Source organism: Patescibacteria group bacterium, assembly GCA_030583705.1.
In the GTDB taxonomy this organism is placed as follows: domain Bacteria; phylum Patescibacteriota; class Patescibacteriia; order Patescibacteriales; family Patescibacteriaceae; genus Patescibacterium.
Genome location: CP129471.1, coordinates 634,385 through 865,070 on the forward strand (window position 1 = coordinate 634,385; position 230,686 = coordinate 865,070).

Annotated in this window: 224 protein-coding genes, 18 tRNA genes, 2 other RNA genes and 1 pseudogene (1 of these 245 only partly in view); 77 read left to right on the forward strand and 168 right to left on the reverse strand. The window is 36.5% G+C overall.

Annotated elements, in window-relative coordinates:
* The 17 genes from QY321_03105 to QY321_03185 form a co-directional block, all read right to left on the reverse strand.
* Positions 1-160 carry the start of a nuclease-related domain-containing protein gene (locus QY321_03105; protein ID WKZ24580.1) on the reverse strand. The gene continues 590 nt to the left of window position 1, outside the view, so only the first 160 of its 750 coding nucleotides appear in the window; its start codon is at positions 158-160; its stop codon lies off the left edge, out of view.
* 15 nt (positions 161-175) lie between these two features.
* On the reverse strand, positions 176-871 hold the full coding sequence (locus QY321_03110; GenBank protein WKZ24581.1) for a winged helix-turn-helix domain-containing protein: 696 nt from the start codon (positions 869-871) through the stop codon (positions 176-178).
* A 15-nt stretch (positions 872-886) separates the two neighbouring features.
* Positions 887-3,178, reverse strand: coding sequence for a DEAD/DEAH box helicase family protein (locus QY321_03115; GenBank protein ID WKZ24582.1), 2,292 nt, complete (start codon positions 3,176-3,178; stop codon positions 887-889).
* 10 nt (positions 3,179-3,188) lie between these two features.
* Positions 3,189-4,337: a Fic family protein gene (locus tag QY321_03120; GenBank protein ID WKZ24583.1), complete on the reverse strand. Its 1,149-nt coding sequence runs from the start codon at positions 4,335-4,337 to the stop codon at positions 3,189-3,191.
* A gap of 77 nt (positions 4,338-4,414) precedes the next feature.
* Positions 4,415-5,551 carry a restriction endonuclease subunit S gene (locus QY321_03125; GenBank protein WKZ24584.1) on the reverse strand — a complete coding sequence of 379 codons (1,137 nt, stop codon included), beginning with the start codon at positions 5,549-5,551 and terminating at the stop codon, positions 4,415-4,417.
* Positions 5,517-6,062 (reverse strand): hypothetical protein, encoded by a 546-nt coding sequence (locus QY321_03130; GenBank protein ID WKZ24585.1) that lies wholly within the window; start codon positions 6,060-6,062, stop codon positions 5,517-5,519. The genes QY321_03125 and QY321_03130 overlap by 35 nt, the downstream gene beginning before the upstream one ends.
* Entirely contained in the window at positions 6,059-6,637 is a 579-nt protein-coding gene (locus QY321_03135) for a papain-like cysteine protease family protein (protein ID WKZ24586.1), read from the reverse strand. Before QY321_03135 ends, QY321_03130 begins: the two co-directional genes overlap by 4 nt.
* Positions 6,627-7,055, reverse strand: coding sequence for a hypothetical protein (locus QY321_03140; GenBank protein WKZ24587.1), 429 nt, complete (start codon positions 7,053-7,055; stop codon positions 6,627-6,629). The genes QY321_03135 and QY321_03140 overlap by 11 nt, the downstream gene beginning before the upstream one ends.
* 56 nt (positions 7,056-7,111) lie before the next feature.
* On the reverse strand, positions 7,112-8,848 hold the full coding sequence (locus QY321_03145) for an AAA family ATPase (GenBank protein WKZ24588.1): 1,737 nt from the start codon (positions 8,846-8,848) through the stop codon (positions 7,112-7,114).
* A 2-nt stretch (positions 8,849-8,850) separates the two neighbouring features.
* Positions 8,851-10,326, reverse strand: a complete 1,476-nt coding sequence (locus QY321_03150) for an N-6 DNA methylase (GenBank protein ID WKZ24589.1) — start codon at positions 10,324-10,326, stop codon at positions 8,851-8,853.
* Between the two features lie 29 nt (positions 10,327-10,355).
* Positions 10,356-10,426: transfer RNA gene (locus QY321_03155), tRNA-Pro, on the reverse strand.
* A 411-nt stretch (positions 10,427-10,837) separates the two neighbouring features.
* A complete protein-coding gene (locus QY321_03160) occupies positions 10,838-11,449 on the reverse strand; it encodes a nucleoside-diphosphate kinase (protein WKZ24590.1) in 612 nt (203 codons plus the stop codon).
* A 103-nt stretch (positions 11,450-11,552) separates the two neighbouring features.
* Complete coding sequence (locus QY321_03165) at positions 11,553-12,401, reverse strand: ComEC/Rec2 family competence protein (protein ID WKZ24591.1); 849 nt, start codon at positions 12,399-12,401, stop codon at positions 11,553-11,555.
* 58 nt (positions 12,402-12,459) lie between these two features.
* Positions 12,460-12,783 (reverse strand): thioredoxin, encoded by a 324-nt coding sequence (trxA, locus tag QY321_03170; GenBank protein ID WKZ24592.1) that lies wholly within the window; start codon positions 12,781-12,783, stop codon positions 12,460-12,462.
* 45 nt (positions 12,784-12,828) lie between these two features.
* On the reverse strand, positions 12,829-14,142 hold the full coding sequence (locus QY321_03175) for an excinuclease ABC subunit UvrC (protein WKZ24593.1): 1,314 nt from the start codon (positions 14,140-14,142) through the stop codon (positions 12,829-12,831).
* Between the two features lie 130 nt (positions 14,143-14,272).
* On the reverse strand, positions 14,273-14,764 hold the full coding sequence (locus tag QY321_03180; GenBank protein ID WKZ24594.1) for a hypothetical protein: 492 nt from the start codon (positions 14,762-14,764) through the stop codon (positions 14,273-14,275).
* A gap of 154 nt (positions 14,765-14,918) precedes the next feature.
* Complete coding sequence (locus tag QY321_03185; protein ID WKZ24595.1) at positions 14,919-15,239, reverse strand: hypothetical protein; 321 nt, start codon at positions 15,237-15,239, stop codon at positions 14,919-14,921.
* 336 nt (positions 15,240-15,575) lie between these two features.
* Between QY321_03185 and QY321_03190 the strand changes: the two genes are divergently transcribed.
* Positions 15,576-16,751, forward strand: a complete 1,176-nt coding sequence (locus tag QY321_03190) for a hypothetical protein (GenBank protein WKZ24596.1) — start codon at positions 15,576-15,578, stop codon at positions 16,749-16,751.
* Positions 16,752-16,848: 97 nt separating this feature from the next.
* Here the strand turns inward: QY321_03190 and QY321_03195 are convergent, their stop codons facing one another.
* From QY321_03195 to tyrS, 3 genes are all read right to left on the reverse strand, one after another.
* The gene (locus QY321_03195; protein ID WKZ24597.1) at positions 16,849-17,901 is read right to left on the reverse strand and encodes a Fic family protein; all 1,053 of its coding nucleotides are present in this window, start codon (positions 17,899-17,901) and stop codon (positions 16,849-16,851) included.
* A gap of 115 nt (positions 17,902-18,016) precedes the next feature.
* Positions 18,017-19,732: an arginine--tRNA ligase gene (argS, locus tag QY321_03200; protein WKZ24598.1), complete on the reverse strand. Its 1,716-nt coding sequence runs from the start codon at positions 19,730-19,732 to the stop codon at positions 18,017-18,019.
* A 75-nt stretch (positions 19,733-19,807) separates the two neighbouring features.
* Complete coding sequence (gene tyrS, locus QY321_03205) at positions 19,808-21,004, reverse strand: tyrosine--tRNA ligase (protein WKZ24599.1); 1,197 nt, start codon at positions 21,002-21,004, stop codon at positions 19,808-19,810.
* 416 nt (positions 21,005-21,420) lie between these two features.
* Here tyrS and QY321_03210 point away from each other — a divergent pair, with 416 nt between their 5' ends.
* Positions 21,421-23,970, forward strand: coding sequence for a ribonucleoside-diphosphate reductase subunit alpha (locus QY321_03210; GenBank protein WKZ24600.1), 2,550 nt, complete (start codon positions 21,421-21,423; stop codon positions 23,968-23,970).
* A gap of 58 nt (positions 23,971-24,028) precedes the next feature.
* Positions 24,029-25,027: a ribonucleotide-diphosphate reductase subunit beta gene (locus QY321_03215; GenBank protein ID WKZ24601.1), complete on the forward strand. Its 999-nt coding sequence runs from the start codon at positions 24,029-24,031 to the stop codon at positions 25,025-25,027.
* 72 nt (positions 25,028-25,099) lie between these two features.
* Here the strand turns inward: QY321_03215 and QY321_03220 are convergent, their stop codons facing one another.
* The 9 genes from QY321_03220 to QY321_03260 all read right to left on the reverse strand — a co-directional run bounded on the left by QY321_03220 (position 25,100) and on the right by QY321_03260 (position 35,135).
* Positions 25,100-25,300, reverse strand: a complete 201-nt coding sequence (locus QY321_03220; GenBank protein ID WKZ24602.1) for a hypothetical protein — start codon at positions 25,298-25,300, stop codon at positions 25,100-25,102.
* Between the two features lie 441 nt (positions 25,301-25,741).
* Positions 25,742-27,172, reverse strand: coding sequence for a ComEC/Rec2 family competence protein (locus tag QY321_03225; protein WKZ24603.1), 1,431 nt, complete (start codon positions 27,170-27,172; stop codon positions 25,742-25,744).
* 171 nt (positions 27,173-27,343) lie between these two features.
* Positions 27,344-28,456 (reverse strand): peptide chain release factor 2, encoded by a 1,113-nt coding sequence (prfB, locus tag QY321_03230; protein WKZ24604.1) that lies wholly within the window; start codon positions 28,454-28,456, stop codon positions 27,344-27,346.
* Position 28,457: 1 nt separating this feature from the next.
* Positions 28,458-29,708, reverse strand: coding sequence for a trypsin-like peptidase domain-containing protein (locus QY321_03235; GenBank protein ID WKZ24605.1), 1,251 nt, complete (start codon positions 29,706-29,708; stop codon positions 28,458-28,460).
* Between the two features lie 65 nt (positions 29,709-29,773).
* Entirely contained in the window at positions 29,774-30,781 is a 1,008-nt protein-coding gene (gene gap, locus QY321_03240; protein WKZ24606.1) for a type I glyceraldehyde-3-phosphate dehydrogenase, read from the reverse strand.
* Positions 30,782-30,946: 165 nt separating this feature from the next.
* Positions 30,947-31,507, reverse strand: coding sequence for a cytidylate kinase family protein (locus tag QY321_03245; protein WKZ24607.1), 561 nt, complete (start codon positions 31,505-31,507; stop codon positions 30,947-30,949).
* 60 nt (positions 31,508-31,567) lie between these two features.
* Positions 31,568-32,584, reverse strand: a complete 1,017-nt coding sequence (locus QY321_03250) for an RluA family pseudouridine synthase (GenBank protein ID WKZ24608.1) — start codon at positions 32,582-32,584, stop codon at positions 31,568-31,570.
* Positions 32,585-32,594: 10 nt separating this feature from the next.
* Positions 32,595-33,632 (reverse strand): glycosyltransferase, encoded by a 1,038-nt coding sequence (locus tag QY321_03255; GenBank protein ID WKZ24609.1) that lies wholly within the window; start codon positions 33,630-33,632, stop codon positions 32,595-32,597.
* 63 nt (positions 33,633-33,695) lie between these two features.
* Positions 33,696-35,135, reverse strand: coding sequence for a flippase (locus tag QY321_03260; protein ID WKZ24610.1), 1,440 nt, complete (start codon positions 35,133-35,135; stop codon positions 33,696-33,698).
* A 94-nt stretch (positions 35,136-35,229) separates the two neighbouring features.
* On the opposite strand from QY321_03260, the gene QY321_03265 reads away from it, so the two are divergent.
* From QY321_03265 to QY321_03275, 3 genes are all read left to right on the forward strand, one after another.
* Positions 35,230-35,628, forward strand: coding sequence for a hypothetical protein (locus tag QY321_03265; protein WKZ24611.1), 399 nt, complete (start codon positions 35,230-35,232; stop codon positions 35,626-35,628).
* Positions 35,629-35,730: 102 nt separating this feature from the next.
* Positions 35,731-36,663 (forward strand): hypothetical protein, encoded by a 933-nt coding sequence (locus QY321_03270; GenBank protein WKZ24612.1) that lies wholly within the window; start codon positions 35,731-35,733, stop codon positions 36,661-36,663.
* 14 nt (positions 36,664-36,677) lie between these two features.
* Positions 36,678-37,559 (forward strand): ROK family protein, encoded by an 882-nt coding sequence (locus QY321_03275; GenBank protein ID WKZ24613.1) that lies wholly within the window; start codon positions 36,678-36,680, stop codon positions 37,557-37,559.
* 91 nt (positions 37,560-37,650) lie between these two features.
* On the opposite strand, the gene QY321_03280 is transcribed toward QY321_03275, so the two are convergent.
* The 13 genes from QY321_03280 to QY321_03340 all read right to left on the reverse strand — a co-directional run bounded on the left by QY321_03280 (position 37,651) and on the right by QY321_03340 (position 48,840).
* Positions 37,651-38,460 (reverse strand): glycosyltransferase family 2 protein, encoded by an 810-nt coding sequence (locus QY321_03280; protein WKZ24614.1) that lies wholly within the window; start codon positions 38,458-38,460, stop codon positions 37,651-37,653.
* Positions 38,461-38,469: 9 nt separating this feature from the next.
* Positions 38,470-39,519: a glycosyltransferase family 2 protein gene (locus QY321_03285; GenBank protein WKZ24615.1), complete on the reverse strand. Its 1,050-nt coding sequence runs from the start codon at positions 39,517-39,519 to the stop codon at positions 38,470-38,472.
* Between the two features lie 71 nt (positions 39,520-39,590).
* Positions 39,591-40,451, reverse strand: coding sequence for a glycosyltransferase family 2 protein (locus QY321_03290; protein WKZ24616.1), 861 nt, complete (start codon positions 40,449-40,451; stop codon positions 39,591-39,593).
* A gap of 80 nt (positions 40,452-40,531) precedes the next feature.
* Positions 40,532-41,581 (reverse strand): glycosyltransferase family 2 protein, encoded by a 1,050-nt coding sequence (locus tag QY321_03295; protein ID WKZ24617.1) that lies wholly within the window; start codon positions 41,579-41,581, stop codon positions 40,532-40,534.
* A 4-nt stretch (positions 41,582-41,585) separates the two neighbouring features.
* On the reverse strand, positions 41,586-42,311 hold the full coding sequence (locus tag QY321_03300; protein ID WKZ24618.1) for a sugar phosphate nucleotidyltransferase: 726 nt from the start codon (positions 42,309-42,311) through the stop codon (positions 41,586-41,588).
* Positions 42,312-42,491: 180 nt separating this feature from the next.
* Positions 42,492-43,268: a nucleotidyl transferase AbiEii/AbiGii toxin family protein gene (locus tag QY321_03305; protein ID WKZ24619.1), complete on the reverse strand. Its 777-nt coding sequence runs from the start codon at positions 43,266-43,268 to the stop codon at positions 42,492-42,494.
* The gene (locus QY321_03310) at positions 43,252-43,770 is read right to left on the reverse strand and encodes a hypothetical protein (GenBank protein ID WKZ24620.1); all 519 of its coding nucleotides are present in this window, start codon (positions 43,768-43,770) and stop codon (positions 43,252-43,254) included. Before QY321_03310 ends, QY321_03305 begins: the two co-directional genes overlap by 17 nt.
* A gap of 95 nt (positions 43,771-43,865) precedes the next feature.
* Positions 43,866-44,735, reverse strand: a complete 870-nt coding sequence (locus tag QY321_03315; protein WKZ24621.1) for an NAD(P)-dependent oxidoreductase — start codon at positions 44,733-44,735, stop codon at positions 43,866-43,868.
* The gene (locus tag QY321_03320; protein ID WKZ24622.1) at positions 44,732-45,460 is read right to left on the reverse strand and encodes a hypothetical protein; all 729 of its coding nucleotides are present in this window, start codon (positions 45,458-45,460) and stop codon (positions 44,732-44,734) included. The genes QY321_03315 and QY321_03320 overlap by 4 nt, the downstream gene beginning before the upstream one ends.
* Positions 45,457-46,443, reverse strand: coding sequence for a dTDP-glucose 4,6-dehydratase (rfbB, locus tag QY321_03325; protein ID WKZ24623.1), 987 nt, complete (start codon positions 46,441-46,443; stop codon positions 45,457-45,459). Before rfbB ends, QY321_03320 begins: the two co-directional genes overlap by 4 nt.
* Before the next feature lie 4 nt (positions 46,444-46,447).
* A complete protein-coding gene (locus QY321_03330; protein WKZ24624.1) occupies positions 46,448-46,903 on the reverse strand; it encodes a dTDP-4-dehydrorhamnose 3,5-epimerase family protein in 456 nt (151 codons plus the stop codon).
* 69 nt (positions 46,904-46,972) lie between these two features.
* On the reverse strand, positions 46,973-47,164 hold the full coding sequence (locus tag QY321_03335; GenBank protein WKZ24625.1) for a hypothetical protein: 192 nt from the start codon (positions 47,162-47,164) through the stop codon (positions 46,973-46,975).
* 80 nt (positions 47,165-47,244) lie between these two features.
* Positions 47,245-48,840, reverse strand: coding sequence for a hypothetical protein (locus QY321_03340; protein WKZ24626.1), 1,596 nt, complete (start codon positions 48,838-48,840; stop codon positions 47,245-47,247).
* 161 nt (positions 48,841-49,001) lie between these two features.
* Between QY321_03340 and asnS the strand changes: the two genes are divergently transcribed.
* Together asnS and QY321_03350 are read left to right on the forward strand one after the other, a co-directional pair.
* On the forward strand, positions 49,002-50,303 hold the full coding sequence (asnS, locus tag QY321_03345) for an asparagine--tRNA ligase (GenBank protein WKZ24627.1): 1,302 nt from the start codon (positions 49,002-49,004) through the stop codon (positions 50,301-50,303).
* Between the two features lie 250 nt (positions 50,304-50,553).
* Positions 50,554-51,831 carry an ATP-binding protein gene (locus QY321_03350; GenBank protein ID WKZ24628.1) on the forward strand — a complete coding sequence of 426 codons (1,278 nt, stop codon included), beginning with the start codon at positions 50,554-50,556 and terminating at the stop codon, positions 51,829-51,831.
* 45 nt (positions 51,832-51,876) lie between these two features.
* On the opposite strand, the gene QY321_03355 is transcribed toward QY321_03350, so the two are convergent.
* Together QY321_03355 and QY321_03360 are read right to left on the reverse strand one after the other, a co-directional pair.
* Positions 51,877-54,621: a valine--tRNA ligase gene (locus QY321_03355; protein ID WKZ24629.1), complete on the reverse strand. Its 2,745-nt coding sequence runs from the start codon at positions 54,619-54,621 to the stop codon at positions 51,877-51,879.
* A gap of 244 nt (positions 54,622-54,865) precedes the next feature.
* The gene (locus QY321_03360; GenBank protein WKZ24630.1) at positions 54,866-56,056 is read right to left on the reverse strand and encodes an FISUMP domain-containing protein; all 1,191 of its coding nucleotides are present in this window, start codon (positions 56,054-56,056) and stop codon (positions 54,866-54,868) included.
* Positions 56,057-56,504: 448 nt separating this feature from the next.
* Here QY321_03360 and hisS point away from each other — a divergent pair, with 448 nt between their 5' ends.
* A complete protein-coding gene (hisS, locus tag QY321_03365) occupies positions 56,505-57,800 on the forward strand; it encodes a histidine--tRNA ligase (GenBank protein ID WKZ24631.1) in 1,296 nt (431 codons plus the stop codon).
* A 21-nt stretch (positions 57,801-57,821) separates the two neighbouring features.
* The gene (locus QY321_03370) at positions 57,822-58,724 is read left to right on the forward strand and encodes an EamA family transporter (GenBank protein ID WKZ24632.1); all 903 of its coding nucleotides are present in this window, start codon (positions 57,822-57,824) and stop codon (positions 58,722-58,724) included.
* An 11-nt stretch (positions 58,725-58,735) separates the two neighbouring features.
* On the opposite strand, the gene QY321_03375 is transcribed toward QY321_03370, so the two are convergent.
* The 6 genes from QY321_03375 to QY321_03400 form a co-directional block, all read right to left on the reverse strand.
* Positions 58,736-59,749 carry a hypothetical protein gene (locus QY321_03375; GenBank protein ID WKZ24633.1) on the reverse strand — a complete coding sequence of 338 codons (1,014 nt, stop codon included), beginning with the start codon at positions 59,747-59,749 and terminating at the stop codon, positions 58,736-58,738.
* Between the two features lie 4 nt (positions 59,750-59,753).
* Positions 59,754-60,020 carry a DUF167 domain-containing protein gene (locus tag QY321_03380; GenBank protein ID WKZ24634.1) on the reverse strand — a complete coding sequence of 89 codons (267 nt, stop codon included), beginning with the start codon at positions 60,018-60,020 and terminating at the stop codon, positions 59,754-59,756.
* Between the two features lie 63 nt (positions 60,021-60,083).
* Entirely contained in the window at positions 60,084-61,304 is a 1,221-nt protein-coding gene (locus tag QY321_03385; protein ID WKZ24635.1) for a phosphodiester glycosidase family protein, read from the reverse strand.
* Between the two features lie 57 nt (positions 61,305-61,361).
* Positions 61,362-61,432 (reverse strand) — tRNA-Pro (locus QY321_03390).
* A gap of 47 nt (positions 61,433-61,479) precedes the next feature.
* Positions 61,480-61,833 (reverse strand): phage holin family protein, encoded by a 354-nt coding sequence (locus QY321_03395; protein ID WKZ24636.1) that lies wholly within the window; start codon positions 61,831-61,833, stop codon positions 61,480-61,482.
* Positions 61,834-61,888: 55 nt separating this feature from the next.
* Positions 61,889-62,230: an MscL family protein gene (locus QY321_03400; protein WKZ24637.1), complete on the reverse strand. Its 342-nt coding sequence runs from the start codon at positions 62,228-62,230 to the stop codon at positions 61,889-61,891.
* Between the two features lie 118 nt (positions 62,231-62,348).
* On the opposite strand from QY321_03400, the gene QY321_03405 reads away from it, so the two are divergent.
* Complete coding sequence (locus QY321_03405; GenBank protein WKZ24638.1) at positions 62,349-62,882, forward strand: hypothetical protein; 534 nt, start codon at positions 62,349-62,351, stop codon at positions 62,880-62,882.
* An 82-nt stretch (positions 62,883-62,964) separates the two neighbouring features.
* On the opposite strand, the gene alr is transcribed toward QY321_03405, so the two are convergent.
* The 4 genes from alr to QY321_03425 all read right to left on the reverse strand — a co-directional run bounded on the left by alr (position 62,965) and on the right by QY321_03425 (position 65,613).
* Positions 62,965-64,110 (reverse strand): alanine racemase, encoded by a 1,146-nt coding sequence (gene alr, locus QY321_03410; GenBank protein WKZ24639.1) that lies wholly within the window; start codon positions 64,108-64,110, stop codon positions 62,965-62,967.
* A gap of 1 nt (position 64,111) precedes the next feature.
* Positions 64,112-64,732 carry a class I SAM-dependent methyltransferase gene (locus tag QY321_03415; protein WKZ24640.1) on the reverse strand — a complete coding sequence of 207 codons (621 nt, stop codon included), beginning with the start codon at positions 64,730-64,732 and terminating at the stop codon, positions 64,112-64,114.
* Between the two features lie 4 nt (positions 64,733-64,736).
* Complete coding sequence (locus QY321_03420) at positions 64,737-65,177, reverse strand: SRPBCC domain-containing protein (GenBank protein ID WKZ24641.1); 441 nt, start codon at positions 65,175-65,177, stop codon at positions 64,737-64,739.
* Between the two features lie 70 nt (positions 65,178-65,247).
* Entirely contained in the window at positions 65,248-65,613 is a 366-nt protein-coding gene (locus tag QY321_03425) for a winged helix-turn-helix domain-containing protein (GenBank protein ID WKZ24642.1), read from the reverse strand.
* 100 nt (positions 65,614-65,713) lie between these two features.
* On the opposite strand from QY321_03425, the gene QY321_03430 reads away from it, so the two are divergent.
* Positions 65,714-66,640 carry a hypothetical protein gene (locus QY321_03430; protein WKZ24643.1) on the forward strand — a complete coding sequence of 309 codons (927 nt, stop codon included), beginning with the start codon at positions 65,714-65,716 and terminating at the stop codon, positions 66,638-66,640.
* Positions 66,641-66,695: 55 nt separating this feature from the next.
* Here QY321_03430 and QY321_03435 read toward each other — a convergent pair whose 3' ends face one another.
* Entirely contained in the window at positions 66,696-67,037 is a 342-nt protein-coding gene (locus QY321_03435) for a hypothetical protein (GenBank protein WKZ24644.1), read from the reverse strand.
* Positions 67,024-67,809 carry a DUF4065 domain-containing protein gene (locus QY321_03440; protein ID WKZ24645.1) on the reverse strand — a complete coding sequence of 262 codons (786 nt, stop codon included), beginning with the start codon at positions 67,807-67,809 and terminating at the stop codon, positions 67,024-67,026. Before QY321_03440 ends, QY321_03435 begins: the two co-directional genes overlap by 14 nt.
* Before the next feature lie 407 nt (positions 67,810-68,216).
* Between QY321_03440 and QY321_03445 the strand changes: the two genes are divergently transcribed.
* Entirely contained in the window at positions 68,217-68,546 is a 330-nt protein-coding gene (locus QY321_03445; protein WKZ24646.1) for a hypothetical protein, read from the forward strand.
* Positions 68,527-69,417, forward strand: coding sequence for a hypothetical protein (locus QY321_03450; GenBank protein ID WKZ24647.1), 891 nt, complete (start codon positions 68,527-68,529; stop codon positions 69,415-69,417). The genes QY321_03445 and QY321_03450 overlap by 20 nt, the downstream gene beginning before the upstream one ends.
* Positions 69,418-69,510: 93 nt before the next feature.
* On the opposite strand, the gene QY321_03455 is transcribed toward QY321_03450, so the two are convergent.
* From QY321_03455 to QY321_03570, 24 genes are all read right to left on the reverse strand, one after another.
* Positions 69,511-70,209 carry a peptidylprolyl isomerase gene (locus QY321_03455; protein ID WKZ24648.1) on the reverse strand — a complete coding sequence of 233 codons (699 nt, stop codon included), beginning with the start codon at positions 70,207-70,209 and terminating at the stop codon, positions 69,511-69,513.
* Between the two features lie 56 nt (positions 70,210-70,265).
* Entirely contained in the window at positions 70,266-71,708 is a 1,443-nt protein-coding gene (locus tag QY321_03460; protein WKZ24649.1) for an HD domain-containing protein, read from the reverse strand.
* 4 nt (positions 71,709-71,712) lie between these two features.
* Positions 71,713-72,039, reverse strand: coding sequence for an MGMT family protein (locus QY321_03465; GenBank protein ID WKZ24650.1), 327 nt, complete (start codon positions 72,037-72,039; stop codon positions 71,713-71,715).
* A 101-nt stretch (positions 72,040-72,140) separates the two neighbouring features.
* Positions 72,141-72,353 (reverse strand): hypothetical protein, encoded by a 213-nt coding sequence (locus QY321_03470; protein ID WKZ24651.1) that lies wholly within the window; start codon positions 72,351-72,353, stop codon positions 72,141-72,143.
* A 267-nt stretch (positions 72,354-72,620) separates the two neighbouring features.
* Positions 72,621-73,124: a transcriptional regulator NrdR gene (gene nrdR / locus QY321_03475; GenBank protein WKZ24652.1), complete on the reverse strand. Its 504-nt coding sequence runs from the start codon at positions 73,122-73,124 to the stop codon at positions 72,621-72,623.
* Positions 73,125-73,292: 168 nt separating this feature from the next.
* Entirely contained in the window at positions 73,293-74,528 is a 1,236-nt protein-coding gene (locus QY321_03480; GenBank protein WKZ24653.1) for a replication-associated recombination protein A, read from the reverse strand.
* A 102-nt stretch (positions 74,529-74,630) separates the two neighbouring features.
* Entirely contained in the window at positions 74,631-75,809 is a 1,179-nt protein-coding gene (locus tag QY321_03485; protein WKZ24654.1) for a glycosyltransferase family 1 protein, read from the reverse strand.
* Positions 75,793-76,914: a glycosyltransferase gene (locus tag QY321_03490; protein ID WKZ24655.1), complete on the reverse strand. Its 1,122-nt coding sequence runs from the start codon at positions 76,912-76,914 to the stop codon at positions 75,793-75,795. Before QY321_03490 ends, QY321_03485 begins: the two co-directional genes overlap by 17 nt.
* A 9-nt stretch (positions 76,915-76,923) precedes the next feature.
* Positions 76,924-78,339 carry a sugar transferase gene (locus QY321_03495; protein WKZ24656.1) on the reverse strand — a complete coding sequence of 472 codons (1,416 nt, stop codon included), beginning with the start codon at positions 78,337-78,339 and terminating at the stop codon, positions 76,924-76,926.
* Between the two features lie 102 nt (positions 78,340-78,441).
* An RNA gene (gene rnpB, locus QY321_03500) (RNase P RNA component class A) lies at positions 78,442-78,824 on the reverse strand.
* A 244-nt stretch (positions 78,825-79,068) separates the two neighbouring features.
* Positions 79,069-80,130, reverse strand: coding sequence for a prepilin-type N-terminal cleavage/methylation domain-containing protein (locus QY321_03505; GenBank protein WKZ24657.1), 1,062 nt, complete (start codon positions 80,128-80,130; stop codon positions 79,069-79,071).
* A gap of 15 nt (positions 80,131-80,145) precedes the next feature.
* The gene (locus QY321_03510) at positions 80,146-81,252 is read right to left on the reverse strand and encodes a prepilin-type N-terminal cleavage/methylation domain-containing protein (protein ID WKZ24658.1); all 1,107 of its coding nucleotides are present in this window, start codon (positions 81,250-81,252) and stop codon (positions 80,146-80,148) included.
* Between the two features lie 132 nt (positions 81,253-81,384).
* On the reverse strand, positions 81,385-81,687 hold the full coding sequence (locus QY321_03515; protein ID WKZ24659.1) for an RNHCP domain-containing protein: 303 nt from the start codon (positions 81,685-81,687) through the stop codon (positions 81,385-81,387).
* A 32-nt stretch (positions 81,688-81,719) separates the two neighbouring features.
* Entirely contained in the window at positions 81,720-83,354 is a 1,635-nt protein-coding gene (gene murJ / locus QY321_03520; protein WKZ24660.1) for a murein biosynthesis integral membrane protein MurJ, read from the reverse strand.
* Between the two features lie 13 nt (positions 83,355-83,367).
* Complete coding sequence (locus QY321_03525; protein ID WKZ24661.1) at positions 83,368-84,882, reverse strand: hypothetical protein; 1,515 nt, start codon at positions 84,880-84,882, stop codon at positions 83,368-83,370.
* A gap of 15 nt (positions 84,883-84,897) precedes the next feature.
* Positions 84,898-86,079, reverse strand: a complete 1,182-nt coding sequence (gene pgk / locus QY321_03530) for a phosphoglycerate kinase (GenBank protein WKZ24662.1) — start codon at positions 86,077-86,079, stop codon at positions 84,898-84,900.
* A gap of 40 nt (positions 86,080-86,119) precedes the next feature.
* A complete protein-coding gene (locus QY321_03535) occupies positions 86,120-87,199 on the reverse strand; it encodes a S1C family serine protease (protein WKZ24663.1) in 1,080 nt (359 codons plus the stop codon).
* Between the two features lie 18 nt (positions 87,200-87,217).
* Entirely contained in the window at positions 87,218-87,949 is a 732-nt protein-coding gene (locus QY321_03540; GenBank protein ID WKZ24664.1) for a hypothetical protein, read from the reverse strand.
* Positions 87,950-88,009: 60 nt separating this feature from the next.
* Positions 88,010-90,226, reverse strand: coding sequence for a beta-propeller domain-containing protein (locus QY321_03545; GenBank protein ID WKZ24665.1), 2,217 nt, complete (start codon positions 90,224-90,226; stop codon positions 88,010-88,012).
* Between the two features lie 5 nt (positions 90,227-90,231).
* A complete protein-coding gene (locus tag QY321_03550; GenBank protein WKZ24666.1) occupies positions 90,232-90,558 on the reverse strand; it encodes a hypothetical protein in 327 nt (108 codons plus the stop codon).
* Between the two features lie 16 nt (positions 90,559-90,574).
* The gene (locus QY321_03555; GenBank protein ID WKZ24667.1) at positions 90,575-91,639 is read right to left on the reverse strand and encodes a PilT/PilU family type 4a pilus ATPase; all 1,065 of its coding nucleotides are present in this window, start codon (positions 91,637-91,639) and stop codon (positions 90,575-90,577) included.
* 142 nt (positions 91,640-91,781) lie between these two features.
* Positions 91,782-92,699 carry an FAD-dependent oxidoreductase gene (locus QY321_03560; GenBank protein ID WKZ24668.1) on the reverse strand — a complete coding sequence of 306 codons (918 nt, stop codon included), beginning with the start codon at positions 92,697-92,699 and terminating at the stop codon, positions 91,782-91,784.
* A gap of 32 nt (positions 92,700-92,731) precedes the next feature.
* Positions 92,732-93,334: an HD domain-containing protein gene (locus QY321_03565; protein ID WKZ24669.1), complete on the reverse strand. Its 603-nt coding sequence runs from the start codon at positions 93,332-93,334 to the stop codon at positions 92,732-92,734.
* Between the two features lie 5 nt (positions 93,335-93,339).
* Positions 93,340-93,411 (reverse strand) — tRNA-Glu (locus QY321_03570).
* A gap of 466 nt (positions 93,412-93,877) precedes the next feature.
* Between QY321_03570 and QY321_03575 the strand changes: the two genes are divergently transcribed.
* From QY321_03575 to topA, 6 genes are all read left to right on the forward strand, one after another.
* Complete coding sequence (locus tag QY321_03575) at positions 93,878-95,017, forward strand: hypothetical protein (protein ID WKZ24670.1); 1,140 nt, start codon at positions 93,878-93,880, stop codon at positions 95,015-95,017.
* A gap of 143 nt (positions 95,018-95,160) precedes the next feature.
* A tRNA-Val gene (locus QY321_03580) sits at positions 95,161-95,234 on the forward strand.
* 39 nt (positions 95,235-95,273) lie between these two features.
* Positions 95,274-95,804 carry a hypothetical protein gene (locus QY321_03585; GenBank protein WKZ24671.1) on the forward strand — a complete coding sequence of 177 codons (531 nt, stop codon included), beginning with the start codon at positions 95,274-95,276 and terminating at the stop codon, positions 95,802-95,804.
* 92 nt (positions 95,805-95,896) lie between these two features.
* Positions 95,897-95,970: transfer RNA gene (locus QY321_03590), tRNA-Ile, on the forward strand.
* 5 nt (positions 95,971-95,975) lie between these two features.
* Positions 95,976-96,896, forward strand: coding sequence for a DNA-processing protein DprA (gene dprA / locus QY321_03595; protein WKZ24672.1), 921 nt, complete (start codon positions 95,976-95,978; stop codon positions 96,894-96,896).
* Positions 96,897-97,018: 122 nt separating this feature from the next.
* Positions 97,019-99,247, forward strand: coding sequence for a type I DNA topoisomerase (topA, locus tag QY321_03600; protein WKZ24673.1), 2,229 nt, complete (start codon positions 97,019-97,021; stop codon positions 99,245-99,247).
* On the opposite strand, the gene QY321_03605 is transcribed toward topA, so the two are convergent.
* Positions 99,244-99,375, reverse strand: a complete 132-nt coding sequence (locus QY321_03605) for a hypothetical protein (GenBank protein WKZ24674.1) — start codon at positions 99,373-99,375, stop codon at positions 99,244-99,246. The two genes, topA and QY321_03605, sit on opposite strands and share 4 nt — an antisense overlap.
* Before the next feature lie 92 nt (positions 99,376-99,467).
* On the opposite strand from QY321_03605, the gene QY321_03610 reads away from it, so the two are divergent.
* The 5 genes from QY321_03610 to QY321_03630 all read left to right on the forward strand — a co-directional run bounded on the left by QY321_03610 (position 99,468) and on the right by QY321_03630 (position 105,618).
* On the forward strand, positions 99,468-100,532 hold the full coding sequence (locus QY321_03610; GenBank protein ID WKZ24675.1) for a DNA recombination protein RmuC: 1,065 nt from the start codon (positions 99,468-99,470) through the stop codon (positions 100,530-100,532).
* Positions 100,533-100,607: 75 nt separating this feature from the next.
* Positions 100,608-101,501 carry a hypothetical protein gene (locus QY321_03615; protein ID WKZ24676.1) on the forward strand — a complete coding sequence of 298 codons (894 nt, stop codon included), beginning with the start codon at positions 100,608-100,610 and terminating at the stop codon, positions 101,499-101,501.
* A complete protein-coding gene (locus QY321_03620) occupies positions 101,494-102,837 on the forward strand; it encodes an O-antigen ligase family protein (protein ID WKZ24677.1) in 1,344 nt (447 codons plus the stop codon). The genes QY321_03615 and QY321_03620 overlap by 8 nt, the downstream gene beginning before the upstream one ends.
* Positions 102,838-102,963: 126 nt before the next feature.
* On the forward strand, positions 102,964-104,331 hold the full coding sequence (locus tag QY321_03625) for a glycine--tRNA ligase (GenBank protein ID WKZ24678.1): 1,368 nt from the start codon (positions 102,964-102,966) through the stop codon (positions 104,329-104,331).
* A gap of 6 nt (positions 104,332-104,337) precedes the next feature.
* A complete protein-coding gene (locus tag QY321_03630; GenBank protein ID WKZ24679.1) occupies positions 104,338-105,618 on the forward strand; it encodes a pitrilysin family protein in 1,281 nt (426 codons plus the stop codon).
* A gap of 52 nt (positions 105,619-105,670) precedes the next feature.
* Here the strand turns inward: QY321_03630 and QY321_03635 are convergent, their stop codons facing one another.
* Positions 105,671-106,198, reverse strand: coding sequence for a hypothetical protein (locus tag QY321_03635; GenBank protein WKZ24680.1), 528 nt, complete (start codon positions 106,196-106,198; stop codon positions 105,671-105,673).
* 149 nt (positions 106,199-106,347) lie between these two features.
* Here QY321_03635 and QY321_03640 point away from each other — a divergent pair, with 149 nt between their 5' ends.
* Positions 106,348-106,557 carry a four helix bundle protein gene (locus tag QY321_03640; protein ID WKZ24681.1) on the forward strand — a complete coding sequence of 70 codons (210 nt, stop codon included), beginning with the start codon at positions 106,348-106,350 and terminating at the stop codon, positions 106,555-106,557.
* Positions 106,558-106,975: 418 nt separating this feature from the next.
* Here QY321_03640 and QY321_03645 read toward each other — a convergent pair whose 3' ends face one another.
* On the reverse strand, positions 106,976-107,722 hold the full coding sequence (locus QY321_03645; protein WKZ24682.1) for a hypothetical protein: 747 nt from the start codon (positions 107,720-107,722) through the stop codon (positions 106,976-106,978).
* Between the two features lie 186 nt (positions 107,723-107,908).
* On the opposite strand from QY321_03645, the gene QY321_03650 reads away from it, so the two are divergent.
* From QY321_03650 to murD, 14 genes are all read left to right on the forward strand, one after another.
* On the forward strand, positions 107,909-110,851 hold the full coding sequence (locus QY321_03650) for an ATP-dependent DNA helicase (GenBank protein WKZ24683.1): 2,943 nt from the start codon (positions 107,909-107,911) through the stop codon (positions 110,849-110,851).
* 63 nt (positions 110,852-110,914) lie between these two features.
* Positions 110,915-112,363 (forward strand): BspA family leucine-rich repeat surface protein, encoded by a 1,449-nt coding sequence (locus tag QY321_03655; protein WKZ24684.1) that lies wholly within the window; start codon positions 110,915-110,917, stop codon positions 112,361-112,363.
* Between the two features lie 131 nt (positions 112,364-112,494).
* On the forward strand, positions 112,495-112,887 hold the full coding sequence (locus QY321_03660; protein WKZ24685.1) for a hypothetical protein: 393 nt from the start codon (positions 112,495-112,497) through the stop codon (positions 112,885-112,887).
* Between the two features lie 60 nt (positions 112,888-112,947).
* Positions 112,948-113,334: a hypothetical protein gene (locus QY321_03665; GenBank protein ID WKZ24686.1), complete on the forward strand. Its 387-nt coding sequence runs from the start codon at positions 112,948-112,950 to the stop codon at positions 113,332-113,334.
* A 54-nt stretch (positions 113,335-113,388) separates the two neighbouring features.
* Complete coding sequence (locus QY321_03670; GenBank protein WKZ24687.1) at positions 113,389-113,694, forward strand: hypothetical protein; 306 nt, start codon at positions 113,389-113,391, stop codon at positions 113,692-113,694.
* Between the two features lie 96 nt (positions 113,695-113,790).
* Positions 113,791-115,077: a peptidoglycan DD-metalloendopeptidase family protein gene (locus QY321_03675; protein ID WKZ24688.1), complete on the forward strand. Its 1,287-nt coding sequence runs from the start codon at positions 113,791-113,793 to the stop codon at positions 115,075-115,077.
* A 57-nt stretch (positions 115,078-115,134) separates the two neighbouring features.
* On the forward strand, positions 115,135-115,383 hold the full coding sequence (locus QY321_03680) for a hypothetical protein (GenBank protein WKZ24689.1): 249 nt from the start codon (positions 115,135-115,137) through the stop codon (positions 115,381-115,383).
* Positions 115,384-115,387: 4 nt separating this feature from the next.
* Positions 115,388-115,460 (forward strand) — tRNA-Ala (locus tag QY321_03685).
* 3 nt (positions 115,461-115,463) lie between these two features.
* Entirely contained in the window at positions 115,464-116,240 is a 777-nt protein-coding gene (locus QY321_03690; protein WKZ24690.1) for an alpha/beta fold hydrolase, read from the forward strand.
* 168 nt (positions 116,241-116,408) lie between these two features.
* The gene (locus QY321_03695) at positions 116,409-117,020 is read left to right on the forward strand and encodes an NlpC/P60 family protein (GenBank protein ID WKZ24691.1); all 612 of its coding nucleotides are present in this window, start codon (positions 116,409-116,411) and stop codon (positions 117,018-117,020) included.
* Between the two features lie 230 nt (positions 117,021-117,250).
* Entirely contained in the window at positions 117,251-117,850 is a 600-nt protein-coding gene (locus tag QY321_03700; protein WKZ24692.1) for a hypothetical protein, read from the forward strand.
* 16 nt (positions 117,851-117,866) lie between these two features.
* A complete protein-coding gene (locus QY321_03705; protein WKZ24693.1) occupies positions 117,867-118,571 on the forward strand; it encodes a nucleotidyl transferase AbiEii/AbiGii toxin family protein in 705 nt (234 codons plus the stop codon).
* A 2-nt stretch (positions 118,572-118,573) separates the two neighbouring features.
* Positions 118,574-121,396, forward strand: a complete 2,823-nt coding sequence (gene polA / locus QY321_03710; GenBank protein WKZ24694.1) for a DNA polymerase I — start codon at positions 118,574-118,576, stop codon at positions 121,394-121,396.
* Between the two features lie 22 nt (positions 121,397-121,418).
* Complete coding sequence (gene murD / locus QY321_03715) at positions 121,419-122,747, forward strand: UDP-N-acetylmuramoyl-L-alanine--D-glutamate ligase (protein WKZ24695.1); 1,329 nt, start codon at positions 121,419-121,421, stop codon at positions 122,745-122,747.
* An 81-nt stretch (positions 122,748-122,828) separates the two neighbouring features.
* Here murD and QY321_03720 read toward each other — a convergent pair whose 3' ends face one another.
* The 16 genes from QY321_03720 to infB all read right to left on the reverse strand — a co-directional run bounded on the left by QY321_03720 (position 122,829) and on the right by infB (position 137,031).
* Positions 122,829-122,981 carry a lysine biosynthesis protein LysW gene (locus QY321_03720; protein ID WKZ24696.1) on the reverse strand — a complete coding sequence of 51 codons (153 nt, stop codon included), beginning with the start codon at positions 122,979-122,981 and terminating at the stop codon, positions 122,829-122,831.
* A gap of 234 nt (positions 122,982-123,215) precedes the next feature.
* Complete coding sequence (atpC, locus tag QY321_03725; GenBank protein ID WKZ24697.1) at positions 123,216-123,650, reverse strand: ATP synthase F1 subunit epsilon; 435 nt, start codon at positions 123,648-123,650, stop codon at positions 123,216-123,218.
* Between the two features lie 5 nt (positions 123,651-123,655).
* On the reverse strand, positions 123,656-125,029 hold the full coding sequence (gene atpD, locus QY321_03730) for a F0F1 ATP synthase subunit beta (GenBank protein WKZ24698.1): 1,374 nt from the start codon (positions 125,027-125,029) through the stop codon (positions 123,656-123,658).
* Between the two features lie 36 nt (positions 125,030-125,065).
* Positions 125,066-126,004 (reverse strand): ATP synthase F1 subunit gamma, encoded by a 939-nt coding sequence (gene atpG / locus QY321_03735; protein WKZ24699.1) that lies wholly within the window; start codon positions 126,002-126,004, stop codon positions 125,066-125,068.
* Between the two features lie 6 nt (positions 126,005-126,010).
* Entirely contained in the window at positions 126,011-127,537 is a 1,527-nt protein-coding gene (gene atpA, locus QY321_03740) for a F0F1 ATP synthase subunit alpha (protein WKZ24700.1), read from the reverse strand.
* A gap of 59 nt (positions 127,538-127,596) precedes the next feature.
* Complete coding sequence (locus QY321_03745; GenBank protein WKZ24701.1) at positions 127,597-128,022, reverse strand: F0F1 ATP synthase subunit delta; 426 nt, start codon at positions 128,020-128,022, stop codon at positions 127,597-127,599.
* Between the two features lies 1 nt (position 128,023).
* On the reverse strand, positions 128,024-128,518 hold the full coding sequence (gene atpF / locus QY321_03750; protein ID WKZ24702.1) for a F0F1 ATP synthase subunit B: 495 nt from the start codon (positions 128,516-128,518) through the stop codon (positions 128,024-128,026).
* A gap of 76 nt (positions 128,519-128,594) precedes the next feature.
* Positions 128,595-128,807, reverse strand: a complete 213-nt coding sequence (gene atpE / locus QY321_03755) for an ATP synthase F0 subunit C (GenBank protein WKZ24703.1) — start codon at positions 128,805-128,807, stop codon at positions 128,595-128,597.
* Positions 128,808-128,912: 105 nt separating this feature from the next.
* Entirely contained in the window at positions 128,913-129,743 is an 831-nt protein-coding gene (locus tag QY321_03760) for a FoF1 ATP synthase subunit a (GenBank protein WKZ24704.1), read from the reverse strand.
* A gap of 54 nt (positions 129,744-129,797) precedes the next feature.
* Positions 129,798-130,082 carry an AtpZ/AtpI family protein gene (locus QY321_03765; GenBank protein WKZ24705.1) on the reverse strand — a complete coding sequence of 95 codons (285 nt, stop codon included), beginning with the start codon at positions 130,080-130,082 and terminating at the stop codon, positions 129,798-129,800.
* A 297-nt stretch (positions 130,083-130,379) separates the two neighbouring features.
* A complete protein-coding gene (locus tag QY321_03770; protein ID WKZ24706.1) occupies positions 130,380-131,210 on the reverse strand; it encodes a TatD family hydrolase in 831 nt (276 codons plus the stop codon).
* A 33-nt stretch (positions 131,211-131,243) separates the two neighbouring features.
* Entirely contained in the window at positions 131,244-131,759 is a 516-nt protein-coding gene (locus tag QY321_03775; protein WKZ24707.1) for a CvpA family protein, read from the reverse strand.
* 113 nt (positions 131,760-131,872) lie between these two features.
* The gene (locus tag QY321_03780; protein WKZ24708.1) at positions 131,873-133,567 is read right to left on the reverse strand and encodes a hypothetical protein; all 1,695 of its coding nucleotides are present in this window, start codon (positions 133,565-133,567) and stop codon (positions 131,873-131,875) included.
* A gap of 46 nt (positions 133,568-133,613) precedes the next feature.
* The gene (locus QY321_03785; GenBank protein ID WKZ24709.1) at positions 133,614-134,603 is read right to left on the reverse strand and encodes a bifunctional oligoribonuclease/PAP phosphatase NrnA; all 990 of its coding nucleotides are present in this window, start codon (positions 134,601-134,603) and stop codon (positions 133,614-133,616) included.
* 19 nt (positions 134,604-134,622) lie between these two features.
* Complete coding sequence (locus QY321_03790) at positions 134,623-135,036, reverse strand: ribosome-binding factor A (GenBank protein WKZ24710.1); 414 nt, start codon at positions 135,034-135,036, stop codon at positions 134,623-134,625.
* 15 nt (positions 135,037-135,051) lie between these two features.
* Positions 135,052-137,031: a translation initiation factor IF-2 gene (gene infB / locus QY321_03795; GenBank protein ID WKZ24711.1), complete on the reverse strand. Its 1,980-nt coding sequence runs from the start codon at positions 137,029-137,031 to the stop codon at positions 135,052-135,054.
* Between the two features lie 352 nt (positions 137,032-137,383).
* Between infB and QY321_03800 the strand changes: the two genes are divergently transcribed.
* Entirely contained in the window at positions 137,384-138,586 is a 1,203-nt protein-coding gene (locus tag QY321_03800; GenBank protein WKZ24712.1) for a reverse transcriptase domain-containing protein, read from the forward strand.
* A gap of 90 nt (positions 138,587-138,676) precedes the next feature.
* On the opposite strand, the gene QY321_03805 is transcribed toward QY321_03800, so the two are convergent.
* Positions 138,677-139,006, reverse strand: a complete 330-nt coding sequence (locus QY321_03805) for a hypothetical protein (GenBank protein WKZ24713.1) — start codon at positions 139,004-139,006, stop codon at positions 138,677-138,679.
* A 255-nt stretch (positions 139,007-139,261) separates the two neighbouring features.
* On the opposite strand from QY321_03805, the gene QY321_03810 reads away from it, so the two are divergent.
* A complete protein-coding gene (locus QY321_03810) occupies positions 139,262-140,326 on the forward strand; it encodes a Fic family protein (GenBank protein WKZ24714.1) in 1,065 nt (354 codons plus the stop codon).
* Positions 140,327-140,363: 37 nt separating this feature from the next.
* On the opposite strand, the gene QY321_03815 is transcribed toward QY321_03810, so the two are convergent.
* The 8 genes from QY321_03815 to QY321_03850 form a co-directional block, all read right to left on the reverse strand.
* Positions 140,364-141,383 carry a prepilin-type N-terminal cleavage/methylation domain-containing protein gene (locus QY321_03815; GenBank protein WKZ24715.1) on the reverse strand — a complete coding sequence of 340 codons (1,020 nt, stop codon included), beginning with the start codon at positions 141,381-141,383 and terminating at the stop codon, positions 140,364-140,366.
* Positions 141,384-141,400: 17 nt separating this feature from the next.
* Complete coding sequence (locus tag QY321_03820; GenBank protein WKZ24716.1) at positions 141,401-141,973, reverse strand: PH domain-containing protein; 573 nt, start codon at positions 141,971-141,973, stop codon at positions 141,401-141,403.
* A gap of 3 nt (positions 141,974-141,976) precedes the next feature.
* Positions 141,977-142,240, reverse strand: coding sequence for a hypothetical protein (locus QY321_03825; protein WKZ24717.1), 264 nt, complete (start codon positions 142,238-142,240; stop codon positions 141,977-141,979).
* 121 nt (positions 142,241-142,361) lie between these two features.
* On the reverse strand, positions 142,362-143,522 hold the full coding sequence (locus tag QY321_03830) for an ATP-binding protein (GenBank protein WKZ24718.1): 1,161 nt from the start codon (positions 143,520-143,522) through the stop codon (positions 142,362-142,364).
* Positions 143,523-143,625: 103 nt separating this feature from the next.
* The gene (ruvB, locus tag QY321_03835; GenBank protein WKZ24719.1) at positions 143,626-144,630 is read right to left on the reverse strand and encodes a Holliday junction branch migration DNA helicase RuvB; all 1,005 of its coding nucleotides are present in this window, start codon (positions 144,628-144,630) and stop codon (positions 143,626-143,628) included.
* 16 nt (positions 144,631-144,646) lie between these two features.
* Positions 144,647-145,063: a hypothetical protein gene (locus QY321_03840; GenBank protein WKZ24720.1), complete on the reverse strand. Its 417-nt coding sequence runs from the start codon at positions 145,061-145,063 to the stop codon at positions 144,647-144,649.
* 106 nt (positions 145,064-145,169) lie between these two features.
* Complete coding sequence (locus QY321_03845) at positions 145,170-145,952, reverse strand: 3'-5' exonuclease (protein ID WKZ24721.1); 783 nt, start codon at positions 145,950-145,952, stop codon at positions 145,170-145,172.
* A 152-nt stretch (positions 145,953-146,104) separates the two neighbouring features.
* Positions 146,105-146,485 carry a hypothetical protein gene (locus QY321_03850; protein WKZ24722.1) on the reverse strand — a complete coding sequence of 127 codons (381 nt, stop codon included), beginning with the start codon at positions 146,483-146,485 and terminating at the stop codon, positions 146,105-146,107.
* Between the two features lie 371 nt (positions 146,486-146,856).
* Here QY321_03850 and rny point away from each other — a divergent pair, with 371 nt between their 5' ends.
* The 4 genes from rny (at position 146,857) to QY321_03870 (ending at position 152,607) form a co-directional block, all read left to right on the forward strand.
* On the forward strand, positions 146,857-148,371 hold the full coding sequence (rny, locus tag QY321_03855) for a ribonuclease Y (GenBank protein ID WKZ24723.1): 1,515 nt from the start codon (positions 146,857-146,859) through the stop codon (positions 148,369-148,371).
* Positions 148,372-148,519: 148 nt separating this feature from the next.
* On the forward strand, positions 148,520-150,478 hold the full coding sequence (locus QY321_03860; protein ID WKZ24724.1) for an ABC transporter substrate-binding protein: 1,959 nt from the start codon (positions 148,520-148,522) through the stop codon (positions 150,476-150,478).
* A 21-nt stretch (positions 150,479-150,499) separates the two neighbouring features.
* Positions 150,500-150,583: transfer RNA gene (locus QY321_03865), tRNA-Leu, on the forward strand.
* 131 nt (positions 150,584-150,714) lie between these two features.
* Positions 150,715-152,607 (forward strand): ribonuclease J, encoded by a 1,893-nt coding sequence (locus QY321_03870; protein ID WKZ24725.1) that lies wholly within the window; start codon positions 150,715-150,717, stop codon positions 152,605-152,607.
* Between the two features lie 109 nt (positions 152,608-152,716).
* Here QY321_03870 and QY321_03875 read toward each other — a convergent pair whose 3' ends face one another.
* The 8 genes from QY321_03875 to QY321_03910 form a co-directional block, all read right to left on the reverse strand.
* The gene (locus QY321_03875) at positions 152,717-153,703 is read right to left on the reverse strand and encodes a hypothetical protein (GenBank protein WKZ24726.1); all 987 of its coding nucleotides are present in this window, start codon (positions 153,701-153,703) and stop codon (positions 152,717-152,719) included.
* 121 nt (positions 153,704-153,824) lie between these two features.
* Positions 153,825-155,690: an ATP-dependent zinc metalloprotease FtsH gene (gene ftsH, locus QY321_03880; protein ID WKZ24727.1), complete on the reverse strand. Its 1,866-nt coding sequence runs from the start codon at positions 155,688-155,690 to the stop codon at positions 153,825-153,827.
* Between the two features lie 18 nt (positions 155,691-155,708).
* Entirely contained in the window at positions 155,709-155,921 is a 213-nt protein-coding gene (locus QY321_03885; GenBank protein WKZ24728.1) for a hypothetical protein, read from the reverse strand.
* Between the two features lie 146 nt (positions 155,922-156,067).
* Complete coding sequence (locus tag QY321_03890; protein WKZ24729.1) at positions 156,068-157,420, reverse strand: S1 RNA-binding domain-containing protein; 1,353 nt, start codon at positions 157,418-157,420, stop codon at positions 156,068-156,070.
* Between the two features lie 265 nt (positions 157,421-157,685).
* Positions 157,686-158,816 (reverse strand): hypothetical protein, encoded by a 1,131-nt coding sequence (locus tag QY321_03895; protein ID WKZ24730.1) that lies wholly within the window; start codon positions 158,814-158,816, stop codon positions 157,686-157,688.
* A 165-nt stretch (positions 158,817-158,981) separates the two neighbouring features.
* Positions 158,982-161,528 (reverse strand): DNA gyrase subunit A, encoded by a 2,547-nt coding sequence (gyrA, locus tag QY321_03900; GenBank protein WKZ24731.1) that lies wholly within the window; start codon positions 161,526-161,528, stop codon positions 158,982-158,984.
* A gap of 43 nt (positions 161,529-161,571) precedes the next feature.
* Positions 161,572-162,399, reverse strand: a complete 828-nt coding sequence (locus tag QY321_03905; protein ID WKZ24732.1) for a hypothetical protein — start codon at positions 162,397-162,399, stop codon at positions 161,572-161,574.
* A gap of 7 nt (positions 162,400-162,406) precedes the next feature.
* Positions 162,407-163,057 (reverse strand): MBL fold metallo-hydrolase, encoded by a 651-nt coding sequence (locus QY321_03910; protein WKZ24733.1) that lies wholly within the window; start codon positions 163,055-163,057, stop codon positions 162,407-162,409.
* Positions 163,058-163,294: 237 nt separating this feature from the next.
* Between QY321_03910 and QY321_03915 the strand changes: the two genes are divergently transcribed.
* The 5 genes from QY321_03915 to pth all read left to right on the forward strand — a co-directional run bounded on the left by QY321_03915 (position 163,295) and on the right by pth (position 168,751).
* Complete coding sequence (locus QY321_03915) at positions 163,295-164,779, forward strand: LCP family protein (GenBank protein WKZ24734.1); 1,485 nt, start codon at positions 163,295-163,297, stop codon at positions 164,777-164,779.
* A 49-nt stretch (positions 164,780-164,828) separates the two neighbouring features.
* Entirely contained in the window at positions 164,829-166,367 is a 1,539-nt protein-coding gene (der, locus tag QY321_03920) for a ribosome biogenesis GTPase Der (protein WKZ24735.1), read from the forward strand.
* An 80-nt stretch (positions 166,368-166,447) separates the two neighbouring features.
* A complete protein-coding gene (locus QY321_03925; protein ID WKZ24736.1) occupies positions 166,448-167,434 on the forward strand; it encodes a hemolysin family protein in 987 nt (328 codons plus the stop codon).
* A gap of 165 nt (positions 167,435-167,599) precedes the next feature.
* Positions 167,600-168,187 (forward strand): hypothetical protein, encoded by a 588-nt coding sequence (locus QY321_03930; protein ID WKZ24737.1) that lies wholly within the window; start codon positions 167,600-167,602, stop codon positions 168,185-168,187.
* Between the two features lie 15 nt (positions 168,188-168,202).
* The gene (pth, locus tag QY321_03935) at positions 168,203-168,751 is read left to right on the forward strand and encodes an aminoacyl-tRNA hydrolase (protein WKZ24738.1); all 549 of its coding nucleotides are present in this window, start codon (positions 168,203-168,205) and stop codon (positions 168,749-168,751) included.
* A gap of 98 nt (positions 168,752-168,849) precedes the next feature.
* On the opposite strand, the gene QY321_03940 is transcribed toward pth, so the two are convergent.
* The 5 genes and pseudogenes from QY321_03940 to rpsO all read right to left on the reverse strand — a co-directional run bounded on the left by QY321_03940 (position 168,850) and on the right by rpsO (position 173,854).
* Positions 168,850-169,215: a hypothetical protein gene (locus QY321_03940; protein ID WKZ24739.1), complete on the reverse strand. Its 366-nt coding sequence runs from the start codon at positions 169,213-169,215 to the stop codon at positions 168,850-168,852.
* A 299-nt stretch (positions 169,216-169,514) separates the two neighbouring features.
* Entirely contained in the window at positions 169,515-170,576 is a 1,062-nt protein-coding gene (locus tag QY321_03945; protein ID WKZ24740.1) for an AI-2E family transporter, read from the reverse strand.
* A 16-nt stretch (positions 170,577-170,592) separates the two neighbouring features.
* Entirely contained in the window at positions 170,593-172,821 is a 2,229-nt protein-coding gene (locus QY321_03950) for a polyribonucleotide nucleotidyltransferase (GenBank protein WKZ24741.1), read from the reverse strand.
* A gap of 125 nt (positions 172,822-172,946) precedes the next feature.
* Positions 172,947-173,447 (reverse strand): NYN domain-containing protein, encoded by a 501-nt coding sequence (locus tag QY321_03955; protein WKZ24742.1) that lies wholly within the window; start codon positions 173,445-173,447, stop codon positions 172,947-172,949.
* Positions 173,448-173,596: 149 nt separating this feature from the next.
* A pseudogene (gene rpsO / locus QY321_03960) lies at positions 173,597-173,854 on the reverse strand (30S ribosomal protein S15).
* Positions 173,855-174,036: 182 nt separating this feature from the next.
* Between rpsO and QY321_03965 the strand changes: the two are divergent.
* Positions 174,037-174,990: a tyrosine-type recombinase/integrase gene (locus QY321_03965; GenBank protein WKZ24743.1), complete on the forward strand. Its 954-nt coding sequence runs from the start codon at positions 174,037-174,039 to the stop codon at positions 174,988-174,990.
* Positions 174,991-174,992: 2 nt separating this feature from the next.
* Here QY321_03965 and QY321_03970 read toward each other — a convergent pair whose 3' ends face one another.
* Positions 174,993-176,081 carry an FISUMP domain-containing protein gene (locus QY321_03970; protein ID WKZ24744.1) on the reverse strand — a complete coding sequence of 363 codons (1,089 nt, stop codon included), beginning with the start codon at positions 176,079-176,081 and terminating at the stop codon, positions 174,993-174,995.
* A 125-nt stretch (positions 176,082-176,206) separates the two neighbouring features.
* Here QY321_03970 and QY321_03975 point away from each other — a divergent pair.
* The 3 genes from QY321_03975 to QY321_03985 all read left to right on the forward strand — a co-directional run bounded on the left by QY321_03975 (position 176,207) and on the right by QY321_03985 (position 176,718).
* Positions 176,207-176,278, forward strand: a tRNA-Arg gene (locus QY321_03975).
* Between the two features lie 33 nt (positions 176,279-176,311).
* Positions 176,312-176,385: transfer RNA gene (locus QY321_03980), tRNA-His, on the forward strand.
* 3 nt (positions 176,386-176,388) lie between these two features.
* Entirely contained in the window at positions 176,389-176,718 is a 330-nt protein-coding gene (locus tag QY321_03985) for an HIT domain-containing protein (protein WKZ24745.1), read from the forward strand.
* Between the two features lie 99 nt (positions 176,719-176,817).
* Here QY321_03985 and QY321_03990 read toward each other — a convergent pair whose 3' ends face one another.
* From QY321_03990 to QY321_04020, 7 genes are all read right to left on the reverse strand, one after another.
* A complete protein-coding gene (locus QY321_03990) occupies positions 176,818-178,014 on the reverse strand; it encodes a hypothetical protein (protein ID WKZ24746.1) in 1,197 nt (398 codons plus the stop codon).
* A gap of 6 nt (positions 178,015-178,020) precedes the next feature.
* Entirely contained in the window at positions 178,021-178,773 is a 753-nt protein-coding gene (locus QY321_03995) for a hypothetical protein (protein ID WKZ24747.1), read from the reverse strand.
* 360 nt (positions 178,774-179,133) lie between these two features.
* Positions 179,134-179,616 carry a hypothetical protein gene (locus QY321_04000; GenBank protein WKZ24748.1) on the reverse strand — a complete coding sequence of 161 codons (483 nt, stop codon included), beginning with the start codon at positions 179,614-179,616 and terminating at the stop codon, positions 179,134-179,136.
* Between the two features lie 390 nt (positions 179,617-180,006).
* Positions 180,007-181,107, reverse strand: a complete 1,101-nt coding sequence (locus QY321_04005) for an acyl-CoA desaturase (GenBank protein ID WKZ24749.1) — start codon at positions 181,105-181,107, stop codon at positions 180,007-180,009.
* A gap of 142 nt (positions 181,108-181,249) precedes the next feature.
* Complete coding sequence (locus tag QY321_04010) at positions 181,250-181,519, reverse strand: hypothetical protein (protein ID WKZ24750.1); 270 nt, start codon at positions 181,517-181,519, stop codon at positions 181,250-181,252.
* A 77-nt stretch (positions 181,520-181,596) separates the two neighbouring features.
* Positions 181,597-182,079, reverse strand: a complete 483-nt coding sequence (locus QY321_04015) for a hypothetical protein (protein WKZ24751.1) — start codon at positions 182,077-182,079, stop codon at positions 181,597-181,599.
* 23 nt (positions 182,080-182,102) lie between these two features.
* The gene (locus QY321_04020; protein WKZ24752.1) at positions 182,103-182,336 is read right to left on the reverse strand and encodes a hypothetical protein; all 234 of its coding nucleotides are present in this window, start codon (positions 182,334-182,336) and stop codon (positions 182,103-182,105) included.
* Positions 182,337-182,455: 119 nt separating this feature from the next.
* Between QY321_04020 and QY321_04025 the strand changes: the two genes are divergently transcribed.
* The 6 genes from QY321_04025 (at position 182,456) to QY321_04050 (ending at position 187,677) form a co-directional block, all read left to right on the forward strand.
* Positions 182,456-182,704 carry a hypothetical protein gene (locus QY321_04025; GenBank protein WKZ24753.1) on the forward strand — a complete coding sequence of 83 codons (249 nt, stop codon included), beginning with the start codon at positions 182,456-182,458 and terminating at the stop codon, positions 182,702-182,704.
* A 30-nt stretch (positions 182,705-182,734) separates the two neighbouring features.
* The gene (locus QY321_04030) at positions 182,735-183,424 is read left to right on the forward strand and encodes a hypothetical protein (GenBank protein ID WKZ24754.1); all 690 of its coding nucleotides are present in this window, start codon (positions 182,735-182,737) and stop codon (positions 183,422-183,424) included.
* Between the two features lie 148 nt (positions 183,425-183,572).
* The gene (locus tag QY321_04035) at positions 183,573-184,304 is read left to right on the forward strand and encodes a DNA alkylation repair protein (GenBank protein WKZ24755.1); all 732 of its coding nucleotides are present in this window, start codon (positions 183,573-183,575) and stop codon (positions 184,302-184,304) included.
* A gap of 9 nt (positions 184,305-184,313) precedes the next feature.
* Entirely contained in the window at positions 184,314-185,363 is a 1,050-nt protein-coding gene (gene pyk / locus QY321_04040; protein ID WKZ24756.1) for a pyruvate kinase, read from the forward strand.
* 4 nt (positions 185,364-185,367) lie between these two features.
* A complete protein-coding gene (locus QY321_04045) occupies positions 185,368-186,612 on the forward strand; it encodes a YibE/F family protein (GenBank protein ID WKZ24757.1) in 1,245 nt (414 codons plus the stop codon).
* 9 nt (positions 186,613-186,621) lie between these two features.
* Positions 186,622-187,677, forward strand: a complete 1,056-nt coding sequence (locus QY321_04050) for a glycosyltransferase family protein (protein WKZ24758.1) — start codon at positions 186,622-186,624, stop codon at positions 187,675-187,677.
* Positions 187,678-188,099: 422 nt separating this feature from the next.
* Here QY321_04050 and uvrA read toward each other — a convergent pair whose 3' ends face one another.
* Positions 188,100-190,913, reverse strand: coding sequence for an excinuclease ABC subunit UvrA (uvrA, locus tag QY321_04055; protein WKZ24759.1), 2,814 nt, complete (start codon positions 190,911-190,913; stop codon positions 188,100-188,102).
* A 313-nt stretch (positions 190,914-191,226) separates the two neighbouring features.
* On the opposite strand from uvrA, the gene QY321_04060 reads away from it, so the two are divergent.
* Together QY321_04060 and QY321_04065 are read left to right on the forward strand one after the other, a co-directional pair.
* Positions 191,227-192,435 carry an ATP-binding protein gene (locus tag QY321_04060; protein ID WKZ24760.1) on the forward strand — a complete coding sequence of 403 codons (1,209 nt, stop codon included), beginning with the start codon at positions 191,227-191,229 and terminating at the stop codon, positions 192,433-192,435.
* A gap of 11 nt (positions 192,436-192,446) precedes the next feature.
* The gene (locus QY321_04065; protein ID WKZ24761.1) at positions 192,447-192,983 is read left to right on the forward strand and encodes a hypothetical protein; all 537 of its coding nucleotides are present in this window, start codon (positions 192,447-192,449) and stop codon (positions 192,981-192,983) included.
* Positions 192,984-193,336: 353 nt separating this feature from the next.
* Here the strand turns inward: QY321_04065 and QY321_04070 are convergent, their stop codons facing one another.
* From QY321_04070 to QY321_04105, 8 genes are all read right to left on the reverse strand, one after another.
* Positions 193,337-194,488 carry a reverse transcriptase domain-containing protein gene (locus tag QY321_04070; GenBank protein ID WKZ24762.1) on the reverse strand — a complete coding sequence of 384 codons (1,152 nt, stop codon included), beginning with the start codon at positions 194,486-194,488 and terminating at the stop codon, positions 193,337-193,339.
* Entirely contained in the window at positions 194,485-194,787 is a 303-nt protein-coding gene (locus QY321_04075) for a hypothetical protein (GenBank protein ID WKZ24763.1), read from the reverse strand. The genes QY321_04070 and QY321_04075 overlap by 4 nt, the downstream gene beginning before the upstream one ends.
* A gap of 16 nt (positions 194,788-194,803) precedes the next feature.
* Positions 194,804-195,208: a four helix bundle protein gene (locus tag QY321_04080; GenBank protein ID WKZ24764.1), complete on the reverse strand. Its 405-nt coding sequence runs from the start codon at positions 195,206-195,208 to the stop codon at positions 194,804-194,806.
* A 60-nt stretch (positions 195,209-195,268) separates the two neighbouring features.
* A complete protein-coding gene (locus QY321_04085; GenBank protein WKZ24765.1) occupies positions 195,269-196,543 on the reverse strand; it encodes an FISUMP domain-containing protein in 1,275 nt (424 codons plus the stop codon).
* A 62-nt stretch (positions 196,544-196,605) separates the two neighbouring features.
* Complete coding sequence (locus QY321_04090) at positions 196,606-197,241, reverse strand: DUF805 domain-containing protein (protein WKZ24766.1); 636 nt, start codon at positions 197,239-197,241, stop codon at positions 196,606-196,608.
* A gap of 30 nt (positions 197,242-197,271) precedes the next feature.
* The gene (locus QY321_04095; GenBank protein ID WKZ24767.1) at positions 197,272-199,131 is read right to left on the reverse strand and encodes a VanW family protein; all 1,860 of its coding nucleotides are present in this window, start codon (positions 199,129-199,131) and stop codon (positions 197,272-197,274) included.
* An 11-nt stretch (positions 199,132-199,142) separates the two neighbouring features.
* Positions 199,143-199,343, reverse strand: coding sequence for a hypothetical protein (locus tag QY321_04100; protein WKZ24768.1), 201 nt, complete (start codon positions 199,341-199,343; stop codon positions 199,143-199,145).
* 56 nt (positions 199,344-199,399) lie between these two features.
* The gene (locus tag QY321_04105) at positions 199,400-199,849 is read right to left on the reverse strand and encodes an Hsp20/alpha crystallin family protein (GenBank protein ID WKZ24769.1); all 450 of its coding nucleotides are present in this window, start codon (positions 199,847-199,849) and stop codon (positions 199,400-199,402) included.
* Between the two features lie 127 nt (positions 199,850-199,976).
* On the opposite strand from QY321_04105, the gene QY321_04110 reads away from it, so the two are divergent.
* The 4 genes from QY321_04110 to QY321_04125 all read left to right on the forward strand — a co-directional run bounded on the left by QY321_04110 (position 199,977) and on the right by QY321_04125 (position 205,319).
* Complete coding sequence (locus tag QY321_04110) at positions 199,977-203,012, forward strand: GspE/PulE family protein (GenBank protein WKZ24770.1); 3,036 nt, start codon at positions 199,977-199,979, stop codon at positions 203,010-203,012.
* Between the two features lie 8 nt (positions 203,013-203,020).
* Positions 203,021-204,166, forward strand: a complete 1,146-nt coding sequence (locus QY321_04115) for an aromatic amino acid transport family protein (protein ID WKZ24771.1) — start codon at positions 203,021-203,023, stop codon at positions 204,164-204,166.
* A gap of 72 nt (positions 204,167-204,238) precedes the next feature.
* Positions 204,239-204,742: a YfcE family phosphodiesterase gene (locus QY321_04120; protein ID WKZ24772.1), complete on the forward strand. Its 504-nt coding sequence runs from the start codon at positions 204,239-204,241 to the stop codon at positions 204,740-204,742.
* A 10-nt stretch (positions 204,743-204,752) separates the two neighbouring features.
* A complete protein-coding gene (locus tag QY321_04125; GenBank protein WKZ24773.1) occupies positions 204,753-205,319 on the forward strand; it encodes a hypothetical protein in 567 nt (188 codons plus the stop codon).
* Positions 205,320-205,420: 101 nt separating this feature from the next.
* Here QY321_04125 and QY321_04130 read toward each other — a convergent pair whose 3' ends face one another.
* The 15 genes from QY321_04130 to nusA form a co-directional block, all read right to left on the reverse strand.
* On the reverse strand, positions 205,421-206,113 hold the full coding sequence (locus QY321_04130) for a hypothetical protein (protein WKZ24774.1): 693 nt from the start codon (positions 206,111-206,113) through the stop codon (positions 205,421-205,423).
* Between the two features lie 75 nt (positions 206,114-206,188).
* A tRNA-Met gene (locus QY321_04135) sits at positions 206,189-206,262 on the reverse strand.
* A 16-nt stretch (positions 206,263-206,278) separates the two neighbouring features.
* Positions 206,279-206,351: transfer RNA gene (locus tag QY321_04140), tRNA-Lys, on the reverse strand.
* Positions 206,352-206,397: 46 nt separating this feature from the next.
* A tRNA-Arg gene (locus QY321_04145) sits at positions 206,398-206,470 on the reverse strand.
* 10 nt (positions 206,471-206,480) lie between these two features.
* Entirely contained in the window at positions 206,481-206,756 is a 276-nt protein-coding gene (locus tag QY321_04150) for an HU family DNA-binding protein (protein ID WKZ24775.1), read from the reverse strand.
* A gap of 41 nt (positions 206,757-206,797) precedes the next feature.
* On the reverse strand, positions 206,798-207,019 hold the full coding sequence (gene secG / locus QY321_04155; GenBank protein WKZ24776.1) for a preprotein translocase subunit SecG: 222 nt from the start codon (positions 207,017-207,019) through the stop codon (positions 206,798-206,800).
* 5 nt (positions 207,020-207,024) lie between these two features.
* A complete protein-coding gene (gene rplT, locus QY321_04160; GenBank protein ID WKZ24777.1) occupies positions 207,025-207,378 on the reverse strand; it encodes a 50S ribosomal protein L20 in 354 nt (117 codons plus the stop codon).
* A 35-nt stretch (positions 207,379-207,413) separates the two neighbouring features.
* A complete protein-coding gene (gene rpmI, locus QY321_04165) occupies positions 207,414-207,611 on the reverse strand; it encodes a 50S ribosomal protein L35 (protein ID WKZ24778.1) in 198 nt (65 codons plus the stop codon).
* Between the two features lie 30 nt (positions 207,612-207,641).
* The gene (infC, locus tag QY321_04170) at positions 207,642-208,205 is read right to left on the reverse strand and encodes a translation initiation factor IF-3 (GenBank protein ID WKZ24779.1); all 564 of its coding nucleotides are present in this window, start codon (positions 208,203-208,205) and stop codon (positions 207,642-207,644) included.
* Between the two features lie 70 nt (positions 208,206-208,275).
* Positions 208,276-208,347, reverse strand: a tRNA-Gly gene (locus QY321_04175).
* Between the two features lie 11 nt (positions 208,348-208,358).
* Positions 208,359-208,444: transfer RNA gene (locus QY321_04180), tRNA-Leu, on the reverse strand.
* Between the two features lie 17 nt (positions 208,445-208,461).
* Positions 208,462-208,837, reverse strand: a transfer-messenger RNA (tmRNA) gene (ssrA, locus tag QY321_04185).
* Between the two features lie 55 nt (positions 208,838-208,892).
* Entirely contained in the window at positions 208,893-209,354 is a 462-nt protein-coding gene (smpB, locus tag QY321_04190; GenBank protein WKZ24780.1) for an SsrA-binding protein SmpB, read from the reverse strand.
* 4 nt (positions 209,355-209,358) lie between these two features.
* Entirely contained in the window at positions 209,359-210,639 is a 1,281-nt protein-coding gene (tig, locus tag QY321_04195) for a trigger factor (GenBank protein WKZ24781.1), read from the reverse strand.
* An 18-nt stretch (positions 210,640-210,657) separates the two neighbouring features.
* On the reverse strand, positions 210,658-212,157 hold the full coding sequence (gene nusA / locus QY321_04200) for a transcription termination factor NusA (GenBank protein WKZ24782.1): 1,500 nt from the start codon (positions 212,155-212,157) through the stop codon (positions 210,658-210,660).
* Positions 212,158-212,636: 479 nt separating this feature from the next.
* Here nusA and QY321_04205 point away from each other — a divergent pair, with 479 nt between their 5' ends.
* Positions 212,637-213,164: a hypothetical protein gene (locus QY321_04205; protein ID WKZ24783.1), complete on the forward strand. Its 528-nt coding sequence runs from the start codon at positions 212,637-212,639 to the stop codon at positions 213,162-213,164.
* Positions 213,165-213,210: 46 nt separating this feature from the next.
* Here QY321_04205 and QY321_04210 read toward each other — a convergent pair whose 3' ends face one another.
* From QY321_04210 to QY321_04235, 6 genes are all read right to left on the reverse strand, one after another.
* Positions 213,211-213,627 (reverse strand): pilin, encoded by a 417-nt coding sequence (locus tag QY321_04210; protein WKZ24784.1) that lies wholly within the window; start codon positions 213,625-213,627, stop codon positions 213,211-213,213.
* On the reverse strand, positions 213,624-214,034 hold the full coding sequence (locus QY321_04215; GenBank protein WKZ24785.1) for a hypothetical protein: 411 nt from the start codon (positions 214,032-214,034) through the stop codon (positions 213,624-213,626). Before QY321_04215 ends, QY321_04210 begins: the two co-directional genes overlap by 4 nt.
* Positions 214,035-214,046: 12 nt before the next feature.
* Complete coding sequence (locus tag QY321_04220) at positions 214,047-214,463, reverse strand: hypothetical protein (GenBank protein ID WKZ24786.1); 417 nt, start codon at positions 214,461-214,463, stop codon at positions 214,047-214,049.
* Positions 214,464-214,470: 7 nt separating this feature from the next.
* A complete protein-coding gene (locus tag QY321_04225) occupies positions 214,471-214,863 on the reverse strand; it encodes a hypothetical protein (GenBank protein ID WKZ24787.1) in 393 nt (130 codons plus the stop codon).
* A complete protein-coding gene (locus tag QY321_04230; protein ID WKZ24788.1) occupies positions 214,829-215,185 on the reverse strand; it encodes a hypothetical protein in 357 nt (118 codons plus the stop codon). The genes QY321_04225 and QY321_04230 overlap by 35 nt, the downstream gene beginning before the upstream one ends.
* Positions 215,186-215,262: 77 nt before the next feature.
* Positions 215,263-215,661, reverse strand: coding sequence for a pilin (locus QY321_04235; GenBank protein WKZ24789.1), 399 nt, complete (start codon positions 215,659-215,661; stop codon positions 215,263-215,265).
* A gap of 127 nt (positions 215,662-215,788) precedes the next feature.
* Here QY321_04235 and QY321_04240 point away from each other — a divergent pair, with 127 nt between their 5' ends.
* The 3 genes from QY321_04240 (at position 215,789) to QY321_04250 (ending at position 221,384) form a co-directional block, all read left to right on the forward strand.
* Entirely contained in the window at positions 215,789-217,399 is a 1,611-nt protein-coding gene (locus QY321_04240) for a hypothetical protein (GenBank protein WKZ24790.1), read from the forward strand.
* Positions 217,380-218,735 carry a hypothetical protein gene (locus tag QY321_04245; GenBank protein WKZ24791.1) on the forward strand — a complete coding sequence of 452 codons (1,356 nt, stop codon included), beginning with the start codon at positions 217,380-217,382 and terminating at the stop codon, positions 218,733-218,735. Before QY321_04240 ends, QY321_04245 begins: the two co-directional genes overlap by 20 nt.
* Positions 218,736-218,798: 63 nt before the next feature.
* A complete protein-coding gene (locus QY321_04250) occupies positions 218,799-221,384 on the forward strand; it encodes a PBP1A family penicillin-binding protein (GenBank protein WKZ24792.1) in 2,586 nt (861 codons plus the stop codon).
* Here the strand turns inward: QY321_04250 and dnaN are convergent, their stop codons facing one another.
* Positions 221,385-222,500: a DNA polymerase III subunit beta gene (gene dnaN, locus QY321_04255; GenBank protein WKZ24793.1), complete on the reverse strand. Its 1,116-nt coding sequence runs from the start codon at positions 222,498-222,500 to the stop codon at positions 221,385-221,387.
* A 232-nt stretch (positions 222,501-222,732) separates the two neighbouring features.
* A complete protein-coding gene (gene dnaA, locus QY321_04260; GenBank protein ID WKZ24794.1) occupies positions 222,733-224,079 on the reverse strand; it encodes a chromosomal replication initiator protein DnaA in 1,347 nt (448 codons plus the stop codon).
* A gap of 217 nt (positions 224,080-224,296) precedes the next feature.
* Here dnaA and rpmH point away from each other — a divergent pair, with 217 nt between their 5' ends.
* The 4 genes from rpmH to QY321_04280 are packed head-to-tail and all read left to right on the forward strand — an operon-like array spanning position 224,297 to position 225,851.
* Positions 224,297-224,434, forward strand: coding sequence for a 50S ribosomal protein L34 (gene rpmH, locus QY321_04265; GenBank protein ID WKZ24795.1), 138 nt, complete (start codon positions 224,297-224,299; stop codon positions 224,432-224,434).
* Positions 224,435-224,439: 5 nt separating this feature from the next.
* A complete protein-coding gene (gene rnpA / locus QY321_04270) occupies positions 224,440-224,778 on the forward strand; it encodes a ribonuclease P protein component (protein ID WKZ24796.1) in 339 nt (112 codons plus the stop codon).
* Between the two features lie 11 nt (positions 224,779-224,789).
* Complete coding sequence (gene yidD, locus QY321_04275) at positions 224,790-225,044, forward strand: membrane protein insertion efficiency factor YidD (GenBank protein WKZ24797.1); 255 nt, start codon at positions 224,790-224,792, stop codon at positions 225,042-225,044.
* Between the two features lie 42 nt (positions 225,045-225,086).
* Positions 225,087-225,851 carry a YidC/Oxa1 family membrane protein insertase gene (locus QY321_04280; GenBank protein WKZ24798.1) on the forward strand — a complete coding sequence of 255 codons (765 nt, stop codon included), beginning with the start codon at positions 225,087-225,089 and terminating at the stop codon, positions 225,849-225,851.
* A 729-nt stretch (positions 225,852-226,580) separates the two neighbouring features.
* On the opposite strand, the gene QY321_04285 is transcribed toward QY321_04280, so the two are convergent.
* The 7 genes from QY321_04285 to QY321_04315 form a co-directional block, all read right to left on the reverse strand.
* Positions 226,581-226,652: transfer RNA gene (locus QY321_04285), tRNA-Cys, on the reverse strand.
* A 148-nt stretch (positions 226,653-226,800) separates the two neighbouring features.
* Positions 226,801-227,469: a hypothetical protein gene (locus tag QY321_04290; GenBank protein WKZ24799.1), complete on the reverse strand. Its 669-nt coding sequence runs from the start codon at positions 227,467-227,469 to the stop codon at positions 226,801-226,803.
* Positions 227,470-227,900: 431 nt separating this feature from the next.
* Complete coding sequence (locus tag QY321_04295; protein WKZ24800.1) at positions 227,901-228,299, reverse strand: hypothetical protein; 399 nt, start codon at positions 228,297-228,299, stop codon at positions 227,901-227,903.
* Positions 228,300-228,318: 19 nt separating this feature from the next.
* Positions 228,319-228,870, reverse strand: a complete 552-nt coding sequence (locus QY321_04300) for a methyltransferase domain-containing protein (GenBank protein ID WKZ24801.1) — start codon at positions 228,868-228,870, stop codon at positions 228,319-228,321.
* A gap of 179 nt (positions 228,871-229,049) precedes the next feature.
* Positions 229,050-229,123, reverse strand: a tRNA-Val gene (locus tag QY321_04305).
* An 11-nt stretch (positions 229,124-229,134) separates the two neighbouring features.
* Positions 229,135-229,208: transfer RNA gene (locus tag QY321_04310), tRNA-Ala, on the reverse strand.
* An 81-nt stretch (positions 229,209-229,289) separates the two neighbouring features.
* Positions 229,290-229,364, reverse strand: a tRNA-Arg gene (locus QY321_04315).
* 121 nt (positions 229,365-229,485) lie between these two features.
* On the opposite strand from QY321_04315, the gene QY321_04320 reads away from it, so the two are divergent.
* Both QY321_04320 and QY321_04325 read left to right on the forward strand, forming a co-directional pair.
* Positions 229,486-229,896 carry a polymer-forming cytoskeletal protein gene (locus QY321_04320; GenBank protein WKZ24802.1) on the forward strand — a complete coding sequence of 137 codons (411 nt, stop codon included), beginning with the start codon at positions 229,486-229,488 and terminating at the stop codon, positions 229,894-229,896.
* Positions 229,889-230,635, forward strand: a complete 747-nt coding sequence (locus QY321_04325) for a diacylglycerol kinase family protein (GenBank protein WKZ24803.1) — start codon at positions 229,889-229,891, stop codon at positions 230,633-230,635. The genes QY321_04320 and QY321_04325 overlap by 8 nt, the downstream gene beginning before the upstream one ends.
* The last annotated feature ends 51 nt before the right edge of the window (positions 230,636-230,686 follow it).

Sequence of the window (230,686 nt, forward strand, 5' to 3'; positions counted from 1 at the left end):
ATCCAGTAAACGTACCAATTAAAGCAAGATTTTCAAAGATAACAGAAATTATAATATAACCTAATATGACTCCCGTCAAAACTGCTGTCACAGAAAGAAGGAGGTATGCAACAGTCCTAATAAGTAGATAATCACGTTGAGTGCCGTAGAGGTGAGGCATATTTTGAAATGAGGTTTACTTTTTCAAGTTTTGAGATTTCTTTAAATCCTGCCAGGAATACTGAGACACATTGCCTTTAACATCAACAGAAAATACATACAATAATAATTTTTTGGCGACTTGCCAAGGTAAGCGTCGTAAGGCAATTTTTGCACTGGTATCCGGCAAGCCAAGTCCGTAATAATATCTTGTGGTTTTACTTGTCTTCATTCTAGTAATAATCTGCCCTAAGGAATAGACAAAGGCTACCTCATCTACTTGGCTAATTTTCCCTTGTCCCTTAGCTTCAACAAAAAAATATCTTGAATACCGATGATGTTTGGCTTTAACATCCACACCTTTTTCATGTAGACCTCCAAATTGAAAATGCCCCCAACCGTTAGCTGATAACCATTTGATAATTGAATTCTTCACAAAGTCTTCACTCATTACCTTGTCTTTGTTGGCGGATATAAGACCAGCTTTTATGACCTTCTTTGGCTCTTTGAATTTTTTATTTAACGCAAATGTGGAGGGACCAACTTTAATAAAGCGGGATTTATCTCTATGAGTCTTGATGTCAACAAGTAAGATAGCGTTTAAAGTGGAAGCAGGAGTTTTACCAGTAGTAATAAAACCACGCGCCAAGGCCTGGCGAGCTATTTCCCGACTATGGAGCGGGATACCAGTTTCTTTTAAGATTTGATAGGCTAATGATTTAAGGGAGGGCATAGATTCTGAATACACTTATTTACTATATAAAAGTTTTTGGAATCCAAAGAAAACTGAACGAATATTATCAACATTTCCCAAAGATTGCTCAGCATTCGCAATCGCATGATATTTTAAATTTAATAAAACCGGTAATTTTTCTTCATCAAGTTCCTCAACGCCTTTCTCTTGATACTTCAATAAAATAAAAATCAAAAACTCTTTTTGTTTTTCATTTAAACCTTTAAGAATTCTATCTCGTGATTGTTTAACCCTTTCAGCTCTTGAAATAGGTTTAATGAAAAATGAAATGTACATCAAAACATCAAATAAATCACTTTGTTCCGCATCAATCATTTTTTGCAAGGTTTCCAATTCATCTTTACCAAAACCTCTTTCTGCGATTTCTTCCAAAAATACCTTACGGGTTGTCGGATCTGACCAAATTTTTCTAAGCTCCTCTTCGCTTTTGAAAAAATCCGGCATAGTACCAAACATAGTATCTATAAATTCTTGAATTGAAACGGGCCTGCCTTCCGCACTCCAAAATGACGTTGAAACCATATGCTGAATCTCAAGTTCTTTTCCATCACGAAGCTTAATTTTTAGTTTTCGCCTTGGCTCTTCGGGAGGCTCCAGTGGAACCGGAGCAACATCTATCTTCGGTTTCTTAGGAGATCCTGATTTTATATCTATTACTTCATCTATCGGATCACCATCCCACTCCGGATCAGAGAAATGTTTATAAGCATCCACAAAATCATAAACCGTAAAATATTCTTTACCATCAAAAAGCCTGGTTCCTCGACCAATAATCTGCTTAAACTCAATCATAGAGCTAACCGGTCTCATTAAAACAATGTTACGGATATTTCGCGCGTCCACGCCGGTAGATAGTTTTTGCGAAGTGGTCAAAATTGTGGGTATCATTTTTTCATTATCCTGAAATTCTCGTAAAAATTGTTCACCGCGAGCACCGTCGTTGGCCGTTACTCTTACGCAATAATTTGGATCATTGCTTTTTTTCATTTGATTTACCAAGTCACGAACAGCCAAAGCATGATCTTGCGTGGCACAAAAGATAATTGTTTTCTCATTTTGATTTATTTCATCCAAGATAACCCGCACTCTCTTAGCTTCACGTTCTTTGATAATAATAACCTTATTAAAATCCGACTCTTCATAAATTTTACCTTCCTCCACTTCACCCTCAATAATCTGGTCATCCGAAGTGTACACATAATCGTCCAAAGTAGTCTTAATTCGCTTAACTTTAAAAGGTGTTAAAAATCCATCATTCACACCTTCTTTGAGTGAATAAGTATAAACCGGCTCACCGAAATATCGGTAAGTGTCCACATTATCTCGTCTTTTTGGTGTGGCGGTAAGCCCCAATTGAACAGCTGGAGAAAAATAATCCAAAATACCTCGCCAGTTGCTTTCATCGTTGGCACCACCCCGATGACACTCGTCAATAATAATAAAATCAAAAAAGTCCGCCGGGTAATCACCAAAATAAGGTGTTCCGTCCGGACCACTCATAAAAGTCTGAAAGATTGTAAAATAAATACTCCCGCTCATTGGCACTCCACCACGCCTTCGAATATCCAAAGGATTGATTCTTACCAGCGCATCTTCTGAAAAAGCAGAAAAAGCATTAAACGCCTGATCGGCTAGGATATTTCTATCAGCTAAAAATAAAATTCTTGGACGACGTAAGCCATCTCGTTTTAAATTCCAGCGAGTTTCAAAAAGTTTCCAAGCGACTTGAAAGGCCACAGCCGTTTTACCCGTTCCGGTGGCCATCGTCAAGAGTATCCTTTCTTTTTCTTCAGCTACTGCCTTTAAAACATTATTGATGGCGATTTCTTGATAATACCGCTTACCATATTCACCTTCGTTCGGCACACTGGAAAATTTACTTTTCCATTCGTTCCAATCCGCAAAAGTTTTATTCCAGAGTTCATCAGGGGTTGGAAAGCTGGTAATCTCCCCTTCTTCGCCCGTTTTCATGGATATGGCGTAAATCTCTTTGCCATTAGTGGCGTAAGTATAGTCAATCTGAAGCTTCTCGGCATAAGCCTTGGCTTGTGCCACACCTTCAGCGGCGGCCAAAGTCTCGGCTTTGGCTTCTATTACACCAATCTTTTGATTTTTATATACCAAAATATAATCAGCAATCTCCGGTTTACTTCTTATTCCGCCTATTTGAATTTTGCCGTCAGTAATGCGAAATTCACGCAAGACCTTTGACCCATCCACTTCGCCCCAACCACTTGCCTTTAACTTTGGATCAATATATTCAGCTCTTGTTTCTGCTTCGTTCATAAATTTAATTCTAGTCTATGAAAATATCTATGTATTTCTTATAAACATAAGATTGGCCATATTTTTTATCTTTGTCTTTGGGAATAAGAATTCCCTTGTTTATAAACCGATCAATAACGGTTTGCGCTCCCGCCCGGGTAAAGCCAGTCCATTTTTGAATAATAACATTATTTATGATTGGTTGACCATATAACTTAGGCAGAACAGCCATCGCACTCTCCGAAGCTCTTTTGCCCAAAGTTTGGATTTTTCGCATATCTTCTTCACGCAAGGTTGTTATCTTACCTACAATATCAATAGCTTCATTGGCTATTTCAATTACACCATCCAAGAAAAACTCCACCCAGTCTGAAACCTCTGCTTCCTCACTTTGGTAAGAGGATAATTTTTCATAGTAAATCTTTTGATGCCTTTTAAAATAAGAGGATAAAAATAAAACCGGTTTTTCCAAAAATCCTTCTTTCCATAAATAGAAAGTGATCAACATTCTTCCTGTTCTTCCATTACCATCCAAAAATGGGTGGATAGTTTCAAATTGCGCATGAATAATACCCGCTTTTATTACAGTCGGGGTTGAATCTTCTTTATTAAAAAATAATTCAAGATCATTTAAGGCTCTCTGCATTTCGTTCACGGGTGGGGGAACAAAACGAGCGTTATCCGGCCTTGTGCCACCTATCCAATTTTGACTTTTCCGAAATTCTCCAGGATCAGAGAAATGAGTGGCCCGCGCTTTTTGCATTAACTTTCCATGAAGCTCTCGAACAAATCTTAAAGCCATTGGAAAATTATCCGTGGTAATTCTTTTTATTCCGTAGTTCAGAGCTTTTATGTAATGCAAAATATCATCAACATCTTCGGGTATATTTTCATTAACTTTTACTTCCGCTTCTATCGCATCAATCATCGTCGCTCCGGTTCCTTCAATTTGGCTGGAAGAAGTGGCGTCTTTTTTTAAATACATGAGCAGAAAAAAATCAGCATCAGGCAGGAGTTTTGTAATGCCGTCTAATTTACCCAAGAGACGCGTAGCTTCATTATTCTTTTTAAGAATTTTCGGATTAAAATCATAACCGTTCTTTGGCGGAAAGGGATTGGGAATAAAGGCCTTAAAACCTTCTTTTTGTTGGATATTTCTGCCTATTTCTACTTTTGGCATAACTTGTATCTATCTTATTTAGAATGTATACAAAGTATAGCAGTTTGTATCTTTTGAGTCAAGTAATATATACAAAACTATAATTCCCCTTTAAAAGCTTTCTTTAAAACCGACTTTTTCAATTCTTCAAGATCAGCTAGTTTCTGCTTATAAATCTCTTCCAGTTTCTTGGTTTCAGCAGAAAGTGCGTCAAATTTGGCGACGATTGATTTTTGTTGGGGAAGAGGTGGAATAAAAAAAATAAGATTTTCAATATCATTTTTATTAATAGACGAAAATACGGCACCAGTATTTCCTAAAATTTCTTTTTCTTTTGAGAGAATAGCATAAAAAATAAAATCCTTATCAACATTTTTCCTCGGTCTTATTATAGCTAAACCGCGTCCAATACAAATCTTTTGCGTAGCAAAGTTTATTGGGCCAACTGGTGCTCTAACTGACATTAAAATATCGTTTTTTAACGCTTCCTTTGTAGTTTTTGTTGTCCAAGTTGTTGGCTCCCCAATATATTTCTCTTTAAATTCTTTTTTTCCTTGATAGAAAGGAAGACCCTTCCCTAATTTGTTATAAAATCTTCCTTCTGGCGATTGTCCTGCTATGACCTCGCAAACATCACCCAATAATCCTTCCCTCCAATCTTTTCTTGGATTTACAAAAACACTTTGTAGATACGATTCAAAAAACTCTTTAGCATTTTGTAGATTTTTTTCCGCATTTTCTTTCGCCTTTGCTACATCCACAAAAATCTCATCCAAAATTTTAACAATGCGGTGTTGTTCGGGGAGGGGTGGGAGCGGGATTTGGATATTTCTAAGATTTGCTTGATTTAACTTCGGGACAGTAAGTCCTGTCGTATGTTTTGTTAAATCGGTCAAATAAAAATAAAAAATAATCCAATTATCTAAAATAATATTTCTATGCGGTCGTATAACGTGCGCGTGATTATTGACCCAATATTTTCCATCTGCAATAAACGCCGTACGTTCTCCTGATTCCCATTTTGCTCCATCTTCTCCAATTAAAACTAACTTTTCATCAAAAATATAATCTCCGACATAATCTAAAATACCAGTAGCTCCATAATACGGATATTCACCAGTCGCGCGGTTTCTCTTTGTGATTGGCTTTCGTTTATTATCTAAAATATCACAAACCTCGCCGAGTTTTTTTATTTGCCAGCTAGCTTTCATATTTCTCTCTTCTTGTTTCTCCATTAATTAGCTGCCTATCCCACTCAAGTATTTCACTTCCGTTTTCTTTTCTATACAATGATAAATTATACACTTCTGATATTTCAAGATAGGGATTATGTCCAACGATTACATATTGTGGATATTTTTTCCATTTATCTCTCAATTTTTGTGCTTCTATGCTTTCTAGCCCCTGCTGATCTATAACACTTCCTAATTTTCTATACAAATCAGATTGAAAATGCGTCAATAACGGAACTGATCCTCCAAACAACTCTCCTTCTCTTTTTCTTTCTAAATTATAATGGGAAAGAAATATTTTTTCAGAAAATGAGCACACTTCCATTTTATAAATATTTTTTGCTATTTCTATGATATCCTTAAATTTTTTCCTTACGCTTATCACATCTATAACCCTTCTCTTAATTCCCAATCTCTTTAATTGTTCGTCCTCATCTTCCGCATGGAATCCCCACTGTACCAACCACGCTACACTCATTTCTTCTAGTTTTTTTGTTTGGCAGTTAGCTTTCATAACTTTTTTATAATAACAAAAACACCGCCCGTAACGTTTTGTCCAGTTGGTTGCCAAAAATCAACAAACTTATCTAGACTCCATTTTTGATATTGTCCACCTAATTCCTTATGCGGATCATGAACATAAATTATCTTATTCTTTTTATCAACACCCACCACTAATCTAAAATGCCCTAGATCCTTATGCTCTTCATTTTTTGTAAACTGCTGACAAACGATGATAGGAATCTTTGATTTTTTAGTTAAAAATTGTAATAAATTAAAGCATTCATCAGGATTATTGTAATCTACCTTATTCCAAAAAGATAAAAATCCCCTCCTTAAAGAATCGGCAACTAATGCATCAGTTGTAATCCTAAAATTTCCAGTGCCATGGGGTTCTAATTGTTTGTATTTTTTATAAATTTCTTCTTGAGAAACATCATTCAATCCATAATATTTATAAACCATCTCTAAAACAGCAGCTCCGCAAGCATTTTCATTTATTTGATAAATAAAGGGTACTTTTAAATTTCGATTTTTAAATCGATCAAAAATATCACCAAGTTTTTTTGTTTGCCAATTAGCTTTCATAATTTATAATTTGATCTTCAAATATTTTAATCAACTTTAAAATTTCGTTTGCAGAAATTGCCGAATCTCCATATTGAAAAGACACATCACATTTATCATCTTGTTTTTTCAAAATATTATCTTCGTATTTCCAATTCCCTTGAAAGTTTCTGCCAAAATCAATAATAATATTACCATTATCAATTTCGCGATTTAAATATGGGTGCGCCCCAGCATCACGTAATTTTTTAATCACAGAATCATCAATAGATTGTGAGTTAAGAACATGATCTAAATGCCTTAATCGGATCATTAATTCTATAAATACTGACTGAATAAACGGATTATTCCCGCCATCAAATAAAACCCCCGTGTCGTACAATTCACGACATCTTCTAAGGTTTAGCTTTATAATAATTTTATCTTTTTTTAAATCCATATTCATTTTTTATTTATCAGTTAGTTTTTGTGCTATCTTTAATCATAACTCGATCATTATGAGGCAATGACACTTTTTACAAAATCAACTATTTTCTTATAGCCATCATTTTCTGTACACTTATTATTGTTTTCTTCCAAACTTACATAAAACTCAACATCGGCACATTCTCCTTTGATCAAGCCAATACTATTTTCAAGATCTGGATCAATTCTCAAACAATCCATGATTAGTCCGTCGGTTTTTAATTTTTCAATATTTTCGTTAAGAATTTTATGCGAAATCTTATGCGGATTTTTCCCCTTACACTCATCATTGTCGCCGTCATACATACACCAAACCTTAATGCCAAATTTATGGAGTAGATTTGCAAACTTATAAAAATGATATTTACCAACAGTATCTATAATGGTTATTTTTGCAGTTCCACTTTCATCATAAAATGCACCTTTGGGGTTATTGAAAAGAAATGAAAACATGGCTTTTTCCGTTGAGCCTTCAACTAAAATAACTTTTTGCGATAAAAAAGCATTTGCTCTTGTTGGATTAATCCATAGTAAATATCTAAGATGATCGGATTTTGCAATTTTCTCAGCTTCTTCTGCGACTTCCTGTTCTGTTAGTTTTGGATTTTTACACTCGTTTTTTGCCAAAGCCATTAAATTGCCATTGCTCGTACAAATATTGTCAATCTCTTGATCTGTTACTTGTGATATTTTTGAAATAATACCATCCATGTATACTCTTTTAATTTGGGAGTATTTTTCAACATGATTTAGGAAGTATGGGGAATGCGAAGTCAAAATGACTTGCGCGTCAGATGAATTAGCTATCTCTTCAAGTTTATTGCGAAAATATGTTTGATGATTTGGGTGTAAGAATAGTTCTGGCTCTTCAATTATATAGAAAGTGCAATCATTTTTTGCCGGCTTCTTCCCAGTTTTTGGCTCCTCCTTATTCAATTCAGCTAAATTCGCAATAAGGGAAAACATCATTGAGCGCTGGAATCCATCACCCTGCGAACCCAATGGCAATTTATCACTAATTCCCGCCACGCTTGTATGTGGCCTAAAACATGATTTTATAAGATCTTCGGCATCGGGCGGCACCAAATCAAAACCAATTTGTACATTGCCATAATCAAGCATTTTCTTTGAAATGTCTTCCTTTAGTTTTTGAATTGCACTATCTTCACCCTCACTAATAAAATTTGATAATGCGCTAATAGATTCTACAACTCGACCATAATGCTGATTTTTTTCGTCCTCCGCTTTTATTCGTGCGATGATATTTTTTGTTACTAATTGGTTCAATGACGAGTTTGCTGTAAATTTCAATTCTTCACTTAGCGGTCTGACCGATGGCATATAAATCACATCGCCGAAACTAGGTTTAGCCACTGTCTTCCAGCCAAGTAATTTTGTATCTTTTATGTCTTCATCTGCATTGCCGGTATAACCATAATACTCACACGCCAATGCTTTATCGCTAATTTTACTTCGCGATAAGACGGCGCGGACTTTAAATTTTCCCTCAACCAAATACTCGTCCGGATGAGTAAACTCTTCGTCTTTTTGTAATTCAAATTCAACCTCAATGTATGGATCATCGCTTATACTATTATTTACATCTTTAAGAGCAAGTTTTTCCTTGCCAAAAAACCAAAGTAAGGCAAATAAAACATTGCTTTTACCAGAGTTATTCTCACCAACAAAAACTGTATAATTTGCCATATCAATATAACTGTCGGTGTATGACTTTATGCCATGAATTTTTATCTGTGAAATCTTCATAATTACAAAAACTTCTTGATACTATCCAAAGTATTATTACCCTCCTCATCCAATCTCTTCATCTCCTCCAAAATCTCCTTCGGTTCTCTTAAAATTACCTCATCGTTTTTATTCGGATTCTTAACAGACAAATCAAAAGTATTTTGATCAATATCCTTTACGTCTATTGACCATGAATTTGCACTGTCTGCCTTGGTCCCTCCGGTTCCGCTCAAGGCTATTTTTTGTAATTTAACAAATTCCGCCAAGTCAGATTCATTTAACGGATTACCTTTGCCAAGATTACGATTTAGGTTAAGCTGATAAAACCAAACCTTTTTTGTTGGCGCTCCTTTTTCAAAAAATAAAACAACGGTTTTTACTCCTGCGCCTTGAAAAGCTCCTCCGGGCAGATCTAAAACCGTGTGCAGATTACAGTTTTCTAATAAAAGCTTACGAAGCGACACGCTGGCGTTGTCGGTGTTGGAAAGAAAGGTATTTTTAATAACAATACCGGCTTTTCCACCTGCTTTAAGAATTTTTATAAAATGCTGAAGAAACAGATTGTCAGATGAACTAGACTTGATTGGAAAATTCTGTTGAAGCTCTGTTCCTATTTTTGCCCCAAAAGGCGGATTGGCCAAAATAACATCATAACGATCTTTTTCCTGAATATCATTGATGTTTTCCGCTAATGTATTTGTGTGTTTAATGTTCGGTGCTTCAATGCCATGCAAAATCATATTCATGATACCGATGATATAAGCCAGGGATTTAATTTCTTTACCGTAAAAAGTTTTATTTTGTAAAATTGCCATCTGAGCGGAAGAGAGCTTGGATTGATTGGCGGTAAGGTATTTATAAGCTTCCACCAAAAATCCGGCACTTCCGCAAGCGCCGTCATAAATAGTATCACCGATTTTCGGATTCACAACTTTAACAATGGTTTCAATCAAGGGACGTGGTGTGTAATATTCTCCGCCATTTCGTCCGGCATTGCCCATGTTCTTGATCTTGGCTTCATAAAGATGAGAAAGCTCATGCTTTTCTTCATAAAGCCGAAAATGCATGTCATCCACCACATTCAAAATTTCCCGCAGTTTATAGCCACTGGAAATCTTATTTTTAAGTTCAGAAAAAATTTCACCGATCTTATATTCAATCGTATTCGGATCTTCTGCTCTAAATTTCTTAAGATAGGGAAAAAGCTTGTTATTTACAAAATCCTTTAGATCATCGCCATCCAACGCTTTACCATGATCCAATTTACCATCTCCATTTTTAGGACAAGCCCAAGTATTCCAGCGATATTCCGGGGATAAAATATATTCATAACTTTTACCGGATAAGCTAGCTGATGTTTTCTTATCTTCTTCCAGATCATCAAGATACTTCAAGAATAAAATCCACGAGGTCTGCTCCACATAATCTAATTCAGTTCCACAACCGGAATCCGTGTGCAGAATATTATCAATGTTTTTAAATGATTGTTCAAACATAATATTTCTATAATAAGGTATCTATCCTGTCGGGCTGCCCGGAATCGAACCGAGGCTACATGCACCCCATGCACGCGTACTACCACTATACTACAGCCCGTGGTAAAAGCAAATATTTCTCTTTCTTTTGTTCTTTTCCCACCCGGCACCACCAGAGCCCGAACTAAGCATTGGCGTTGTTCCAGTGGGGTTTTTAAACCGTTAAAACGATTAAAAGAATCTCCTATTCTTAAAACCAGACGTATCCGGTTTTAACTGTAATAAAAAATCCATTTACCCCCTAGCCTTCTCCGGATAACACCACGGTGTAATCCTTTAGAAGATGCCAATGTAAGAAAGTACCAAAACTTAGTGCGGGAATAATGAAGCCGGGTGGGAAAAGAACTGCCGCTTAATTGTATCACAAAAAAAGACTTTTTAAAAGAGTGAAAAAACTTAATTTATTACCTATTTTTCAAAAAATCACCCCCTAGCAAGGGGGTGATCTAAGTATTTTAACTATCTCTTTCCCCTATTCCTTTATCCCATCCAAGTTAACATCATAAAGGATCTCATCAGAGATAAGGCGATAGGAAAGAATCTCTTCTGGTTTAAACCACATAACCATTTCCTTTTCCGCTTCTTCGCTATTACCGGAAGCATGTAAAAGGTTTCTAATACTTCGGCTATCTGTATCGGCAGCCGCAAAAGAGTCTAAACTATAATCTCCACGAATAGTTCCGGGAGGAGCGGTTAGAGGCTCAGTAAAACCAGCCATCTTGCGAACCACTTCAATAGCATGCGAACCCTGCCAAATCATAGCCACTACTGGTCCCGCAGATAAATACTTGGCATTAGCCTTTAGAACTGCCATCCCGTTTTCTCGGTTAGTTTCATAAGGAGACTGTAAGCCCTTTTTCTCATAAGCAGCTCTAGCCTTAGCCCCAACGGCTTCCAACCACTCTTCTCCCCCGATATTGTAATAATGATCTTCAGCTTGCTGTTCAGTAGGAACAACCATCTTAAGTCCAATTAACTTAAGCCCAACTTTCTCAAAACGACCGACAATCTCGGCGATTAAAGACCTCTGCACTCCGTCCGGCTTAATAATCACCAGGGTGCGTTCTTCTTTTAAGTGTTTCATACAATAATTATTCTTAAATAATTTAATAAAGATATGCCCAGTATAGCATACTGGGTAAATTATTCAAGGTACCATGATAACTTCCTATAAAGGAAGTAAAAACTCACTCATAAATCAAAAAACCATCCGTCTTAAGTCTAATCGTGCCCAATTCATCCGTACGGCGATATGGGATGTTCATTCTTTCTAACCTACTAATCGTTAACGGAGATGGATGACCGTATGAGTTACCCATGCCCGAACTAATTAAAACCAAAGAAGGGTTAACCGCTGCGATAAAATCCTTACCTGAACTGGTGGCAGAACCATGGTGTCCGGCTTTTAAGATATCTGCTTTTAAATTACTCTTAGCCCCTAAAAGCTCTTGTTCAGCTTCATGTTCAGCATCACCGGTTAAAAGTAAACTTATCTCCTTGTAAACGGCTTTAGCTACTATGGAGCTGTTGTTAAGGTTAGAAATTCTTTCTCCCCAAAAACTTTCCAAAGGAAAAAGAAATTCTAAACTAAGATCTCCTATTTCTATAATCTCCGGACCCTCAAGGATTCTGGTTTGAATAGAGCGCTTAAGTAGTTCATTTAAAAAATGCGTATAAGTAGCCGAAGAATATTCCACCCCCGTCATTATTACTGCCCCAACCCTGTATCTTCTAATTACCTCATTAAGACCGGCTAAGTGATCTTCGTGTGGATGGGTTAAAATAATTAGATCTATTTGCCTTTCCCAAAAAGGCAACTCCTCACCCAATCTTCTAATTACGCTTTTACCCGCTCCACCGTCTATTAAAATATTTTGCCCACTAGGAGCTTCAAGTAATATGGCATCCCCTTGCCCAACATCCAGTATACTAATCTCCAACCAAGACTCTGGAGTTTGCTTATACCAAATTAAAAAAAAGACGACCGCTAAAGCGGCCGTCCCTAAAGATAAAGACAGTCCCCTCCTAATTATCATAAATTTATTTTAAGGATAAAGGAGGGAAGAACGAAGAACAAAAAGAAAAAGAAGAACTTTAAGAGACCTTAGCCAAAGCTTCGGTTAAAATTTCTTTGGACTGTACCCCGGTAAAGCGCTCTGCTGGCTCTCCATTACGGAAAATAATTAAAGTCGGAATACTCATAACCCCGTATTCTTGGGCAATCTGCATAGCTTGTTCAGTGTCTAGTTTACCAATCACAGCCTTTTCCTCAAGCTCTTCAGATAACTCGTCTATAATCGGGGCTTGCATTTGGCAAGGACCGCACCAACTGGCGTAAAAATCCACCAAAACAGGTTTTGTTTTGGAAGCTTCAATAACTTCATTATTAAAACCTTCTTGCGTAAAAACTTTGCTCATATATTTAAAATTAAGATTTAACGGTCATTTAAAGATAGCATATTATTACTTACCTGACAAGAAGCTTTTACTCCTTATCCGCCGATGATAACCAATGGCAAATCGGTGGGCTTCATCTCGTACCCGCTTAATTAGATGTAAGGCTGGCGAAGCTAAGGATAGTTCTAAAGGCTTACTTTGTCCCGGAAAATAAAGCTTATCCCGAGCTCCAGCACTTCGCAAACCTTCTCCCTTAACAATCCCGATTATCGGGATATTAAGCTTATGTTTTTTAAAAACCTTAAAAACCACATTAACCTGAGCCTTGCCACCATCTACTACTAATAAGTCCGGCAAAGGCCAATCGTGCTTAAGTCTTCTTTCTAGTATCTCACGGATCATCATAACATCCCCCTTGGCTCTGTCTTGGGAACTTAAGTTGTTTTTACTCTCACCCTCTTTATTAACATTCTCTTTAATCTTAAACTTACGATATTGTCCACTGTCCGCTTCCCCGTCCCGAAAAACTACCATGGAACCAACAGCTTCTCTTCCGAAAATATTAGAAATATCATAGCCTTCAATTCGATCAGGTACTGTGGGCAAGTTAAGAATCTTAGCCAATTCAACCGTGTCATTGGCGTATTTCTCCGCCAAACTTAAAACCTTAGTATGCTCAAGTACTTTTTCCATCTGGGATAAAAGATATTCCAAACGAGCAACTCCTTCTTCGTCTTGTTTTTTCTTTTTTTCTTTAAGTTCTTTTTGCCATTGTCTAACGACCTTGCCTTTATGACCTTCAAAAAACAGCATAAGGGGCTTAATAACCATGTTAAGATATTCTTGGCGACTAACCTTACCGACGCAAGGTCCTAGACAACGACTTATCTGGTAATAGAAGCAAGGTTTTTTCTGTAATCTCTTAGCCGAACAATATGGCCAGATCTTACGAAGAGCTTTAAGAGTTTCCTTAACCGCCCGGGAACTAACAAAAGGTCCGTAATAGATACCGGTTTGCCCAACGGTTCTAGTTAAAAAAACACCGGGGATTTCGTCTTCTAAAGATACATGAACATAATAAAAACGTTTATCGTCTCGCAAGTCTATGTTATAAAAAGGTTGGTGTTTTTTGATCAAATTAGCCTCTAAAAGCAAAGCTTCAATCTCACTCTCCGTTTCGGTCCATTCCACCCGACTGATTTCTTGTACCATCCTTTGTTTAGCCGGAGTATGGGCATTACCCTTTTGCCAGTATGAAAAAACCCGGCTACGCAAGTTAACCGCCTTCCCGATATAGATAATCTTGCCAGAAGAATTATAAAAACGATAGCAACCAGCAATAATGGGCAAATTAAGTTTTTTAACTTCAGCAAGGTTCATGGAGGGTAAATAATTTAAAAAATATCTAAAATTAACAAAATATCTTACTTATATATCATAACACAAGAAAAAAAAGAAGGATATGAAAAAGCCGACACTGTTGGTCGGCTTTGAAAACGCAATAAGAACTTTACCTATAAAGATTGTGATCAATGATATCGGAGAGGTTAGGCCTTACAGGATAGTTTCTTCTCCTTGTATCTTTATCCTCTTTCTCTTTATAAAGCTTATTATTCTCAAGAAGAGAATAAAGCTCCATAAGAATTTCAGCAAATCCGCCTTTAATTTCTTTTTGCTTGAGAATTTTTTTTCCATGATCTAGTGTTGCAGTGCCATCTTTAAGGAAATCAACAAGGACAACATATTTATCAAATCCCTTGTCGCCAATATTATCTTCGCCCTTCTTCGAGAAGTCCAAAGATCCGCACTCGATAGAGTCCTCAGAGCCTTCATAATCATTACAACATTTAACGCCTAGCTCTTTTAAGAACTTTGTTACTTCTTTCTGAGCTTCTGACATTTTCTTTTCATCTTTCAATTTAGAAAAGATCAGATATTGAAAGATAGCATTACCTATGTACCTAATTATGTCATAGGTATTTTTTGTTTCTTTAGTTTTCATCTTTAATTTTTAATGTTTTTTAAGAAAATTTTAAAAAATTATTAGACTAATAAACTTATCAACAAACCCTAAGATTTCATCCGATGAGCCGTAGTGCCCAAAATATTCAAGAGTCTGAACTGCCGTAAAGACACCACCACGAGCCATAGCAAGACTAGTTGAGGAAAGGATCCTGTTGTTTAAAAATCATCTCTGCTAGCCCATTCTTTCGGATAACAATGAAAATATCCACTCCCTCTGAACTATTTGGATCTTTTTCTTGTTTAAGGGAAAAATACCCTCCCAGCAAAACATCATTATCATTATCATCAAAAAAATGAAAAAATGAAATTTTCTGAGCATACTCAATAATCAACTCATTTAAACCCTTAGCTCTCGTAGGGTCTATGTCTTTATCTAGGTAATAGGCTTTAACAAAATGCCTAATTTCCACTAAAGCTTCTTTAGCTTTTTTAAAGTCCTCTAAAGTTTGCATTAAAAAATTCCTTATTTTATTTTTTGAAATTACCTAATCTCTAACATATAATATTAGAAAAGTCAAGGGTAAAAAAGTTGACTTCAAGAAAATACCCCTATAACAAGCAATAAATCATATATCTTGTTATTTATAGGTTAGTCTTGCCTAAAAAAGCATAATAAATTAAACTGTAAGGTATGAAACCAAGATTATCCAAACTTTGTTTTACTCCCATGGCCTTCTTTAGACAGGTGGGCTTATGGCGGGGTTAACTTCTAACTCCGACACTAAGCCCCTTGTGGGGCTTATTTTTTAAGTCTTAATACTATTAATTACCATAATAATTTAACCTTTATGAACTTATACGACGCACCTCACCTAAAGAGGAACTATTACAAAACCGACATGAGCGAACAAGAACGTCTCTTGGCTGAATTGGAACAAAAAACCGATCTAGACAGCGAACGACTAAAACGCTATATCGCCATACCTGATTTAAGTAAAAAAGAAGACAGTCCGGTAAAGATTATTACCGAAAGAGTTATTAATCTGCCAACCCTTAAGAATCTGGACATCATTGAAACCCCGGAAGTAATTACTCCTGAACTAGTCTTTGATCTTTTTAACTTCCCGAAAGACCACCCAGCTCGCAGTGCCAGCGATACCTACTTTTTAGACGAAAACCATGTCTTAAGATCGCATACCAGCTTAATGTGGAAATATTATTTTGATATCCCGGAAATCCCCAAGAAATTAGAAGAATTTGGTTCAGTTGGTGTTTTAAGCTACGGTAAATGCTACCGTAGAGATGAGATAGACTGGCAGCACTACAATATCCTTCACCAAATAGACGGTTTCTTTGTGGTTAAGAAAGAAATTAAAACTTTAGAACAAGCCGATCTTGAAGCTATCTTATTAGAAGTTGCCCGCTCTTTATATGGACAAGATGTAGTCTATAATTTCCTGGTGGATCATTTCCCTTATACCGACCCGAGCCTAGAAATGAATATCCAACTTAATGGCCAATGGGTGGAAATTTTAGGGGCCGGTATCGCTCATCCTAACGTAGTACGTAATTTAGGTCTTGACCCTGAAGTATATAATGCCTGGGCTTTTGGTTTTGGTTCGGATAGACTCGCGATGATTAAACTACAACTACCAGATATTCGGCTACTTTACTCTACCGACGAAAGAATAACCAAGCAACTTAAAGACCTAGATACTGTCTTTACACCGGTTAGTAAATATCCGCCGGTTATTAGGGACATTTCTTTTATAGTAGATAAATCTTTTGACTTAAACATTTATTACGAGCTAGTACGAGAAATCGCCGGTTCGGAATTTGTCGAAGAAGTAAAGCTTTTAGATACCTACGAAAACGAAGAAAAGTTCGGAGCAGATAAAACCAGCTATACTTTCCGTATTATGTACCGCCACCTGGATCGTACTCTAACCAACGAAGAAGTAGATACTAAGCATAAGAAACTAGAAGAAATTACCATTGAACGCTTTGGAGCTGAGGTAAGATAATATTCAACGATAGATTTAATAAAAAGCCTCTTATACCTTAAATGCGCCACCCGGGTGGCGCATTTAAGCTTAGTAAAAATAAAACCCAAAAACGTAGTTATAGTTTTTTGTAACGCACCGCTCTACCAAGACCAAGTCGTTCAATCTTCTTATAAGATAATAATTTAGTAAGTGCTTGATTAACTGTTGGACGAGCCACCTTGGTTTTTTGACTAATCTCTTGAGGTGTCGCTTCAGAGACAGCTTGCAGATATTGCCAAACAGAGAGCTGTTTAGGTGATAATAGTTTTTCAATATCCTGCTTATTAAGCACATCAATTGCCATCATTGACTGCTTAAGTAAAACTGTCAAGAAAAATTCCAACCATGGCGTGATATTTTCATTTTTAGTGTTAATGGTTTTTTGGCTTTGTCGCAGGGCCAAATAATAAGCGTCCTTATTATCTTCAATGATTTTTTCATGCGAAACATAGGGCATGTAAACATAACCCTCTTTTAACAAAAAGAAGTTAGTTAAAATCCTAGCTAATCGGCCATTACCGTCTTGAAAGGGATGGATGTTCAAGAACTCCACCAAAAAATTTCCTACTACTAAAAGATGATTATATTTTCTTATCCTTAATTGTCGCTCGGTCCATTCAATCAATTCTCCCATTTCTTTCGCTGTTAAATAGGGCGGGGTGGTTTTAAAGATAGTCCCCAAGATATTACCCTGACCATCTACCGCCTCAACTCTATTTTCATTTGTCTTATAATCACCCCTGTGCCAACGATCTTTTTCTGAAAATAACAAAAGCTCTTTATGTAAATGCTTAATGGTACTCTCGCTAAATCTTATTGAAGGCCAATTTTCAAATAATTTGGTCAACAATTCATAATAACCTCTCACCTCCTGTTTATCTCGAGCAGTGAATTTTTGCATAGCTAAACCACGGATAAACTTCTCAACATCCTCATCGGAAAGTTGAGAACCTTCTATTCGAGTAGAAGCTCCGGTAGAGGTGACCAAAACTGAACGCTTTAGTCGTCCCAAAAGCTGAGCGCTTAATGACACCCCTGAAGTCCATTGCCCCCTTAAAGCTTCAATTTGGCCGACTTTCTCCCAAATACTCTCTGGCAGAGATCTTAGTCTTTTATCAAAATTTCTCATATTATAATCTAATATAGTAACATATATTAGATTATATAAGATTATGGAAAAAGTCAAGTAAGCCGATTACTCACCCCTTATTTATAACAATTCCTAAAACAATTTATCTAAAACTCTACATCTCCTCCACTGTCTCAATGCCCAAAAGATCTAAGCCTTTTTGTATTACTAAGGCAATGGTTTTAGCTAGGGCTAGTCTAGCTACTATGGCTTCTTCGGAAACTTCATCATCATTAAGAATGGACACCGCGTGATAATAATCGTTAAAAAGTTGGGCTGTTTCATATAAATACTTAGCTATTTCCGAGGGCTCATAACGTTCCCCGGCTCTTTTAACTATTTCAGGATAAATAGCGGCTGCCAACATTAAAGACTTTTCTTTATCTTTAGTTAAAGACTCATAATCTGGCTTAAGGTCTTTTTTAAGTATAGTTTCTCCTTTTCGCCAAAGACTATTTATTCTAGCACAAGTATACTGCAAATAAGCGGCGGTAAAGCCATCAAAACGAAGAGACTTAGCAAGATCAAAAGTAATACCCTTTTCTCCCCCGACTTTAAGCATCTCAAACTTAAGAGCTCCGAAAACCAAAACACGCACCACTTCGTTTACTTTCTCTTCACTCCACTCTGGATGACGTTTACTTGTTTCTTTTTTAGCTTCCTCTGTTAAAAGTTTTTTTAAGTCTTCATAAGCGATAATATTACCGGAACGAGATGACATCATACCAGAAGGAAGTTTAACAAAATCATAGGGCAGATGTTTTAGTTCGGCTTTTAAACCATAAAGTTCAAGCACCTTAAAGAGCTGGAAAAAATACTGACTTTGTCTTATATCCACTATCCACAAAGAAGTATCCAGCTTATGCTTTTTAACTTTATGAATAGTTAAAGCTAAATCGGCTACCGGATAAAGCGCCGTACCATCCGACCGAAGCACTACCAAAACCCCTAATTTATAATCTTCAAGATCAGCAATTACCGCTCCCTGGCTTTTCTTTAATATTCCCTTGGTAAGCATTTCATCAACCAACTTAAACCCTTCTTGAACAAAATCACTTTCATAAAAGTTATCGGAAAAATCCAATTTAAAATCCTTAACCACCTCCTGCCATTGTTCCAAGCTCCATTGTCTAGTGGTTTGCCAAAGTTCATAAATCTCACCTTCTCGGCTTTCCAAAGACTTCATGACCTCTCCAACTTCTTGCTTATTTTTTTCCTTATCTCCTTCATCCATCGCCTTAACCGAAGCGGCATATAACTGTCCCAAAAACTCTCCTTTATGTCCATCTGGTACACTTGGTTTAGTTTTAAGATAATACCACAGGGTCTTAGCCACATGGATACCGAAATCGTTAATATACATAACTGGTAAAGAAACAAAACCATTAGCCTTAAGTAAACGATTAACCGCATCACCATAAGCGATATTCCTAATATGCCCGATATGAATCTCTTTATGGGTATTACCGTTAGCGTATTCTTGCATAACTCTTTGGTTATTACCCCAAGTTTGTTGCCCATAGCTCTCATACTTCTCTGTAATCTCTTTAATAACCTCGACGTTAAAATCGGGAGTTAAAATTAAATTAAGATAAGGCCCAGCCGCAGAAACTGACTCAACTTTTTTATGAGAAAAATCTTTAGCTAAAACATTAGCTAAAGCGGCTGGCGAAGTTTTTGCTTCTTTAGCCGCCTTAAAACAAGGCAAGCAAAGATCTCCCATGTTTTTATCCGGAGGTTGAATAAAATCATCGAAGCTAATAACTGCTTCTCCAATAAGCTTATTACAGACTTCTGCTAATTCTTTTTTTAGACTTTCAAGATAATACACAAAATTTTATATAATTATTATAAAGATAAGAAAAAACACTAAGACATCAAGACTTAAAATTTTTAATAAATTAACTTAAGCCTTTAAAAGACGGCGAAACTCTCTTTTGCCTTTTTGCAGAACAACCGGTAATTTTGGACAAAAATCACCATCGCTAACGCTTTGGCCATCCAATTTAACTCCGCCCTGCTCCAAAAGACGACGAGCTTCGCCTTTAGAAGAAGCTAATTTAGTCTCCAAAAGCATCTCTAAAAGATTACCTGATTTTACCTTTATTTCTTCCATTTCTTCTGGTATTTCCTTATTTTGGACGGTTTTAACAAAATATTGTTCCGCTGCCTCAGCTCGTTTTTTGCCATAATAAATCTCTGTTATTTCACGAGCCAGTTTCATCTTAAAATCGCGAGGGTTAAGACCGGTGGTTTTAAGGCGTTTTTGTATTTCTTTAACTTCTTCCCAGGGAAGTTTAGTACAAAGCTCAAAAGCCGAAGAAATAATATTATCCGGCCAAGACATAACTTGCCCATACATATTTTCCGGTGTTTCATTAAGATTAACAATATTACCCTCACTCTTGCCCATCTTCTTTCCTTCAGCATCGGTTAAAAGTTTATTCGCGATAACTATCTTCTCTTTACCTAATGAGGCTTTAAGAAAGTCTCTACCCATTAACATATTAAAGGTTTGATCATTACCACCAACCTCACCATCCACCCCAAGGGCTACGCTATCATAACCCTGGATTAGGGGGTAGAGAAACTCATGAAGATAAATCGGTTTTTCTTCTTTAAGTCTGGCTTGAAACATATCTCGGACAATCATCTGTTGTACGGTAGCACCAGCCGCCAAACGCATAAATTCTTCTAAAGACATTTTGTCATACCACTGACTGTTATAAACCAGACGAGCAGCGTTGGAGCCACTAAAAGACAACCAGGCCGAAGCTTGTTTTTTCCAAAGCTTAGCATTAGCTTTAACAATCTCTCTGTCCAGTTGCTTACGAACCGACTTCTTATCCGTTGGGTCACCGATCATACCGGTAAAATCGCCTACCAAGAAAATTATTTTATGACCCAATCTTTGTAGCTGTGCTAATTTAGCTAACTGGATAGCATTACCGATATGCAAAGACGGAGCGCTTGGGTCAAAACCAGCGTAAAAAGTCAGCTGCTTATCCGAAGATAAGATTTTAAGCAAAAAATCTTTATCCGGGTAAATTTTTTCCACGCCTCTTTCAAGCACTTCGGCGATTAAATTTTGATCAGGCTTCATAAATTATTATTTATCTTCTTAATTCTTATTAATTCTTAAATTCTTCTTAATCCTCTTTTTAATTCTCCTTAATTCTCATCTATACTCCTTATTTTTTACTATATATTCCTTGCTCTTCTTTTTAGTCAATTAAAAAGCTTAAATTATCTTAAAAACTGCATCTAACTTGGCTTTTTTAATCTCTAGTATTAAGGATTTTTGTCAAGAGAGGGACAAAGAGCCTTGTTTAACTATCTTCTTCATTATAACGAAGAAAAAACAAAAAGTCCATGGCTCTTACCCAGCGCCTTGCTGTGTATAAGTTGATTTTTTTTCTAAGTTAAGCGCTATTTTGGCTGCTTGTCTTGATACACTATATATAGTATACTGAGTAATGCTATAGCACAACATATAGTTTATTAATTAATACCATGCTTATGAATATCTCTACCACCAAACGCGATGGCAGCCGTGAGCCGTTTAACGCGGACCAGATCAATCGTTCAATCGCTCGCGCCTGCCATGGCCTTGAAGACCAGGTGTCTATGGTGACTCAAATCGCCACTGAGACCCATCTAACTCTTTATGACGGCATTACTACCGACGAACTGGATGAAGCTACCATTAATGCCACCCTGCAAAACGTCAAAGAAGATCCCGCCTATGATATTGTAGCTAAGCGTCTTTTACTTAAAACCGTTTATCGTCGTCTTTTTGGTGATTATGATAAAGAAGATGAAAATGCTGTTTTAAGTCTTCATAAGCAAAAATTTGCCGAACATATTAAACAAGGTGTAGAAAATGGCCTCTTGGATAAAAGAATGGCTGAGCTTTTTGATCTTAAAACTCTAGCTGAGTCTTTGGATACTAGTCGTGATGAATTATTTACCTTTGCTGGTCTTTCTGGCCTTCTAAACCGTTACGCTATTAGAGACAAACAACAAAAACCAGTGGAAACTCCCCAATACTTCTTTATGAGAGTAGCAATGGGTCTTGCTTATAACGAAAAGAACCCAACCGAATGGGCAATTAAATTCTATAACAAGATGTCTAACTTGGAGTACGTGGCCGGTGGTTCAACCAATATCGGTTCAGGAACTTCTCGTCCGGCTTTGTCTAATTGTTTTCTTTTGGAAATCCAAGATGACATTGATCATATCTCTAAATCAGTAGCCGACATTATGAAGATCTCCAAAGCTACTGGTGGTGTCGGAGCTTCTATTACTAAACTTAGAGCCAGTGGCTCTCCCCTGTCTTCCAATAATACCGCTTCTAGCGGGCCAACTCCTTTTGCTAAAATTATTGATACCGCCATTAGAGCTATCCAAAGAGGAGGTAAGAAAAAAGGTGCCCTGGCTTTTTATATGGAAAATTGGCACGTGGATTTCCCGGACTTCTTAATGTGGAAACATAACGCCGGTGACGATTATCTACGTATGCGCACCGCCAACACTGCGGTTTTCTTGAGCGATGAATTTATGCGCCGAGTAGAAACAGATGATCTTTGGTATATGTTTGATCCCAAAGAAACTCCGGATCTAAACGAATTATATGGACAAGCCTTTAGCGAGCGCTATAGTCATTATATTGAACAAGCTGAAGCTGGTAATTTACGAATCTTTAAGAAAGTACCGGCCCAGGAACAATATCGCCAAATTTTGGTTCTCTTACAAACCACTTCTCACCCCTGGTTAACCTGGAAAGACCCAATGAATCTTAGAGCTCTTAACAATAATACCGGCACCATCCACATGTCTAACCTTTGTACGGAAATTTGTTTGCCCCAGGATAGAGATAATATTGCGGTTTGTAATCTAGCCTCCCTTAACCTCTCCGCCCATATTAGACGTAAGGAAGTTAATTGGAAGAAATTGGAAGAATCCGTAAGGTTAGCTGTTAGACAATTAGATAACCTAATTGACATTAACGAACTACCTTTACCTGAAGCCATTAAGTCCGACAAAGAGAATCGTGCTATCGGACTAGGTGTTATGGGTTTTGCTGATACAGTGGAAAAAATGGGTTGGAGTTATGACTCACCCATGACTTATGATTTTGCCGACAAAATTTTTGAATTTATCAGCTACATGGCAATTGATGAAAGCGCTAATTTAGCCCAAGAACGCGGCTCTTACACTCACTTTGCCGGCTCGGGTTGGTCTAAGGGTATGGTACCTTTTGATACTCTTGAGATTTTAGAAAAAGACAGAGGCATAACTCTGGATATTCCCAAAGAGAGCTTAAATAAGGACCTGGACTGGGATATTTTAAGAGCTAAGGTTAAAAAAGGTATCCGTAACGCCACCTTAATGGCCGTAGCACCTAATGCCAATATCGGTCTTTTAGCCGGCACCACTCCCGGTATTGATCCCCGCTTTGCCCAAATTTTTTCTCGTAATAAAATCTCTGGTAAATATCTAGACATTAATACTAACCTGGTTGATGACCTTAAAAAGCTGGGAATTTGGGAACAAGTTAGAGAAGAAATTATTGAACTACAAGGTGATATCTCTGACATAGAACTTATCCCTGACGTTATTAAGGATATTTATAAGACCTCTTTTACTACCTCGCCCTATGCCTTTATGGAAGTAGCAGCCCGAGCCCAAAAATGGGTTGATCAGGCATTATCTCGTAATATGTATCTAGAAACCAGAGATATTAATGAAACCATGAATATTTACATGGCCGGTTGGAGAAAAGGTGTTAAAACCACTTATTACCTTCATATGAAGCCTCGCCATAGTGCAGAACAATCTACAATTAAAGTTAACAAGGGTCATAAATTAGGCAAAAAAGGCTTTGGTAACCTTAATCTTTCAGCCTCCGCTCAAGTGGCTCCCTTTGCCGCTAATGTCGGACAAAGCGAAGTTGTTGTTAACGAAACTGTTAAAGTAACGGTAGCTAGATCAACTGAAGTCGTAGAAGAAGTTAAAGCCTGCCCAATTGATCCCCAAGAGCGCTTACAATGCGACAGTTGCCAATAAGTAAAATGAGTTATTAAGCATTAGCTTATCTTAAATTTAATAATTATTAATTATCTTTATGTTACTTGGAAAACCATCCCCCGAAGATTATAATCTTCACCCCAGTCAATACCCTTGGGCTCGCGAACTCTATGAACAGGCTATTGCCAATACCTGGTATCCGCATGAAATAGCTCTTAAAGAAGATTTAGACGACTGGGCAAAAATGACCGAAGACGAGCGCCATGCCGTTAAATTCATTATGGCCTTCTTTAACCCGGCCGAATTAATCGTTAACCGTGTCCTAGCTTTAGGCGTCTACCCTTATATTAAAGCCCCCGAATGCCACCTTTATTTAGCTAAACAGATGTGGGAAGAAGCTAATCATTGTGTGGCTTTTGAATACGTCTTGGAAACCTTTCCTTTTGACAGAGAAAAGATTTATAACGTCCATATAGATACTCCGTCAATGTTTGCCAAAGAGTCTTTTGTTACCAAATACATGAAGCGCATGACGGAAACCAGTTATGATGTAGAGACAGTGGAAGGTAAAAAGGAGTTTATTAAAAACTTAGTAGCCACCAATATCGTCATGGAGGGTATCTGGTTCTACAGTGGCTTTATGGTCATGCTATCTTTTAGACAAAGAAACCAACTACGTAATTTTGGCTCCATGATTAACTGGGTGTTGCGAGATGAATCACTACACCTTAAATTCGGTATTAATTTGGTCTTAAATATTTTAGAAGAAAATGAAGATCTTTTAACCGAAGAATTTGCTAATGAGATAAGAAATATTGTCATAGAAGGTGTGGATCTTGAAACCGCCTATAATAAAGATCTCTTCCCGAGAGGTATCCTAGGACTTAACGCGGATTATGTTAACCAATACGTTCAATACGTAGCAGACAGAAGACTGGAAGAACTTGGTCTACCTAAGCACTATAATGTCTCTAATCCGGCTAAATGGATGACTACCGCCACTGACGTCTTTGAACTAGTTAACTTCTTTGAACAACAAAATACCAGCTATGAGGTAAATGCCAGAGCGGATGGCCTAGATAAACCAAAAACCTAAGGATTAAAAACTAGCTACTTAAATAACAAAAAACCCTCCACGTGGAAGGGTTTTTTGATTCCAAATTAAAAACTACTTGCGTCTTTTTTTAGCGGCAGTTTTTTTCTTGGCGGCCGGCTTGCGCTTGGCAACCTTCTTGGCAGCTTTTCTAACAACCTTTTTAGCGGCTGGCTTACGCTTAGCAGCTTTTCTAACAACCTTTTTAGCGGCCTTCTTTTTGGCAGCTGGTCTTCTTACTGCTTTTTTAGCAGTGGACTTTTTCTTAGTTGGCATAGTTTCACCTCCTTTCTTAGAAATGATCACGCAAGTAACCTTGCACTGATTTCATTTGCTAATTTAATTATATCACAAAAATGACAAGTCAACAATAAAATTGGCTGATAATAAAATAAAAGGCAAAGAAAATGTTTTGAAACTTTTATTTAAAAATATTAAAAGAATATTATTAATAAACAAGAAACATAAAAAAAGGAAAACAATATTTTTTTCTCTAAAAAAATAACTACCCTATTTTTTATTTAATATTAGCTAAAAATAGCTAAAATATTTTATTATTAAAAGGATTATCTAAACAAAAAAACTATCTTATTTTTATTCTAAAGAAAAATATTGGGAGAAAATTAATATCCTAAGTATATTTACCCGCTAAAATAAAAAGTTAAGAAAAGAGTAAAAGTTAAAAAGTAAAAAGTTATCAACAGCCTTGAGCGTAAATTATTTTGAAAAGATAAACCAGTCTGACTTAGATAAAACATCAGCTACTAATAAGACATACCTAGCTACAAGCCAAACAAAAGCAAAAATAATCTCCCCCAAAAAAGGCATAAACCTTATTAGTACTAAGGCGACTATGGTAGAAATCATTAAAAGAGGTACTACTGGCACAACCAATAAATTACTAATCGGAGCTATTAAAGAAACAGCTCCGAAATTATATAAAGAAATTGGTGCGGTAGAGAGCTGCGCCGCTAAGGTTAAAGACAACATCTTAATAAAATAAAAAAAACGTCCTGAAGATAAATATAATAAGAAACTTTCCAATTTTGGTCGTAAAATAACTATACCCAAAACAGCGGAAAAAGACAGCTGCCAGCCAATATCATCTCGCAATAATAAAGGATTAAAGACTAAAGTCAGAGCAGCCGCTATGGTTATTAGGCGCAATGACTTAATTTGCCGACCACCGGACATAGCAAATAAAAGTAAGGCACCGCCCAGACCTGCCCTTAAGGCCGAGGCTGGCACCCCAACCATTAAAACATAAACAACCAAGAAAATAATACTTAAAAAGGCTGCCGTATTTCTTGATAAACCAAAGGCTAAAAGTAAAAACAAACAAAAAGCAGATAAAAGACCAACATGAAAACCCGAAACTGCCACAATATGACTTAAGCCGGCACGGCGAAAATTTTCTTTAAGATCCTCTTCCATGGGATAACTTGCGCCAAATAATAAAGGCAAAACCAAAGAAGCTTCAGGTAAAGGTACTTGTCTTTCTACTAAAGAAAAAGAGTTCTCTTTAAGCGTAAAGATCTTATTGAGTAAAAAATTACCATTATCTGAGGATAAAAAAGTAATAGACGGCCTAAAACAAACGTTGTAAATACCTTGTTTTTTAAGATAACGATCGTAATTATTTTCACTAAAAGGTGCTTGTAGCTCACAAATAACAGATAAACTATCTCCATATCGGTAGATAGGGTAAGCTGGAGTAGTTAATAAAACTTTTCCGATAAAAACCAAGTCTTGCTCATCCATATAAGCCTTAACCGTTAGCCTTTGGCCATTAAGTCTTTGTTCAACTTTAATAACCAAGGCGTAAAAAGCCATTGTTTGTCCATTAAAGTGGCTAAGGTGATGAACCGGTGGAGGAGAGTTTCTTTCTTGGTAAAACCAAGCGCCCAAAGAAAATCCTAATAAAACTAATAAAACCATAATTAACAAAGGTGGAGCTTTAAAAGAATAAAAAATGAACAAAATTACTAAAAAAATAGCGGTAAAAATAAAGGCTAAGAAAGAAAAAAATAAGGTAATAAAAGAAAAACAAGCTATGCCAATAATAAAGCCGATAGCCAATAATAAAAGAGCTCTACCTTTCTTTATTGGAGTAAAAAAGGCTCTTGTCTGAGCTTTTAGATAATACATGGTTTTATAAAATAATAAATAAAAAACAGTAGATAAAAAGAATAAGCCAAAGTAAAATTATTAAATAAAAATAATGAGTAATAATAAATAAATAATTTTAAAATAAAAAACACCCCCTAGACCCAAGATAAGAGGGTGAGAGGGTGCTTAAATTTTAATTAAACTAAAAAATTAATTTTCAGCTTTTTTATGTCTAATATAAGCTTCAATAAAGCCTTCTAATTGTCCATCTAAAACCGCTTGAACATCGCTTGTTTCATAACCCGTGCGATGATCCTTAACTAATTGGTACGGTTGTAGAACATATGATCTTATCTGTTTACCCCAGGCAGCTTGTATATTGCCACCCTTTAAGGAAGCTGTTTCGTCCGCTCTTTTGTCACTTTGTAAGCGATGCAGTTTAGCCTTAAGAATTTTCATAGCCAACTCCCTGTTTTGGTGTTGTGATCTTTCGCTTTGGGCTGCCACTGTCAAGCCGTTTGGTAAATAAGTCAAACGTACCGCGCTAGATGTCTTATTAACACTCTGTCCTCCAGGGCCAGAAGATCTAAAGAAATCAACTTTAAGATCTTCGCTTTTTATGTCCAATGGTTCGTCATCCGGTAAATCAGGTAAAACCTCCACTAAGGCAAAAGAGGTGTGGCGCATACCTTCACCATCAAAAGGAGAAATACGTACCAAACGATGCACACCGGCTTCGCCTTTAAGGTAGCCATAAGCATAAAGTCCACTTACTTTAAAAGTAACGCTCTTTAAACCAGCTTCATTACCAAGTTGTCTGTCTGCTTCTTCAAGTAACCAATCGTGTTTTTCACAAAAACGAAAAAACATTCTTTCAAGTATAGCTGTCCAATCTTGAGCATCTACCCCGCCGGTACCGGCATGAATTGAAATAATGGCGTGGCCGGCGTCATAACGCCCAGCAAATAAAACAAAAAATTCAAGATCATTGAATTTTTTTAAAAGATCTTCATACTGTTTATGTAAATCATCACTTAAGGACTGACTTTTATTATTTGTTTGTTCTAAATTAGCCATCGCCGTTAACTCTTCCAATTGTCTCACTTCTTGTTGAAGATCATTCCACTTTTTTACTTCTTTTTCAAGTTCTTCCGCTTCACGGCTAACCGACACGGCCTTGGCTTGATCTTGCCAAAAATCAGGCGCACCACTTAGAACACGGAGCTCTCGCGCCTTAGCTTCTTTTCTGTCTATGGCCAAAAGCTTCTTAGTAGCAATAATTTTTTCTCTTAACTCTTCCAAATTATTAAGTAAATGTTCCATGTTACTGAGGCATCTCTTCCAAGGTAACCGTTAAATTAATAAGTCGTCCATCTCTTTCAATAGACATTTCCATCTTATCCCCCGGCTTAAAACGCCCGATTCTTTCGGCTAAAGGTTTTTCTTCAGACAATTCTTCATCATTAATGGAAATAATAATATCCCCAGCCTTTAAACCAGCTTTGGCAGCTGGCGAATCTGGTAAAACAGCTAACTCTCTTTCATTATTACCCCCAATAATTAAAGCGCCTGAGGTTCTTTCAATCCCCTGCATTTCTGCTAAAGCTTCATTAAGCATAGCGTAGCGAACCCCCAACCAAGGACGAATAATTCTACCATCAGTCTTAACACTTTCAATCGCTGTTTTAACTTGGTTAATGGGGATAGCAAAACCTATATTTTGTGCACCTTGGGCCACCGCTACGTTAATACCGATCACTAAGCCACTGGCGTTAAGTAAGGGTCCACCGGAATTACCGGGATTAATTGAAGCATCTGTTTGTATTAACCCGGAAAGACGTTCGCTTATATAACCTTTCCCCAGGGCGTTAATTGATCTCGCTAAACCGGAAATTACACCAGTGGAAACAGTGTTACGAAACTCTCCCAAGGCATTACCAATGGCAATCACTGTTTGCCCAACCTTTAATTCATCACTGTCTCCTAAAATTAAATGAGAAAAATCTTGACCCTCAACTTTTAAAACCGCCATATCATTAAAAGGGTCTCGGGCTAGGACTTGAGCCGGTAATCTTTCGCCGCTATTTAAAAGAACCGTATAATCCGCTGATTCATCATCAACAACGTGTCTGTTAGTAACGATCATACCGTCTGAGGAAACCAAGAAACCAGTACCTCCCCCAATCTCTCTTCTTTGTGTTTCGGGCTCATCTTGAGCTTGCTCATCAAAAAAACGTCCAAAAAGATCAGGACCTAAAAAGGAACGTAGATCATCTGGTATCATAGGCAAAGAACCACGGACTGGCAAATCTTTAGTTACAATAATACTTACTACAGCCGGTGAGGCTTGTTCAACTACCTCAACAATAGAAGATTCATTCTGATTATCATATAAACGTTGCTCAATCACTGTGGGTTCAGAAGTTTTTAGGGCTCTTTCTAATTTGTCCAAGAAAGGACGACTACGAGAAATTGACTCAGCTGCTAAAAAACCAGCTAAACCGCCAATTACCGCACTAACGACTATTGAAGCAACCAGGATCATGAAATAATATTTTTTGGTATTGTTATCCATATGAAATTAAAAAATTAAAAAACAAAAAATAATAAAAATAGTTGCCTAAATGCTAAATAATCTCTTTAATAAAGACCTTTTTTCTTAAGATAGAAACAAAGATCGGCTAAACGATTACTATAACCCCATTCGTTATCATACCAAGAAATAACTTTTAAAAGATTATCTCCCACTACAGCGGTTAAAGATAGGTCAACCACCGCACTTTCCGGTCGTCCGACAATATCTTGAGAAACAATCGGTTCATTGGTAACAGCTACTAAACCACGATAACGAGCTTGTTTTGCAGCTTGTCGTAAAATCTTATTAACTTGTTCAACCGTAACTTTCTTTTTCGTAACATAAACAACATCACATAAAGAACCAACCGGAGTAGGTACCCGCACAGCTAAACCATCAAAACGACCAACTAAAGAAGGAATGGTTTTAGTAACAGCTTTAGCTGCACCAGTGGAAGTCGGGATTATACTTAAAGCAGCCGCCCTGGCTCGTCGTAAGTCCTTATGGGGTCCGTCTACCAGGTTCTGATCAGCAGTATATGAATGAATAGTGGTCATAATAGCCTTCTCTAAACCAAAAGCTTGTCTTAAAATGTCGGTTACAGGACTTAAACAATTGGTGGTACAAGAAGCCATAGAAATAACTTTGTCATTTTTTTTAATCTTATCTTCATTAACACCTAAAACATAGGTCTTAATGGAATCGTCTTTACCTGGTGCAGAAATTATTACTTTCTTAGCTCCAGCTTTAATATGAAGTTCAGCTTGCGCTCTTTCGGTAAAACGCCCAGTTGATTCAATTACCGCATCAACCTTCATTTTCCCCCAAGGCAAAACTGATGGATCTTTTTCAGCTAAGACCGGATAGGTCTTTCCATTAATTACCAAACCACCGGTAGTGGACTTAACCGTCCCCGCATAAGTCCCATAACAACTATCATAGGAAAAAAGGTGGGCTAAAGTTTTGGTGTCGGTTAGGTCGTTGATGGCCACCACCTTAACACCAGGTTTATTTAACAAAGCTTTAAAAACCGCTCGGCCGATACGGCCAAAACCATTAATGGCAATATTCATATATATAACTTAAAAAAATAAAGTAAAAGAACCCAAGGTTCAAGATTATTACATTATAGCATAAAAAACAGAGTGTTCAAAATCTTAAGGTTTTCAAAGATAATTAAAACTCAAAAAACACAACAAATAATAAAGGTCTTAAATTTTGTTCCCATTTTGTATATTTTAATTATCCCTATTTTCCATCTCTTGCACTACCCTCTCCTTAACCGATCTAAAAGCTTCCTCTTTGTCTAAGATGCCTGTATCCAACACCCAATCATAGTTGGATAAATCATTAACCTCTATATTAAAATACTTCTTGTAACGCAAATCATCACTAGCTATACGACGTTTCAATGCCTTAATAACATCTTCTATGTTTTTAAAAGGAGCGGCTTCATTGCGATTCTTAACATCATTAAAAATTCTTTCAGCACCTATTGACATATCAGTAAACAAATATATTTTAAAAGAATGGGGAATAAAATACCAAGAAGTTCTACCGGTAATGATAAAATTATCTTCTTTGGTGCCCAGATCTTTTTGATAATTATCCACCTCTAAATCGGTGCTTGGATCACTCTCGCCCAGAGTGTTATATTCTTCAAGTGTCATACCCCGTTCACCAGCTAATCGCCTTCTAAGCATACCTATGTCATAATAGGGCCAGCCAAGCTCCTTAGCCAATCTTTCGGCTATACCTGACTTACCAGAACCTGGTGAACCACTAAAAGAAACTATCATAAGTAAATTTAAAAGTTAAGATTAAAGTTAAAGCTAAAAACAATCATAAACACTATTATCTTACTTTATAATCTTTAAAAATTCTGTCAACTCATTAGGAAGCTCAATGGAAAACTCAACCTTCTTACCGGCTAAATCTTCAAAAGAAAGCTTGGTAGCTACTAAAAATATTCTCTTAAGTCCGAATTTAAGATTCATCTTCTTATGCTTAACTTGTCCATAAATATTATCCCCGACTATCGGATGAGTATAAGCGGATAAATGAACCCTTATCTGATGAGTCCTGCCGGTAGCAATTGTAACTTCAAGTAAAGCGTAATTATAAAACTTCTTAATAACCTTAACTTTGGTGGTCGCCGTCCTTCCCGTTTGACTTAAAGGCTTAGCAGCCATTTTAGAGCCGTCTGATGATCTTTCAATTAAAAAGTTAACCTCAAACTCATCCGGTAAAGCCGCATCATAAACCAACGCCTGATAAATCTTCTTAACTTGTCTCTTCTTAAACTGCTCTTTAAGGTGATTGAAAAAATTATTATTTAAAGCAACCACTAAAAGACCTGAAGCGTCTTTATCTACTCGGTGAACTATCCCTGGTCTGTTTAAATCTTCCCCAACCGAAGAAACTTGCGGATATTTTTTTAAAAGCCAAGTAGTTAAAGAAGGAGCGGCAGAGCTTGGTGCCGGATGAGTTAAAAGACCAGCCGGCTTATTAACCACTAAATAATCTTTGGTCTTGGCGATAATTTCAATGTTAAAATCTTCAATTTCTTGTTCTCTTTTCTTTTCTTCCTCATCTTTTTCCTTCTTGCTTTTTTTACCTTTTTTACCCTTAATAGCAGTTAAATCGCTTAGAATATTCTTTCTAACAATCTCTAACCTATCTCCCTCTCTTAAAAGAGCATGGGGCTTAGCGTTTTGCTCATTTAACAAAACTGCTTTTTCAAGTACCAGTTGCCTGGCTAAAGATCTGGCAATAGTTAACTTATCTGCTAACCATTTATCCAAACGTTGTCCCCACCAATTTTCTTCTGGTAAGTAAATATTTTGGTCTGCCTTTTTTTTAATTTCTTTCTTCATAGTTTTAAAATTAATCGTTCGTTATAATTTCATAAAATCTTTGGGCTAAATTTTCTTCAGTTAAAGAAGCTACTCGCAGGCTGGCTTGTTTGGCTAAATCTTTTAGCAACTCTTCGTTTTGTTGAAGTTTAACAATAGCGTTAGCTACTGTTTCATTATCAAAAGAATCAATAAGTAAACCAGCTTCCCGCCCGATAATCTCATCAAGACCAAGATTTTTAGTAGCTATTACCGGCAGGGAATAAGACATGGCGGATAAAACATCGCTTAATTCATCAAGATTAAGTTCCCTTTGCGGAACCAAATAAAGATCCAAACTTTCAAACCAAGTTTGGGTTCGCCTATCTTCGCCAGTTAACCAAACATGCCCCTCTAAACCAAGTTTTCTCACCAACCATTGTACTTGTTTATGAGCCTCTCCTTCGCCAATAATCACCAACTCAACAATCGGACAAATAGAGACAGCAACCCCAATAGCTGAAATAAGTCGCTCATATTCTTCGGCTTTGGCTTGTTTTAAAACAGAACCAACTACAAAACGCCTTCTTTGCGGCTTAGCTAATTGACGATAAAGCCCTTCCTGATAAACCTCAGCTGGACGATGGGCTAAGGGTAACACAATCTTTTTACCTAAGTAAAGACCCTCGTCTACGGCCTTACCCCAAGACAAGACCAAAGCCAAACGAGAAAGTGGTTTTAACAAAAAACCCAAACTTCTTCTTTTGCTTGTTTCTTCAGTTTTTGGTGCCACTAACCAGATAACACGACAACCGCTTAAACGAGCCGGTAAGGTAATAATTAGCTTATCCACTAACCCACCGCAAACTATTGTTCTAACTCCCCTAATCCATCTTTTAAAAAGTAAGACAGGCCAAAATAACACAACCCAAAAAGGCCATAATAATAAAGCAGACCAAAGAGAGTTAAACAAAAAAGAAGAACCAACTTTAATTAAAAGACCTCTTTCTTTTAAAGATCTTAAAAGATCTTTAAAAAGAGTTAAAGAAGCGAGTGAGCCGGGATAAATAATTGTTTTCTTAAAAGACATATTAATTATATATTTTATATATTTTTTTAACTTAATTTCCGATTTTAAAGATTTAATCAAAGACTAAGGAGAAAATCTTTTGGTAAAAAAGTTAAGATCCTTAAACTTAAAACCACCAAGCCGATAAAGCAGTAAAAGATAAACAACCGCTCCGGAAAATATCGACAAAACCAAACTAAGAATAACGTTCTCTATTTGAGGTAAAATAATTATAAATAAACCCATAGCCAAAGAAGCTAAAAGAGCTTTAGCAAAGATTTTTCCATTAGGCTTAATATCTCCATAACGACGAATTAAGCGCCAAGCCAAAATAAGGATAATAACTTCACTCAATAAGGTAATCCAAGCAGCAGCTGTGTAAGAATAAGTTGGAATAAGGAGTAGATAAAGAGCTAGGGCAACAAAAGCCGTTAAGGCATAGGCTGGGATCATTGACTTTTGTCGATCAAAACTAATCATAGTATAACTAAACAGTGCACTAAAGAAAACTGCACCAGCCGCCGGCATTAAAACTTTTAAAATTGGTCCGGCAGCCACAAATTCATCTCCCGCCAAAAGCATCATAATCGGTCCAGCTAAAACAATACCTCCCACCACCATAGGTAGGGCAATAATTGCCGAAGCGTCAAAAGTTTTTTGCCAACCCCTTATGTAAGCCTGTTTATCCCCCGAAGCCCAACGAGCAGTTAAGATCGGCAAAACAGTCCCACCTAAAATAAAAGGTACTGTCACTAAAACATCAATCACCCGGTAAGCCGCACCATAAAGACCGACTTCATCTGGAGAACGAAACAAAGATAAAAGTAAAGTATCGGCTCGTAGGTAAATAAGATTAAGAGTAATGGTAATAATTAGAGGCCAAGATCTTTTAACAATATCTAACCAAATTTCTTTGTCATAGCGCCATTTAATTGAAGTATAAGAACGAGCAAAAAAATAATGAAAGATAAAAGAAAAAATGTTAGCCGCCGCCATGGCCCAAAGTACACCACTTAAACCCCAATCAAGATAGATAGCGCCGGCCGTAAAAGCTAAAAGAAGTAAACGACTACCAGTTTCCGCATAAGCGATACGATCAGTTTTTAAATCTCTTTGAAAAAGACTAACAAAGGGTTGGCAAAGTAATATAAAGAAAAAGGCTACTCCGGCAATTAAGACTCCCTCTTTAACAGCCTGATCATAAGGAAAAAACCAAACCAAAAGAGGTGCCAAACCAAGACAAACAGCCGCCGTAACTATCCTAAAAGTAAAAAGATTGCCCAAGAGCTTACTTCGGTCGGCACCCGGCTTGCTAATCATTTGCGAAGTCACCATAGTTAAGCCAAAGTCAGCCAAAATTGAAAAGAAGGTAACAAAAGTCAGGGCAGTGATAAATTGCCCAAAACCATAGCTACCAAGATATCTGGTTACCAAAGCAACAGCGGCCAAGGCCAACAAAGTGCTTAAAATCTTGCCAATAACCTGGATGGCGGTATTGGAAGCGACGCGAGCAGATAATTCCATAAGATAGACTTTTTAGCCTGAGTTTAGTATACTGAATATATTACCATACTGCTTAGATAAAGTAAAAAAGCAGTATAATCATTATAATAAACATATGTTAAATAAAATTATCTTTTCAGTGCTTGCTTTAATAATCGTTTTTAGCTTAAGCGCAATCTCAGTAGAAGCCCAAGGCGGCTTGCTTGATACAGTTGAAAGGGGAGGCTTAAGCGAAGTCGGACAATACGGCTATGAACAAACCGGGCCACCCACCAAAGGCTTAATGGAAATCGTCGCCGGACTTATTCGTATCTTTTTGGGCTTTTTAGGTATAATCTTTTTTATTCTCTTTGTCTGGGCCGGTTTTCAGTATATGACAGCAGCCGGCAACGAAGAAAAAATCAAAGATGCCAACGCTCGCATGCGCAACGCTATTATCGGCTTAGTTATTATTCTGTCTTCTTTTGCCATAGTAACTTTTGTAATAAGATCTTTGGCAAAAGCTTCAACTTAAATCGAAAATGATTTTCAAGATATGATAAAACCATCTTCCTTCGCCCGTGTTATTAGATACATTATTATCATCTTAGTCTGTTTTTCCTGGCTCTTTTTCCTAATGAGTTGGGGGCCGACTTATGAAAAAGATGAAATGGAATACGGAGTAACGTATTCAGCTAAACACAGCCGTAGCCTAGGTCTAGATTGGCAAGAAACCTACTTAGCTATTTTAGACGACTTGGGAGTTAAAAAAATGCGCTTACCGGTTTATTGGGACATAGTTCAACCAGAACCCGATCTTTTTGATTGGACGGAATTAGATTGGCTGATTGAGGAAGCAGAAAAAAGACAAGTTGAACTTATCTTAACTGTTGGACAAAGAGTTCCCCGTTGGCCGGAATGTCATCAACCGGGATGGTCAGAAGAATTATCCACCGAAGAAAGACAAGAAGCTCTTTTAGAATATATTGGAGCTACGGTTACTCGCTATAAACAAAGAACCTCTGTTGCTTATTGGCAAGTGGAAAATGAACCGTTTTTAAAATACTTCGGCGAATGTCCGCCTCTTGACCCAACCTTCTTAGATAAAGAAATAGCTTTTGTAAAATCTCTGGACACTAGACCAATTATTGTTACCGACTCAGGCGAACTTTCGCTTTGGTTTCAAGCCGCCAAAAGAGCGGATATTTTCGGTAGTACTCTTTACCTTACCACCTACTCAAGCGTTCTGGATCGTGCTATTCGTTACCCTATAGGACCGGTCTTCTTTAAAATAAAAAAGAATCTAGCTAACTTAATAGCTCATCCGCAAGACTGGATAATTATTGAACTACAGGGAGAGCCCTGGGGTAAAATCGCCTATCAAGAAATGACCCCCGAAGAAAGAGCCTATAGTATGAGTCCTGAGAAATTTGATGAAATAAACCACTTTATCAGCAAAACCGGTTTTCGTATTTTCTATTGGTGGGGTGTAGAATACTGGTACTGGGAAAAAGTTACTAACGATAATCCTATCTTTTGGGATAAAGCCAAAGCTCTATTTAAGTCTTAAATAAAACATTATATATGACTCGCGCTAAACGCTATCGTTTGGGATTAGACATTGGCGGCACTAAAATAGCCGGTGTGCTTTTACTTAATAATAAAGTAGTGGAAAATTCTGTTTTAGCCACCCCCAAAGACACGCTGGATCACTTCCTTATCATGAGCCAAGCGGTTTTGGAGCCCTTGCTTCATAAAGTTGAAAAAAACAAAGGAGAAATTATTGGATTAGGAATAGGGATACCGGGTGTTATAGACATACCTAAACAAAAAATAATCAATGTACCCAATGTACCAATCTTAAACAAACAGAAGCTAGGAGAACTGTTAAAAGAAAGATTAAACATGCCAAATCTGAATTGTCTAATGGATAATGATGTTAATTGTTTTATAAGAGCCGAAGCGGTTTTAGGTGCCGGCAGAAAATCAAATAACGTCTACGGTCTGACCATCGGTACAGGTATTGGTGGTGGTTGGTGGTATAACGGTGATGTCTATTACGGTGCCTATAACGCGGCTGGCGAACCAGGTCATATGGTGATTGATGCAGATAATGGCCTCACTCTCCAACAAGCTTATAATAAACTTACCCAAAACAACGCCGCTACTCTAGCCCAAGAAGCTTATCGCGGAGATCGTCTGGCAGAAAAAAGTTTTGAAGAATTCGGTAAATATCTTGGCACAGCCTTAAGTACGATTGTTAATATTATAGACCCGGAAATTATAATTATGGGCGGAGGAGTTATGTCCTCGGGTGATTTATTTCTAACAAGCGCCAAGGAAAGCTTGGCTAAATATACTTTTACCCCGCAAGCCAGAACAACCAAATTAGTTAAAGGTAAACTAGGCCCAATGGCCGGAGCTATTGGAGCAGCCCTTTTGCCTAAAGAAAAGTCTAAAGAGTAGCTAAATAATACTCAATAAAATCAATAGCATAAACCCGCCAGGCGCCTGGCGGGTTTATTGAAAAAGAAAATTAAAAAGGCTACAAAAAAATTTAAACCCTATTGGCTGGATTTTTTAATCCCCACTTTTTAAGATATTTTAACCAAGAAAGAATATGTTGCCTACCAGCCGAGTTAAAAGGAGAGGTATACCAAGGCTTGGCCGCACTTTGACGGTTATGATTATGGATAACTTTAGCTTGGGGACAATATACCACTTTCCAACCCTTTACCCAAAAACGTCGCGCAAGATCAGTATCCTCAAAATATAGAAAAAATCTTTCATCAAAACCGCCCACCTCTTCCCAGGCCTTGCGTCTTAAACAAAGACATGAACCTAATAACCAATCTACCTCCGTTACCGAATCTTTTTTAAAGTCACGAGTTAAAAAATTATCCAAAGCCTTTTTTCCAAAAGGTAATTTACCCAAAAAAGTCCGACGATAAAAAGGGGTTAAAAGATTATGCCAACGATAAGCAGAATCTTGCACACTCTGATCCGGATTGAATTGTTTAGGTCCAGCTAAACCTATTTCTTTGTCTTCTTCCATTAAACAATAAAGTTCGGTAAACATATCGGGAAAAGCCATGGTATCCGGATTCATGATAAAAAGATAATCCCCCGAAGCTCTCCTTAAACCAAGATTATTACCACCACCCATACCCAAGTTTTTTTCACTTTGGATAAAGATTGTTTTGGGATATTGCCAGGCGATAATTTCCCCTATGGTCTCGTCTGAATTGTTATCCACCACAATTACCTCTTTATGTAAATCGCCAAAATCAGCCTCTTCTATAGATTTAAGACAGTTAAGTGTTAATCCCTTACTCTTATAGTTAACAATAATAATTGATATATCCATAAAGCTAAATTACCACCTGATTAAAAATTTTACAAGTCGCCAATAAAGGGCAAAAAAAGGATTAATCATTCTCAGCTTCCAATCATCAATTTCTTGGTACCAAATATGTCCGCTGATCATTTTTATAATTTCTCTGTCTTTAACTAAGCGAGTTTTCTGTATGGCTCGTCTCGCTTTAATTAAATACCGCCAAGTTTTAGGGGAAAGAAAATAAGCCCAAACCCTTAATTTTTCTCTCCACCAGCCACTCTTAAGAGCAAAAAGACCTAATCCAAATTCCATTAAAACCAGGGCTGGTATAATTAAAACAATGGTTAGACAATGATAATTTTTAAAAATTGTAATTAAGCGATTGCGATCCATCCAATAATATTTTTTAACCGAACGAGCAAACTCATAATTATGAAAAACCAAGGCCCTAGGTTCAAGTCGGCAAGTCCAGCCTCTAAGCCATAAACGCCAACCCAAATCTTCGTCTTCATTATACATCCACATTTCTTCATCAAAAAGACCGACTTCTTTTAAAGCCTTGACCCTTAAAATAACCGCTGCCCCAGAAGGGTAAAAGATATCGCACACATCTTTAGGCAAGGTAGATAAAGGCTCTCTGTAACCTAGACAATAACCAAAACCAAGGAAATGGGATATGTTGCCAACACTGTTAAGAAGATGTCTATCCGGGTGAAGTAATAAGGCTGCCTGTATAGCACCAGCCTTAATATCAGAGTCCATAGCTTTAACCAAAGACTCCAAAGCCTTTGGTTCGATCTCGGTGTCCATATTAAAAAGTACGGCGTATTCATAATTTTTTTCAATTATTTCATGCAAGGCCGCATTATTACCACCGGCAAAACCGGCGTTATCATTAAGTCTTTTAATAATCGCCTCAGGTGCCTCTTGGCGCAAAAAAGCAAAACTTTCTTCACTTGTTTCGTTGTCTATTAGATAAAGATCAAAGTCAATAAAAGTCTGCGATCTTAAAGACGACAAACAAGCAGCCAAGTATTTTTTGGCATAATCTTTATAATTGGGACTAATAACTACCGCGACTTTTTTCATATAATATAATATCCTTTAAAATTATACCTTAAACTTATACAGTAAAGTCTTAATAACAAAATATAAATTAATTAAGCCTCTTTTTCTTCTTTACTCTCCCCACTCTTTAAAATTCTGGTTAACAATAGTCCGAAGAACCAAGCAAGCTTAAGTAACCAAACCCTCCAACCAGGCTGCCATTTTTTAAAATAAGTCAGCTGGCTATCTTTAAAATATTTCTGCGCCTTTAAACGTGGTAAACGGTTAAAACTTTGCCCGACATAATCAATGGCTTTAACGGATGAAGTATACCAAACTTGTCCGCCTCCCTCCTTAACTGTCCGACAGTAATCCACTTCCTCAAACCAAAGAAAATATCTTTCATCCAAAAGACCATACTTTTCCAAAGTTCTTTTAGGTAGTACAAAAAACGAACCGCGCAGAGAATCAACAACCCTGTCTTGATTATAATCAAAGCCAGCGCAAAGATAACGGTTAAGAACAGAGGGTACAAGATGCGGAATCTTTAAAATAATCATTAGTTGATCAAAAAAGGTCGGGAACCGTCTAACTTGTGATACAAGTTTATCCTCTTCATTAAGTAGTTTAACTCCAACCACGTCAGCTTGATCATTATTCTTTAGCCAATTCTTAAGATCAATAAGCGTCTCGGGGAAAACTTTCATATCTGGATTTAAAAGAATAATATTATCACCTTTAGCTATTTTAATCCCAATATTTGAAGCTTTGGCAAAACCCAAGTTTTCTTGGTTAGCTACTAGCTTAACTTCAGGCCAATCTCTTGCTAAAAAATCTTTAGTGCTATCAATTGAAGCATTATCCACTACGATTATTTCATAATCAAGCTCTCCTACACTTTCTTTTAAAGAAGCTAAATTAGCCGGTAACTGTACCCGACTGTTATAACTCACGATGACTATAGAAAAGTCCATATTATTTAATCGTAAAATAAGGTTTTAAAATCTAAGTACTTAAAGGCGAAAAATATTAATAAAAATTAAAAAACTAACAATTAATAGCGTTTTAAGTGTTTAGCGGTTTTTTTAATCGTCAAATAAGAGCTTAACAGATTTTGCTCAAAAAGCAAAACGGCAAAAAACCGTAAAGTGGCCTGCCAAATAATAAAAATCTTATTAAACCAAGACTGCCTACCCCAATATTTAATCCATAAAAAATGTTGGCCTAAAAAAGCTTGTCTACGAGCTTCGGGCGAACGTCCTAAACGATTAATAGCTCTTTTAAATAAAGAACCACCAGTAGAAGTGCGATCATGATAAACCACCGCCTCGCTTATTAATTTAGAGGAAAAACCAGCTAAATGAAGACGATAAACCAGGTCGCAATCTTCTTTATACATAAAAAAGTTTTCATCAAAAAATTGCAGTTCATTTACTTCTTTATTACTTTCTTCTTGTTTTTTTCCTTGACTTTCTTCTTGACTGTCTTCTTGATTATCTTTAATATTTTTATTAGCCTCTTCTACCAAAGAAGACAAACGAAAAAGCCCGGCCGCCCCGGAGGGACCAATAATTGAAGCTTGGTCATACTGTCCGTTATCTATTTCTGCTTGTCCAAGATCAATAAAACGCAAGCCTGGTTTTAAAACTAAACCGCAAGTGTCTAAAATTTCTGTTTTAAGTTTATTATGAAAATCCCAAACTTTTATTTTAGGAGAGACTGATGATAAAGATTCATCACTCTCTAAAGCCAAAACTAATTTTTCAAGCATGTCCGGTTCGCACAAAGTGTCCGGATTAATCATTAAAAAATATTTATCTCCTAAGCCAACAGCTTGATTAAGCATTATGTTATAGGCTTTCCCAAAACCCAAGTTATCCCCTCTTCTTATAATCTCTACCTGAGAATATTGAGATAATTGAGAGAATTGTTTTAGAATATGAATATTCTCATTATCTTCTTCTGGGGTGTTATCAAAAGCTACTAGACGAAAGTTCTTATAAGTTTGTGCTGCCAGGCTTTCCAAAAACGACGGCAAATAAGCCGCCGTTAAATTACCGTAAGTAATAAAACCGACACCCAAACGGGGTAGTTGTTCGGTCATAAAATTAAAATAATAACTTATCCTTTAATTTTGCTTTAGCTAGAATTTGTGCCTCCAAAAGACTATCAAAAGTACCAGCGTCCAACCATTCATTTTCTACGGTAGCTACTTCCAGCTCATTCTTATCTAAGTACCAATTATGTAGATCAACAATTTCTAATTCACCGCGAGGACTGGGCTTAACTCCTTTAGCCGCCTCAACAACTCGGTTATCATAAATATACAGCCCGGTAATACAAAGATTGCTTTTAGGCTTAGCGGGTTTTTCTTCAATAGATAAAGCTTTATTATTTTCGTCTATTTCCACTACCCCAAAACGTTCCGGATCATGTACTGGTTTGGCAAAAATCTTAGCGCCACTCTTAAAAGAAGAAATTTCTTCGGAAAAATCATCTACAAAGATATTATCTCCCAAAATCATAGTAACATCATCTTTTCCGATAAAGTGCTCGCCTAAGATAAAGGCGTCAGCCAGCCCCCTTGGTTCATCCTGTATTTCATATTGAAAATACGCCCCAAACTGTCTGCCGGAGCCTAGTAGATTAAGATAATCACCGGCCTCTGAAGGAGCTACAATAATTAAAATATCCTTAATACCGGCCTTAATTAACGTATTAAGCGGGTAATAAATCATTGGGCGGTTATAAACAGGCAAAAGACCCTTGCTGGTTACCAAAGTACATGGTCTTAGACGAGTGGCCTTACCGGCCGATAAAACTATACCTTTCATATAAATAATGTAAAAAAATATAATATATATAGTAGAATACTAAAATTACTATCTTAATATCCAGCTCTTTATATTATACAACAAATCTTTAAATAATGGAACAAAATAAACAATCCATAGCGTAAGACGATACTACCTTAATACCTTAAGTCTTTTTTGTCAATGTTTGTTTGGCAATGTTTATTTTGTCAATGTTTTGTATTTTTCCAATTTATGTTTTCCCTTTTTATGTTTTTCTTCTTCACCTCGCAACATCATAAGCACTTCTCTTTTTAAAACCTTTCTTATAATTTTAAATTTAGGCAAAGACAAAAGATAACTCAAATCCTCTGTGATAATTTTATCGGTTATCTTGTCTTTAATAAAAACATAGAGGTTAGCAAAAAAATCTTGCGCCTCAAAACCTGTTCGTTCTTTAATTACTTGAACGTTATAATCATAACCCTTTAAAAAGAAGTAGTGAATGTCATAGAGATCTCGACCGGCTAGTTTACCGGTCTTACGATAACGATCCATTAAAGCACAAAGCTTATGAGAAAACATAGTTTCCTTAGTTTGGCAAATTAAAATCTTATTAATTTCCATTAACCGCTGAGGCTCATATTGACTCTTTTGGTAGAGCGGGAAAGAGGCTTCAAGTTTTAAAGTATTACGACCGAAATTTTCATATTTTAAAAAATATTGCAGACCCCTACGACTCTGATCCTTAATGGACAAATCCAGGTTTTTAAATATTTTTTCCAATCTTTTTCTAGCTTGTTTAGCCTCAGTTAAAGAACCGGCGAAATCAAAATCCAAGTCAACCGAAAAACGATCTAACCAGCCAAGCATAGCGGCACAAGTACCACCTTTAAAATACATTTTTTGAGCAAGATAATCGTCCTCGGCCACCGCCTCCAAAAGTCGGTACATCCAAGCTTTATGAAGATTATCTTGAGAATTAAAAGTCTGCATCATAATATTTTTTTGAATTAAAATAATTCATATCTTGTTTAGCTCTTTCAACCGTGGCTGTCCTTACACCGTTTTTAATAATAATACCACTATCATCATAAAGCAGTTCATCTTTCATTTGACGAACACGGTAGGTTGTATTAAGAACAGAAAATCTTTTTGAGGAATTACTCACTAAAGTTACTTCAAAAGGACGTTGATTAATAATTCCCTCTTCAAAAAGTACTGTTTCACAAGACACATAACCGTAGGTTGATAAAGCCTTAAGGCCTAAAAGCCAAGGATGAAGATTTTGTGGTTTTTTAAGAGAATACAGTCCCTTAAAAATTCTATACAAAAAACCACGTTGAACATAACGAGCGACCATAATTCTTAAACTCTGTCTATCTGAGATATTCCAAATAGTGGATAAATCTTGCAAAGAAAAAACAACTTCACCAGTTTTAGCTAAATCTGACATTCTATCTCCAGCGGAAATCCTTGATTTTATTGGTCTTTTTATCATCTTGTTTAATTATAATATACTTATATGTATATTATAACAAAACTATAGAATAAGTCAAGCTAAGATAAATTTTCTGCAATAACTTTTAATATGGGTTATAAGGTTAAATATTCATCAAGAGCCTCCTGCCATGATCTAAGAGGTGGTCTTTTAGTGTTTAAAAGTATTGAAGAAGTCGGTCTTTTAGCCGGACGATCAAGTTCTTGGGGAGAGATAGGTTTTAGATCTACTTGGGCACCTATTTTTTCATAAAAATATTTTACTGCCTCATACCAAGTAACCGGACCAGTATTAATTAGATGATAGAAACCAACAGGTAAAGATTCTTCTAAGAGTTGTAAAGAAGCTTCGGCTAGATCGGGGGTATAGGTAAAACAACTTTTTTCTCCATCAACCACCCTAACCTCTTTTTCCAAAGCTTTATTTTTCATTATTTCAAAAAAACCGGGTTTAGCCGCCGGGCTATCTGCCTTGGGGCCAAAAAGTTTAGACGTTCTTATTATATAATAACTAAGTCCCATACCAGAAAGACGCACAAGTTCTTTTTCTCCCTCGACCTTGGTCATACCATAACGGTTAAGCGGTGAGGTTATTGAATTTTCATCATAACCCTCATTATTCTCTTTAGGTGAGCCGCCAAAAACGTAATCTGAAGAATAGGTAATTAAAGTAGCCGAATTAGCCAAAGCCATCTCCCCTAATTTCTTTACTGTTTCAACATTTAAAAGTTTGGCTTGTGAATAAGCTTCTTCTGAAACCTCACATTCATCCACTCGGTTATAAGCAACGGTGTTAATTATAACATCAGGCTTTAGTTTATTAATTTTTTTCTGTAATAAAATAAAGTCGGTAATATCCACCTCCGTACTATCCCAACCAATCATCTTTACTTCGGGTCTAGTAGACGCCAAAGACATCAAGGCTGAGCCAAGATTGCCGCGACTACCAAGGATCAGATACTTCATAAATCGTTTTCTTTAAGTAAAGATTCAAGATAAGTTCTTACTTCCAATATTTCATCTAAGTGATTAGCTAATTCAATAACCAAATATTTACCAAAAGCCACTGGTGGCAAATGCATTAAATAACGAAGTTGTTTAAGAGAAGATAAGTTTCGGTAGTTAGCCTGAGAGGACATTAAATCACTCCAAACTGAAGGCAGTACGGAAATATGGGTAGCTAAGACATCAAAATGATCTAAAACCGCAATGGTTTTTTCATGATTAGCGTGTCGCCTAATTCTTTCTTTTTCAAAAGCCGCCGCATCCAAAGCCACCCCAGGTACACCTAAAGATCGTAGATTATTTTCTACAAAACCGCTGTCTTGGCTCTTAATCATTGGTCCTTTAACACAAATTAAATGGACATAATGGGGCATGGTTGATAGAAAGCCAGAAAGATTAGCAAAAGAAGGACAGCTAAAAGACTCTGCCTTAAAACGAGTAGATAAATAATCAAGTTCCCACTCTTCAGTTCCCTTATCTATCTCTACATAAGGAATTCTTTGCAATTTAGTACCTTCAAGCTGACGATAAAGAGCTCTTCTCTCATCTGCTGGTAAATTATCTAAAATCAAGGCTAAACTAGTAACTTTAAATTCATCCAACTGTCCAACAAAAGAACGCCAATCGTTTTTCTCGGAAGCGATTAAGCCTGGTAGAATATCTATTACTGGTTTTTTGGTTTTCATATAGTAATTTCTTTACTAACAATCTTAAGCCACTGTTCATTCTCTTTATACCAGTCCACTGTTTCTTTAAGACCATTGGTAAAATCAATCTTTGGAGACCAATCTAGCTCGCGAGTGGCTTTGGTGTAATCAATAGCATAACGAAAGTCATGGCCCGCGCGATCTTTAACAAATTCAAGGGCTTCCTCAGTGCGACCAACTGCCTCGGCGATAGCTTTAGCTACCTCCAAATTACTAAATTGTCGTCCTCCACCCAAGCAATAAGTCTCACCAGCGCGACCCTTCATAATAATCGCCTCCAGTCCCTTAATATGATCATTAACATGAATCCAATCTCTTAAGTTCTCTCCATTGCCATAAACCGGTAAGCTTTGGTTAGACAAGGCTCTGGTAATTAGGCGAGGGATAAGTTTCTCAGGTAGTTGGTATGGTCCGTAGTTGTTGCCACAATTAGAAATAGTGGCAGATAAACCGTGGGTATGAATATAAGCACGAACTAAATGATCAGAGGCGGCCTTAGAGGCGCTATAAGAGCTACGAGGAGCATAAGGAGTCTCTTCATTAAAGGGTGGATCATCATAAGACAAGGCACCAAAAACTTCGTCAGTAGAAACATGATGAAAACGTATAGCTCTTGGCGAACGAACTGCCGCTTCAAGTAAGACACGTGTGCCTTCAACATTACTCATAATAAAAACCTGATCAGAATCAATAGAGCGATCTACATGAGATTCCGCAGCAAAATGAACAATCAAGTCAATGGCTTTTTCTTTAATAATTTTTTCCACCAAAGAACTATCGCAAATATCTCCTTGGCAAAAAAGATAATTAGGATTATTTTGGAAATCAGCCGTATTCTCCAAATGTCCGGCATAGGTTAGGGCATCAAGATTAACCAAAAAATCTTTTGGATAATTTTTAAGCCAATGTCTAATAAAGTTTGAGCCTATAAAACCGGCGCCGCCGGTTACTAAAATATTCATAAAACTAATCTATATGATAAGGCGAAGAAAGATTATCTTCCCAACGAATCTCATCAATTTCCTCAGCTTTAGCTGGACCTTTATATAATTTATCCGGTAAATTAATTGAGTAAGCAGGAATTTGGCTAACACATTTATAACCATGTACCACACCAGGGGGTACAATTACCATAGTCGGATTATCTTCCCCGACCGTTATCTTAATATATTCTCCTTTAGTCGGACTGTCTTCTCGACGATCCCATAAATGAAGATCAAAGCTACCCGGGCCAACAAAAACAAAACAATCGGACTGGTGAACATGTTCATGTGGGCCACGCACTACGCCCGGTAAAGTTAAACTCACATAGGACATAGCCGGCTTAAAATCAAACTCATCGTTCCTAAAAATCTCAATCAACCAACCTCTTTCATCAGTATAACGAGGTAAACTCTTTATTATCACTCCGGGCATTTCCATATAATTGAAATTACTTAAAAAACCAATAAAAACAAGAATAAAAAAAACTAATAAACTTTACTTAACAGCTTAATCAAGCTTCTTTATAGATAATATCATTATACCCCAAATAAGCCAAACAAGCAACCAATAATTAAGGTTAAGATAAGCAATGACCATACCGGGTTTAACCATCTCCATTAAAACGAACATTAAAAAACCCAAAGTTAAAAAATAGAAAACTTCTTTTAAGAAAAATTGTCCTTGATCTTTGATTTTCATAAAGTGAAAAATTAAAATACAAAATTAAAATATAAACTTAAAATACAAAATTAAAATACATCCCCACTTAATCTTTCCCCCTAATCTTTATTAGTCATCAAGCGCTGCCATAAAACTCGTAAACGATCGAAAATCGTACCACCCTCAAAGCTGACCGCTAAAGAATAAACCCTAAAATCTTCTTCCAAAGAATCCTCAGGCAAAGCCAACATTAAAGAATATTCGCCAAACCTTCCCCGTTCTGTTGGCAAAAAGAATTCTGTTTCTGAAACAAAGGTTGCTTCTTTGGTCGAATCAAATTCGTTGGTTAAATCAAGTGATGTGTCTTGTGGGTCTTTAAAAAAACTTTTTCTTGATTTATTCTTTTCCTTGGTTTTTGATTCATAATTCGCTAGTAAATAAGAAAAGTCAGAAGAGTTTTTAAACAAAGAAGGCGTAAAACGATAAGGCAAGGGATTAAATAAAGATTCTTCGGACCAAGCAAAAACTCCATCGCCGGTAATAATTAAATCATCTTTAGCTAAAGTTATAGGCCTAATTAAACGACTAAAGTCTTGGCTATGTACGGAAAATTGTTCAAAGGTACGCTCTAGGGGCAAAGAAAATTCTCCAAAAGATATATTTTGTCTGGAAGCTGCTTTAGCGGTTTGGGCGTTTAAGGTTTCACTGTCTGTGTAAAGGGTAAAATTATTTCTGTCTTCTCCGCTTAAAGATAAACGATTAAGAAAAGAAACTTTAACTTGTCTAGTACTAATCTTCTCGGTTACCGCTAAATCCGAAGCTCTAACCTCAAGACGATAAACTCCGGGAGTAAGGTCAGTGGCGGAAAAAGTCCCTAAACCTTGCTCAAGTGGCCACTCTTCTTCTTTAACCAAAGTACGATCAACAAATAAAAGAATTTTAAAAAAGCGCTTAGCTGAGTTTGAATTACTTTTATTATCCGCCTTATTCTCCATCTCATCTTTTAATTCATTTTCCATCTCATCTCTCCAGGAAAAATTAAAAGACAAAGGAGAACCATCCGAATAAGTTAAAAAAGAATAATCACCTCTTAAGCCCACTGACTGAGTTACTTCTTCATCAAGTAAAGAACTAGACTTAAATTCAGATTCGGATTCAGACAAAGAAAGCTCTGATAATGAGCTAAATGGTAAATCGTAATTATAAACCGCTGTTAGACTGCTGGGCAGTTCGGCCGCTAGAAATTCTTTTAAAGATGAAAATTTCTTTTCAGCCGAAGGTCTTTGCCAAAATAAAACTCCTTCATTATAAATAGTTGAGTCTTCATTTTTATCTTTATCTTGAATAAGTTCATCCAGAAGTTTTACGTATAAAGGTTTTTTTTCATAGTGCCAACCTTCAGCTCCGTGGCGAATGCCTATCTCAACCGCCTGGGCCGAAGCATTATGCTCTAAAGAAATCGTTATTTTTTGAAAATTACGAGGAGGAAATATTTCAAGATACAGAGGTTGTCCGATTAAAGAAAAACCTTTGTCTTCCATAGTAAATCTTTCAGCAGGTTTTGGTTTAGAGATAAAATAAGAAGGACTTTGCCAGTCTGTTTTATAAGTGATCTTACCAAAAGGCACAATAGCCAAATAAGAAAAAAGCAAAAACAAGGCCAGTAAAAGACCACCCCCTAATAAACGAACATTTTTTTGTTTAAAATATGACATATTTAACTTTGTATAACTTTATAATCATTATAACCCCACCAAGAGAATTTGTCAGGTAATTTAAAATTTTAGATTAAAAAGGTTGATTTTTCAAGCTTTAACTGCTATGATCAAAATATCTTAACATTAAATTACAGGTTAAAAAACCTGCAAGAATTCTTATGGAAAAAGACATCAAAAAAACTTATATTAAAGATCTGGCCTCTTTTTTGGGAGAAACCGTTAAAATTAACGGTTGGGTATACAACTTCCGCTCTTCCGGTAAAATCGCCTTTTGGCAAATCAGAGATGGTTCAGGCTTTTGCCAAGCTGTTTTAGTAGAAGATGAACTCTCTAAAGAACTTTGGACAAAGGCTGGACAAGTAACCCAGGAAACTTCGGTTTGTCTAACCGGTTTAGTAACCAAACACCCTAAAAAAGAAGAATACGAAATACAGATCTCTGACTTTGATTTTTATCAAATAGCCGAAGAATACCCGATCGCCAAAAAAGAACATGGTGTGGACTTTTTATTACAAAACCGTCATCTTTGGTTACGCTCCAATAAGCAATGGGCAATTATGCGTGTTCGCGACACCCTAATCCGGGCCACTTATGACTTTATGAAAGAACATAATGTTACAAAAATAGATTCACCGATTGTCACCGCTAACGCTGGAGAAAACACCACTGACCTTTTTAAAATACAATACTTTGAAGAAACCGCTTATCTTTCCCAAACCGGGCAACTTTATCTAGAAGCAGCCATAGCGGCTCATGGAAGAGTTTTTGATTTTGGTCCAACTTTTAGAGCAGAAAAATCTAAAACCAGAAGACACTTAACCGAATTTTGGATGATGGACGCTGAACTGGCTTTTATTGATTTAGAAGATAATTTAAACTTTCAAGAAGAGTTAATTAGATACATGGTTAAAAAAGTTTTGGAAGATAATGTAAAAGAACTTGAGATATTGGAAAGAGATACTACTGTCTTAAATAACATAGATAAGCCTTTTCATCGCTTAACCCACCAAGAAGCCGTTAAAAAATTACAAACTCTAGGCTCTGATATTAAAGACAGAGACGACCTGGGCGCTGATGATGAAACAAAACTAACCGAAAGCTATGATAACCCGATTTTTATCACTCACTATCCGGCTGAAGTTAAAGCTTTTTATATGAAGCGAGATGAACAAGATAACTCCAGGGTCTTGGGGGCGGATTTATTGGCTCCTGAAGGCTACGGGGAGATTATCGGGGGTTCACAACGTGAAGAAGATTACGAAACCCTAAAAAGACAACTTGAAGAATTTGGACTTAAGCCAGAAGACTATGAATGGTATTTGGAATTAAGAAAATACGGCTCAGTACCACACGGAGGTTTTGGTTTTGGACTTGAAAGAATTGTTGCTTGGGTCTGTGGCTTAGAACACATAAGAGAAGCTATTCCTTTCCCAAGAACCATTTACAGGATTAGGCCATAGAAGAATTAAAAAGATTACCTAGACATCTAAGTATAAAAAACTCATCTAACAACCAGGTACCCTACTTCCTAATTTAAAACCCATTTAAAATAAACCCGCCAACCGCCTGGCGGGTTTATAGTATTGATTTTATTGGTATATCTAACTAAATGATACCTTATAATAAGGCCTTGACTTATTTTATAAAATAATATAATATAAGTATACTATATCTAAAAACTATATTTAGATATAGTATATATATTTTAATATGTTAAAATCAATAGTATACAAACAAAAAGAAGATCGTGATCGCCTCTTGACTAAAAGCTATATAGAACGCCTTAAAGGAGAAAAAGCTGACCAATTAATTGCTTCTGACCTCATAAAGGTTATTCTTGGACCCAGGCGAGCTGGAAAGTCGGTTTTTGCTTTAAGGCTTTTAAAAGACAAAAAATTCGCTTATTTTAACTTTGATGATGAGGCTTTTGCGGGACAAGAAAGAATTGATCTTGATGAGCTTTTAACAGAGCTTAAGGTTGTCTATGGAGATACTAAATACTTACTCTTTGATGAAATACAAAATCTTGATAAATGGGAACTCTTTGTTAATCGTCTGCACCGCTTAGGTTATAATCTTGTAATTACTGGCTCAAACGCCCAACTGCTTTCCCAAGAACTAGCCACTCACCTAACTGGTAGGCATATACCGATAGAAATAATGCCTTTTTGTTTTAAAGAAATGCTAATTGCCAAAGAATATGATTACTCAACAGATAAACTTTTTATTCCCCAAGAAAAAGCCGACCTGTTAAAGCACTTAAACGACTTTTTAATAAACGGTGGCTATCCGGAAGTTATTACCAAAGAACTTGAACCTCGCGGTTATCTTGATGTATTGTTTGACGCGGTATTATTTAAAGATGTAGTAAAAAGACATAAAGTCCGTTTTTCTGAACAACTTAATAATCTTGGATCTTACCTAATGAATAATTTCGCAGGGCTTTATGACATGAGTAAATTAGCTGGATTTCTTGACTTTAAAAGTAAGATAACCTTAGATAATTATTTGGGTTATTTAAAAGAAGCTTATCTGATATTCTCTTTAGAAAACTACTCGGCTAAAGCCAGAGAAAGGATAAGAGCACCAAGAAAAATTTATGTAGTGGATAATGGCTTTATAACAGCCAAGGCCGTACAACATTCTCCCAATAACGGAAAGCTTCTGGAAAACCTGGTTTTTAATGAAATAGTAAAAAAAGGTAAACGTCCTAATCTTGATCTTTTTTATTATAAAACCAAGAATGGAAAAGAAGTGGACTTTTTACTTAAAGAAGGATATAAATTAAAACAATTAATACAAGTTACTTATGACACCTCCGCTAAAGAAACCGAGGAAAGAGAAATAAAAGCGCTAATTGAAGCAGGACAAGAGCTGGGAGTTAAGGACTTACTAGTTATAACCTATAACGAAAAACGTGAAGTTAAAAAACAAGGAAAAACCGTAGTTTTCTTACCATTTTGGGAGTGGGCTTATAAAACAACTTAAAAGAATAAAAATAAAATTAATTTAAATCAAAATATTTAAAGTTATTTAAAGACTCTCCATCTTCTCTTTTAATTTAATCAAAGCCTCTTGATTATCTTTAAGTTTAATTGTTTCCTCTTCAATAATCTTAGCTGGAGCCTTTTGTTTAAATTCTTCATTAGACAATCTTTGTGTTTGAGCTAAAATCAAACTCTCTAGTTTAGTTGTTTCTTTATCAAGTCTTTGCTTTTCGGCCTCCTTATCTACCGGTACATCAAGATAAATATCTACACCGCTAATCGTTGTGTATAAAGCCCTTTCTATGGCTGAGCCGCTTTCTTTAATAACCACTTCTTCAAGACCGGTTCTTAAAGCCACTATTAAATGACTGTTCTCTCTAAGCTCCTGGGCTCTTTTAGATGAATAAAGATAAGCTTTGATTTTTTGTCCGGGTGGTACCTTATGTTCGCTTCTTAAATTACGGATAGCTATAATAACCTCTTTAACCAAACCAATAGCTAACTCTGCTTGCTTATAGTCCTCTTCTTTTTTTACAACTACTGTCTTATTATTTATCATTTCCTCATTCATTATATTAGTTATCTCCTCTTCTTTAGGCCAAGAAGAGATCATAAGTAATTTTTTCTCCGAATTATCTTGCTGTAGATAATCCCACATAACTTCCGTAACAAAAGGCGTAAAAGGATGCCAAAGTCTTAAAAGAGTCGTAAAAACTTTTCGTAACTTAGTCGTTTTATCTGTAGCTGGTTCAAACTTAGCCATTTCAAGATACCAATCTGCCAAATCATCCATTGTAAAGCTCTTTAAAACTTCTCCGGCACCGGAAAAATCGTAACGCTCTATTCTTTGCCCCACTTCTTTAACGGTAGCTTTAAGCCTGGACTCTAACCAAAGATCGGCTGGACTGTTACGAGAACCGATGCTTTCTTTTTGATTATCTTTTTGATCATCTCCTTTGTCCCCAGCTTTATCTTCTTCTCTATCTCCATCTTCCTCCCTGGTTATAATATAACGACCAATATTCCAAAGCTTGTTAATAACATTTCTAAAACCAGCTATCTTTTCTTCACTTAAACGCGTATCCACACCAGGTGTGTTCCCGATTAAAAGAGATAACCTCACCGCGTCTGCTCCATATTGCTCACTAACCATCACTGGATCAATACCATTGCCTTTAGATTTACTCATCTTCTTCCCGTCTTTATCTAATATCATACCATGGAGATAAACGGTTTTAAAGGGTACTTCGTTTAAAGCAAACAAAGACATCATAATCATCCGAGAAACCCAAAGAGTTATTATCTCATAACCTGTCTCTAAAACATCGGTTGGATGAAATTTTAATAAATCGCCCGATTTCTTATTATTTTTATAATTATCCGGCCAACCTAGGGTGGAAAAGGTCCACATACCGGAAGAAAACCAAGTATCTAAAACATCGCTATCTCTAATCCAACCTTCTGTCTGGGGCTCTTCTAGTCCAACAAAAACTTCCCCGTCTTTATACCAAGCCGGTATAGTGTGCCCAAACCAAATTTGACGACTAATGCACCAATCGTTAAGATTTTCCATCCAATCGCAATATCTTTTATGAAAACGTTCTGGCACAAAAGAAATCTCTTGTTCTTTAGCTATGGCAAAAGCTTTTTGTTTAAGAGAAAGTCCGTTAAAACGTTCTAACGGCTTATCTACTCCAACAAACCATTGCTTGGAAGGCAGGGGCTCTATGGGGGTATCGCAACGATAACAAACAGAAAGATTATGAGATAAAGTTTCTTCTTGTGTTAAAAGATTATTTTGTCGCAAACTTTCTACTATTTTAGTCCTAGCTTCTTTAATAGATAGTCCTGAATAAGATCCGAGATTTGTTCCGATTAAACCTTGCTCATTAATAACTTTAATAATCGGTACATAGTGTTTTTCTGCCAAGCGCCAGTCAATCGCCGAATGGGCTGGGGTAACACCCAGAGCGCCGGTACCAAAAGCCATGTCTACCTCACGATCCGCAATGATCTTTATGGTTAAACTTTGTCCGCAAAATTCTCCCTTAAACTCTTGTCCGACATATTGACTATATCTCTCATCTTTAGGGTTAACCGCTACCGCTGTATCTCCTAACTTTGTCTCCGGACGAGTGGTGGAAATGGCGATCGGGAAATCTGGCCAATATTTAAAAGTGTATAGGGTTGTTTCTTCTTCACGATACTCAACTTCATCATCGGCTAAGGTGGAATGACAACGAGGACACCAGTTAACAATTCTCTCTCCACGATAAATAACCCCAGCCTGATACATGTCAACAAACATTTGCTTAACCGCCTTTTGTCTTTGTTCATCCAAAGTAAAAGCCAAACGAGACCAATCTAAAGAAGCACCCATGCGCCTGAACTGAGAAAGAATAGTCCCCTGGGTTTGCCCTAAGAACTCCCAAACTTTTTCCAAAAACTTTTCTCGACCTAAATCATGTCTAGTCTGTCCGGTGGAAGCGTGTAAATGTTTTTCCACTACTGCTTGAGTCGCAATGGCCGCATGGTCCGTACCAGGTAACCAAAGAGTCCGAAAGCCTTTCATTCTATGATAACGAATTAAAAGATCCTGGATAGCCAACATAGAAGCATGTCCAAGATGAAGTTTATCTGTTACATTAGGCGGAGGCAGGATAAGGGTATAGGTAGGAGCACTATCGGGCAAGGGTAAATTGTCTGGATTATAATAACCGGAATCCTCCCATTTTTTATTAATAACCTCCTCATGATCTTTTGCCTGATAAGCCTTGGGAATATCTTTCATAAAACAATTAAAATTAATCTTAAAACTAAACCTGTTTCTTAATTATTAGCAAAAATAAGGGTATTTTGCAAGCTAAGGCTTAAAGATTGTTGCCTGTCACCACAATACCTCTCTGCTGCCATCCTAACAGTTAAAAAGAAATGAAAATAAATATTCCCTACCTCGTAGGAAGAACTTTATAAGCTCTAATAAAAACACCTCAACTTATTGAGGTGTTTTGGTATTAAATACTAAAAAAATAAAATCAGTTCTTAAGACAGCGCACCCCATACCCGTGGGTCTGAGGAACATTATCGCGGTAAACCCTCGCCTCGTATGAACCCAAGCCACGTCTCCAAGCCGAACCCCCGGAAGGAGAAGATGACCACAGATTCGCGTACATGGAACGACTGCTGAACGACGAGCCATTCGTATCTCGAAGGCCGGCAGGAAGAGCAGAAAAACCAGAAGTGTCAGTACCAAAGTTGGCGTAGTAATCCCAACGAGGGTGATCACTTGTTGGTATGCCTGGGGGAGGACTTCCATTAACTGTACGCTCTGATTTAAGTCTTCTACCTTCGTCTGTGCCTCGCCAACTACTAGTATCAGCTTGTGCTTGACTCACACCAAGATACATTTCCATGATTTTAAATTCATCGTCTGTTGGGATGTGCCAACCTGTCGGGCAAATGCCTTGGACTCCCGGAGTGGTAGATCCATTCATAGCAGCTGCCCAGGTGTAGAGAGAACCGTCGGTAGCACAAATTACTTCACTATTGGAATAACATGATCTTCCTAAACCATTGTCTGAAACTGAAGCGGTGGGGCAAGGAGGGCTACCTCCACCATTAATACAAGTACCGTTTGGTCTAATCTTAGTGTTAAGATTCTCTTTCATCCAACATTGAGATCCAATTTGGACAGTGTTGTAAGCATTGCCATCCAGATCATTGATTATTGTTTGTCCACATTGAAACATGCCTGAAGGAGAGTATGTAACTGTGGTAGAAGTGGTAGCTGGGGAGTTGGGAGCTTGGGTACCAAGACAGGTTGATATAATATAACTTTGTCCTGAATTTACTTGGGTATAGGTATAGTCATTATCCGGACAACCCCCGTCTGTATGAGGAGTAGGGTTATTTGGTACTTTGCCCATATAAACTACTCCACCGGCTTCAAAGGTAGCTCCAGGGGAAAAGTTATCTGCTTCAGGGTATGAGTTATTATTAGCATAATATAGCTCTAGAGCATTAGCCATAGCTTTTAGATCATTTAATCTTTTAGCGTCTCTAGCACTAGTTCTAGAGTTACCTAGGGCTACTACTACTAAAGTAGATAATATACCTATGATGGCTATGACTACTAATAATTCTATTAGGGTGAAGGCTTTTGGTTTATTGGTGTAACCAATTAAGGCGTAAGATGTCTTATTTACTTTATTCTTTAGTAAAAACATAAGGAGATATAACCATAAACTTAATACTATTATAATAACATGAAAAAGGATGATTCGCCAATAGCTGCAAATTGACAAAATAGATAATGTTTAATAGGATATAAGAAATCAAAAAGGTTATAAAATGCGAAAAAAAATAAGACTAATTGTAATAATTGCGGCCTCAATCATTATAATAATAGGCTCATCTACAATATTACCACCTCCCCTAGCTGAGGAGCTTATAAGAACAATAACAGCCTTATCAATAATAACAGCTGTATTGATCTTTAGTTTAATACTAAATGGTGTAGGGTGCATTATAATAACTCTTCCTTATTGTCTATATGATAAAATACGATATAGATACAGAAAGAGCTAAAATTTAAATGAGGATATATTGTCCTCATTTTTTGCTATATATAAAGAAATTTGCTAATATAATAATATAACTGATTATAAAAAGATTATGATTAATCCAAGAAAACCAGCTGGCTTTCATGAATTTCTGCCCCCAGAGCAGTTGTCTTTTGATGCTATGGTGGCTGTTATTAAAGCCTCTTATGAAAGTCACGGTTATACCCCAATTGAAACTCCGGCCTTAGAGTTAGCCGAGGTTTTACACGCCAAAGAAGGTGGGGAAACCGCCAAACAGGGCTACCAGTTTACTAAAGGAGACACTAAGCTAGCTCTGCGTTTTGATCTAACCGTTCCCCTAGCTCGTTATGTAGCCGAACACTACCATGATCTGGCTTTACCTTTTAGAAGATACCAAATCCAAAATGTTTGGAGAGCAGAAAAACCTCAAGCCGGTCGTTACCGACAATTCTATCAGTGCGACATTGATATTATCGGGACAGATAGTGCTACCGCCGACGCAGATATTTTAATTACTATGAACGGAACCATGCAAGCTTTAGGTTTAGAAAAATCTTTAATTAGACTCAATAATCGTCTACTGATGTCTGGACTTATTATTGCCCTTAAAGCAGAAAAAAATAATACGGAAATTCTTAGACTCTTGGATAAAATGGATTCTCAAGGACCCGCTAAACTTAAAAAATCTTTAATAAATATTGGTCTTAATAAAAAACAAGCAGATACTTTAGTTAAGCTCGCCGGCTTAAAAGGTAGTATTGAACAAATTACTAAAGCTTTAAAATCCGAAGATCTTTATAATACAAATATAGACGAAGGACTTGGAAGACTTAGAAGAATTTGTGAACTACTTAAGGCTGCCGGTCTTTCTTCTAAAAATTACCAAATAGATTTAGGTATTGTCCGCGGTTTAGATTACTACACCGGCATGGTTTATGAAATAATTTTAACGGATAAAAAAGAGATAGGTTCGGTTGGTGGTGGAGGAAGATATGATAACTTAATAGGTTATTACAAAAAAGATAATGTTCCAGGTGTAGGTGGTTCCATTGGTTTATCCAGACTCTTTGCCGCCCTCTCCGAAGAAAGTAAAGACGGACAAGGGTGTCCGGCCGATGTTATGGTAACCGCTCTTTCTTCAGATCTTTTACCATATGCCTTTAAAGTAGCCGCCACCTTAAGAGTAACTGGTATTAACGTATTTATTTACCCCAAAGACGGCAAAATAGCTAAACAACTCTCTTACGCGGATAAACTAGGCATTCCCCTAGTAGCGGTCTGCGGAGAAGAGGAAGAGAAAAAAACCAAAGTAACGATTAAAAACTTAGAAACCGGAGAACAAGAAACTGTATCACTTAAACAAGCTGCTAAGTTTTGTAAGAGTTAAGTAATATAACTATTTAAATAAATGAATTGGTTTTTAATTGCTCTCATAGGACCCTTTCTTTGGTGCATAAGTAATTACATAGATAAATATCTTTTAAGTAGCTACTTTAATAAAGTAGGTATCGGAGCTTTGATTATTTTTTCCGCCTTGATAGGTTTAATAGTATCTCCTTTAATATTGTTATTTAAACCGGAGGTTCTTATTATCGGTGGAAATGAAATAATTTGGATGATAACGGCCGGCATTATCTTAATGCTGAGTTTCTTGCTTTATTTATATGCCCTTGATAAAGATGAAGCTTCCATTGTTGCGCCTCTTTTTCAAACCATCCCGATTTTTCTTTATATCCTGGGCTACATTTTTTTAAAAGAAACATTATCATCAATACAGCTATCAGGAGGATTTCTAATTATGATCGGAGGCATTGCTATCGCTTGGAACATTGAACTTCGTAAGCTTAAGGGTTATATATTTTTAATGATGATGGTAGCTTCTTTACTGCTGGCTGCCGAGGGGACCATCTTTAAAGTTATTGCCCTGGAAACTGATTTTTGGACAGTGGTTTTTTGGCAGTATATAGGAGCAACTCTATTTGGAGCCTTACTGCTCTTTATCCCGAATTACCGAAGACAATTTTTCTCTTTATGGAAAAAACATAAAGCCGCTCTACTAAGTATTAATTTTATCAATGAAGCCATAACCACCATCGGAATCCTAACCTTTCGTTTCGCTATGTTGCTGGCACCCTTGGCTTTAGTTCAAATGGTTAACGGGTTTCAGCCGCTTTTCTTATTAGTTATAGGTCTACTTCTAACAAAGTTCTGGCCTAAAATAACTAAAGAAAGAATAGATAAAAAACACCTTATTCATAAACTAACTGCTATTATAATAATGATTGCGGGATCTTTTATGATAAACTTCTAAGAAAGATGAACCTAATTTATTTTTTTAATGCAGTAATTAAACAAAGTACTAAAAATTTCTCTTAATTGTCCTCTCCTTTCCTGACTATCTTGATTAACATTTATATCAATCAGTAAAGCACCTATACATCTTTCGGCCATATTAAAGAAAAAAGCTTTTTTAAAATTACTATCTTGAGCTAGGGTCTTTATCTTAAGATAACCGTTAAACCATTCTTCAAGATGTTTAATCACCTCTTTAGATGATATATCAGGTGAAGACATACTCTGAAAGATCGCCCAAATATGAAAAGTCGTGTCATAGTATTTGGGACGATAAGACCAAAGAAGATTTGACATTAAAATATAATCACCGTTAGGTAAAACAAAAATATCGTCTTTGGTGAGGTGCCCATGCATAAAAGACATAGGCGCAAAAGAAGCCGCTTGTGCGGCTACGATTAAAAACTCTTCTGTTAAGCTAATTTCTTTATTAGTTAAAAATCCTCTACTCTCGGCAATAGATAACCAATGGGAGACCCTTCTGTTTATAAATACCAAAGTACTTGTTTCAGTATCAACAGGTGCCCAAAAAGCCCTATTAAGACAGCCCCTACTGTATTCCTCGTAGAAAGAACAAAAAGAAGCTATCTCATCCTCTTTAAGTGGCCAATTTTTGTAAATTTTTTCGCCTTCAATATATTCGCAAATCAAATAACCATAACCCGTATTTTCTTCCCATTTTTCTCCGGCATAAAAAGCTGGTAACCCAACAACTTGGCTTTGGTTTTGATTATTAAAAGCCTCTATAATATCCACTTCTTGAACTGAAAGTTTGAGAAATTGAATTTTTAAAACAGCTGGTTTTTTCTTCCACTTTCCTTTATAAATAACACTGCCTATTTTATCTTTATCATAAATCTGTCCACGAAAAATCTCCCTTTCAATAATAAAACCAGTTTTAATGGACAAGGCCTCGGTAATCTCTTTAACATACTCATCCGTTCGTGTATAAGAAAAGTACTGCTCAGTTATCTGATTAGACATATAATTATTTCTTAACCACCACCAACTTATCCTTGGAAAACTTACCCAAAGTAACGGTTATGTTGTTAGTGGAGACAGCAAATTCTTCAGCTAAGAAGTTAACCAAAGCTTCATTGGCTTTACCTTTTTCCGGAGCGACTTGCAAATCTATCTTAACCACTCCATCCGCCAAAACAGACTTGACTCTGGTTTGCTTAGCGCTTGCATGAACCTTAACAGCTATGGTTATCTCGCCTTTTGTCTCCAGGGCCTCTTTTAGATCTTCCAGCATAAATTATGGGTTATAAATATTAATTAATGGTTATTAATTTAATTATACTATTATACTACTATACTACTGAGCATGTTCACTAAAGACCAAGGCATTAGGGATAGCTCGTCCCGGACCCAGAAGATAACGATCATTGTACATTAGAGCGGTAGATCCTCCACCGTCCATATTAATGGCATATTCCATACCCAAGGCTTGGCTAACTTGTGCCACCTCAGGTACGGTGGAACGATGGGCTACGATTAGGTAAAGCTTGTTATTAGCATACCCAACAGCGTGCCTGGTTGATTTAACCGTTCTTTGCGACTCATTAACTTCCCAGTCTATTAAATAATTAAGACCATTCTCAATCATACGTGGCTTGTTACCAAAAGCCGCCTGCAAAGTAACTCCGTAATTAAGCTCAAAATCCGCTACTGACTTAAATTCCCTGCTGTCTTTAAAGTAATAGAAACGATTATTGGTATCAAAAGCCATGATTGGTCCGGTGGTCCAATATTTTAACTGATCTTCATTAATGAAAACCCTTTTTAAGGAATTATAAACCGGGAAAAAATAATAATTTCTTTTGGAGGCTGAAGTGTCAAAATAAGTGCCGTTCATGGCGGCAAAACCAAAGCCTTCTTCATAATAATGCGCCAAAGAACGAGCCGGACAACTAGACTGACAATTAGCCGCCGAAGCAGTTAAGGTATGAATTTTTAATTTTGGATTACTTAGATCAATAGTAATAACATCAGTTAAGAAAGAGCCGTAGGTTTCAGTCTGAACAGTTTTTCTTTCATAAGAATGATAAGGACTATTAACATTTGTACCGGCCCGTCTAACGGTAGATAAATCTCTAACCGTAATACCTAAACCAAGTTCTCTCATAATAGCAAAAGCGTCATGGGGACGACCAAGAAAATATTTACGCAAATTAACTGGATTAATATACCAAGCTTCACCGTTTTTCTCCACCTGCAGCACTATGCGTCCAGCTAAAGAACGAGCTAAATCAAGATCTTTTACTTCAGGATCATTAACTGAAGACAAACGGTTAAAGTTAGCTTCATTAATACCTAAGCCAAGCTCTCTCATAATAGCAAAAGCGTCATGGGGACGACCCAAGAAATAACGACGCTTTTCTGTTGGGTTAACATACCAAGCTTCACCGTTTTGTTCCACACTTAAAACAATTCGTCCAGCTAAACGATCTGTTATGGTCTGAGCCCCTGCTGGTCTAATAAAAATAAAAACAGCCGAGAAGATAAAGATTGATAATATATAAAATTTATAATTCATACAATTTTTATTTTAATACAATAATTGAAATTTTAGAATATCCCATGTCGTTTATTGTCGGGATGCCGAGAATTGAACTCGGTCTACACGCACCCGAAGCGTGCGTACTACCGGTATACTACATCCCGGCAAGGATTGTTTTAACAACCCTTAAACTAAGATTTTTATTTATCTCTTAGCTTTTTTCCTTGGCTCCCTTAAACAAGGTATTTAGAGCATAGCTGAAAACAGACAAAATAATACTAAACAAAACCGCAGTCCAAAAACCTTCAACCGTAAAACCTTGGACAACCGAAGAAACCAACATAATTAACAAGGCGTTGATAACAAAAGTAAAAAGACCCAGAGTTAAAATATTTATCGGCAAAGTTAAAAGTACCAAGATTGGACGCAAGACCGCGTTGACCAAGCCTAAGAATAGAGCCGCCCAAAGAGCCGCCCAAAGACCGCTAACGGTAACTGTCGGTAAAAAATAACCAATTAGCATAATACCAACCGTGGCAATTAGCCACTTAATAAGAATATTCATATTTTTAAATTAACTATTAATTAAAGATAAATAAAGATTAAACAAAACCTCTCCCCTATTTCTTGTTAAGCAGTTCGTCATTACGGATAATAAACTTAATGACAAAATATAAGAACACCATGACAATAATAAAGGTTAGGGCCGCACTAAGAATTATGCCGATATCAAAAACCGTACCGTTAATTGTATAACGAAGATCATCAAAAACATCTGGTAGGAAAAACTTAATAGCCGGTGTAAAAACACCCTTAACAAAGGAGTCCACTAAATCTTTGGAGGCTTGAGCTGTAATTACTCCAATAGCCAATCCTAAAACCGAATACTTTCTCATGAACTCAATCAAGCCCTGAGAAAAGCTTTTACCAGTTTTACTTATTTTCTTAACTTGTTCAAACATATAAACAGTTTACCATAAAATCAGAGAGAAAACAAGCAAAACAAACGCCTAACCCAGGTTGACAAAATAATTTCAAACTGCTTGAATTAAGATAACAAAAATCAAAAAGGAGAAAGAGGTGATACAAGCACAAAGCTCTATTTATCCACCGAATATAGGCGGAGAAGTACAAGAAGAAGTTTTTAAAAAAGGACTTCGAGACATTACTGTTTATGGTTACATTTATAACCATAAAGAAGATCAAGAATCCTTTTTTAGTTCTTTAGAAAATGGGCTAAGAGATCCACGCAATAAAGGAACTCTTAATTTTTATAACCAACGCGATAAAGAAATCATCTGGGAACATGCCCCAATGGATGGTTACCGAAATCCCTTTAAAGTGGAATTATCCACTGAAGAGGGGCAAAAAATTAGCTATCATATATATGGAAATCATAAGCTGATTGAACAGATCGAGTATGAGTTTAAATACATGTACTGCCCCGAAAGAAGATCATATGAAGCAATCAGGGTTTTTGGATGTCCTTTGTATATAGAAAAAAATGACGATAAATATTTTAAAATAAAAATCGTCATTACTGATTTATTTGTTTCTCCTATAACCTGTAAAAACAGTATTTTTTCAGATAAAAGGAGTGTTTTAATAGAGTAGAGAATTTAAATCAAAGCGGAATAGTTTAGTTCCGCTTTTTATTTTTAGCTCAATAAGAGAACCATCTTTTTATATAAACCCCCTAGACAACAACTCTTTTAATTAAAGGGTTAAGTCTGGTAACTATTTCGTAGTTAATTGTTTTGTTTAGATCGGCCAGATCCTGGGCTGAAATTGACAGACGACCACTTTTTCCTATTAAAACCACCTGATCTCCCACACTAACATTCTTTATTTTGGTAATATCAAAACAAATCATGGACATGGAAACCCGGCCAACGATCTTAGCCTCTTGTCCATTAATTAACACCCTCCCAACCGAAGATAATGCTCTTGGTAGACCATGCCAGTAACCAACTGGTAAAACCGCTATTTTAGAGCCTGGAGATAATTTTTCAGTTAAATCATAGCCAGTTCGTCCACCCTTGGGTAAATCTTTAATTTGTGCCACTACACTCTTCCATGATAAAACCGGTTTTAATTTTATCTTTTTAGACAAAGATTTTTGGGTTTCTTGAGACGGCCAAAGACCATATAAACCGATACCGACCCGGACCATATTAAAATGACTTTCCGGAAAAATCATAGTACCACCGGTGGCCGCAGCATGTTTAAGAGGTATATTAAAACCAGCTTCTTCAAAAAGCAAAATTACTTTCTTAAACTCTTTAATCTGTCTCTTGGTTTCTCTTAAACTAGACGGATCTTTAGCTGAAGAAAAGTGTGTATAAAGACCTTCAATAATAACCGGTAGATTATATTTTTTAAGATAAGTGATCAAAGCCGGAACTTCTTCAACTAAAAAACCTTGTCTATGCATACCAGTATCTATCTTAAGATGAATTCTTAACGGTCTAGCTAAACTCTTAAGAGATTTAATAGCTTTAAGCGCAGAAAAATCTGCAATGGTTATAGCTATTCGATTTTGGGCAGCTGAAGGAATTTTTTCAGGCAAGGTATACCCCAAAACCAAAATAGAAGACTTAAAACCAGCCTTCCTTAAACTCTCCGCCTCAATTGCCGAATCAACACCCAGCCAGTCTGCTCCCAACTTAACTACCAAATTGGCAAAGTCCAAAAGACCATGTCCATACGCATTAGACTTAACTACAGCCATTAACAAACAAGTCGGCTTAAGAAGACGCCTAAAAGAATTATAATTATTTTTTAGAGCTTGTCTGTCTATCTCAATCCAAGTCCTTAGACCCATAGCCTCTTTTGGTTTCATATTAAGTTTTTAGCTTTTTATTCTTTATAATTAAATAAAGCCATTTTTCATCCCTACCGCGTCGCATATCAATAATCTCAAACATAGAATTTTTAAAGATATCTTTTAGTAACTCTTCGTTGTAATAATAGAAGTATCTTGGATCATCCATTTTTTCCGTTGTTATTTCTTCACCTTCCCCAGCTTTAAGAGAAAGAGCCGCAAAACCCTGATCCTTTAAAATAACCGATATATTGTTAATCATTTTCTTAAAGACTTCTAAAGAAGCGTGCAATAAAACGCCATTAGCAAAGAAGCCATCAAAATTATTAATCCAGTCTTGTCTTGGCTCATCTCTAAAATCAAATTCAAAAGTCGAAAAACCTTCTTTGGATAATCTTTCGAGAGCCTGAGGAATTATATCGGTACAAACGACACTATAACCCTTTTTAACAAAATACCTAGCATCCCGACCTGAAGCCGAACCGATTTCCAAAATCTTAGACCCTAAGGTAAGTTGATTAAGAAAATTATCCATCCAAGCCTTGGGTTCTCCACCTGGCTCAGAAACTGTTTTTTGTAAATATTTATCAAAATTATTACGATAGGTTTCTATTGTTTGTTCATAATGATTATTTTCCATAAACCTATCCTTCAACAATCTCTTTAAGTTTTTCAAGGGCCTTTGGCCACATGTCTTCAAAACTGTCTTGGTATTCATTTGGTATGCCAATCATCTCAATTAATAATTCAGTTTCTCCATTATGATCTACGAAAGTATAGTTTTCAAAAATATTCTCTCCCAAAGTCCAAGGTTTTTTAAGACCATCGTTAATCTCTCCCAAGTGTTCAATTGAGACAAAATCATAGGGCCGGTTTTCAGCAATCCTAGAATACATACCACCCTCTTTCCCATCAGGTCCGGGAGCGAGAAACTCTATCTCACTACCTTGTTCCCAATTACCTTTAAAATAAGAGCCTAGTGAAAAAGCCTCTGTCCATGCCCGATAAGTCTCATCCGAGAGCATAACGTCCCAAACTTTTTGCTTAGGAGCTTTAATTACAATTTTATAGTTAAGAGTTATCATAATATTAAAATTAATTATTAAATTAGTTTATTCTTATAAATAAAATAAACACCTCAACCTATTGAGGTGTTTAATCAACACGACGATATTTAGATGAAACCCCAGTTGAACCTATCTGAGTAACCTTACCATCAGCTTCCAACTCATCCATATAACGAACAACAGTGGCTGAAGAAACTCCAAGGGCTTTACGAATATCAGAATTGGTTAATTCCGGACTAGTTTCAAGTAAAACTAGTATTTTAGACTTATTCTGCTCTTTAACTATAGACTGCTTCAAAAAAAAGGCGGGAGCATCTGGACTGGTTTTTCCTTTATCTACAGCCTTATCTGTATCTATGGTCTTATTCTCTGCCCCAGAAAAAGGCCGCCTAACAACTAAAAAGATAATTAACGCCAAAATGGCAATTATGAGTATGATAAGAAAATATGTCATAAAATAATATTATATAACTAGTATATCATAACTTGGAGATAGTGTGAAATACGTTGACTTAATTAGCGCAATATGATTATATTAGTAAAAAAATCAGCACATGAAAAATAGAAGAAAAAATACTACAATGCCTCGTTGTTATGATTTAACTTTTGAGGCAAACTCTCTTACTCTCTACCTTTCCTTGGAAAAATGGGTTATTGAACCATTAAAAGAGCTGCTCCTAGCGGAAACCAGGTTTAATGAATATTTTTTTAAAGAACATGGTGGAGACAAATCCATCTTCATGGATTTTGCAGTACCAAATAAATCATTTGGTTATAAAAATTCATTCATTTGGCATAAAGAAAATGAACATGAATTTATTTATAAACATCAAATACAACCAATGATAGTACAGGGCGATCAAACTTGTCCAAAATGCGAGGGTACAAAGATTGATAAAGATTCTCACTTTGCTTGTTATACTTGTAGAAAAACTGGTAAAGAATTCATTCACACAGACTACAATATAAATGACTTCATGTTGAGCCTTTATCCGGTGATAAATTCACTGAATAAAGCATTAATTCAAAGTTCTTGTGATAATGAGGGAGAGAAATATTGGAAACCGAAAACTAGAAGAAAGCAAAATATGGCTTTTGATTATACAGATTCTATCGGTATATGTAATTGTAGAATATATGCTTGGATCAGTAATAGTCTAAGAGATTTCACAAAAAAAATGACTGCCGAAGATGACCAAAAGGTTGTTAATGCCATGGGCAAGGTTGAAGGCTTTGTATATTTACGAGAAATCACACCTAGTTATGGATTTGAATTATTTAACTCTGAAGAACACTTAATGTTAAGAGTTCCCGGCAATGCCTGTAGCCTTTCGACAAGGAATCATGGAATAGCTTGGCTAGACTATAATATAGGCATAAATTTATATCCGCATAATATAGACACCAGGTTCCAACAACTCAGCTTCTTAGCTGGTCTGGCAAAAATAAACCATCTATATAAGGATAAGGTTAAAAAATAAGGTTAAAGATGAATAATAATGAAAGATCAGAAACCCGTTAAATCAAACGGGTTTTTTATTTTTCTTTATTTCTTAAATACTCTTTTATCCTCTCTTTATCCTCATTTTCTTTGTCCCCCTTAAAGTATAGTTCAATAAAATCAATACGTTGATCTTCTTCGAAATAGGCATAAATAACCCGCAAAGAGCTTTTGCGTAAGGCCCTACAAGCCAATCTGATTTTGATTATCCTGCACTCTTCATTCTCAGTAAGAAAGGCAGTATGTTTATCTGTTGGTATCGCACAAACACTAAGCGCCAATTGCAGGCGCTTAAAATCTTCCAAAAGTGTTTGATATTTTTTTCTTAGTTTCTTGAAATCATTTTGGAATTTAACTGTCTGATTAAAGCGGATCATCGTCATAACTTCTTACAGAATGTTTATGGTCACGATAAAATACCATTTCATACTCTAATTGATTACCGTTCTCTTTGGCCGCCTTCCATGGCATGTCCTCGTGAGAATAATCACTAATCTCATTGGCACTCATATGTGCCAAACGATTAAGCTCTTCATCAATATGCTCTAATTCTTGTGCCGACAAAACCGAAAGGTCCGCCTTACGACGAGGTAAATACTTCTTTTGTTCATAGGTAAAATATGAACTTTTAACTTTCTCTATCTCACCTTTTTTAATCATTCTCTCTGTTATAGCTTTAAACTCCAAGGGTGTCGGACCATAGGTATTACGGGTATAGGTAGCTCCCATAAGTTGTTCTTCATATTTTTCGTAGTAATCAAAGTCAATAAAATAAAGTAACTTATATAAAACAGTTTCACCAATATTCGCTCGCGCACCAACACGTTCTAGTATATAAAGTAATACTTCGGTAAATTTTTTAACATTTTTTTGTGGAACATCTATTCGTATATCCGGTTTTTTTAACCTCTCTTTATCTAATTCTTTTTCCAAATGTACCACCGGTTGTTTTGGAGCACATTGTTCCAAAAGATTTTGCAATGACATATCAAAAAGAGCCGCCAGCTTTTTTGCTTCGGAAATAGTCAGCTCTCGTTCCCCTCGTTCAATTTGCATATAAGTGGGACGAGACATACTAAGCACTGAGGCTAAATACTCCTGAGTCATATTCTGCTTAGTGCGTTGTTGTTGTATAAATTTTCCAAACATATTATATAGATATTTATATAGAAAATATAATATTAACCTCACTTAAGAGACATAATACTAAATTAATACCAATAACTTATGTTTTCATAATATATTATGTAAATTTATTTGTCAATAGCAATGTAAAGAAAACTATACATAAACCCTACTTGGGTTTAAAATGCATTAAATCAACTAATACTACTTTTACTTAGAAACAAAAACAATAAGCTATAATTCTTTTTAAAATAATCACCTCTCTTTGACTCCTTAGCCCTTATTTGCTATAATATTATATAAGATACCTTTAAGTAGAGAGCTTATTATATATACCTTTATAGATTCCTTTACTTTAAGAGATTTAAAACCTAAAAGATTTTCAATAACAAGGGTGGTCGACCCTGTTTCTAATTACTTAATCTTATTTTATGCAAATAAATTGGAGAATATGGGTGCCAGTTTTAATAGCACTTTTAATAATCGCTTCTTTTCTTATTGTTAAATATAGCCAAGAAGAAGAGATTGTTAGTGATCAGCGCCCAGCTTTTTTGGAAGAACCTTCTGATACAGCATATTCTTTTGAAGAAGATAATGTGCCTGTTTCCGGTGATGTTGATGATGCCACAGAGTCAATCCTTATTGAAGCCTCAGATGATGAGGTCTTCTTCTCTGAATCGTCATCAGATGCCGACTTAATCTTTAATGACAGTCAACTAATTAACGATATCAACCAATCATATGATGAAAATGATTTTTAATAACAAAACAATTAGCCGTTCGGTTTCGTTACTGATTGTTTTTTCTGTCCTTATCCCCTTCTCTTTATCGGCGCAAAGAAACAGTATTTCACCATCAACTGTTCAGGGCGTTAAGAATGTTGAAACATCAAGAACAACTCCCGTAAGAGCTAACGAAGCACGAGAAACAAGGCCATCCGAAACTGTGAGACAAGACAATGCCACTATCAATACACGTACCAATGCGCAATCTTTTTGCTCTACTTTGGAAGAAAGATTTTCTTCGTTTGAAAAGAGAGTATCAAATAATGAAGCAAGAGTAGCTAAAAAACATGAAGAAATAAACTCAAAGATTCAAACTCGCTTAGATGAGAGATTGTCCTTAGTTGCCCAAAAAAGAGATGAGCGTCAAGAACGAAGACAAGAACATTACATCGCTTTAATGAAAAGAGCCTCCACTGATCAACAAAAAGCAGCGGTCGCGGCTTTTAAAGCCTCAGTTGAAGAAGCTGTAATTACAAGACAGACAGCTCTTGATAAAGCGGTGGAAGTTTTTCATGCAGAAATTATTGCCGCTTCGCAAGCACGCCAAACTGCCATGGATTCAGCGATTAATGCTTTTAAAAGTGCTCAAGAAGCAGCCTTTTTAAAAGTTAAAAATAACTGTACGGATGAAGTAGATAGAGAGAGTTTAATGAGAGAGTTTAGAGAAGATATGAAAGTGGCTCGTGAAGAATTTATGAAAAGCCAAGAAGCCTTAAATACTAAACAAGAAGTATTAACACAAGCTCGTGAAAAAAGAAAGGAATCTGTTGACCGGGCTATTGAAAACTTCAAACAAGCCGTCCAAGAAGCTCGCGAAGAACTTAAACAAGCTCTTAATAATCAATAAACTATAAAGTTAGCTTTATTAGATTAAACTAAAAAAACAACACCCCTTCCTCTTTAAGAGGAGGGGGTGTTTTAAATAAGATCGTTTTATCTACTACTTTTTCTCCTTAAGCTCTACTCTCTCTATCTTAACACTTTGGACAGGATTATCTCTTTCATCTGTTGGCAAAGCCTCTATTTTATCCACTACTTCCATACCAGAGACTACTTCTCCAAAATTAGTATGCTTACCATCCAACCAAGGAGTTGACTCGGCAGTAACGATAAAGAACTGTGAACCATTGGTACTTGGTCCTGAATTAGCCATAGCCAAAGAACCTTTAACCAAAGGACGATTATTAATCTCATCAGCAAAACTATAGCCAGGGCCACCCATACCATGAGTAGCTCTATCCGCATTCTTAGAATTTGGATCTCCTCCTTGGATCATAAAATTTTTAATCACTCGGTGAAAAATAGTGTTGTCATAAAAACCGCCTTGCGCCAAAGTTAAAAAGTTCGCGGCTGTTACTGGATTTTCTTCATAAAACTCCACTTCAATTTCTCCGAGGTTGGTTACTATAACCACTCCACTATATTGTTCGGCCAAAGCCAAATTTATCTCATTGGGTACATTCATATTTTGTTGATTAATTTCATTAGTTTCTTCAACTAAAGACGGTAAAGCTTCCTGCGTACCGCTTTCGTTAAAAGAATAAGTTTTTTGTTTAGTGCCGCAACCGGCTAGTATAAAAACCGCTAGAACCAAGGTACTTGACAAAAGCCAAGCTTTTTTATTTTCTCTTATCTTCATATTTATATGGTTAAAAATTAATAATAATCTTTTATATTTTAAACAAACTTACAACTTTAGGCAACCCTATGCTCTTTTTTTATCTCCCGGTCTTCTTCTTCTCTTTTTTCTTCAATCACTTCCTTAGCTCTTTGTCGTAATTCCGCCAGATCATACTGATTAAGTTCAAGACAACGACGACTAAGATAATCTTCGGTATTTAACTCCGGATTTTCAATCACCTCAGCTAACAAAACATCTAAAATTGCTCCAATCTTTGGTCCTGGCTCGGTCTTTAATATTTCCATTACCCCTTCTCCATTAATTTTTAACATTTTAACTGAGGTGGGGTCATGCCTTACCTTATCCATCATATAACGCAAATGTCTGAGTTTGTAAGGCATGGCTTTTGGTACGCCAGAGCCAAGCCTATCTGCTACTCGCAGATCAATTAAATCGGAAAGATTTTCCTCCCCCACCTTACGAATTAAACGACGAACCGAGGCGGCTGTTACTTCTCCGACATTGTAATAAAACATATGGTGTCTAACCAGATTAACCACCCTTTCACTATCTTTCGTGGAAAAACGTAAACGTTTCATAATTTTAGCTACCATTTTTGCACCAACCATTTCATGATTATAAAAAGTGGCGGAATTATTAATTATCTTTTTAGTTCGTGGTTTGCCAATATCATGAAATAAGGCGGCTAGTCTAACTTGCCACTCTAAACTGGGGCAATATTTAAGAGCCGAAAGATTGTGATCAAAAACGTTTAGGCGATGATGATGATTTTGTGCCATACCCACACCTTCTTGCAGTTCTGGAATAATATATTGTAAAAGATTAAGCTCATAAAGCTTTCTAAGACCCTCGGCTGGTCGCTCGGAAGATAAAAGACCTATTAACTCATCGCGTACTCTTTCTTTGGCCACAAACTTAAGACTACCAGCCAACTTAATAATCCCTCGTTCGGTTTTGGGTTCAATAACAAAATCTGCCTGGCAAAAAAAACGCACTGCTCGCAGCATCCGTAAAGCATCTTCTTTAAAACGATCTTCAGGCTCTCCAATAGCCCGAATAATCTTTTTGGATAAATCTTTTTGTCCACCAAAAAGGTCAACCATCTCACCCTTTAAAGGTAGAGCTAGTGCGTTAATGGTGAAATCACGTCGGCTTAAATCAGCTTCCAATTTATCCTCAAACTTTATTTCATCCGGGCGACGATGATCCGAATAGCCTTGCTCGCTGCGGTAGGTGGTAACTTCCACTACATCATAGGCTTGTCCGTCTTCATTTCTAATAGGGACAAGAACAGTACCAAAACGGTTCTCATTTTTAGCTTCCGGTAAAATATCCAACATCTTCTCCGGACGAGCGTTAGTGGTAATATCCCAGTCTGAAGGATCAAGACCACGACAAAGATCTCTCACACAACCCCCAACCGCGTAAGCTTCAAAACCGGCTTGTTCAAGCCGGCTCATAATATCAACAACATAAGGAGGGATTTTTTCAACCATATAATTAACGATAAAGAAAATTCTTTAGGGGGATAATAAAACCCTTTTCTATTCTAACACCTTCTTTTTCTAAAAGCTTAACCTTACGACCGCTACCATCGGCAAAACCTCCCACTCGTCCATCCGAACAAACCACCCGATGACAAGGCACCTTAGGCCAATAAGGGTTCTTGTTAAGAGCATTACCCACCGCTCTGGCGGCTTTGGGTTTATTTAAGGCTTTAGCTAAAGAAGCATAAGTCATAACCCTCCCGCGAGGAATTTTAGTGGCCATCTTCCAGACAGCTAAAGTAAAGCTTGGAAAGATTTTTGGTAAAGAAGACTTGGGCATATAAAACAAACAATTCAAAACAAGAGTAAAAAATAATCTTTTAATAACCTATAACTTCCTTTAACTCCCTTAAGTTATAACTTACTTAGTTATAAAAGACCCTACAAAAAACCACCGTAAATGGCTCTAATTTGCTCAAAAAAAGAAGGCAGATAAAGCGCAGCAGCAATTAAAGGAATAAGAATAACCACTAGTTTTACTACCGCAAAAATCTTAGCCCATCTAATATAACGGCTAATTTTCTTAACAGTTTCATGGGTTTCCTCAAGGAGGATAGTATTTCTTTCCAAAAGATTCTTTAGTTCTTCGTCCATATAGGTTATTTTAAGATAAATTAAAGGGATAATTAAGACTAAGGGATATATTATAAGAGTACAACATCGCCCTAAAGGATGCAACCTTAGACAAGAGCCCCATGGGACACCATGGAAGGTAATATAAAAGCCGCCGGGGCTTTTACCAAAGCGGCTTCTACGTCAGCCTTTAAAGAACTATTTTATCTTTCGGCCGACAAGCAAGGGGTATATTTAGGAACTCATCGCTATTATCTTTCTTTTTTTGTTATTTACTACATTTTTCTTCTACTTTTCTTTTTTCTCTTTTTCTTTCTTCGCCTTACCGACAGCTTTAACTTTCTTAGCTATCAGCTTGTTAAGTTCCCGTTTAAAGCTCTGTACATCCTTAAAGGACTGGTAAACGGAAGCAAAACGAATGTAGGCCACCTGATCAATTTTCTTAAGTTGCTTCATAACAATCTGGCCCACTTGATCGGACAGGATTTCGTTTTTACGCAAAATCTGTAAATCCCGTTCAATCAGGTGTATCAGACGCTTAAATTTTTCTTCAACAATCGGTCGCTTCTCTAGGGCTCTTTTAATACCTTTAATAAGCTTTTCCCGGCTATAATTCTCTTTATGACCGTTACGTTTAACAATAGTTACATCCAAAATTTCCATTTCTTCATAAGTGGAAAAACGAAAACCGCATTTTAGGCACTCTCGTCGGCGACGAATGGATAAACCATCTGTTGCAGCTCGGGAATCAACCACTTTAGTGTCTTGAAAATAACAAACCGGACATTTCATAATACAAAAAACACCCCGGACGGGCCGTTAGGCTCGCTTAAGAGTGTTTTGGTTGTTGAATAAAATTTTAAACACGTATTTGGAAGACACAACATCTAGTGGTTGTTGATTACAGTTTAGCACAATGAAAAGTTTTGTCAAGAGAAAAAATATGAAGAAAGCCAGAAACTATCCCTCCTCTTTTTTAATATATTTTTTGCCCTTGCCTAGTTCTTTTGGCCAATAGGTTTGTTCTTCTTGGTAGTTATGATTCGGGCTGTATTTATAACCATCACCATAACCCAAGTCTTTCATTAAATCAGTTGAGGCGTTACGAAGATGGAGAGGTACCCCGTAATTAGAGGTGGCTTCAGCATCTTTAGCTGCGGCTTGGTAACCCATATAAAGAGCATTGGATTTTTTACAACGAGCCAAATAAACAACCAGTTGAGCTAAAATAACCGAACACTCCGGCATTCCAATAAAAGCACATCCCCGATAGGCGGCCACTGCTTGTTCAAGAGCGCGAGAATTAGCTAATCCCACATCTTCTGAAGCAAAACGTACTAAGCGCCTAGCTACATAAAGTGGATCTTCTCCGGCTTCAAGCATTCTAGCTAACCAATACAAAGCCGCGTTCTCGTCCGAGCCTCTAAGTGATTTATGCAGAGCCGAAATAGCGTTATAGTGTTCTTCTCCAGCCTTATTATAAAGTAGATGAGACTTCTGGGCAGCGGTCTTAATAATTTCTGTGGTTATCTTTTTATCTAAAAGAGCGGAAGCTTCCAAAATATTTAAGGCCGCCCGAGCATCGCCTTGACTTAAATTAATTAAAAGCTCCAAGGCTTCATCTTCCATTGAAACCTTATTTTCTCCCAAACCTCTTTCCTTGTCCGTAAGAGCTCTTTTAATGATCTCCCGCAAAGCCTCTTGGGACAGGGTCTTTAAAACAATCACCCGACAACGAGAGAGTAAAGCACTTCTTAACTCAAAACTTGGGTTCTCGGTAGTAGCCCCGATTAAAATAATGTCCCCACCTTCTAAATGTGGTAATAGGGCATCTTGTTGCGCCTTATTCCAACGATGAATTTCGTCAATAAAAAGAATTGTTCTTTGTTCCAATAACTTATTCTCTCTGGCTCTGCCCAATGCCCGACGTAGATCAGCTACTCCTTCTGTAACGGCCGAGAAACGAATAAAATCCGCCTTAATTTTAGAAGCTAAAAGCAAAGCTAGGGTAGTCTTCCCAGAACCCGGTGGACCCCAAAAGATAAGTGAAGGTAACTGTTCGGCCACTAAAGCCCGACGCAATAAAGAATTATCTTTAATTAACTCATCTTGTCCAAAAAAATCTTCAAACTCTACCGGACGCAGACGATCCGCTAAAGGGGCGTTATTATTTATCTTGTAATCTTTTTCGGACATATTATTATTTAATTAAACTTTATTTATATTTATTAATTCCTCTCTATTTTTTATCATAGCCTATTTATTGCATAAAATATTTATTGCATGAACTATTTATTATTATTTATTATCTTCAACCACTTCTTTAAAAATTTCCAGATAAGCTTCAGCGGTTTTTTGCCAAGTAAATAAAGCAGCCTGTTTAATTCCCTTTTGGGATAAATCGTTTTTAAGATCATCGTCAGTTAAGACCAAGCTAATTGCCTCAGCCAGCTCGGAAGAATTATCCGGATTAATAAGAATCGCGGCTTGTCCAAGAATCTCAGGCAAAGAAGAAACAGCCGAAGCTATGGTCGGCAAACCACAAGCCATAGCTTCAAGTGGTGGAAAGCCAAAGCCTTCATAAAAAGAAGGATAAACAAAAAGTTGAGCCGCGTTATAAAGTGCCGGTTTATCTGCTCGGTCAACATAATCTAAAAAAACAATGTCCTTATGATAAGGTGAAGCTTGAGCCGCCTTAATAATCGGTCGCCATTTCCAACCACGTCCACCAGCTAAAACCAGTTGTCCGTTAGAGAAAACTCCTCTCTTCTTTATCTGCTCAAAAGCCGCAATTAGACATAAAAGATTTTTTCTTGGCTCTAGGGTACCGAGGGATAAGATAAAGGGCGCTTTAAGCCCATAGCGCTCACGCACAGCTACAATTTTTTTATCTTCTTTGTCCATTGGATGATAAGTTTCATCCACCCCAGAATAAACAGTAACAACCTTTTCCGGAGGCAAACCGCAAAGTTCAAGTAAATCAAGCCTAGTCTGTTCAGAAACCGCCACCACTTTTTGACAAGACATTAAAATCTTCTTAACCCTTAAAAACTTATGCCAAAGATTTTTCTTAAAATTGAAAAATTCACTAAAACGCAGAAAGGAAACATCATGGACAGTTATAACCTTAGGTAAAGATTTTGAAGAAGCGGAAAAATTAAAGTGCGGTAAATATAGAAGATCAAAAGAAACAGGCGATTGTCTATCATAAAGCGGCAAGAGCTTATCCAAGAACGGACGATTAAAAACCCACCACAAACCGTTTAAAACCTTATTAGGCCAAGGCAGGCGAGTAATCTTAAGCGGCTGAGAAAAACTTGGTAAATGGTGAGATAGATCATGAAAAGAAGTATACAACCCCTGGTAATTATTTGCTTGGTCAAGTATCAATAAATGCCGAACCAACTGAAGGTTGAATTCGGCCACACCACTGTAATATTTATCCGTCAGAGGACGAAGATCAAGCAGAATATTCATTGTCTTGGCAAAATTTCGGATACTCTCTATCAATAACCTCTTTAATTTCTTTTTTAAATCTCTCGGCTGAGAATTTCTCAGCTTCTTGTCTAATAACTTGAGGATTAAAGACGAGAGTGTCAAATTTATCCAAAATACTGCCAAGTGCCTCCGGACTTTGTTCATCAAAAAAGAGACCACTTAGGTTCTCAGTAACTGTTTCAGTCGCCCCACCGCGACGATAGGCAATAACCGGCCGGCCACAAGCCATAGCTTCAACCACCGTAATACCAAAATCTTCTTCTTGTGGATTAATAAAAGCCAAACAGTTCTTATAAAGCTCGGCCTTGGTTGCCTCGTCCACTCTACCTAAAAATTCTATATTATCAGCTCCTTGGGCCAAAGCCTTAAGCCGTCCTTCATCAACACCGCTACCGAAAATCTTTAAACGCTTAGTTGAGCCTAAAAAGGCTTTAATAACAATATCCACTCTCTTATAAGGCGCCAGTCGTCCGCCAATTAAAAAATAATCTCCAGGCTTATCCGCCACCGAGAAACGTTCCAGCTCCACCGGCGGATAAATAACCTGACTCTTGCGCTTATAATACTTAGAGATTCTTTTTTGAACGGTTAGGGAGTTGGCCAAATAATAATCCACTCGCTCAGCGGCTTGCCTGTCCCAAAGACGAATATAGTTTAAGACCAAAGAAATGATTTTTTTAAAATATTTATTATACCTAAGTTCTTCAATATATTGATGACTGTAATCCCAAAGATACCTGGTTGGGGTATGACAATAGCAAAGATGGAAAGTTTTAGTACTGGTAATTACCCCTTTGGCAAAAGCACTAGCATCCGAGATAACCAAGTCGTATTTATTTAAATTAAAAAATTCTACCGCCATGGGCATAAAGGGCATGTACCACTGATAATGTTTAACTCCTCCAGGTAGACGTTGAATAACCGAGGTATGAATTTTCTTATCCTTATAATGCTTAGCTACATTATTTGGCTCATAAAGCAAAGTATATATAGAGGCCTCAGGAAACATCTCGCAAAGAACTTGTAAAACCTTTTCGGCGCCTCCGTCTTGGGCTAGATGATCATGAATCAAAGCAATTTTCATAAATTAAAATTATTCGGTCTGTCTCGGACGTATTACTGCCCAAGGTGTTTTTAACAAAATAAAGAGGTCAGAAAGAATAGACCAGTTTTCAATATAATAAACATCTAAACGAACTTCTTCCTCAAAAGACAAATCACTACGACCGGAAACTTGCGTTAAACCGGTAATACCAGGCTTAATGGTTAAAACTTTTTTATGTCTGCCTTCGTATTTAGCAACTTCTTCGGGTAAATGCGGACGTGGGCCAACCAAGCTCATTGAACCCACAAAGACCAAGAATAATTCTGGTAATTCATCCAAACTAAAACGACGAATAAAACGCCCGACTCTGGTTACCCTGGGGTCATCTTTAATTTTAACCATTGGTCCGTCTTTACGCAAGTTTCTATCAGCCAACTCAGTATAACGCAAACTATTGGTTTTAACCAACATGGAACGAAACTTAAGATAACGGAATTTCTTTTCTCCCTGTCCGACTCTATATAAAGGAGAACCATCATCCAACTCGGAAAAGAAGACCGGACCGCGTGAATCAAGCTTAATGGCTAAGGCGACCAGTAACATAATCGGAGAAACCAGAATAATTAAAAAGAAGGAACCAATAATATCCATTAAACGCTTAGCTACTCTACCCCAACCATCTAAAGGAGTTTTTTTAACCTCAACAATCGGGATACCTTCAAGTTCGTCTACTTGAATACGTAAAGACTTAGCCTCTAAAAGATCGGCAGCGTATTTAAAAACAATATGATGCTCATCAGCAAAGTCAAAAAGTCTCAACCAATCCGCTTTAGATAAATTGGGATCAGCCTGAATAACTTCATCCACTTCTTGAATCCTTAAAAATTCCTCGAAGTCGGTTGCTTCCTCACTACCAAAACAATCATAACGTTTAACTACCGTAAAGCCCAAATTCTTTTTAACAGAAAATTGTCTAACCAATCTGTCCGCTGTTTGACTATTCCCGATAATTACCACTCGGTAACGCCCGAATCCGTGGCTTCGCAAAAAACGACGAAGCCAAGTCATTAAAGCTCTACCTAAGCTAACATAAATAATAGCCAACAACCAACCGGCTAAAACGATAAAACGAGAAGAAAAAAGTTCACGGTTAAAGAAAATGAAAATAACCACCGCCACGAATCCCAAAGAACATCCGAGAACCACTTTACGAAATTCACTTTTAAGACTACCAATCTCACGAAGATTATAAAGTCCGGCAAAACTAAAAATCACCAACCAAGCCAAGGCGATGATTAAAACAATATGAAGATAATTAAAAAAAGCCAGATCAGCAATCACTGGACGAAGTTCGGTAGAAATGTCCGACAAACGAAGATAGTAGGCAGACAAACCGGCCGCCACTACCATTAAAAAATCAACCGGTAATAAAATAACAGATAATAATAAATCTTGTTTTTTCATAAACTTGTATTTATATCTTGTTTCTTATATCTCTTATCTTTAATCTATGTCTTAACATTAATCTCTATCTTAATCTTAATACTTTTACCTTATAAAGAAATAATCGCCGGGTAAGCGATAAGCCGGATTCTGTCCCACTGCTTTTTTGATTAAACAGCGAGGACGGCCATCTGTCTTGATCCGCAATTACTTACGGATTCCAGCGAGCTACGTTCCTCTTTTGAAATTTTCAAAAGGTTTGCTCTTGCTCCAGGCAGGGTTTACCACGTCATCCCGTCACCGGGAGACGAAGATCGTAGTCTTAACGACACCGATCAACTTTTCACCTTTCTCTTGAAAAAATTTTTCAAGATAGTATTGTCTCTGTGGCACTTTCCCTGGGATTACTCCCGGTGGGCGTTACCCACTGCCCTTTTTCCGGAGTCCGGACTTTCCTCTTAACCTGTTTTTATTAAATCAGGCCAAGCGACCGTCTGCTTACCAAGCGCTTATCTCATTACAAGGGTATAATATAGGATAGACAAAAATTAAGAAAAAGTCAATGAAAAAATTGGAAAAATAAACTGTAAAAATAGTGTTTTTAAGAAGAAAATAAAGAAGAATAAACAACAAAAAGGCTTAAAAAACAAAAGAAAATAACCCTATTTACCCTATTATTTAATTATATCATATATAATAGAAAAAGTCAAGGGGCAGTGTAGGAAGCTCTATGAAAAAGTTTTTTAAAACTTAATTCTTAATTTCATATATAGCCTCTATTTCTTCGGCAGATAAAACCCTATTATAAATACGTACATCATCAATTAAACCGTTCATCCTATAATGTATAGAGCCATCACTACCGATTCTTGGAGAACTTGGAAAAACCACAGCTCCGGCATTGGTTGTATTAGCTACACCATTTATATACCACTGAGATAAACTGTTTTCATAAACATAAGCTATGTGATGATATTGACCTCTAGGCATTAAACTATCGGAAAAATGACTACCAGCTCCAACTTGAGCCAACATTCTTCTTCCGCCACTCAGGCTATCAGAAACTGTATACAATAATCTCCCCGATGTAAAACTATTATAACCAGTTGCCCCTGTTAAACTATCTCCATCACCTCTAATCCAACCCATGATCGTGAAGCTTGTCATAGAACCTATATTGGGAAGCTGAACATAATCATCAAGGCCGTTAAAATATGCCGCATAAGTGCCCGCCTTTCCTTCTCCATATCTATTTACAGAAGTTCCGTTCCACGTACCATGATAACCATTACCACTGGAATCCAAGGCCACCTCCCCACTCCCTTCATTAAACTGCCACCAGCCACGCAAACCAAAATTACCTATTCCTCCCTGAGAAGTAGCGGTATTAATACCAGCTTTAACAGAACCAACATCTGAACCCAAGCAAAAGCCCATAGCGTATGATGTTCCACTTGCATTAACTGCATATGAATAATCACTATCTGGACAATCTCCATCCGTTCTTGGAGTTGGGTTATTAGGTACTTTACTTATATAGATTATATCATTGGCTTCTAAGGGTTGTCCCGGAGTAATAGATGCTGGATATTGATTATTATTAGCATAGTATAACTCCAAAGCATTAGCCATAGCCTTTAGATCATTCAGTCTTTTAGAATCTCTTGCTTTAGCTCGTGAATTACCAAGCGATACTATGACTAAAGTAGCTAATATGCCAATGATCGCAATTACAACAAGGAGTTCTATGAGGGTGAAGGCTTTTGCGCTCAGCTTCACCGATTTTTGGATGGTAAAATTTTTAAGTGTCATATTTTTCATATATATCTATAGTACAAAACGGTCTTTAGTGGCATTGTAATTTTGGAGAATTTCAGATGCGGTAAGTTCTCGATTGTATATTGAGGTTTGATAAATATTACCGTTAAGCGAACCTTGTGTTGCTGGGCGTCTTTTTCCCATCCAAGTTGTTTCATTTGAAATAGTTGTATCTGTTAAATTATTTCCTACAACAACATTATCTTTTAGTATTGAATTAATATATAATTTAACTCCGCTAGCATCTGAACTACCGTCATAACTAACGGACACAAATAAAAATTTATTAAGTTCAGATATATCAACATCACGTACGCCAATAAAATTAGTATTAACAGTATTTCTGAAAAAGAAGGTTAAATTACCGTTTGAAGAAATCGCAAACTGATACCCCCTGTATGAACCATTCTCATTATTTATAATCTGACTATTAGTAGATTTAACTAACACCCATGATGATAGTGTAAAAGCATCTGTTCTATCAAATTGAATTTGATTAGATAGGTTTATATAATCATTCACCCCGTCAAAGACAATACTACCTCCATTATCACTATTAAATATTGGTCCATCTATGAGGGTGCCGTGATTATTACTTCCACTCAAATCATACCAAGTATTACCAAAACCAGGATAAGAAGCTGGGTTAGAAGCATCTAAGTAAAGAACAAGACCATTAGTCGCACCGATAGACTGTAGTCCTGAATTATTAGTAACACTTACTCCTCCTGCTATTAAGTTGCCTTGACTAGATCCTATGCAACTGATAACTGAATAGCTTTGAGGTGAATTGGAAAGATATCTATATTCTTCATCTGGACAATTACCGTCTGTGTAAGGAGTTGGGTTATTAGGTACTTTACTCATGTAGACTATTCCACCTGCTTCTAGAGGTTGTCCTGGAGTAATAGATGCTGGGTATTGATTATTATTAGCATAATATAGCTCCAGGGCATTAGCCATAGCTTTTAAATCATTTAATCTTTTAGCGTCTCTAGCGCTAGATCTTGAATTACCTAGAGCTACTATAACTAAAGTGGATAATACGCCTATGATAGCTATGACTACTAGGAGTTCTATTAGAGTAAAAGCTTTTTTATTTTGACGATATATCATAGGGTTATTGAAGATAACAGTATTGTTTTCATTATAACACAGTTTTTTTGATTATTATGCTTATAGCTTAATATTATGAGCTAATATAATATAAGGCTTAAATTAAGCCTTATAAAATATAAAAAATAATCTTTAACCAATGAAGCTTCCTAACTCTAAAAGCTTAGAAAGATTATCTTCTTTAGCTCTTTTATTCTTTCTCTTAAAACCACATTGTACACAACGATAAACAATAATCCAGTCTTCTCCCTTGTTCTCCAAAAAAATCGGCTCCATTAAACCTTGGCAAATCTCTTGCCTGTCTCCGGGATTAATATCAACATGCTTACTCCATAAGCAGTGTGGACAATGGTTAGTATAACCATTACCCTTAACAAAAGCTTGGCAATGCTCACAAGTAAAGTCTTCAATCTTTCTTTGGAATTTTTTTAACATGAGTTTATACCTTCCAAGCTAAACTTAATTTTTTAAATGCCCCTGGCCTCTCCCTGACCATCCGCCGGTGTCCGTGGTTTCTTGCCGGACAAAAGACGACGCTTAACCGCGCTCCAAAGCTCCGAAGCTTCTTCAACATGTAAAAGAGAACAAACCCCTAAATAAACAACTAAGCCGAAAATTCCGGCCGCCCCACCCTGTAACAAAACTCCCCAAAAACGAGTCATGTCAGCGATCGGCCAAACCAAAAGCTTCATGGCTTGAATAGCTACCGCGGCAAACAAAGCAGCCACTGAATATTTTAAAATTGCCATAATAATGTTTTTTTCATCCAAGCCTCCCAAATTATGCCTTAAGAAAATAAAGAGTAATAAGAATTGCACTATGGCACTTAAAGAGAAAGCCAAAGCTAAGCCGGCTACACCTAAAGACGGCGCCAACCACCAGGCTAAAAAGATATTAAGCAGTACCGAAAAAAGAGCGGTATAAAAAGGAGTCTTGGCGTCCTGTCTGGCATAGAAGGCTCTTACCACTAAAGGCAAAGCCGCTTGAGCAAAAAGCGAGATTGAGAAAAAGGCCAGAGTATCAATAGTTAAGATAGTAGCTTGCCAATCAAACTCACCAGAACCTAAAATTAAACGAACCAACTGGGCCCTTAAACTCAACATAATAACTGTTACCGGAATAATGAAAAACATTATCTGCCTAAGGGTTTTGGCAAAATAATAAATAAAACGACTTGTCCCAACAGTGGAAGATAAAGCCGGGAAAGCGGCGATCGCAAAAGAGATACCAAATATTCCCACCGGAAAAGATTGTAAATTATTAGCCAAGTTAAAAACAGATAAAGAGCCTGACACCATAGTGGAAGCAATGGCTGTAATAACAATTAAATTAATTTGTGAAACCGCCAAGGCCATAACTCGCGGTGTCATTAAAGCAAAAACCGAACGCATGGTCTTATCTTTAAAATCTATAATCGCCCGATAAGCAAAGCCCAAACGATAGAAAGTTGGGAGCTGAACTAAAACATGAGCTGCTGAACCAATGGCCACTCCCCAAGCTAAACCGCTAATACCATATTGTGGAACCAAATAAAGCGCTCCGAAGATAATACCGAAATTATAAAAAATAGGAGAAAGAGAATAAGCAAAAAACCGACGATAAGATTGTAAAACACTACCCACAATACTGGAAAGACCCAATAAGAAAGGCGAGATAAACATAATCCTGGTTAAGGAAGTTACTGTGTCAGCCGCTTCTCCGGTAAAACCCGGAGCCACTAACTTGGTAATCCAAGGAGCCAACCAAACACCGATAACGCAAATAAATAAAAGCGCTACCGACATGGTATTTAAAATATTGTTAGATAAACGCCAAGCTTCTTTGTCTTGCTTATGAGCCAATAATTTGGAAAAAACCGGAATAAAACCGGCAGACAAAGCGCCTAAAACTAAAATATTAAAAATAAGGTCAGGTAAACGAAAAGCTGCATAGTAAATATCCAGTGTCTCTCCCGCACCAAAAGAGCCGGCTAAAATTCTGTCCCTAACCACTCCTAAAACTCTACTCACTACTGATAAAGAAGCAATCACCACCGCCGCACCGGCTACGGTTTCCGCGGCGCCGAATAAATTGGCTAATCTTTTTTTTACAAAACCTATCATAATTTTAAAAACTTTAAATAAAACTTTTACCGTTCATACTAGATGGCACAGGCAAGCGCAACATACTTAAAATCGTCGGGGCAATATCTATTAAGGTACCAGTCGGTTGCAAAATACTCAAATCCCCTCCCAAAGGTTCTGGTAAAGACAGCTGCCTACCTTCAAATTCTTCGGCAATAATCAAAAAAGGCACTGGATTAACCGTATGAGCCGATCTACCGCCGGTTAAATCAACGGTCCGTTCGGCTATACCGTGACTGGAAGTAATTAAAGCAGCTCCACCAGCATCTAAAAGATGGCGAATAATCTTCTTTAAAGCTTCATCAACCGCCAAAATCTCTGTCTTGGTTTTTTCAATATCTCCGCTATGGGCCGCTCGGTCTACCGAAGAAAAAGCTATAGCCATAAAATCATAGGCTCCGATATCTATAGCCTCAACTGCCGCCTTAGCTATTTTATCTGGATCACTCATAAAATTTTCTTGGTCTAAAGGTAAAAGTAAACTCTCAAGACCGCTTATAAAATCTGTTCTCCCATCATCAAAAAACTCGGTAACCACCGAATAACTCTCGCTATCACCCAACCTAATCTGTTTTAAACCAGCCTCAGCCAAGACAGTGCCGAGACAAGCTCTAGTTTCTTCACTAATTTCAGTTACTATAGAACGGTTCTTATCAGTACCTCTTAAATAAAAAATATTATTTTCTCCGTGTTCCTTTTCCATTAAAAGTCCCAAATTTCTTTGTGAAAAACCTTTATGATTTAAAAAAACCACCGTCTCATCTTGTTTAATCAAGGAATTTTCATCAGATAACAAAACGGTTGGTGGAAACTCTTCATCAAAAATTTGTTGGCTATAATTTTTAGTCAAAGCTTCTTCGGCTGAAGGATAAAAACTACCTTCGCCCGAACTTAGTAAACGCCAAGCCTTGGCAACTCTCTCCTTATTCCCTAACTGATCAAGCGCATAAAGACGACCGCATAAAGTAGCTAATTTAATCCGTGAATCTTTATTAAGATAAGTCTCTAACTGCGCCACCGCTTCCTTACCAGCCGTCGTCGGAGCATCTCTTCCATCCAAAATACCATGAATTAAAATTTCAACATCATTAGGTATTAAAGCAATAAAACTTTTAAGATGCTCTAAAGAAGACTCAGCCTCAGAGGTGGACAAAAGACTAATCAGGTGTAAACGTTTTTTGGAAGAAGCCGAAGAAATAATCTTGGATAATACTTTATTTTTATTATTTTTCTTTAAAACATTAGTGGCTGCATTAAAGGTTGAATCATCAATAGCTCCCCTACCTATTAATCTACACCCTCGACGAGTGGAACCAGTATCACCCTTGGATAAACCAATAGAAAGACCGGACGCCTCAATCACAGTCGCCGGAAATTTACCAATTAATTCATTAAAGTAAGCAGGTGTAGCTTCAGTAATAGCGTTACCGCTGCCGGCCGGAGCTACGCCCCACCCCTCTATAATAATTAACGCCAAAGGCTTTGGTCTTTTGGATAATAAACTCATAAATAACAGCCTAACTTAAATTGTTAAACGTTTCAAGCCCGGCATTTTAACACCAGCAATATAAGACACGGAAGCACCACCACCAGTAGAAAGCCAAGAAACCTTACTAACCGCCGCCAAACGTCTGGCGGCCGCCACAGTTTCGCCCCCGCCAATACAGGTAAAACAACCTTTAGCCGAAGCTTCAACCATGGCTCGGGCAATAACCCTGCTACCCTCTTGTCCGTATTTTTTTTCAAAAATACCCACAGGACCATTCCAAAAAACCGTAGAGGCGTTAGCAATAATTTTACGATAATTCTCAGCTGTTTTAGGACCTATATCAACAATAACATCATGCTTGTTTAAGAAACCAACTTTTTTAATTGATTTAACTTTGCCAGATAAAACAGTTAGATCAACCGGCAAAGAAAGTACTTTGTCATAAACCTCGGTCTGGCGCAAAGTAACACTGTGATCATACAAAGATCCCCCTATCTCATAACCCTTAAAATAAATTTCAGTATTAGCTATGCCTCCACCGATCAGAAGTTTTTCAGCTTTGGGAGCTAAAGATTTAATTAAAGGTAATTTAGTGCTTATCTTGGCTCCACCCAAAACAACCACCAAGGGTTTTTTAGGACTAATAACATTATTTAGATTTAAACACTCTTCCAAAAGCCTAGGCCCGGGATAAACAGGTAAATAATCTGCTATAGCCTCAACCGAAGCATGCGCTCGGTGTGAAACGGCAAAAGCATCATTAATATAAACTTCCCCTAAGCGCGCTAAGCGGGCTGCTAGCTTGGAATCATTTTCAGTTTCTCCGGCTAGCAACCTAACATTGGGCATAACCATTATTTCTCCAACCTGAAGATCTTTAGCTTGTCTAAGTAAATCGCTAAAATTACCCTCAGCCGAAAAAATCTTTCCTCCCATTTTTTGTTTAAGCCAACGAGCTAAAGGAGCGGTAGAATATTTAACCGAAGAGAGAGGAGTATTTTTAGGCGGTTGTCCCAGGTGGGTAATAACCACCAAAGGTGAAGATTTTCTTAAAAGACGAAGTGTGGGTAAGGCGATACGCAGCTTAAAATCATCAAGTACCTGTCCACCAGCTACTGGTACATTAAGGTCAAGGCGCAAAACTAAACGACTACCAGCAAAAAGGGATAATCTTTGCTCAAAGGGCTGGCTGGAAAATTTTTTTGTCTTTTTCATGAAAATTTTTAGAAAATGAATAAATAATTATTTTTGGTACCTACAAATCAGCCGCTACCGGTAATTTTTCCAAAACAATCTCCGTAGTTAAATTACTCTCACCCCTTTTAAAAGAAACATTAACTTTGTCTCCAGGAAAATATTCTTGAATCAAAGAAGAAAAATTAACAAAGGGTGTTAAGTTTACTCCATCAAAAACGGTAATAACATCACCAGCTCGTAAACCTGCTTTAGCAGCTGGACTATTTGGTAAAACAGCTGGTAAATCATTAGCGGTATTAGCTGTTAATAAGATTCCGGTCGGTGCTCCAGAAATAGTCGCTAAGCCTGGCTCAAGATAATTAAAGCCTAAAAAAACTCTGTTAATTTCTCCTTTGATTATAAGCTGATCAGCCGCCAAGCGAACGGAGTCAATAGCTAAACTTTTTCCGTCTTTTAAAAGACCCATAACTCTACCTTGGCTATCAAAAATAAAAGCGTCAGTTAAAGTAAGCCCATTAATTAAAAGAGGGCGCTCCGGCGAGTCACTGGAGCGAACAAAAGATAAGGCGCGAGACAACCTAGCAACTTCAGCCTCACCATGCCAACGCAAAGCAATAACTGTCTGTCCTGGAATCAGGTCTCGGCTAGAAACAAAATCACGTACCGGCATATTACGAGCTTCTTTTAGTTTTAAAAAGGTTAACCCACTAATAGCGTCAGCTACTACCTTATCTATTTCATAAACTGTTTTATCCGAAGTTGCCACCCGATAAGAAGAAAAATTTACGGGTATAGATAAATCGGTAGCCAACCAACCATCGCCTGTAATAATCAAACCCTGACCAACAGCTCGTTCGGGTAAATAAATCTCATCAGTTGCCGGTGCACTAAAAATACCCGACAAAGCTGTCTCAGCCGAGATAATGGCCTGACCAACCTGAACATCTTCTTCAATGACGCTCTTTTTTGATGACCTAATAACCAAATCGGAATTAAGCGAGCCGTTAACCGGTGCACCGTAATAATAAGTGTCTAAAGCGTACATAAAAAGCCAGTTACCTAAAATGCCCCCAACAAAGCTGGCAATAATGATTAGGCAAGTTAATAAGATTAAAGGCGTCTTTTCAGAAATTTTCATATCTTTAAAGTTAAATAATTAAAACCATCTGGCCGTTATAAAAACCGCCAACCAACCGGCAGCTACCACTGCCAAGGCTAAACGATATTTGGCTGGACGTAAAGATTCGGCAATTTTTTCGGACAGAATAAATAAAAACAGATAATAAACCGAGGCAGTTAAAAAACCTTGGGCATGAAAATCCAACGGCAAGAAAAGAGCAGCTATAAAAATTTGTAAAACAGTTAACCAAACAACCAAACCAACTCGCCAGGCTTTAGCGGATGGTATCTTCCCAACCCAACTCCATTGATAAAGCAAAAGAAGAGAATAAAGAGCCATTAAGGCTAAAAGATTTAGGAAAGAAAAATTTAAAAATACACTTAAACCGAAAAGAGCCGAAGAACCAAAATAAAGAGCCAAAACACTTAAAGAAAGAGATAATCTCTCCAAGCTAAAAGGTGGGTAAGAAGATGGCCTAACCGCATAAAGCATGAAGTAGTACCAATAAAAAATCTGAGCTACAAAACCAAGTAAACCAACAATGATTAAAAGGATCGTTTCAGAAATCATCATGCCATAACCAACAGTACCAAGAAACAAAAGTAAAGGCATAATAACAAAGTTCCACCAACCTGTTCGTCCATCATTTAAACGCCAAGCAGCCATTAAGTAAAAAATCGTAATACCTATAATAAAAGTTAAAAGACGTTCAGGAACAAAATAGCAAGCCACCAAAGAAGAGGCGGTAAAGATAAGAACGGCTGGCATAAAGAGTCTTTGGAGTACCATATTTGTTAGGTGGAATTAAAATTATAATCAGAACTAAAACTAAAAATCAATAGGGAACGATCTAGGTAAAGGTTTATCCCAAAGATTATTTTGCTCAAAAGGTAACTCAATAACCGAAGATAAAGATAAGTCAAGCAAATTAACCGATCTTAAGAAAGAAGCGGATAAAGAATAAGCATAATTTCCAATATACAACGCTCGTCTGGCAGTGTCGTCTTGAAAATTATTTTCTTCAAAACGCGAAGACAAAAGATTATGTTCTATCCTGCCCCTTTCTCTTAAACCGCTTTCACTTATCTCATAAACTATTATACCTTGGAAAATTTGTTCATAACTGCCGCCTTCATTGGTTAAAGAAACTGGCAAGAATAACAAATCTCTTTCAGCTGATAAAAGAAAAGCTTTATGATCGTAAATAACCGGAGATTCACTACCCGGTCCTCCCAGGACCATATTAAAGACTTCTTGCGGACTGCTCATATCGGCAATATTAAACAAAGAAAGTTTAAGCCCTTTAACCACTGGATTGTTTCCTTCTCCAACTTCCACCTCTCGCCCCACCCCTATTAAAATATTTTCTTTATAGGGATGAAGGTAACTGGAAAAACCAGGAATTTTTAACTCACCGGTTACTTTGGGATTATAAGGATCGGACAAATCAAGCACAAATAAAGGATCTATTTGTTCAAAAGTTACCACATAACCTTTTTCTCCCATAAAACGTACGGAATAAATTTGCTCACCCGGAGCTAAATTTTCCACCAAACCAACTGTTACTAAATCCTCATTCATAATATATACCTGGTTAGAGGAAAGATTGGTAACCGAATCTGGAGGTTCAGAAGAAACAACTGTATCAAAACCAAAACCACCCAAGCCAGAGCTAAAAGGATGTTCAGGCGAAAGAGTGGTAGCTAAACGTAAAAAACTGGCAAACTCATCAACCGAAAATTGATTCAAAAGCCGCCCTGGTACAAAACCTGAAGCAGTGTATGAAAGTTCATCACCGTTAATTTCTATTTTATGAACAGAAGTTTTTTCACTAATAATACCCTCTTGGTCTTTCTTGTTTTTAAAATAATTTTCCGCTAAAGATCTTAATTCAATCTGTTTATCCGTAGACTGAAGCCTGAAATACTTATCTATTACTTCACCTATCTTATAACTCTTTTCCTGATCTGATAAAACAACTTGTTCAACCTCTTCAATAGCCAAAATAGCTGTTTGCTCTTTTTCTCCAAGAAGATCAAACAAAGCTTCCTTGAGCCAGAAACCGCGTAATGAGTAATAATCAAAATACTCGGTATTAGTTAAATAAAGAGCTTTCTCGGAAACATAAGTCACATGACCGGAAGGCATAAAGTAAACTTGGGAATTAAATGGAGTGGATAAATTATCAAGGTTAAGAACAGAAACAGTGGTGGCTTCATAGCCAGACGAAGAGGGCAAGTAATAAACACCGGGAAAAAGATAATCTTCGGTTGTTTGGTTAGAGGAAATAATTTCTCCGTCTCTTTTAATGGCCGGCAAAACTTTTTCTTCACTTGGGTAAAATCCGTAAGATACGGTTATGAAATAAAGATGGTTATCAATCAAGCGCGAAGAAAAATAGTTGCCTTCAAAATCAAAACGTTTTTCTAAAGAAGGTGCTTGACGATCAGCTATTGAATAAACTTCCACAAAAGCTTGCCCAAACCAAGGCATAATCATTCTATCCGAAAAAACGTTAGATTGATCATAAGCCGAGCCGTAAACTACTAACTTATCATTATGGATATATATTTCAGTAGGAGAATCTTTAAGGTCAGTTTGTGAAACCATGGTAGCCGGCAAATCTTCTTTTTCAGCTGAAACTATAACCAAAGAACGGCCTGTTACCAAATAAAGATAATCCCCATCAGTTTTAACAATATCCGCCTCATCTACACCCTTAACTTGTACATTGGTTGTTGAATAAGATTGGTCTAATGAAGAAGCGAAGTTTTCCGCCGAACCCAAACCTTCTGGTATGGCTCTAGCTGATGAACCTATAGTTGGTACCATACCGTCTTCCTTTAAACCCACCTGAGAGGAGATGGTGTTAATAATTTCCTGGGCATCAGCCAAACGTCTAAGTTCACCTGTTGGAGTAAAAGTATTATTAGGAGAAGAGGGCCAAATATCATCTACTCCTTGTTTGTAAAAAACTGTCAGCCAAACCGAGGCCAAAACCACTAAGATAAGAACGGATAAAACCGCTATAATGTTTTTATTCATATTTTTTAATTAATAAAAGCTTCGCCGGTAATAGGCAACCAATCTTGATTATCTTCATCAAAACGCCAAGCTTCCAGCGAATAACTGAAGTCGTCTTGACTATATACTTTTTCAATCTTTACATCAGAACCTATACGGTTGGAATATTTTGTCTTGGTTTCCAATAGAATCGGACGAGCTATAAACTCCAGCATCACTTTACCGGCCGGAGAAATAAAAACTACGGTTTCAACCGTAGAGCCGCTCTCGGGATCACGAGAGTTTTCTTCTGAAAGAATTTCAAAATTATCTTTAATTTGTCCTAAGACATTTTGCCAACGATCCGGAGTCATATAATATCTTTAATAATTAAAAATAAGCGGCCTTGGTATCAGTATCTCTTTTGCGACTTTCACCAACCGCTTCGTCAATAATTCCTTCACTTACCAACCTCTCTATTGATTTATTCATTGAAACCATACCTTCCTTGGCGTTAGTCTGAATAACCGACATAATTTGGCTAACCTGATTACGCCTAATTAAATTGGACACCGCTTGGTTATTAATTAAAATCTCATGGGCAGCTACCAAGCCACCACGCTTACGAGGCAAAAGCTGTTGGGCGATAATAGCTCGCAAAGAAGAAGCTAACTGATTAAGCACTTGTTGGTGCTGATAAGGAGGAAAAGAGTCAACAATTCTAAAAATAGTGTCTGCGGCAGTAACCGTATGCAAGGTAGAGAAAACCAAGTGACCGGTTTCGGCAGCCGTTAGAGCCGCTTCTATGGTTTCAGGATCACGCATTTCTCCTACCATAATAATATTGGGATCTTGTCTAAGAGAGTACTTTAGAGCAGCAGCAAAACTATGAGTATCCGCTCCTAGCTCACGTTGTTCAATAATAGAGCGGTCGTTTTCAAAAATATATTCAATTGGGTCCTCAATGGTAATAATATGAGAGTCTCTTTCTTTATTAATAACATTAATCATGGCTGCTAAAGTTGTTGACTTTCCAGAACCAGATGGACCGGTAACCAAAATCAAACCATCTCGCATTTTGGTTAAATCATACATAACATCCGCAAAACCGAGCTGTCCGGGATTAGGAGAAAGCGAGGAAATCATACGAGCGGATACTCCAATTAAACTTCGCTGAAAATGTAAGTTAATACGAAAACGTTTCCCGAAAAATTCATAAGAAAAATCAAACTCTTTACTTTGAATAAAACTACTCCAAAGATCAGGAACAATTAATTGACTCACTTCTTTCATTAAAAAATCATTCTCAAGTAAACCAAACTCACTGAGTTTTTCCAAATGCCCATTAACTCTAATAGCCGCATAAGCCCCAGCCACCAAATGTAAATCTGAGGCCTGACGGTCTATGGCGATCTTAAAATAATCTCTTAACATCATACCTTTATAATATATCATAAATAAAAAAATTTGTCAGTTCCCTAGAGAAACTAACAAATTTAATCTAAAGCAAGTGATAAAAACAAAAAATCTCAAAGATTTAACGATTTAACCCGTACTAAATAAGGCTAACCCCACTTAATACTAACCCATGATTAAACTAACCCACACTTAGATTCTTATAAATAGTATCAGCAGCAATTGCTCCCTCGGAACAAGCCGTAACGATTTGGTGAAAGTCATTAGAATAATCAGTAGAATCACCGGCTGCGTAAACTCCGACTAAATTAGTGGACATATCTGGCTTAACTTTAATATAACCCAAGTCATTAACTTCTCCACCCATAGATTTAAAAAGTTCGGTTTGTGGCATCAGCCCGATTTCCACAAACATACCATCCACAGCTAATTCATCCGATTCTTTATATGGGTTATCAAGTTTAAGGGCAGTTAAGCGGTCTTGCCCTAAAAGATCAATAACGTTGGTGCTATAAAGCATTGTTACATTAGCTTTTTTAATAAGCTCGTCACGCCACAAAGGCTCACCCTTAAGTTCTGGACCCCGACAAATAACATAAACAGACGAAGCTACATCAGATAAGTACATAGCCGCCGAGATTACCGAATTACCTCCTCCAACCATCGCTACTATTTTATCTTTAAAAAAGGGTCCATCGCAAGTAGCACAATAGGCTACACCTTTACCAAGTAATTCTTCTTCGCGAGCTAAGCCTAATTTTCTGTGTTTGGTTCCCACGGTAAATAAAACAGTTTTAGAGGTAATGGTTTTACCACTCCTTAAAACTACGGAAAAACCGCCATCAGTCTTTTCAACCGTGTTAACTAAGTCTAGAAGAACCTCTCCACCAGAAGCAACAACATGATCGGACATTTTTTTAGTTAATTCAAAACCGGAAATACCTGGTTCACCAGGCCAGTTATAAATCTTATGGGCTTCAGTGGTTAATCCACCAATTAAATCACCAACCACAACGCTCTTAAGCTGATAACGAGAGGCGTAAATACCGGCCGTTAAACCAGCCGCTCCAGCTCCAATAATAATTAAATCGTAATCCATATGATAATAATGTTTATTTAATAAATATTTAACTACTCTTTCCAATCTCCTTTAGTAAAACGGTTAACACCTTTAATGTGCCAATCTGCGGGGGAAGACTCTACTATCTTATCCCAAAACTTTTTCGCACAATCCGTATAAAGATGATTTTCTCTAACCGCTCTTCGGCTTTCCTCCATTCCTTCAACCAAGGCTGGGTTGGCTCGCATAGCTGTTTCTTTAAGTTCAAGTTCAACGTCCAAGGTATCTGCATCTTTAACAATCTTAGCTTCAAGACTTTCCCTTTTTTCATAATCAGCAAAAAGTTCAAGTAGCTCGCCTTCAAGCAAAAGATCTTTGGCCATATCAGAAAAAGCTTTTTCTTCATCTCTTTTAACATAAAGACGAGAAACATAATGAGTGTCCCCAGTACGGGTTTCCGCAATGTCATGCATTAAAGATAACTTTAAAACTTTTTCAAGATTAACCTCCAAGCCCTCTTCTTCCTTAACGGTTTTAGATAATAACAAAGCGATCCAGGCCACCCTAAAACTATGCTCGGCTACGTTAGCCATCTCAGGAATCATAAACTGGCGCCAAGTACGATCAACAAAACGCAAAGTGCCAAGTTCAAAGAGAAAATTTATTTCTTTCATAAATGTAGTCCCTAGGGGAATCGAACCCCTGTTGCCAGGATGAAAACCTGGTGTCCTAACCACTAGACGAAGGGACCAAAAAGGCGCTCCTTAGCACCATTAATTACTTTTGTAAGTATAAAAAGGTTATTAAGATATGTCAAGAGACTATGGTAATGTGTACACACATATTGAACTTTCTACTATGTAAAACATGTAAATACATACTAGAAGATAATCATAAATAGATTATAGCCATAAAAACCATAAAACAAAAAATAAATCTATTATCTATAATGTATCCCTGCCAAAAACTTAATAAGACACAAAAGAACAAAAAATACTACTACTTCCCTTGACAGTACCCCTAATTTAACTTAAATTATAATATCGTGCCTCTTTAAAAGATTTAATGAGATTAATAGTTTTAATTAACTTTATCGTACCCATCCTTTAACTCTAATTATACTTTTAAACTTTTTAAATTAATAATATAAAAATTTCTTAAAATTCTTCTGAGGAAAAAGAAACGGTCGCTTTGGCGGCTTTTCTTTAATAAGGCGTATGCTCAGTCTTGAACAACAAATTTTTGAACAAATCAACAAAGCCAACCGCATTCTTGTCACCTTCAACCGTGGCTGGAGAGGTGATGCCGTGGCCTCGGCTCTGGCTCTTAAGCTTTGGCTTGAACAACTTGATAAACAAGTTGAGATTGTAGCCGAAAAAAAACCAGATAGTTCTATCTATAGTTTCCTACCGGGCTTTGCTCTAATTAAAAACTCTTTAGATAACCTGAGAAGATTTATTATTTCTTTGGACATTAGTCAAACAGCGGTAGAGCAAATTGAATATCATGTTGAAAATAATCATCTTGATTTTCTTATCTCTCCCAAAAATGGTTTTTTTACCCATGAAGATATTTCTTCACGAGCCGGTGGCTTTCGCTATGACCTAATCATTACCCTAAGCGCCCCAGACCTTGAGTCTTTGGGTTCAATCTATGATAGTGATACAGAATTCTTTTTTGAAGTCCCAATTATTAACATAGATCATCAGGCGGCTAACGATAACTTCGGACAAATTAATCTGGTTAATGTTAAAGCCGTCTCTTCTTCAGAAATACTTTACGGACTGTTTAAGCAACACAAGACAACAGTCTTTAACGATGACCTAGCCACCTGCCTTTTAGCCGGTCTAATTTCGGAAACCAGAAGTTTTAAAACCGCCAATGTTACACCACAGGCTATGCAAACAGCCGCTGAGTTAGTTGGACATGAAGCTAGAAGAGAAGAGATTATCAACGCCCTGTATCGTTCACGCAGAATGCATGTACTTAAACTTTGGGGAAGGGTTTTATCTAAACTGGAAGGCTCTAAAGATCATCGCCTGGTTTGGTCAAGTGTTAAAGCCGAAGACTTCTTAGAAACCCAAACAGATCCCAAGCACCTAACTGATGTTATAGACGAACTAATCGTCAGTATGCCGCAGACTCAACTAATCTGTCTTTGCTATGAACACCCGGCTGGTACAACCAGAGCTCTGGTCCATGCGGTTAAAAACTTGGATGTTTTAGACTTAGTTAAACCCTATCCATCTGAAGGCACCAAACAAAACGCTCTAGTCTTTTTCTCTGGCCCACTTAAGCAAGCCAAAGAAGACCTAATAAAACTACTTGAAGAAAAACTGAATAAAATAAACCTTTAATCATTTAATTATTAAAGGTGATCCATATAATAAAGAAAATAAAATAAGGAACAAAAAACCTTGAAATAAAGTTAGCAATATGCTAACATCAAGACAGTTTAAAATGATTAAAAATAACTAAATAAAAATACTCAAACAAATAAGACCGCTTAGCTCAGTTGGTTAGAGCGCCACGTTGACATCGTGGAGGTCAGTGGTTCGAGTCCACTAGTGGTCACCGTGATAATTAAAAATATAACAAGACAAAAAATAGCTTATGAATTTTATTAAAAAACATATCAAAATAATAATAATTGTACTATTAATAATGGTATCAATTATTTTGTTTTTAAAAATAAAAAATTTAGAGCATCAAATACTTAACATAAAAGCCATACCAAGTGTTGAGCTAGTAAATTATCTATCTATAGGAGATAATGATATTATCTCGGGTAGCGTTGTTGGCTTTGTTAAATTTAACAACACGAATGATCAGCCAATAAATTTGCAACAATATATAAAGATAACAGCATTAGATGAATTTGACTCAAATGGAAATCAGATATTTCTATATCAAGATATCATAAAAATGGACGTTCTTGCTCCTCGTTACCTTGAACCAATTTATTTAAAAACTGTAGACAAAGGGAGCAATAGAATAACAATGAGTGATGACGCTGGTAATTTATTTTTTATAAATAAGTATAATCGTGAGGTTGGAATGTTTGATGCGACATCTGATAATACTATATTAATAACGGATAATTCTGATTTTCGTAGATTTATTTTTAATTTTTATAGTAATTAATATATTCTCGAAAAATATAATTTTAAAATAAAATTTATGTCATAAAAAAATCAAAATTTAAATTTTACTTAAATTAGTTCCAAAAAACTTTTGCGCCTGTAGCTCAGTTGGTTAGAGCACCGAGCTTATACCTCGGCGGTCCTTGGTTCGAGTCCAAGCAGGCGTACTTTAATGATCAACAGTCTTTTAATGGAGGAAAAAGATTACCTGATCGCCCTCTCACAAAGCAATTTGTTCGGACCGCTTACTCTGCTTCGTCTACGGTCTTTTTTTGGTAGCTTCAAAAGAGTTTGGCAAGCACCTTTGGGCCAGTTATCACGATCGCCTTGTTTTAAACTTAATCTTAACCTTAAAGAAGAAAAGCTTTTAAAGTTTCAAGCTTTCAGGCAAACAAATAGTCCGGAAAAAATAATCCAAAGGCTTAATTATTTAAAAATTAAAACCGTTTGTCTTGAAGAAGAAACTTACCCCTATCTTCTTAAACAAACTTATGACACTCCTCCCCTACTATATTATAAGGGAAGGCTTGATATATTTAAAAAACCCTGTCTAGCCATTGTGGGCTCAAGAAAAACAGATAAATATTCTGAAGAAGCAGCTAAAGAATTAACCCGCGAAGCCGTTAAGCTTGGCTTTACCATCATTAGCGGACTAGCTCGTGGCATTGATTCTGTCGCTCATTTAGCTTGTTTAAATAATCAAGGCTTAACTGTCGCTGTTATGGCTACCGGAGCCGAGAAAATCTACCCACCAGAAAATTGGCTTTTAGCCCAAAGAATTATTGAACAAGGTTGTCTAATCTCTGAGTTTCCTCCCGAAGTTAATACTAAGGCTAATCATTTCCCTCGCCGTAACAGACTAATCGCTGGCCTGTCTTTAGGGGTATTGGTTATTGGTGCTCCAATAAAGTCTGGCGCTCTAATTACCGCCGAACAAGCTCTTAGAGAAAATCGCGAAATAATGACCATACCAGGCCCTATCTTTAATCCTTTACATGAGGGAAGTAATAATCTTTTAAAACTAGGAGCCATACCGATTTGCTCTTACTTAGATCTAGGCGAAGCTTTACAAAACTTGACAGTTACCCAATAATAAGTAGACTAAAAATTAAAGAGAGTCCAAGTACTTATATCAATAAATAATCTGAGTTATTTTGAGATAACCCTATAATAGAAACTTAAGGATAAATTTTTAATTAATAAATAAACAATCTCATGAAACTTGTTATCGTTGAATCTCCCACCAAGGCCAAAACCATTACCAAATTTCTAAGCAAAGGGTTTACGGTTGAATCTTCTTTTGGTCATATCCGCGATCTGCCAAAATCGGAGATAGGCGTGGACACAGAAAAAGGCTTTGCTCCTCGCTATGTTGTTCCCACCAAAGCCAGAAAAACCGTTACCAAGCTTAAAAAGTTAGCCGATAAAGCGGAGCAGATAATTCTAGCTTCCGACGAAGACCGCGAAGGAGAGGCTATTGCTTGGCACCTAGCGGAAGCCCTTAAGTTACCCGAAGAAAAAATTTCTCGTATTGTTTTCCACGAAATAACTAAAGAAGCTATTGAAGAAGCTTTGGCTGGTCCAAGAAGTCTGGACGTTAATTTAGTAGATGCCCAACAGGCCAGAAGAATTTTGGACAGATTAGTTGGTTATGAGCTATCTCCTTTTTTATGGAAAAAGGTCGCCCGCGGTCTTTCCGCTGGTAGGGTACAATCTGTAGCGGTGCGTTTAATTGTAGAAAGAGAAAAAGAAATCAGAGCCTTTAAGACCGATGAGTACTGGACTATCTCAGCTGAGCTAACAACTTCTGGAAAAGAAATCTTTAAAGCCGAGCTTTTTTCTTTAGATAAAAAAACTTTGGATAAGTTTGCGATCAAAAACGAAGAAGAAGCTTTAAAGTTGGTTAAAGAGCTAGAAAAAGAAGATTACCAGGTAAGTTCAGTAGAAAAAAAACGCGGACAAAAAAATCCCCCCTCGCCTTTCACTACCTCAAGTCTTCAACAAACCGCCAATCGTTTCTTGGGTTTTTCCGCCAAGCAAACCATGATGATCGCTCAACAGCTTTATGAGGGTCTTGAACTTGGCAGCGAAGGCAGTGTCGGTTTAATTACTTATATGAGAACCGATTCTCTTCATCTATCTGAAAAATTCTTAAACGAAGCTAAGGATTATTTGCAAAAAACCTTAGGAGATAAATATCTGTCTGCTAGTCCAAGACGCTTTAAAACCAAAGCCAAAGGAGCCCAAGAAGCCCACGAAGCCGTTAGACCAACCGAGGCCGGACGTTCACCGGATGAAATAAAAGAATTCTTAAATCCGAACCAACTTAAACTCTATCGTTTAATCTGGCAAAGAGCGGTGGCTAGCCAAATGGCACCGGCTGAACTGGATCAGGTAACGATTGAAGTTAAAGCCGGACGTGGTGACTTTAGAGCTAACGGACAAACCATCGCCTTCCCGGGCTACTTAGCTATTTACCCGGAAAAAAGTAAAGAGCTTTTATTACCAACAGTTAAAGAAAACGAGAAGCTTAGCCTTAATGCTCTTTTACCAGAACAACATTTCACCAAACCTCCAGCCCGCTACAGCGACGCTACTTTGGTTAAGGAATTAGAAAAGAACGGTATTGGACGACCTTCCACTTACGCTCCAACTATTGCTACTATTGAAGCTAGAAACTACGTCGAACGAGACGATCAAAAAAGACTTAAACCCACCGCCATTGCCGAAGTAGTTAATGACGTCTTAACAGCCCACTTCCCAAATATTGTAGATCTGCAGTTTACGGCTAATCTGGAAAACGATTTTGATGAAATCGCCGCGGGGAAAATAGGTTGGCAAGGTGTCTTGGAAAGATTCTACGGACCTTTTCATGAAAACCTGCAAAATAAATATGAAGAAGTTAAAAAAGATGAGATTATGCCAGAACAACCTACCGAAGAGATCTGTGAAAAATGCGGTAGCCAGATGATAATTAAAACCGGACGATATGGACCCTTCCTGGCTTGCGGCAACTTTCCGGAATGTAAGAATATTAAAAGCCTGGATAAAGACAAGCCAGAAGAAGATGAAAAGATTAAAGCTTTAAAAGAAAAACACCAAGAAGATAAATGCGAAAAATGCGGAGAAGCGATGGTAGTTAAAACCGGACGCTTTGGACCGTTTTTAGGCTGCAGCAATTATCCTAAATGCAAAAATATTAAAAACCTGGAAACTGAAGAAGGTCCAAAGGTTGTCTGCCCAATTTGTAAAGAAGGACAAATTGTTACCAAACGTAGTCGTCGCGGGATCTTCTACGCCTGTAACCGCTATCCGGATTGTAAAACTGCCTATAATAATAAACCAACCGGTGAAAATTGCCCTGAGTGCGGAGATCTTTTATTAGATAACCCAAAAGGTATTAAGTGCGGTAGTAAGAGCTGCTCTTATATTAAAGAAGCTTAACGAACAAATAAAGAGAAAAAATAGCGAGCAGATTCAGACCAAATAAGCCAAGCTGTAATAAAACCCAATAAAAAGGCTATTAATTGCCAAGCTAAGGCTGGACTAAACTTCCAAGAAAAAAAAGACATAAAAATTAAAAAGCAATAATGGTATTATAGCGGCTCTTGTAGTATAATCATTATATAATAAATATAACTTAACTATAGCAAGATAAAACTTTATGTCAATTTCACCCCTCATTATATTTTTTCTTATTCTCGGCTTTTTGGTTATTGTGGCCCTACTGGTTTTTTTAGTCATTAATCTAAGAAAACCAAGAAACCAAGGAGAAATGTCTGCCATGATGGAAAGACTGGCCTCTTTAAATGACCACAATAAAGAAATGCGCCAGCTTTTAGACCAAAAACTTTCCGAAACCCATTTAGCTCATCATAGACAGTTTAGCGAAACCGTTAAGATTGTCGGGCAAGTTACAGAAAAGCTCACTCAACTAGACGAAACTAATAAGCAAGTTATTAATTTTTCCAGCCAGTTACAGAGCCTCCAAGATATCTTAAAAAACCCTAAACAACGAGGTGTGCTTGGAGAATATTATTTGGAAACTCTTTTAAAAAACGTTATGCCTCCCGGTAGCTACCAGATGCAATATTCTTTTTCCGATGGCACCATAGTGGACGCTGCGGTTTTTGTTAAAGAAAAGATTATTCCAATTGATTCAAAATTCTCTTTGGAAAACTATAACCGCCTGGCTGAATCCCCTCCTGGAGGAGAAAGAGATAGGTTGGAAAAAGTTTTTCTTAATGATCTCAAATCAAGAATCATAGAAACCAGTAAATATATTCAACCGCAAAATAAAACCACAGACTTTGCCTTTATGTTTATTCCCCATGAAGCTATCTATTATGATCTTTTAATTAACAAGATTGGTGGCAAAGGTGAAGAAAACGACAACCTAATCCAAAGAGCGGCTGGTACTTATAAGGTAATCATTGTTTCTCCTACGTCCTTCTTGGCTTATCTACAAACCGTCCTACAGGGTCTACGAGCTCTACAAATTGAAGAAAGTGCGCTGGCTATTCGCGGCAACGTGGAAAAACTCCATAAACATATTTTAGTTTATGAAGATTATCTCCAAAAAATGGGTAATAGCCTAAATACTACAGTTAACCACTACAATAATGCTTACAAAGAATTTAAAAAAGTAGACAAAGACGTAGTTAAAATTACTGAACAAGAATCTACGGTAGAGCCGTTGATTGTAGATAAAGCTAATTTGGAAGAATAACCAAAACTTAAAAAAATAACCAAAAGGTAAATATTTTAAAACAATATTGAAGAGACCTAAGACATAATAAAAAATATGGACAATCTTAATTCTCATATCCTAAAGACCCTGGCCCTCTTTGATATTTTCAGTCGGCCTTTAACGGATTTTGAAATTTGGCAATATTTGACAGTACCAGCCTCTTATTCTGAAGTAAGGAGAGTTTTAGAAAACAATGAAGTTAACTTTAATCTAGAAAATCAATATGGCTTTTTTTATTTACCAAATCGTTCAGACATTATTGAAACCAGAAGACAAAGATACTCAGAGACAGATAAAAAGCTTAAAATCGCCCAAAGAAGGTTGCTCTTAATCAGCTGGCTACCGTGGATAAAGCTAATTTGTTTGGCCAATAACATTGGTTCACGAAATATCCGTCGTGAAGGGGATCTGGATCTTTTTATTATCACCTCTGCTAACCGAATTTGGTTAACAAAATTATTAACTACCACAATTTTAGCTTTAAGTGGTCTTAGGCCTACTGAAAAAAGATTTCAAAACAAGCTTTGCCTGAGCTTTTTAGTGGATGAAACAAAACTTAATTTAGAATCAATACTTTTAAGCGATGATCCTTATGTACCTTGTTGGCTGGCCGGTCTTATGCCCCTACGAGGAGACTGGAACGTCTATCTTAAACTAATGGATAATAATCCATGGCTAAAAGAATCTTTACCTAACCTGGTTTACCCTGAAGCTGCCTCCAAATACTTTATCCAATCAAGGATAAGAAAATCACCAAAAAACTCTTTTAACTTCTTAGAAGTTTTAGCCAAAAAGTTTCATAAAAAAATTATGTCAAAAAAAATTCTTAGTCAAGCCGGCCAAGGTTCTTCGGTAATTATTGAAGATCATATTATAAAACTCCATACCGAAGATCGTCGAGAAAAATTTAGAGAAGCTCTAAAAGAAAGACTCCAAAAATATGCTTAATAAAATATTTAATTGGCTAGTCCTTGGTATACTTGTTTTATTGCCTTGGCAAACCAGGTTAATTATCGCTCCAGCCGAAATTAACGGCGCTTTTTGGGAGTACGGCACCATCAGCTTATGGCTAATTGATCTTTTAATTCTAGCGGCTTTATTTTTCTGGTCAATTAAGCAAAAAATTAATTTTACCTCTCTTCTTAAAAAACCCTCCAACCTTAAGGTACTACTCCTCGGGCTAATTATTATCTTGATTATCTCAGTTAGCCAAGCCCTAATGCCGCTACCGGCTTTATTAAAAGCCGTTAATATTATATTAGCCATAGTTGCCGGTTATCTTATAACCCAGACCACCCTGTCTTATAAAACACTTTTAAAAACCTTTTTAATAAGCGCTTCTTTATGTGGTCTTTTGGGTATTGGGCAATTTATCAGTCAAGAAGCTCCAGCTAACACCTGGCTTGGTCTTGGAGGACATGATCCAAAAGAACCGGGAGTTTCGGTAGTAGAAGCAACAGCCTCGGATGGCGTTAACGAAAGATGGCTCCGCGCCTATGGTAGTCTTGATCATCCCAATGTCTTAGGAGGCTTAATGGCCATAGCCTTTCTCTTCTCGGTTTGGTTACTTTATAACAGACAAGAACGAGAAGAAAAAGAAATTAAGATAAACAAAAGCCTGCAAGAAATAATACCTGTTTTGTCTTTGGTAATTTCTTTAGCGGCCTTGCTTTTATCTTTTTCCAGGGCCGCTTGGCTGGCCGCTCTCTTAGGTTTTATTTGGTTAAGTATTAGACAAATTATTAAAAAGAAAAATTTGTCCGAGATGATAATTGTGATGGTTATCGCTATCTTTATCTTTGGCCTAATCTTTAGCCAGTACTCGCATCTTTTTACCGCTAGAATAGAACATAATTCCAGACTAGAGATTAAATCAAGCGAAGAAAGAATTACCGGCTTTTCAGATAGTGTAGAAGTTATGGCCAAATATTACTTAACCGGTACCGGCCCCAATAGTTACACCAAGGCCTTAGCCTCTTCTGATGGCGCAAAACAACCAGCTTGGTTTTATCAACCGGTTCACTCTGTACCCCTACTCTTAATATCTGAATTTGGAGTTTTTAGTTTTGTTTGGCTTTTAACTTGTCTTTTTTATCTAACCATAGTCTTTCTTAAAAAGAATAAGTCAAATAAAGGTTTAAGTATTTCCCTTCTCATCTTAATTATTATAATTTCCCTACTTGATCATTGGCCATACAGTCTGCATTTTGGACCAATCTTTTTGGCAACTACTTTCGCCTTAATTATAAAAATAAGTAAAGAAAGACTAAAAGAAAAACCTTAATTTAAAAGCAATAATTTAACCTTAAACTCTTTTTAAAAAGTTAAAGAGTTTTAAAAAACCATTTGACAGATCATTCTTAATACCTCATAATCTAAATATTATACAAGAAAAAATAATCCAAACACTATGCAAGAAAAACCAGAAAACTTAATGGAAAAAATTATCTCCTTATGCAAAAGGCGCGGTTTTATTTTCCCTGGCTCGGAAATCTATGGTGGTCTGGCTAATAGCTGGGATTATGGTCCATATGGAGTTGAATTAAAAAACAATATTAAAAAACTTTGGTGGAAAACCTTTGTGACAGATAAAGACGATATGACGGGCCTAGACAGTGCTCTTTTAATGAACACCAAAGTTTGGGAAGCTAGTGGTCATTTAAGTCATTTTACCGATCCCTTGGTGGAAGACGTTAAAACTCATGAAAGATTTAGATTGGATCACTTTCTGGAATACAACGGAGTTAACATTCAAGGCCTTGATCAGGCAGCCATGATTGATAAGCTTAAAGAACTCGGATTAAAAAGCCCTAAAGGTAATGACCTAAGTGAGCCAAAACAATTTAACATGATGCTTAAAACCCATTTGGGACCAATAGAGGAAACCGGCAGCTTGGTTTATTTTCGTCCGGAAACAGCCCAGGGTATTTTTGTTAATTTTAAAAACATCACTGACACCATGCGTCTTAAACCACCTTTTGGGGTGGGGCAAATCGGCAAAGCTTTTCGTAACGAAATAACTCCTGGTAACTTTATCTTCCGAACTAGAGAATTTGAACAAATGGAGATTGAATACTTTATCCCAAAACCAACTAACGACCAAGCCTGGCAAGAAGTTTTTGAAGACTGGAGAGAAGCGATAAAAAAATGGATTATAAGCTTGGGTGTTGATTATGAAAAGTCAATTAAGGAAAACGAAATCTCGGAAAATGAGAGAGCACATTATTCCAAAAAGACCATTGACTTTGAATACCACTATCCTTTTGGCACCAAAGAGCTTTATGGGCTCGCCTATCGCGGAGATTATGATTTAAGTAACCATAAAATAAGTTATACGAACGAAAAAGGAGAAACTTATGTACCGCATGTTATTGAACCATCTATGGGTGTAGACCGTACGGTACTGGCTGTTTTACTCTCCGCCTACCAAGAAGAAAAAGTTAAAGAAGATACTAGAAAAGTACTTAAACTACCCATCTCTTTAGCCCCGGTTAAAGTGGCCATCTTCCCCCTTTTAAGAAATAAGCCGGAGTTAGTTAAAAAGGCCAAAGAAGTCTATGACATGATCAGAAAAGACTACCCTGCTGAATTTGATGACAACGGTAACGTCGGTAAACGCTACCGAAGACAAGACGAAATTGGTACACCATATTGCATAACCATAGATTTTGACACTTTAGAAAATGATGAAGTAACAATAAGGGATAGGGATACAATGGAACAAGCTAAAGTTAAGATTCAAGAATTACCTGATTTTCTAAAAAATAAACTTTCATAAAACAATATGTACAAAATCCAAAAACTTTCTAATGGTTTAAATCTTTTAACCGCACCCCAAAAAGGTGCTAAGACTACTGCCGTTTTAGTAATGGTCGCTACCGGTTCAAAATATGAAGATCGCCGTACCAGTGGTCTATCTCACTTTCTTGAACACATGTTCTTTAAAGGAACAACTAAAAGACCGGACACCTTAACTATTTCCACTGCCCTAGACAGAGTAGGCGGAGAATATAATGCCTTTACTTCTAAAGAATATACCGGGTACTGGGTTAAAACTGCCGGCAAGTCCGCCGAACTAGCCTTGGATGTTATCGCCGACATGCTCTTAAACTCCAAGTTTGAGGAAGAAGAAATAGCCAGAGAAAAAGGGGTTATCATTGAAGAAGTTAATATGTATCTAGATAACCCAATTATGAGAGTTGGAGAAGTTTTTGAAGAATGTCTATATGGAGATACCCCTGCCGGTTGGGACACTATTGGGACAAAAGAAACAATTAACGCTTTTAAGAGAAAAGATTTTATAAAATACTACCAAAGTCAATACAAAACCGGTAATTCTTTTGTTTGTCTAGCTGGCTATATACCACCCAAAGTAAAAAGCTTAGTGGAAAAACATTTTAATAAATATCCCAAGGGTCGCGCTCTACCTAAACAAGAAGTTAAAGAAAAACAAAACCAAGCACAAGTAAAATTGGAATATAAAAAAACAGATCAAGCACACTTAGTGCTAGGTGTACGCACTCCCGCCTATGGTAATCCAGATTACGCAGCTCTTAAAATGATCTCTTTAGCCTTGGGGGGCTCTATGAGTTCAAGGCTGTTTTTAAACTTAAGAGAAAGAAACGGACTTTGTTATTATGTCCGCTCGGGCTATGAAGCCTACACAGATACCGGCTACCTAGCCACCCAAGCAGGAGTACCGGTGGATAAGATTAAAAAAGCTATAGCGATTATTGTGGAAGAATATAAGAAAATGGCGAAAGAAAAAATATCCGATCAAGAACTTAAAAAGATTAAACAGTTTGTCTCCAACAAGACTCTTTTAAAACTTGAAGGAGCGGATCAGGTAGCCGGTTGGTATGGACAACAACTAGTTATGCTTAGCCAACAAAAAGGCAAAAAACTTAAGCCAACTACCCCGTCAGAACACCTGAAAAAAATGAAAGCCGTTACCCCAGAAGACATCCAAAGAGTAGCCAAGAAAATCTTCACTACAAAGAACCTCAACCTGGCCATTATCGGACCATATAAGAAAACAGAGGAATTTAGAAAGTTATTGAAATAATAGGAATGAAAATAAAAAAAGAGAGCTTCCATTTGGTCGTTCTCTTTTTTGTTTAGATTAAAGGTATGCCAAATGGTAATTGCCATTTAGAAATACCTGTTCTCAAAACTTTAATTTTTACCGCCTTTTTATCTAAAGAAAAAGCAAAAAATTTCATTTCTTTAGGGCCCTGGAGAATAGCTACTGGACCATTAAGGATAAGAGAGCAATACATCTTTTTATTATCATACTCTCTTATAAAACCAACTTGGTATTCTTGACTAAGATCTTCGGGGCATAAAATAGAACAAGTTTGCCATCCAAAGTTAGTTTGCCAAAAGTTACCCCAAAAAGTATCTCTAGGCCTGGCTTTTAAATCTCCCGGCGCCTCAACTTTCATCATCATCTGTTGATCATTAATGAAAGGATCTTTAATCCAGGTCCACCAATGAGACCTCTTTAAAGAAAAAGGTTCCCATAATAGTTTTACGAGCAACCAAAGTGGCCAGTAATATAAAGAAGGTAAGGGTCTTACTCTCCAAAGCATCCAAGACTCCAAAAATATTTTAAAGAAAAGATTGGTGATATTGAAATTTTTCAATTTTACTCTCTTTTTGAATTTTTTAAAACTTTTTATTGAATCAATTTAATTTAAAGTACATTATCTAATTATATCACACACAATGAAATAAGTCAATAGGTGAGGATTTTGAGCATATAATACGAGCTGAAAAGTTACTATTGGAAAATATGGAATTATTACTGGAAGCTTCTTTTGCCAATAAATCAGAAAAGTTAAAGCCTCTCCTCGGCGCTCGGATTAAAATTGAAGCTTTTAAGCGTTTTGTTAGACTCATGAAAGAAACGAACATTATTCAAGAAAAACATTACCTGCGCCTTACAAAATCAACCGAGGAAATATCAAAAATGACGAACGGTTGGATTAAATATCTCTCCTAAAGATGAACGCTCTCTGAGTTAGAGAGCGTTCATGAAACTACCTCACGGCAACGCAAGTTGTCGTTGGCATTGTCAGGATTGTACCAATTGACGTTGAACTTGTCGTCGTTCCAGTTGGCGTTCAGCACGTTGCCGTCAGAATTACGGGAACCGCCTATAAGAGTCTTTCCCCATCCTCAACACCTGCCTCACTCGCAAGCGAGGCATGAGTTATCCGAATCATTCGGCAGTCATACAAAGTACCGCTTGAAACAACAAACGGACCTTCTTTAGGAAAAGACACGTAGTTTCTTATAAAGGCAAACCGCTACCCGGAATCGGACCGGTTTATTAGCCATTTTTAATATAACAAAAATATACAAAAAATAAAAGAACGTTTTTGCTAAAGCAAAAACGTTCAAGATAAAAAGGTACAAGTCTAAAGTGTAACTACCTCACGGCAACGCAAGCTGCCGTCGGCATCGTCAGGATGGCACCAAACGACGCGGAACTCGTCGTCGCGCCAGTGGGCGATCAGCACGAAGCCGCCAGAATCACGGGAGCCGGAACACAGGGTGATATTCTCGATATCCAAGTGCTTCCCCGTTTCTTTAAAGTAACCCAACTCCAAAATCATTCTTTCGAGTAGGGTAATCCCTTTAATACCCTTAGCTTTCAGATCATTAGCTGACATATTCTTAAATTTCTCATCTGCCTCCACTGTGTCTCTTACCCATATAGCGTAAGTCTGATCCGAGGTGCGATCATTTTGAGTTACAGATTCATCAAGGTCATCAGTATATTTCCAACATGGAAAATTACTTTGACAAACCTTAAAAACCTGGTTGAGGGTTAACCCTTCAGCAATAACTACAAGCCGGGTAAAATCAGCTTTTTTTTCGGGAATAGCAATCTTGGATATATCAACCTCTTTACCAAAAAATTCTCGGTAGAAATCCTGCCATTTAAGAAGCTGTTGATCATATAAGGAACCTTTGACATACTTATCCCAAACCAATCTCATATCTTTGAGTAAATTATTTTTCTCTCCGATCACTGACTGAGCATCTGAATGACTTAAAAAATTCGGGATGACATCCAGCATAGTTTTTTGGATATCTTTTAGTTGCGCTATACTGGCGCCAACTACTAGTTTTGGGACTGTTCCATGTGTTTTCTTTTTCATGGACTATTCTCCTTATTTTTAAAGAATTTACCTGAATAAGATTGTCCTTTTTCAGGATGCAAGAATACCTCGCATTATCTAATTATATCACACCAAACGAAATAAGTCAATAGGTGTTAGGGGTTATTAGCTAATATTAGCCAATACCTTGTTTTATCTTTTGCTCTGTGATATGATTTAGGAGTTATGAAAAAGCTTGATATACTCTCCTCTCTTAATGATTCGCAAAAAAAAGCCGTTACTCACCAAGACGGCCCTTTGCTTATTGTAGCCGGCGCCGGTACTGGTAAAACCACGGTTTTAATTAACCGCCTAGCTTGGCTGATCCTTGAAAAAGGCGTTGATCCTGAAGAGATTCTTTTAACCACCTTTACAGAAAAAGGTGCCAATGAACTTGAAGAAAGGGCAGATAAACTTTTACCCTATGGTTATGTTAATCTTTGGATCAATACCTTCCACGGTCTATGTGAAAGAATTTTACGAGACCACGCTTTAGATATAGGTTTATCTCCAAGCTTTACTCTTTTAAACCAAACCGAACAATGGATTTTTATAAGAAAACACATTACCGAACTAGGTCTTAATTATTACAAACCAATCGGTGACCCGACAAAATTTATTCATGAAATAATCTCCCACTTCTCTCGTCTTAAGGACGAAAATATTGCCTCGTCTAAATATTTGGAATACGCACAAAACCTTAAAGACGGGAAAGAAAGTCTCTTGAGTAGTAAAGATAAAGATAAAAAAAATAATGATGAAGAAGATAACCAAGCAGCCGAAGCCATGGAGCTTTCCCGAATTTATGAGTTAGCTGAGGCTTATCATTCATATAATCATTTAATGATTCAAGAAAACTTTTTAGATTTCGGGGATCTTATTGTTAAAACCATTGAACTTCTAAAAACCAGACCAAACATCTTAAAAAAATATCTTTCACGCTTTCGCTATATCATGGTAGATGAGTTTCAAGACACCAATAGTGCGCAGTATGAGCTTATTAAACTCTTATCTGCTCCGAATAATAATTTAGTAGCAGTCGGAGATGATGACCAAAGTATCTATCGTTTCCGTGGTGCCGCCCTATCTAATATCATGCAATTTAAAGATGACTTTCCTAAAGCCAAACAAGTTGTTTTAACAGATAACTACCGCTCCGGACAAACTGTCCTTGATCATGCCTACCAACTAATCACCAACAACAACCCGGATCGCTTGGAAGTAAAACTTAAACTTAACAAAAAACTAAAAAGCCAAACAGACTTTTCCGGTGAAGCCATTTATCTGGACTTTAATACCGAATACCAAGAATGCTTGGGAGTAGCCGAAAGAATTAAACTCTTAAAAGAAAGTGGCTTAGCTTCAAGCTGGGCACAAATCGCTGTTTTGGTTAGAGCTAATGACACGGCCGATAAATTTGTTAAAGAATTGTCTCGACAAAATATCCCCAACCACTTTGTTTCTCTAAAGGGCCTTTATTACAAACCGATTATTCTAAACGCTTTAGCCTATTTTAAACTCTTAGATCATTATCATGAACCAGCCGCTCTTTACCGCGTTCTGCGTATGCCCGCCTTTAGACTTAACCATGACGACCTCTTACTCCTTAACCTTTGGGCCAGAAAGAACGTTTTATCTCTCTTTGAAACCCTTAAACAAGCGGAAGCTGTACCTAAATTAAGTAAAGAAGCAGTTAAAAAGATTAATCATCTTCTGTCTTTAATTACTAGGCATACGGCCTTGGTTAATGATAAAAAAACCTCACGGGTCTTTTTGGCAGTGGTCCATGATTGTTTAATTCCCTACCTAGATCAAGATCTTGATCATCTATCTTTTTCCTATCTTAACCAGTTTTATCATAAGATTAAAAAATTTGAAGAAGCAGACGAAGCTGGCACCCTAAAAGACTTTTTGGCTTTAATTAATCTGGAGATGGAAGCCGGCGAAACCGGTGGACTACGCTTTAATTTTGATGATGCTGATACGGTTAAAGTTATGACTGTTCACGCCGCTAAGGGCTTGGAATTTGAACATGTCTTTATCGTTAACGCCGTTAATAAGCGCTTTCCCACCATTAACCGTTCGGATAAATTACCAATACCAGATGCTTTAGGTGTTAGTGCTGAACAAAATGTCCAAACTCATATTGCCGAAGAAAGACGTCTTTTCTACGTTGCCATGACCAGATCTAAAAAAGGTCTTTACGTAACCGGTGCTAAAGACTATGGTGGGGTACAAAAGAAAAAACCTTCAGCCTTTGTAGAAGAAGCCAAATTATCTACCTTGTCCGCTACTGGTGAAGAAGAAGACGAGCTTAGCCGCGATCTTAAAACTCTTAATAATCCGGAAGAAAAAACTAGCCTACCGTTACCCGTTAGCTACTCTTTTTCACAACTTGAGCTTTTTGAAAAATGCCCTTGGCAGTATAAGCTGATTTATCTTTTAAAACTACCTCAAGAAGAAAATCATTATTTTGTTTTCGGTAGAGTAATCCATTCTGTCTTAAAACAATTCTTTTTGCCTTTAACCGAAATTAACTCACAACAAAAAAATCTCTTTGGCCAAGCAGAAAAATCTTCAATTGATTTATCTTTAAAAAAACTCTTAGCTCTTTATGAACAGTACTGGATTAATAACGGCTACGAGGATAGACAACAAGCCGAGGATTATAAAGAAGCTGGACTAAAAATGCTTAAACAAATGCACGAAGAGATGGCGGAAGAAAAACCGGTTTGGTTGGAAAAGAAATTTAATCTGCCGCTTGGTAAATACAAATTAACCGGTGTTATTGACCGTGTAGATAAACTACCAGACGGCACTTATGAAATTATTGATTACAAAACAGGAAAAGCACCGGCTAAACTCACGCCGCAAAATAAAAAACAGCTTATTCTTTATCAGGCAGCCCTTGAAGAAATCTTTAAAATGAAAGTTAGCAAACTAACCTTCTACTATCTTAAAGACAATGAAAAAAAATCTTTTACCGCCAAAGGCGAAGAAATTATTACTCTAAAAGAACGTCTACTTGAATTAATAGAAGAAATTCAAACCTTTGACTTTACCGCCAGACCAGAAATCATGTGTAAAAACTGCCCCTATAAGAGCCTGTGTGAATTTATTAGGATATAAGTTATTGTTTTAAGTTTAATTAAATGGTATTATACATAATATACAATAAACTTAAATTTAATCATGTTATATAAGAAACTAAAGGCTTTTACTCTCATAGAGCTCTTGGTGGTAATAGCTATAATAGGTATACTCTCAACCTTGGTTATTATATCTTTAGGTGATTCAAGGGCTAGTGCCAGAGACGCTAAAAGACTTAATGATCTAAAAGCCATGGCTAATGCTCTGGAGCTGTATTATGCAGATAATAACTCTTACCCTGAAGCAGATAACTTTTCTCCTGGACAGGCTTTGGAAGCTGGTGGAGTAGTCTACATGAGCAAAGTACCCAATAACCCTACTCCAAGAACGGATGGTGATTGCCAGGATAATGAGTATATATACGAATCAAACACTACGACATATACCATATATGCTTGTATTGGAAGTGATGCTGGATTTTTGTTGGCCGGAAATATCGTAGCTACTCCAGCGGGTATAACCTCTCCCAATGAGTTTATTATCCTGGTTAAAACAGACAATGCCGGAACTTCCACCAGTACTCAATTCACAATTCCAACGACTGGAGCCGGTTATAATTACAATGTAGATTGGGGTGACGGTAATGCTTCCACCGGTTTAACAGGTGATTATACTCATACCTATGCTTCAGCCGGAACTTATAAAATAAAAATCAGTGGAAACTTCCCGAGAATATATTTTAATAATGGCGGAGATAGATTAAAACTTCTAGAAGTGCAAAATTGGGGCAATATAGCGTGGACATCTATGCAATCAGCTTTTCATGGTGCAGCTAATATGGACATTACCGCTACCGACATACCTGATCTTTCTAATGTTACAAACATGGAGCAAATGATTAGGGGTTGTAATTCTTTAGTCGGAAACAGCTCTTTTTCTAGATGGGATACTTCTAATATAACCAATATGGGCTTTAATTGGTATACGCCTTTATTTAATCAAGACATTGGAGACTGGGATGTAAGTAATGTTACCAACATGCAAGAATCTTTTCGTTTTGCCACCGCCTTTAATCAGGATATAGGTAATTGGAATGTTAGCAAGGTTTCAGCTTTTTCTAACTTTATGGCCGGTAAAACAGCGGCTAATTATTCAGCCGAACATCTTGACTCTATTTACAACGGCTGGATTAGAAATCCTCTTATAACTGGTAGGTCAATTCAATTTGGCACTATAAAATACACAGCTGCCGGAGCGGAGGGTCGAGCATTATTAACTCGCGCTAACGCCACGGTCAATGTTTCTAACGTCGCTAATAACGGTAGTGGTTTAATTAGAGTAACCACATCCACTAGTCACGGCTTAACGACTAATAATAAAATATTTAATGCAAATATCGGAGGCACCACCGAAGCTAATGGGCTCTGGGTAGTGACCGTAATTAACGCCACTACTATAGATCTTCAAGGTAGTACGTTTACTAATTCATATACCTCGGGTGGAACAGTTAGGACGGGTTATGGATGGACAGTTCAGGATGGAGGAATATAATAAAAGAAAAACAACCTTTATTGAAAAAATATCATCTTCTGTGCTATAATAAAGGTAGGTAAAGGCACCTTCTAAAAAGCTTTACCAGTTAAAATAAAAAGTAATAAGTTACTCTAATATCGTTAAAAATTATGACTCTGCGCGGCTACCTTATTATCATGATCACCGCCACCGTAATGTTGTGGACCGGTTTTCTTCTGTTAATTATGAACATTAACCCGCAAGAAGCTGGGATGGCGGAGCTCGTTATTTTTTATGCGGTTTTGATTTTTGCCTTAACCGGTACTGGTTCAATTATCGGATTTCTGGTCAGATTCCTGGCTTTAAAAAGACGATTGGCCGGTTACGCAGTAGTAGTAGCTTTTAGACAAGCCTTTTTAACGGCTGTTCTACTTGGTGCCATTTTGTTCCTTTTTTCACAAAAACTTTTTAGTTTGTTTAACATTGGTCTGTTAATCGTCTGTTTAACGGCTTTAGAATTCTTTTTACTAAGTTATCATAACGAAAAAAAAGTTGAAAACTAAAAGAAAAAATTCTGATCAACTAAAAATTTTAATTATTAATAAAATCATTAATTTAAACTTATGTCTTTCTTACAAAAAATCCTTAAAGTCTTTAAGAGTAAATCATCAACCAATTTTCCCGGAGTGGTAGTGGGACAGATTAAGAATATTGATACCCACCCTAATGCAGATAAACTCAGAGTGGTTAAAGTTGACGCTGGTAAAGAAATAACAGTGGTTTGCGGAGCCAATAACATTTGTGTTGGACAATTAGTGCCAACTGCTATGATCGGAGCGGCTTTGCCCGGAGGAATTGTTATCCAACAAGCTAATATCCGCGGTGTTGATTCCGAGGGCATGCTTTGTAGTGCCACCGAATTATGTGTCGGCGAAGATGATACCGGCATTTTAATACTTGAGCAAGGAGAAATCGGAGAACCGATAGACGCTTATATTTTAAGGCAATAGAGAAGAAAAATAAAACTAAACTTAAATTTAAAATTAAATAAATAATTCAAACATATGTTTTTTATCAATACCAGTCAGGACATTTTTTACTTAGTGCTATCTTTTTGTATATTATGGTTTACCATCTTCTTACTCTGGATGATGTATTACGCCATTGCCGCCATTAAACAAACTTACCAAATAGTTAACGGCTTTAAACAACGCTTGGAGACTTTGGATGAATTAATTAGACTAATGAAAGAAAAAATTACTGGAGCTTCTTCTTATATTACGGTTATCGCTTCTGGTGTTGGAAAACTGATCGGTATTTTATCTGGTATAAAAGAAACAAGCAAAAAAAAGACTGATAAAAAAAGCTAAAAATAGCATTGACACCGATAGTTCTTTTCGGTATGATGGAAGCTTAATATTAACCCAAAAACTATAGCTACGCCAATTAAAAAAGCAGTTGTCGCCTTGACCCTGTTTTTGCTAAAAATCGTTATTTACGCCAAAAAGCTCTTAACCGCTTTTTTTGTTAAGCTTATTTATCGCCCTCTGGTTTGGCTTTTTAATAAGCTGCTTATTTTGGTAGTAGTGCCTGTTTATCGGTTATACGGGCTAATTGTTCGTACAGCCGGTGGTCCAGTTAAAACCAATAAACGTAGAGCTGAAAAAATGATCGGCAAGTGGTTATTACACGGCCTGATCATTGTTTTAACCTTTACGGTATTAATCCATAATTTTACCAATAAAGCTTCAGCAATTTCTTCGGATGAACTGGTTGGTAGAACTGTTTTATCTAGACTAGTGGTGGATACTTTAGGAGAAATGGAAGAGATAATTGAAGAAAAACAGAACTTTGAAAGATTAGTTTATGATTATGAAAAAGACGAACCAACCGGTCTTGAGTCTCCTGTTTCCATTTATACTAAAGAGCTGCCTCAAGATGAGGAAGAAGAACCATCCTCTTCAATTCCCACAGATAGAACGGAACCGATTAAATACACCGTACAAAGCGGAGATACAATTTCAGTTATCGCGCAACGTTTCGGTATTAGCGTGGCCACTATTTTGTGGGAAAACAATCTAACAGCCACCAGCATAATTCGCCCTGGTACTGAACTAACAATTCTGCCAATGACTGGTGTTTCTCATGAAGTAGCCAGAGGACAAACCCTGGGACAAATCGCCCAACTATACAGTGTCTCAGAAAACGATATTATTGAAGGCAATTCTTTAGCCGATGCCAACCAACTAAGAATTGGTGCTAAGTTAATGATCCCTGGCGGTAGTAAAAGAGTTGAAACACCGGTTCGTAGTGTAGCCGCACGACCGGCTACTGGTGCAGCTGCAACTATTAGAAGTTTAGTAAACGCACCGGCACCAGTTGTTCCCGCTGGAGATAAAATGGTCTGGCCGACCGTGGGTGCAAGAATTACCCAATATTACTCTTGGGCGCATGGTGGTATTGATATAGCCAACCGAACTGGTACTCCGATTTACGCGGCTGAAGCTGGAACTGTGGAAACCATAGGTTACAACCGTGGTGGTTATGGTAACCAAATATTGCTTAACCATGGAGGAGGCACCAAAACCCGCTACGCTCACCTTTCCACCTTTGGGGTAAGTACAGGCGAAAGAGTAGCTAAGGGGCAATATATCGGCGCTATGGGCTCTACCGGACGCTCTACCGGGCCACACCTTCACTTTGAGGTTATCATTAACGGCCAACGTTATAACCCCTTGAATTATATTCGTTAATACGCTATATTGTTAGAGAAGTTTTAAGGCTAAAATTTAAGGCTAAAAAATAAAGCTATGAGTATACTTATCGGGCTTATCATGATTGTTATAGGCAGTCTGATAGTAATAAAGTCAGAAGCGATCCTTAACACTTTTGGTAGGATGGAGTTTTTTGAAGATAAACTAGGTACTTCCGGAGGATCAAGACTGGGTTATAAGTTAATAGGTATTATTATAACTTTTTTAGGAATCTTAACCTTAACCGGCTTAATCCAGGGTTTTATAATGTTTATCCTTAGTCCGATCTTAAGATACAATCAATAATCAAGGGCCAGTAGCTCATCTGGTAGAGCACCTGCTTTGCAAGCAGGGGGTGGCAGGTTCGAGTCCTGTCTGGTCCACTAATGAAAAAACTTTTTATAAAAAATCGTCACCAAAAAGATATCTGTGTATTAGTGGGAGAAAAAAGCTCAGCCAAAGGTCTGGCTTTTGTTATGCACGGTCTGGGAGGTTTTAAAGAGCAAGACCACATAAGAACTCTCGCAGAAGCACTTTTGGAAAAAGGTTATACAGTAGTTAGTTTTGACACTACTAACTCCATTGGGGAAAGCAGTGGAAGATACGAAGAGGCTACTGTTACCAATTATTATGAAGATCTTGAAGATGTTGTTGCTTGGTCTAAAAATCAAGCCTGGTACCAAGAACCATTTATTATGGCGGGCCAAAGCTTGGGTGGTATTTGTATTTGTCTTTATGCAGAAAAATATCCGCAAAAGGTTCTAGCCCTCGCTCCAATTTCTACTGTTACTTCTGGTAAATTAAGTCTGGAAGCCCATCAAAAATATAAAAATGAACAACTCATTAATTGGCAGAAAACCGGTTGGCTGGAAACTAAAAGTGAATCAAGACCAGGTCTAATAAAAAGACTACCTTGGTCTCATATGATAGACAGATTAAAATATGATTTAACACCTGAGGCTTTAAAACTAACCATGCCCAAACTATTAATTGTGGGAGAGCATGATACTTCTACTCCCCCTGAACATGTTAAACAATTTTTTGATATCCTACCGGAGCCTAAAGAGTACCACGTTATTAAAGATGCCCCTCATACTTTCAGAAAAAAAGAACATTTGGATCAGATTAAAAAAATAATCTTAGATTGGTTAAATAAAATATAGAAACCTTATGCTACATAACCGTAATACAAAAACCTGGTCAGGATTTACTCTAAATATTAACTTCTTCCACTAGGAGGTAGAGGTAATTATTTAATTTATTAAACTTTAAAACCCTACTTCTTAAGTGGGTTTTTTGTTTGTTCTTTATAAAAATAAAAAGGAGAAAAAATGAAGTACAGAGCGGTTAATAATCGTTGCGCGGTAATTATTGATCATCTTAAGCTGCCAATTGATAGAGAAATGGCTTTGTCCATACTTAAAAACAAAGGGTTTGTCTTAATTGAAGTGGATATTATCGAACTGGCTCGTCAATGTATCGATAGATCTAAATATCAAAGAGGAGCAAGGCTTTGTGAAGCTCCAAATATTGTGGATTGTTCTAGTTTTATCAAATGGCTTTACAGTCAAATAGGTATTTGGCTACCAAGGCGATCCATACAGCAAAAAGAATTGGGGGAAGAAATTAGCCTTAAAGATTTAATAGCCGGAGATGTTATTTTTACATCCGGTTATATTAATTACTATCAAGACAATCCTAAAAAAGGCATAGGTCATGTCGGCATAGCCACAGGTAATAACACCGTAATTCACGCAGCTAATAAAAGAGTTGGAATTACTGAGGTTTCTGTAAGTGAATTTATTAACAAAAACAAATTCCGTGGGATAAAACGTTATATACCCAAAGACTCACAAATAACGATTTTAAAAACTCCTCCCGACAGAGAAATTGAAACGTCCGATGACATAAGATGGGTTATTTTGCAAACCCTTAATAAATAAATTATAATAAGCTATAAATAATAAGCCTCATCAATTAATGAGGCTTTAATTTTTTTAGAACATGCCTTGTGCACACTATGGAACAATTCTAAGGGTTCTAAACTAGACATTCCTATGGTATAATGGGAATATGAAGCTGAAGAAGGACTTGCTATTATTTCTATAATAGTATATAATTTAAACTAAAGGTACCCATATTTGGGTACCAATATAGCACAAATCAGCAATTTATGGAAAAAGACTACCTTCTAGACATAATGAGATCCAAAAAAACAGTCTTTACTTTTAAAGACCTTGTCTTACTTTGGAGAGAATCTGATGTAAATTTCGTAAAAAAGAAAATTCACCGCTATATTAAGGCGGGGAAAATGAATTCTATTCGCCGAGGCATTTACTCTAAAGACAAAGATTACGATAGATATGAATTGGCCACAAAAATATATACTCCATCGTATGTTAGCTTTGAGACAACTTTAGGAGCAGCTGGAGTTACGTTTCAATTCTACGGTCAAATTTTTGTAGCTTCTTACACCACAAAAGAAATTGAGTGTGATGGACAGAAATATTCATACAAAAAAATCAAAGATACTATTCTAACTAATCATATCGGTATAGAATCCAGAGAGAACTATAGTATCGCCTCACCCGAGCGCGCCTTTTTAGATGTTATCTATCTCAATAAAAACTATTATTTTGATAATCTCTCAGCTTTGGATTGGGAAAAAATATATGAGATTCTACCTATTTATGGAGGGAACAAACGAATGGCAAAAATGGTAAAAATGTATCACGAAGCCTTTAAAAAAGATTTTAAACTAACAAACGAGTAAGTAAAACAATAATCATATGGCTCTTGACGCTACAAAACATAAAACTATTATGGTAAAAATCCTCAAGGATATTTACACTGATCCAACAATCAGTGCTAGTTTAGGATTTAAAGGCGGAACGGCCGCTACATTGTTCTACGATCTTGATCGCTTCTCTGTTGATTTGGATTTTGATTTACTGGATACAAAAAAAGAAGAGTACGTATTTAAACGTGTTAAAAAGATTATAGAAAATTACGGTAAAATAAAAGAGGCTGAGAAGAAAAGGTTTAATTTTCTTTACATTCTTGCCTATGATAATAAAAATATTAACGCTCAAAATATTAAGGTGGAAATTAATCGTCGTAAATTTGGATCCAACTATTCAATAAAGTCATATCTAGGTATTTCTATGCAAGTAATGGTAAAAGAAGATATGGCGGCCCACAAATTATGTGCCATGTATGAGCGAATCGGTAAGACAAACCGTGATATTTTTGATGTTCAATTTTTTCTTTCTCACGATTGGCCAGTCAATAAAAAGATTATTGAGGATCGCATGGGGATTACTTATGTGGAGTTTTTAAAAAAATGTATTAAGGTAATGGATAAATTTGATGACAGCAATATTCTCTCTGGTATGGGTGAATTACTCACCGAGAAACAAAAGTTATGGGCAAAAGCAAAACTTAAATCAGAAACATTATTTTTACTTAGACTCGCTTTAGAAAAAGAAAAATAAATATGTCCCCTTCCAAAAAACTCCCCAAACTTCTAGTTCTAGACGGTAATGCCTTAATCCATAGGAGTTTTCACGCCTTGCCAGAAACTATGAAAACCAGCCGTGGAGAAACGGTTAATGCCCTCTATGGCTTTACAGCCTTTCTTTTACGCGCCTTAAAGGAATTTAAGCCCCAGATGGTAGTTTTGGCTTTAGATCATAAGGGTAAGCATTTCCGACATGAAGCATATAAAGAATACAAAGCTACTAGAAAAGCCGCACCAGACAGTCTATATGAACAAATTCCTAAAGCCAAAGAAGTGGGCGAAGCTCTGGGTATACCGGTTTTCCAGATACCTGGTTGTGAGGCCGATGACGTTATCGGTACGATAGTTACAAAAATGGGGGCCACAACAGAAAATATTATCGTGACCGGTGACATGGATACTTTGCAGTTAGTAAATGATACCACCAAAATTTATACTATGAGTCGTGGCTTAAACGAAAGCCTAATTTATGACAAAGCACAAATTATGGAACGCTACGGCCTAACCCCTGAGCAGATTATTGATTACAAAGCTCTACGTGGCGACCCTAGCGACAATATTCCCGGCGTGCGAGGTATTGGAGAAAAAACCGCCATTGAATTACTTAAAGAATTTAAGACTTTGGATAACCTTTATAAAAAACTACCAAAAAATCAAACTATCAAACCCCGTCTTAAAGAACTTTTACTTGGAGAAGAAAAAGAAGCCAGGCTTAGTAGGGAGCTAGCGACTATTAGACGAGATATAGAACTAGAATTTAAACAAAGCGATCTTTTATTTGGAGACTTTAATCGTCAAGCGGCCGTTAAACTGTTTGAGCATTTTGAATTCCGCTCTCTCTTACCCAGGCTACTTGACCTAGTCGGCAAAAAAGAAGATAAAGAAACGCGCATAGCAGATAAATTCAGTCGTAATGAGGAAAAGTTTTCTTACCAAGTAATCACTGAAGAAAAAGATTTTAAAATATTTTTAAAAAAACTATCTTCAATTAAACGCCTAGCCTTTGACACGGAAACCAGCGGCTTTGATTGCTTTACCTCAGATCTTTTGGGTATAAGCTTTTCTTTTAAAGCCGGTGAAGCTTACTTTCTTTCCCTTCGCCAACCCTCTTTCAATAAGAACAAAAAAAGCCGCCAAATTAATCTTTTTTCAGCTAAAGAAGAAAGCAATGGAAATGACTCAGTAACTCACCCTTGGCTTAAAAAACTCAAACCGATTTTAGAGGATGAAAAAATTAAGAAAGTGGCCCATAACGGCAAATTTGACCTTAAAATTCTTAAACAATTCGGTATTGAGGTAGCCGGTTTTGATTTTGATACCATGTTGGCCGCCTATCTTTTAAATCCTGGTGATCGCCAATACAGTCTGGACGCCTTGGCCGTCCGACGCTTTGGTTTGGAAAAGATAAGCTCACAAGACCTGTTAGGGCAAGGTAAAAACAAGCTAGAATTTAGCGAAATCCCCATAGATAAACTAGGCAACTATGCCTGTGAAGACGCTGATGTTACCTGGCGGCTTTATGAGGTTTTAAAAAAAGAGCTTGATCAAAAAACCGAATTAAAAAAAGTTTTTGTTGAAATGGAAATGCCTTTAATAGACTGTCTAATGGAAATGGAAACTAACGGTCTCGCCCTAGATAAAGAATTTTTAGCCAAACTTAAAAAAGTCGTAGAGCAAGACATTAAAAAACTTGAGAAAAAAATTTGGCAACTAGCTGGCCGAGAATTTAATATTGCCTCACCCAAACAGATGAAGGAAATTCTATTTGACGAATTAAAAATTTCTTCAGCCGGCTTAGGTAAAACTAAAACCGGTATTTCCACCGGTGCGGAAGAGCTTCTTAAACTTAAAGGCCAACATCCCATTATTGAACCGATTCTTGCCTACCGTGAACTCACCAAGCTAGAATCCACTTATATCTCCACTTTGCCGCTCTTGCTTAATCCAGTAACCAATCGTCTACATACCAGTTTTAATCAAACCATTGCCGCTACCGGCAGACTTTCTTCCACTGAACCAAACCTCCAAAATATTCCCATCCGTACCGAACTGGGACGCCGTATTCGCCGCGCCTTTATACCAACAACCGGCAAAAAACTATTGTGTCTGGATTACTCACAAATGGAACTCCGCCTGGCCGCCCATTTGTCCGAAGACAAGGGACTAATTAAAGCCTTTAGGGAAAAACAAGACATTCACACTGCTACGGCCGCCACTATTAATCATGTGGAAATTAATCAAGTAACCCCAGAGATGCGCAGACAAGCCAAAGCCATAAACTTCGGTATTCTGTATGGACAAGGTCCGCATGGTCTAGCTCAAACCGCCGACATCCCCTACCAAGAAGCTCGCCAATTTATTGAAGAATATTTTGCCGCCTATAGTGGCATAAAAAAATACATAGATAAAACCATCGCCGAGGCGGTAGAAACAGGCTCTGTTAAAACAATTTTCGGGCGACAAAGACAATTAGAAAATATTACGGCCAGTAACGCTATGATTCGTAAAGCTGCTGAAAGAATGGCTATTAATACCCCGATTCAAGGCTCAGCCGCGGATATTATTAAACTGGCCATGATTAAAATACATAAAATGATCCAAGAAAAATGGCCCAATGATCTTAAAATGCTCCTACAAGTACATGACGAATTAATCTTTGAGGCAAAGCTGGAAGTTATCACTAAAGTAGCGCCAGAGATAAAAAAAATAATGGAGAATGTCATTAAATTATCCGTACCGATTGTAGTTGAAGCTAAGATCGGAGATAACTGGGAAGAGCTTGAAGAGTTTAAAATATAAAAAGTTAAAACTATTACTAAATATGAAAAAAGTTGATCTAAAAACCATGGAAAAAGAAATTGCCTGTCTGGGGCTTGGCTCTGAGATGGAAGCTATGCTGGGGTATTGGCACAAAAATAACTTTAAACCAAAAATCATTGTCTTTGATTTTTTATCATATAAACAACTCTTGAAAAAATACCCGACTATAAAAGAATGGGATAATGTAAGCTGGACCTCTACTAAGCCTAATTTTACCAACCTTCAAAAATACGAAACAATTATTCGCTCACCAGGAGTATTTCTATCCCCTGAACTAAGAAAAAAACTGGCTAAGAAAAATCTTAAAATTATCTCTCCAATGCAACTCTTTCTTGAAGCTTGTCCTAGTAAAAAGATAATCGGCATAACCGGTACTAAAGGTAAAGGCACTACCGCTAGTCTACTTTATGAAATTATTAAAAAAAGCGGAAAAAAAGCTTGGTTAGGAGGTAATATCGGAGTAGCGCCCTTTACTTTTTTAGAAAAAATAAAAGAACAAGATTACATAATATTAGAACTTTCAAGTTTTCAGTTAGAAGATATGACAACTAGTCCAGCAATAGCCGTTATGACTAATTTTTACCCCGAACATCTATCCCCAGCTGATCCCAATAATCCCAACTACCATGTTTCGTTAAAAGACTATTGGCAAGCCAAGGCTAAACTGTGGCAAAACCAAAATAAAAATGACATCTTAATCGCTAATGTAAAAATTAAAGAAAAAATTATAAAAACCAAACCAAAGGGACAGGTTTTTTATACAAACAAAGGCAAGCTAGTTAACCAACTACCAGGAGAACATAATAAAGAAAATATCGCCCTGGCCGAAGAAGTGGCTAAAAGACTTAAAATTAAAAAAGAAACTTACACTAAAGCAATTAAAAACTTTAAAGGACTTGAACACCGTCTGGAATACATAGGTAAAAAATATGACGCTCTTTGGTATAACGATAGTTTTGCGACTACTCCAGAATCAGCCATAACCGCTCTTAAGTCATTTAAACAATCAGTAATTCTTTTAGCCGGTGGTGCAGATAAAGGATCGGATTTTTCCCAAATGGCTAAAGAAATTAAGAAAAGAAAAGTTAAACAAGTTATACTTTTCCAAGGCAAAGGCTCAGATAAAATCCTTAAAGAACTTAAAAAAGTTAAATATCCAAAAGAAAAAATAACTGTAGTTAAAAGCATGCAAGAGGCGGGAAGAACAGTTAAAAAAATAGTGTCTAAAGAAAATATAATATTACTCTCCCCTGGCTGTGCCAGTTTCGGAGTTTTTAAAAATTACAAAGAAAGAGGAGAAAAATTTAAGCAACTCCTTAAAAAACAATAAATGCGCCAAGTGGTTGACGCATTTATTTTAGCTGATGATAAAACCAACCTAAAGGAAGTAGATTGATAAAAATCCTTAAAACTATTCTTCTTCAACTGCCTCAAGACATAAAGGAGACAAAGATGCCACCTCCAAGTCTTTCCCACAGTTTGAACAAGTAAGCAAATCTTGTTCATAAACTTCGTCATCCAAGATAACGTCGCTATGACACAAGGGGCAAGATCCTATGATCATAAAAAATAAATAATTAAGTTGCTTTTATTATAACATATTCTTAAAAACAAAAAAACCGCCAAAATTACTTATAATATAAGTGTTTTTTGATGGTTTACTCAGTATGCACTAATTTTCTTATAAAATAACTGTCCCCAATTTTTTGGTTTTATCACCAAATTACCTGAGAGGCCTTTAGCAAATAGGGATTATTTTTATTGAGACCCTTGGCGCCAAAATCATGGTCACTTAAACCTATTTCGGCAAATTACGCCAACGTTTTAAACTTCTTTCTCTAGCCAAAGCTTTTTCCAACTTAGCACTTAAAGCTGCGAAGTCTACATCATCACCTTGGCGAATTCTTTCTTTAAGTTTCTCTGCTTCACTCTTGGCCTGTGCGATCAATTCTTCATCCAACTCATCTGCTCTTTCGGCAGTATCCGCTAAAATCACCACCTTACCCAAAACCACTTCAACTAAACCACCAGACACAGACATAATCTCAATATCTCCATTCTCGGTTTCAGCTTCAACCACCCCAGGTGCCAAAATAGAAACCAAGGGAATATGGTGGGGTAAAATAGTAATCTCACCGCTAACCGTCGGGACGGTTACCCGACTAACGCGGCTTTTTAAAACCACTCTTTCGGGAGAAACTATTTCAAAAGTGAAAAAATCTTTATCTGACATATTATTTAAGCCACTTCTTCAATGGTGCCTTTCATATAAAACTCATCTTCGCTCTTACTGTCATATTTACCTTCAAGAATTTCTTTAAAGCCTTTAATAGTATCACTTAAAGATACATATTTACCACTACGTCCGGTAAAGGTCTCAGCCACAAAGAAAGGTTGGGACAAAAATCTTTGGATCTTACGAGCGCGACTAACGGTAATCTTATCCTCAGCTGACAATTCTTCCATACCAAGAATAGCGATAATGTCTTGAAGGTCCTTATAACGCTGCAAAATCTTTTGTACCCCACGAGCTGTTTCATAATGCTCTTGTCCAACAACATCCGGAGATAAAATAGTAGAAGAAGAGTCTAGTGGGTCAACCGCGGGATATATACCCAACTCGGATAATCCTCTGGACAAAACTACGGTAGAGTCAAGATGTCCGAAGGTAGTAGCCGGTGCGGGATCGGTTACGTCATCAGCCGGAACATAAACGGCTTGAATGGAAGTAATGGAACCTTTATTAGTGGAAGTAATACGTTCTTGTAATTGTCCCATTTCAGTCGCCAACGTCGGCTGATAACCCACGGCTGAAGGCAATCTTCCAAGCAAAGCCGAAACTTCAGCACCGGCCTGAGTGAAACGGAAAATGTTGTCTATAAAGAATAAAACATCTTGACCTTGTTCATCTCTAAAGTACTCGGCCATACAAAGTCCAGTTAAAGCCACGCGAGCACGAGCTCCAGGTGGTTCATTCATCTGTCCAAAAACCATGGCCAGCTTGTCTATAACCTTAGCTTCTTTCATTTCATGATAAAGATCATTACCTTCACGAGTACGCTCTCCTACACCGGCAAACACTGAAACTCCACCATGAGCCTTAGCAATGTTATTGATCAACTCCTGGATAATTACCGTCTTACCAACACCAGCTCCACCAAATAAACCAACCTTACCACCCTTAAGAATAGGACAGATTAGGTCAATAACTTTAATGCCGGTTTCTAGAATCTCAGTCTTAATAGATTGTTCAGTAAATTCCGGGGCACTGCGGTGAATAGGATAAGTATGCTTAGCTTCAACTTTAGCTCCACCGTCTATAGTTTCTCCTAAAACATCAAAAATACGGCCCAACGTCTCTTGTCCAACTGGTACGGTAATGGGAGCTCCGCTATCTGTAACAATATCTCCGCGCTTTAAACCGTCGGTGGTGCTCATAGCCACTGTTCGTACCATATTACCACCCAAGTGTTGTGCAACTTCCAAAGTTAAAGAAGTTTGCCCGTTAGTTACGGTTAAGGCGTTATTAATATCCGGTAAATGTCCTGGGAAATGAACATCCGCCACCACTCCGATAATTTGCTTAATCTCACCCTGGTTATTTTTTAACATATTGATAGTTTTAAAATATAAAAGACAATTATTAAATTATTCAAGCGCCGCCACCCCGGCCGTAATTTCGGCAATCTCACCGGTAATGGAAGCTTGCCTGGCTTTGTTGTAGAACAAAGTCAATTCTCCAACCAAATCACCGGCCGCTTTAGTGGCCTGATGCATAGCGGACATACGAGCACTATGCTCCGAAGCGCTTGACTCAAGCATGGCTTGCAAAAGTTGGACTTCCACCAAACGAGGTGCCACGGTTTTTAACACTTCATGAGCCGAAGGCTCAAAAGTGTATTCATAAGACAAACCTTGTCCAGACAAATGTTTTTTCTCCTTAGACTCAAGCATCTCAGGAGTTAAACCAACTTTATCATCGCGGTCAAAAAGACCAAAAGCCCCATCAGTCGGACGAGTTTCAATCGGCAAAAGTTGCCTAATCCTCGGAGACTGTTTAACAGCGTTGATAAAATCAGTATAAGCTACTAGAACTTGATCATATTTCTTTTCAATAAAACCGTCCATAATAAACTTAGCCAAAGCGGTTACTGAAGAAGAATCAATTAAAGCTTCTTCTTTAGGAAAACGAGCAGATACCTCAAACTCGGAAGCTAGAACTTCTCCCTTACGCCCAACTAAGACCAAATCTGTTTTTGAATCATCTTGGCGAGCTGCTTGTTTTACTTCAGTTAATAAAGCAGAATTAAAACCACCACACAAACCGCGATTGGAAGTAATAACCACAATAGCCTGACGCTTCATCTCCTTGGGTTTTTCCAAAAGAGGATGAACACCTTGTCCATTTTTGGTTTCAGCTACGTGCAAAAGCGTTTCCCAACTTAAGTTGGCATAAGTTCTGGTAGCCAAAGCCGCTTCCACTGCTTTACGCATCTTGGCAGCCGCCACCATCTCCATCGCCCTGGTAATCTTTTTAGTACTGGCAACAGATTTTATTCTTCTTTGGATGTCTTTGGTTTTGGCCATATAAAATTAAACAATAAGGTAATCCACCGTAGTTTTATAATCAAGCACTGCTTGCTTTAAAGCTTCAACTGTTTCATCACTTAAAACTCCAGATTTTTCAATTTCAGCTAATAACTCACCATGAGACAAATTAAGGTAATGTCTTAAACCGTGTTCAAACTCTACAATTTTTTCCACTGGTACATTATCCAATTCTCCGGCAGTAGCGGCCCAGAAAATAACCGTCTGTTCAGCTACCGGCACCGGTGAATATTGAGGTTGTTTGAAGACTTCAAAAAGTCTCTTACCTCTCTCTAGTTTTCGTCTTGTTTCATCATCCAAATCTGAACCAAACTGGGAAAAGGCGGCTAACTCACGATACTGAGCCGCTTCTAAACGAAGTTGTCCGGCTACTTTTTTCATAGCCTTAATTTGGGCGGCTGAACCGACACGGGAAACAGATAAACCGGCGTTAATGGCTGGGCGAATACCTTGGTAGAATAGATCCGGCTCAAGATAAATCTGTCCATCGGTAATGGAAATGACGTTAGTTGGAATATAGGCGCTACTGTCTCCGGCTTGGGTTTCAATAATCGGCAAAGCGGTAATGGAGCCACCACCGTGTTCGCGATTAAGCTTACAAGCTCTTTCTAAAAGACGAGAGTGAAGATAGAAAACATCACCAGGATAAGCTTCACGTCCAGGAGGACGACGCAAAAGCAAGGCGATTTCTCGGTAAGCAACCGCGTGCTTAGATAAATCATCATAAACGATCAGGCTGTCTTTGCCTTGGTCTAAAAAGTATTCAGCCATAGCGCAACCGGCATAAGGAGCGATATACAAAAGAGGAGAAGGATCAGAAGCTCCGGCTAAAACTATAGTGGTGTATTCCATGGCTCCGGCTTCTTCTAATTTAGATAAAATACTAGCTACCTTAGATTCTTTTTGTCCAATGGCTACATAAATACAATTAATATTCTTACCTTTTTGGTTAATAATAGCATCAATGGCAATGGCAGTTTTTCCTACCTGACGATCTCCAATAATAAGCTCACGTTGTCCCCGTCCAATCGGTACCATAGCGTCAATGGATTTAATACCAGTTTGCAGAGGTTCATTAACAGATTGTCTGGTAATAACCCCAGGGGCTATTTTTTCCACCGGATAGTGCGCAGAGGCCGCTACCGCACCTTTTCCGTCCAAAGCCTCACCCAAAGGGTTAACTACTCTACCAACCACTCCCTCTCCCACTGGTACTTCAAGAATACGGCCCATAGGCTTAACTTCATCACCCTCCTTAACAAAACGACTATCGCCTAAAATAATAGCTCCAACTTCGTCTTCGCCCAAGTTAAGCGCTACGGCAGTAACCGAACCGTTTGAAGTTTTAATTTCAAGCATTTCCGACATTCTGGCTTCACTTAAGCCGGTAATGGCGGCAATACCATCGCCCAGACGAATAACTCGTCCAACCGAACTGCGAGTAGCTCCTTCCTCAAAAGAAGCAATACGCTCTTTAATCTGCTCTACTAAAAAATCTTTGGTTTGTGACATACAATTGATAATAATGATCTTAATGATTTAAAATTATTTTTATTTTAAATTAATTTAATTTAAACTTTTAATTCTCTTTCTACCGGAGCCAAGATAGCCTTCTTTAAGCTTAACAGCTTATGGCGTAAATCAGCCTCAATTACCTTATCCTCATATCTGATAATTACGCCTCCTAAAAGCTCTGGCTCTAAAACTTGCTCCCAAACAACTTCTTTAACTTTGGTTTGTTTTAAAACCGTTTCGGTAATAATCTTCATAGCTTCACTATCCATCTTATAGGCAGAAGATAACTTGGCTCTACATAAACCAGCCGCCAAATCGTTTTGTTTTTGCACTTCATTCATAATCGCCTCCAACCTCTTATAATCTCCCGATTTCTTTATCAGCCTAAGCCAACCGTCTATAATGGACGGGAAATCTTTATTTGGTCTTTCGGCCAAAATTTCTCGTAAGGCTTTAGCGTAAACGGAAGAAGGATAAGACATATTAGAGGTTCTTTAAAGACTTTTCAATAATTTTTTTATCTTTTTCTTTATCCATTTTTTCAGCCAAAATCTTGGGCCAACTTAAAGCAATCATCTCGGCCACTTCTTTTTTAATCTCTTCAAGAATTTCAGCTTTTTCAGTTTGCATTCTGGCTTTTTCTCGGTTAATTAAAACTCCGATCTCTTCTTTGGCCTTAGCTATTAATTCATCCTTTTTCAGATCGGCTTTATGTTGAGCTTGTTCTAAAATAGCCGCTGCTTCAGCTTTGGTGGATTGCAATAAAACAGTTTGTTCTTCTTTCGTTTTGGTTAAACGTTCTTCAATTTCTTGTGCTGACTTTAAACTATGTTCAATTTTAGCCGAACGATCGCCCATTACCTTAAACAAAGGCTTAAAAACAAAGAAATAAAGAATAAGAAAAACAATAGCAAAGTTAACCGCCTGAGCGATCAACAACTTAATATCTAGATAAAAATTGGAAATCAAAGAATCCATAAAAGGGAAATTTAATAATCTTTTAACGTCTGCCCCATCTAATCTAGAACGGAGCAGGTGGTCAAAAGACCATTACCTAGTTAATACCAAAGGCAATAACTAAGGCGTAAATGGCGATAGCTTCAGCAAAAGCACAAGCTAAAAGCATCGGCACCAAGATCTTACCGGCTGCTTCCGGATTACGACCAATGGCTTCCATAGCTTTAGCACCGATGTAACCGATACCCAAAGCCGGAGCAATTGAGCCCAAACCAATAGCCAAAGCCTTGGCAAGCATAACATTTTCCATATTTTTGTCTTTTATTAATTAATAACTGATCTTTATCCTAAAAACTCAAATAACCGGGTTTTAAGGGCAAAGATTAGGCATTAAACCATCTTAATATTTTAAAAACTAATGCTCCTCCGCTGAGGTACTAATGGAAACATATATCAAAACCAATATAGCAAAGATCAGCGCTTGAATCAAGCCGACGATTATTTCCAAGAATATAAAAGGGATAGGTACAACAAAAGCAAAGATAGCGGCCATGGAAGCTAAAAGCACTTCACCGGCAAAAACATTGCCGAATAAACGAAAAGACAAAGAGGCAACCTTGGCAGCTTCTCCGATAATCTCCACTAACCCCACAAAGGCTTTAATCGGATTAACCAAAATAATGGTTGGCTCTTTAAGGATTTTTTTAGGAATCTCCAAAAAGGCCTTGATGTTAATAAACTTATTAAGATAACTCCAAGCCCCGACAGCAGCTACTCCGAAAATATGGCTGGCTACTACTCCAATGGAAGCTAGGGCTAAAGTGGTATTTAAATCAGCAGTACCACCTCGCAACCAAGGAATAAAGTGCGGATAACCGTCTTGAATAACAATATGACCAAAAGATCCCATGCCTGGTATTAAACCCATCCAGTTGTTGATCAGAATAAGGAAAAAGAAACTTAAGGCAAAAGGAGCAAACTTTAAAGTTTTTTGCCTAGAGCCGGTAATTAAATCAAAAATCTCAAAGAACTTTTCAAAAAGCATTTCAAAAACATTTTGTAACTTACCTGGCACGGTTTTAATTTTTGAACGAAGAGACAATGCGACCAAAATGATAACCAACAAAGCCAAAGCAGAAGTAAACAAAGAATTGGTTACAGGAAAATCACCGATATTAAAAATCGGTTCAGCATAGAGCATATGCTCATGTTTCATTTCTTGGCTTGAATCAGCGGAAGCGGCCATCTTGTTAGAATAACTAAGTTAATTAAAAATTAAGTCAACTGTTATAATTGTATTTTATTTTTCTTTATGATCTGAGTCTTTTACTGAACTATCTTTATTTTTACTTGAAACATCAAAAATCGCAAACTCACGTTTAGCTTGGACAGCCAGCCCGATCATGGAGATGACAAAAGCTAGGCCAGTAACAATTAAAAACCAGCGCGGAGAAGAAGCATATCGGTTATCTAGCCAACGACCTAGAAAAACTCCGGCTAAAAGCGGCAGAAAAACCCAACCAGATAAACGGCTGAAGATACGTAAGGCTTCTTGCCATAAAGAATTATCCTGAGAAGAGCTCATAGCGAAAAAAATAAAAACAAGGAAATGATCCTTGGGAAAGAAAGTCCTCTTGGGCTTCCCTGATTAATTTTACTTGATTTACGGTAAAAGTCAATGATTTTACTGTGTATAAAGAGATAATATGAAAAAAAGAGAAAAAGTAGGGAAAGAAACAAAGAAAGAGATAAATAAAAAAACTTCTTCTATTGACAAATTATATTATGTGTGATATAATTAAAGGTTATCTATGTTATCTATTTCTAATTATAATACGAATTTAAACTGTTTCCATTTCGAGAAATAGTTGTTAAAAACCCCCTACACCCCAAACAATCTCCTAGCATTCTCTGTGGTGGCTTGGGCTATACTCTCTTCGGAGACTCCCCTTATTTGGGCCATTCTCTCAGCTACTCTCTTAACCAATACAGGCTCATTGCGTTTACCCCTATGAGGTTCAGGAGTCATATAAGGCGCATCTGTTTCAATCATCATCTTATCCAAGGGTACTTTACGAATCAAATCATCCCAGCGTTGGCTAAAAGTAATCAGTCCAGTAAAGGAGATTATTAAACCAGCATTAAAGTAATTCCAGGCGGTATTCTCGTCAGCAGAAAAACAATGCACCACACCCCAAGGCTTGTCTTTGGGTAATCTTTCTCTAAAATCCGCCCTGAACTTTTCTATTATTTTCCAAAGATCATCATGTGCTTGGCGACAATGGATAATTACCGGGAGATTATAGTTCAAAGCCAACTCCAGTTGTTGTCTAAAAACTTTTTGTTGTAATTCTTTTCTTTGTTCAATATTATCCTCATCCCCATGCCAAGCATAATCCAAGCCAATCTCCCCAATAGCCACCGTCTTGGGCATATCGGCCAGTACTTGATACATGTCCAGACTAAAAACTTCCGCCGGTATGGTTTCTCCATCTTCTCCTTGAAACGAAAAAAGCGAAGTCGGGTGTAAACCCACAGCAGCGTAAACACCAGACTCAAAACGATTAGCTAATTCCAAAGCTTTCTTAGAGCTTTTATAATCCAACCCAATAATATTCATCCAAGTAGCTTCGGCTAAGGCTCGGCGAATTACTTCATCCGCATCATTGGAAAAAGCTTTAGAATTTAGGTGACAATGAGTATCAAAAAACATGAGAGTATAATTTCTAAATGATAAAAACGTTAATTAAATAAAACCTTTAACTTTCTTAAATAATTCAGGCAACATGGGAGCAATAATCTTAGAAAAGCCCACCAAAAAACCAACAATCGCCGAGGTCTCTATCCATTGCCCGAAAGCAGTATTCTCCGGCACATACCTCCCAATAACAAACAAAATTAAACCGCAAACAATAGCGCCCTCTAAGAAGCCAAAAGCCGCTCCTAAAAGACGATTAAAACTCTTAAGAAAAGGCAAGACCGCAGCCACATTAAAAGCTCCTTCAATAATGGCAAAGATCCAGCCCACTAACATGCTGGCCAGTGTAAAGCAAAGGATAAAGCTCAGGATCTTGCCAATGTGTTCCTGCCAAATCCACCATTGAGAAAACCAACTAAAAACTGTTAGATAATAATTGGCAGCCAACCAAGCACCGGCAATAATACCCAAAAGAGCGCCTACCGCTCTAATTAATCCTACGGAAAAACCGTAAAAGATAAAGCCAGCTAAAATAATAATTAAAACAACGTCCAAAATAGGCATATATTTAGATGTTTAAATTAAAAATAAATAAAATAATAAATAAAATGAATAAATGACTTAATGAATAACCAACCGATTAAATTAAAAACATCATTGCTTTAAAAACCAAAAAATTATAATTCATCCTTGCGTTCTCTAACGTATTTGGTCCACTGTTCAGCTACTTCAATTAGAATCTTTAATGGTGCTTCAATGATAAAGTCAAGGATAAAGGCAAAAACGTTTAAGCGAGCAAATTTACCGGATAACCATTTACCGGTCGCTACCACTGGTACCGAGAAAAAGTCCACCAAAAACCGAATAAAGTTTTCTTTGGGCGGAACAACAATCCACTCTTTAGCTGTGCGACGAATACGAATGATAAAGAAGCTTACAAAAGCCAAAAAGAAAACAAAGATTATAATACTTACCCAACTAAATTGGATGGAGTCAAGAATCCAGATTACTCCACCAAAGGTAATAAAAAAGGTTACGGTATAAATTAAACCAAAGATCACATTAATTACCGGATGACGTCCGACCGGCTTACGCAAAGTAATGGGCTCTTGTTTACGCTTTTTCATAAAAACAATTTCTTCTATACCAGCTAAAATTCTATCGGTATTTTCCTTGCCAGGTAATCTGGTTATGGCAATAGCAAAGAAAAGCAAGGCGGCCGGAAAAGCGATATTAATAAGCAAAGATAAAGCATTGGTGTGTTGTCCGAAAAACTCGGTTGCCGGTACTTCTAAAAGAACCACAAAGACCGATTTAGTTAATAAAATATAAATAATACTCCGCACAGCCGCTCGCCAAAGCTTACGCTTAGCTTGAGTATACCTTTTATTACAAGCCTTACGAACCAAATGAGCAAAAGAAGCGGGATCAGCCGCTAAAGCATCATAGACCGCGACCGGATCTTCTCTAGCCACGTCTTCCAAAATACGAAAATAAACAGTGTAAGAAGAAACAACTCGTTTTAATTGCGCAGATAAAGGATGCTCCAGCTGATCATCAACGGCCTTTTTCATAGTCGCTAAATTTTTGGCGATTTTTTTTAACTCTGTCGGCGAAGGTTCATCCCATTCTTCGTTAAAATAACGCATCAAAACCAAAGATAACATATCTTCGTCCAAACGACCAAAAACTCTGCTAATAGCCAGATAAAGTTGAATCGGTAAGTCTCTTTCATAAGGCAAGCTAACAGGTAGCTCAACTCTTTTTTCCAATAACTTAAACATAACGGTGGTAACGGTTTTAACCACCTGATCAGGCTCAACTTTTTCCTCTATCTCAGAAGCAGCTAGACCCAAAAGCCAGTTAGTTAAATCAGAACGACTATCTAGAGTATTATACGAATTCTTAGCGGAAAAGAAATTAAAGCGTCCTGTTGAATCAGACAAAAAAATCTTTTTTAAAGCTACATATTTTTGGATCAAAATAGAAACTTCCTCAGTCATGGTTTCTGGTAAAGTATTGTTTGGCAGATAACCGGCCCGAATAAGTTCTGTTAAAAGATGTTCAGCAATTAGTTTAGTGTCATTGGGCTTAACTAACCGCAAACTACCCTCAATAACCAATTGTCTTTTTAAGATACGAAAGATCGCATCTTTGCGTAAAAGATGTTCTTCGGTGTAATGAACGGCGTTACGAATTTTTTCATAATAAAAAGAGATCTTAGAGATCATATCCGAAACTTGTATTTTCGGTATATTTTCATTAGTCTCTTCTCTAGGATTTTTAGCCAAATATAAAGCCCTGAACAATTTTTTTGCTCCAGGGGTAATTTCGGAAACCGCCGATTTTTGTTGCGTTGAATGAAGGGGCATATAACTTTTAACTTACCTAATTACCTTAACTTTACCCTTAATACGGTTATTTTTCAAGTGTCCAGCCTTTTGGAGTAAGTTTAAGTCTTCCAGCTATACTAAAGCCCGAAGCTTTGGTATGACCGCCGCCGCCAAAGAGCTTAGCTAAAGCCGAGACATCAACATCGTCTCTGGTGGTACGTAAACTACCCCGGACGAAACCATCTTCTTCGTGTAAGACCAAAACAGCGGCAAACTCAGGAGAAGAAGTAATAAAACCAGCCAAACCTGAAATAGCTTCATGATCAGCACCCGTCTCTTTCATGTCTTCTTCGGTAATTACCGTAAAAGCCAGATTATAAAGAGGGTTAACACTTAGACGAGCTAAAGCCAGGCCCCAAAGACGCAAATCCGGTAAAGATTTAGTGCGCCAAGTATTGTCCATAATTTTAAAAACATTGGCACCCCGTGAAAGCATCTGGGAAGCAGCGAACATGGTTTGTCGGCTGGTAGCCGGATAAATAAAACCACCGGTATCAGTAACCAGACCAGTTAAAAGACAACGAGCTAAGGGAGGGGAAGGAACATAGCCGGCAGCTTTAATTATCTGCTCAAGAATTTCAGTGGTGGAAGCAGCCAGGGGATCACGTAGGACAAAATCACTTAAACCCTCCTCAGAAGTATGATGATCTATTTCCATAAAAAACTGTCCGTCCAAACGCGCGTTTATCTCCTCTAATAAATTTGTTCTTTTAACACTACCACAATCCAAACTAACAATTAGATCATAATTAGCGAGTTTTAATAGACTTTTATCCGTAATAATTTCGGAAAAATAAGGCAAGAAAGAAAAGTGATCTGGTAGGGGTCCAGCACAATAGGCGGTATATTTAATGCCCTTATCTTTTAATAAACCAATAGTAAAACATAAAGAACCCAAAGCATCACCATCCGGATTAAGGTGAGTAACCAATAAGACATTTTTAGCCTTAAGAAGAAGTTCAAAGGCTCGTTGATATAAAAAAAGATCAAGCTTAATATCTTGCGAATTATTCATTAGAGTTATTGACTTATTATTAATCATCCGTCTTTTTAGTCTCTTGGTTTTCTATGCCTCCCAACTCGCTATTTTCCGTACTTCCCTTCTTTTTATCTTGTTCACTTTCTTCAACCTCTTTAAAAACTTTATCAAGCTCAGAAGCGCGACTAGCGGTGGAATCAATTAGCCAGTTAATTTTAGGTAAGCGCTTAAAAACTAAACGACGACGCAGGCTTTCGGAAAGTTGTCCGGTTTTTTGTCTTAGTTCGGTTAAAACCGTACCATTGTATTTTTCCGGTAAAACAGAAACTCTAACATTAGCCCAACGCAAATCCGGCGTACAAACAACGCTAATAACCGTTACTAAAGCTTTAGGGAAAATCGCCTGTCGAGCTAGAGCTAAAGAAAGCTCCCGCTGCATGGCGGAATTTACTTGATCAAGACGAGACATGAAATTAAAAATAAATTATTGTACCTTTCTGGTAATCTTTTTTTCTTCGTAATAAACCAGAATATCATCCACTTCTACCGGAACCTTACCTTCATAAAGCACACCACATTCGCTACCGGCTTCCACCTGATCCACGTCTATTTTACCACTTTGCAAAGTCGGAGCCTGACCTTGGCCGATCATTTCCTTATTACGCATAAGTTCAACAAAAGCACCTGGTTTTAAAAGGCCGTCCAAAACCTTACCCCCGATAATCTGTTTACCAGACTCTGTCCTGAAAATTTGCAGTACCTTAAGTCTACCTAAATCAATACGTTCTACTTCTGGCTTAACCAATTCTTGAATCTCTTTTTTAACATCACTAATTAAGTCGTAAATTATTTTATAAAGTTTAACCGCCACTTGCTTGTCTCTAGCTAGAATTTCAGCCTTAGGAGAAAGCTTGACGTTAAAACCGATCACTCGGCAACTACCAGCCTCAGCTCTTTCAATATCTCCTTCGGCAATATTACCAAGTCCTTTACTAACAATCTTTAAACGAACTCCTTGGCTGTCTATCTTAGATAAGGAGTTTTCAATAGCTTCACCAGAACCCAAAGTGTCACTCTTAATTATAAAATTAATGGCTTCACCGGTTTCTTCTTTTTCTTCTTCATTACCGGTATTAACCGCCGCAACGGTCTTTTCCAACTTGTATTGCTTAAGCCCTTTTTGTCCGACACCTACTTCCAAGATGTCTCCCACTGAAGGTACCATTTTAAGGCCGATTAGTTTAGCCGGAGAACCAGGTAAAGCTTTATCTATCATGGCTCCGGTGTGATCTTTTAAGGCTCTTACTTTACCGGCAGCAAAACCGTTAAAAATAATACTATCCCCTACGGACAGGGTGCCGTTTTGTACCAGTACGGTAGCGGTTGGACCTTCGCTTTTGTCCAAACGAGATTCAATAACAGTACCCAAAGCTGAAACTTTGGGATTGGCTTTAAGGGTTTCCGCTTGCACTTCAGCTACTAAAAGAATCATATCTAAAAGATCGTTAACTCCCTCACCGTTTAAAGCAGACAAAGGCACACAAACTATTTTACCACCCCAGTCTTCGGGAATGATATTTAATTTAGAAGACAATTCTTGTTTGGTTTTATCTAAATTAGCTTCGCTTTTATCTATTTTGTTAATAGCTACTAAAAAGGGAAGTTTAGCGGCTTCAATAATACGATAAGCTTCAACGGTTTGCGGTTTAACTCCATCATCGGCGGCTACCACTAAAACGGCAATGTCCGCCACTTTGGCTCCACGGTTACGCATGGCTGTAAAAGCCTCGTGTCCGGGAGTGTCAATAAAAGTAATGGGCTGATCTTTATGAATAATTTGGTAGGCACCAATGTGTTGGGTAATACCACCGGCTTCGGAAGCTGTAACATTACTATGACGAATGGTGTCCAATAATTTGGTTTTTCCGTGATCAACATGACCCATGATAACTATCACTGGTGCACGAGAAACAACATCCAGATTTTCGCCTTCTCCAACTAAGCTGGCTTTAATTTTTTCCTGGGCAGATTCATTAAGATCTTGTCCAATAGCTTCTTCTTCACCCAAAGCCTCAACTTCCACACCCAGATCCGCACCAATAACCGAAGCGGTGTCAAAATCTATCTTTTCGTTTAAAGAAGCAAAGATGTTATTTTTCATTAGCTCGGCCAAAATCTTGTTAATTGGTAATTTAACCAAAGCAGCAAAATCTTTAACCGTAATAAAGGGCGGTACAGTGATACTAGTAACTTCGGGTGGAGCAGTTAACTTAACTTTTTCTTCTGGCGCACGACGACTGGCTAAACGCCTAGATAAAACACTCCAACTCCTGATTATTTTATTAGCAGTATGGTTATCTATCTTAATGGCTTTTTGCCCAATATCAAAACCAAGCTTCGGTAAGTTATCCCGAAGCTCTTGGGGAGGGATCTTTAAAATACGCGCTAACTCTGATATATTCATGAAAGAAATTAAAATATTACTTAAGATTATTTAATATTACAACAATTTTTTGGAAAAGTCAATGATTGACTTACCAATCAACCTAATATATTATAATTAGATAGGTCGGGATATCAAAGCCTCAGGTATATCTTAAGTGATACACCGAGTAGGTTAGCTTAAATAGCAAATAAGTATAATTCGGGCGGTTAGCATCTAGCCGCTTCATAAAAGATGAGTTTTTGTCCGTCTTGAAGACCAAAAGAACAAGACTTAAAGACAAAGACTGAATAAATCGAAATAATAAAGCTCAACCTTGGAGCCGCCGTTGACGGCTCCTCCCGATTCTTTCTTTAAAAATCAAACCTTAAAAATGGAAAAAATTAATGTTCCGTACAGTGGATTCAAATTACTCATGGATCTTACGGAATATAAAGATCCATTTGAGTTAAGGGAAATAATTTCCGAGGCAGAATCAAGTTACACAATCGCCTCAATAAAAAAAAGATCTGGGGGAATAAGAAAATTATCAATCCCATCAGATGATTTAAAAGAATTCCAAGGAAGATTCTTAAGAATGTTCTTAAGAAGAATTGAAAAAAGAGGACTGTTGGATGAAGATTTAACCGCCGGTAAAAGCAAGGGGCCAATAGTAAATGCTCATATACATAATTTTTTATACATGGGCAATGTAATTAAGATTGACCTTAAAGATGCCTATACTTCGGTCAAAGACTCGGTAATAATAGATGCCCTAAGAAGCATCTTGGTAAACGAGGTAAATGAATGTCGAGAACTAGCGAAAAAAAGAGCTGAGAAAAGAATTTCATTCAAAAACTATCCAAGACCCCCTATACTCTCCAATAGAAAGGTGCCGTGGTTTAGATGGCTTATCAGACAAGAAGGTAAAGAGTATTTGATCAATACATATATAGAAGACTTCTTATCCGAGTTAAAACCTCTAATTACCAACGAGGGTTGTTTACCACAAGGTCCACCCACTTCTCCTTTTTTAATGGCTCTGGTACTTACCCATCTTAATGTTATCAATGACATAAAAAGATTCCTTTCTGAGAATACAAAAGGCAAATGCCTTGTAACAATATATGCTGATGACATTGTTATATCATCAAGTAGCGACCAACGAGACAAGATAAATGAGATAATAGAAATTATTGAGTCAAACGGAATCCTAAAAGTTAATAAGGAAAAAACAAGGGTATACTCCAAAAAAAGAGGGGGTGCCCTAATAACTGGTTTAAGAGTCAGTGAACAAAATGTCTCCGGAGAAAAGCTTTCTTCTTTGATTAACACTATGAAGAAAAAATCTGTCAGGAAAAAAGCTAGACAAAATCTTGAGCAAAATAAATCTTTTAAAGTTAGTTCAGTTGGCTTTCCCAAAAAAATCATAAAAAAAGTCAGAGGAATAATCAACAGGGCAATTTATGATAAAACTCTTACCAACACAGCAAAAGGCTATATCAGTTTAGCCCGAGGAGTTTATAAAAATCAGACTATGCCCAACCAACTGAAAAAAGTCATTTCAAAATTTGAAAACAATAAAGCCACCTCTTAATAACCAAATAAGGAGGTGGCTATTTTTATAACAAAATAAAAAAGAGTTACCCGAGAGCAACTCTTTATAATCAATGCTATTGTTGAATTATCATTCATCGTAAAAACAACTTAACGCTTCGTTATGTTTTTTGTATTCTGCCGGATTTGAAGCTATCCAAAGATCTTTTACTATTTTAATCCTTTTATCTAATTTTTCTAAGATAATCCACTTAATTAAAAGCCCCAATACAGCTATTGTGAAACTTATAGATGTAATTTGAAAAAACAATTGTGAATCTTGCATACTAGAGCTGGGTAAAAAAAATGAAATAAGGCAAATAGTAAAGGCTACCCATGAAACAATGGTAAATGGTAAAGTCTTTCTAAAATAATCTTGCCTAATAGTTTCAATCCACCAAAGATACTCTGTAGTTTTCATTCTTAGTTTCCTTTTTAAGTTTTATACAAAAATTTGTTTAAAGAACAATACTTTATATTCTTGCATAATTTGTAAGTATTGTCAAGGACAAAAATGTTATCTGCTCTTTTTCTTATAACTAATCATCTTTATATTAATATTACAAAAAATGATCAATAATTAGGAATAGGCCAAAAGACAACTTAACTGGAGCAACACTTGCATTTAATCATATAATCACATATAATCACATATATAACCTATATTAGTAAATTTATGAAAAACATTACTCAAAAGTTTGATCTCAGGATCAAGAACCCCGAGCCACACATCGTTACTCTCTTGGCAGAGATCGATGGTATTAGAGGTGAGTTTAAGTCAGGTTTGCGAATGACTCCGCAAGCCATTACTAGTTTAAAGCGCTCGGTGATTATTACTTCTGCCGGTTCGTCCACTCGTATAGAGGGTGCAAAACTAACGGATAAACAGGTTGAGAAAGTCATGCAGGGACTTTCAGTCTCAAAATTTTCCGATCGTGATTCACAAGAGGTTCAGGGCTATCTTGAAGTACTTCAAAATGTGTTCGACAGCTTTCAGACCTTGCCACTTCGGGAAAGTATGATCACCTCACTTCATAATCAGCTTCTTAAATACTCCCGCAAAGACGACACACATCGTGGCGGTTACAAAAAGAAAGAGAACACTGTTGGTGTACTTGGGCCTGATGGTCAAGTCACCAAGATAATTTTCGAGACCACCCCCGCCTTTCTTACTGGAAAAGAAATGGGGGAGCTTATTGATTGGACAACGGATGCTTTTGAGAAGAACCGTTTCCATCCTTTGCTTCTTATCGCAAATTTTATAATTGAGTTTCTAAAAATCCACCCCTTTGAAGACGGCAATGGGCGTCTTTCACGTGTACTTACAAATCTTTTACTACTCCAATCCGGCTATCAGTTTGTGCAATATGTCTCGCACGAACAAATTATAGAACGTCGCAAAGATGAATACTATTTGGCACTTCGCAAATCTCAAGAAACATTTAAGACCAAACACGATACCATCGTGCCATGGCTTAATTTCTTTTTGTCAGTCGTAAAAGAGCAAGCAACAAAGACTCTCTCATATCTACAAGACGAGAAAGTCGAAGATACTCTATCTCCCAAGCAATACCAGGTCTGGAAATATCTCTCCAGTGTAGGTGAGGCCGCTCCAGGTGAGATTGCAAAAACTACCGGGATCATAACTGTTACGGTCAGTCAAGCACTAGAAAGATTAATCGAGCTTAGACTAATTAAACGGATCGGACGTGGTCGTGGAACACGGTATGTGAAATTATAATACTCCCACAAAAACAAAAATAAGAATTTATCCTAAATTATTGAGCTGCTTCATAGATTGCTCTAATCTCAATCTCAGATAAAATACTGTCATAAATCTGAATATCATCTATCCTACCCTGAAACATTCTTTGTGTTCCATCAACCGTACCTATGTAAGCTGGAACATAACCTCCGCTGTAGGTTGAAGCTATACCATCAAATCTAATAGTTCCATTTAAATAAATTTTCATTTCTTTGGTAATTAGATGAGAAGTAATTGCAATATGTTGCCATTGATTAGCAAAAACTGTTGATGGTCCGGTAGATAAATAAGAAGCTCCAGTATGAAAGAAAAATGCCCCACTTTGAACTGCCGGATACCTAAAAGTGTTAGAAGGATTATATTGCCCACCCACAATATTTCTTAAAGAAGCTACATCTGTCGGGTAAATCCAGGCAGTTAAGGTTACCTCAGTTAGGGTGGGAGCTTGAGCTCCTCCGTGTAAATAATCGTTAGTACCATTAAAAGAAGCTGCGTAATTACCCACCTTGCCCTGACCATACCTTGGGCCTGAGCCGTACCATAATTTAGTATTACCTCCCACTGTACCAAGGCTTGTTATGCTAGCTGTTTGTTCCTCAAAATTAAACCAATGAATGGGCTTAAAGTTTCCTCTAGCAGACTGAAGATATGGTCCGTCTTGACTAAGATAAGTAAATAAAGCATATTCTCCTCCCCCAGAAGCATAACCATATTCCTCGGAATAACCACTACCACCAGACCAAGCTGTTGATGGAACACTGGAAAGATAAATATTGTCATTACTGTCTATAAGGGGTTCTCCTACTGTTAAAGATGAAGGGTATTCATTATTGTTAGCATAATAAAGCTCAAGAGAAGTAGACAAAGAACGAAGATTAGCAAGCCTTTTACTATCCTCGGCTTTAAAGCGACTGCCAGAAAGAGAGATTATAGCTAAGGTAGCTATAATACCAATAATGGCAATAGTTACCAATAACTCTATTAAAGTAAATCCCGCCCGAACTTGGCGAGACTTGGAATTAAGTAAAAACATAATTAAAGCTAATATTCTTAAACCGTTTCACTACTAGTAACCGGACCTGTTTGTTGTCCGCTCTTCTTTGCGGCTTCATGTGCTAACTTAATAATTAAATCTCTTATATGATCAGGATGAGGAACTTGTTCAAAATAAAGCTTGTTCATTTGTCCAGCAGACTGGACTGTAACATCACCGTAACGGAACATGGTTTCCATTATACCATGTGTGTCGGTTGAGACATCTTGTACTCTGGATAAATACTGTTCAGAAACCGTTCTGGAAAAAAAACCGTTTTGTTTAACATCAATTATTCTCTGATCAGTGATAAACCAAACATCAAGAATATAGTCTATAATCATAAAGAATAAAAAGAGCCAGATAAAAAGCAGATAAGCGCTAATGGCCAAAAGGATAGCTGGCCAAAGCCAAACATGGTTCATAATGCTCGGAAAAAGATTAATCATCATGTAAACTAAAACCGCCGGTAAAGCTACCAGTATAAAAAACAAACCAACCTTCTTTAAGGCAATAATAGGGTCCCGATGAACAATCATCTTAACCTCCTCTTCGGGTAAAACATGGGCTATACGATAAAGTTTTAACATAAACTAGAAATTTGAAAAATCAGGAGGAGCGGTGTCTATAAAACCACCAAAAGGTGAGACTATCATGCCCCAATCTACATTCATAAGATAAACAAATGTCAGGTTAAAGATAATACCAGCACCAATTAAATAAATAGTTACCAAAATAGTCCCTGAACCAACACGTCCATACCTCATTAAATGATAAAACCCGATCAGGCTAGCAATAGCCCAAATCAGGACAAAAAAGAGATAAACAAATAATAAATAAGATAGAGAGAAAGTCATGTCTTTATTATAATATATGAGGGTTTTTTAGGCAATAAGTGTTTAGATTATAAAATTATGAACCATTATTCTTGTAAAGAATAGCTTACAGTAGTAATGAACGGAAAGGGTCTTTTTACTATTAGGAACCTTCTTGTTTATACGGCCGAATAAGCTCATCAATAACTGTATGTTTGGAAATAATAGCCAAACTTGATTCCGGATAATTTTTACGCCAGGCTTGAGGGATACTCGCTTTGGCTCTGTCCCATTTGCACTCAAAAAGCTTATATTCCTCACCAGCTCTATACTCTTCAACATAATCAATTTCCTGACCACTCTTGGTTCTCCAAAAATAATTCTTATAAGAAATATCGCTATACATTTTTTCTTTCATTTTTTCAGCAATAAAAAAGTTTTCTAATAACACACCACTATCGTTTCGTAATTCGAACGGATTATAATTATCAATTAGAGTATTTCGTATACCAACATCATAAAAATATATTTTTTTAAGCTTAGTAACCTCACTGTATTTATTAGTGGCAAGTGGCGAAAGTGTAAAGATGATAAAGGCCTGTTCAAGTAGGCGAATATAAGATTCTATTGTTACACTACTTACTGAGAGTTCTTTAGCAAGCTTAAAATATGAAACTTCATTACCTATTTGCAAAGCAAGTAAGCGAAGTAGCTTTGACAGCAGTTCTGGTTTACGTACTCCCTGGTAGCTCAATAAATCACGATACAGATAATCACTGGCGATTTCAGAAATAATTGCACGTGCCCGCTTAGGTTGTGCAACAAGTTCAGGGTAACTTCCATATATCAATCGTTCAGTTAACCGATCACGTAACTCGTGTAGAGAAAAAGTGTTAGCTAGTTCTTTGATTGAAAGTGGAAAAAGATAATATTTTATGTTTCGTCCAGTTAAGGGTTCATTAATCGTATTAGCTAACTCAAAGGAGCTTGAACCAGTGGCAATAATTTGAATATCCGGATAATTATCAGCTAGAATTTTTAAGGTTAAGCCGATATTTTCCACTCTCTGTGCTTCATCCAAAATAAATAGATTTCCCTCACCAAGATACTGACGCAAGGCCTCGGCTGACTTTGGAGCTAAGCTCTGCGCAACCGCTGGATTATCGCACGACAAATAAACCCCGTTATGTTTTTTAAGGATTTCCCTGCATAACGTAGTTTTTCCCACTTGTCTGGGGCCATAGATAATAATAACCTTGCCAAAAAAGAGGTTTTTTAATATTGGTTCTAGATTTTTTCGTTGAAAAATAAGGGTATTATGCATAAATTTAAGTTTTTTAATTATACTATAAATTATAGTATCATTTTTTTAATTATAATGCAAATACTGAGAAAATATCAACTAATTTAATCATTTATATCTAGAATTAATTATCGTCCTCCTTTTCCTTAAAATGTTCATAGGCTCTGGGGGTTACTTGTCTGCCTCTCGGGGTTCTTTCCAGAAAACCTAGACGGATAAGGTATGGTTCATATACTTCTTCAATGGTGGCTATATCTTCCCCAATAGCTGCGGCAATCGTGGAAAGTCCCACCGGTCCACCTGAGAAATTATCCATAATGGTTTTAAGTATTTTTCTATCTAACTTATCCAACCCAACTTCATCAACCTCTAAAAGTGCCATAGCTTCTTCAGATAGACTCTCGGTAATCTTCCCCTCACCCTTAACCTCACAATAATCCCTAACTCTTCTTAAAAGACGATTAGCAATTCTCGGGGTACGCCTTGAACGATTAGCCAACAATTTCCCGGACTGATTCTCCAGTCCCACACCTAAAATTCTGGCGCTCCTTTCCAGTATTTTTTCCAAATCTTCAACTTCATAAAAATCCAGATGATAAGTCATACCAAAACGATCTCGCAAGGGTGAGGATAAAAGACTGGCCTTGGTAGTTGCCCCGATAATCGTAAAACGAGGTAGATCAAGTCTAAGCATCTTAGCTGAAGGACCTTTACCGATTACAATATCTAAGGCATAATCTTCCATCGCCGGATAAAGCACTTCTTCAATTAATCTCGGTAAGCGATGTATCTCATCAATAAAAAGAATATCTCCTGGCTGGAGGTTGGTTAAAATGGCAGCTAAATCTCCAGCTTTTTCCAAAGCCGGTCCTGAAGTAACTCTAATTTGCGCACCTAACTCTTTAGCTACAATATGAGCCAAAGTTGTCTTACCCAAACCGGGAGGACCATATAAAAGAACATGATCTATGGGCTCACCCCGAGCCTTAGCTGCTTTAATTAAAATTTCCAAATTAGCTTTAACTCTTTCTTGTCCAACATAATCTTCCAAACTACGCGGACGCAAACCCACCTCAGCCGAGGCTTCGTCGTTCTCTGTCGTTAAACGAGGGTCAATGGGTTTAGACATAGGAAATACTTAAAGATTAATAAAAGATAAGGTAAAGGAGAAGAATGGCGGAATAGCCGAATAACAAAAACCATTTATTAGACCAACCGATACCGGAAAAATGAAATTTAGATAAAGGCCAAATGATCGGGGTAGGAAAAGCTTTGCCGGAATGAGTAAAGATATCTATTAAAATATGCAATCCCCAACCGCACCAAGCTAAAGCTAACCAATCTAAAGAAAAAAGTTTAAATAAGATAAAGATAACCAACCAAACTAATAGGCTATGCGAAATATTATACAGCTTAAAAACAAAGGGCGGGAAAATGGATTGTGGAGGTTTTTTAAAAAATAAAATCTTATGTAAAAAAGCACTATTAAACATGCCACCAAAACTAACCAAATCCGGCAAGATGCCGAATAAAATTGTAACTGTTCTTTGGGTAGTTGGCATATCTTTAAAAACCAAATTGGTTAAAAGAATATGAGAAATCATGTCCATAAAGAAAATTTGAGATAAATATTTAACTTACAACAATCTTAGAATCTAAAATCAAAGACTATTGCTTAGTCGGGGTTTTGCCTCGCAGAGCATCTTTAACAAGGTCTTTTACTTCATCGGAAAAATCGGCGTTAAGAATCCATTGCAGGAAACCGGGTTCAGTTTGGGCTACCGCTGCCAGGCTCTGATTCTTAAACTTGGAAAAACCAAAATAAAGGACACCGTCTTTCCAATAGAACTTACCTTCAACATCAGCACGGTCTTCGCACATTTCTTCATGCGCCCGTCTAACCTCTTCCCAACCGTATTTTGCCAATTGGGCGATAATCACTTCATCCGTAGCTTTAACATCCACTAAGGCGTCATGGGCTCCCACTAACTCTTTACCACAATAAAGACGATAGGCAGTGGTTAGGTTACGAGGCTCCATGTAATGATAAATAACTTTTCCATCTATAATCCTCTCCGGACTATAACTAAAGGCCAAACCAGAGCGCATAAATTCTCTTTTTAAAAGAGGTAGATCAAAACCCACTACATTAAATCCTCCGTAATAAGAATCTTTAAAAAGATCAAAGATCTCTTGAGCCTGTTCTTTAAAAAGCGGTTGATCTAATAAATCTTGGTTAACATAGCCATGGGTCTTGGAAGCTTCGGGAGAAATCGGGTAATCTGGATTAAAAAGACGCATTTCACTAATCGCCTCACCCTGTCCCGGGCGATGCAGAACATAAGCCAATTGAATAATCCGATCATCATTAACCGACAAACCAGTAGTTTCAAGGTCAAAAACGATTAAGGGCTTATCTAAACCCAAATGATCCGCCTGATTAAGTTTCATAACTTATAATATAAATATAAAAACGATAAACCCTCCTATATCTTAATATCAGTATATCTTAAGATAAGGAAAATTGCTAATTTATAAAAAACAGCCTCATAGTGTTAAATGAAGCCGTAAATTTTATTAAGTTTTAACAACTAATCCTAAAATTAAGATGATAACCAAACAATAACGAATATAATTATTGCTAATAAACAAAAAGCTAAAAATCCTATAAAAATCATCAGTAATAATCTCTTGAAGCTTATCTCGCGGGTAAAGTCATTAGAATAACTTTTTAATTTACGATATTTTTTTACTGGTATAAGTCCTAATCTACCTGGAGCGGTGTTTGGAATAACAATTAATATAATAGTAATTATATACAAAAGAATAAACAAAACTGGGCTAAAAATCTTATCATACCACATGAGCTCACCCTCTGAGTCTTTAAGAATATTTTTCTCAACATACTCCTGGTACTCTTTATTTTTCTGAGCTTCTCTCTCAAACCAATCCATCTTCTTGGGAGATTTTTGTATATCGTCCATAGATATAATTAATTAATAGCAGAAAACTAACCTGACAAATTACTAATGACTTTCTTTAATAATTCCATTGTATCATATTTTTTATCACAAAGGAATTCATATTCTTAGCAATAAAATATAATATAAAACCCCAAAAAACCATCCCCTTGCCAAGCCTTAAAAGACATGATAGCATAGGATTATCACCTTATTAATAACTGTTTCCTTTTGTTGCGGTGATCTGTTTATACCTCAGTTATGCTTTGTTTAAACCTTTTTATTACTAAATCTCTTCATCTCCCTTTAAAATCAGAGGGGATTTTGACGTTTTCCTCGGTTAAAAAACATCTTTAATTTGGTATACGATCAGCGCGGCCAAGGAGTTTATCCTTATGCCATATCTTATCTACGGCGGCATAGCTTTGCTATCTTTGGCTTTGGGCTACTGGCTACGTAAACAACGTGCCCTGTCTGAAACCAATAGTGCGGAATTACGCGCCGAAAAAATTATTACCGAAGCTAAAAGTAAAGAAAAACAAATTATCCTGGAGACCCAGGATAAAGCTTTAACGATCATTGAACAAGCTAAAATGGAGGCGGCTAATCGTCATAAAGAAGTAACCGAAATACAAGCTAGATTAGAACAAAGAGAAAACACTTTCTCCCAAAAACTACTTGAACTCCAAGACAAACAACAAGCTCTTTATGATAAGATCGCCAAAATAGAAGAGACCAAAGAAAAGATTAAAAAGATCCAAGAAGAACAAACCGCGGCTTTAGAAAAAATAGCCGGCATGAGTAAAGAAGAAGCCCAAGAGACTTTGTTGAAAAAAGTTGAAAACGTTAGCAAGGAAGCTTTGGAATCTCGCTTAAAGAAAATGGACCAAGAAACCAGCGAAGCGATTGATGAAAAAACTCGCGAAATGGTCTCAGCCTCCATGCAAAGACTATCCTCTAACTTTATCACCGAACTTACCACCACTACCGTTGACCTACCCAGTGATGACATGAAAGGCAGAATTATCGGGAAAGAAGGTAGGAATATTAAATCAATAGAACAATTAACCGGCGTGGAAATTATTGTAGACGATACACCTAACGCCATTACCATCTCCGGTTTTTCAGCCATTAGACGACATATTGCCAAAAAAGCTTTAGAATATTTAATTAAAGACGGACGTATTCACCCTGGAAAAATTGAAGACGCGGTAGAGCAGGCTAAAAAAGAATTAGCACTGGATATTAAAAAAGCCGGTGAAGAAGCTTTATATGAACTGGGTATTACCGGCTTTGATCCTAAACTGGTACAGATTATCGGGCGACTTAAATACCGTACTAGCTACGGACAAAACGCCCTAAAGCACGCAGTGGAAGTTGCTCACTTAAGCGGCCTCTTAGCCGAAAGCCTGGGCGCTGATACAAGCATAGCTAAAAAAGGCGGACTATTACATGACATCGGTAAAGCCATAGATCATGAAGTAAAAGGTTCTCATCCGGAAATCGGTGGGCAAATTGCCCGTAAATTCGGCTTAAGCCAAGAAATTATTAACCCAATTGAAAAACACCATGATGATAGACCAGAAGATCTAATCACTGTTATTGTTAAAGTAGCAGACGCCATTTCATCTTCCAGACCAGGCGCCAGACACGACAGCTTTGAACAATATGTCCAAAGACTAGAAGAACTCGAAAAAATTACCCAATCATTTGTTGGAGTAGAAAAGGTCTACGCTATTCAAGCCGGTAGGGAAATCCGAGTATTTGTTAAACCTGAAGAGGTTAGCGATATGACTGCCAGAGAACTAGCTAGAGATATTGCCAAGAAAATTGAACAAGAAATGACTTATCCGGGAGAAATTAAGGTAAATCTTCTAAGAGAAACCAGAGTTATTGAATATGCTCGTTAATTAAACAGTAAATAAGCCAAGGAATGTTATCTATGAATCATAAAATCTTAATAAATAAATATGGCTATAAAAAGGCTAAAGTAAGCCATTATATTAATGCCTCTTTACAGACAAAAAAATCTGTGCTATAATTAAACAATAGCTCAATATGCACCTCTTCTCTTTTTTTAGACGAAACAAGGCCAAGGAAAATATTAATAATCTTGATCAACAGCTGGTTTTCCATTTGTCCAAGTCAAGAATCCCAAGCCTCAAACAACTAAAATATCTTAGAACTTACTTAAGCTCAAAAGAAAAATTGTTGCTTAATTTTTGTCTTGTCTTAGTTTTAGTAAGCTTAGGTTATCTGGGAATTAAAACCTACCTTAATGCCACCGAACTGACTCCAAAAAACGGCGGTAGATATACCGAGGGTATTGTTGGTAATCCACAATACATTAATCCCCTATATAGCTTGCTTAACCCAACCGACGCCGACCTGGAAAGACTGATGTTCTCTCGTTTATTTACCACTAACGAAAACGGAGCTACCATACCTGAATTAGCCTCTTCTTTGGAGGTTTCCGAAGATGAGAAAACTTATACCATTACCTTAAAAAATGCTCTGTGGCACACCGGCGACGCCTTAACAGCTGATGACGTTGTCTTTACTTTTGAAAGAATACAAGACCCAAGCTACCATTCTCCACTACGTAATCGTTTTGCCGGAGTAAGTATTGAAAAGCTTGAAGATAATAAAGTTGCCTTTACTCTAAGAGAGCCCTTTGGAAGATTCCCGTCTCTACTTAATTTCGGTATTATGCCGAAAATAATCTGGGAAAGCACTAATCCGGAAACAGTTACTTTAGCGGAATACAATATAAAACCTATCGGCTCAGGACCATATCGTTTTAAAGTCTTAACTAAAACAAAGTCAGGTACCATCCGTTCTTACACTTTGGAAAGAAACCCGGACTATTATGAACAATCTCCTTATATTGATGAAATAGTCTTTAAGTTTTTCCCAAGCGGACAAGAAATGGTGGCAGCCCTAAATAACGGACAAATAAACGGAGTAGCTTCTTTACCACCAGAATTAAGAAATTCCTTAATTGCTCCCAATACCCTAACAACCCAAACAATTGCTCTACCAGAGTTAACAGGAGTTTTCTTTAATACTAAATCAGCCGCTCCTTCGGGACAATCTTTAGTTAGAAGAGCCTTGAGAATGGCGATTCCAAGAGAAACTATTCTTAATAACCTAAGCGATGAAACATATGGTTTAACCGCTACTGGACCCCTACCTCCCTATTATCCCGGAGCTCGTTTTGACTCAGGAGAAGATAGACAAAGAGCAGAAGAAATTCTAAAAGAAGACGGCTGGATAGCGGTTGAAATAAAAGGAGAGGGTAATGAGCAAGAAGGAACAGAAGGAGAAGAAGAACAAACTGAAGAAACTTCTTCACCAACCACCGATGAACAATCTGAAGGAGAAGGAGAAGGAGAAGTTGAAAACGAAACTGAAGGAGAAGAAAATAACTCTTCTGATTCTTCTACACAAACCCCCCAAACAATACCTGAAAAAGACAGATTGGGCGAAGGACGATGGCTAGTTAAGGGAGATAAGGCTTTAATTGTTAGGCTAGTAGCTCCAGAAAACCTTGAAAAGGCCGCTGAAGAAGTGGCGATGGCTTGGGAGTCGCTAGGAATAAAGACCGAAATAACCCTAAGATCTGAAGAGGTAATTAAAGAAACTATTATCCCCAACAGGCAGTTTGATGCTCTGTTAATTACCCAAAGCTTGCCCGGTGGAGATATTTATCCCCTCTGGCATTCAGCCGCCGCTGTACAGTTAACTGGTTTAAGTAATGAAACTATTGATACTCTTTTAGAAGAGGCTCGCTTAACCGGACATATTGAAGCTATGGCAGAAAGATACGGCAAGCTCCAAGATATCTTTGAGGAAGAAGCTCCCCTTATTCCCCTATACTGGCAAGCCCATGGTTATCTTCAACCCAAGAAACTTAAAGGTTTTAACCGAAACTTTATGCTGGGTAGAGCAGATAGATTTAATCAAATAACAAATTGGCATCTTAACCAAAAAAGAATTAGAAGCTTAGCAGATTAAAATTACTTTAAAAAAACAATAGCCGAAGTGGCGGAATTGGTAGACGCGCAGCGTTCAGGTCGCTGTAAAGGCAACTTTGTGAGGGTTCGAGTCCCTCCTTCGGCACAGAAAATATTTTAATTGTTTGCGTGACAGACAACTTTTAAAAATTCTTCTGAGAAATTTATTTCTCATATATTTAATTAATTTATTAATCCCTCTGATCGTGTTTATTTAATGCGAAGAGATTTTTAAGTATGATAACAAAATACAAAAACCAGGATCAAAAAAGATCCTCAAGTCGGCTTAGAACAAGCCAAGACGTTTCATCTTCTAAAAAGAACGAAACAAATCCTCGGACAAATGTCCGAAAAACACAGGGCGGTTCTTTACCTAAACCTGTTCTTAAAAGAAGAAGTGGTGGTAATACCGCTCCAAAAATTAACATTGTTCCCGGACAAAAAGTTTCAACAGTTGGCAAACTGCGGATAATCCCAGTGGGCGGCTGTGAAGAAGTCGGAAGGAACATGACAATCTTTGAGTATGAAAACGATATTGTAATCGTGGACATGGGACTGCAATTTCCCGAAGAAGATATGATGGGTATTGACTACATCATTCCCAACATTGAATACCTTAAAGGCAAAGAAAGAAATATCCGAGGAGTTATTTTCTCCCACGGACACCTTGATCACATAGGTGCTGCTCCAATTCTCTTAGAAAGATTGGGCAACCCCCCGATTATTGGCAGACCAATGACCATTGCCATGGTTAAACATAGAGTAGAAGACTATAAGCCAAACTCCTCTAAAAATCTTAAGGTTAGTATGATTAAAAACCTTAGCGATAAAATGAACTTAGGAGTTTTTAAGGCCAGCTACTACCAAGTAGAACACTCTATCATGGATGCGGTTGGTATTATTTTATCTACACCTTGTGGTACGGTTATTCATCCAGGCGACTGGACTATGGAAAGAGATAAAAAAACTAATGAGCCGATGATTGATTACACTCACCTAGCCCAACTACCTCGTCCAACTATCCTGATGCTTGAAAGCTTGGCGGTAGTTAGTACTAAACCAAGCCCCACAGCTGAAGACCTTAAAATTAACCTAGAAAAAATTATTGCACCCTCTCCTGGTAGAATAATTATCGGAACCTTTTCTTCCCAGGTGGAAAGAGTGGGCTGGATTATTGAAATAGCCGAGAGAACTGGTAAGAAGGTAGCTCTGGACGGCTATAGCATGAAAACCAACGTGGAGATAGCCAGAGAATTGGGTTATATTAAAGCCAAAAAAGAAACCTTCATTAAAATTGATCAGATAGGTCAATATCCGGATAATAAGATAGTAATCATTTGTACTGGCGCACAGGGTGAAGAAAACGCTGTTTTATCCAGAGTTATAGACGGTAGCCACCGCTCCCTGAAAATTCAAAGGAATGATACCATAGTTTTATCTTCTTCTATTATCCCAGGTAATGAAAGAACTATCCAAAGACTAATAGATAACCTCTATCGCCAATGCGATAACGTCATCCACGGCAACCTAATGGATATTCATATATCAGGACACGGCACCAGAGACGATCTGGCTTTTATGCTTAAAGCCATTAAGCCAGATTACTTTATCCCTGTGTATGGTAACTACTTCATGCTTAAAGAAGCGGAAAAACTAGCTAAAGGCATAGGTTTTAGTCCGCAAAGAATAATTGTACCAGATAACGGTATGGTAATTGAATTCAATAAACAAGGAAATGTGCCAACTAAAGAAAAAATACCAGCTAACTACGTCTTTGTAGACGGGATGGGCGTAGCTGACTCAAGCCATAATATAGTTTTACGAGATCGTAAGATGATGTCCGAAGACGGTATGATTGTCTTAATAACAACCATAGATTCAAAAACCGGCGAACTCTTAAGTAGCCCGGATATAATCTCCAGAGGTTTTGTTCATATGAAAGAAAGTAGAGAACTAATCCAAGAAACCAGAAATAGAATAAGAGCCATAATTAAAAAGAGACCAACCCCTCAACCAGGTATGACCGAAGACGATTATCTTAAAAGCCGCCTAAGAACGGAAATAGGGCAATTCCTTTTCCAGCAAACCAAGAGAAGGCCCCTCCTTATGCCGGTAGTTATTAGGGTTTAGTAAAGATAAAAGATAAAAAAGAGCTAAAGAATAAACCAAAAAATAACTATAGTGGATAACTAAAAAACACGCATAATAGCGTGTTTTTTATTTATAGTATTTTAACAAACTAACCAAGAGTTCTTTCAAGCTTTGAGACAACCTTACTGGTGTTAATATTGTTAAATAAATTAACCCAGGCGTTTGTTTGAATAACCGTTAGAACAGCTCCTCCGATAATAATTAACGCCAGTAGGGCAATAGCTCCCAAAAAGGCAACAATGTAAAAGAATAATAGTGACTTAACAACTACGGCGATTAAGGCTAAAGCTACAAAAGGAATTGCCAAAGAAACTACTAATAACAAAATAATTAAAGTACCAATTATGCTTATAGCAAAAAGAATAAAGGCCATTTCTAAACTAATAAGCCAATTAGCAACAAAAAGTTTAAGGCCAGCTCTAATGGATTCCATTAAAGATTTCTTCTTTAATACCAAATAAGCCATAGCATATTTAACTGTTAAAGCGGCGCAAAGGGATAGGCCGATCATGAAGATAAATAATACCCAATAGGCGAAACTAACCCAAATTCCTTCATTCCAAATTAATAGCGGTAAAACGGCAATCACCGTAAAGATGTAAATTACCGCATAAGATAATAGATAAAGCCCCAAAGCTGGCCAAAAGTATTTTATACCCTCCCTGAAACCCAAAGACATATCATGTTTTCTCTCAGAAGAATTCAATTTATGACCACTAGCAATAGCTCTATCTGAATTATTAATCAAAGCAACTTGTGAAACAGTGGAAAGCCAAATTAAGGCACAAGAAAAAGCTAACACAAAAAGAGTTAACGCCAAAAGACCAAAGAAATCTCCAGGATTGGTTACCATTAAATCATTAAATCCTCTAAAAAGACTACCATCAAAAAGTCCAGTGGACGACCACTTTTGCCAATCGTTTAATATTCCTTGATCACGATTAAGGAATCTAGAAAAAAATTGAAACTCAAAATTACTAGACAATAAAGTTGCGAACAAACCAAAGAACCAAAGGTACTTGTGGTTCCAGGCTACAATAAAGGCCTGTTTAATAATTGTTCTATAAAGAGTCATATGACAAGCATGTTATAATTTAATAATCTTATTATAGCATAAAAAACCAAAAGCCGGCAAGATAAGGCCGACTTTTGATTTTATTATCTATAATTATGGCTCTTTTTATCCTATTATCATCTTATTCTTCACTGTCCCCATCCTTATCTTTCGCCTTTTCTTCAGTCTTTCTATCATTCATTAAAGCTAAGAATTCTTCTTGTTCAATAGTCTCTTTTTCTAGTAATTTATCAGTAATTTTCTGTAAATCATCCCTGTATTTAATAATAATCTCCTCAGCTTTTTTCATACCCATATCAATAAAGCCGGATATTTCCTTATCAATCTCCTCAGCAGTCTTTTCGCTATAATCTCTAGCCTCGTAATCACTCTTGCCAAGATAACCAGCTTCTTCTTTATCGCCAAAAGTTCTTGGGCCAAGGTTTTCCGACATACCATAATCGGTAATCAAACGACGAGCCAAAACCGTAGCGCGACGTAAGTCGGAGGTGGCACCGGTAGTTACTTCTCCATAAACATTTTTTTCAGCCATATAGCCTCCTAATAAAACAGCGATCTCTTCAATAAAGTCTGATTTGGTATGCAAATGCTTATCTTCACTCGGTAACTTTAAGGTATAACCCCCTGCTCGGCCACGAGCGATAATAGAAACTTTATGAACATCATCTGCTCTTGGTGATTTATGAGCTACTAAAGCATGGCCAGCTTCATGATAGGCGGTTATTTCTTTCTCTTTAGGAGAAAGAATACGAGATCTTCTTTCTGGACCAAGCATAACTTTTTCAATGGAATCAAAAAGATCTTCCATTAAAATAACTTTTCTACCCCTTCTAGCCGCCAACAAAGCCGCTTCATTTAAAGCATTCGCTAAATCAGCACCGCTAAAACCAGGAGTTCTTTCGGCTATTTTTCTTAGAGCAACTTCTTTATCCAAAGGTTTTTGCCTGGAGTGAATTTTTAAAATAGCTTCTCTGTCATTAATATCCGGCTCATCCAAAACCACTTGTCGATCAAAACGCCCAGGACGAAGTAAGGCCGCATCTAAAACATCAGGGCGATTGGTAGCTGCCATAACAATTACTCCGGCGTTAACTTCAAAACCATCCATCTCAACCAATATCTGGTTAAGTGTCTGTTCTCTTTCATCATGAGAACCTCCAACACCTGTACCTCTTTTACGACCAACAGCGTCAATTTCATCAATAAAAATTATACAAGGAGCACTGCGCTTGGCTTTACGAAAAAGATCTCTTACCCTTGAGGCTCCTACCCCAACAAACATTTCTACAAATTCCGAACCAGAAATACTAAAAAATGGGACATTAGCTTCACCGGCTACCGCTCTAGCTAACAACGTCTTCCCCGTACCAGGACTACCAAGCAGCAAAACACCACGAGGTATTTTAGCTCCTAGTTCGGTAAATTTATTGGGGTACTTAAGAAAATCAACCACTTCACCTAATTCTTCCTTAGCTTCTCTAACTCCGGCTACATCATTAAAGGTTATTTTATCTTTCGGGGACTGTAAATTAACTTCTCTGGCTTGAGATTGCCCAAACATCATGGCCTTGCTATTGGAACCTTGGACAGAACGATACATTAAGAAAAGGAAAAGTCCCAACAAAAGAACCGGAAAAAGAAAAGGCAAAAGAGTGCCCAACCAAACAGATGCTCCAGTTGGAGCCTCTACGGTAATAGACAAAGAGCTCATTTCTTCAGCAGTTACTCCATAGTTAGCCAAAAGTTCGGTTAAAGCTTGTCCAGTTTCCTTAAGAGCGGTTTGTTCTTGTCCGTCTCTAAGCTTAATAAAAAGCTCATCAGCGCGTACCTCTACTGATTCAACCTTATCTTCTTTAATATTTGAAACCAAAGAAGCCAGATCTGTTTTATCCGGCTCTTGGCGATTGTTTCCTATTAAAGAGAATAAAACTCCCAAAAAGATAAAACAAAAAACAATCAGTAAGAAATTCTTTAAAAAAAGCTTCATAAATTAATAACCACTCAATTACTCAATCATCTTACGAATGGAATGAATCTTATAAGCAACGTAAAAAAGACTGTAGGCGATAAGAAGAATTATCAAGCCTATTAAGAGTCTAACTAAAAAAGTGTCCCAAACTACCACTACGGCCATAATCAACAAGAATAAGCCGTTAGCGATAAAGATCCACATAAGATCCGTTAAACGCTGCTTAATAAGCGTAATGATGTTTTGCATATGATTAAAATTAAAGTGAATAAAATTCTCTTTAATTATACCAAAAAAGCTTTAAAAGTTCAAATGAGTTGCTAGGGTTATTCTATATCAACTTAGCTAACTTAACATCAATAATTTAATCGCCACCAATAAATAATACAAACTTATTATGAATTAGTATCGTCCGAATTGCCTTCTTCGTCTACTTCATCTTCCCTAACCACTTCATCCTTATCCTTATCTTCCGGAGTTTCTTCTTTTTCCTTATCCTTTTTTTCTTCTGATTCACCTTTTACGTCCTCTTCTTTACCTTTCTTGTCCTTCTTGTCTTCTTTATCTTCTCCATCTTTTGTATTTTCTTCTACCTCATCTTCTGTTGTATCTTCTTTGTCTTTATTCTTTTCATTTTTTGGTTTACGTGAACGAGCTTTACCTGGTACAGCCAAACCTAAACGATGTTCTTTAGAATCAAGTGAAATAACTTCAAAAGTTGCAGTTTCCCCAGCCTTAAAAGCATCTTCTATTTTTTTACCAGCCGTTAAACCAAGTTGACTAATATGAGCCAAACCATGAATGTCTTGATCAAGTTCAATAAACAAACCAAAAGGATTTACCTTAAGGATCTTTCCTTCAACATTTTTACCAACAGCATATTTTTCCTCAACGTTTTTCCAAGGGTCATCTAAGAGATTCTTAACGGAAAGAAAAATCTTTGCTCCTTCAATACCGATAATCTGGGCTTTAACATTATCTCCGACTTTATAAAGATCAGACGGATCTTCAATACGTTGCCAAGCTAACTGACTAATATGAATTAAACCTTCAAGGTTACCTCCAAAGTTAACAAAGACACCAAAACCGGTAACGGCAATAACCGAACCTTCCACTGAGTCGCCAACTGCATATTGGGAAATAACATCTTTTTGTTTTTCCTGCCAAGCATCCTTTTCACTAACCACTAGTTTTTCTTCCTTGCGATCCAAAGCAATAATTCTAACTTCAGCTTCCGTTCCAACTAGAGATTTCAGTTTTTCAAAAATTTTGGTTTTATCTCCACCTGAAACACGAGGGTAGTTTTCCGGAGAGAGCTGAGAAACAGGCAAGAAGGCTTGAATTTGTGCATAGCTTACCATTAAGCCACCGCGATTAGCCGCGTTAATTTTAACACTAATCGGTTGTTTCTTTTCATAAGCCTCGGTTAAACTCTGCCAAGCTTTTTCTTGTCCAGCAAAACGGAAAGATAATTCAAGTTCACCGTTTTCATTTTCAGGTTCAATAACCGTTGCTTCAATTTCTTCACCAGGCTTAAGACCAGCAAACTCACTAGCCTCAAAATAAAGTTCACGTCCACGTACTACACCGGTTAAAAAACCGCCGATATCAATTTTAACTTCCGCCTTAGAGGCAGACAGAATCTTGCCCTTAACGGTATCTCCGACCTGGGGAATGGTTATTTTACCCTCACGTTCTTTAAGTAAGGCAGCAAAATCTTGGCCAGCACTTTTTGTTTGATTACTCATAAAATAAAAAAAGAGTTTCTTAACCTCTGCTCCAATAAGAGCTTGGGTCTTTCGGCCACCCGGACGATATACGTCTTTCTCCCGAAAGGTTATTAAAGGTGGTATTCAATTTATTACCTATTATTTATAGCATAGAGGAAAAGAAAAAGCAAGGGTTAATTAAAAGCCTCTTTTTCAATAAAACCTCCCTTAATAGGGAGGTTTTATTGATATTTTGTTCAAAGATTTAATCTTTTTGCTTAACTTTTCATCCTTACTTTTAATCTTACATAGGTACTCCACAAGCAGCTGAGTTAGCGTTACTGGCGGCTGTACCTTCACCAAAACCAGGAGAAGGTGTACCAGCAGGCATAGCTTCGGAACACTCTGAAGGTTGATTATTAAAAGCGGCACAAATGGTAGCCATTAAGCTTTGGCTGTCTCTACCAGTGTTAACTTCTTTACCATTAATAACCAAAGTTGGTGAACCCTGGACTCCGTATTTTTTATTATCCGCATCATGAATAGAAAAAGGAGGGAACTGTCCGTTATAGGTAGTGCGGTCATTATAATTAGCAGTTAACTTGTAGTCTGAATCAGCTTTAGAAACACAAGAAGAAATTTTGCCTTCATCTAAACCAGCTTGTGTACCACAAGCAGCTGAATCACCAGCTTTAACAAAACAATTAAGATAGCCAACTAACTTTTCTGGTTGTTCTTTATCAATACAGTATTGGCGAGCTTGTTCATCGATTTCAATCTTGTCATGCATGGCATAGTTAACAAATTTAGGTTGGAAGTCCATCTTATCACCCAAAGCGGCGACTACTGGTAAAATACCTTTTTGCATTTGTAGACCAAATGGACAATGACTCATAACAAACAACTCAACTACTGGTTTCTCTGATTTAGGCAAATCGGCAGGAATAACTGGAGCTGAAGCAGTTGAGGGGGCGCCGTCCACTCCTTGAGAAGCCAAGGAAACCGAAGTATCCATACCTTGAGGGAAGAACATCTTACCATCCTTTGACATAAAAGATTCAATGGAATCTCCCTCCAACATAACGGTTAACTTATAAAGAGTCTTATTATAATCCGTTACCTCAGAAACAGTAGCGGTAGAGCCAGAAACAAGCTCTGAATTAATATATTTTTCAGCTAAGGTCTTAGCTTCTTCAGGTGAAAGCTTTTTAGCACTGCTAAAATTTCCATCGCCAAAGTTAGCTACCGCCACAATAACCAAAACCACCGCAATGGCGATAACGGCTATTAAAGTGTTAGAATTTTGCGACTTGGTCGCTGGGCTACCATGGCTGCCTTGATGGGCATGTCCCTCATGAGAAGGCTTATGTTCATGATGGGCATGTCCCTCATGAGAAGGCTTATGTTCACCATGGTGTTGGTGATTATTTTCCATATATTTATGTATGTTATTAAAAAGCCCTAAAAGCTTATTTAAAAATAATTAATAAAATTATAAAATTATTGGTTAAATAACCAATGGTTATTATAGTTATTACAGTATACCTTAAGTAAGCCAAGGGGTCAAATAAAAAGCTTAATCTGAGATTAACCTAATTAATTAAACCCAGGTAACACAGGCTACCGAGTCTCCTTCTTCCTTAAAGCGCATTAAGCGTACCCCTTGGGTATCCCGACCAGATTCGCTAACCGTCTTAAATGGCAAACGAATAACCTGTCCTTTAGTAGAGATAATGATCAGATCCTTATTGCTCATAGCCTCAATATTAACAACATAAGCGTTAGTTAAAGTACCAGTTTTCGTGGTTACTTTAGCGGTCTTAATACCACTGCCGCCTCTAGATTGAACCTTATAAAGAGCTAAAGGCGTACGTTTACCATAGCCACCAGCCATAACGGAGAGGATTTGCATATCTTTGGATTTTTTCTGCTCCTCGGCAATAATACCCATACCAATAACACTGTCGTCTTTTTTAAGGCGAAGCCCGATAACTCCGGCCGCACTGCGACCCATTGGTCTAACATCGCTTTCTTTAAAGCGAATAGCTTGTCCGGCGGAAGTGATTAACTGTATTTCATCTTTACCGGAAGTTGGTTTAGCCCAGATTAACTCATCATCATCTCTAATAGTTAAAGCAATTAAGCCAGAACGACGAACTTTACCAAATTCGCTTAATTCTACTTTCTTAACCACGCCCTTTTTAGTGGCAAAGAATAAGAATTTGCTTTTATTCATTTTATCCAAAGGCAAAACCGAAGTTACTTTTTCACCGGGTGAAAGCTGCAGGAAGTTAACAATTGCTTGTCCTTTAGCTGTTCTTTGGGCCGAAGGGATTTCATAAGCTTTAAGTTGGAAAACTCGTCCGCGAGTGGTAAAGAAAAGTAAATCATCATGAGTTAGGGTGGTAAGCATAAATTCCACCATGTCTTCTTCTTTAGTAGTTAAGCCTATAACTCCCTTCCCGCCCCTGGCCTGAGTTTTAAACATGGAAGGAGCTAGACGTTTAATATAGCCATCTCTGGTCATAACCACTACCACCTCTTCGTTGGGTACAAAATCTTCCACATTAAACTCTCCAACCGGATGATCAACCAACCTTGTTCTTCTTTCATCACCGTATTCTTCTCGCAATAAATTCATATCTTCCCTAATAATTTGTAAAATCTTTTTGCGAGAACCCAAAATACCTTCCAACTCTTTAATTAAAGCTTTTTTGTCTTTAAGTTCGTTTTCAATTAGCAAGCGTTCAAGGTTAGCTAAAGATCCAAGTTTCATTTCCACAATAGCCAAAGCTTGCTTATCCGATAATTTAAATTTCTTAACCAAATTAATTTTAGCTTCATCTCGATTACGGGAAGCTTTAATTAACTTAATTACTTGATCAATATGCAAAAGAGCTATCATTAAACCATCCAAAATATGAGCTCTGTCTTTGGCTTTTTCCAAATCAAATTCCGTTCTTCTTCTAATAACGACCTCGCGATGCTTAATATATTCTTCTAAAACAGATTTAAGATTTAAAACACGAGGTTGGATACCATTAATTAGAGCTAATAAGTTAAGGTGAAAAGTTTCTTGTAGCTGCGTCATCTTATAAAGACTATTTAAAATCTTTTTTGGAAAAGCATCTTTTTTAAGTTCAATTACCACCCGAACACCGGCTTTATCTGATTCATCGCGCAAATCTCTAATACCTTCAAGTTTTTTCTCTCGTACCAAATCGGCGATTTTTTCTACCAAGTTAGCTTTGTTAACCTGAAAAGGAATCTCACTGATTATTATATTATAAGTATCCTGTTTAGCTTCAACAATCTCGGCTACTCCACGTGTAACAATACCGCCTTTACCGGTGGTATAAGCTTTAATAATAGCTTCGCGATCATAAATAATACCACCGGTCGGGAAATCCGGACCCTTAACATGCTCCATTAAATCTTCAACAGTAGCTTCGGGTTTTTCAATTAAGTGTTCAATGGCATTAATCAATTCATTAAGATTATGAGGAGGAATATTAGTTGCCATACCGACGGCAATACCCATGCTACCGTTTAGAAGAAGGTTGGGGAGTCTGGCTGGCAAAACAGTGGGTTCTCTATATGAGCCATCATAGTTGGCCACAAAGTCCACAGTTTTTCTATCTATATCAGATAAAAGTTCTTCAGAAATACGTGCCAATTTAGCTTCGGTATAACGCATGGCCGCCGCGTTATCTCCGTCCATTGAACCAAAGTTACCTTGTCCACGAACCAAAGGGTAGCGCATGGAAAAATCCTGAGCCATACGAACCATAGCATCATAAACCGCCGAATCGCCGTGCGGATGATACTTAGCCAAAACTTCTCCGACCACTGCAGCGGATTTTCTAAACTTAGCACTGGAGCGTAAACCCAACTGCCACATGGCGTATAAAATACGACGATGAACCGGTTTAAGTCCATCTCTAACATCAGGTAAAGCGCGGGCAACTATAACACTCATGGCATAGTCCAAATAAGAACGCTTCATTTCCTCCACAATCGGTTGGGGTTCAATATGTCCACGATTATTGTTTGAATCTACCGTATCATTATTATCCGGCGGCACAAGTCCTTGTTCGGCAGAGGTTTTTTTATCGTCCATTTTGGATGATTTTTTTTCTTTAGGCATAAACTGTTTAATTTTAATTACTAATGAATAGAATACCTGTTAATTAATTATTCGGCAAGGTACCCGGTATATTCTTTGGCTCTTCATTTGTCTGTTGTTCATTTAATTCCCCTTCACTCAACTGTTCCTCACTCTGACCTTTATTTTCTGCTTTTTCAGTATTTTCAGTATTAAAACCATTATTATCATCCGAAAGATTTTCTTCAAGGTTGGCTTTTAATTTTTCCAAGGCCCTGGCTTCAGCCTCAGCGGCTGTTTCTTGTTCAACCGCTTGATCAAGGTTTTGCGTCATAGCTCCAAAATCCTGTATATCCATTTTTATTTCACCCATTGCCTTGCTAAACTCTTCTCTTAAACTACCAATGTCCGATGAAGCTTCATTATCTGAATTGGATAAAAGCTTCATATCTGAACTAATTAAAGAACGTAGACTAACAATCCAAGCAAAAAAGATCAAGAGCATTAAAGAACTAACACCAATCCATATAATCAAATTTTTATTATTTTTTATCTCATTTTTACGCCTAAGAGGGCCAGAAGCTGGACGATGGGCTTCATAGCCATGTAAAACCGAATGACTTGAGGTTGTTTTTTTAGGCTCAACCTCCAAAACAAGATCAGGGAAATTTTTAACGAAATCACGATGTCCACTCGCAGTAGTTGTAGCAGCTTTAACCTCTATCGGTACAACAAAATCAAGATGGTTGTTTTTTCCGGAAATTACTGTTTTGGATTTTTTAGCAGTCCCAACCCTACCAGTTCGCTTAGCAGTTTTTTTAACAGCCGGCTTCTTTGTTTTAGCTTTGACCCCAGCCCTAGCTTTAGACTTGGACTTAACTTCTTCTTTTTTGTTTTCAGAACTTTTTACCATAAAAGTTTTAATTAAGTACTACTAAATCCATACCATCTTGCGGTAAATCTTTTCTAACAATTTTTAATTTTTCTTCATAACGAGGTTTAACAGCAATAGCTTTTAAGAAATTATCCAAGGGATCCAAATTTTTAGATAATTTTAAACCGCTTACATGATAATGCATGGGAATAACTAATCTTGGTTCAATTTGGTTAATTACCTTAACGGCGGTTTGGGCATTAATGGTATAAACTCCGCCTACGGGAATAATTAAAATATCAGTACCTTCAAGTTTTTCAAGTTGTGAATTATCTAACTCACAACCCAAATCTCCCAGGTGGGTAATGGAAATTCCCTCAAGCTCTATTCTATACATAACATTTTTACCACGCTCCGCTCCTTCCGAAGAATCGTGATAAGAGCTAACTCCTTCAATAAAGACACCCTTAACCTCATACTCTCCCGGACCACTAATAACAAAAGGATTACCAATAACAGCCGCCACATTATTATGATCATCGTGATCATGACTAATAGTAACTATATCTGCTTCAAGCTTAGGTAACTTTAAACCAACCTTCTCAGGCTTAAAAGGATCGGTAACTACCGTTACAATATCATTTTCATGTTTAGCTTGGAGTTTAAAACAGGAGTGATTGATTTTTACAATTTGCATAAAATAAGGTTTAAAAACGGCCCTTAAATGGCGCCGCAGCATACTTTAAATATACTGCATTTAAGAAGAAGAGTCAATCTAAAAAACAAGAGAAAAAACAACTTAATAAAAAACTTTTCGGTTTTTACTAATTTGACAAAAAATCAATTTTTATCCTATCCTTGATATTTGCCAAAAAGGCTTAAACAGTATAAAGTATAAAAGTATCTTAAATATATTAAAGAATAAAAAACCCCTATGGATCATAACCACAATTTGCTTAATAATATTGAAAAACCCCAACAACGTCGTAAGAAGTCTATTTTTAAAAGAATTAGAAAAATATTCGTAAGTTTTTTAATTCTTTTAGTTGTTCTTTATGCCTTTTTCTACTTTAAACAACTCTTCTTTGGTAGTAATGAAGAAGGTGGTACCTCTTGGATCGATCGTATTCCCCTTATCGGGCAAGTTAAACATTTAGCAGAGAGCTCAGACAGACCCCTAAAAGGCGAAGAAAGAGACAGAATCAATATTCTTCTTTTAGGTATTGGCGGCGCCCAACATGACGGAGGTCTTTTAACGGATACTATTATGGTAGCCAGCTTAAAACCATCCACCAACCAAGTTTCCATGCTTTCTATCCCCAGAGATCTGGTAGTCCGTGTTGAAGGTTCTTCCGATTACCGTAAGATAAACAGTGTTCATTCTTTAGCTGAACAAAGAGATAAGGGCAGTGGAGGCTTAGCTGTTAGTCAAACTGTTAGCCGCCTACTTGATGAACCAATTGATTACTATGTTAGAATAGATTTCGATGGCTTTGAGAAAATTATAGACCAAATTGGAGGTGTTAGTGTTTATGTGGAAAATACACTAGATGACTATAGTTACCCAATCAGAGGACGCGAAGATAATCCGGATTATTACAGTCGTTTTGAACATTTGCATATACCCCAAGGCTGGCAAGAAATGGACGGTAGTCTAGCTCTTAAATACGCCCGTTCCAGACACGGTCTGCGCGGTGAAGGCTCGGATTTTGCCAGAGCCAGAAGACAACAAAATATCATGGTAGCTGCTAAAGAAAAGATCTTTTCAGCTGAGACTCTTTTAAATCCCAAACAAATAACCGCCTTGGTTGGCCATGTTGAAAATCATCTATCCACTAACCTTAAACTTTGGGAAATGACCAAGCTTTGGAATATTAGCAAAAAGATAGATAGAGAAAATATTACCCAAAAAGTTTTAGATAACAGCCGAGCCGGATTATTGGAAGACGCCAGAGGCCTTAATGGTGCCTATATCCTCACTCCCCGCTCCGGAGACTATTCGGAAATACAATATCTTTTTAAAAATATCTTTGGAGAAACAAGTATAGGGGCCAATATATCTATGCCTAAGGATAAGATAAAATTAACTATCTTTAATGGTACTTGGGTTAATGGTTTGGGTAGCCGGACCGCTCTTGATCTTGAACAAAAAAACAGCCCAATCACGGTAGTAGAGGTTGGTAACTCTAGTCGTAAGAATTTTGAACGTTCTGTTATTTATGATCTAACCTATGGAGCTAAAAGAGAACATCTTGAATACCTTAAAGAAAAAACCGGTGCTAATATAGCACCAACTCTACCAGAATGGCTTAAAAACGATTTAGCCGATTCCGGCTCACCGGCCAACCAGCCGGACTTTATCCTGATTCTAGGTACCGATGCAGATAAAACCGGTTCTGGAACGGACAATAGAAATTAAAAATAAACAGTCTTTTAATTTTTATTTTCCTTTATTTTGAAAAAATTATATGAAAAAATACAAAGAAGGCGATCTGCCTCTGGTTGTTATCTTCGGACGAACTAATGTTGGCAAGTCTACTCTTTTTAATACTTTGGCAGAAAAAAAACAGGCCCTTATTTCAGATATCCCAGGCACCACTAGAGACAGTAATCTAGCCATAGGTGAATGGCGAGGACGAAAATTTGAACTGGTGGACACCGGTGGTTTTATGAACTTTGATTACTTAAGTAAAAAAAAGATTCAAGCAGAAACTATTGATGAAATGGTCCAAAAACAAGCCGGAGACTATATTCGTCGCGCTGATGTTATCTTGTTTGTAGTAGACAGTAAAGACGGTCTTTTACCGCAAGACAAAATTATGGCACAAATCCTTAAAAGGATAACCTCACAAAGAAAAAGTGTCACTATGTTAATAGCTAACAAAGCGGACAGTCAAAAACAAAGGTTAGCGATTGGGGATTTCTTCTCTTTGGGCTTTAAAGAGGTCTACCCAGTTTCAGCCGCCACAGGTGCAGGTACTGGAGATATGTTAGATGAAATCTTAAAACACTTTAAGGAGGAAATAAAAGAAAATGACGAAGAAGAGGAAGAAGATTACGAAGAAGAGAAGGAGGAGGAACAGGATGATGATAATTATGATAATAAGGAAGAGGGTGAAGAAAATGAAAAAGACAAGAAGGATAATGATAACAAAAAAGGAAGCTCTAAAAAGAAAAAAGATAAAGACGAAGAAGAGATTATTAGAATTTGTCTTTTGGGTAAGCCCAATGTTGGGAAATCCAGTCTTTTAAACGCCATGGTGGGATACGAAAGAGTTTTGGTTAGCGCTATTCCTCATACCACCAGGGAACCGCAATCAACAATCTTTGAATATAACGGGCAAATTATTGAATGTGTAGACACTGCCGGTATTAGTAGACACGGACATAAACAAAATAATCTAGAGAAGTTCAGTATGGCTAAAAGCTTGGCTTCTCTTAAAAAAGCCAATTTAGCTCTTTTAATACTGGATATTAATGAACCAATCACCAAACAAGATGCTAGACTAACTGAAGAAATAATCAGTAAACAAAAGGGTTTAATTATTGTTGCTAATAAATGGGACACTGTTGAAGAAAGAGAGACCAAAAAATATATTGCCCATATTCATCGAGAACTACCCTTTGCAACTTACGCACCTATCCAATTTGTTTCCGCCAAAAATAGATCTAAAATAGATCATCTTTTTGACCTCATAACCGAAGTATATAAAGCTCGCCATACCCAATTAAGCGCTTCTCAACTGGAGTGGTTAATGAAGACCGCTGTTAAGAAACATCGCCCTACCAAAGGACATGGTACCAAATACCCCCGCCTTTATGAGTTCTCCCAAAGCGGTGTTAATCCCCCCACCTTTGTGGTAAGGATCGGAGCTAGAGAAAGTTTGGCAGATACCTACCTGCGCTTTTTGGAAAACCAACTTCGTGCCAATTTCGGTTTTGCCGGCACCCCGATTTCCATTTGGGTTAAAAAAGGCAGAGATGTGCATGGAGCACATGATAGTTAATAAAGCTTTATCTACTAAACACCTCAACTACTTGAGGTGTTTAAAAAACTAAATAATATTATAATGATATAAAAATTAATATGGAAATACTGCTTATAATAATTCTTCTTGCTCTTTCTGGTCTTTTTTCTGGACTTACTTTAGGATTAATGAAACTAGACACCTTTGAGCTTAAAAGAAAGATGAAACTGGGAGACAAAGAAGCTAAAGCTGTTTATGCTATTCGCCGACACGGCAACGAACTTTTAACAGCTTTACTTTTAGGTAATGTAGCAGTTAACTCCTTTCTGGCTATTTTTCTGGGTAGCCTTACTTCCGGACTTTTAGCTACCATTACAGCCACTGCCTTAATCTTTTTATTCGGGGAAATTATTCCCCAAGCTGTTATCGCCAGATACGCCCTGGCTTTTGGAGCTAAGACCGTACCGTTGGTAAAGTTTCTTTTATTAATCTTTAAACCAATATCTAAACCAATCGGCTGGAGCTTGGATAAAGTTCTAGGTGAAGAACTACAAACCATTTACAGCAAAGAAGAATTATTAAAAATAGTAGCTGAGCACGAAGACTCAAGTACCTCAGCAATAGATAGAGATGAAGAGAAGATCGTTCATGGAGCTCTATCTTTTTCAGATAAAACAGCCGGCGATATTATGACGCCTCGCACTGTGGTTTTTATGCTTGAGGAAAGTACTAAGATTGATAAATCAACTATTGAGACAATTAAGGATCATAACTTTTCCCGTATTCCGATTTTTAAAGAAACTCAAGATAAAATTATTGGCATTTTGTATATTAAAGATCTTTTGGGAGTAAGAAGTGGTAAAATAAAAAAATATACCAAATTAGACTATTTAAAGATCAATGAAAAGACTAAATTAGATAAACTGAAAAATCGTATGATAAAAGCCAGGCAACACATGGCCATTGTTTTGGATGAGTTTAAAGGCTTTGCCGGCGTAGTAACTCTGGAAGATATCCTAGAAGAAGTAATTGGTTCAGAGATACTTGATGAAAGCGATGAGCATGCAGACTTAAGAGAAGTAGCTAAAAAAATTATTGAGGAGTAGGTCTAATAACACAATTTAATAACATAAAAAAGCTTTTTAAAATTAAAATAAGACAAATAAATAGCTAAAAAAAGATTATCCATAAAAATACACAAAGAAGATGAGTACTGTTTTTACTTTACTTTTTTTAAAAAATAACCGTATAATAACCATATAAACAACTATATGAACTCACGAGAAACTCCTGCTACAATCTTTGAAGAAGAAGTGCCTAAATCATTTCTGGCTAGTCTAACCGAGAAAACCGAGGTTAAACATGAGTTACCCCGTCTTTTACGAGTTATTGAACTACCAGATCAAGATTCAACTGAATACCACAGACTTGAAGAAAAGATCCTATTAAAACAAATAGCTCCTTTTTTTATGGATGAACCAAAGAATAAGGAAAAAAAGAACGAAAACAATGAAAATCGTTATCATGACTATTTTAAAATGATCAGCCAAAAATTAAAGGAATTTCCAGATCAAGAAGAAGCTCAATTAAATCTCTCGGCAGAAATTCTTAACCTAATGAAAGCCTATGAAGAAGCATTGAATCAAGAAGATGATTCAAAAAATTTTGGACCCAATAATCTTTTTAAAGCAGATTCTTATGAAGAAAATCCGGAAAACGTTTTAAGGGCTAAAATGTGCGCCCATATCTTAACTAAGATAATTAAACAAGCCGAAGCAGAACAAGGAGAAAATAAGCCCTATGAAAAGATCCTTTTTAAAGAAATAGGCAGAGTAACTTTAAGAAAGATTGAAAATTAAATTATAAATATTATAATGAACCTAATCATCGGCCTCGGCAACCCCGGGCAAAAATATGAAAAAACCAGGCACAATATCGGCTTTATGGCGCTTGATAGAATAGCGTTGGAAAATAGTCTGGAATGGGAAAAAGATAACAAGCTCAAAGCACAAATCGCTATGGGAGAGGGTTATCTTTTGGTTAAACCCCTAACCTTTATGAATAATTCAGGAGAAACAGCTAGGGCTTTAGTAAAAAAGTATAACCTCATACCCCGTAACTGGCTTGGACTAAAAAAAGATTTTAACCTAGAAGATAATCTAATTGTTATTCATGACGAGTTGGATCTACCTCTTGGTAAAATAAAAACCTCAAGTAACAGCTCCAGTGCTGGTCATCGCGGGGTACAATCAATCATTGATCATCTTAAAACCAAAAAATTTAAAAGAATAAGAATAGGTATATCCTCAGAGCAAAGAGCACTTGTGCCAACCGATAAATTCGTCTTACAAAGATTTACCCCAGAAGAAGAACAAGCCATAAAGACCCTACTTGATCCCCTAATTGATACAATAAAGTCTTAGTTATTAAAGATTACTACTAACTCAAAACATAACATCTCTTTATTTAGAATTAAAATAAAAAAACGCAACCTAGGCTGCGTTTAAAATTTTTACTAAAATTACAAAAGTGAAACAAATTTCAAGAAGAAAAATCTCCTGATACGAACCTTACAAAGCTTCTTCCTTGCATTTAAAATATTATGAACATGATTATTCAAGTTAATGCATGGATAAAAAATCTTTATTGACTTGATATGATCAAGATCTATTCTTTTATGAAATATTTCATCACCGACCTTAATGGTCAGAGAAAAATATCTTACAAGAATAAATCCCGGAGAAGCTAAGACGTATTGGTTTTGAAAATCATTTGGGAGTTCATTGAAGACAAAAAAAATATCTTCACGTTTAAACTCAATAACTTCTCCAATTTTTTCTTCTTTTGTAGCTAAACAATCAAAAAAATCTTTAAATCTTTTAAGCATTTTTTCTCCTTTTTGTTTGATTTTAAACTATCACAAAACAAATATTTTGTCAAGTTAGCTCTTGACGCAACTTTTAAATCACCTATAATTAAAATATCGGTTGTCTATTATATTCTTTTTGCTAACCCCCCCACCCTGCCTTCGGGCACAGTGGGGGTTTTATTTTAAAATTCCTAAAAACATAAAGACATCCGCTAATAAGCGGATGTCTTTATGTTTTATAATATATTATATAATCCCACTCTTCTTCTAAATAATCTAGCCCTAACCTTTTTAGAACTTATACAAACAACCTACTCTTAGTCCTCCATGGCGGACATGCTTAAAGCGTGTTTTTTATTAAATATGTCTTCTAAAATAACCGTACCGGCAGTAGCGGCCGGAATGGCTAAAAGAGCCCCTAAGATTCCCCCAATGGAGAAACCTATCATAATTACCACTATACTGGCTATTGGGTTAAGACCAACCGCTTTTTGCATAATTTTAGGCACCAAAAACGCGTTTTCTACCTGTTGAATAATAAGGTAAACAATTATTACCCCCAAAGCCAAAGCAGGAGATTGAGTAAGGGCGATTAAAACCGCTGGTACTGCCCCGATCACTGGTCCAAGATAAGGGATAAGTTCGGTTAGTCCAGCGATCAAAGCTAAAATGAAAGCATATTTAACCCCTAAAATAGATAAGCTTATATAAGTTAAAAGAAAAATAGCAAAACATAAGACTAATTGTCCTCTAAACCAAAGTCCCATTTTATGTTGCATTCTTCTTAGAACATCCATGGCATAGGTTTGGTGCTTAGCTGGTGTTAGTGACCAAATTAATTTCTTAATGGAGTTTTGTTCCACCATCATATAAAAAGTGATCACTATTATAATAAAGAAAGAAAGTACTCCTCCGAAAAAACCAAAGATTGAAGACAAAATATTTTCTCCAGCCGGTAGGTTAGTAAAAATAGAGCTAATACCTTCAGCCACATTATTAAACCAAATATGGCTATCCGAAAATTCTTTTAAGCTTTCCGCATAACCACTTATTGTCTCCAAATAAACAGGAAAGTCAGTAGCCAATTGAGTAGACTGTTCAATAACTGGCGGAATAGAGAGCCAAAGAAAACCTGAAACCAAACTTAAACCAACAATATAAATTATTACAACCGATAAAACTCTAGGAATACCCTTATCCGTAATCCAATCCACCCAAGGATTCATGGCACTGGCTAAAATAATTGAAACAAACAAGAGAGCTAAAATATCCTTAATTAGAAAGACAATATAAGCTAAAGCTACAACCCCGATAATCCGCAAAAGACTACCGGTAGTAATGGTAATACGAGTAGCTGCCGGTCTTTGTTCGTTTTTCATAAAAGTTTTTTAACAATTAGAATCTCGGTCGGCGCGGTCCATTACGGTGCGATGGCCGAGAAGAGTTTCTATCAAAAGACTCATTACCTTCTTGTTTACCCTTTTCTTCTGTCCAAAGAGAATTATTTTCTTCAAGTCCTTTCATGGTTAAATTAACCCTACCTTGTTCATCTATTTCTTTAATTTTAACAGTAACAGCGTCTCCGAGTTCAAGAAAATCCGATGGTCTTGAAACTCTATAAGGTGCCATTTCAGAAACATGCACCATGCCGTCTCTACCCGGTAAAACCTCTACAAAAGCTCCAAAGTCAAGCATTCTCACTACCTTACCGGTAAAGACTTCTCCAACGCTAAGATCGCGAACAATATTATTGATCCAATCAAGAGCTTTTTTCACTCCCTCTGAATCAGTACCACAAACCATCACTAAACCAGAATCTTCTATATCAATAGAAACACCGCAAACATCAATAATTTCATTAATCACCTTACCACCAGAACCAATAACCTCTCTGATCTTATCCGGATGAATTTGCATACTAACAATTCTCGGAGCGTATTTAGAAAGTTCCGCGCGAGGTTTATCAATAGCCGCGTTCATTACTTCAAGAATCTTTAGTCTGGCCTCACGACCTTGGATTAAAGTTTTTTTAACAATCTCCATATCCAAACCAATCGTCTTAGTATCCAACTGAATAGCGGTTATACCATCTTGAGTACCTGTAATCTTAAAATCCATACCTCCCTGTCCATCCTCAAGATCTTGGAGGTCAGTTAAAACTTCCCAACGACTCATGTCTGGTACTGAAGCCAAGCCCATAGCAATACCGGCTACCGCCTTTTTAAGAGGCACACCGGCATCAAAAAGCGCTAAACTGGAAGCACAAGCCGAAGCCATAGAAGAAGAACCGTTAGAAGATAAAGTTTCACTTACTACACGAATAGTGTAAGGAAATTCTTCTTTACTGGGCAACAAAGGCACTACGGCTTTTTCCGCTAAAGCGCCATGACCAACTTCTCGGCGACCAGGACCACGATTGGGTCTGGCTTCGCCAACCGAGAAAGATGCAAAATTGTAATGATGAATATATCTTTTTTTACTTTGCCCCTCAAGGCCCTCCAAAGACTGCTCATCACCGGGTGCACCCAAAGTAACAATTGACATAACCTGGGTTTCTCCGCGAGAAAAAAGGGCTGCTCCATGATTACGTGGTAACATGTCTACATCAGCTTCCAGCGCTCTTATTTCATTAAGTGAACGACCATCCACTCGTTGTTGACGATCTAAAATACCTCTAGTTACTGCTTCTTCAACCGAAGGCTCAACCAAACTCTTAACTGCCGCGCTAATTAAAAGAGTTTCAAAACCTTTACCTAAAAGATATTCAGATAACCCTTCTTTAATGGCAAAAACAGCAGCTTTTCTTTCGCCCTTAGTGTAATAGATTTTATCAAACAAAAGACGATCTACATTATCCTTTAACCAATTTTGGGCTTCAGCAAAAACTGTTTCTTTAGCTTCATCTAATTTAGCTTTTTCCTCCTTCTCATCTTTTTTAATACCAAGTTCACTGCACATTTTATTAATCAAATCAATTACCGGCGACATTTCTTTTTGTCCGGCAGCAATAGCCTCAAACATATCATCTTCGGAAATCTCTTGGCCTTCGGCTTCAATCATTAAAACTCTATCCGTCGTACCGGAAACTATTAAATCAAAATCGCTTTCCAGTCTTTCCTTATAAGTTGGGTTAAAGACAAATTCTTGGTTAACTCTACCAACCCTAACTCCGCCAATTGGTCCCTGCCAATCTACACCAGATAAAGCCAAGGCAGCCGAAGCACCCACTAGAGAAATAACATCATAATCATTTTCCTGGTCAACAGATAAAACCGTAATTACCAACTGAACGTCTCTTCTGGAATTTTGGTTAAATAAAGGACGAACCGAACGGTCTATCATGCGTCCGCTTAAAACCGCTTCATCAGTCGGGCGACCTTCTCGTTTAATCCAACGAGAACCCTTAATAAAGCCGGCGGCGTAAAATCTTTCTTCAAGATCCACCATTAAAGGAAAGTAATCAATACCATCCCTAACTTCCTTACCCTTAACTACGGTAGCTAAAATTACGGTGTCCCCGTATTGGACGGTAACAGCCGCGTCAGCCTGTTGGGCTAAGCGCCCGGTCTTAAAAGTCAGCGTCCGGCCTAGCCATTCGCCGCTAAAAACTTTTTCTTTGGACATATATTTTTTTATCTGTCCGACAAACTGCAGAACTATGGCAAAACCACAGTGCTATATGTTTGACGAACAGATCTTAATTAATAATTAAATTTAAATTTATTAAAATTTATTTTTTAAACAAAGCCTTATCTGCCGATCAGAAACTTTCTACTATCACTGAGATTAATAAAATCATCCGCTTCTTCAATTAATCGGCTGGAGGTGGTTTGTCTAAAGGCAGCTACTTCCACTAAACAACCAGTGGTGTTTTGGAGATAAGAAACCAAAGGTAAATAATCTCCATCGCCGGTTACCAAAACAATCACATCAAGTTTTTGTCCGAGCTTAACGGCGTCCACTGTAATACCGACATCCCAATCGCCTTTTTTAGCACCACCGTGAAAAACCTGTAAATCTTTAATTACCACCTCAAAACCGAGTTGGCTTAAAGCTTCAAAAAAATTATTCTCTTCTTCATTTTCCGCCCTAATCACATAAGCCGTAGCCCTAATAAGTTTACGACCAGCTACTACCTCTTTGAGTATTTCTTTAAAATTAACTCTACGCTTATATAAATTCTTAGCTGAGTGGTACATATTGGAAACATCCACTAAAACTCCCACTCTCTGATCTTTGTGTTTTATCATATTGTTATCATAAGAACGGGCCAAGGCCCGTTCTCAGGTTAAGCTTCTTTATTATTTTCCTCTTCAATAACTTCTTCAGGATTTTCACCCATTATCTCTTCTTCAATTCTCCTTCTTTCTTCTTCATCAGCAATCATTTTTTTGGCAATACGCAATTTAAGTTTCTTAGCCAAATCCATGAAAGCTTCAGCATTCTCTCTTTGTAAATATTTAAGTAAACGCCTTCTTTCTCCGACTTTACGTAAAAGACCACGTCGAGAAGAATAATCATGCTTGTGCATTTTTAAATGCTCGGTCAGCTGAGTAATCTCCTCGGACAAAATGGCGATTTGTACCTGAGGAGAACCGGTATCGGTTTCATGGGTCTTAAAACGGTTAATTAACCGCTGTTTGGTTTTTTTATCCAACATATGTTTCCTCACCTGCTTCCGAGAAAAGTCTTAACTAAGGGCTTTTCCAAGAAACGGTGCTAAATTAATATAATAAAATAAATAAATAATATTTAAGGATTAAGGCCTTAAAAGGCTAATCCTCTTTCCATTTTACCACACATTGAAAAAAAAATCAATACGTCGTATAATTGAAACATATGAAGAAAAAAAATGACCAACTTAATGACCTTAAACGCCATATTAACCGTTTTTTGGAATATTTGGAGGTGGATAGGGGGCTATCTGACTCAACGGTTAAAAACTACGGATTTTTTCTTAATCGTTTTGCCGATTTTGCCATCCAACAAGGGGTTAATCAACCATCAAAGATAAGTAGACAACTTGTTCATCGTTTTCGTCTTTATCTTAACCGCTTAACTGGCAAAAGCGAAGAGACCATAAAAAAGAATACTCAAAACTATCACCTAATAAGCCTAAGAGGTTTTTTAAAATATCTGGTGAAATTTGATATACCTTCTTTGGAGCCGGAAAAAATAGAGCTAGCTAAACAAAGTCCCAGACAAGTGGATTTTTTAGAGGGAGCTGATCTTGAACGTCTTTTAGAAGTGCCCATGCAACATGGAGACCAAAAAGCTTTACCTGCTTTAAGAGACAAAGCTCTTTTGGAAACATTATTCTCTACTGGTTTACGTGTTTCTGAGTTAACAAAACTAAAAATTGAAAATATAAACCTCAGTAAGGCGGAATTTACAGTTAGAGGTAAGGGTGGCAAGGTAAGGCTGGTCTTTTTATCCGAGAGAGCCAGAGATTATTTAAAAATTTATTTAAACCAAAGACAAGACACCAACCCTTATATTTTTATCGGTCTCGGAAGAGCGGGACAAAGCGAAGATAAACCGATCACTCCCCGTTCGGTAGAAAGAATTGTTAGTCATTATGCCAGGTTAGCCGGAATAATGAAAAAGGTTACTCCTCATACCTTAAGACACAGCTACGCCACTGATCTTTTAATTAACGGAGCGGATATAAGGAGCGTACAGGCGATGTTGGGTCATTCTTCAATTACCACCACCCAGGTCTACACTCATATTACTGATAAACAACTAAGAGAAATTTACAAAAGCTTCCATGATAAAAAGAGGAATGACTGATCTTACAACTTCACACACCTAACCGAATAAGCTCTGTTTTCTTTTTGTTCAGGAAATCTGGCAATTCCTTCAGTGGCAAGATCAATTTGTCTGGTCCAAGCCATTGAGGCACCGTATGAGGTGGAAGACCAAAAAGAAGTTAACTGATTAAGTTCTAAAAACTGTAGGGATGATTTATTGTAAAAACCAGTGAAAGAGGCATTAAAAGGAAAACCTCCACCCACCTTTAAAAGTTCAGCTTCATTGGTTCCGAGTTTGCCCGTAGTTGAGTCGTCAAAAGGAAAGACTGTGCAATTACCGTTCTCCTCAATATTACAAAGCTCTCTTTCTAAAACCGTAAAATCATCATGGGTGGGTATTCTCCAGCCAATAGGACAAAGACCCCTTGCACCTTGAAGATCAGAACCGCTCATGGCCGCGCTCCAAGTATATAAAGCTCCATGCGTTTCGCAGTTAGCAGGATTATTGCCATAGCACATTCTGTTTGGTCCTTCAGCTAAACAAGGAGCTTCACCACCGTTAATACAAGCACCGTTGGGATAAGTTAAATTTTTAAGATTATCCGCCATCCAGCATTGATTACCTACCTGAACCGTCCGATAAACATTACCTTCTCTGTCTGGTAAAAAACCACCGCAAGAAATAAGTCCCCTGTCTGTATGATAACCGATCGGGCCCTCAGTTAATTCACCCTGTGAGCTACCCAAACAACCTGCTATAACGTAAGTATTAGTGGCTGTAACTTTATAATATATATAATCATTGTCCGGACAACCGCTATCTGCACGAGGAGAAGGGTTATGAGGCACCATACTCATATAGAGGGTTTCTGAGGGAAAATCTGCTTGAATAGGTTGTCCGGGAATAACTTGTTGAGGATACATGCGATGATCTGAATAATACAGATCCATAGCCAAGCCTATTTGTCTAAGATCATAAACCCTTTTAATATCCCTAGCCTTTATTCTGACACTACCTAAAGAGGTAACAGCTAAGGTAGCTAAAACTCCAATAATTGACATAACCACTAATAGCTCAACTAGAGTAAAGCCTTTTGCTGATTTGCCAAATAGATATCTTTTATTTTTCATATTGATTTAAGATAAATTTATAATTAAACTATAACATATATATGGAATTTAAGCCAACCCAAAATTGACAACAAGATAATTGTATGTTATTTTTGGTTCAGTTATTCTTTTTAAAAAAAGAATCTGTCCTCGTAGTTCAATGGATAGAACGGGAGCCTTCTAAGCTCTTAATGTAGGTTCGATTCCTACCGAGGACACAAGGTAACGGCCATAGCCGTTAACCGATCATGGTGGCTATAGTTTAATGGTAGAACAGCGGGTTGTGGTCCCGTTAGCGAGGGTTCGATTCCCTCTAGTCACCCCATCTATGTCTAACAAATACGACTTTTATTGCGAAGAAGCACTGTTAGATAAAACTGCTATTGATATAGTTTTTGAATCTGATAATATTTTAGCTTTTAATCATACAAATCCATCATATCAAACTCACATAGTTACTATTCCTAAAAAGCATATTATAGACCTTCCTTCTTTAGCTGATGAAGACCTTGGTATATTAAATGAACCATTAAGGGTCGCTAGGGATATTTCTAGGAAATTAGATAAGAGTCAAGGAATCAGATTACGCACTAACGCCGGGAAATTTCAAGATACACCCCACCTGCATTTTCATTTAATTGATGGAGAAAAATTATAAGATAAACTCATCAACAATCAATTTCCCTCTCAATGTTATTTTTTTTCCGGAAAATAAAAAACCGTCCCTTAATAGATTGGGACGGTTGTGTTTTAAATATTACTTTCTTTTTCCTAACGTCTTTATTATTATGGACCAGGTATAATCTGATCCAGCCTTCTCACCAATCTCTATAAGTTTATCAAATGAAAATATACTTAAATCAATCACTTCACATACCGCTCGCCAAACATAAGACGTGTTCCCACGCACTTTATTGGTAACAATATCGAGAATCTCATAATCGGAAAAAAGTCCCGACTTCACTAAATCAATCCACGAACTATACCAATCAACTTTTTCAGCGGCTTTTAAAGCGCTCTCTTTATCAATCTTCCCCGACATGATTATATCCCCAAGAGCATAGGTGTCGACTTTCATAGCAATCTTCTTTAGGGTTTCTGGCTGAATTTCTTTTGCGATCCATATCCTCGCCTCACAAGCGCCATGCTTGAGTAGATATATTAACTCTGCTTCGGTTAGAAGCTCTGTATATCCGCTAAAACTTTCTTGGAAATCTTTCCAGACACGTTTATCATTTATTTTTCTCGCGAATCGCAATGCCAGCTTCTTTTCCAGCTTATATATATGAATTAGGTCTTTGAAGTAAACACAACTACCTTCATTTATCCCAAACTTAATATATTTCTCCAAATGAACTAGCATTTCATCCTTCTTTAAAATGCCAGTCTTTAGGACTGGTATTAGCATTTTTTTACCCACCCATTTGTTCTTGGTTAAACTCAGAATTTCTTTCTTGCTCACCTCTTTCACTACAAGTCTTTCCAACACTATGTTGAGGTGAGAATCATCATTGATTATCTGACCAAGAAAAAGTAATTCCGCCTTACTAAATCCATGAGACTCCAATAAACGGTGCCATATACCACCCGGCTTTTTAGCTAGTCCCGTAAGGTAAATAGCGATTTCTATTGCTTCTGTGCTCGTCATTTCTTCGAAATGAAAGAAATCATCAATAATGTTGTAAAGTGGATACTCTCTGTCTTTACTTGCGTCTTCAAGTAGGGAAAGGCACAATGCCTTGTCCATGTTTTTCAAATTATGATATGCTGCCAGCCAAACATGATTATCTTTATATGTATTGGCAATCGTACGAATTTCATCATTTGTAAACAATCCTGTCTCAAAAGCCGCTTTTATAATTTCAGCATGTGTATGTACTTCCATTAATTTCTGTACTTCTACTTTCTTAAGATTTCCCGAGGAAATTAAGCGTAGTGCAATTTCTGTTTTCATTATGTTTTATTTTTTTGGTTTAATATTCCAGTTAGTTAACTCAACAACCGCTAACGTATCAGGAACATGATCAACCTCCATAACAAATCCATCTAAACAGCGTTCCACTAAGAATGGAAACTGCCTCAAGCCTCTTTCTATACTTCTTGGCTCTTGTGTAACATCATGCAAACAATCTCGAGCAAAACGCTGTATTCTTTCAATGTCATCATCAGACAACATTTTAAAGAATCTTTGTTTTACTTTTGTAACATCATCAACATTTTTCTTTTCATCCAGCCACACATAAGCAATACGAATCGCTACGATTGGATAGAGAATAACACTGATAATTAAACTCAATGAATTAGCGAGAAAAATTTTGTGCTCTTCAAAACCTTCGAAGAACCAAATCAAGAACAAGCAAGCAAACCATGACAGTAAATACAAATATGCACTCAATAACCATGATAACGCTTCCTTGGTTTCTATACTACTCAGCATCGCAAAAGCTTCTGTACGATGACTTTTTATTTCTTCTATTTCTTGTCTATATTTCTTCGCAGCCGCTTGTATTTCTTCAATGCTCGCGTTGTTTTTAATCAGCTGCTGCGATTTTGTATCAAATCTTTTTCCCAATATTTCCAGTTTTGCTTTTTCTTCCAGATGTTCATCTCTATGAGAAGCATCAAGTAAACTGAAAAAACCAACATGAATCAGGAAAAAAGCGAACAGTGCGACCTTAGCGATCTTGACTGCGACCTTCTTTTTTGAAGTCATTTTTGAGCTCCTCTTTTTTATTATTTTTTAATTTTCTTTACCTAAACTTTAATATATCATTATATCATATTATAAAATTTATGTCAATAGTTGTTATGCTGACTTCAAGTTTGGAGCGTAATTAATGCATGCAAAATCCAGTTTAAAAACCACCCTTCTTTAACTAAAGTTCTAAACATATTACAAGGCTTATCTATTTTAAAACACTTCTAGTTTAGAAATATTTTTGTTTTTACTTTAATAAGAAACGAATATAAAAAGAGGTGATCATTTTATTGATCACCTAATTAAAGTTACTCTTTAATTTCATCTTCTTCGACAAACTACTTTTCGTAGCTCTGTTTTAGGGTCTGAAATTAGTTAAACACGAGAGTAGATTTCCTCAAGGACAGTCTCAACTGTTATCTTATAATATCTTTTTAATTTATTCATTACATTTTCAAAGATATCATTATCTAGATCATCATTACTAGAGAGCTTCTCAAAGCCAATATTATTTTTCATGGTGTATACCGTTCCGGCTGACCATATTGTTATAATATCTAAAGCTCTATCCATATTAGGGACACGTCTTGTCCAACAAATATACGGCTTATCATCTTTTGCCGATAAATGAAAATGAATCTTTTCATGATTTTTCTGAAGAACCATGTTGGGCTCAATAATTTCAATTTCATGGTGTTTACCACGTGGGACTGAATGACTCTTGGAATGCTTGATATAAAACTCCTTTTCAATTTTCCTTAGCCCGATTCTATTAGTTTCTTTTATCAAGAAAGTGAAAATATAATACTCAATTTGGTGGCGTGCACTTTTAACCACCACTGTTATTTTTTTCTTCATTACTAGCTCCTTATTTTTTGGTTTTTAAAGTTAAATTTTTAAAAAATGATTTCCTATACCTTATAACCTTATTCTTAGTTTGTCAATCATCTTCGCTGAATTCAAGCTTGAAGTGCAATTAATATAGCAAATCCCTATTACTATAGAAAATCGTGAAAATACAAGAAAAAAGACAATTTTTCACGATTATAGTTTACAAAATAGTGAAAATTATGCAAAGCACCACAAAATTTCTCACTCAAACTTGATCAATAAAGCCAACCGCCAAACTATTGAAGCCTTCCTAGAAAAGGGTATTTGGAAAATTGGAGAATAAATTTATAAACCAAATAAAAATCGATAAAACTGAGGGAATAAGAATTTTAGTAAATTAAAAGGTGATTAGATTTGCTAATCACCTTTATTTTTTCCTCCTACTAATTCTTTTAATCGACGATAATGGGATTTAACTCCCTCAATGAACGATGAGTTTAACTTGTATTCCAAGTCAAACTCTTCTGCCGTGTCCCTCACAATCACTGAAATTGCCGGGTAATGAACATGGCAGATATGACGAAATAAATGATGCTCAATTTGGTGATTGAGGCATCCAATGAACCACTGAAACCAAACCGTGGTTTTAAAATTGGCTGTGGAAGCCAACTCATGAACAGGCCACTTCCGGTTAACTGTGCCATTTACTACTTCGGGTTGCTCCGCCCCCTCAACTATATGTGCCAACTGGAACACAATTGAAAGGATAAAACTTGCGACTGCGTGCATCACTAGAAACCCGATACAGACTTGCCACCAAGTAAAACTTGTTGCCATAGTCGGTAGGACTATCATAAAGAACAAATAGATAGTCTTTATGAAAAATAATTTCCAATATTCAACTACCTTGTTTGGATGAAAGCTTTTCGGCAGTCCCTGTTTGGCATAAACAGAGATACGAAAGATCTCACCAAATAGCTTGGTAATCGTCAACAGTGAATAGAGAGGCCAAGCATAAAGATGTTGCCATTTATGCCATCTTCTAACTTTGGCATGTTCTGAAAAAACCATAATTCCTTGAGTCCCGAGATCCTCGTCTTGACCCTCAAGATTGGTGAAAGTATGGTGGTAATAATTATGCTGTATTTCCCAGCTTTTCTCATTATTACCAATCAACCAAACTAGTCGACTCATCCATCTGTTTACCCTCGTTGACTCTGAATATGCCCCGTGCGAGGCATCATGAGTTATACTCATGCCAATGCCCGCTTTACCCAGCCCCATGACCGAAACTAAACCTAAAGCAGCCACCCAGGAGTTAATCTCAAATAAGATCAGCGCTAAGTATGGAAATAGATACAAAGACAACATAACGCCACTTTTTATGCGTAATCCAATATTACCTTTCTCGCTTAGGTTATTTGTTTCAAAATAACCATCAACCCTTTTAACTAATACTTCCCAGAACTCAGCTTCTCTAGCTGTTCCCCTGAACTTAATTTTGTACTGTTGTTGCATGGATCTGGTCCTTTTATTTTTTTTGAATTTTTAAATTATTAAAGATCTACAGTTCTTTTATTATAGCACATTATAATAATACCATAATCCTGTATATAAAAAAGAGCCTTTCGGCCCTTTTTTCATATCACTATATTTCTTACTACTTATCTTGCTCCTCCAATTTAACTCCAGCCTCAGGTGTTGACACAGTTTTGCTCATGAAAAATATTTTAACAATACCCCAAGCAATGAGCCAATATACAAGCATTGCCAAAATCGTCGTCCATTCAAAAATATTTCCCTCAACCCGCGTAGTATTAAAGACACTTAGGAATGGTGTAGTAAACGGATAGGTAACACCATAAATAAAGCTACTAGAACCAGCTGAAAAGTTAGCTCCCAGTAGTTTTAAAATAAACCAAAAAGCCAAAAGTTAAAAAATAATTAACGAAAATTAAAAAGGGAAACACAAGGTTTCCCAAAATTTTTACACTCTTACTTATTACTTCACTTACTATTTTGCTGCCATCTTAATGAGTGTAACTTCCACCCATCTACCACCTTAGGTACCACTGTATATCTTCTACTTCCATTTTCATATACCCGTAATGGAATATTGGCATAAATCTTAAAATCAATCAACATACTTTTTACCGCCCTGGCAAACCTAAAGGCTTTATTATTGTTTAAAACAAAAACAACAAAGCCCTTGTTTAATAACGATATTAAGTTGTCTAAATCTTTATCTTTTTTAGATTTAGCCTCACACAAATTGTTTCCACAAGCTAATATTTTTTCATAGACTTGTGGCACTACTTGTTTCCCATTTAAGCAAACTAGAGATTTTTTATCTTTTGCCTGCTCTGAAAGAATTTCAAAAAAATCATTATTTATTTGAATTTTTTTGATCTCTCCGGTGCGGTGTTTTTTTTCACAAAGATCTACCGCGAAAATAATAACTTTTTTAGTACCATTATTAACCTGTGCCATTTTTTCTCCCTTTTTGGTTTGGTTTATTTTACTTTATATTTATTATTTTTATAAAATTCTCTTCTGGCAAAAAAGAATCCTTCTTTTAACTTCAGAATAAAATAAGGCAGTAGAAAAATTACTACTGGTGTAAGAAGCGAATAAAAAGAACTACTAACCGAACTGGCTAGCAAAGAAATACCGAAAAAGAAAATTACCGGGACAGACAAGAATGGTGCAATTTGAAAATAAAACGCTTTAAATCTCTTTACATCCATTTTAATATTTTCTCCTTTTTTTAATGAACCTGTATCTTATCATTATAAGCATTATTTGCTAAAAAAATCAAGCTAATATATAATTAAGATAGTTAATTAACCGCTTAGTAATGTATTCTATGTTTAGCCCTGAAAAACCAAAAGAAGAAAAAGTAACACCAGAAAGAAAAAATAAAATTATTATAGAACTACATCAAGCCGGACAAATGTTTACAGCCTGGGGTAGAAACGACGAGGAAATACCCACTATTAACAGCTATATAAAGCTTTTTACCCAAGAAGGGGAAGAGAAAGTTCCCAATGAAAAATGGCTGGAGGCTGAGAAATGGCTAAGGGATACCATGGAAACTAAACAAGATTATAATTAAACTTATATAAATAACTAATAAAATAACTATATGAAAAACCATGAGAAAAAATGTTCTCTAATTACTCTAGTCTTAACCATCGCCTTAACGGCCTTTTTGGTTGGTCTAGGTGCATATCTCTTCTTTACGGAACAAATCAGATTTATCACCGAATCAAGCGTGGGGTTTGAGAGATCTAAAGAAAAAATAGAAAGACAAAAAGAAAGCCTAAATGAACAAGAAGAACAGACTTTAACAGATTATAATTTAGACGAACTTGATTTAACCTTCAGCTACCCTAAAAATCTGCAAATTAAAGAATATAACGAAGACACTTTAACTGTTGGCTTTATCAGTGGTTCAGGGATTGATGAATTAGTAGATGGTTTGGTTGAAATAAGGGTTATTAAAGCAGAGGAGGAGGACGCAAACATGGATTTCCAAGAATTTATTATGGAAAAGATTCCTCTATTTTGCGATGCTGATGGAGCCGGAGTTTCTATTAGCTGTCCGGAAAAAATTAATGAAGAAGAGTTAGCTACTTTAGGAGGATTAACAGGCTACACTATAACCATGAATCAAAAAGAAGAGTCTTTTGGACCAAATGCCTTTGTTGAAAACTCAGATAGAACTTTTTACGCAGTTATGTTTGAAGAAGACCCAATTATTGCCTTTATCGTTTACCCCACCAACGAAAGTAATGCCGAGATCGCTAAAAACATAGCCGCTTCTTTAAGGTAAAGATCTTTAATATAAGATTTAAGATAGAATAAAGATAAAATCTAAGAAACAAAAAACATGTCCAAGCTTTGGTCATGTTTTTTATTTTAAAGATTCACACTGGCTTAATAGCTGGTCTTTTGCTATAATACAAACATAATAATAGGTTATGGTTAATAAAAAATTAAAAGAAAAGGAGTTAATTTCAGCTAGCAATATAAGTTCAGCACTTAAGCGATTAGCAAATAAAAAAATGGCTTCTAAAGCCTTAAGTTTTTTTAAAACATCTCCCGGTCAATATGGGCATGGGGATAAATTTCTAGGAATTAGGGTGCCGAAAGTTAGAGAAATCGCTGCTAAGTCCAAACCAAAAATAAAAGAGCTTAATAAGCTTTTATTATCTCCTTGGCATGAAGAAAGACTTGTTGCCTTAATAATCTTAAATAATTATTATAAACAAGCGAATAAAGAGGAAAAAATATTTTTGGAAAACTTTTATCTTAAAAACCTAAATAAGGTAAATAATTGGGACTTAGTGGACTCTTCAGCTCATCAAATCCTGGGAGAGAGACTTGCTAAAAATAAAAAGCTTTTTATAAAACTTCTTGAATCTTCCAATCTCTGGTACAGAAGGGTGGCGATTGTCGGGACATATAAAACTATTAAAGAGAACAATTTTTCGCTAATTATAAAAGCAGCTGAAAAAATAATAAAAAATAAAGAGAAGGAAGACCTTATCCATAAAGCTACCGGTTGGATGCTTAGAGAGGTTGGCAAAAGAGATAAAAAAACTTTAATAGACTTTCTTAAAAAATATTCTTTTATAATGCCTCGTACTATGTTACGTTATGCCATTGAAAAAATGAGTAAAAAAGAAAGACAAGCTTGGCTTAAAAAATAACTTAAACTTATGAAAACTTCCATTATCGCCACTATCGGCACTGCCTCAGATAACGAAAAAACTATTGAAAAAATGGCCTTAAATGGTGCAGACTGTTTACGTATAAACTTTTCACACGCCAATCGTGAACAATACCTTAGGGTTAAACAAGCGGTTAAAAAAATCAGAAAAAAGACCGGCAAGAAACTAATAATCATGCAGGATCTTCAAGGACCCAGGCTAAGAATCGGAAAACTTAAAAAACCTCTGCCAATCACTATTGGAGAAATTTATTATTTTAAAAGATTTAAGGCTGAAATAAATAACCGAGAAATACCGGTAGATAATAATTTAATTATCAGACAAATTAAAAAGGGTGATAAAATATTTTTAGGTAATGGAGAGATTGTTATGACAACCATTGGTAAAGGTAAAGACTACTTTAAAGCCCGAGCAGAAAACTCCGGACTCTTATTATCCCGTAAAGGCATTAACCTCCCACAAACTTCTTTGGCTAAAAATAATCCCACCGCCCAAGATCTTAAAGACATTAAATTCGCTTTAGAGGAAGGAGTTGAGGCTATTGCTTTGTCTTTTGTTGAATCAGCTAAAGAAATAATCAAAGTAAGGAACTTTATTAAGAAATACAATAAACAAAAGACTCCTCGCTTGATTATTAAAATAGAAAGAGCTGAGGCTCTAAAAAATATTGAAGAAATAATCTTAGCCTCAGATGGTATTATGATTGCCAGAGGAGATTTGGGCATTGAAACTCCGTTAGAAGATTTACCGATTATCCAAAAACATCTAATCGCCAGAGCCCATTGGCATAATAAACCGGCCATTGTAGCCACCGAGATGCTTCTTTCAATGACTAAGCATCCTCGTCCCACCAGAGCCGAGGTAGCAGATATTGCCAACGCCATCTTTGACGGCGCCGACGCGGTGATGTTATCCGAAGAAACCGCTATTGGTGTTCATCCGGATAAAGTTGTACAAACCATGAAAAAAATAGCAGACCGCACCGATTCTCATCTTGGTTGGGCTAACCGCTTTAAAGAAATTTTTAATTTAAATTAAGGCTATGTCTAAAGTACTAAAAAAAACCGCCTGCCTTTTTATTTTAACGATTATTTTATTTTCTCCTTCTTGGCTAAAAGCCCAAGAACAAGAGGCACAAGAACAAGAAACCCAACAAGAAGAAAACACTTTCTCAATAGATATATCTGAAAATGAAAATGAATCGGAAAATGAAATAGATTATTCAAAACCCTTGCCTGAAGAATTTTTTAAAGCCAAAGTTAAAAAGGTTATAGAAGAAGGGCCCATTAATGAAGACTATGAAGCCCATTATTTTCAAACTCTTTTACTTGAATTTATTGACGGTAGCGAAGAGGGCCGAGAAGAAATAGTAACCACCACCGGACTTTACCCCAAAGCTTCTCCGGGACAACTGTTAAAAGTCGGAGATACGGTAGTGGTATCTAAAATGATAAACTATGAAGGAGAAAATATTTATCGCCTGGTGGATCGTTACCGCCTAAAAGCCTTAATTTGGATAGCCTTATTCTTTGTAGCTTTGTCTATTTGGTTGGGTAAATTAAGAGGTGCCAGTTCTTTGGTTGGTTTAGCCTTTAGTATATTGGTCTTGGCTCTCTATATAGTCCCACAAATATTGGACGGTAAAAATCCTTTTTTAATTATCTTAGCCGGTTCAACCGTTATCGCCTCAGTATCCATTTACTTAGCTCACGGCTTTAGAAAACAAACCTCCATAGCCCTTTTAGCTACTATTATAACTCTGGGTATAGCTATTGGCTTATCTGTTATCTTTGTCTTCTTTTCTAAACTCTTTGGTTTTGGTAGTGAAGACGCTTACTTTGTAATAGCCGCTAGAGAAAGTATTAACTTACGCGGACTGTTAATAGGTGGAATAATTATCGGTACCCTTGGAGTACTAGATGACATTACCACCGCCCAAACTGCCGTGGTAGCTGAATTAAAAAAAGCCAATAGATCACTTAGTCGTTTTGAGCTTTATAAAAGAGGGTTGGCTGTTGGCCATGAACATATTGCCGCCTTAATCAATACCCTGGTACTGGCTTATGCCGGAGCTTCCTTGCCAATCTTCTTACTATTTACGCTTAATGAGTACCAACCGATTTGGACAATCTTTAATAGCGAATTTGTGGCTGAAGAAATAATTCGTACCCTAGTTGGCTCAAGCGCTTTAATTTTAGCTGTACCAATTTCCACTTTCTTAGCGGCCTACTTTTTAAGTAAACCAGGTGTACTCCCTGAAGAATTGGAAGGCGGACATAAACATTAATAAAAATATATGGCTCGTATAATTTACGGAGTTGCCGGACAAGGCTTTGGGCATTCTGCTAGAAGTCATGAGGTAATATCTCATTTAATAAAACAAGGTCATAAGGTTTTAGTTCTAACCTACGGACAAGCCTTAGCTATTATGAAAAAAGATTTCGATATTATAGAAATACCGGGACTTGGTTTGCATTATGATGAAAATATCTTAAAGTACGGAACCACTGTTTATGAGAATGCTTATAAAATATTCAGTGGAGGTAAGAAGTGGACCAAGCTTTTTAAAAAAACCAAAGAATTCAAACCGCAAATAGTTATCACCGATTTTGAACCAATCTCCGCCGGACTAGCTCACCTACAAAGACTACCTCTAATCTCTTTCAATAACCAACACCAAATGACCAATACCGAGATAAAGATACCGACTAAGTATAAAAAAGATTTATTAGCAGCTAAGGTGATAACCAAATCTTTTGTTTGGGGAGCTAAAGCGTATTTGATTACCTCATTTTTTAAAACCAAAATAACCAAAAAACAAACCTTTCTTTTTCCACCGGTGGTTAGAGAAAGGGTCAGAAAAATGAAACCGCTTGATAAAAACTTTATTCTGGTTTACCAGACAGACAGTTTTGATTACATTATTCCCGAGTTAGAGAAAATGACCAAATATAATTTTAAGATTTTCAGTAAAAGACCAAAATATCTTAAAGAAAAAAATATAGAATATTTTCCTCATGATCCTGAAAAATTTCTACACGCCCTTAAAGACTGCCAAGCAGTTATTGCCACTGCCGGCTTAAGTCTTATCTCTGAAGCGCTCTGGCTTAATAAGCCTTACTTTGCCCTACCTATTGATCATCAAGTTGAACAAGTTATTAACGGCATTTATCTTAAGAGACTTAAGCTAGGAGATTACTCCATGAAGTTTAAAGCCCGCCAAGGAGAAAAATTCTTAAAAAATTTAAAAACTTATAAAACGAATCTTAAAAAGATAAAAAAAGAGCCTCCTTATAAACTTTTAGCTAAATTTGATGAACTTATTAATGAAATAGAGGAAAAGAAAAAATAATTTAGGGATAATTTAAAATAGCTCACGCAGTAATAAGAATTTTTAGAAAAAACAAAAAGACTTCTTAAAATAAGTCTTTTTTTGTTTAATATTAGCTAATTTTTAAAAGATGCTTAAAAGGGTATTGACAACATTTATTTTGTGTGCTATATTTAAAAATTACTGTAAAAGGTAATTTAATCCGCCAACAATTATAAAGGTATATAAAGATGATTAATTGGAGCGGGATAGGCACGACAAGCATGGGGATTTCTTCGTCAGAAACAACTCGGTTACGACTAGGTTCTTTCTGATGAAAATTTCTTGCCTACCCGCTTTAGTTAACCATCTTTTTTGTTTGGTTATTTTCTCAGGATTTAGTTATTTCTTTATTACCTAGCTATTTCCTATAATTTATCTTTACTCAGTTATTTCTTCAAACTTTATTTCATTATCTCTTTAAGATAGCGGCCGGTATGGCTTTTTTTATTTTGAGCAACTTCTTTGGGGGTACCAATAGCTACTACCTCACCACCACCCTCTCCTCCTTCGGGTCCAAGATCAATAATCCAGTCCACTGATTTTATAACATCAAGATTGTGTTCAATAATAATAACCGTATTACCCCTGTCCACTAAACGATTAATAATCGTTAATAATCTTTTAATATCCTCAAAGTGTAGTCCAGTAGTTGGTTCATCAAGAATATATAAGGTTTGTCCAGTAGGGCGACGAGATAATTCGGTAGCCAACTTAACTCTTTGGGCTTCTCCACCTGAAAGAGTGGTGGCACTTTGACCTAATTTAATATAACCCAAACCAACCTCAAAAAGCGTAGCCAGTTTCTGATGAATAGCCGGAATGTTTTTAAAAAATAACATAGCTTCCTCTACTGTCATATTAAGTACATCGGCAATACTTTTATCTTTATAATGTATCTCTAAAACTTCTCTTTGGTAACGACGACCATGACAAACATCACATTCAACATAAACATCAGGTAAAAATTGCATTTCTATCTTAATAATTCCATCACCAGAACAAGTCTCACAACGTCCACCCACTACGTTAAAAGAAAAACGTCCGGGCTGGTAACCTCTAAGCTTAGCTTCAGGTAAGTTAGCAAAAAGATCCCTAATGGGAGTAAAGACTCCGGTGTAAGTAGCTGGGTTTGATCTAGGTGTTCTGCCGATCGGTGATTGGTCTATATCAATAACCTTATCCAACTGACTTAAACCTTCTAGGCGATCATGATCACCCGGAGTATCTTTAGCGTTATAAAAATAGGCAGTTAAAGCTTTAGCTAAAATATCTGTTACCAAAGTTGACTTACCAGAACCGGAAACGCCAGTAACAGCAATTAACTTACCAAGAGGAAACTCAACACTAATTTTTTTTAAATTATGGGATCTAGCACCAATTACCTTAAGGCTTTGCCCGTTACCTTGGCGATAAACAGAGGGTGCTTCAATACTTTTTTTACCAGCCAAATACTGCCCAGTTAAAGAAGCGCTATTTTTTTTAACCTGTGCCGGGGTACCGGCCGCCACTACCCGCCCACCGTGTTCACCCGCACCAGGACCTATGTCTATAATATAATCCGAAGCTTCCATAGTAGCTGTATCATGTTCAACAACTATAACGGTATTACCCAGGTCTCTTAATTCTTTGAGGGTGGTAATTAACTTATCATTATCTCTTTGGTGAAGACCAATGGAAGGTTCATCTAGGATATATAAAACACCCATTAAAGCCGAACCTATCTGAGTAGCTAATCTAATACGCTGGGCTTCTCCACCAGAAAGGGTATTGGCAGCCCGAGACAAAGTTAGATAATCTAATCCAACATTAACTAAAAAGCCTAGGCGTAAATTAATTTCTTTTAAAATTTGGGCAGCTATTTTTTTATCACGAGCAGTTAAACTTTTAGAGGTATCCAAACTAGCAAAAAAATCCTTAGCTAAACCAATAGATTTTCCACCAATAGTGTCAATGGATAAACCCGCCACTTCAACTGCCAAACTTTCCGGTTTTAAGCGACGACCCTCACAAGCCGGACACTGTAAAATTCTCATATAACCCTCTATATCCTTCCTAACATAGTCCGACTCGGTTTGACTATATCGTCTAGTTAAATTAGGTACAACCCCCTCAAAACCATCGGTAATTTTATCTCCGTATAATATTAAATCTTTTTGGGCTTTAGTTAGATCCTTAATCGGCGTGTTAAGATCAAAACCTCTTTTAACCACCACCTCACCCAATTGCTTCATTAACCACATTTGGCCATTAACATTATTATGCATCCAAGGCTTAATACCTCCCTGGGCCACGGTTAACTTTTCGTTAAAAACTAAAATAGGATCTATTTCAAGCTTAGTCCCAAGACCAGAACACTCCGGACAAGCACCGTGTGGCGAGTTAAAAGAAAAATTATGGGGCTCCAACTCGCAAAGTGCCAAACCGCAATCTGCACAAGCCAAAAGACGAGAATAGATTGTGGCCTTTTCTTTTTTTAAATCAAAAACATACATCAAACCTTCACCAAGTTCCAAAGTTTTTTCCGAGCTTTCGGTTAAACGAGAAAGGTCTTCTTTATCTGAGGTAATCTTTAATCTATCTACCACTATTTCCAAACAGTGTCTTTTTTGTTTATCTACCGGTAGATCCTCAAATTCTTCAAGAGTATAGACTACTCCATCAAAACGAACTCGGCTAAAGCCGGCTCTTTTAATGGTCGGTACAACGCTTTTATGCTCACCTTTCTTATCCTTAACAATTGGAGCTAATAATAAAATATCGCAACCAGAAAAAGATGAAACTATCTGCCCGACTATTTCATCTAAAGAATAAGGTTTAACAACCAGACCACACTTAGGACAATGAGGAATCCCGACTCTGGCAAAAAGTAAACGCAAATAATCATAAATCTCAGTTACCGTACCAACGGTTGAACGAGGATTATGAGAAGTAGATTTTTGGTCAATGGAGATAGCCGGAGAAAGGCCTTCAATTAAGTCAACGTCTGGTTTATCAATTAGACCGACAAATTGCCGAGCATAAGCAGATAAAGACTCAACATAACGTCTTTGTCCTTCGGCGTAAATAGTATCAAAAGCTAAAGATGATTTACCAGAACCAGAAAGGCCAGTAATAACCACCAAAGAATCTCTAGGGATTTCCAGATCAATATTCTTAAGATTATGAACACGAGCACCCTTAATCTTAATTGACTGGTTAAGTTTTTTGGAGGGCATGAAAGAAAAGTTAGAATAAAACAATCGTTAACAGTATACAGGTAAATAGAGATTAGAGCAAGAGCTGAAGACAAAAAACAGTTCCAGGTTTTGGATTATCTTATTACCAAGAAATTGGAAGCTTAAAAAAGCGTAGTGTTATTTGGGATGAAGAGGAAGTCAGAGAACATTATAATTGAGCTTATAGCAAAAATAGGTATAAAACGCCTATTTTAATCAATTATTTACAAATTAATGTGAATAAGCTTGCAATATTATCTATTTTCTGCTAGGATATAATTAGTGGAGTAATAAAAGTAAAACCCATAAAAATATGATTCATTCAATTTCATGTAAAAACTTCTATTCTTTTAGTGAAAAAACATCCCTTATTTTCGAAGTAAATGGTAATGCGCCAGAAAACAATGGTTATTTTATAGCTAAATCAGGTGCAAGGCTATCAAAGGTTGAAACAGTTATAGGACCTAACGCATCTGGTAAAACAAATTTGCTAAAAATTTTACCGTTTTTGAAATGGTTGATTATTGATTCGTTCAATATGAAGCCAGAGAATCCTATTGTTGTTCAATCGTTTGCTTTTGGAGATGAAAAGAATAAGCCAACTGAATTGTCAGTAGTTTTTGAGGTTGATGGAAAAGTGTATACCTACTCATTTACCATTACCAAAGAAAAGATTTTAACTGAAGAATTAAAACTTACTAGTTTTGCAAAAAAAAAGAAGTCCACTAAAAAGATTTTTTCTCGCAACTGGAACAATGAAGAAAATGGTTATGATTTTGAGGGAGATAATTTCGATTTACCAAAGGGCTTTGAAAAATTATTGCGCTCTAATGCAAGCGTCATTGGTACTGCTGCTCGACTTAATCATACAGAAAGCCAAACAATCGCAACATATTGGGGGCAAATAGAAACTAATGTTATTGAGGCAGGGTGGATTGGTGATCACTTGCTTCCAAACTCAATTGCTCAACTTGGAGAGGCTTTTAACTTTTTTAGTGAAAACGACTTACTTAAACAAGAGGCGGAGAAATTACTTAGCCGATTTGATCTTGGTTTAAGTGGGTTTGAAATAAGGAAAGAAAAAAAAGAAAATGGTTTTTCTCTAAATGTCCGGGCGTCACACTTTTTCAACGGACAGACGCAATACTTACCTGTTCAATACGAATCATCGGGAACTAAGCAACTTTTTGTATTACTGAAAAATATCCTCGCCGCCCTTGAAAAAGGCAGTATCGCCATTATCGATGAGTTTGATGTAAATCTACACCCTGAAATGGTGATGGCTCTATTTGACCTGTTTATACAACCGGAGACCAACCCTAAAAACGCACAACTTCTTTTGAGTACCCATAGTCACATGCTCTTAAGTAAACTTGATAAGTATCAAATTGTATTAGTCGAAAAAAATGAGAATGGCATAAGCGAGGCATGGCGTTTAGATGAAGTGTCCGATGTACGTTCTGATGATAATTATTATTCAAAATATATCGCTGGAGCGTATGGAGCTGTTCCGAAAATTTAATATTTAAAATTATGTCGCGAACAAATCCTTATAAGAAAAAACGTCGTAGTGCCAGTAAAACCTTATTGATGTATGGTGAGGGTCTTGGCGAGGAGATGTTCCTAAAATATTTGCGCGGACTATACTCCCGAGATAGCAGAGTCACTGTGACAATTCGTAATGGCAAAGGCGGTACGGCAACAAATATCATTACGAGTGCAATAAACGAACCAGGTGCCTTTGATCGGAGGATCGTAATTTTGGACAATGACAAAAGCAATAAGGAGATGGATCAAGCCCGCGCAGAAGCGAAACGACAGGGAATTAAGCTGCTTGAAAATTCCCCTTGCCTAGAAGCGACACTCCTCACTATTTTAAGACCTGGACAATCTTTTTCCAACAAAACTTCAACGTGGTGTAAAAACGAGTTTGAATCCAATTATTTAAATAAGAAAAAAAGAACTGAGCTCGGTGAATATGATAAGTTTTTCCCAAAAGCAACACTTAATATACAACGTATCAACGTGACGGAATTAAATAATCTCATTTCTTTGATGGAAGGATTGTAAATATTAATTTATGATTTCTATCAACAAACAACAACTTAAATTATTTAAGTTGTTGTTTCAGGAAAAAACGGATGTGTATTCACAACATCTACCTATACCTCAATATATAATACCCAAGGCGCAGGCGTTATAATTTGATTATTATGATAATTTATTATCTACCCCACCACTAAACACCTCAAATCGTTGAGGTGTTTGCTTGTTTTCTTAGTTTTCATTATTCTCTTTATATAACATTATAGTATAGTTAAGGTTGAAGCTAAAAATACTCTTTTGAAAGGCAACTTATCTATATTATTATAACACCATTTAGAATAAGTTTGTATAACACTTTATTATGAATACTAAAAAAATTAAAAATAACCAAGCATTTTAGTGTAATTATCATTAAAGAAGACCCTACCTGAAAAACCTTCACCAATAGCCGAACAAACCTTTTGTCGGAGCTTAAAGGTATTGTAATGAGAAATTGTTCCAAGATAAGAATTAATTAAACTTAAATTCTTTCTTTTTTGCATAAAAGAATCCAGACTATTTAAGTCTAAAGTTCTTATTTTTCGATATAAATTGGTCTTTACTCTGGTTCTTAAATATAATCTGTGAGGCTTAATAACACAACCCAAAAAATTAATGCCCTTATCCATTGATTGGCAATATATCTTTTTATCGTGGATGTTAATAAGTAAATTTTTAACCAAGTAGTTTTTTAAAACAGGGATCAATTTAAACAAAAAATCCTTATCTTGATGAACAAAAATCATATCATCCATATATCTGGCGTAAAAGATTCCGGGAAAAGATGACTTTATAAAATGATCAAAATCATTTAAATAAAGATTGCCGAAAAGTTGGGAGGTTAAATTACCTATCGGTAAACCTTTGCCAGCTGGAGCATTAAAAAGACTTTTATCCTTCGGCAACCTTTGCCATTTGGCAAGCCCTCCTTTCCTAAAACAATTATCAACATAATTATGAAAAATTATTTTTTTAAGGGTGTTTAAAAGAAATTTTTTGGTTTCATAGCTAAAGTCTCCACTCTCTACTAAGGAACAAACTTTTTTGTAAAGTAAAAAACGATCTATGGACATAAAATAGCTCTTTATATCCAGTTTTAAAATATGACAAGGCTGAGTATAATTAGCCGAACAAGAACGAATAAAATAATCAGCTCTTTTAATTCCAAAATGAGGCCCCTTGTTTTTCCGGCAAGCATAAGAATCCTTAATAAAACGTCTCTCGCATAAAGGGTTTAAATAGTTGTAAATGAGGTGATGAACGACCCTATCGCGAAAACCGGAGGCCAAAATTTCCCTTTGTACCGGATAAAAAATTACAAAACAAATACTTCTGCCTATTTGATATTGACCGGACAATAAATCTTCGTAAAGTCTTTGTATTTTTCTTTCAAAATCAATCTCAAAATTCAAAGCATTAATAGTTGAACGCTTATTTTTTCTGGCATCAAAATAGGCCTTATATAAATCTTCCAATGAAAATTTTATCATAAATTTAAAACGCCGACACAGAATCCCATGTCGGCGCTCCAGTCCTTAAGGCAACGCACGGTAAAACCGTTAGCCTTATTATTCGTATCACGATTGACCGTAGAATAAGTGGTGTTCAGATTCCGTCTCCAAGCATTAGTGGAGCTAGACTGCGGGGCTAACCACAAATTGGCATTGCTAGACAGGTTATTAAAAGTACCTCCGGTATCGCGATAGCCGAGAGCTACGCAAAAAATAACCGCTTGACTCTTCCATGGCAAGCACCTGTCTCGCCGGGAAATTACAGACCTAATTCCCAAAATGAGGTATAGGGGGTTATTGGACTGGAAGGGGCTCTCTTTTTGCGGCCTTAACCGACAAAAATTCCGGCCCATCAGATGATAAATATTTTTTATGCCAACCAACCAATTGCTTGGAGATGTTTTCCAAAATCTCATTTATCTCAATAAACTTTTTTAAACTCACCTCTTTAAGATCTTTTAAAACTCTAATATGTATTTTAATAACTTCCAAAATTTCCCTGGCAGTTTCAATATTACCGACCTTATTCTTTAAACGATTAGCTTTATAAATACAAATCAAAAGATCCATACATAAATTTTTTAAATTTTGCCCGGAAGTATATCTGCTTTCCCTGCTTAAATTTTTGGAAAAAATATGTATCTTTATAACAAGATCATAACTTGCTTTATACACAGGTAGATTTGCATAATGATTCATATATTTTTTTACCCCGTCCCGCCCGCTACGCGGCCACGGACGGGGTAAATAATCAAATAACTAAGAGTCCTTAAGGCAACGCACGGTAAAACCGCGAGCCTTAGTATCCGTATCACGAGAGACCGTAGAATAAGTGGTGTACAGATCCCGTCTCCAAGCAGCAGTGGAGCTAGACTGCGGGGCTAACCACAAATAGGCAGCGCTAGACAGGTAACTAAAAGTACCTCCGGTATCGCGATAGCCGGATAACATAGCTGAAAAACCAACTAAATCATCACCAGCACCAATGCCTGAGCCTTGTCCAACTTTTTTGAGGGACTTGCCCGCACCTTTAACACCACCAGGATTTCCAGCCGCAGTTCCAGGGGGGTTTTCACTGTCTGCACATCTTTGCCAACCGGTGCCTGAGGTATTACAAGCATATTGGGTGACGGTGCTGGCAATTGTCGCTACGGTATATTGTTCCAGTGTATTGAACTCTTGATCTGTAGGGATATGAAATCCATCTGGACAAATACCTTGATGTGGGGTTTGAATTTGGGCGGAACAGTCTGTGGTATTGCAAGAAGCTGGTAGATTCATAGCTTCAGCCCAAGTATAGAGACCTCCATGGTTAACAGCTGGAGTAACTCCGCAGTTAGATGCAGTGTTGTTATAGCACCACTTTTCTATGACATTATCATTAGAGGGCATAGTGGCAGCTGAGGCTAACATGGTACCTATATTCATATTTTCCTTCATCCAACATTGAGTTCCTGTTTGAACAGTGTTATAGACATTACCATCTAAATCATTAATGGTTTGTCCACATTGAAATAATCCTGAGGGAGAATATGTGACTGTAGTAAAACCAACAGATGGAGAGTTGCTTGCTTGAGTACCAAGACAGGTGGATATATTATAGCTTTGTCCTGAGTTTACTTGGGTATAGGTATAATCAGTATTAGGACAACCTCCATCTGTATGAGGAGTAGGGTTATTGGGTACTTTGCCCATATAAAATACTCCACCTTGTTCCAGAGGTTGTCCTGGAGTAATAGATGAGGGATATTCGTTATTATCTGCATAATATAGCTCTAGAGCATTAGCCATAGCTCTTAGATCATTTAATCTTTTAGCATCTCTGGCGCTAGCTCTTGAATCACCTAGAGATACTATAACTAAAGTGGATAATACTCCGATAATAGCTATAACTACCAATAATTCTATTAGAGTAAAGGCCTTTTTATTATATAATATACTATTTAACTTACTACTTGCCCCACTGTTAAACACCTCAAATCGTTGAGGTATTTTATTTTTTTCTTGATTTTTCTTATTCTCCTTATACAACATGATAATATTACAATTTATTTATATTATTATGATAACATTTAGAATAAATTTGTGCAACACTTTTACTTATCAGAAGAGGGGTTAGCTGGAGGCTTAGGTGGTGCCGGTGGCGTAGGTGCATCTGGAGCTGGAGGAGCTGAGGGAGGAGGAGTTGGAGTTGGAGTTGAAGGTGTTGGTGTAGGAATAGAAGAGTTTGGAGCTGGTGGTGTAGGGGGCTTAGAGTATGTTTGCATACCTGGGACAGGACCATATTGATTATCATTAGGATTTCCTTTTTTTGCTAAAAATACAATTATTATTATATCAAAGACTACTAAAGCAAGAAAACCTATAAGTAAAAGCGACAAAGCAACACCAATATCTAAACCAAGAGTATCACCAAGTAATAAATAAAAAATAGCCACTGGCAATACAATACCTGAAGCAAATAGTGTAAAGAAAAAAGCTCCGCTTTTATTAATATCATGGAATCTGCGAACAGCGATAGCTAAAAAAGGAGCAAGGGAAAGTAATCCATATAAAGAAGCTATGGAAAAGGAATATAGGTTAATTAAATTAGCAAGGTAAAAGCCGTCTATAACACTAAGAATAATTAAGGCTAGAATATGCCATAAGAAAAAACTCCAAAACTCAGCTCTGCTGGCTCGTCCGGAAAAAACAAAATACTTTTTAGTAAAAGCCTCAAGATAATAATTCATACTTTTAATTATTAAAAATTAAATATTTTCTTATATCGGGTTTTCATTTTGTTCTTCGGGTTGTTCTGGTTCATTATTAATTACCTCTTCTTTAGGTTCTTCTGTTTGCCTTTTAGCCCCTACTAAACAAACCGCTTGCCAAGGTACGTAATGAGAGGTAAATCTTTTTTGCCTAACTGTTCCATCTGCGTAAGTAACTGTAGTATCAAAATAAGCATCAGCCCCGGCATGAGCTCTTTCGGTACATTCTCTTTGTCCTTCCGGTAAATCAAAGGTTTCTATAATCTTAGTGGCTTTTGGTTGAACAATATTATAAATAACCGGATCAGTTACTTCCACTTTTCTGCCATCTTTAGTGCCCCAAAGATCAAAGTGAAGAGTATCTCCCTCAAATCTCGCCTGTATTAAAACATGGTTTTGTGTGTCATTAACAAACCTATAATCAGGGGCAGGGTTATAAATAGTAGCATCAGTACCAGCTGGTTCATAATATGAAACTCTGTATGAATGGTTTCTTCTTTGGGTTACCGGAAGTCCGGTATTAAAGGTACTTCTAAAAATAGTGGTACCTATCTGACAAAGACCTCCCCCGTACTCCGGTATGGTTCTATTGCCTTTAATAACCAATTCCGTCTTATAACCTGTCCGACCACTTATTTCCCCTAAAGCCTTAAGTAAAGAAAATTCTTCTCCTGGCTTAAGTAAAATTCCATTTAAAGCATCGGCGCCGATTTTAATATTATGCCGCCTATTAGCCGGAGAGCCGGCAAAAGAAGAACTACCTGTCCCAATAATCTCTCTTAGACCCAACTCCTCCGCGCTTTGGCTGGTTACAGTATTAGCAACAGCCTCAACGGTTGCTTCAACAACCTCTTGGTGATCAAAAGCAGTAGCCGCCAAGTTATCGGCTGTTACTTCTCTATTAAGCATAGCTCCGTCTCTACCAGCCTGCCAAATAGAAACCTTACCATTATCTATATTAAGCTTAGCCTCAACCGGCTCTTTATCTATTTTAGGAGCTACTTCTTTTTCAAGAAAATCAATAATCTTTGTTTGTCCATAAACAGGTACAATTTGTCCATTAACCATACCTGGTTCCAACCAATTCTTAGTTAAAGACTTTTCAATTTTCCAGGTAAGATTTTCATGCTTAAGCGTTACCGCTTCTTTAGCTAAAAGTTCTTCAACCAACAAAGAAATATCTCCAATTTGATCTTTTCTAATTTCCGGATAAATAACTTGAGGCTGAAGAAGTAAATTATCTGTCTGAGCATTTTCCAACCTATTTACTATTTCCGTAATAATCTCATCATAGGCAAAAGCCAAACCATTAACTTCTTCGGTTATATTAATCTCTTCATCTTCATTAAAAACTATACCAGCATTAACCGGAACCTCTTCATAAGGAGAAAAACTTTCTTCAAGTTCCTTTAAAATTCTAATTCGGTTAGTTGAAACAATAAAAATCATCTCTCGACCCCTTAAGAATGAATCAACTTTTTCAGCTAAGTTAGAGGAAAAACTCTTCTCTCTACCAATAGCATAAGCTCTCATAGCTGTTTCTTTGGTATTAAGATCAAAAAGTCTAGCATCTAAATCCGGGTCAAGTGAACTAATCTCTCCAGAAATAAGTAAAGAAGTGTCTGAATATTCAACAACCAAACCCTTCTCAACCATTAAAGCCTTTTCCTCTAAAACCTTAGTTGCTTCAACCTCGCTTAAGCCACTTAAATTCAAACCAGCGACTCTTACACCAGGATAGACTTTCCCGTTATAAAGAAATTCAAAAATACCGTAACCAAGTAAACTTAAAAAAATCAGGATAGAAAAAATCGCTCCTCCGATGATTAGCCAATTTGGTAATTTTTTAAATAAAAGATTTTTACTCATCTGTTTTTAAATTAATTATCTACCTTAAGTATCTCTTTTAAAAGCTCTTCAGGCGCAGTCTCTTGTGGTTTATCTGTTAAACTAAGATAAACAACCTGCCCAAGAACAGCTCCTTTGGGCAAAATTTCTAACGGGCAAGAGATTTCTCCGTAATCTGTTTCAAGTTTAGCCAAGCCACCGTCAAGTAGAGTTATTTTGGCGGTAATTTTCATATAATGTCTATTTAAGATTTTCCTAATTGAAAAATCTTTTTTAGTCTTCTAGTCTTTTAGTCTTCTCGTCTGGTAATAACTGCGATATTGGTTTGGGTAGTGGGGTTAGCTTTAGGTAGGGTCACAGTTAAAACTCCGTTATGCAGGGAGGCTGAAACTTCTTCAGATTTAACTTCGGTAGGGAGGATAATAGAGCGAGCAAAACGACCCCAATAGCACTCTCTATAGAAATAGTTATCCAAAGGAATCGCCTCTTCAGGCTCTCTTTGTCCTCTAATTGTTAGGATTCCATCAGTTAAGCTAATGTCAATATCCTTAGCCGAGGCTCCGGCAATGGTTGAAATAACTACAATATCTTCTTCTGTTTGGTAAATATCAACAGATAATTGCCCCTCTTCTTCTCCAAAACTAAACCAATTATGTTCTGGTTCAACAACCTGATTAGTTGGCTTGGTAGAGTCAGATCCCCGACCAACACCGGATATTTTATCAATTAATTTTTTCATATAAAGAAATTTAATAGTTCCAAATGATCAATACCCTCATTATATCATAAGTTTTTTAAAAAGACAATAAAAATAATTGAACAAACAAGCTTAACGTGGTAAACTATAAGCATATTTTAAAAAGGCTATGACTAACGACACTCACTCTATTGAAGAACTAATAGATTCAGCCGATCAAGCTTTGGACAAAGATAGTCCAGGGGCTCTTTTTGCTGAAAAACAACAACAAATTAAGGTTAAAGACCTAGAAAGATTAGCGGTCTCCAGGGCCCAATCAACTGGAGTGCCTTATATTGACTTATCTAGCTTTCCAATTGGCCAAGAAGCTATAGGCCTAATAGAAGAAGAAGAGGCTCAAAGAATAGGGGTTGTCTGCTTCTTTTTTGATGGTAAAAATCTTCGCTTGGCCGCCCTTGATCCCTTTAACCAAGAAGTTAGAGCCAAACTACAGGAACTTAAAGCTAAATATTTTGTTAGTAGTGGGGAAGTTTATTTGGTTTCAAGACATAGTCTAGATAAAGCTCTTTGGCACTACAAGAGTGTCCCGAAAATCAAAGCAGCACCCGCCAAGGTACAAATTACCGCCCAAGATCTTGAAAAATTTAAAGAAGAGATTTCAGACTTTAAGAGCCTTAATGAAAAAATTAATAAAGTTAACATGAGCGATATGCTTGTCTTAATTATTGCGGCAGCTATTAAAGTCGGTTCAAGCGATGTCCATATTGAAGCGGAAGAAAACGGTGTAGCCGTTAGATTAAGAGTAGACGGAACCCTGCAAGAAGCAGCTACTATTGGTAAGGAAAAGTGGAAACAAGTAACCGCTCGTTTGAAAATTTTATCAAAAGTTAAAATCAATATAGAAAACAAACCCCAAGACGGACGATTTACCATTAAAGCCAATGATGAAGATTTAGTAGTTCGTTCTTCTTTTCTTCCCACCGCCTATGGAGAAAGTGTGGTAATGAGACTTTTAAGACTAGGGGCTGTTTCCCTGCCTTTTAATAATCTTGGCTTAAGTGAAAGAGACCAAAAAATCCTAGCCGAAGAAATAATCAAGCCAAATGGTATGATCTTGGTTACCGGCCCAACCGGTTCTGGTAAAACCACTACCCTTTATTCTGTTTTAAATCAACTTAATAAGCCAGGGACAAAAATCATTACCCTGGAAGATCCAATAGAATATCAGCTTGAAGGCATAAACCAAAGCCAAGTGGAAGAAGAAAAGGGTTATACTTTTTCTATCGGTTTACGTTCGGTTTTAAGACAAGATCCAGACATTGTTATGATTGGAGAAATGCGCGATATTGAAACAGCAGAAATCGCGGTTAGAGCTGCTTTAACCGGACACTTAGTCTTATCTACCCTGCACACCAATGACGCTGCTGGCGTTATTCCTCGTTTACTTGATCTAGGAGTACATTCATATTTATTAAGCCCCTCCATTAATGCTATTGTCGGCCAAAGATTGGTACGTAGACTCTGTCCGCATTGTAAGAAAAAACAAGAGCTTTTGCCAGATGAAGAAGCTAAGCTGAAAAAAATCTTGGCGGTAATCAGTCCTAAGGCCGGTGTTGATATACCTAAAGATTTATCTGAGATCTATAAATCCATTGGTTGTGAAAAATGTAATGGTCTTGGCTATAAAGGACGAGTTGGTATTTATGAAATACTAACCATAGACGAAAAAATTAAAAAGTTAACGGCCGATAATGCTCCGGCTTTTAAGATTCTTGAACAAGCTATTGAAAACGGTATGACCACCATGTTGCAAGACGGTGTTCTTAAGTGTCTAAAAGGTATGACTAGCTTGGAAGAAGTTTATGAGGTAGCCGGGAAAATGGATTATATTGAAGCGCTTTATGAAGTAGTGGTTTCTCAGACAATAGGTAGGGGTATAAGAATTACCGAAGAAGAAATGTTGGTGGGTGAAAAGATCGCCGCTAACTTAAGCCAAGACAATGCCACTTTAATTACCGATTTACATACCGATAGAATTGCTGCCCTAATAATGGCGGGCGCCATTAAAGCCGAAGCTGGCGATGTTCATATTGATCCAACCGAAGGAGGCGCCACTATTAGATATAGGGTGGACGGTATTTTACAAGACATAGCTAAACTTGGTAAAGATCATTACATTGCCTTAATCGGTAATATTAAAAACACCGCCGGATTGGAAACTCATGTCCATAAACCAACCTTTGACGGACGTTTTGCTCTTTATCCACCTAATGAAAAAATGGACTGCCGTATTTCCATTATTAGCGGAGGCTATGGAGAAACAGCAGTTATTCGTCTTTTAGCCAGACAAGCCCAGTCTCTTGAACTTGAAGAGTTGGGTATGACTTCGGTTTCCTTAAAAATGGTTTTGGGGGCGGTTAAAAAAACCAAGGGTATAATTATCACCACCGGACCAACCGGCTCTGGTAAAACCACTACTCTATATAGTTTAATCAATAAATTAAATAAACCTGATGTTAAAATTATTACCCTGGAAGACCCAATAGAATACAACATGCCAGGTATTATCCAAACACAAATTAACACCGAAGAAGGCTATACCTTTGCCGCTGCTCTAAGATCTTTAATGAGACAAAATCCCAATATTATCATGATTGGAGAAATTAGAGACGATGAAACAGCCGAGATAGCTATTGAAGCGGCTTTAACCGGCCACTTGGTCTTATCCACCATTCATGCCAATAGCGCAGCTGGTGCCATTTCCCGTTTTGTTGGTTTAGGTATAACAAAAAATCTTTTATCAAGCTCAATTGAATGTTCAATTGGACAAAGACTTGTTAGAAAACTTTGTCCTCATTGTAAAAAAGAAGTAAAAGCAACAGAAGAAGAAAGAGCTAGAATTAAAGAGGAGATGAATAAAATAACACCAGAAACCGGTTTGAGCCTTAAAGAAGATACAATATTTTACGGTCCTGGTAGTTGCGAACAATGCGGACATATTGGCTATAAAGGAAGAGTTGGTATATACGAAGTTATTAAAATGAGCCCTGGTATGCAAAGACTTATTCAAGATAATAATATGACAGAGGCAGAAATAGAAAAGCTAGCCCTAGAAGAAGGTTCAATTTTAATGATTCATGACGGTCTTATTAAAGCCGCTGCCGGAGAAACTTCTTTAGAAGAAGTCTTTAGAGTCTCTTCTTAAAATTTTATATGACAATTTCGAGAAATTATATCTCGTCAATTTTATTGCTGGTTACGGCTGTTATCGGGGTCGGGATGTTTGCCTTACCTTACGTAGCTACCAAGGCCGGTCTTTTAAGTGTCTTGGCATTTTTTATCGCCCTAGGCTTTGTTCAACACTGGCTCCATAAAATATACGCAGAAATTATTTTGTCCACCAAGCAAATGCATCGTCTACCAGGTTATGCTGAAAAGTATCTTGGTAAAAAAAGCAAAAAGATAGTTTTGCTTCTTTCTTTGTTGGGTGGTTATGGTGCTATGTTGGTTTTTACTATTGTTGGAGGAGAGTTTTTATATAGGTTACTTAATCCTCTTTGGGGAGGTGGTGTGATTTTATACACCATAGCTCTTTTGTTAATCCGAGCAGCTATTATGTTTATGGGTTTTCGTTGGGTAACTAAAGCCGAGGTGGTTTTAACCGGTGGGCTAATAGGTACAATTTTAATAGTAGCCAGTTTAGCCTCTAAACATGGCTCCATGGTTGATGTGGCTCTTTTTAACCCGGATCATTTTATCCTAGCCTATGGACCGGTCTTCTTCGCGGTAGGTGGTATGGTGGTAATTAACGATATCTGTATTCTTTTAAAAAATGAACAAGAAAAAATTAAAAGTGCCCTCTTTTGGGGGTTGGTTGTTTCAATAAGTTTAATGGTGCTTTTTGTAATAATAATTATTAGCCTATCTGGAGGACAAACCAGCCCGGACGCCTTAAGTGGACTGGAGCCATATGTTAGTTTTATCACTTACGGTATTCTCTTGATTATAGGTTTAACGGCCTCCACTACCTCTTTTTTGGCCACCGGAGAAGCCTTAGAGGAGCTATATATGTGGGATTTTAATATTTCACCAAAAATGGCTTGGCTTTTGGTTGTACCTGTTCCCCTAATACTCTATATGGCCGAAGCCCATGACTTAACTAAAACCGTAGCCTTAGTGGGAGCTATGTCAGGTGGTCTTTTAGGGGCGATTACTCTTCTAATAGCCCTTAAGGTTAAGAAAAAGCCGGAAAGAAAATCCATAATCAATAACAAACTCACACCACTGTTAGCCAGAACGGTTGCAATAGTTTTTGTAATCGGTCTTTTTTATCAGCTATGGGAAATTTTTGGAACATAAGAAAAAATAAGGAAACACAAAATTGCCTAAATTTTAAAATAATTATAGAGATTAATAATTAATAAGAAAAATATGAAGCTAGCTATTATGGCAGATCTCCATGACAATAAGGAATATTTAAGAATTTTTCTTAACTATTGTAAAAAAGAAAAAGTAGAAACAATTCTTTGCGTAGGAGACATTACCACCCAGAAAGTTTTAGTCCATATAGATAAAAACATAGACTGTCCAATGTATTACATTGCCGGTAACGCCGAGATCTTTACAGATAAAGAAGCAAAAGAGCAAAAATTAAAAAATATAACCTATCTTGGTAGAACCGGTATTATTGAATTGGCTAATAAAAAAATAGGGCTTTGTCATGAGCCGGAATTTATTGAAAAGCTACTTAAAGAAAAACCAGATATTATTTTTCATGGACATACTCACAAACCATGGTTAGAAAAGAAAAATAATAGTCTAATAGTAAACCCCGGTACCCTAGGAGGATTTTCTTATCAATCAACCTTCGCCGTCTGGGACACAGAAAAAAAAGAGCCTGAGTTAATACTAAGTAACTTATTAGAAATAGTGTAGAAAATAAAATATGATCAATAAAAGACTACAAAATATTCTCATAGCTATGATGAAAAAAGATCAAGAGATTCGCTCTTCTTTTTTTCACTATAGGAAAAAAGAAGATAGTAAAAATAGTAGTAAAAATGATAGTAAAAATAACAAAAAAGTTAAGTTTTACAAAATTGATAAAGCCAATACCGAGAAATTAAAAATAATCATTGAACAATACGGTTGGCCCAATGAAAAACTGGTTGGTAAAAAAGCTTGTCTAGCAGCTTGGCTTATTGCTCAACACGCTGATCATGATGTTAGATTCCAAAAAAGATGTTTAAAAATATTAGAGAAAGAGGTGGATAAGAAAACAATAAGCACGCAAAATTTAAATAGTTACTTGGCTCTTTTAACAGATAGGTTGCTGGTTAATAGTGGGAAATATCAAAAATACGGAACACAGTTTTATAGAAATAAAAAAGGAGAATATAAAAATAGACCGATCGCTGATATAAAGAACCTAGAAAAAAGAAGAAGGTCAATGGGGCTTGAACCATTTAAGGTTTATAAGAAAAGAATGTTAGATTTTTATAAAAACACATAAACCCACCAAAACTAGTAATTTATCCTATTAAAAAAGCCATGTCTACAATATATCGTAAACATGGCTCGGTGTTATTGAGTTAAAAAATAAAAATCAAATTTTTAAACTAACCTTCCATCTTCTATGAAAGTGGCTCCTCCAAGCATTAAACCATAATGACTAAGTTTAATTGTTAGAGAGTAACTATTATACTCTTCATAGAATTTCATAAACAGCGGGAATTTCATTCGGTTATTGGAATCGGAAATTCTAAGGGCTGGCAGATCGTACTCATGTTGTTGATTAAACAAATCAGGGTACATAGAAAAAGCCATTGAAACCTCTAGTGGTCCCTGAGGGATAAGACAAGGATTATTAATTTTTTCAATAATTTCAACTTGGTTATCTGGAGAGAATTTTTTAAATATTGAAGGAAAAACAATAGCTACCATGTTCCCGGTATAAAGACGCGAAAGAAGTGCTTCGTAATGTGTAATTTTAAAACAATTATAAGCTATACCAACCCTGTTAATTATTTTATCTCCTGCCACTTCATTAGCAAAAGTAAAAATTTCTTCGGTTGCCTCTCCTATTCCTTCGGCCTTAATTTTTGGCAAAAAAACCGGGAAATAATCTTCGTTGAGAAACGGTGCTAGAGAACTATTATCCTTTAATTTCTTTACTAAAACATTTGTCCTTAATAAAAACTCTTCTACTGATATTAAATTCCTAGAACAATCGCTAGAACAAAGCTTTTCTGCAGCTTTAGAAATTTCTCTTAATTTAATAAACGGATTTTTTATAATGTCATCCACTTGATACCTCTTTTTTAAATTTTTAAAAAACTTTTATCTAATAAATAATTCATTGTTAAAAATGAATTATTTTTGTGGCTGGGGAGAGGCTCGAACTCTCGACCTTAGCGTTATGAGTGCTACGCTCTAACCAACTGAGCTACCCAGCCTTATTATTTTATACTGTGCTCCCAGTAGGATTCGAACCTACGACCATTCGCTTAAGAGGCGACTGCTCTACCGACTGAGCTATAGGAGCATGTTCCTAATAAATAACAATAAAGAACATTTTTGTTCTTTATCTGTGCACTCGGCAGGATTCGAACCCACAACCCCTTGGTCCGAAGCCAAGTGCTCTATCCATTGAGCTACGAGTGCCGGATGGGCTCTATTTTAAAGACTCCTTTAATTGCTTACCGGTCTTAAACTTAGCCACTCTCACCTCTGGAATGGAAATCCTTTCATCAGGTTTTTGCGGGTTAACTCCGTTACGACTATGCCTAACTCTAGATTCAAAGCTACCAAAACCAACCAGGTTGATTTTATTACCTTTTTTTAATTCATCCATGATAATGTCTAGCATTTTATCTATGGTGTCTTCCACTTGTTTTTTGGGAAGATTGATCTCCTCGGAAATCTTTTCTATTAATCCTGCTTTGTTCATATGGTTGACAAGCTAACCATCCGCGCGGGACTGGTGTTTAATTAAGCAAATAAACGAGTAGCTGAAACAGCAAAAAATAAGATACCCAATACAATAGTGGCTCTAAATAAAATCTTTTCTGCGCCTCTCTTAGTCCGATAGACAGCGTCTGAAGCACCAAAGATACCACCGGCACCTGCGCCCCTGTTCTGCATTAAAATAACCGCCACTAATAATATGGAGATAACAATTTGGAAAACTTGGATCAAAAGTGGATCTAACATATTTTTTAAGCCTTAGGTTTAATCTTTTCAATAACCGCCTCAAAAGCTTTTTCATTATTAACAGCCAGGTCGGCTAAAATCTTTCTGTCCAAAGCAATATTGGCTGTCTTTAAAAGGCCCATGAATTTTGAATAAGACAAGCCTCTTTCTTTAACAAAAGCGCTAATCTTAATCTGCCATAAAGCACGGCGATCTCGCTTCTTGTTACGACGATCGTTATAAGCATGAACACCGGCCTTTAAAACGGCGGTCTTGGCTTGCTTAATTAATTTTTTTCTACCCCATTTATAACCCTTAACTTTCTGAAGAAGTTTACGGCGTTTTTTAACATGGGTTGTTCCTCTTTTAACTCTTGGCATAAATGTTTAAATAAATTAAAAATCTCCTACAAGTATTACTTGTAAGGCATGAAGCTGCGGATATTTTTCTCATCAGAAGCATGAGCCATAACATCTCTGCGCTTATTACGTACCACCTTACCGCTTTCTCTAGCGTTAAAGTGATCTTGTCCGGCCTTGCGCCTTCTTAAATTACCGGTTTTGGTAACTGTAAAACGTTTAGCGGTGGCCTGGTGGGTTTTTATCTTTGGCATAACTGAATTTTCTATTATATTAGCTAAAAATTAACTCTGCTTGTTAGCAACTATCATAGTAAACTTTCCACCCTGTCTTGTCAAGGGCTCCTCAATAACTAGGTCAAAATCGGGACATTGGACGGATAAATCTTCAAAAAACTTCTCAACCACTTGTTTACCTAATTCAGGGTGCTGTTTTTCACGTCCTTTCATTATAAGTTCAATTCTTATCTTATTACCTTTTTCCAAAAACTTCTTAGCTTGCTCACGACGTACTGATAAATCATGATCTCCGATACGTATAGACAATCTAATGCCTTTAATTTCAGATTTTTTCTGGTGAGCTTTTTGTTTTTGAGCTTTTTTATCCCTCTCGTATTTAAATTGTCCAAAATCAATAATTCTAACAATTGGTGGTTGGGCGGTTGGGTTAACTTCAACTAAATCAAGCTCAGCCTCTCTGGCCATAGCTAAAGCCTTAGAAATTTCTATTTCACCTTTAAACTCCCCGTCATCGTCTATTAAAGAAACAATGGGAGCTTTAATATTCATGTTAACATTAAATTTTTTGCCTTGATCCTGGTTTCTCGGGCGGCGATATGTTCTACGCATGATTAGTTGATAAAATAAAAATTAAGGAATAAACAATTTAACTTATTATAAAAAGAAAAAATTAAACCTGAGCGGGTAACGGGAATCGAACCCGTATCTCTGCCTTGGCAAGGCAATATAATAACCATTATACGATACCCGCTTATAAATCTGTGCCGAAGGAGGGAATCGAACCCTCACTGCATATTACTGCAAACGGATTTTAAGTCCGGCGCGTCTACCAATTCCGCCACTTCGGCCGAGGCAAAGAGTATACCTGTGGAGATGAGGGGAGTTGAACCCCTGTCTGACACACCCATATACGCACCGCTACGGAAATAGTCCGTTTAAAAATCTTACTTAACTCTTAAAACGAACAAAAAAAGTTAAGCCAGCCTGAAAAAATTTAGATCGCGATACTCAGACAAATAAACGCGATCGATCTTGCTGAATGACACCCGTGATCCGACACGCAAGATAATCGGGCGGATGGTCGCGGCTCTTAGGCGGCGACGTAAGCGTAAGCCGGAACTTTCATAGAGAAAGCCGGTTGCGCTGAAGCAGTTTTGACAACTGTTGGGTGATTGGAGTAAGCGACAATCAGCACCTTCCGAATGCGCATACTTAATGCATCATCAAAGCCCGGCATCCCCGGGGCTATTTTTTAAGAACAAGAATTAAAGATTCTAAAAACCTATAACTCTTAAACTAAAGTAAGCCTGATTGGCGAATTCCCTTTAAGCGTCTATTAAGGTCCCGTTTTTTAAGGTCCTCACGCTTATCCGCTTTCTTTTTACCTTGCGCAACCGCAAAGTCAACTTTAATCAAGCTCCTCTCAGTATAAAGTTTTAAAGGCACCAATGTCAAGCCCTTTTCTTTTTGTTTACCTAAAAGATAAGCGATTTCTCTACTTTTTAATAAAAGCTTGCGAGCCCTATCTGTCTCATAACCTTCTTTGGGAGCATAACGATAAGCAGCAATATGAGAGTTAAGAAGATAAGGCTCAACACCACCCTTAACCTGCCTTAAAACCACAAAACTCCCCTTAAGGCTCGCCTGTCCGGCTTTAGCGGCCTTTACCTCAGGCCCACTTAAAACCAACCCAGCCTTAAAAGTCTCAATTATTTCATAATCGTACCTGGCTCTTTTATTAAGGGCGAGCACAGACATAAATTTATTTTATCTTTTCTTTAAACCAATCCAAAACACGGCGATTTAATAAAACAGCCTCTAGGTGTCTTTTGGCGGCTAAAGAATCTAAAGAAGCAATCTCTTGTCCATTAGCCTCGCGATAACTCTTTAGCTTAGCCACTTCACCGGCAATTTCTTCATCACTGACTTTAAGCTCATTAGTTTTAACAACTTCCCTGAACATTAAACTAGCTTTTAATCTATCCGTAGCCTTTGGTACAAAATCTTGGCGCAAAGCTTCTTCGTTCTTATTAAGACTACTTAAATAATCCGCAAAAACTCCACCAGATCTTTGAACTGAGCTTTTAAGTTCTTCAAGCATGTTGCGAGTTTCTTGTTCAACTAAAGATTCGTGAATAGGACCAAAAGAAGTTCTCTTAACAGCCTCGCTAATTAATTCTTCTTCAAAACGAACCTCGGCTTGTTGTTCTTTTTCTTGGGTTAAATTTTCTTTAATAGCTTCGCGCAATTTAGTAGCATCAGGCATACCGAATTTAGCAGCTAACTCATCATTCATTTCCGGTAAAATTCTTTCAAAAACTTGTTTAATAGACACTGAAAACTCCACTTCCTTACCGGCAATGTTTTTCATATGATGATCGTCTGGATATTTAACAAAAAAATCTTTGGAATCACCAGCTTTAAGACCGATTAAGTTGTCATCAAAACCTGGCACTATGTAATCTTTACCGATAACCAAATTTGTTTCTGGAGTTTGCCCACCATCCAAAGGAACTTTATCTAAAAACATTTTAATGGATAAAGTAATTTTATCTCCTTTTTGTGAAGGACGATCAACAGCGGTATCCGAAGCTCTAGCTTCTCTTAACTGATCAATGGTTTTTTCAACATCAGAGTCTTCAACTTTAACAGATTCTTTTTCAACTTTTAAATCAGAAAAATCACCAAGCTTAACTTCTGGTAATAGAGTAATAAGAACTTTATATTCAAAAGGATTATTTGGCGCTAATTTAACAATAGTTATTGAAGGTTGTCCAAACCAGTTATCACCACAAGCTTCTTTAATAACCTCATCAAGAGTTTTATTAATCGCTAACCTGGAAGCCTCCTCCATGATCTTAGCTTCTCCAAGCCTGGATTTAACCACCTCGTAAGGAGCCTTACCAGGTCTAAAACCTTCTAGAGGACTGTCTTTGGTTAAATTTTCAGCGGCTCTGGTATTATAACCAACCATCTCTTCGGTAGACAGTTCAACAATCACCTCAACTTGCGATTCATTAATATTGTTTTTTTGAGTCTTCATAAATAAAAATTAGTTACTTTATTTAGCTTCTTCGTCGTTAGTTTGATCATCATTATCCTCTTCGCTATCTTCATTGTTTTCATTTTCTTCCTCTACTTCTACCACTTCTTTGGTTTCTTCAATAATACCATCATTTTCAGCGTTTTCAGCACTTTCAATATCTTTAGTATCTGAAGTATCTTCAGCAGAAACTTCGCTGGTTAATTCATTTTCTTCCTGATTGTCATCCTGGGTCTCATCTTCTATTTTTTTAACATCAGCTTCAGCAGCTAAATTAGGATTAGAGCCATCTCCGGCAATATCTATTTTCCAACCAGTTAAAGCAGAAGCTAAGCGAACGTTTTGTCCTTCCTTACCAATAGCTAAAGATAGTTGGTCGTCTTTAACAGTAATATAAACCTGTTTTTGCTCAGGTACCAATTTAACATCTTCAACTTTAGCCGGACTTAAAGCGTTAGAAATAAAAGTTTCTGGATCATCGCTATATTCAATAATATCTATTTTTTCTCCTCCTAGTTCCCTAATAATGGTTTGGATTCTTGAACCTCTTTGTCCAACACAAGAACCAATTGGATCAATATTTTCGTTCTCAGCTAAAACCGCTACCTTGGAACGACTACCAGCTTCACGAGCTACTGATTTAATCTCAACCAAGCCATTAGAAATTTCCGGGATTTCAAAATAGAAAACTCTTTTAAGGATTTCATCAGAAGTTCTGGATAAAATAATTTCCGGACCACGATGAGAAACACGAACTTCCCTAAGATAAAATTTCATTCTTTCGCCGGTGTTATACCTTTCGGTACGGATCTGATCCTCAGGAGGAACAATACCTGTCGCCTTACCAAGATCAACTAAAACCAATCTGCCTTCACGACGTTGGATAAAGCCGGTGATTACTTCATTCTCTTTGTCTTTAAACTCATTAAAGATCATGTCTCTTTCTGCTTCACGTAAACGTTGGATAATAACTTGCTTAGCGGTCTGGGCAGCCATACGACCATATTCATCATGGGTTTCAAGTTCAGTTTTGATCTCATCTCCAATTTCGTATTTAGCATCAAGTTCCTTAGCCTCAGAAATTTGGATATCATTTTTAGGATTAAAACGTTTTTTTTCTTCAATAACCTCTTCTGATTCAGAACTTTCCGAGCTAGTTTCCTTGGTTGTACTTTCTTTATCAATAACCTCTTCAGTGGTTTCTTTATTACTCTTCTTATCTTTAGAAGAAGCTACTTCTTTATTTTCTGTCTTAACACCTGCCTCATCTTTACTTTCTGTTTCTTCTTCCATGGCCATAAGTTCTTCTTCGGGAACATCTTCAACCACTGTCTTAACGTCAAAAACCCTAGAGGTATTAGTCTCTGGATCATATTCAACTTTAATATTTTGATTCTTTTCACCGTAGTCTTTGCGATAAGCGGCAGCTAAAGCGGATTCAATGGTAGTAATAACCGCTTCATAGGAAAGGCCCTTTTCTTCACAAATTTGGCGAATAGCGCTGGAAATTTCGCTCATATATTTATTGGGGTTAATAAAAAGCAACAAGCATGTTACAGGTATTGATCATATACCAATCATCCCTGTTGTTTTTTATCTACCGCCTTAATTAAATTATTAATAGGTTAATAAAAAAGCCAGTATATTCATACCAGCTATATATAAATATATTACCATAAGAAAAAAGTTTTGTAAAGGGAGTGGGATAATTAAAAAATAGAGATAACTTAAAGAAATTTAAAGAAAGATAACTATTAATACAAATAATTGGCTAAAATTAGCTAAAATAAGAACTAAGAAACAATCCCTATTGACAAAATATAGGATATATGATAAAATTACATATTGATCTTTAAAAAGATATGTTTGTGATTAAGCTAAAAATAACTGGTTTTGATGCTTGGGTGTCTTTTAAAAACTAAAAACACCTTAAACTGAAAGAATAAAACAAGGTTTTTAGTTTAATCACAAACTTAAAAAATCAAATATAATCAAAAATGAAAAATCTAAAAAATTTGTTTTTTCTTTTACTGACAGTTGTTATTTTTTCCTCTCTTTCCGGCTGCGGATCCATAATGCAGAGCATTAATGAAGAAAATGCTCGCTATGATTCCGAAACAGGAAAAGTAGTCAACAAAGACGGTGTAACAGAAGATGAATGGTGGGCAGGAAATGCTATGCGAGTCGCCTTGATTAATCAAGAAATAAAAGATGGAGAAGAGGTTAAAGATGAAGATCTAGTAGGGCTTTACACAGGATGGTTAGTTAATGACTGGGCTGGAACCGCAGATTTTAAAATATATACCAAAAGCGGTAGAAGGGTTGCGTCAAGTTTTCTAGATGGATACAGCACAGAAGAATTAGCTCTCCCCCCTGGAAAATACCGAAGGGAAATAATGGTCCGTGATGGTGATAGGGTAAAAGTGTTTACTGAGAAATTCACGATTGACCCCACAGTTTCAACGTCTATTAATTTTAGGGGAAAAAAATTACGTGGCTTTTTCTACATACGATATGGCTACTAAGAGAAGTTTTTTATATAACCCGAGGAATACAACTCGGGTTTTTATTTTAACTATTACTTGGCCAAGGTTGTCCACTATTTAAACCATCAATCGCCGAAAAAACAAAGTAAGTTATAGCATAGGCTGCCACTATAATTATTAGCCCTATAATTGCGCTTCTAATATTACTAGTGGCTTTTTTTATTTTTTCTTCATCCCCAGCTGCCGTCATCCAGTTGTAACCAGCAATTAACATTAAGATAATAAAGATCATTCCCAAAAGACCAAGAAAGCCTTGAATAACAGTACCTAACACCTGTCCCAACGAAGCTCCTTCATAACCTGCTCCACTTTGCACATACCCCATATTCTCATTAAGTTGTTGAGCTGTTTCTCCCTGTATAAGACCACCGGCTTTAATATTGCCCACCCATAAAAATGAAACAAATAATAGTGATATAATAAAATAAATATTTTTCTTCATACTGTTGGTCCAAAAATAGCTCTGGAAATAAAACTCCAAATAGCAAAAGCTCCAACAATGATCAGTAGACCAATAATTGAGCTTCTAATATTACTGGTAGCTTTTTTTATTTTTTCTTCATCTCCGGCTGCGGTCATCCAATTGTAACCAGCAATTAATATTAAGATAATGAAAATTATTCCCAATAAACTTAAAAATATATTAATTAAAAAACCAACAAACACCAAGATTGTCGTTGAATCAGATTCAAGAAAACCCGCTTTATTACCAACCTGTTTAAGGCTAGACAAAGGAGCTGGTTCAGCAGTACCGGTAGTTATTGGTGGTTCAGCTTGGGCTAAAACAGAAGGAACACCAATAAAAAAGATAAAGAGATTAATAATTAAAATGTAATAAAATTTTTTCATATAATATATAAATTATCCTCCTGAGCTACTCCAAATCCTTGCCACCACAAAGACACTAACCGCGTAAGAAGCTATAACTATAATAAGCCCAATAACAGCCGAGCGAATAGTTGAACCAGCTTTTTTAACTTTTTCCTCATCTCCAGCAGCGGTCATCCAATTATAACCACCATAAAGCATTAGAATAAGAAAAAGAATACCTAGTAAAGAAAGAATTACTGCTATTATTGATCCGATTCTATCTTCTATTGAAGCAGAGTTTTCTGGACTATAGACAGAAGCTACGGTACTAAGCCTATCCCCAAAACCAAAGCTCTGTTGTGTTTGTGAGGGCTCGTTATTTTCTTCCTCCTCTTGAGCTAAAACAAAAACCGGAGAAACAAAAATAAATAGGGCCAAGAGAAGTGAAATAAATTTTTTGTAAAACATATTTTTATTAATTAACAGAAGATCCAATAAAAACGGTAATGGCGTAGGCAGAAATAACCACAATAAGCCCTATTATCGCCGCTCTTATACCAGTTAGTGCTTTTTTTACTCGCTCTTCATTACCAGCTGCAGTCATCCAAACAATTCCATTATATAACATTAAAACCAAAAACAAAATACCCACTAAAGATAAAGCTTGTGTAACCAATGAACCGGCAAAAAAATCAATATCAGTAATTTTATCTGCTCCAGATTTTTGGGCTGTAGTGTTAAGTCCACCCAATTCAACCGCCTTCGCTTTACTAAAAAAAGAAAAGAAAATAATTATAAAAAAAACGGTTTTTTTAAAAAGAGCACTTAAAAAACTAAAGTGCCTCTCCAATAAATCTGGTAATCGCATAAGCTGATACAATTATAATCAAACCAATAACCGCGGCCTTTAAAACTTCTTGAGCTTTTTTTATTTGTTCATCATTACCAGCCGCTGTCATCCACATAAAACCACTCCAAATTACCAAAATAAAAAATATTGTACCAACAAAACCAAGGGCTAAACCTATAACATCACCTATTTTTGTTTCAATATTTCCAGTCGGCAAACCAGCTGCCCCTCTAGTGGTCTCCAGACCAGTATTAGTTGAAGCTTTAACAAAGCTAACTTTGTTTAAAGAAATCCAAAGAAAGCTGGTGATAAAATAAAATATTTTATTGATTCTATTCATATTTATTCGTTTCCCTGTGGCCGAAAAATCAGCCCCAAGGAAACGAATCCGAAAAATCGGACTCGTTTTAAAAACTATTATAATGATTCACCCAAACTTCTAAGAACAAAGCTGGCAATACCGAAGGCTGCCAAAACAATAATCAAACCGATTAAACCGGCTGTCATTAACTTACGAGCATCTCCGGCTTTTTCTTCATTACCTCCAGAGGTCATCCACTTGAAACCTCCAAGTAAGATAATAATAACAGCAATAATACCCAAGAATCCCAAAGCTATTCTAATAACCTGAGCAATAATTTCCCTGGGGTCTTTGGTGCTTAGACCTATATTATTAACAGCCTGGTAGCTTTCATCTCCCCAAACTAAATTATTAACATTAGTCCCGGCAGATGCTGGTTGAGCAGAAAGCGCTAAGCCGCCCAACAGACCGCTCATCATAATAGTTGCGCACATAACAATAATGGTTTTTTTCATAGTGTCACCCCCTCTCTAGTCAACTCTCTTTACTTATAAAGATGATACATATATGATAACATTATGACCATAAAAAGACAATAGGGTTTTTATTATTAAAGAATTTTTAAAAAATTTTAATGATTTTATGATTTTTTCTAATTTCTCAGAAAAAAAACTTATAAAAATTTGTTGGATATTTTTTTATATAGCAACTTTTTTACTTCTTTTAAATAACTCTCTATATTATCTTGACCCTGACTTTGGTTGGCATTTAAAATTCGGCGAGGCTGTTTGGAAAAACAAAGAAATACCACTTAATCAGACTTATTTATGGATTGTTGAAGGACAAAACTGGGTTAACCACGAATGGCTAGCTGACACTTTAATGTATTTAGTGTGGGAAATGAGTGGTGGTTATATGGTAATAAACATCTTGTTGGCTATAATACCAACCCTCTCTTTGATTTTAATTATAGGATATATAAAAAAAAGACATGAGCTTAATATTGCTCAAAATCTTGTTCTTTTAACAATTTCTTTTACTTATCTTTTGGGCATTCTTCCTCATAGTGGGGTAAGAATACAACAGCTATCTGTTCTATTTATTGTTATTCTTTTAATAATACTTAATAATGAGAAAAGCAGACCAAGTTCTTATTTTTATTGGTTAATACCTTTTGTTTATTTGTGGTCTAATTTACATGGTGGGTTTCTTTTGGGAATAATTATTTTATTCAGCTGGGTGGTTTATCAATGGCTTGTTTTATTAATAAACAAAAAAAACTTTTTTATAAAAAAAATAATCAATCAAGAAAATATTGAGACAAAAAAATTAAAAAAAATTACTTTAATTGTTTTCCTGTCTTCCTTATCAACACTTTTTACCCCTTATGGGTTTTATTTGTATGGCTTTTTAAAAGATTATACAAACACCGCCTATTTATCATATATACAAGAATGGAGACCGCTTATTGATTTTCTACCCACAAATAATCTTCATGTCTTCCAATTAATTTATATATTAATAATCCTGTCATTTTTATTTTGGCTAATTTTATATTATAAAAAAATAACTTGGTGGAAAATTATACTAATCTTTGGCCTTTGTTTAATAAGTCTTAGATCAACCAGACATTTCCCTATTTTTGGTGGAGCCTCTTTGTTGTTGATTGTTGCGCCGGTTATTAAAGATATTATTAGAAAAGACTTGTCTTCTGGGGTAATTAAAATATCGCTATGGTTTTTATTGGTTTCTTCTTTTTTGTGTTCCCTCTTAATGTTTAATGAGCTGAATTATAAAAAAATTAAAAATCCTTTTTATCATTATTGTGATCAATATCCCTGCCAAGCTGTGGATTTTATAAAAAATAACAAAGACTTACGAGGTTTAAAAATAATAAATGACTACGCCTGGGGTGGTTATTTAATAGCTGTTTGGCCGGAAAAAAGGATATTTATGGATGGAAGATTACCTCAATATCCATATAAAAATCACACTTTAATTGAAGAGTATGTAGAATTTAATAAAAAAAACTTAACAGAAGAAAAACTTAAAGAATATGAGGCTGAATTAGTGCTCTGGAAAACGCCAGCTAAACCAAGGAAAACAACTTGGTTTGGGAGATACTTTCTAATGATGAATAAATATCAAAACACACCATCCAACAATGTTGGGAATTTCTTGTCTGAAAATAAAGAATGGGCTCTTGTTTATAAAGATGAAATAGCCTTGATTTATGTTAAAAGAACAAAATAAAAAAACCAATATACTAAAAAATTCTTTAAATTGGTTTTTTTTAACCTTCCTATTATTATTCATAAACAGAAGTAATGATTTTAATTCTGATGAGGGGGTTATTTTGGGTGGGGCCTGGAGAATAATTAATGGAGAAAAACTTTATTTGGATTTTTTTGAGTTTGTTGGTCCGATGAATTTCTGGCTACTTGCTTCTTGGTGGAAAATATTTCCTCAAAATTATTATTCCGCCTGGACAATGTCAATAATTATTTTATTATTTTCTACCTGGGGGATAAAAAAATTATCCGAAGCTCATGGGTTAAAAAATAACTGGACACCGGCCTATTTATTTGTTTTATCAACAATTTTTTGGCCAATCATTAATCACAACTCTTTTGTTATTTGTTTTATTGTTTGGGGTTCTTATTTTATAATCAGACAAAAAAACAAAAAGGATTTTATTTTATCGGGTTTTTTTGCTGGGTTATCCATTATAACACTGCAACACAGAGGAGTTGCCCTCTTCTTTTATCAAGTATTTAATATAATTAAAAACAAGGTTTTTTTAAAACAAAAAACAACCTGGCTTTATTTACTGTCATTAACACTAGTTATAACACTTGTAGTAATAAAAATACCGCCCAATATCTTATGGGATTCTTTGATAGTATTTCCAAGCCAAAATTATTTAGCAGTTAATAAAATATCAAAAATAACTTGGTTAATATTTTTAATAATCTTTATCTCTTTGTTTTTTATTATTAAAAAAAGAAAATGGGGTGAAAAAACAAATGAACTTTTTTTTCTTCAATTAATCCTTTCTGTATCCATACTCTCGAGACCAGATATTTCACATATAATGCAAATAGCTTGGCCTTCTTTTATAATAATTGGCTTAATTGTTAATAATATTATTTTTAAGAATAATTTTATAAAAAGAATTTTTTACTTCTTACTATACTATTTTTGTTTTTGTTTAATTATTTTTTATTATATCAAGCTCGGCTTATCTTTTGATCGTCCTGATTTAAAAAAAGAGGTGGACAGGTTTTGTCCGGAAGAAATAATTTATGCCGGACCGTTTATGCCAGGTCTTTATTTTGAATTAAAAAAGAAAAACCCCACGCCTTATGGAATACTGGTTACTAATCACCAAACAGAAGAACAAATAAAAGAAGCTGCTGAAAAAATAGAACAAAATCCTCCGCTATGTGCTATTATTAACTACCAGATGGTTAATAAATTTAAACACAATATAAATAATCCGGTTGATATATTTATTTTAAATAATTATGAAACAATTAAAACTCTAAACAACCACCTTTTTATAATGAGAAAGTATAACCAAGACTAGGTGGATTATTTATTAATTTTCTGCTATAATAACAGTATAAAAATTAACTGTTTTATTAATTCTATGCCCATAAGACCCCAGTCTCCCCAATATTGGAGAAACGCTAAGTATAAACCCAAAAACCCAAAAAACACCGCAGATATAAGGGGTGGTAGCTATTCTTCCAAGAAGAATAAAGAAAAAAAAGAAAAAGGTGGTTTTATAAAAAACATTATGGGTTTTGTTTTCTCTAAAAAAGCTTTTTCTTTACTTTTTTTCTTAATACTAGCTCTTTTCTTAACTGGAACAATAACCATTCTTTGGCTTTCTAAGGGCCTACCAAATCCAAACCGCTTAATGGAAAGAGAGGTGGCTGAAAGTACCCAGATTTTTGATCGTACAGGTCAAACAGTTTTATACGAAATACATGGTGATGAAAAAAGAACAATGGTTGTCTTAGAAAATATACCAAAACACGTTAGAGACGCCACTATTGCTATTGAAGATAAGAATTTTTATAAACACCGAGGTATAAGCTTGTGGGCTATTTTCCGAACAGCTATTACTAATGTTTTAACTGGTAAAAAAGCTGGGGGCTCAACCCTTACACAACAATTTGTTAAAAATGCGGTTTTAACTAGTGAAAAATCATATATTCGTAAAGCTAAAGAAATAATCATGGCCTATAGGCTTGAAAAAAAGTTCTCTAAAGATGAAATACTTCAGCTTTATTTTAATGAAATACCCTATGGTTCAAACGCTTATGGTATAGAAGCGGCTAGTCAAAAATACTTCGGTAAAAATGTTACAAACCTATCTTTAGCTGAAGGAGCTATTTTAGCGGCTATCGTGCAAACACCCACCAGGTATTCTCCTTATGGGCCAAATAAAGATTTATTATTATCAAGACAACATTATGTTCTTGATATTATGGAAGAACAAGGAATGATTTCTAAAGAAGAAAGAGATTTAGCTAAAGAAGAAAATCTAGTTTTTAAAAGCGCAACTGATGACATAATAGCTCCGCATTTTGTAATGCATATAAGGGAAATGCTCTCAACAAAATATGGTGAAAAAACCATTGAACAAGGTGGATTAAAAATCTATACTACCCTTGATTTATATAAACAACAAATAGCTGAAGAGGTCTTAAAAAAACAAGCTGAAGAAAATCAAAAAACACACAATGCTTCCAATGCCTCGTTGGTCTCTATTGACCCTAAAAATGGCCAGGTTTTGGCCATGGTGGGCTCAAAAGATTATTTTGATGAATCTATAGATGGACAGGTTAATGTGGCCCTTAAAGACAGACAACCAGGATCTTCTTTTAAACCAATAGTCTATGCTCAAGCTTTTAGTAAGGGTTATAACATGAATACTATTGTTTATGATGTTCATACAAACTTTGCCGCCTCAGGAGATCCTTATGAGCCCAAAAACTACACTGGACAAGAGTATGGGGCTGTTAGTCTAAAAAGCGCCCTAGCTGGTTCTTTAAATATTGCATCTGTTAAAGCTTTTTATTTAGCTGGACCAAGGGAAACTCTTGATTTAGCTAAAGCCTTGGGATATACAACCCTACTTGATCCAGATAGATTTGGATTATCTCTTGTTTTAGGTGGAGGAGAAGTTAAATTACTTGAACACACTAACGCCTTTAGCGCCTTTGCGAGAGAGGGTTTGGTTAATAACCCATCTTTTATTTTAAAGGTTGAAGATAGGAATGGAAAAATTATTGAAGAGTTTAAACAAGAAGAAAGAAGGGTCTTAGATGGTAATGTAGCTAGACAAATTAATGCAATATTATCTGATAATAACGAAAGAGCTTATATTTTTGGCGCAAGAAGTTATTTAAACCTAGGAGATAGACCAGCTGGAGTTAAGACTGGAACAACCAATAACAATCGTGATGCTTGGACAGTTGGTTATACACCATCACTGGTTACTGGTGTTTGGGTTGGTAATAATGATAATTCACAAATGAAATCAACCGCTGATGGTAGTGTAGTGGCGGCCCCTATTTGGAATGAATATATGAAAAGGGTTTTAGGAAACGACAATATAGAAACTTTTAATAAGCCAGAAATAAAGCCAACAGGTAAATCCATACTTGATGGGGTTGGTTCTGAGGAAAAAGTTTTAAAAATAAACAAATTATCCGGACTCTTAGCTAATGAAAATACACCTGAAGAATATATCGAAGAAAAAACCTATAAAGAAGTTCGTTCTATTCTTTATTATGTAAACAAAAATGATCCACTAGGTCCTGCTCCAACTAATCCAGCTGATGATCCTCAGTTTAGTTTATGGGAAAACGCTATTAAAAATTGGGCTGAAAGAAATAATATAATAACAGAATCACCACCTACTGAATATGATAACAATCACACACAAGAAAATAAACCAATCTTTGAGTTAAATGTTGAAGATGGTTTTTCTACTCCTTTTTCTTATTTAAGTATTTCCATTAAAGCGTCGGCTCCCAGGGGTGTTACTACGGTGGAATATTTCTTAAATGGAACAATCCTACATAGTGCAAGTGAATATCCTTTTAGTATGGAAAAATCAATAGAGGGTACGCCAGCTGGTTTTAATGAATTAAAAGTGGTGGTTTGTGATGATATAAAAAACTGTAGTGAGAAAATAATAAATTTCAACTTAGTTAAATAACTATTTTCTTATTGGCATTATTAGGTGGGTATATTCACTACCACCCACCTCTCTAATAACACAAGGCGTATCTTTATTAACAACACTTAAAGAAACACCCTCAGTTGTTATTGAGTTTAAAACATCTATTAAGTAACGATAATTAAGTGTTATATCGTTATCTTCGCCATTTACAACACCTTCAAGTGACGCTTCAAATTCTCCTAATTGTCCAGAGGTAGAAGATATTGCTATGGTGTTTTTTTCTTTTGAAACAATTAAAATAATATCATTTATATTTGTTTTAGCAAAAATAGAGGCGGCTTTAATAAGTCTAATTAACTCTTTAGTTGAAACCTCTATTTTAGTTAAATGTTTATCTGGTATAATTGAGGAATATTCAGGATAGCGACCATCAATAACTCTAGAAACAACCTCAACCTCACCAATAACAAATAAACATTGGTTATCATTTATATAAAGGGAAACCTCTTTAATTTCTTCGCTTTGTCCTAAACTCGCTATTCTTACAACCTCCTGAAGTGTTTTAGTTGGAATAATTAAACGAGTACTTATCTTATTTTTATTATTTATTAAAACCTTTCTTTCACTTAATCTATAACTATCTGTTCCAACTAGGGTTATATTTTTTTCATCTATAACCATTAAAACCCCAGAAAGTTCTGGTTTGTTTTCATTTTGGGCGGTGGCAAAAATAACCTGATCAATGGCTTGTGAAAATTCTTGAGGATTAATCTTTATTTCATTTTCTTTTTTAATTTCCGGAATGAATGGAAACTCCTCGGAAGATGTTCCTTTTATTTTTGTTTTTGCTTGACCGCAGCTTATAATAAGTTCATCACCATCTTGCTTTATTTCAACTTTGTCATTGTCCATTAAAACAACGTACTCAGAAAGTAGTTTAGCGTCTACTGTATAAGAACCTTCTTCTTCAACTTTGCATCTTAAAATACTAGTTATACCTATCTCAAGATTGGTACTAACTAAAGAACAAGAACCTCCCTTAGCGCTTATCATAATATTATTCAAAATAGGTAAAGCAGTATTTTTAGATGTAACATGATTAACAGAGAAGACTGCTTGTCTAAGGTTTTTTTGTAGTGTTATTAATTTCATATATATAAATAACTAATAGTAATAATAAGGCTGTGGATTAGGTGGATAAATTAAATTTTATTTAAACACTAGCCTTTTTTTGTTGTTAAATTTGTGGATAGAGTCTGTGGAAAAAATCAGAGGTAATTGTTTATGATTTTTATATTGGTTTTATTTGGTTTTTTATTAATACTTTATACACCGTTAAAACACAGAAAATTACCGGGTTTTACACAACTTATTAAGCCCTATATTAAGCTTGCATAAGTTGCTTAATAGATACTATTTGTTGTTTTAATTTTGGGTTTATTTTTAAATCTTCATTTATTTTATTACAAGCATGAATAGCTGTTGTGTGATCTCTTCCACCAAGCTCTTTACCTATTAAAGGAAAAGAGGCACTTATTTCTTCTCTTAATAAATACATAGCTATTTGTCTTGGAAAAACTAATTCCTTTTTTCTACTTTTACCAATTAAATCCTTAGTGTTTATAGAGAAAAAATTAGCCACAGCGTCTATAATATTTTTACTAGTTAAAGACTTTTCTTGTATTTCAACTAAGGTGGTGGCTAGGGCTTTTTTGGTTGATTCAATTGTTGGTTGAAGGTTATTAAACTCATAATAAGTAATAAGCCTAGTTAAAGCTCCCTCAAGTTCTCTTATATTAGTGTTTATGTTATGAGCTAAATAATTAAGTATTTCTTCGTTTAGATGAAAGTTTTTTTCTTGGCATTTATGGGTAAGAATAGCTAGTTTTGTTTCAAGGTCTGGGGTGGTTATATCTGCTATCATTCCCCACTCAAAGCGCGATAAGAGCCTTTTTTCAAGCGCTGGGATAGCTTTAGGTGGTCTATCTGAGGTTAAAACTATTTGTCTATTTGTTTGGTGTAATTCATTAAAGGTATGAAAAAACTCTTCTTGTGTTCCATCCTTACCAGCCATAAACTGAATGTCATCAACTAGTAATAAATCAACATTTCTATATTTTTCTTTAAGTTGTTTAGCTCTTCCTGATCTAACCTCGTTTATATAGTCATTGGAAAACTTTTCAGAAGTTACATAAAGGATTTTATCAGTTTTTTTTAATAACTCATGACCAATAGCTTGTAATAAATGGGTTTTACCAAGACCCACTCCCCCATAAATAAATAAGGGGTTATAAGCTTTACCAGGGTTATTGGCCACCGCTTGACACGCTGCAAAAGCTAATTCATTTCCTTTACCAACAATAAAATTGGAGAAAACATAATGTGAATTTAAACCAAAGCGATTAACAGCTATTAAGGGTTTATTTTGTGGAGGAAGCGCTTTTGGTTGCTCTTTATAAATCATCTCTTCCCGATCTTTTTGTTTGGTTTTTATTAAGTATTTAATTTCTTTTATCTCTTCTTTAGAAACACTCCTTAGGGTTTTTAATATATCTTCAGTGTGCTTCTTTTCTAAATATTCTTTAACAAAGGCGCTTGGTGTACAAACTATTATTACCCCGTCATCAAAAGAGCTTATATAGGTTTGTTTAAACCAAGTACTAAAATTAGCGCGGGAAATATTTAATTCCATTTCTCCTAAAACAGCCTGCCAAAGTTGTTCGTTATTCATAAGTGGGGAGGGTTGACGAGGTCAACTTTAAAAAATAATAAAACTGTTTCAAGTATAGCAATAATCCCGGGGTGTGTAAAAGTGTTTAATTTGTTTATAACCTGTTGATAACTTATCCAAGAAAAACCAAATAAGAAGATTGACTTTTATTTAAAACAATGTTATTTTTCATGGGTATTTATCTAACAACTTTTATCTATATTTTTTAAATGATTTTATGCCAAAAAGAACTTATCAGCCCAGCGAGAGAAGGGCTAAGAAAAAACATGGCTTTATGGCTCGTATGGAGACAAAAGCCGGAAGAAATGTTATTAAAAGGCGCAAAGCCAAGGGTCGCGCTGTTTTAACTAAATAATTTTTATGCTCCCAAAGGCGAATTGTATACGCCTAACAAGGGATTTTGAAAGAATTTTCTCTGAGAAAAGGGCGCTTAACGGAAAATTTATTAAAATTAAGGTTATTGCAACGGGCTTGCCGGTTGTTCGTTTTGGTATAATAACCAGTACAAAGGTTAGTAAAAAAGCTGTTCTTAGGAATAAGATAAGAAGAAGGATAAAGTCAATCTTAGCTAAAAACCTTATAAAAATGCCCTCAGGCTTTGATGTGGTGGTTATTTGTTCTCCGGCAGCCGCTAAGGCTAGTTTTTCTGATCTACAACAAGATATTAATGAAAGCTTAAGTAATTTTTTTAAAGATTAAAGATTGGTTTTATGTCTTATTTTGAGACTATTTTAGTTAAATTTTTTGTTTTTTTTATTAGGCTTTATCAGAAGATATTATCACCTGATCACAGTTTTTTAAAAAACTTCTTTCCAAACGGCTATTGTAGATTTCACCCAACTTGTTCAAACTATGCTATAATGTCTTTAGGGAAGCATGGCCTTATAAAAGGATCATTTTTAATGATTAAAAGGCTTTTGCGTTGTCACCCCTGGAATAATGGTGGTTATGACCCTGTTCCATAAACAACCCAAGAGGTTGTCTTAATTTTTAATAAAAATCAATATATGGGAGGATTTTTCAATACATTTTTTTATGAGCCGATTTTAAACCTTCTGGTCTTTATTTATAATACCCTACCAGGGTCAGATATCGGCTGGTCAATTGTTATTTTAACAATAGTTATTAAGTTAATATTGTATCCATTATCAAAAAAATCAATAGAATCACAAAAAGCCCTACAAGACCTGCAACCAAAAATTGAAGAAATAAAAAGAAAATATAAGGACGATAAAGAGGCTATGAGTAAGGCTATGATGGATTTATATAAGACAGAGAAGGTTAACCCTCTTTCTTCTTGTCTGCCATTATTAATTCAATTACCCTTCTTTTGGGCTATTTTTAGGGTTTTTAATGATGAATTATCTGGCAAAACACTGGATATGATCTACCCCTTTATTGTTAACCCAGGCACCATGAATCCTATCGCCTTTGGTTTTGTTGATTTTTCTGAAACAAACATTGTTTTGGCTATTTTGGCTGGAGCCTCCCAATATTTCCAAATTAAAATGATGCCCAATAAACCGGCGGCTATTAAAAGCGAAGGGGCTAAAGATGAGAACATGATGGCTATGATGAATAAGCAAATGCTTTACATTATGCCTGTTTTAACGGTCGTTATTTGTATGACACTGCCCTCGGGACTGGCTTTCTATTGGTTTGTCTCAACTATTCTAACCCTAGCGCAACAGTGGTATATATTTAGAAACAACCCTAAAAACAAAGAAAATAGCGGACAGGGCCAGGTTATTGAAGGTGAAATAATTAAATAAGTAGTTTTATATAATTATATAACCATATAACCATATAATAATGGTTTAATAAATAAAAAATAGCCCACACAGGGCTATTTTTTTGTTTGTTTAAATTAAAATAGACTTATAAAATAACTACTGAAAATAATAAGAGCCCCAACCGGGGCCTCATTATAATTATTATTAGACCGCGAGTTGAGGCTCATACCCTAGTGGGTATAAGTCTCCTGGTGATTTAGGGACATGCCTTACAACCAACATTTGAACCATTCTCTATTTTATGAGTTTGGCCATTTTTTTATTTTTATTTTAAAAGCGTATCACCTCCGCTTTATTTTTAATGGCAGTTATAAGGAGAGGAATCATAACAATGATCTTAAATGTCATTGCGTAAAACCTCTGTCTTTGTAATGTGCGATCTAAACTTATGCTTTAAGTATAGCATAGTTTAGAAAACAGGTCAATGGTTTTATTGTATAATATAAAATAGGCAAAAAAGTCAATAAAAACCCTATTTTTATAACATAAAAATTTTTATTATATAAAGTTTTCAACAGTTTAAGTCCAGGTTGTTTTAGACTTAAATCAATAAGTTATCCACCTAATCCACTAGTTATCCACAGGTATGGTAAATAAAGATGGGGATAAACAAAAAGAAGCTTAGATGATCTAAACTTCTTTTTGGGATAGTGGTGTTGATTTGGTATTATCTGAGGGTATCAAGGGTTGGCTATTAGCCCTATTTTGAGGTCACGGTGGGATTCGAACCCACGATGGCGGTTTTGCAAACCGCTGCCTTAGCCACTTGGCTACGCGACCTGGAATTATTTAGAAACCTTTTACTTAATGACTATAACAAATTTTTTATATAAAAACAACAAGAGAGATGACCCTTGTTGTTTTTATAGATTGGAATTAATTTCAATCTAATCTTCCTTTCAATTTAAATATATTTTGGCTATGTTATTTATTGTTCTAAAATAACAATCCTTAAAGTTCTTTTTCCAAAATTAATAGCATCTTTTTTACTAAGCATCCAAACGTCAACTCGGTTACCGTATTTTCTGGCTGTTCTGTCTCTTACAATAAAAACTCTTTCTCCAAAATAATCAGGGATCATAATCTTTGTACCAAAGGGTAGAAAGTTAGCGGCCACTGTATCTTCTATACCATGTTGGCAGACATTAAAGCCATTGGCCGTTATACAAGGATTACCGCTAGTTTGAGCGGGTTCCGAGTTATAGGCTGTAATTGTCACAAAAACCCCCTCAGAGCTTATTCCAACATTACCACTGTTATTTAAATAGCTTTTGTTTGAAGCTATCTTGGGTGCGGGTGGTGTGGGTGCTTCAGGGAAGGGTACAACCTCAACTAGCTTAAAGTCCTTAGCTACCTTTGGTCTGTTGTCAGGAGTTTTGTTTTCTTTTTTCTCGGATAAATAAGTAAAGCTTATAGCTTCACTCTCCGGACTTTTAATAATTAAAACAGCTTGACTGTTTATTCGGTTTTCCGAAGCACTCGCGTGACTTGGAAAGAAAATAACATTATAGACAAAAACAAATAAAATAAAAACTACTATATGTTTAATTGTTTTGTATTTAATAAATCTTTTTTGTCTTCGTAAATGAGGATCCATATAAAAATAAAAAAACTCCCAGTTAATCATGCATGGGAATTTACTCGCACACCTTAGCATATCTTCTTAAAATAGTCAATGGTATAGAGGTGGATAAATAATCGTATTTTTATTTAAATTTAGCAGATTTATAGTGGTTTAGTTAATAATTGTTCTAAGATAGCAAAACAATAGCTTATTATTAGTTTAAATTGTTCCATTGGAACAATAGATTATTAGGTTATATTAAAAACAACATATTCTTGTTTAATATTAGCCATTTTTAATAAGGAGTATTGGTGCTAATTTAAAATATTTCTTATTTTGTTTTATATGGAACAAATATATAGTTATATTATACTTATTGTTCCATTTGGAACGATTCTTGATTAATTAAAAAATCCCACTATGGGGATTTCTTAATTAGTACTTAGTACTTAGTTATATTCTATTTATTTTGGCAGATATTTCAATATTTCATGATCTCTGTCTGTTGCCTTCTTTTGTTTCTCCTTTTTATTTTTCCATGACTTATATAATAAATATAGCCAAACAATTGAAGCTACTACCCATATTATATACCAAAATCTTGAACGAAGAACAGCCACAAATTGTTTATTGAAAAATATCATTGAAATAGGCACTAATATTTGTACAAGACCAAAAAATGCAATAACAAGAAAGTTATTCTTTTTATATTTTGATTTTTCGGTTAAGTATTTATATAGGAAAAAAGCGAAGATAATAACTCCTATAATAGCTATTGCTAGTAAAATATTTGTACCAATTTCGCCAATTGGTTGGGGTCTTGGGTTAAACCAATAACCAGGTGAAAGATAGTTATAATTCATATATTAACTTTAATTTAGATTATTTTTCTACAACCAGGCAATAATGATAATTTCCTGGCTTTATTTCTTTAATTGATTTTGGTGATAATATCTCTATGGCCTCTTTGGCCATTTCTTTTGAAATTCTCCTTTTTTGATCAGGTCCAATAGGAGATGGGGCGTCTTCCCAATCACAAACAACAAGAAAACCACCTTTCTTAAGAGTTTTAAATGATTCCTTAAGCATCTCAAGACTGTTCTCAGCCTGGTGTAGGGTGTTAATTAAAAAAGAGGCTTGAGATTTATTATATAGCTCTTTAAGAGATCCTTCTGATTCAATATTTTTTTTCACTATTTCTATGTTATTTATTTTATGATGCTTAATGTCTTTTTTTGCTGAGTCTATAATTTCCGGTAATACATCTACGCCATAGACCTTTCCTTTATCTCCAACAAGCGAAGATATTGCATAAAGAAAGAATAAAGACCTTCCGCAACCAAGATCACAAACAAAATCATTGTGCTTAATCATTCCCTGATTAATAATTAAATCAATAGAAATTAGAGATGTTTTTGTAGGTATTTTATTCATGTTAATATGAGTTAATAACAAGTTTTCCACAAACTACTTTTTGGCTAATATTAGGTAAAATCTTATTTTAAGTCTAGGATTTTCTGGACTTATAAACAGGCTGTTTTTTTTATTTAATTTTAGCTTTTTTAAAATCAAAGTCTATATTATACTGGACTTATCTTTTAATTTTTATAGGGTGGGCGCACAAGGATTCGAACCCTGGACCCCTTCGGTGTAAACGAAGTGCTCTAACCAGCTGAGCTATGCGCCCTAAAAAAACTGTGGACCATAAGGGACTCGAACCCTTGACCTCTTCCATGCCATGGAAGCACTCTAGCCAACTGAGCTAATGGCCCTTATTTCTTTTTATTATCAATGAGATAAATATATATTATTTTTTTAAAAAAGACAAGGTTGTTTTTTTGTTTTTAGATTTTTGGTGCTCCCGGAGGGAATCGAACCCCCATTTTATCCTTAGGACGGATTTGTTCTATCCATTGAACTACGGAAGCTTATTTGCGTTGACTATAGAACTATATAATTATTTTAAGATTTAGGCAATACTTGGAGCTTGACAAGGTATGGTTCTTTTTTGCTACACTTAAGATAGATTATTAATTATAAAGAAAACATATGTTTACAAAAAACTCAGGAGGATTGGGTCAAAAAGAGGGGGTTGAAACTATTATAGGTTCATCTGTTAAGCTTGAGGGAAACTTTTCTTGCCAAGGAGGTATTGTTGTTGAGGGAGAAGTTAAGGGTAATCTTAAAACCTCTTCTTTATTAGAGGTCGGTGTTAAGGCAGTTGTTACAGCCGACATAGAAGCCGCTGAGGCTCGTGTTGCCGGAGAGATTAAAGGCAACCTCAGAGTTAACGGTTTTTTGGAGATCGCTTCTTCTGCCAAGATATATGGAGATATAGAGGCCTCTTCTATTTCAGTTGGACAAGGAGCTGTTTTAAAAGGCAAGATTTTGGTTTTAGGTAATGAGAGTAAAAATCATAAGAGTAAAGAAAAAGAAGATATAAAAGAAGGAGATGAATAATGTTTATATTTACGATTCTTATCTTTCCCAAAAAAGTCACCAAAAAGCTTTGGCGGCTATGGAAATACGTTTAACCGACTTGGGGCTTAACGGAAAAATATATCGCTTAACCCCAATGACACGTCTTTCTGAAATAATAAGGGATGAATTAAAAAGAAAGGCTAAAACCATTGTGGCAGTAGGTGGAGATTCTTTATTTTCCAAATTGGCAACTCTTTTATCTGGAACAGATACGCCTTTAGCTATTTTGCCAATCGGTGAAAAAAGCGCCTGTGCTAAAACACTGGGTATTACTGAAGATGATCCTTGTAAGGTATTAGCAGCTAGAAGAATAGTTAATTTAGATACTGGCAAGATAGATGCCGGACAGTTTTTCTTATGCGAAGCTTTAATTAAAACAGAAGATAGTTTAATAAGACTAAATAGAGATATTGAGATAACAGTTAAGGGGCAGGCGGAGATTAAGGTGGTTAATATTTTACCTAAAGATGATATAGAAAACACTCTTTCAGCTAACCCTGAAGATGGAAAATTTAATATTTTTATAACAGTAAAAGACAGTGGTGGTTTTTTAAAAAAGAGTGTTTCAAAAAGCTTTTTTCTTTGTGAAAGCTTAGAAATTGAAAATGGGGTTAAAGAAGTTTTAATAGATAGTTCAATTAAGCTTGATAAAGCTAGTAGAATAGATATTGTCCCTAAAGCAATTTTTGTAATAGTAGGTAAGGAAAGGAGTTTTTAGGTAATAAAAAACCCCTAAAAAAGAAAGGGGCTTAAATTTTTACAATAGATA

Bases quoted from the DNA above. Each gene is read 5' to 3' on its own strand.
- QY321_03110 (WKZ24581.1), bottom strand. From the start codon at position 871: ATGCCCTCCCTTAAATCATTAGCCTATCAAATCTTAAAAGAAACTGGT.
- QY321_03115 (WKZ24582.1), bottom strand. From the start codon at position 3,178: ATGAACGAAGCAGAAACAAGAGCTGAATATATTGATCCAAAGTTAAAG.
- QY321_03120 (WKZ24583.1), bottom strand. From the start codon at position 4,337: ATGCCAAAAGTAGAAATAGGCAGAAATATCCAACAAAAAGAAGGTTTT.
- QY321_03125 (WKZ24584.1), bottom strand. From the start codon at position 5,551: ATGGAGAAACAAGAAGAGAGAAATATGAAAGCTAGCTGGCAAATAAAA.
- QY321_03130 (WKZ24585.1), bottom strand. From the start codon at position 6,062: ATGAAAGCTAACTGCCAAACAAAAAAACTAGAAGAAATGAGTGTAGCG.
- QY321_03135 (WKZ24586.1), bottom strand. From the start codon at position 6,637: ATGAAAGCTAATTGGCAAACAAAAAAACTTGGTGATATTTTTGATCGA.
- QY321_03140 (WKZ24587.1), bottom strand. From the start codon at position 7,055: ATGGATTTAAAAAAAGATAAAATTATTATAAAGCTAAACCTTAGAAGA.
- QY321_03145 (WKZ24588.1), bottom strand. From the start codon at position 8,848: ATGAAGATTTCACAGATAAAAATTCATGGCATAAAGTCATACACCGAC.
- QY321_03150 (WKZ24589.1), bottom strand. From the start codon at position 10,326: ATGTTTGAACAATCATTTAAAAACATTGATAATATTCTGCACACGGAT.
- QY321_03160 (WKZ24590.1), bottom strand. From the start codon at position 11,449: ATGAAACACTTAAAAGAAGAACGCACCCTGGTGATTATTAAGCCGGAC.
- QY321_03165 (WKZ24591.1), bottom strand. From the start codon at position 12,401: ATGATAATTAGGAGGGGACTGTCTTTATCTTTAGGGACGGCCGCTTTA.
- trxA (WKZ24592.1), bottom strand. From the start codon at position 12,783: ATGAGCAAAGTTTTTACGCAAGAAGGTTTTAATAATGAAGTTATTGAA.
- QY321_03175 (WKZ24593.1), bottom strand. From the start codon at position 14,142: ATGAACCTTGCTGAAGTTAAAAAACTTAATTTGCCCATTATTGCTGGT.
- QY321_03180 (WKZ24594.1), bottom strand. From the start codon at position 14,764: ATGAAAACTAAAGAAACAAAAAATACCTATGACATAATTAGGTACATA.
- QY321_03185 (WKZ24595.1), bottom strand. From the start codon at position 15,239: ATGCAAACTTTAGAGGACTTTAAAAAAGCTAAAGAAGCTTTAGTGGAA.
- QY321_03190 (WKZ24596.1), top strand. From the start codon at position 15,576: ATGAACTTATACGACGCACCTCACCTAAAGAGGAACTATTACAAAACC.
- QY321_03195 (WKZ24597.1), bottom strand. From the start codon at position 17,901: ATGAGAAATTTTGATAAAAGACTAAGATCTCTGCCAGAGAGTATTTGG.
- tyrS (WKZ24599.1), bottom strand. From the start codon at position 21,004: ATGAAGCCTGATCAAAATTTAATCGCCGAAGTGCTTGAAAGAGGCGTG.
- QY321_03210 (WKZ24600.1), top strand. From the start codon at position 21,421: ATGAATATCTCTACCACCAAACGCGATGGCAGCCGTGAGCCGTTTAAC.
- QY321_03215 (WKZ24601.1), top strand. From the start codon at position 24,029: ATGTTACTTGGAAAACCATCCCCCGAAGATTATAATCTTCACCCCAGT.
- QY321_03220 (WKZ24602.1), bottom strand. From the start codon at position 25,300: ATGCCAACTAAGAAAAAGTCCACTGCTAAAAAAGCAGTAAGAAGACCA.
- QY321_03225 (WKZ24603.1), bottom strand. From the start codon at position 27,172: ATGTATTATCTAAAAGCTCAGACAAGAGCCTTTTTTACTCCAATAAAG.
- prfB (WKZ24604.1), bottom strand. From the start codon at position 28,456: ATGGAACATTTACTTAATAATTTGGAAGAGTTAAGAGAAAAAATTATT.
- QY321_03235 (WKZ24605.1), bottom strand. From the start codon at position 29,708: ATGGATAACAATACCAAAAAATATTATTTCATGATCCTGGTTGCTTCA.
- gap (WKZ24606.1), bottom strand. From the start codon at position 30,781: ATGAATATTGCCATTAATGGTTTTGGCCGTATCGGCCGAGCGGTTTTT.
- QY321_03245 (WKZ24607.1), bottom strand. From the start codon at position 31,507: ATGATAGTTTCTTTTAGTGGTTCACCAGGTTCTGGTAAGTCAGGTATA.
- QY321_03250 (WKZ24608.1), bottom strand. From the start codon at position 32,584: ATGAAGAAAGAAATTAAAAAAAAGGCAGACCAAAATATTTACTTACCA.
- QY321_03255 (WKZ24609.1), bottom strand. From the start codon at position 33,632: ATGTCTTTTAAGAAAACAATTATTTATCCCGGCTCACTCGCTTCTTTA.
- QY321_03260 (WKZ24610.1), bottom strand. From the start codon at position 35,135: ATGGAATTATCTGCTCGCGTCGCTTCCAATACCGCCATCCAGGTTATT.
- QY321_03265 (WKZ24611.1), top strand. From the start codon at position 35,230: ATGTTAAATAAAATTATCTTTTCAGTGCTTGCTTTAATAATCGTTTTT.
- QY321_03270 (WKZ24612.1), top strand. From the start codon at position 35,731: ATGAGTTGGGGGCCGACTTATGAAAAAGATGAAATGGAATACGGAGTA.
- QY321_03275 (WKZ24613.1), top strand. From the start codon at position 36,678: ATGACTCGCGCTAAACGCTATCGTTTGGGATTAGACATTGGCGGCACT.
- QY321_03280 (WKZ24614.1), bottom strand. From the start codon at position 38,460: ATGGATATATCAATTATTATTGTTAACTATAAGAGTAAGGGATTAACA.
- QY321_03285 (WKZ24615.1), bottom strand. From the start codon at position 39,519: ATGAAAAAAGTCGCGGTAGTTATTAGTCCCAATTATAAAGATTATGCC.
- QY321_03290 (WKZ24616.1), bottom strand. From the start codon at position 40,451: ATGGACTTTTCTATAGTCATCGTGAGTTATAACAGTCGGGTACAGTTA.
- QY321_03295 (WKZ24617.1), bottom strand. From the start codon at position 41,581: ATGACCGAACAACTACCCCGTTTGGGTGTCGGTTTTATTACTTACGGT.
- QY321_03300 (WKZ24618.1), bottom strand. From the start codon at position 42,311: ATGAAAGGTATAGTTTTATCGGCCGGTAAGGCCACTCGTCTAAGACCA.
- QY321_03305 (WKZ24619.1), bottom strand. From the start codon at position 43,268: ATGATGCAGACTTTTAATTCTCAAGATAATCTTCATAAAGCTTGGATG.
- QY321_03310 (WKZ24620.1), bottom strand. From the start codon at position 43,770: ATGATAAAAAGACCAATAAAATCAAGGATTTCCGCTGGAGATAGAATG.
- QY321_03315 (WKZ24621.1), bottom strand. From the start codon at position 44,735: ATGAAGTATCTGATCCTTGGTAGTCGCGGCAATCTTGGCTCAGCCTTG.
- QY321_03320 (WKZ24622.1), bottom strand. From the start codon at position 45,460: ATGAAAACCAAAAAACCAGTAATAGATATTCTACCAGGCTTAATCGCT.
- rfbB (WKZ24623.1), bottom strand. From the start codon at position 46,443: ATGAATATTTTAGTAACCGGCGGCGCCGGTTTTATAGGCTCAAACTTT.
- QY321_03330 (WKZ24624.1), bottom strand. From the start codon at position 46,903: ATGGAAATGCCCGGAGTGATAATAAAGAGTTTACCTCGTTATACTGAT.
- QY321_03335 (WKZ24625.1), bottom strand. From the start codon at position 47,164: ATGAAAATCAAAGATCAAGGACAATTTTTCTTAAAAGAAGTTTTCTAT.
- QY321_03340 (WKZ24626.1), bottom strand. From the start codon at position 48,840: ATGTCATATTTTAAACAAAAAAATGTTCGTTTATTAGGGGGTGGTCTT.
- asnS (WKZ24627.1), top strand. From the start codon at position 49,002: ATGGAAAAAGACATCAAAAAAACTTATATTAAAGATCTGGCCTCTTTT.
- QY321_03350 (WKZ24628.1), top strand. From the start codon at position 50,554: ATGTTAAAATCAATAGTATACAAACAAAAAGAAGATCGTGATCGCCTC.
- QY321_03355 (WKZ24629.1), bottom strand. From the start codon at position 54,621: ATGAAAGATATTCCCAAGGCTTATCAGGCAAAAGATCATGAGGAGGTT.
- QY321_03360 (WKZ24630.1), bottom strand. From the start codon at position 56,056: ATGTTTTTACTAAAGAATAAAGTAAATAAGACATCTTACGCCTTAATT.
- hisS (WKZ24631.1), top strand. From the start codon at position 56,505: ATGATTAATCCAAGAAAACCAGCTGGCTTTCATGAATTTCTGCCCCCA.
- QY321_03370 (WKZ24632.1), top strand. From the start codon at position 57,822: ATGAATTGGTTTTTAATTGCTCTCATAGGACCCTTTCTTTGGTGCATA.
- QY321_03375 (WKZ24633.1), bottom strand. From the start codon at position 59,749: ATGTCTAATCAGATAACTGAGCAGTACTTTTCTTATACACGAACGGAT.
- QY321_03380 (WKZ24634.1), bottom strand. From the start codon at position 60,020: ATGCTGGAAGATCTAAAAGAGGCCCTGGAGACAAAAGGCGAGATAACC.
- QY321_03385 (WKZ24635.1), bottom strand. From the start codon at position 61,304: ATGAATTATAAATTTTATATATTATCAATCTTTATCTTCTCGGCTGTT.
- QY321_03395 (WKZ24636.1), bottom strand. From the start codon at position 61,833: ATGAATATTCTTATTAAGTGGCTAATTGCCACGGTTGGTATTATGCTA.
- QY321_03400 (WKZ24637.1), bottom strand. From the start codon at position 62,230: ATGTTTGAACAAGTTAAGAAAATAAGTAAAACTGGTAAAAGCTTTTCT.
- alr (WKZ24639.1), bottom strand. From the start codon at position 64,110: ATGAAACCAAAAGAGGCTATGGGTCTAAGGACTTGGATTGAGATAGAC.
- QY321_03415 (WKZ24640.1), bottom strand. From the start codon at position 64,732: ATGGAAAATAATCATTATGAACAAACAATAGAAACCTATCGTAATAAT.
- QY321_03420 (WKZ24641.1), bottom strand. From the start codon at position 65,177: ATGATAACTCTTAACTATAAAATTGTAATTAAAGCTCCTAAGCAAAAA.
- QY321_03425 (WKZ24642.1), bottom strand. From the start codon at position 65,613: ATGACATATTTTCTTATCATACTCATAATTGCCATTTTGGCGTTAATT.
- QY321_03430 (WKZ24643.1), top strand. From the start codon at position 65,714: ATGAAAAATAGAAGAAAAAATACTACAATGCCTCGTTGTTATGATTTA.
- QY321_03435 (WKZ24644.1), bottom strand. From the start codon at position 67,037: ATGATCCGCTTTAATCAGACAGTTAAATTCCAAAATGATTTCAAGAAA.
- QY321_03440 (WKZ24645.1), bottom strand. From the start codon at position 67,809: ATGTTTGGAAAATTTATACAACAACAACGCACTAAGCAGAATATGACT.
- QY321_03445 (WKZ24646.1), top strand. From the start codon at position 68,217: ATGCAAATAAATTGGAGAATATGGGTGCCAGTTTTAATAGCACTTTTA.
- QY321_03450 (WKZ24647.1), top strand. From the start codon at position 68,527: ATGATGAAAATGATTTTTAATAACAAAACAATTAGCCGTTCGGTTTCG.
- QY321_03455 (WKZ24648.1), bottom strand. From the start codon at position 70,209: ATGAAGATAAGAGAAAATAAAAAAGCTTGGCTTTTGTCAAGTACCTTG.
- QY321_03460 (WKZ24649.1), bottom strand. From the start codon at position 71,708: ATGGTTGAAAAAATCCCTCCTTATGTTGTTGATATTATGAGCCGGCTT.
- QY321_03465 (WKZ24650.1), bottom strand. From the start codon at position 72,039: ATGCCCAAGTCTTCTTTACCAAAAATCTTTCCAAGCTTTACTTTAGCT.
- QY321_03470 (WKZ24651.1), bottom strand. From the start codon at position 72,353: ATGGACGAAGAACTAAAGAATCTTTTGGAAAGAAATACTATCCTCCTT.
- nrdR (WKZ24652.1), bottom strand. From the start codon at position 73,124: ATGAAATGTCCGGTTTGTTATTTTCAAGACACTAAAGTGGTTGATTCC.
- QY321_03480 (WKZ24653.1), bottom strand. From the start codon at position 74,528: ATGTCCGAAAAAGATTACAAGATAAATAATAACGCCCCTTTAGCGGAT.
- QY321_03485 (WKZ24654.1), bottom strand. From the start codon at position 75,809: ATGAATATTCTGCTTGATCTTCGTCCTCTGACGGATAAATATTACAGT.
- QY321_03490 (WKZ24655.1), bottom strand. From the start codon at position 76,914: ATGAAAATTGCTTTGATTCATGATCATCTAGCCCAAGACGGAGGCGCC.
- QY321_03495 (WKZ24656.1), bottom strand. From the start codon at position 78,339: ATGAAAAAACAAGATTTATTATTATCTGTTATTTTATTACCGGTTGAT.
- QY321_03505 (WKZ24657.1), bottom strand. From the start codon at position 80,130: ATGACACTTAAAAATTTTACCATCCAAAAATCGGTGAAGCTGAGCGCA.
- QY321_03510 (WKZ24658.1), bottom strand. From the start codon at position 81,252: ATGATATATCGTCAAAATAAAAAAGCTTTTACTCTAATAGAACTCCTA.
- QY321_03515 (WKZ24659.1), bottom strand. From the start codon at position 81,687: ATGTTAAAAAAATTCCAAAGAAAGATTGAAGACTTTACTTGTGAGCAT.
- murJ (WKZ24660.1), bottom strand. From the start codon at position 83,354: ATGATAGGTTTTGTAAAAAAAAGATTAGCCAATTTATTCGGCGCCGCG.
- QY321_03525 (WKZ24661.1), bottom strand. From the start codon at position 84,882: ATGAGTTTATTATCCAAAAGACCAAAGCCTTTGGCGTTAATTATTATA.
- pgk (WKZ24662.1), bottom strand. From the start codon at position 86,079: ATGAAAAAGACAAAAAAATTTTCCAGCCAGCCCTTTGAGCAAAGATTA.
- QY321_03535 (WKZ24663.1), bottom strand. From the start codon at position 87,199: ATGAAAATTTCTGAAAAGACGCCTTTAATCTTATTAACTTGCCTAATC.
- QY321_03540 (WKZ24664.1), bottom strand. From the start codon at position 87,949: ATGCCAGCCGTTCTTATCTTTACCGCCTCTTCTTTGGTGGCTTGCTAT.
- QY321_03545 (WKZ24665.1), bottom strand. From the start codon at position 90,226: ATGAATAAAAACATTATAGCGGTTTTATCCGTTCTTATCTTAGTGGTT.
- QY321_03550 (WKZ24666.1), bottom strand. From the start codon at position 90,558: ATGACTCCGGATCGTTGGCAAAATGTCTTAGGACAAATTAAAGATAAT.
- QY321_03555 (WKZ24667.1), bottom strand. From the start codon at position 91,639: ATGATATATTATAAAGGTATGATGTTAAGAGATTATTTTAAGATCGCC.
- QY321_03560 (WKZ24668.1), bottom strand. From the start codon at position 92,699: ATGGATTACGATTTAATTATTATTGGAGCTGGAGCGGCTGGTTTAACG.
- QY321_03565 (WKZ24669.1), bottom strand. From the start codon at position 93,334: ATGAAAGAAATAAATTTTCTCTTTGAACTTGGCACTTTGCGTTTTGTT.
- QY321_03575 (WKZ24670.1), top strand. From the start codon at position 93,878: ATGCTCAGTCTTGAACAACAAATTTTTGAACAAATCAACAAAGCCAAC.
- QY321_03585 (WKZ24671.1), top strand. From the start codon at position 95,274: ATGAATTTTATTAAAAAACATATCAAAATAATAATAATTGTACTATTA.
- dprA (WKZ24672.1), top strand. From the start codon at position 95,976: ATGATCAACAGTCTTTTAATGGAGGAAAAAGATTACCTGATCGCCCTC.
- topA (WKZ24673.1), top strand. From the start codon at position 97,019: ATGAAACTTGTTATCGTTGAATCTCCCACCAAGGCCAAAACCATTACC.
- QY321_03605 (WKZ24674.1), bottom strand. From the start codon at position 99,375: ATGTCTTTTTTTTCTTGGAAGTTTAGTCCAGCCTTAGCTTGGCAATTA.
- QY321_03610 (WKZ24675.1), top strand. From the start codon at position 99,468: ATGTCAATTTCACCCCTCATTATATTTTTTCTTATTCTCGGCTTTTTG.
- QY321_03615 (WKZ24676.1), top strand. From the start codon at position 100,608: ATGGACAATCTTAATTCTCATATCCTAAAGACCCTGGCCCTCTTTGAT.
- QY321_03620 (WKZ24677.1), top strand. From the start codon at position 101,494: ATGCTTAATAAAATATTTAATTGGCTAGTCCTTGGTATACTTGTTTTA.
- QY321_03625 (WKZ24678.1), top strand. From the start codon at position 102,964: ATGCAAGAAAAACCAGAAAACTTAATGGAAAAAATTATCTCCTTATGC.
- QY321_03630 (WKZ24679.1), top strand. From the start codon at position 104,338: ATGTACAAAATCCAAAAACTTTCTAATGGTTTAAATCTTTTAACCGCA.
- QY321_03640 (WKZ24681.1), top strand. From the start codon at position 106,348: ATGGAATTATTACTGGAAGCTTCTTTTGCCAATAAATCAGAAAAGTTA.
- QY321_03645 (WKZ24682.1), bottom strand. From the start codon at position 107,722: ATGAAAAAGAAAACACATGGAACAGTCCCAAAACTAGTAGTTGGCGCC.
- QY321_03650 (WKZ24683.1), top strand. From the start codon at position 107,909: ATGAAAAAGCTTGATATACTCTCCTCTCTTAATGATTCGCAAAAAAAA.
- QY321_03655 (WKZ24684.1), top strand. From the start codon at position 110,915: ATGTTATATAAGAAACTAAAGGCTTTTACTCTCATAGAGCTCTTGGTG.
- QY321_03660 (WKZ24685.1), top strand. From the start codon at position 112,495: ATGACTCTGCGCGGCTACCTTATTATCATGATCACCGCCACCGTAATG.
- QY321_03665 (WKZ24686.1), top strand. From the start codon at position 112,948: ATGTCTTTCTTACAAAAAATCCTTAAAGTCTTTAAGAGTAAATCATCA.
- QY321_03670 (WKZ24687.1), top strand. From the start codon at position 113,389: ATGTTTTTTATCAATACCAGTCAGGACATTTTTTACTTAGTGCTATCT.
- QY321_03680 (WKZ24689.1), top strand. From the start codon at position 115,135: ATGAGTATACTTATCGGGCTTATCATGATTGTTATAGGCAGTCTGATA.
- QY321_03690 (WKZ24690.1), top strand. From the start codon at position 115,464: ATGAAAAAACTTTTTATAAAAAATCGTCACCAAAAAGATATCTGTGTA.
- QY321_03695 (WKZ24691.1), top strand. From the start codon at position 116,409: ATGAAGTACAGAGCGGTTAATAATCGTTGCGCGGTAATTATTGATCAT.
- QY321_03700 (WKZ24692.1), top strand. From the start codon at position 117,251: ATGGAAAAAGACTACCTTCTAGACATAATGAGATCCAAAAAAACAGTC.
- QY321_03705 (WKZ24693.1), top strand. From the start codon at position 117,867: ATGGCTCTTGACGCTACAAAACATAAAACTATTATGGTAAAAATCCTC.
- polA (WKZ24694.1), top strand. From the start codon at position 118,574: ATGTCCCCTTCCAAAAAACTCCCCAAACTTCTAGTTCTAGACGGTAAT.
- murD (WKZ24695.1), top strand. From the start codon at position 121,419: ATGAAAAAAGTTGATCTAAAAACCATGGAAAAAGAAATTGCCTGTCTG.
- QY321_03720 (WKZ24696.1), bottom strand. From the start codon at position 122,981: ATGATCATAGGATCTTGCCCCTTGTGTCATAGCGACGTTATCTTGGAT.
- atpC (WKZ24697.1), bottom strand. From the start codon at position 123,650: ATGTCAGATAAAGATTTTTTCACTTTTGAAATAGTTTCTCCCGAAAGA.
- atpD (WKZ24698.1), bottom strand. From the start codon at position 125,029: ATGTTAAAAAATAACCAGGGTGAGATTAAGCAAATTATCGGAGTGGTG.
- atpG (WKZ24699.1), bottom strand. From the start codon at position 126,004: ATGGCCAAAACCAAAGACATCCAAAGAAGAATAAAATCTGTTGCCAGT.
- atpA (WKZ24700.1), bottom strand. From the start codon at position 127,537: ATGTCACAAACCAAAGATTTTTTAGTAGAGCAGATTAAAGAGCGTATT.
- QY321_03745 (WKZ24701.1), bottom strand. From the start codon at position 128,022: ATGTCTTATCCTTCTTCCGTTTACGCTAAAGCCTTACGAGAAATTTTG.
- atpF (WKZ24702.1), bottom strand. From the start codon at position 128,518: ATGGATTCTTTGATTTCCAATTTTTATCTAGATATTAAGTTGTTGATC.
- atpE (WKZ24703.1), bottom strand. From the start codon at position 128,807: ATGGAAAATGTTATGCTTGCCAAGGCTTTGGCTATTGGTTTGGGCTCA.
- QY321_03760 (WKZ24704.1), bottom strand. From the start codon at position 129,743: ATGGCCGCTTCCGCTGATTCAAGCCAAGAAATGAAACATGAGCATATG.
- QY321_03765 (WKZ24705.1), bottom strand. From the start codon at position 130,082: ATGAGCTCTTCTCAGGATAATTCTTTATGGCAAGAAGCCTTACGTATC.
- QY321_03770 (WKZ24706.1), bottom strand. From the start codon at position 131,210: ATGTTTTTTGATACTCATTGTCACCTAAATTCTAAAGCTTTTTCCAAT.
- QY321_03775 (WKZ24707.1), bottom strand. From the start codon at position 131,759: ATGCCTATTTTGGACGTTGTTTTAATTATTATTTTAGCTGGCTTTATC.
- QY321_03780 (WKZ24708.1), bottom strand. From the start codon at position 133,567: ATGCCCCTTCATTCAACGCAACAAAAATCGGCGGTTTCCGAAATTACC.
- QY321_03785 (WKZ24709.1), bottom strand. From the start codon at position 134,603: ATGAATAATTCGCAAGATATTAAGCTTGATCTTTTTTTATATCAACGA.
- QY321_03790 (WKZ24710.1), bottom strand. From the start codon at position 135,036: ATGTCTCGTCTTGATCAAGTAAATTCCGCCATGCAGCGGGAGCTTTCT.
- infB (WKZ24711.1), bottom strand. From the start codon at position 137,031: ATGAATATATCAGAGTTAGCGCGTATTTTAAAGATCCCTCCCCAAGAG.
- QY321_03800 (WKZ24712.1), top strand. From the start codon at position 137,384: ATGGAAAAAATTAATGTTCCGTACAGTGGATTCAAATTACTCATGGAT.
- QY321_03805 (WKZ24713.1), bottom strand. From the start codon at position 139,006: ATGAAAACTACAGAGTATCTTTGGTGGATTGAAACTATTAGGCAAGAT.
- QY321_03810 (WKZ24714.1), top strand. From the start codon at position 139,262: ATGAAAAACATTACTCAAAAGTTTGATCTCAGGATCAAGAACCCCGAG.
- QY321_03815 (WKZ24715.1), bottom strand. From the start codon at position 141,383: ATGTTTTTACTTAATTCCAAGTCTCGCCAAGTTCGGGCGGGATTTACT.
- QY321_03820 (WKZ24716.1), bottom strand. From the start codon at position 141,973: ATGTTAAAACTTTATCGTATAGCCCATGTTTTACCCGAAGAGGAGGTT.
- QY321_03825 (WKZ24717.1), bottom strand. From the start codon at position 142,240: ATGACTTTCTCTCTATCTTATTTATTATTTGTTTATCTCTTTTTTGTC.
- QY321_03830 (WKZ24718.1), bottom strand. From the start codon at position 143,522: ATGCATAATACCCTTATTTTTCAACGAAAAAATCTAGAACCAATATTA.
- ruvB (WKZ24719.1), bottom strand. From the start codon at position 144,630: ATGTCTAAACCCATTGACCCTCGTTTAACGACAGAGAACGACGAAGCC.
- QY321_03840 (WKZ24720.1), bottom strand. From the start codon at position 145,063: ATGCCAACTACCCAAAGAACAGTTACAATTTTATTCGGCATCTTGCCG.
- QY321_03845 (WKZ24721.1), bottom strand. From the start codon at position 145,952: ATGAAACTTAATCAGGCGGATCATTTGGGTTTAGATAAGCCCTTAATC.
- QY321_03850 (WKZ24722.1), bottom strand. From the start codon at position 146,485: ATGGACGATATACAAAAATCTCCCAAGAAGATGGATTGGTTTGAGAGA.
- rny (WKZ24723.1), top strand. From the start codon at position 146,857: ATGCCATATCTTATCTACGGCGGCATAGCTTTGCTATCTTTGGCTTTG.
- QY321_03860 (WKZ24724.1), top strand. From the start codon at position 148,520: ATGCACCTCTTCTCTTTTTTTAGACGAAACAAGGCCAAGGAAAATATT.
- QY321_03870 (WKZ24725.1), top strand. From the start codon at position 150,715: ATGATAACAAAATACAAAAACCAGGATCAAAAAAGATCCTCAAGTCGG.
- QY321_03875 (WKZ24726.1), bottom strand. From the start codon at position 153,703: ATGACTCTTTATAGAACAATTATTAAACAGGCCTTTATTGTAGCCTGG.
- ftsH (WKZ24727.1), bottom strand. From the start codon at position 155,690: ATGAAGCTTTTTTTAAAGAATTTCTTACTGATTGTTTTTTGTTTTATC.
- QY321_03885 (WKZ24728.1), bottom strand. From the start codon at position 155,921: ATGCAAAACATCATTACGCTTATTAAGCAGCGTTTAACGGATCTTATG.
- QY321_03890 (WKZ24729.1), bottom strand. From the start codon at position 157,420: ATGAGTAATCAAACAAAAAGTGCTGGCCAAGATTTTGCTGCCTTACTT.
- QY321_03895 (WKZ24730.1), bottom strand. From the start codon at position 158,816: ATGGAAAATAATCACCAACACCATGGTGAACATAAGCCTTCTCATGAG.
- gyrA (WKZ24731.1), bottom strand. From the start codon at position 161,528: ATGCCTAAAGAAAAAAAATCATCCAAAATGGACGATAAAAAAACCTCT.
- QY321_03905 (WKZ24732.1), bottom strand. From the start codon at position 162,399: ATGGTAAAAAGTTCTGAAAACAAAAAAGAAGAAGTTAAGTCCAAGTCT.
- QY321_03910 (WKZ24733.1), bottom strand. From the start codon at position 163,057: ATGCAAATTGTAAAAATCAATCACTCCTGTTTTAAACTCCAAGCTAAA.
- QY321_03915 (WKZ24734.1), top strand. From the start codon at position 163,295: ATGGATCATAACCACAATTTGCTTAATAATATTGAAAAACCCCAACAA.
- der (WKZ24735.1), top strand. From the start codon at position 164,829: ATGAAAAAATACAAAGAAGGCGATCTGCCTCTGGTTGTTATCTTCGGA.
- QY321_03925 (WKZ24736.1), top strand. From the start codon at position 166,448: ATGGAAATACTGCTTATAATAATTCTTCTTGCTCTTTCTGGTCTTTTT.
- QY321_03930 (WKZ24737.1), top strand. From the start codon at position 167,600: ATGAACTCACGAGAAACTCCTGCTACAATCTTTGAAGAAGAAGTGCCT.
- pth (WKZ24738.1), top strand. From the start codon at position 168,203: ATGAACCTAATCATCGGCCTCGGCAACCCCGGGCAAAAATATGAAAAA.
- QY321_03940 (WKZ24739.1), bottom strand. From the start codon at position 169,215: ATGCTTAAAAGATTTAAAGATTTTTTTGATTGTTTAGCTACAAAAGAA.
- QY321_03945 (WKZ24740.1), bottom strand. From the start codon at position 170,576: ATGAAAAACGAACAAAGACCGGCAGCTACTCGTATTACCATTACTACC.
- QY321_03950 (WKZ24741.1), bottom strand. From the start codon at position 172,821: ATGTCCAAAGAAAAAGTTTTTAGCGGCGAATGGCTAGGCCGGACGCTG.
- QY321_03955 (WKZ24742.1), bottom strand. From the start codon at position 173,447: ATGATAAAACACAAAGATCAGAGAGTGGGAGTTTTAGTGGATGTTTCC.
- QY321_03965 (WKZ24743.1), top strand. From the start codon at position 174,037: ATGAAGAAAAAAAATGACCAACTTAATGACCTTAAACGCCATATTAAC.
- QY321_03970 (WKZ24744.1), bottom strand. From the start codon at position 176,081: ATGAAAAATAAAAGATATCTATTTGGCAAATCAGCAAAAGGCTTTACT.
- QY321_03985 (WKZ24745.1), top strand. From the start codon at position 176,389: ATGTCTAACAAATACGACTTTTATTGCGAAGAAGCACTGTTAGATAAA.
- QY321_03990 (WKZ24746.1), bottom strand. From the start codon at position 178,014: ATGAAAACAGAAATTGCACTACGCTTAATTTCCTCGGGAAATCTTAAG.
- QY321_03995 (WKZ24747.1), bottom strand. From the start codon at position 178,773: ATGACTTCAAAAAAGAAGGTCGCAGTCAAGATCGCTAAGGTCGCACTG.
- QY321_04000 (WKZ24748.1), bottom strand. From the start codon at position 179,616: ATGAAGAAAAAAATAACAGTGGTGGTTAAAAGTGCACGCCACCAAATT.
- QY321_04005 (WKZ24749.1), bottom strand. From the start codon at position 181,107: ATGCAACAACAGTACAAAATTAAGTTCAGGGGAACAGCTAGAGAAGCT.
- QY321_04015 (WKZ24751.1), bottom strand. From the start codon at position 182,079: ATGGCACAGGTTAATAATGGTACTAAAAAAGTTATTATTTTCGCGGTA.
- QY321_04020 (WKZ24752.1), bottom strand. From the start codon at position 182,336: ATGGATGTAAAGAGATTTAAAGCGTTTTATTTTCAAATTGCACCATTC.
- QY321_04025 (WKZ24753.1), top strand. From the start codon at position 182,456: ATGTTTAGCCCTGAAAAACCAAAAGAAGAAAAAGTAACACCAGAAAGA.
- QY321_04030 (WKZ24754.1), top strand. From the start codon at position 182,735: ATGAAAAACCATGAGAAAAAATGTTCTCTAATTACTCTAGTCTTAACC.
- QY321_04035 (WKZ24755.1), top strand. From the start codon at position 183,573: ATGGTTAATAAAAAATTAAAAGAAAAGGAGTTAATTTCAGCTAGCAAT.
- pyk (WKZ24756.1), top strand. From the start codon at position 184,314: ATGAAAACTTCCATTATCGCCACTATCGGCACTGCCTCAGATAACGAA.
- QY321_04045 (WKZ24757.1), top strand. From the start codon at position 185,368: ATGTCTAAAGTACTAAAAAAAACCGCCTGCCTTTTTATTTTAACGATT.
- QY321_04050 (WKZ24758.1), top strand. From the start codon at position 186,622: ATGGCTCGTATAATTTACGGAGTTGCCGGACAAGGCTTTGGGCATTCT.
- uvrA (WKZ24759.1), bottom strand. From the start codon at position 190,913: ATGCCCTCCAAAAAACTTAACCAGTCAATTAAGATTAAGGGTGCTCGT.
- QY321_04060 (WKZ24760.1), top strand. From the start codon at position 191,227: ATGATTCATTCAATTTCATGTAAAAACTTCTATTCTTTTAGTGAAAAA.
- QY321_04065 (WKZ24761.1), top strand. From the start codon at position 192,447: ATGTCGCGAACAAATCCTTATAAGAAAAAACGTCGTAGTGCCAGTAAA.
- QY321_04070 (WKZ24762.1), bottom strand. From the start codon at position 194,488: ATGATAAAATTTTCATTGGAAGATTTATATAAGGCCTATTTTGATGCC.
- QY321_04080 (WKZ24764.1), bottom strand. From the start codon at position 195,208: ATGAATCATTATGCAAATCTACCTGTGTATAAAGCAAGTTATGATCTT.
- QY321_04085 (WKZ24765.1), bottom strand. From the start codon at position 196,543: ATGTTGTATAAGGAGAATAAGAAAAATCAAGAAAAAAATAAAATACCT.
- QY321_04090 (WKZ24766.1), bottom strand. From the start codon at position 197,241: ATGAATTATTATCTTGAGGCTTTTACTAAAAAGTATTTTGTTTTTTCC.
- QY321_04095 (WKZ24767.1), bottom strand. From the start codon at position 199,131: ATGAGTAAAAATCTTTTATTTAAAAAATTACCAAATTGGCTAATCATC.
- QY321_04100 (WKZ24768.1), bottom strand. From the start codon at position 199,343: ATGAAAATTACCGCCAAAATAACTCTACTTGACGGTGGCTTGGCTAAA.
- QY321_04105 (WKZ24769.1), bottom strand. From the start codon at position 199,849: ATGAAAAAATTAATTGATAAAATATCCGGTGTTGGTCGGGGATCTGAC.
- QY321_04110 (WKZ24770.1), top strand. From the start codon at position 199,977: ATGACTAACGACACTCACTCTATTGAAGAACTAATAGATTCAGCCGAT.
- QY321_04115 (WKZ24771.1), top strand. From the start codon at position 203,021: ATGACAATTTCGAGAAATTATATCTCGTCAATTTTATTGCTGGTTACG.
- QY321_04120 (WKZ24772.1), top strand. From the start codon at position 204,239: ATGAAGCTAGCTATTATGGCAGATCTCCATGACAATAAGGAATATTTA.
- QY321_04125 (WKZ24773.1), top strand. From the start codon at position 204,753: ATGATCAATAAAAGACTACAAAATATTCTCATAGCTATGATGAAAAAA.
- QY321_04150 (WKZ24775.1), bottom strand. From the start codon at position 206,756: ATGAACAAAGCAGGATTAATAGAAAAGATTTCCGAGGAGATCAATCTT.
- secG (WKZ24776.1), bottom strand. From the start codon at position 207,019: ATGTTAGATCCACTTTTGATCCAAGTTTTCCAAATTGTTATCTCCATA.
- rplT (WKZ24777.1), bottom strand. From the start codon at position 207,378: ATGCCAAGAGTTAAAAGAGGAACAACCCATGTTAAAAAACGCCGTAAA.
- rpmI (WKZ24778.1), bottom strand. From the start codon at position 207,611: ATGCCAAAGATAAAAACCCACCAGGCCACCGCTAAACGTTTTACAGTT.
- infC (WKZ24779.1), bottom strand. From the start codon at position 208,205: ATGCGTAGAACATATCGCCGCCCGAGAAACCAGGATCAAGGCAAAAAA.
- smpB (WKZ24780.1), bottom strand. From the start codon at position 209,354: ATGTCTGTGCTCGCCCTTAATAAAAGAGCCAGGTACGATTATGAAATA.
- tig (WKZ24781.1), bottom strand. From the start codon at position 210,639: ATGAAGACTCAAAAAAACAATATTAATGAATCGCAAGTTGAGGTGATT.
- nusA (WKZ24782.1), bottom strand. From the start codon at position 212,157: ATGAGCGAAATTTCCAGCGCTATTCGCCAAATTTGTGAAGAAAAGGGC.
- QY321_04205 (WKZ24783.1), top strand. From the start codon at position 212,637: ATGAAAAATCTAAAAAATTTGTTTTTTCTTTTACTGACAGTTGTTATT.
- QY321_04210 (WKZ24784.1), bottom strand. From the start codon at position 213,627: ATGAAGAAAAATATTTATTTTATTATATCACTATTATTTGTTTCATTT.
- QY321_04215 (WKZ24785.1), bottom strand. From the start codon at position 214,034: ATGAAAAAATTTTATTACATTTTAATTATTAATCTCTTTATCTTTTTT.
- QY321_04220 (WKZ24786.1), bottom strand. From the start codon at position 214,463: ATGTTTTACAAAAAATTTATTTCACTTCTCTTGGCCCTATTTATTTTT.
- QY321_04225 (WKZ24787.1), bottom strand. From the start codon at position 214,863: ATGCGATTACCAGATTTATTGGAGAGGCACTTTAGTTTTTTAAGTGCT.
- QY321_04230 (WKZ24788.1), bottom strand. From the start codon at position 215,185: ATGAATAGAATCAATAAAATATTTTATTTTATCACCAGCTTTCTTTGG.
- QY321_04235 (WKZ24789.1), bottom strand. From the start codon at position 215,661: ATGAAAAAAACCATTATTGTTATGTGCGCAACTATTATGATGAGCGGT.
- QY321_04240 (WKZ24790.1), top strand. From the start codon at position 215,789: ATGATTTTTTCTAATTTCTCAGAAAAAAAACTTATAAAAATTTGTTGG.
- QY321_04245 (WKZ24791.1), top strand. From the start codon at position 217,380: ATGTTAAAAGAACAAAATAAAAAAACCAATATACTAAAAAATTCTTTA.
- QY321_04250 (WKZ24792.1), top strand. From the start codon at position 218,799: ATGCCCATAAGACCCCAGTCTCCCCAATATTGGAGAAACGCTAAGTAT.
- dnaN (WKZ24793.1), bottom strand. From the start codon at position 222,500: ATGAAATTAATAACACTACAAAAAAACCTTAGACAAGCAGTCTTCTCT.
- dnaA (WKZ24794.1), bottom strand. From the start codon at position 224,079: ATGAATAACGAACAACTTTGGCAGGCTGTTTTAGGAGAAATGGAATTA.
- rpmH (WKZ24795.1), top strand. From the start codon at position 224,297: ATGCCAAAAAGAACTTATCAGCCCAGCGAGAGAAGGGCTAAGAAAAAA.
- rnpA (WKZ24796.1), top strand. From the start codon at position 224,440: ATGCTCCCAAAGGCGAATTGTATACGCCTAACAAGGGATTTTGAAAGA.
- yidD (WKZ24797.1), top strand. From the start codon at position 224,790: ATGTCTTATTTTGAGACTATTTTAGTTAAATTTTTTGTTTTTTTTATT.
- QY321_04280 (WKZ24798.1), top strand. From the start codon at position 225,087: ATGGGAGGATTTTTCAATACATTTTTTTATGAGCCGATTTTAAACCTT.
- QY321_04290 (WKZ24799.1), bottom strand. From the start codon at position 227,469: ATGGATCCTCATTTACGAAGACAAAAAAGATTTATTAAATACAAAACA.
- QY321_04295 (WKZ24800.1), bottom strand. From the start codon at position 228,299: ATGAATTATAACTATCTTTCACCTGGTTATTGGTTTAACCCAAGACCC.
- QY321_04300 (WKZ24801.1), bottom strand. From the start codon at position 228,870: ATGAATAAAATACCTACAAAAACATCTCTAATTTCTATTGATTTAATT.
- QY321_04320 (WKZ24802.1), top strand. From the start codon at position 229,486: ATGTTTACAAAAAACTCAGGAGGATTGGGTCAAAAAGAGGGGGTTGAA.
- QY321_04325 (WKZ24803.1), top strand. From the start codon at position 229,889: ATGAATAATGTTTATATTTACGATTCTTATCTTTCCCAAAAAAGTCAC.